Here is a 227,220-nt window from a genome sequence, read left to right as displayed (position 1 = left end):
GCCACCGGCCCGCCCTTGGCCTGCCAGTTGCGCCCCACCAGCAGCAGATGCAGCGGCGCGCCGGGGGCGACGCTGCGCGGCTGCGGCACGGGGGGGGGCGCGATATTGGCGCCCCATGGCACCAGATGCACCTTGTCCGGATCCAGATCATAGCGCTGCAGCGTTGCGTCGCGCAGCCATGCCGAGGGCCAGAGCAGCATGTCGCTGCCGTGCAGCACCAGCGCTTCGGCGCGTTCCACCCAGCCATCCAGCCTGCGCCCGCCGGGCAGCACTTCGGAAAAGGCCTGCCCGATTTCAGAGCGGCGGTAGACCGTGGGCGTCGCGTCCGAGGTATAGGCCACGGTCAGCGGATAGGGCCGCCGCAGATGGTGCAGCGTCTGGAAGGCATAGGCGCCGAACAGCACGTCATACCTGTCGCGCCGCAGCGCCGCCGCGATGGAACACGCGATGACCGGGGCCAGCGCCAGCTGTGCCCGCCAGCGCAGCCGCAGGCTGAACCGGTCGGGCAGGGCAAGGATGGCGCGGCGCACCGGATCGGCCAGCCCCCAGGTCTGGGGCAGGATCGTGACATCGCCCGCATGGCGCACCAGCGCGTCATGGATGCGGGCATTGCCGCCGGAATAGAAATTCCTGTCGAGCGGGGAAAAATCGCTCAGATACGCAATCTTCAGACGCTGCTGTGGCAAGGAAACGCTGACCCTTCTTTCACTTGTCAGACCGATGACCAATCAATTGGGCCATTTCATGACCCGATCGCGATGCTCTTCGGTCCGCCGCGCCTGTGCCAAATCTGCCAGCCCCCGGCGCGGCGCCCCGACGCGACAGGCGACAACCGGGCACGAGCCTGCTACGGTCAGGCGGCATGGCGGGGCGCTTGGGGGGCCGGTGCCATGGGTTTTCACGGGACGACCACGACACGGGATGCCGAACCCTCTTGCCTTTCTCATGCTGGCGCTCTGGCCGCTGGTGACGGTCGCGCTGTTCCGGCGTCTGGCGGTGGACCGCGCGCTGATCCTGTCGCTGCTGCTGGGCTATCTGTTCCTGCCGGAACCGCCTGCGGTCTTCGACCTGCCGCTGATGCCGCCGCTGACCAAGCACAACATTCCCGCGCTGACCGCCTTTGTCCTCGTGCTGTTCCGGGGCGGATCGGACGGGTCGTTCCTGCCCGAATCGGGGCTGGGCCGGGTGCTGCTGGCGGTCTTCGTGCTGTCGCCCGCGCTGACCGTGGTCACCAATGCCGAACCGGTGTTCTTTGGCCGCATCGGCCTGCCCGGGCTCGGGATCAAGGATGCCGTGGCCCTGACGCTGCAGCAGCTTCTGCTGGTGCTGCCCTTCCTGCTGGCGCGGCGCTTTCTGGCGACGGGCGGGGCGCAGCGCGAGATCCTGCGCGCGCTGGTCTGGGGCGGGCTCGTGTATTCCGTGCTGATGCTGGTGGAAATCCGGCTGTCGCCGCAGCTGAACAACTGGATTTACGGCTATTACCAGCACTTCTTCGGCCAGTCGATCCGGTTCGGCGGCTATCGCCCGGTGGTGTTCCTGTATCACGGGCTGTGGGTGGCGTTCTTTCTGATGACCTCTGCCGTCGCCGCATGGGCGCTGTGGCGGCGCGATCCGGCAGCCTCCAAGCTGCGGGCGCTGCTGGCGGCGCTTTATCTGACGGCGGTCCTTGTGCTGGCGAAATCGATGGGGGCACTGGTGCTTGGCCTGCTGGTGATCCCGGCGGTGCTGCTGCTGACGCGGCGGATGCAGATCCGGCTGGCGCTGCTGATCGGGCTTCTGGCGCTGGCCTATCCGCTGGTGAAGGGGGCGGGGCTGGTGCCCGAACAGGCGCTGCTGGACCGCGCCGCCGCCATCGATCAGGACCGCGCCTATTCGCTGGAATTCCGCTTCGACAACGAAAACACCCTGCTGGAGCGCGCCTATCTGAAACCGGTCTTCGGCTGGGGCAGCTGGGGACGCAACCAGATCCTCGATCCCGTGACCGGCTTCATCACCACCGTCTCTGACGGGCGCTGGATCATCGTGATCGGGGTCTATGGCTGGGTCGGCTTTCTGGCGGAATTCGGGCTGCTACTGCTGCCGCTGATCCTGCTCTGGCGGGAGGCGAAACATGCCCCCCCCGATGCGGTGTCGCCGCTGATCGCGCCGCTGTCGCTGCTGCTGGCGGTCAATGTCGCGGACATGATTCCCAATGCCACGCTGACCCCGCTGACATGGATGGTGGCGGGCGCCCTGACCGGCTATGCCGAGGCGCTGAAGGCGCAGCGGCTGGGGCGGCGGGCACCCGAAAATCCCGCCCTGCCCGCCGCCGCGCCGCGCGACAAGCCGCGCTGGCAGTCGATCATGTGAGCCGATGACCCGACGTCCCCGCATCCTTGCCATCGCCGAGGCCGCCAATCCCGAATGGGTCAGCGTGCCGCTGGTCGGCTGGTCGCTGGCCCATGCCCTTCGCGACGTGGCGGATGTGCATATCGTCACGCAGATCCGCAACCGCGACGCGATCCTGCGCGCGGGCCTGACCGAAGGCATCGACTTCACCGCGATTGATTCCGAAGCGTTTGCCCGCCCGATGTGGAAGCTGGCCGAACTCCTGCGCATGGGCGAAGGCAAGGGCTGGACCATGGTGCAGGCGATCAACGCGCTAAGCTATCCGTGGTTCGAACATCTGGTCTGGCGGCAGTTCGGCGCGCAGGTCCGGCGCGGCGACTGGGATCTGGTGCACCGGATCACCCCGCTAAGCCCCACCATCGGCTCTCCGATCTCGGCGCGCTGCGCCAAGGCCGGGGTGCCCTTCGTGCTGGGGCCGCTCAATGGCGGGGTGCCGTGGCCTGCGGGGTTCGAGGCAGAACGGCGGCGCGAACGCGAATGGCTGAGCCACCTGCGCGGCGCCTACCGGCTGCTGCCCGGCCATGGCGCCACGCTGGACCATGCGGCGGCGATCCTTACCGGCTCGCGCCACACCGCCAGCGAGATCCCCGCCCGCCACGCGCATAAGGTGATCCACCTGCCGGAAAACGGCATCGACCCCGCCCGGTTCAACCGCATCGCCACCCCCGGTCCCGGCCCGCTGCGCGCCGCCTTCGTGGGCCGCCTCGTGCCCTACAAGGGCCCCGACATGCTGCTGGAGGCGGCGGCTCCCCTGCTGCGCGCGGGCCAGCTGCAGATCGACATCGTGGGCGACGGGCCGATGCGCCCCGCGCTGGCCGATCAGGCGGCGGCGCTGGGCATCGCCGGGGCCGTCACCTTTCACGGCTGGCAGGAGCATCGCGCGGTGCAGGACATCCTCTGCCGCTGTCATCTGCTGTCCTTCCCGTCGATCCGCGAATTCGGCGGCGGCGTCGTGCTGGAGGCGATGGCGCTTGGCGTGGTGCCGCTGATCGTGGATTACGCGGGCCCGGGCGAGCTGGTGGGGCCGGAAACCGGGCTGAAAGTGCCCTGCGGATCGCGGGCAGAGATCGTGGCGGGCTTCCGCGCGGCGCTGGAGCGGCTGGCGCAGGATCCCGCCCCCCTGCCCGCGCTGGCTGCCGCCGCCCGCGCCCGGGTGCAGAGCCATTTTACATGGGACCAGAAGGCGCGGCAGGTGGCGCGGGTCTATGACTGGATCGCCCAAGGCCGCCCCTCCCCCAAGCCGGATTTTTTTGGACCAGACGACACAGAGTGACGGATCGGCAAGAATTGCCATCTAAACCAGACTGTGACGGGTTCTGCCCTTTAATCGCCTTATTTCGAGGCTCAGATAGAACTGGATTTTAGACGGGGCCGCATCGTGCCCCCGCACCGGAGAACCCGGACAGGACGCATGACCAGACCCCGACAGACGCCCTCTGCCACCCCGGACATGGCGCCCGCCCCGCTGCCCTATCGCAGTGACATCGACGGGCTGCGCGCCATCGCCGTGCTTGCCGTGGTGGTCTATCACTTCGGTTTTCCCGGCCTTCCCGGCGGCTTCACCGGGGTGGACGTGTTCTTTGTGATCTCCGGCTTCCTGATCGGCGGCATCCTGTGGCGCGAGCGCGAGGCGATGGGCCGCATCCGGCTGGGCCGCTTCTATCTGCGCCGCTTCCGCCGTCTGGCCCCGGCCTTTTTCGTCATGGCGCTGGTGACCACGGCGCTGGCCTCGGCGCTGCTGCTGCCTTTTGAGTTCCGCGAATTCGGCAAGACGCTGATCGCCGCCACGGTCTATCTGTCCAACGTGCTGTTCTTCCGGCAGGCGGGCTATTTCGACGCTGCCTCCGAAGACAAGCCGCTGCTGCACACATGGTCGCTGGCGGTGGAAGAGCAGTTCTACATCGTCCTGCCGCTGCTTCTGCTGCTGTTCGCGCGGCGCCGGGGCGCGCTGATCTGGACGCTGGCGCTGATCTGGGCCGCCTCGTTGGCGGCCAGCGTCCTGCTGACGCCGCATCTGCCCACCGCCACCTTCTATCTTTTCCCCTTCCGCGCGTGGGAACTGCTGTCGGGGGTGCTGCTGGCGATCTGGGGCTGCGAAACCGGACGGCGCTGGCGCGGATATGCCGCGCTCAGCTGGCTGGGGCTGGGCTTGGTCGCGGCCTCGATCATCCTGATTCCGGCGGGGCCGCAGTTTCCCGGCCTGCTGGCCCTCGTGCCGGTGCTGGGCACGGTGCTGCTGCTGGCCAATGGCACCGGGCGCAACACCGTGAACCGCGCGCTGTCCTCGCCGGTGCCGGTGTTTTTCGGGCGCATCTCCTATTCGCTGTATCTGTGGCACTGGCCGGTGGTGACGCTGTCGCTTTACCTGCGCGGCAGCTATTCCGGCCCGCTGGAGGCGGGGATGTGGCTGGCGCTGGCGGTGGGGCTGGCATGGCTCAGCTGGCGGTTCGTGGAACAGCCGGTGCGCCATGCCCGCCTGCCCGCCCCTGCCCTGCTGGGCGGCACGGCGGCGGGATCGGCCCTGCTGCTGGCGCTGGGGGGATGGCTTTACCTTGGCGACGGGCTGACCAGCCGCTTCCGCCCCGAGGTGCAGCCGCATATCCGCGCCTCCGCCGATTTCCTGCAGGACTGGAGCCGCTGCACCACCCCCGCCAGCGGCCCGCTGATGGGGCTGGAAATCTGCCCGATCGGCCCCGAAGGCCCGCCGCGCGTGCTGGTCTGGGGCGACAGCCACGTGCGCGCCTTCCGCGAGGGGCTGGATCAGGCCGCGCAGCAGGCGGGCACGCCGGGGCTGATCCTGTGGCGCGCGGGCTGCCCGCCGGTCTTTGGCCTGCGCAAGGTCGAAAGCGCGGCAACCCCGGCGCAGGATCTGGACTGCACCAATGCCACGCTGCAGATCCGGCAGGCGCTGCCGCAGCTGCCGGATCTGACCACGCTGCTGCTGATCGGGCGCTGGAGCTATTACGCCACTGGCGCGGGAGTCGGGCTGGATGCGCAGAACACCATCGCGCTGCATCCCGCCGATGGTCCGGTGCGCATCGGCGAGGCGCAGTCCGATCTGCTGGCGCAGCGCATCGATGCCAGCGTGGCCGAACTTCTGGACCGGTTCGAACAGATTTTCGTGCTGCGTCAGCCGCCCGAGATCCCCGGCTATGACAGCCGCCGCGCCGCGCGCGAGGCGGCGCATGACGGCTGGCCGCTGGCCCGCACTCCCGTCACCCGCCCCGAGGTCGCGCGCGCAGAGGCCGAGGCCCGCGCCGCCAGCGCCGAAGCGCCGTGGCGGGCACTGGCCGAGGCGGGCGCGGTCAGCCTGATCGACAGCTGGCCCCGCCTCTGCGACGCCACCACCTGCCACGCGCTGCAGGGCGGCGAGGGCTGGTATTTCGACAACAACCACGTCACCAACACCGCCGCCCGTGCCCTGCACGATCTTTTCGCGCCGGTCTTTGCCACGGATCCCGCCTCATGACCGCGACCGGACCGGACTGGGACTGCATCGTGATCGGCACCGGCATGGGTGGCGGCACGCTGGGCCGCGCGCTGGCCGAAGCCGGGTGGCGGGTGCTGTTCGTGGAAAAGGGCGCCGCCGGGCAGCGGCAGGCGCGGAACGGGCTGTCGGAAATCTTTGTCCCCGAGGCGCGGCTGGCCCGCGGGCTCTGGCCAGAGCCGCTGCATGCCACGGTGGATGGCCGCGACAGCCGGTTCTATGCGCCGCTGGGGGCGGGGATCGGCGGATCTTCGGTGTTCTACGCCGCCACGCTGGAACGGCCCGAACGGCATGATCTGGATGATCTGCTGGACCGCCCGCATCCCACCGGCGGCTGGCCCGTGGGCTATGACGAGATGCGCCCTTGGTTCGACCATGCCGCGCGGATGTATCACTTGCATGGCACGCCCGATCCGCTGTCATCCGACGCGCCGCCGCCGCTTGATCCGCCGCCGCCGCTGACCGCCACCGAAGCCGCGCTGATGGCCCGGTTTCGCGCTGGCGGCCTCAATCCCTATTACGCCCATACCGCGATCCGCCGCAGCGACGGCTGCCTGAACTGCCTTGGCACCCGCTGCCCGCGCCTCTGCAAGATGGACGGACGCTCCGCCGGGGTGGAGCCCGCCCTGGCCACCGGCAATGCCGAGATCCTGACCGGGGCCGAGGTGACGCGGCTGATCGCCGGGCCGGATTCGGTGCAGGAGGTGGAGCTGCGGCAGGGCGGCACGCTGCGGCGCCTTCGGGCCCGGCATGTGGTGCTGGCGGCGGGGGCGCTCAATTCGCCGCGGCTGCTGCTCAATTCCCTGTCCGACCACTGGCCGGAGGGGCTGGCCAACCGATCCGGACTGGTGGGGCGCAACCTGATGTTCCACCTCAACGAGATGTTCGCGATCTGGCCGCCCCGGGGTGCGCCCGATGCGGGCGCGACCAAGGCGCTGGCCCTGCGGGATCTTTACACGGCGGGCCATACCCGGATGGGCATGGTGCAGGCCATGGGCATCCGCGCCTCTTATGGCGAGATCCTGTTTTACCTGAACCGGATGCTGGCCGCCTCGCGGCTGGGGCATGTGCCGGGGCTGCCGCATCTGACCCGCCTGCCCGCCGCGCTGGCCGCACGGATCCTTGGCCATGCCCAGATCTTTGTCGGGCTGATGGAGGATCTGCCCTATCTGCACAACCGCGTGCTGCCCGATCCCGACCGGCTGGCCATCACCTATGCCATGGCGCCGGAACTGCTGGTCCGCCGCCATGCCTTTCGCCGCGCCATCGCGCAGGCTTTTCGCGGGCAGCGGCGTCTGTTTCTGGGGCTGGGGCCGGAGCTGAACTTCGGCCATCCCAGCGGCACGCTGCGGTTTGGCCATGATCCCGCCCGGTCGGTGCTGGACGCGCAGTGCCGCGCACATGGGCTGCGCAACCTCTGGGTGGCCGATGCCTCCTTCATGCCCACGTCGATGGGGGTGAATCCCAGCCTGACCATCGCCGCCAATGCCCTGCGCGTCGCCGACCACCTGCGGAAGGATCCGACATGACCCGACTGACCCCCCAAGACGGCATCGCGCTGGTGACTGGCGCCGGATCCGGGCTGGGCCGCGCGCTGGCGCTGGAGCTTGCCCGGCAGGGCTTCACCGTCGCCGCGATCGGACGCCGCAGGTCCGCCCTTGAGGAGACGCAGGAACAGGCGCCGCAGGGCCGGGTGCTGATCTGGCCGCTGGACGTGGCCGACCCCGCCGCCGTCACCCGCTGCGTGGCAGAGGTCACCACGGATCACGGGCCGGTGGCGCTGCTTGTCAACAATGCCGCGGTCTATCCCCGGCGCGACATTCTGGACGAGACGGCAGAGAGCTTTCTGCACAGCGTCGCCGTCAATCTGGGCGGGACGGTGGCCTGCACCCGTGCCGTGCTGGACGGGATGGTGGCGCGCGGGCGGGGCCGCATCCTCAACGTCGCGACCTTTGCCGATCTGCAGCCGCTGCCCGCCTCTGCGGCCTATTCCGTGTCGAAAGGCGCCGCGCGCATCTTCACCCGCGCGCTGGTGGCCGATCTGGGCGACCGCTTTCCGGGCATCGTGATCGGCGACTGGATGCCCGGCATGCTGCGCACCGACATGGGCATTCCCGACGGCCTGCCGCCCGAGCTGTCGGCCCGCTGGGGGGTGGATCTGGCGCTGCGCTGCGATCCGGATCTGAACGGCGCCGTGTTCGAGCGCGACACGGAAGTGCTGCCGCCGCTGGGGCTGAAATCCCGGGTCAAGCAGGCGCTGACCGGCCAGCGGCGCCGCCCGCGGCGGCTGGAACCTCAGGCCTGACGGGAGCGGAAGCGTTGCACCGCCGCCCGCAGCATCTGGCCCGGCAGGATCGCCAGACATTGCAGATAGCGCAGGCCCAGCCGTTTCGGGCTGTTCAGCGCCCGCCACAGCCATTCCAGCGCCAGACGCCGCGCCCATGCTGGCGCGCGTTTCTGCATCCCCGCCAGAAAATCCAGCCCGGCGCCAATGCTGACATAGCCCACGGCGGGCGCGGCGCGGCGGCCACTGGCGGCAAAGATTTCCTGCTTGGGCGCGCCAAGCGCCACGAAACACAGCCCCGCGCCAGAGGCGGCGATCTGCTCGTGCAGGGCCTGTGCCTCGGGGCTGTCGGGGTCAAAACCCATGGGCGGCGCCAGCGTGCAGACCACGGTCAGGTCGCGCACCTCGCGTTCCAGATAGCTTTTGGCGCGGGACAGCGATTCGGCGGTGCTGCCCACCAGCGCCACGCCCACCCCCAGCCGCGCCGCGATGCGCGCCAGCGGCAGGATCGCATCGGATCCGGGGATCAGTTCCACCGGGCGGCCCGCCAGCCGCGACATCCACACGATGGGATTGCCGTCAGCGGTGACCAGATCCTGCGCGGCATAGGCGGCGCGGAACCGTGGCAGGCCGCGCAGCTTGACCAGATGATCAAGGTTGAGCGTGGCCAGCGCAAAGCCCTGACGCTGCGCCAGACGTTCGGTCACACGGGCCTGAAGCGCGGCCCATGTCGCCACGTTGACGGAGACCTTCTGCCCCGAAACGCTGAAATCCATACGACATCCCTCTGGCCCCGACGCCAAGTTCTACAGCCAATCCCCGACATTCCGAGATGCCGATACGTCGATTTCCCGCAGACCGTGGCAGAGCTGCCGCATAAGGTGCAAAATTGTCACCTCGAAGGCTGCGCCTGTACAGGCTTTGCAGCTTTGTGCCGAAATCTGGTCAAATTTGTCTGGTCAAAGACGGCTGACCAAAGGCTCCGGCAAGAAAGATCCCGCATGATCCCGCGTTTCCTCCGGTGTTTCGGCTGGCCCTGCCCGCGCAGACAGGGGGCGATGTGACCGGACAGCTGTCGATTCTGGGCTGCGGCTTTGTGGCCGATCTGTATATGCGCTCGCTTGCGGCGATGCCGGGGCTGGCCGTGGCACAGGTGCATGACCACGACCCCGACCGGCTGGCGCGGTTCTGCGCCCATTGGGGGCTTCGGGCGGAACCCTCGCTGGACCGGTTTCTGGCGCAGGCCCCCGCAGGGGGCGTGGTGCTGAACCTGACCAATCCGGGCGCGCATTACGCGCTGAACCGCGCGGTGCTGGAGGCGGGGCATCACGTCTATTGCGAAAAGCCGCTGGCCCTGACGCTGGCCGAGGCTGAGGATCTGCACCAGCTTGCCGCCGCACGCGGGCTTCTGCTGGCCTCTGCCCCCTGTTCCGTGCTGGGCGAGACCGCGCAGACGCTGGGCCATGCGCTGCGCCATGGCATCGCGGGCACGCCGCGCGCGATCTATGCCGAACTGGATGACGGCTTCGTGCCGCAGGCCGCCTATGACCGATGGCACAGCGAAAGCGGCGCGCCCTGGCCGTGGGAGGACGAGTTTCGCGTCGGCTGCACGCTGGAACATGCGGGCTATTACCTGACTTGGCTGATCTCGTGGTTCGGGTCGGTGCGCACGGTGGTCGCGGCCTCGGCCGAGGTGCTGCCCGACAAGGGCGGGCTTGGCCCTGTCGCGCCGGATCTGTCGGTGGCCGTGCTGTTTTTCGACCATGGCCCCGTGACCCGGCTGACCTGTTCCATCGCCGCCCCGCATGACCACGGGATCAGCATCGTCGGCGATGCGGGCGTGCTGCGCTGCAAGGCGGCGTGGGACAATGCCGCCCCGGTGCGCTTTGCCCGCCGCTTCACCCTGCGGCGGCGGCTGATGGAACACCCGCTGCCCCGCCGCCTGCGCCTGCCGCAGCCCACCCATCCAAAGGTGAAACGCTGGGGCGCCGCCGCGATGAACTTCATGCTCGGCCCCGCCGAGATGCTGGAGGCGCTGCGCGACAACCGGCCCTGCCGCCTCTCCGCCGATTTTGCGCTGCACCTGACCGAGGTGACGCTGGCCATCCAGAATGCCGGGGAAACCGGCGGCGCCCAGCGCATGACCACGCGCTGCGCCCCGATGGAGCCGATGCCATGGGCGATGTGACCCGCCTGCTGCTGACCGGGGCCACCGGATTCGTCGGGCGGGCGGTGCTGGCTCAGGCCCGCGCGCAGGGGCTGGAGGTGGTGGCGGTGACCCGTGGCACGCCCCCCGCCGCGTGGACCGAGGCGGGGGTGATCCCCTGCTGCGCCGATCTGGCCGATCCGGCGGCGATCCCGGTGCTGCGCGCCGCGCTGCGCGGCGTCGGCGCCGTCATCCACTGCGCCGCGCATCTGGGCAGCGACGAAGGTGCGGTGACGGCGGCCACCACGCTGGGCACGCGGCATCTGCTTGCGGCGATGGCGGGCCAGTCCGCGCGGCTGGTGCTGGTCAGCTCCATCGCCGTCTATGATTACACCAAGCTGGCGCCGGGCGGCACCGTGACCGAAGCCTCCCCGCTGGAACAGCCCGACACCGCGCGCGACGCCTATGTCGCCGGAAAGCTGCGACAGGAGGCGATGTGCCGGGACGCGGGCCATCCGCTGTGGATCCTGCGCCCCGGCGCGATCTTTGGTGAAGGCCGGACATGGAACGCGCATCTGGGCGTGTCGCTGGGCCCGCTGCTGATCGCCATGGGTCAGGGCGGAGAGCTGCCCTTGGCGCATGTGGATCATGTGGCGCGGCGGCTGGTGCGGGCGGCAGGCATCGCCCCGCAGGGGGTGGAGGTGCTGAACCTCGTCGATGCCGACCGGCCGGACCGGGCGCGGTTCCTGCGCGCGCACCGGCTGTCGGGCTGGCCCCGGCTGGTGCTGCCGCTGCCATGGCCCGTGGTGCTGCCCGTGGCGCGGCTGCTGGCGCCGCTTGGCCCGCGCCTGCCCGGGCTTTTGCGCGAACCCGTGCTGCGCGCCCGCATCCTGCCGCTGCGCTATGACGCCCGCGCGCTGGTGCGGCGGCTTGGCCCGCTGGACCAGCCAAGGTTCGAGGCGCTGATGGCCGCCGCCCTGAAGGAGGGCGCGGCATGACCCTGCGCCGTCTCGCCTATCTGACCGGGGAATATCCCCGCGCCTCGGACACGTTCATCCAGCGCGAGGTGGCGGCGCTGCGCGCGCTGGGGCATGAGGTGCTGACCTGCTCCATCCGCACCACGGGCGCGGAGCATCTGGTCGGCCCCGAACAGCGCAGCGAACATGCCCGCACCTTCAAGGTGCTGGAGGCCTGCCGCGCCCCGCTGCGCGTGCTGCGCGCCCATGGCCGCTGGCTGGCGCGACCCGCCCGCTATGGCCGCGCGCTGCGGCTGGCATGGACCACGGCGCCAAAGGGCGTGAAGGGGCGGCTTTACAACCTGATCTATTTCCTTGAGGCGGGGGTGCTCGCCACGCATCTGGCGGAGCAGGGCGTGGAGCATCTGCACAACCACATCGCCAAAGCCTCCTGCACCGTGGCGATGCTGGCCTCCGCCCTGTCGGGCATCCCCTACAGCTTTACCATCCACGGGCCGGACATCTTCTTTGAACCGCAGCACTGGCGCATCGACGAAAAGGCGGCGCGGGCGGAATTTGTCGCCTGCATCAGTGCCTTCTGCCGGTCGCAGCTGATGTGTTTCGCAGAAGCCGCGCACTGGCCCAAGCTGCGGGTGGTGCATTGCGGCATCGACCCCGCGCGCTATGCCGCCGCCCCCGGCCACGATCCGGTCCTGCTGTTTGTCGGCAGGCTCGCCGGGGTGAAAGGCGTGCCCCTGCTGCTGGAGGCGCTGGCGGCGCTGGCCCCCGCCCATCCCGCGCTGCGGCTGCGGCTGATCGGCGACGGCCCCGACCGCGCCGCGCTGGAGGCGCGGGCGACCCGGCTGGGGCTGGCCGACCGGGTGGAGTTTCTGGGGTATCGCAGCCAGTCCGAGGTGGCCGATGCCTTGGCGGGTGCGCAGATCTTCGTGCTGCCCAGCTTTGCCGAAGGCGTGCCCGTGGTGCTGATGGAGGCGATGGCGGCGGGCCTGCCCGTGGTCACCACGCAGATCGCGGGCATTCCCGAACTGGTCGACTCCGGCATCTCCGGCCTGCTGGTGCCGCCGGGCGAAGCCGCGCCACTGGCCCGCGCGCTGGACGCGCTGCTGACCGATCCCGCCCGCCGTCACGCCATGGGGCAGGCCGGGCGGGCCCGGGTCAGCGCCGATTTCAACATTGCCACCGAGGCTGCCAAGCTCTCGCAGCTGTTCCAGTCCTCCGGCGCGGCCACGTCCGCGCCCCTGTCCAGAAAGGACATCGCATGAGTGCCGTGGACATCGTCCTGATCGGCCGCAACGAAGGAGCCCGGCTTGTCGCGGCCTTGGCCTCGCTGCCGGGTCAGGCGCGGCAGGTGGTCTATGTGGACAGCGGATCCACCGACAGCAGCGTGGCCGAAGCGCGCCGCGCGGGCGCGCAGGTCGTCGAACTGGACATGTCGGTACCCTTTACCGCCGCGCGGGCGCGCAATGCGGGCTTTGCCGCGCTGACCGATCCGGATTTCGTGATGTTCGTCGATGGCGACTGCACGCTGGTGCCGGGCTTTGTCTCTGCCGCCGTGGCGCATCTGTCGCGGCATCCCGAACTGGCGCTGGTCACCGGCTGGCGGTCGGAAATTCACCGCGACAGCTCCATCTTCAATCAGCTTTGCGATTTCGAATGGCGCCGCCCGGTGGGGCGCATTCTGGGTTGCGGCGGCGACATGCTGGTGCGGGCCGAGGCGTTCCGCCATGTCGGCGGCTTTGGCGACAGCATCATCGCCTCTGAAGACGAGGAGTTCGGCACAAGGCTGCGCAAGGCCGGATGGGCGCTGGAGCGCCTGCCACTGGAGATGACGCGCCACGATGCCGACATGCACCGGTTCGGCCAGTGGTGGCGCCGCGCGGTGCGCACCGGCCATGGCTTTGCCCATGTCGGCCACCTGCACCCGGATTACTTTGCCCGCGAACGGCAGCGGGTGCTGGCCTATGCGCTGGTGCTGCCGCTGCTGTCGCTGGCGCTGGCGCTGGTCTCGCCATGGCTGCTGCTGGTGCCGCTGGCCATCTATGCGCTGAACTACCTGCGCACGCAGCAGGGGCTGCGCCGGGCCGGGCTGCCTAAACGCGAGGCGCGGCAACACGCCCTCTTCATCGCCCTGTCGAAATTTCCCAACCTCGTCGGCATGGCCACTTATCATCTCCGCCGTCTGCGCAACGCGCAGATGCGCATCATCGAATACAAATAAGGGGCGCGCCGGATGACACTTCCTGTTCGCGTCGGTCTGATCGGCGCCGGATATATCGCAAGCTGGCATGCCGAGGCGCTGCGCGCCACGCCCGGTGTCCAGCTGCAGGCGATCTGCGACATTTCCGAACCCGCCGCGCGCGGCTTCGCCGAAGCGCATGGGCTGATGGCCTTCACCTCGGTCGAGGCGCTGATCAACAGCGGCAGCTGCGACGCGGTGCATGTGCTGACCCCGCCCAACCCCCATGCCGCGCTGGCCCAGCAATGCCTGAAGGCCGGGCTGCATGTTCTGGTGGAAAAGCCGGTCGCCACCAGTGCCGACCAGACCCGTGCCATCCGCGACGTGGCGCGGGCGGCGGGCAAGCTGTTCCATGCCGGGCACAACTTCCTTGGCCTGACCACCTATCAGCGGATGAAGGCCGCGATGCAGGCCGGAGAGTATGGCCGGATCTCCGCCGCCGATTTTACATGGGCGCTGCCGCTGGCGCCGCTGCGCTCCGGCCCTTACAGCCTGTGGCTGCTGCGCGAACCCCGCAACCTGCTGCTGGAACTGGGGCCGCATCTGATGGCCTTTGCCGTCGATCTGTTCGGCCCGCCCGAGATCCTGTTCGCCTCCGCCAGCAAGCCCGTCGTCCTGCCCGGCGGCGACCAGCGCCCGCAGGGCTTCCGCATCTATGCCCGCGCGGGCGGGGTCGATCTGAGCTTTACGCTGTCGATGGTGGAAACCGTCGATGACCGGTCGGTGGTGCTGCGCGGATCCTCGGGGCGGGCGCGGCTGGACTATGCCGCCGACACGCTGATGGTGGAACGGGAAAACGCCTCTGACCTCATCCTCAACCCTCTGCGCAAACAGCTGGATCTGGGCTGGCAGCATCTGCGGGTGGGCGCGCGCAACGCCGCGATCCAGACCCGGTCGCTGAACCAGCAGAACCCCTATGGCCAAAGCTTTCGCGGCATGACCGCTGCCGTCTATGGCGCCATTTCCCAAGGCAGGCCCTCCGATCCGCGCTTTTCCGGCGACAGCGCCGTGGCGGTGATGGAGGCGCTGGACCAGGCCATCGCCCTGCTGCCCGCCTCGGTGCTGGAGGTGAAGGCCCCCGCCGTGCAGACCCGGCCCGCCCGCCCCAGCGCGCTGGTGATCGGCGGCACCGGCTTTATCGGGCGGGCGCTGACCCGCAGGCTGGTGGCGGATGGCCATGACGTGCGCGTGCTGTCGCGCGGACGGCGCGGCCCCTTCCCCGACCTGCCCGATCAGGTGGAAACCGTGGCGCTGAACCTCCACGATCTGGAGGCGCTGACCCACGCGATGCAGGGGGTGGACGTGGTCTTCAACCTTGCGCGCTCGCTGGAAAAGACATGGGCCGAGGCGCTGGTCAACGATGTGGGCGTCGCCACCCGCGTCGGCATGGCCTGCCAGAAGGCCGGGGTGAAACGGCTGATCTATACCGGCACCATCGCCAGCTTCGACATGTCCCGCCCCGAAGTGCCGATCACCGAATCCACGCCCTTCGCGGCGGATATGAGCGACCGCAACCTTTATGCCCGGTCCAAGGCGGAATGCGAGCGGCAGCTGATGGCGCTGCATCGCGACCGGGGGCTGCCGCTGACCATCGCGCGCCCCGGCATCGTGGTGGGCCATGGCGGACCGCTGCAGCACTGGGGCATCGGGCGCTGGCATGGTGCCGGGGCGGTGCGCATCTGGGGGCCGGGGCAGAACATCCTGCCCTTCGTGCTGATTGACGATGTCGTGGACGGGCTGGTGCGCATGGCGGCGCGGCCTTCGGCCAACGGGCAAAGCTTCAACCTTGTGGGCGAGCCGTTGCTGACCGCGCGCGACTATTTCGACGCGATCCACGAGGTGCTGGGGGCGCGGATCCGGGTCAGCTCCGGCAATCTCACCGCCTTTTACGCGGCGGATGCGGTAAAATCGGTGCTGAAGAAATACGCCCTGCGCCAGCACGGGGTCACGCGCCCCTCGCTGGCGGACTGGAAAAGCCGGGCGCATTTTTCGCCCTTCATCATCGACAAGCCCAAGCAGATGCTGGACTGGACGCCCGAGGCCGACCGCACGCGCTTTGTCGACCGGGCCATCGCTCAGGCGGATCTGTTCGGGTTCTGAGGCGGCGGCGGGACACGGATTGAGAACAATCCCCCCAGAAACCACCTTATTCCTGACAGAATCCTGCGTTTATCTGGGCAAAAGGACATAACGGGATCCGCAAGACCGGATCCGAACTCGGGCAGACAGGCAGATGGCGGACATGGCACGGCATACCGGTCACCACAGACAGAGATATTGCGCGGCACCCGGTCAGGCCGGACCGGCGGGGGCATGACCATGTCCGAACGCCGCCCCTTCCGCCGCCGCAACCGCCCCGAAGACACCCCGGCCCCCACGCCCCGGCCCGACCCGCAGGCCGAGGCTCTGCTCAAGGCACAGGCGCAGGCAGAGGCCCAGCGCGAGGCAGAGGCCGCCGCCGAAGACCAGCGCCGCAGCGCCGAAGCTGCGGCGCAGGCCGACGCCGAGGCAGAGGAGCAGCGGCGTCAGGCGGAAGCCGCCGCCCGGACCCGCGCCAAAGCTGCGGCAGAGGCGAGGGCGGCACGCGAGGCGGAAAACGCCCGGGCGCAGGTGGAGGCCGATGCCGCTTCCGCCCCCATCCCCGGCACCGACCAGCGCTGGTCGGCGCTGACGCCCTTTCCGGTGGATCTGGCGCATCTCGACCGGCACCGCATCGTCACCGCACGGCGCGAGGATCCGGCCCATACCGCCTTTGACATCCTGCGCACCAAGCTGGTGCAGACGCTGGCCGAACGCGGCTGGTCGCGGGTCGCCATCACCTCGCCCACCAAGGACTGCGGCAAGACCTTCACCGCCGCCAATCTGGCCATCAGCCTGTCCCGGCAGGAGGCGCTGCGCACCGTGCTGCTGGACTGCGACCTGCGCCGCCCCAGCCTGCACAAGGTGATGGGGGTCAAGACGCCGGGCTCGATGGGCGACATGCTGCGCGGGCGCGTCCCGGCAGAGCAGCATCTGCTGCGGATGGGGCCGAACAGCTTCCATGCCGGACCCAACCTTGCCTTCGGCTTCAACCACATCCCGGAATCCTATCCGGCGGAACTGCTGCAGGATCCCGGCACCGCCACCGCACTGGCGGCGCTGCAGGAGCGGCTGAAGCCCGATGTCATGCTGTTCGACCTGCCGCCCGCGCTATACTTCGACGACGTGATGGCCTTTCGCGCACAGTTCGACGGCGTGCTGCTGGTCATCGGCGGCGGGCTGAGCACCGAAAAGGAAATCCGCGAGGTCGAACGCCGGCTTGGCGACCAGACCCCGCTGCTGGGGATGATCCTCAACAAGGCCGAAGGCACCAATCTCGGCAAATACAGCTACTGAGCCTCGCGCGCCTCAGGCGGAGGCGCGCGGCAGAATCCGGTCCAGCAGCCCCTGCGGCAGCCATGCTCCCGCCACGCGCAGCACCCCCCAAAGCAGCGCCGCCAGCCCCAGAAGCCCCGCGACAATGCCCAGCCCGCGGCGGCGGCGGTCGCCGCGCGTCTTGACCACGGGGATGGACACCACCGCCTGCACGCCCGTCGCGCGTTCCAGCTGCGCGGCGTTGCGGATCACCGGATTCATCAGCTCGGCCACGACCCCCGCGAACAGCCCCGCCATCAGGCTGGCCACGCCCCCCATCAGCGCCAGCTTCTGACGGCTCTGGCTGGACGGCACCTCGGGCACCAGCGCGGCTTCCAGCACCTCGAACCGGTCGGCCTGCTGGCGGGTTTCCAGCATCTGGCCCATCTCGGCCTCGGCGCGGCGGCGGGTGATGACGCTATACTGGTCCTGCAGCTGGGTCAGGTCGCGTTCCATGCCGCTCAGCGTGCGTTCCACCTCGGGGCCGCGGCGGATGGTCTCTTCGATCTGCGCCATGCGGGTGTCGATCAGCTGTTTCTGTTCGCGCAGCAGCGCCAGCTGCCGGGCCTGCACCTCTTCGCGGACGCGGGCGGAATTGCCTTCGGCGGCGACGATCTCGCGGTCGATCTCCAGCGCGCTGTCCTCCAGCGAGCCCAGCTGATCGCGCAGCGCCCCCACGCCCGAGGGCAGCGCCTCGGCATTGGCCTGCTTGAAGGCGGCGATCTGGGCGGTCATCGCGTCCATCTCCGCCGCGACCCGCGTCGCCTCGCTTTCAAAGAAGCTCAGCGTCTCGCGGGCACGGATCACGCTGCGGCTGCGCGATTCCTCGATCACCGTTGTCATCAGTTCGTTGGCGACATCCGCCGCCTTCTGCGCATCGCTAAGCCGGACGGTGATCAGGATGCCCGAAGGCCCCTGCGGCACCGCCTGATAGCTGATCGGAGCGGGGCGAATTTCCTCGATCCGCGCCGCCTCGCGCATCAGCGACACGCGCTGGTTCAGCGGCATCGCCGGATCCTCGGTGAACAGCTGATGCGTGTCCATGATGCGCAGCAGGTTGTCGCGGGACATCAGCCGCTGTTCGATCAGCTGCACCTTGCGCGAGGCGTCATCCCCCGCCACGCCGGGACTGCTGGGCGCCTCGCTGACCTGCCCCTCTTCGATCTGCACCACGGCGGTGGCCTCATACATCTTCTGCTGCTGCAGGGCGAAGGCCACCGACAGGCCGCAGCCCAGCAGGGTAACAAGCAGGATCAGCACCATGCGGCGACGCAGCGCGGCAAGGATTTCCTCAAAAGACTGGAACTGGGTCACATCACTTCTCCCGCTTGTGGCGGCCCGACCGTTCGGGGCACGACAGTCCTGTCCACCCCGGACGGGCCTTGCCGCCTTTGAGACATATTCTAGTCAAACTTTCACCTTGCGGCCATCCGGCTCCGTCAGCCCGCAAGGAAACACTTCGTATCCGCGACCGGCAAAGTCGTCCCGGTTGATCTGCGGCAGCGCGCAGAGCGACAGCAGCAGACCCCCGTTGCGCCATTGCCGCATCGGCAGCTTGGCCCCCTGTCCCAGCCCCGTGGCCGCGACCATGCGCAGCCCGGCATCGGGCAGCAGCGCCTCCATCGCCGCAAAGCCGAAAAGACTGCGGGTCAGCGGATACTGCGCCTTATAGGCGGCCTCCTTGGCGCCAAACACATGCAGCGCGGCAAGCCCCGGCTCCAGCGGCGCCAGCCGGTCCAGTTCCGCCGGGCTGGCGATGGTTGGCACCAGCCCTGGGTCAAGCGGCAGCGCGCGTTCCAGATCCACCCCCAGCCCGCGCCAGTCCCGCGCCCGCGCCGCCACCGCCAGACACAGCCCCGCCGTATGGCTCAGGCTGGCCACCACCCCCTCGGGCCAGACCGGGGCGCGGTCCGCGCCCTTGGGGATCGGCTGCGGCGGCAGGCCAAGCTGCGCCAGCGCCGCCCGCGCCGCACCCCGGCCCCCGGCAAATTCTGCCTGCCGCGACGGCACGGCACGGGCGATGGCCTGCCGTTCCACGGGAAACAATCCGGCAGGATCGACCGGGCCGGAGACGGCCCAGACCACGCCTTCGGGCCAGTCCACCATGGCGGCCAGCGCCTGCAGGGCGGCAAGGTCAGGCACTGCGCCGCGCCCGCATCGCCCGCCGCCGCGCCATGGCCTCGCTGCGCGTCTGCGCGCGGTCGGCGGCAGGCGGCGCGGCTTCGGTCTGCGCCGCGACCGGAGCGGGACTGACCAAGGCCGCCACCCGCGCCGTCAGATCCTCCAGCACCGGGAAGCGGAAGATGTCGGTGATCGACAGACCCTTCGCCCCCAGATCGTCGCGGATCGACCGGTGCGCCTGCACCGCCAGCAGCGAATGCCCGCCCAGATCGAAGAAGCTGTCGCGCCCGGAAATGTCCTGCACGCCCAGAACCGCGCTCCAGATTCCGGCGATCTGCGCCTGCAGCCGGGCCGAGCCCTGCGCCGTGACCGGCGCCGCTGCCGCGGCCTTGGGCGCGGCCAGAGGCGGGGCGCGGCGGGCCAGTGGCGCGGGCAGCGCCTTGCGGTCCACCTTCTTGTTGGGGGTCAGCGGAAAGGCGTCGACCCGCATCAGATGCGCGGGCACCATGAAGGCGGGCAGCGCCGCGCCCATGGCGGATTTCAGCGCCGCCTCGCTCACCGGCTCGGGGGCGGTGTAATAGCCCACCAGCCGCAGGTCGCCGGGCGTATCTTCCCGCGCCATGACCACCGCCTGAGAAATCCCCGGCTGCGCCTCCAGCACCGCCTCGATCTCGCCCAGCTCGATGCGGAAGCCGCGCAGCTTCACCTGATGGTCGACGCGCCCGATAAAGTCGATGCGCCCGTCCATGCGGCGGCGCACCAGATCGCCGGTGCGATACATCCGCCCGCCATGGAACGGGTTGGGCAGGAAGCGTTCCGCCGTCAGATCGGGGCGGTTCCAGTAGCCGCGCGTCACGCCCTCGCCGCCGATCCACAGCTCGCCGGGCAGACCCACGCCCACCGGCTGCCGCGCCTCGTCCAGCACGTAAAGCTGCTGGTTGGCCAAGGGGCGGCCGATGTTCACCACGCCCTCATCCCCTGCCGCCGCCACCTCGGTCGAGGACCAGATGGTGGTTTCGGTGGGGCCATACATGTTGGTCAGGCGGGCCGGGGTGATGCGGGCAAACTCTTCCACCAGCGCGCCGGGCAGCGGTTCACCGCCAAGGAACAGATGCCGCACCCGGGACAGCGCATAACGCGCCTCGTCATTCATGGCGATCATCCGCGCCATGGAGGGGGTGCATTGCAGATGCGTGACCCCGTGGCGCAGGATCTGCGCCGCGATGGAAAAATCGTCCGGCGCAAGATCCGGGGCGCGGTTGGCGCGCTTCACCACCTCGGCCAAGGGTCTGAGCCCCTCCAGCACCTGATCCACCGGGATGCCATAATCGATCAGACAGGCGATTTCGCCCACGCCGATGCGCTTGAGCTGCTCCACCCGCTCCAGCGCATCCTCGACCGTGCCGAAAAGGCCGCTTTCGGTGAAATAGCGTTCAAAGGCGAAATCGAGGATGGCCTCCAGATCGTCGGGCGTCAGGATCTCCAGATCCAGATCGAAGGCGTTGTTGACCCCCTGCGGGCGTTTGAACGCCGGGAAAGCCCAGGCGTATTGCTTGATCAGCGCGGCGGCGGCGCGCAGATATTCGCGCATGGGGCCGCGCGCGGTCTCGCGCGCCTCGTCCCGGGTGGGGGCGATGTAGCTGTGCAGCATCAGCGTCACGGTGAACTGCGCCGGATCATGCCCCGCCTCGCGCAGCGCCGCGTGGTAAAGCCGGATCATCGCGGCCACATCATCGATGCTCTGGCCCAGCAGATGGGTCAGTACGTTGCAGCCATGGCGGCCTGCGTCTTTCCATGTCTGCGGATTGCCCGCCACGGTCAGCCAGACCGGCAGGTCGCGCGACACCGGGCGCGGCTGGGTCACCACGTCAAACAGCGTTCCGTCCTTGCGCGGAAAGGCCACCGGTTCGCCCCGCCACAGCCTGCGGATCTGGTCCAGACTGTCGAGCACCGCCGCCTTGTTGGCGGGGGGCGTGTTTTCCGGGCGCAGCACAAAATCATCCGGCTGCCAGCCCGACGCCAGCGCCAGCCCCGAGCGGCCATTGGTCAGGTTGTCGATCACCGCCCATTCTTCGGCGATGCGGGCGGGGTGGTGCAGCGGCGAGACGACGGACCCCGCCCGCACCGACAGGGTTTTGGTCACCGCCGCCACGGCGGCGCCGGTCACGCTGGGATTCGGATAGGGGCCGCCAAAGGCGTGGAAATGCCGCTCCGGCGTCCAGACCGCGCAGAAGCCGTTGCGGTCGGCAAACTGCGCGCCTTCCAGCAGCAGGCGGTATTTGTCGCGCCCCGCGCCATCGTCATTGCCCCAGTAATACAGCGAAAAGCCCATCTCGCCCTCGGCGAGCGTGGTGGCCCCGCCAGAGATCAGCGTGCGGTCCTCGTCCGAGGTCAGCACCACCTTGAAGCCGCGCGCGGTGGTGTAGAACAGCTCCAGCACCGAAATGTCGAAGCTGAGGCTGGTGACGGCCAGCCATGTGCCCGGCGGATCCTGCGGCACATGCGCATCCATCCCAAGGTAGAAATTCACCACGTTGCGGTGTTCCACCATCACGCCCTTGGGCAGGCCGGTCGAGCCGCTGGTATAGATCAGATAGGCGATGCCCTCCGGCCCGCTGGTCTGCTCCGGGGGGGTGTCGGGTGCCTGTCCCAGCCGGGGATCGGCATCCAGCACCAGAAGCTGCGCGGCGTGGTCGGGCAGATGATCCACCAGCCCCGCCTGTGTCACGATCACCGATGCCGCGCTGTCGGTCAGGAAATGCTGCAGCCGGTCGGCGGGATAGGCCGGATCCATCGGCAGATAGGCGCCCCCCGCCTTGAGGATGCCCAAGGCCCCCACCATCAGATCGACGGAGCGGCGGCAGAACAGCCCCGCCACCCGGCCGGGGCCCACGCCCATCTGGCGCAGCACCTGTGCAGCGCGGTTGGCCCGCGCGTCCAGTTCGGCATAGCTGAGGCTCTGACCTTCGAAGACCAGCGCCACGGCATCGGGCGTGCGCGCCACCTGTGCCTGAAACGCGGCCTGCATGGTCAGGCTGCGGTCATGATCCTGCGCCGAGGCATTGTGCTGGCGCAGCACCAGATCGCGCTCTGCCGCGGGCAGCACCGGCAGGCTGGCCACAGCCGACTGCGCATGGCTTTCCGTGCCCATCAGTTCCAGCCGGGCGGCGATCAGATCCGCCTGCGCTTCGGGCAGGCGCCCGGTATCGACGTAAAGCGTGGCGGTGGGGCAGGTCAGTTCCACCGTCACGGCAACACCGGGGATCGGCCCCGCGCCAAAGCTCAGGCCCAGCTGCGGCACCGGCGGCGGCGCGGTCAGATCCGGCGCCCGCGCCGGCAGATCCAGCGCAAAGCCCAGATGCCGCTGCACTTCGGCGATACGGGATTCGGTGCGCGCGGCCAGTCCCTGCATGTCGCCCTGCATGTCCACCCGCAGCGGCACCCAAGGCTCGATCAGCCCGCCCTGCGCCAGATCGCGCAGCCTTTCGTCGGCAAAGGCGAGATCGCAGTCGCCATGTTCGTCATGCCGCGCCGCAAAGGCCGCCACCACCGCCGAGGCATCAAGTGCGGCACAGATCGCCAGCGGGCGCTGCACGATCTTGCCCGAGGTTTTGCCCAGCCCCGGAATCTCGAACCCGCGCAGCTGCACCAGACGCCGCCGCCAGAAGGCTTCGTGCGGGGCGATGGCGCGGATGCGGTCGTCCAGCGCCGCGCGCTCCGGCGCATCGGGCACGTCCAGCTGGCCCCCCCGGCGCCCCACCTGCGCCACCCGCGCGGGCGCACCGCAGCGATGGGTGATCTGCGACAGCCGCAGCGCAGCAGTGCCGCAGGCCACGGTCAGATGATCGTCGGTGGCCTCAAGGATCTGGCCGGGCGCGCCCGCAGCTTCGACCACCTGCGCGCGGCCCACCAGCCAGATGCGGCCCTGCGCCCGGATCTTGGGCGCGGCGAGCGGATTGGCATAGCCGCCATGATCCAGCGCCCGCACCAGCCGTTCCAGATCCGCCGCCGGGCGGCTGAAATCCAGCAGCCCATGCGCCGAAGGCCGGTCGGCCAGCGCGTGATAGCTGCGCCGCGTCAGGTCCTGCGGCACCCGGCGCAGCCCGTTTTCCAGCTGCAGCAGCAGTTCGGGGAAACTGTCGATCGCCGCCTCATAGGCCTTGGTGTTCAGCGTCAGCGCGGTGTCGCTGGCGGTGATGTCAAAGCCGCGCGACACCAGCAGATCGCCCTCGTCCACGCCGCCTTCGATCATGTGCCATGTGATGCCGTGCCGGGTTTCGCCCTCGATCAGCGCCCAGACCGGGGCGTTCAGCCCGGCATGGCGCGGCAGCGGACCATCGTGGAAATTCACCGCCCCGCGCGCGGGCAGGGCCAGCACCTCGGCGGGCAGGATGTCGAGGTTGGAGATCGACAGCAGCCAGTCGAAGGGCGCCACCAGCCGCTGCGCCAGATCGCGGCCCGGCGGCTGCACGTCCAGCCCGCGCCCCGCTGCCCAAGCGGCGACATCGCGGTTGCGCGTGACCACGGCGGCGATGCGGTTGCCCGCCGCCAGCAGCTTTTCGGCGCATTGCACCAGCAGGGATTCGTTGCCGATCAGGACGGCGGTAAACTTGGCCATCTGAAACTACTCCGCTCTGGCCGCCTGCGCGACGGCAGCGTCGCGGGGGGCCGGGGTTTCGCGCACGCCGGGCAGGGGCCGGGTCAGCGCGGACAGGTCATGCGAAATCAGGTCACGCAGGAACCGCGGCGGGTCGACCCTCGGCTTGCGCTGCAGCAGGCGGCGCGCCCGCCACAGCAGCCCCCCCGCCCCATGCGCCAGCGTCGCCAGAACGGCCCCGCCCCGCCCGTGATTCTTGCTGAAATAATGCCAGCGGCTGTCCAGCCAGAAGCCCGGCACCCGCGTCCATCGCTTCATGCCCGTGGAGACCGACCCGATATGCAGCACCTCGCTGGCGCGGACATAATGGGTTTCGAACCCGGCACGGGCGGCGCGCAGGCAGAGATCGGTTTCCTCGAAATACAGAAAAAACGTCTCGTCGAACAATCCGATGCGGTCCAGCACCGAATGCCGCATCATCAGCGAGGCACCCGCCAGCCAGTCCACCCGCGTGGTGCCACGCGGCAGCGGCAGCGGCACGACATGTTCGCGCAGCAGCCGGGTGATGGGACCAAACCGCGCCGCACCCTCGAACTCCGACGCGACCGAGGGAAAGCGGAAGGCCGTGATATGCGGCACGCCATCTTCGCCATGGATGTAGCTTCCGGCGAATCCCGCTTCGGGGTGGCGTTCCAGATGGCCCAGCAGCAGGCGGATGGCATCGGGCGCCGGAAAGGCGTCGGAGTTCAGGATATAGACGTAGTCGGGGCACGACCCGTCCGACAGCCCGGCGCGGATCCCTACGTTGTTGCCCGCGCCAAAGCCGCCATTGCGCCCCGACTGGATCAGCCGCACCGGCGCCGCCTTGGCCCATGGCGCCTGCAAGCCTTTGGCGATCTTTTCGAAACTGCCATCGCCGCTGTCATTGTCGACGATCACCAGCTCTGCCCGCAGATGGCGCATCGCGACCAGCGCCGATTCCGCCGCGCGCAGGGTCATATCGGGCGTGCGCCAGTTCAGCAGCACCACCAGCAGGCGGGGGGACCGGCTCATTCCGCCGCACTCCGCCCCGGGAAGGGCAGCACGGTGCTGCCCAGCGTCACGGCCTCTGCCCCGGCGATCGCCTCGCGCAGCAGCGCGGCGAGCACGCGGACATTGGGCTCCAGCACCATGGAATCGTGATCTCCGGGCACTTCGTGCACCTCCACATGCGGGACATGCTGCCCCCAGTCATTGTCCGGCAGCACATAGGCGCGTTCGGAACTGACCCGCCGCCCGCCCGCCACGGTCCATTTGCCCATCAGCGGCGGACGGTAAAGCACCAGCCGCCCGTCCCAGGGCCGGACCTGATACCGCGCCACGGCCTGCAGGAACGCCGCCTCGATCTCGGCATTGTGGAAGCTGTGTTCGGTGGCCGTGTCCTGCCGCTGCCGCCGCTTCGCGATTTCCCAAGCGATCCGGTTGCGCGCCCAGATCAGCGGATAGCCCACACCCTTGGCGCGCAGTTCCTGCATCTGGATCAGCAGGCGGTCGCGGCGGTCGAGCGCGCGGCGCTGCGGCAGCGGCGTGTCTAGCAGCACGCAGAGCGCCACCTCCTCGCCCGCTGCTTCCAGCTGATGCGCGATCTCATAGGCGGTGATGCCGCCCCCGGAAAACCCGCCGACCATATAAGGCCCGTGCGGCTGCACCTGCCGCATCTCGGCGATGTAATCGCGCGCCGCGTCTTCGATGCTGTCATGCGGCGCCTCGCCGCCGTAAAGCCCGCGCGCCTGCACCCCGTAAAACGGCCGGTCCGCGCCCAGCAGATGCGCCAGATGGCGCAGGTTCAGCACGTTGCCGAACATCCCCGCCACAAGGAAGAAGGGCCGCCGCGCCCCGCCTTCGCCGTCATGCATGGCGACCAGATGGCGGAAGCGCCGTTCCGGCGCGCGCGGCGCCGCAGCCTCCGGCGCATCCTCGGCGCCCTGTCCGGTGCGTTCGGCGATCAGCGCGGCACATGTGCGGATGGTCGGCGCCTCGAACAGCACGGAGATCGGAAATTCGATCCGCCACGTCTTCTTGACCATGGCGAACAGCCGCACCGCGATCAGGCTGTGCCCGCCCAGATCGAAGAAACTGTCCTCGACTCCGACATTCTGCACCCCCAGCAGATCCTGCCAGAACCCGGCCAGCCTGCGTTCGATATCGGTCTCCGGCGCCACATATTCCCCGTCAAGCTGCGGTCGGTCAAAGCTTTGCCCCTCGCCGCGTTCGGCGCTGCTGGCGGTGGTCTGGCGCACCAGCTGATCCAGATCCATCGACGACACCACCACCTGCGGCAGACCAAGGTTCAGCACCCGGGCAAAAGCGTCGACCCCTTCGGCGGGGCGGATGCCCTGCGACAGGTTGTGCGCCAGCCGTTCCTCGGCGGCAGAGAGCGGCTGCGTGGCACCGGGCCCGTCAAATTCCACCTCGGCGGCGGTCAGCCGGGGCGTGGCCTGCAGCAGATCGGGGCTGGCGAGCCTGTGGATGGTAAAGCCAGAGATTTCGACCAGCACCGCGCCTTCGGCATCGCAGAGCGTCACGTCAAAGCTGGCGGTGTCGGCGCCCGCGCGGTTGTCGGCGGCATTGCGCACCCAGCTGACGATGCGCGGGGGCAGCGGTGCATGTACCCGGACCCGCGCATAAGACACCGGCACCCACAGATGCGTGGGCTGCCAGCCCGCGATCAGATCCATCGCCCAGCCGGTGGCGATGTCCAGCAGCGCGGGATGCAGCAGGCAGCCATCGCCTGCGGCGGCAGGCGGCAGCGACAGATCGGCGATGCCTTCGCCCTGCCCCAGCGCGCGGGCATCCAGCACCTTCCAGCGCGGACCAAAGGCCAGCTGCACCTCCTGCGCGGCGGTCAGTTTCTGCCCCGCTGCGGCGCGCAGCGGCACGCCGCAGCGGGCGCGGATCGCGGCCAGATCCAGCGGTTCGGGCCGGGACAGCGGCAGCAGCGCCAGCGTGGCCTGCGCGGTCAGGCAGAAGCCGCGCCGCCCGCCCAGCGTGCAGTCGGCCAGCAGATCAAAGCCATAGCCTTCGGCGCGGCGGGCCAGCCGCAGCCGGATGTCGCGCCCCGCCCCTTCGGCCACCCGCAGCGGGCGCAGGAAGGTCAGGTCGCGAATTTCGAACGGTCCGTCTTCGCCCTGCGCGTGCAGGGCATGGGCGGCCAGCGTCAGCGAGCCGGTGCCGGGCAGCAGCGCATCGCCCGCGCGGGTGCGGTGTTCGCCGATCACCCAGTCTTCGGTGGTGTAGCGCGCGGTGAACATCCGGTTGCCCTGCGCGTCAAAGCTGGCGTGATCCAGCAGCGGCACGCCTGCGGGCACCACCGGCGCCTCCGGCACCTCGCCCAGTCGGGCGGCCACGGCTTCGGCGGCCATGCCCACCTCGGCCCAGATGCCCCAGTTGAGCGCGATCACCCGGGTCTGTCCGCCCGCCCGCGCCTGTGCCACGGCGTTGAGGTAGTCATTGGCGGCAACGTAATCCACCTGCCCCGCCGGGGCGGTGACGGTGGAGGAGGAGGAGAACAGCACCAGCCAGTCGACCGCGCCATCGGGAAACACCTCCTGCAGCACGTCGGTGCCGTGGATCTTGGGCGTGAACACATCTTCGATGCTGGCGGGGGTCTTGGTCAGCAGCGGACCATCGGCGATGACCCCCGCGCCATGGATCACGCCGGTGATGCGGCCAAACTCCGCCTCGACCTGTGCGCGCAGGCGGGACATCTGGCTTTTGACGCAGACATCGGCGGCAGCCACCCGCACCGTTGCGCCCTCCTGTTCCAGCGCCGTCACCGCGCGGATACGGCGGGCGAGTCCGTCCTGCGGCGCATGGCGCATCAGGTAATCGTCCCATTGCGCCCGGTCGGGCAGCGCCTGCCGCGCCACCAGCACCAGAGTGGCGCCGCGCCGCGCCAGATCCTGCGCGATGGAGAGGCCAATGCCGCCAAAGCCCCCCGTAAGCAGCCATGTGCCGCCTTCGGGCAGGGCCAGAGGCGCGGGCAGGGTCACGGGTTTCATCGCCCGGGCATAGCGGCGCGGCCCGCGCAGGGCGGCAATGTCTGTGCCCGGTTCGGCCAGCAGCTCCTCCAGCACCTGATCGGTGAGATGGTCCAGCGCCGCCTCCCGCGCGGCCTCGGCCCGGGCCCGCCCGAACAGCCCCGCCGCGACCGGACCGGGCAGTTGCAGATCCAGCGTCGACACCGTGACCCCGGGCAGTTCGCGCGGAATGACCCGGGCCGGGCCTGCCACCGTCGCCTTGGCGGGATAGGGCAGCGGCTCTTCCGCGACGCGGGCGGCACCGGTGGTCAGCACGGTGACATGCAGCGGGCGCGGCAAGTTTTCCTCGGCCAGGGCCTGCGCCAAGAAAAGCAGCGCATAGAAGCCCTGTTCCTGAATGCGGTGAAAGAAGCTGGATCCGGGGCGGTGATGCTCGCCCTCCGTCACCAGCCAGAACTGCGCGATGCGGGTGGGCACATGGCCCTGCTGCGCCAGATCCTGCAGCAGCAGGTCATATCCCTCGCGCCCGCGTTCCGGTGCAACGACATAGGAGGTGTCGGACAGCCGGGAGAAGGCGTCGCCGGGCCGCACCTCGATCACCGTATGGCCCGCCGCGCGCAGCCGGGCGGCGGCGCGGCTGGCAAGCCCCGTCTCGTCCATGAACATCAGCCATGTCTGCAGCGCGGCCTTCAGCGCGGCGGGCAGGTCAAGCTCCAGCGCGGGGGCGCGGGGACGCCAGACCGGATGCCAGCCCCAGCCCGCCACATCGTCGCTGCGCATCAAGAACTGCGGCCCCACATCCCCCTGCGCCTTGCCGGGGGCGATGAAATAGGGGCTGCGCTGGAAAGCATAGCTGGGCAGCACCACGCGGTTGCGCCGCGCCTCGCCCCAGATCTGCGGCCAGTCGATCTCGGCGCCCAGCGCCCAGAGCCGGCCCAGCACCTCGAACATGTAGCGGTCGTCGGCGATCTCCTCGTCGGGATGGCGCAGCGAGGACAGCACCTGCTGCCCCGGCACCTTGCCGTTCTGCCGCGCGAGCGAGGACAGCGCCTTGCCCGGCCCCACCTCCAGATAGATGCGGTTGGGCGTGTCGGCCAGCGTGCCGATGCAGGCGTCAAACAGCACGGTGCCGCGCAGATGTTCGACCCAGTAATCGGGATCGGTGGCCTGTTCGGCGGTCATCAGGATGCCGGTGCGGTTCGACATCAGCGGGATCTGCGGCGGCGACAGCGGGATGCCGCGCAGGTAGGCGCGGAACGGCGCAAGGATCGGCTCAAGCATCCGGCTGTGCGCGGCAATGTCGATGGCGATGCGCTGGCAGTCCACGCCCATGTCGCGCAGCCGGGTTTCCAGCGCATCCAGCGCGGCGCGCGGCCCCGAGGCCACCGACAGATCCGGCGCGTTGACGGCGGCCAGATCCAGATCCGCCCCCAGATGCGGCAGCAGCCTGTCCGCAGGCAGCGCCACCGACAGCATCCCGCCCGAAGGCACGGTGTCAAAAAGCTGCCCGCGCAGATGCACAAGGCCGATGCAGTCTTCAAAGCTCAGCACCCCGGCCAGACAGGCGGCGGTGTTTTCGCCCATGCTGTGCCCGCACAGCGCGGCGGGCGTGACCCCCCAGCTGATCCACAGCTGCGCCAGCGCATATTCCGTCAGCATGATCAGCGGCAGCTGCAGGGAGGGCTGCGCCAGCGCCGCCTCTGCCTCGGCGCGGTCCTGCGGCTGCGGCAGCCAGAGCGCGCGCATGTCGCGATCCGTCAGCCCCGCCAGCACCTCCAGCCCGCGATCCATCCATTCGGCAAAGACCGGCTCTGTCTCGTAAAGATCGCGGGCCATTCCGGCATATTGCGCGCCGCCGCCGGGGAACAGGAACACCACATCGGGCCGGTCCAGCGCGGTATGGCTGTGCACGCGGCGGGGGTTGTCCTGCTCCAGCAGGCGGGCGGCATCCATGGCGCTGTCGGCCACCACGATGCGGCGCTTTTCAAAGGCGCGGCGGCCCTCTTTCAGCGTGTAGGCGACATCGGCCAGCGGCAGGTCGGGATGGGCGCGCAGATGCGCGGCGAGGCGCGCGGCATTGTCCTCCAGCGCGGCCTTGCTGCGCCCGGACAGGGTGAGGATCTGGAAGGGCCAGTCGCTGGCCTCGGACGCGGGACGTGCCGCCGCCTCTTCCAGCACGACATGGGCATTGGTGCCGCCCACGCCCAGCGAATTGACCCCGGCGCGGCGCGGATGGCCCTGCCGGACCCAAGGCGTCAGCCGGTCATTCACCAGAAACGGCGAATGGTCGAAATCGATGGCGGGGTTGGGCGCCTCATATCCCAGACTGGGCGGCATTTCGCGGTGATGCAGCGCCAGCGAGGCCTTGATGAGGCTTGCCACCCCCGCCGCCGTGTCCAGATGGCCGATATTGGTCTTGACCGAGCCGATGCGGCAATGCTGCCGCGCGCGCCCGGTTTCGGCAAAGGCCTGCGTCAGCGCCGCCACCTCGATCGGGTCGCCCAGATAGGTGCCGGTGCCGTGGCATTCGACGTAATCCACGGTTTCAGAGGTGACCCCCGCCACCGCCTGCGCCTCGGCGATGGCTCGGGCCTGCCCGTCGACCGAAGGCGCCAGATAGCCCGCCTTCTGCGCGCCGTCATTGTTGACCGCCGACCCCTTGATGACCGCCCAGACATGGTCGCCATCGGCCCGCGCATCGGCCAGCCGCCGCAGCACCACCACCCCGGCGCCAGAGCCAAAGACCGTGCCCTGCGCGCGGTGGTCGAAGGCATGGCATTCGCCGTCGGGCGACAGGATCTCGTTTTCCTTATACAGGTAGCCCCGGCCCTGCGGCAGTTCCACCGTCACCCCGCCCGCCAGCGCCATGTCGCATTCGCCGTTCAGCAGCGCCTGTGCGGCCATATGCGTGGCCACCAGCGAGGTGGAACAGGCGGTCTGCACGTTGATCGACGGGCCCTGCAGATCCAGCACATGGCTCAGCCGCGTGGTCATGAAATCCTTGTCATTGCCGGTATGGCGCAGCAGGAACATGCCGGTGCTTTCCACCAGATCCGGGTTGGAGCAGAGGTTGAAATAGAAATAGCTGCCCATGCCGCAGCCCGCGAAGACGCCGACGCGCCCGTCGAAGTTTTCCGGCACGTGGCCCGCGTTTTCCAGCGCCTCCCATGCGGTTTCCAGAAACTGCCGGTGCTGCGGATCCATGATCGCGGCATCCTTGGGGGCGAAGCCGAAAAACTCGGCATCGAACATCTCGAACCCGTCCAGCGGCGCGGCGAAGGGCACGTAATCCTTGTGGCGGATCAGGCCCGGATCCTCTCCGGCGGCAAGCAGCTCGTCATCACTCAACCGGCGGATGGCGCGGCGCCCCTCGCGCAGCATCTGCCAATAAGCGTCGATATCCGCAGCGCCGGGAAGATGGGCCGCCATTCCGACAATGGCGATGTCCGTCTCATCCGAATCGTGCTGAAAAACTTGCGTCATGACCCTGATCCTGCCGTTTCGGCCTTGACGAGCCGTAAAGGAAAAATGGGGAGCAAATGCGGCGGTTTCGAGATATTCGACCCATCACCGCCTCAATTCCCCGGACTCACACCGCGATTGTCATCGCATCGGCGACAGTAGCAATTTGAAAGGAAATTGTCGCGATTCCGGAACGGGCCGTTACTGGCCCAGCAGCGACAGGTAGCGGATCGACTCCCAGTTGATCCACATGGCGAAGGCGGCGCAGCCCGCGCCCAGCCCGGCAAAGACCAGATCGTGCAGCGGATCCCACGCGCCCATGCGCCGCGCCAGCCAGACCACCACCGGATAGGCCAGCAGGAAGGCCGCGCCATAGCCGAACAGCGCGCCGATGAATCCGGCGGTTTCCAGCCCGACAAGGATGCTGCCCACCATCAGCACCGCCCGCGCCGCCGCCAGCACAAAAAAGCTGCGGCTGTCGCCTGCGGCCAGCGCCGCCTGATCGTAAGTCTGCACGATGATCTGCGGCATTTGCATGCAGGCGACGATCACCGCCACCGCTCCCGCCGCCAGATAGCGGTCGTCATACATCACATCCACCAGCCAGTCGCCCATCACCGCAAAGGTGGTGACCAGCAGCAGCAGCGGCGCCGTGACGGCAAACCGCATCCGCCGCAGCCGCAGGAAATTGGCGCGGCTCCGCGTGGGGGGCGTTTCACGGTAGATGGGAATGAGGATGCGCCGCGTGACCATGGATCCCAGCAGCATCGGGAAGGAGGCAAGGAAATAGCCGATGTTGTAGATGCCGAAATGATCAAGAGGCAGGTATTTCCCCATCAGGATCTTGTCCGCCTGACTGAAGAAGAAGCCGCAGACCGTGGCCAGAAAGATCCATTTGCCGAAATGGATCAGCTCCTGCGCGGCGGCGGGCTCCCAGCGGAAGCTGTTGCGCAGCCCGGGCAGGAAGCGCGAATTGATCAGCACCTCGATCAGCGCGCTGAGAATGCCGCTTGCCACCAGCGCCCAGACCGACCCCGTCAGCCATGCAAGGATCACCGCGCTGAGAATCCCTGCGCCCTGCGTCGCCAGATCCAGCAGCGTGACCCGGCCCAGCAGCAGATGCCGGTTCGCCGTGTCCATCCGCGTCGGCTTGAACCCGAGGATCAGCAGCGTCAGGCTGGCCACCGGCAGCAGATGCAGCAGCTGCGGTTCGTCATAGATCCACGCCATGGGCCATGCCAGCGCGCAGGCCAGCAGCCACAGGCCCGCGCCGCGCACCGCCTGAATCGTCCATGCGGTGTTGAGGAAATCCCGCTCGTCGCCGCGACGGCTCTGCAGGATGGCGGGGGTCACACCCACGTCGGAAAACTGCTGCAGGCCCATCATGAACACCGACACCAGCGCCATCAGGCCAAAGGCTTCGGGGAACAGCAGCCGCGTCAGGATCAGGTTCGAGGCGAGCCGCATCACCTGCGCCGCGCCAAACCCGCCCACCGTCAGCATCGACGACCGCAGCGCGCGGGCCATCAGCGAACTGCCGTTCAGGCGCTGCCAGAGGGCGGGGATCATCGGCTTCGGCTCCAGTCCTGGGCGGGCGGGCGCAGCCGCACCATCAGCGCCACGCCCGCGTAGACGGCAAAGCCCGCAGGGTCGCGCAAGGCCAGCCCCAGCAGGCCACGGCGCGACAGCGGCAGCTTGTCCTCGTTGCGCAGAAGGTCGGGGAAGCGGCGCGCGATTTCGGCCACGCCCGCATCCTGCCTGCGCCGCACCCGGACCAGCGCGCCAAACCCCTCGGCGATGGGCCAGTCATAGGGGGCCGCCACGGCGACACGTTCCTGCGGCGCAAAACACAGCCGCACGAAGGTATCGTCGGAGATGATGTCGGGAAAGCCGCCCCAGCGCGCCCGCCCCGCCGCGTTGACGGCAAAGACCCCGCAGCCCGGCACGCCTTGGGCCATGAAGGGCACGCGGCGCCACAGCCGCGCATAGGCGCGCGACACAGCACCCTTGGCGGTAATGTGCAGCCGCCCGCTGGCATAGCGCGGCGCAGGCCCCGCCAGCGCGTCACAAAGCTGCGTCAGCAGCGCCGGATCCACCGTGACATCGGCATCAAGATAGACCCGCACCCCGCCCCGCGCCACGGCGTCGCCCGCATCCAGCGCGGCGAGCTTGCCGCCCTCGGCCCGGTCGATCACCCGCAGCGGCCAGCCGCGTGCGGCAAAGCCGGGGATCAGCGCGCGGGCGCGGGCGGCGGTATCGTCCCGGCAGCCATTGGCGATGACGATCACCTCGGGCGGGCGGGGATGGGTCCAGACCGAGCCAAGCAGCGCCGACAGGCAGCGCCCGATCAGCGCCGCTTCGTTGCTGGCGGGCAGGATCACCGACAGGGCGGGACTGTTGTCGGGGTCGCGCTGCGCATCCATGATCCGTACCAATGTAGCCACACCTGCGAATTTTCCTGTCCGGCAAGCGTCGCTGCTGCCAGCAAACTGTGGCCAAAGAATGAAATGGCGTAGAGTTCAATGCAAATGCCATCTACGACCGGACAAGATGGGCTGAAAGCGGGGGGATGCGTGTCGCCGCAGCTGCGGATCGGATATCTGGTGCCTCAATTCCCGGGGCAGACCCATATCTTCTTCTGGCGCGAAGTTCTTGCGCTGGAGGCGATGGGTCATGAGGTGCATCTGCTGTCCACGCGGATGCCCCCGGAAGGGCTGATCGCGCACAGCTGGTCGCAGGAAGCCATCGCCCGCACCACCTATCTGGGCGAGGTCCGGCTGATCGCCGCCACCGCCACGCTGGCCCGGCTGCTGCCGCGCGGCCTGCCCGGGCAGATCTGGCGCGAGGGGCGGCGATTCGCGCAGGATGTCGCCGTCACGCTCTCCGCCGCCGAGGCGCTGAACCGTCATGCCGCAGCGGAACGGCTCGACCATATCCATGTCCATAGCTGCGGGCGCGCGGCGCTGATCGCGGCGCTGGCACGTCGGCTGGGCGGGCGGCCCTATTCGCTGACCCTGCACGGGCCGCTGTCGGATTACGGCCCCGGCCAGCGGGTAAAATGGCAGGGCGCCGAATTTGCCACCGTCATCACCCATCTGCTAATGGAGGAGGTGCAGCAGCAGCTGTCGGGCGCGCTGCCGCCCCGGCTGGTGGTGCGGCCCATGGGCGTGGATACCGAGGATCTGCGCCGCACCACCCCCTATCAGCCGCCCGAAAAGGGCAGGCCGCTGCGGATTTTCTCCTGCGGGCGGCTGAACGCGGTGAAGGGGCATCAGGATCTGATGTCGGCGGTGCGGCAGCTTCTGGATCAGGGCGTGGACGTGCGGCTGGAAATCGCCGGAGAGGATGACGCGGGCGGCACCGGATTCCGGCAGGATCTGGAAACGCATCTGCGCAAGCTGCGGCTGCAGGATCACGTCAAACTGCTGGGCGCGCTCGATGCGCAGGCGGTGAAGGCCAAGCTGCTGGAGGCGCATGTGTTCGTGCTGGCCTCGTGGCATGAACCGCTGGGGGTCGCCTATATGGAGGCGATGTCCTGCGGCGTGCCCACCATAGGCACCGATGCGGGCGGCGTGCGCGAACTGATCGACGATGGCCATACCGGCAAGCTGGTGCCGCCGCGCGATCCTTCGGCCTTGGCCCGCGCCATCCGCGAACTGGCGCAGAATCCCGCCAGCGCCGAAGGGTTCAGCGCCGCAGGCCGCACCCATGTGGAGGCGCATTTCCGCGCCAGCCTTGGCGCCGAAACGCTGGTGGACGAAATCCTGCGCGCGCGCGGCTAGGTTTCTTACAGCCCCGCCGTGGGCAGCTCGGTGTCCGGGTCATCGGAAAAGCGCAGCGTTTCCACCGACACCAGCGTGACCTGCCCCGCAGGCCCGTCGGCGATCAGCCGCGCGCCGTCGCGGCGAAACTCGTAATCGCCGGGCAGGCCCCGCAGCAGCGCGCTGTCCGTGCCGTCACCGCCATGCAGCCGGTCATTGCCGCCGCCCGCGCGCAGGTCATCGTTGCCGGGCCCGCCGATCAGTGTGTCGGCCAGTTCCGTGCCCTCCAGCACCTCGCCCCGCGCGCCCGCCCGCAGCAGCAGCCCTTGGGCAAAGGCCTCCGCCCCGCGCGGATCCCAGTCGGTGGGGGCGGAGGCGTTATAGGCCATCAGCATGTCCCAGCGCGGATTGCTGTCCTCCAGATAGCGCAGCGCGCCCCAGCTGCCCCATTTCGACGCGGGCGCCACATCGACAAAGGCGTTGAACAGCGTGCCCCCCGCCGCGACCCAGCCGGTCAGCAGCTGTTCGTAAAGCTTGGCCATTTCCGGCGTGTAGTTGAACACCTGAAAGAACTCGGTCAGCCGCTCTTCGTCCACCCGCGCCATCTGCGCCGCGACATGGGTGCCGCCCTCATACATCACCAGCCGCAGCCCGGCCTTCTGCGCCACCTCGCCCTGATAGGGCAGCACCTCGTCCACAAGCTGGCCCAGCGAGCCCTCCTGCAGCGCCATGGCCACCGGCAGGATCGCGGCATCAAAGCGGTGCTGGCGGACATATTCGCGCAGCGCCACCCGCTGCAGCCCCTGCGCCGCACCGTCGCGTTCGGCCTGCGCCTCGGCCCGGGACAGCCAGTCGTCGATCCGGGCGGCCATCTCCTCGCCGCCCATTTCATAGCCGAAATAGCCGGTGACGGCATAGGCATCGAAACTGTCGACCGGGGCATGGCCCAGATGCAGGAAGGCCAGCGGCGCGGTCAGGATCTGCTCCTCCAGCCCCGGCCAGCCGGTATGGGTGGCCACCACGCGCACCAGCCGGTCGGGGGCCTCGCTGCCATAGACCTCGGTCCAGATGTCCATGACCTGCGCGGCGCGCAGACCATAGAACTGGATCCAGCCCGATTCAGAGGCGCCCCACAGCGTTTCGGCCTGCGCCGCCGCCCAGCCCGCCTGCGGAAAGATGTGGTTCCAGACCTCGTTGGAATATTCCACATGCGCCTTCAGCCGGGGATCCAGCCCGGCCTTCACCGTTTCGGCAAAGCGGCGGATGTAGTCGTCATCGGCCATATGCGGCAGGGTGAACCACGGATCCGCACCCACCTCGTTGGCAAGCGCGATCATCACCTCCAGCGGCGCGCCCCAGACGGTCCATGTGTGATCGGTCAGGCGCGGACGGTCATCCCAGCCTTGCACCGGGGATCCGTTGGTCATCATCCAGTCCATGAACCGCAGGCTGCGCAGATCGCGGATGCGCGCCAGCCAGTCGGGATTGAACAGCGCGCCAACCTCGTAAAGCGGCAGCAGATCGGCGCGGATCACATGGATGTCACGGACCGGATCCGCCGCATCGACCGCCGCGATGGAGATGCCGACAGAGCCTTCGCCCGGTTCATAATCGAAGCTCGCCTCGCCCTCGCCCATGCGCACGCGGCGGGCGCGCCCGGTCAGCTCGATCTCGCCCCTGCCCTGCCATGTCACCCGGTAGCTGCCGCGCAGATGCGCCGCCGCCTCGGGCTGGTCGGTCAGCAGCAGCGCCTCGATCCGCTCCACCTGCGGGGGCAGGCTCTGCGGCCAGCCATCGGCGTCCAGATGGCCGCCCGCGCGCAGTTCCTCGGCGCTGACCCCGCCCCATTGGTCGGGCAGATGCCCCACCCAGTCCCGCGCGGTCTTCATCACGTCGATGAAGGGCTGCTGCGTCGACCAGTCCGACAGCCCGTTCAGCCCCATGGCCAGCGCGGGCGCGCCCTGCGGCACGGCGCCCGGTCCGGGCAGCGCCACCTCACCCCGCGGGGGCAGGGGATCAGCCTCGGCCTGCCGGACCGGTGCGGGGGCCGTGGCGTCGCGCTCTGTCACCGTGCCAAGCTCGCGCAGCTGCTGCCAGATGGCGCCCGCGATCTGCGGCCAGCGCGCCGCGATCTCGGGCGGCAGGTCGGTGGGGGGCGTGTAGCTTTCGGGCGGGGGCGCGTTGAACAGCGCGGCATAGCTGACCGCCCCGGCAAGGAAATACAGCGCGGGCGTGCCATGCGGCGAGCCATCGACATACAGCGCCTCGACCGACAGATCCTCCAGCAGCCCACCCTGCTGCAGCAGCCCCGACAGCACGCGCGCCACGGGAATCAGCCGCAGATCGGCCTCGGGCCGCGCCTCGGCCAGTTCTGCCACCAGCTCGTCATACCAGACGCCGTAAGCCCCGGTATTGTAGTCGTGATAGCGCCGCAGCCCCCGGCGCGAGGGCGGAAAGCCCCCCGCGACCGAGTCCATGTCCGACCAGCCTTCATAGATCCAGACCGGGGTGCCGGGGGCGTGGCCTTCGACCCAGTCCATGACGGTCAGGATCGTCTCCACCGGGGAGACGCCTTCGGGGTTGTCATAGGCGAAGGGCTGGCCCGGATCCTGATCCTGAATGAAATTGGCGGGCGTGATGACCACCGCGTCATAGCCCGCATCGCCAAAGGTGCCGCGCCCCGGATCCCAGTTGGAGGTGACGCCGGGAATGGTCCAGTTGGGCTGCGGCGGCAGGGTCCCGGCAAAATCCCGCAGAAAGCCCCATTGCCCGTCCAGCGCCAGCCGCCGCCCGTCCGCCCGCGCCAGCTGGTCCATCCAGTAGGGCGCGTTGCTATGCGCCGCATCGCCCAGATGATGCACAAGGCTGTTGCCAAAGACATAGACCTCGCGCGCGTCCTGCTGCGCCATCGCCGCAAACGGCAGCACAGCCGCCAGAACCGCCGCCTTCATCCGCCCCAAGATCATGCCGTCCCCCTGTGCTGTCCCCGTCCCTGTCAGGATATGGCGTCAAAGTGGCGCCGCTCAACCCTGCGCCGCCGCTGCTGCGCTGCGGCAAAGATTAATGGGAAATCCCGGCGATTTTGCGGTTTTCATTTGCCGATCCCTGCGTATAGTCGGGGCCATGATGACCCTTGGCCACATTCCCGCAGCCCTGCGCGCCCCCGGCGCGCCGCTTGCGCTTGGCCTGCGTCTTCTCCTAATCCGCCTCTGAGCGCGCATCACGGCGCGACCGCTCAGAGGAGGACCGTTTCGCGCCGCGAACCCCACAGGACGAAGACATTCAGGAAAGTCCCCGACATGACCGACGATTCCAAATCCCGCGTCTATATCTTTGACACGACGCTCCGCGACGGCGAACAGTCCCCCGGCGCCACCATGACCCATGCCGAAAAGCTCGAAATCGCCGAGCTGCTGGAAGATATGGGCGTGGACATCATCGAGGCCGGGTTTCCCATCGCCTCCGAAGGCGATTTCCGCGCCGTGTCCGAAATCGCGCAGCGCAGCAAGACGGCAGTGATCTGCGGTCTGGCCCGCGCCCAGCTTGGCGACATCGACCGCTGCTGGGAGGCGGTGAGACAGGCGCCGCGCCCGCGCATCCACACGTTTATCGGCACCTCGCCGCTGCACCGCGCCATTCCCAATCTCAGCATGGACGAGATGGCCGACCGCATCCACCAGACGGTCACCCATGCCCGCAACCTGTGCGACAACGTGCAGTGGTCGCCCATGGACGCAACCCGCACCGAATGGGATTACCTCTGCCGCGTGGTGGAGATCGCCATCAAGGCGGGCGCCACCACCATCAACATCCCCGATACCGTGGGCTATACCGCGCCGCGCGAATCCGCCGACCTGATCCGTCGCCTGATCCAGACGGTGCCCGGCGCGGACGAGGTGATTTTTGCCACGCATTGCCACAACGATCTGGGCCTTGCGACCGCCAACACGCTGGCCGCCGTCGAAGGCGGCGCGCGGCAGGTGGAATGCACGATCAACGGTCTGGGCGAACGCGCGGGCAACACCGCGCTGGAAGAGGTGGTGATGGCGCTGAAGGTGCGGGGCGACATCATGCCCTTCGCCACCGGCGTCGACACCCGCAAGATCATGCATATCTCGCGCCGCGTCTCCAGCGTGTCGGGCTTCCCGGTGCAGTTCAACAAGGCCATCGTCGGCAAGAACGCCTTTGCGCATGAATCCGGCATCCATCAGGACGGCATGCTGAAGAACAAGGAAACGTTCGAGATCATGCGCCCCGAGGATGTGGGCCTTGCCGGCACCTCGCTGCCGCTTGGCAAGCATTCGGGCCGCGCCGCATTGCGCGCCAAGCTGCGGGATCTTGGCGTCGAGGTGGGCGACAACCAGCTTAAGGACATCTTCGTGCGGTTCAAGGATCTGGCCGACCGCAAGAAAGAGGTGTTCGACGAGGACATCCTCGCGCTGGTCACCGCCGCCATGACCGAAGGCGCCGACCATCTGGAAATCGTCTCGCTGAAGGTGGTCTGTGGCACTGGCGGCCCGGCAGAGGCCGTTCTGGAGATGGAAGTGGGCGGGCAGGAAATGTCCACCACGATGGAAGGCGACGGCCCGGTGGATGCCACCTTCAAGGCGGTGCGTGCGCTTTATCCCAACAAGGCGCGGCTGCAGCTTTATCAGGTGAACGCCGTGACCGAAGGCACCGACGCGCAGGCCACCGTGTCGGTCCGGCTGGAGGAAGACGGCAAGATCGCCACCGGCCAGTCCGCCGATACCGATACGGTCTATGCCTCGGCCAAGGCCTATGTGAACGCGCTGAACCGGCTGCATGTGCGCCGCAGCAAGACCGGCACCGACACCAAGGAAATCAGCTACAAGGATGTAAGCTGATCCGCCTTGGATCTGCCCGACCGGCCCGGCAGGAAGCTGCCGGGCCGCTTTTCTCGCGGCTTGCCGTTTGCCCCTGCCCGGCGGATGATGCAGCCAGCGAAGGACAGGTTTCCGGCCAAGGATGATGACCCCCAAGACCCAGATCACCATCCTGATGGCGACGTGGAACGGCGCCGCACATCTGGCGGCGCAGCTTGAGTCGATCGCGGCCCAGACCCATCACGACTGGCGGCTCTGGGTCGGCGATGACGGATCCACCGATGACACGCGCGACATTCTGGCCGACTTCGCCGCCCGCGTCCCGCAGGAGGTGCGGCTGTTCGACGGGCCCCGGCGCGGCGTGGCGGCGAATTTCCTGACCCTGCTCTGCCGTCAGGATCTGCCGCCCGGCCCGGTCGCCTTCTGCGATCAGGATGACATCTGGTATCCGCACCGGCTGGACCGCGCGCTGGACCGGCTGGGGGCAGCACCGGGTGTGGCGCTTTACTGTTCGCGCACCGATCTGGGGCATGATCCCGACCATCCGCGCGCCACCTCGCCGCTCTGGCAGCGCCCGCCCTGTTTCCGCAACGCGCTGATCCAGACCGTGGCGGGCGGCAACACCATGGTGCTGTCCCCCGAGGCGGTGGCGCTGGCGCGCGAGGCGGGCGCCGATCCGCTGCCCGCCTTTCATGACTGGTGGTTCTACCTGCTGGTGACCGGGGCGGCGGGGCGCATCCTGTATGACGCGCAGCCCACGCTGTTCTACCGCCAGCACGAGGAAAACACGCTGGGCCGCAACCGCGGCTTCGGCGCGCGTTACGCCCGGCTGGGCACCATCTGGCAGGGGCGCTATCACCACTGGATGACCCGCAACATCCGCGCGCTGCAGCGCAACCAGCATCTGCTGACCCCGGAAAACCGGGCGCTGCTGACGGAATTTGCCGCCCTGCGCCGCCGCAAGGGGCCACGGGTGGTGGCGGGCTGGCAGCGGCTGGGGCTGCACCGTCAGGGCCGCATGGAAACCCTGCTGATGGCGGGCGCCGCGATGCTGGGCCGGATCTAGGCGCGCTGGCCCAGATCCTCCAGAATCCGCGACAGACCGGCGCGCCAGTCGGGCCGCGCAACGCCAAAGACCGCTTCGGTCGCGCGGTTGTCCATGCGTGAATTCTGCGGGCGCGTGGCGGGGGTGGGATAGTCCGAGGAGGGAATGTCCGCCACTTCGCAGCTGATCCCCGCCTGCGCAAAGATCTCGCGCGCAAAATCCGCCCAGCTGACATCGGGGCCGCCGGAAATGTGATAGGTGCCGGTCTTGTCCGGATCCTGCACCAGCTGCGCCGCAGCGGCAAGGCACAGTGCCGCGATATCGGCGGCAGGGGTCGGCCCGCCCACCTGATCGGCCACGATGGTCAGCCGGTCGCGCTCTGCCCCCAGCCGCAGCATGGTCTTGACGAAATTGCTGCCATGCGCCGACACCACCCAGCTGGTGCGGAAGATGGCATGGACCCCGCCCGCCGCGCGCACCGCCTCTTCGCCTGCAAGCTTGGTGCGGCCATAGGCGCCCAAGGGACCGGTGGGATGGTCGGGGGCAAAGGGCGTCTCTCCGGCACCGTCAAAGACGTAATCGGTGGAGATATGGATGAAGGGAATGCCCAGATCGGCGCAGGCCCGCGCCATGGCGCCCGGCGCTTCGGCATTGATGACGCGCGCCAGATCTTCCTCGGTTTCGGCGCGGTCCACGGCGGTATAGGCGGCGGCATTGATCACCACATCCGGCGCTTCGGCGCGGATCGCCTCTGCGCAGTCGGCGGGATCGGCCAGATCCGCCTCGTCGCGACCCAGCGCATTGACCTGCGCCTGCCGCTGCACCTCGCAGGCGACCTGTCCGGTCTTGCCGAAAACCATGATCCGCATTCTACCGTCCGTCCTTTCGTGGAGCCGCTGTCAGAGCATTGCCGGAACGACCTGATCCGGCGGGCGGTGCCCGTCGGCAAAGGTCTTTACGTTGATGATCACTTTCTCGCCCATCTCGACCCGGCCTTCCAGCGTGGCCGAGCCCATATGCGGCAGCATCACCACATTGGGCATGTTCACCAGATCCGGATGACCCTTGATGCCGTGCTGGTAGACATCCAGCCCCGCGCCGCCCAAGTCCCGCGCCTTCAGCATCCGGGTCAGCGCCGCCTCGTCGATCACCTCGCCGCGCGAGGTGTTGACCAGCACCGCGCTTGGCTTCATCAGCTTCAGCCGCCGCGCGTTCAGCAGGTGAAAGGTCGAAGGCGTGTGCGGGCAGTTGACCGAAATCACGTCCATCCGCGCCACCATCTGGTCAAGGCTTTCCCACCACGTCGCCTCCAGCGCCTCTTCGGTCTCGGGGCGCAGGCGGCGGCGGTTGTGGTAATGGATCTGCATCCCGAAGGCGCGGGCGCGCCGCGCCACCGCCTGCCCGATGCGGCCCATGCCAAGGATCCCCAGCCGCTTGCCGCCCAGCCGCGCGCCAAGAAACGCCGTCGGCGCCCAGCCCTGCCACTGGTCGGCCTGCATCACCGCCAGACCTTCCTGCATCCGCCGGGTGACGGCCAGCATCAGCCCCATCACCATGTCGGCGGTGTCGTCGGTCATCACCCCGGGGGTGTTCGACACCATGATGCCGCGCGCCCGGGCGGTTTCCACATCGATATGGTCGACCCCGGCGCCGTAATTCGCGATCAGCCGCAGGTTCGGCCCCGCCTGACCGATCAGCCCGGCATCGATCACATCGGTGATGGTGGGCACCAGCACGTCAGCCGAGGCGACCGCCGCGACCAGTTCGGCGCGGGTCATCGGCGTGTCATCCTCGCGCAGCGTCACGTCGAACAGTTCGGTCAGGCGCGTTTCCACCACTTCGGGCAGGCGTCGCGTCACGACAACACTCAGGCGTTTTTGCGGCATCGCGGGTCAGCCTCCCTATGCAACGCAGATCTGCTTTGGCACAGTGTCGCATGACTGGACGGGGCACAAGAACCCCGCCGGAAAATCTCGGGCAGGACGCGGAGCAATGATCAGGAAAACTGTGTTGGCCGGACTGGTTGCCGCCCTGCTCTGCGGCAGCGGAGCGCTGGCCGAGGAAGAGCGCGGATCGGTCACCAACCTGCCGCTGCCGCGGTTCGTGTCGCTGAAATCCAGCGAGGTGAACGTGCGGCGCGGTCCGTCGCTGACCCATCGCATCGACTGGGTTTACAAACGCCGCGACCTTCCGGTCGAGGTGACGGCGGAATATGGCCACTGGCGCCGGGTGCGCGACCGGGACGGCGCCGGGGGCTGGGTGCATTATTCGCTGCTGTCCGGCGTCCGCACCGTGATCGTGGATCAGGACATGCTGGAACTTCACAGCCGCGCCGATGGCAATTCCCCGGTGGAGGCGAAGCTCGCGCTTGGCGTGGTGGCCAGACTGGGCGAATGCGTGGTCGACTGGTGCGAGATTTCGGCGGGCGGTTATGACGGCTGGGCGCCCAAGGCCACGCTCTGGGGCGTGGATCCCGAAGAACTGCGCGACTGACCCGCAGGCCTAGAACGACACCTGCAGCCGCAACGAGCCGACAAGCTGGCCCTCGGGCTGGGCGTCGAATTCCCGGCCCAGCCAAGTCAGGCCGTAAAACAGCGCCATCCGGTCGCCCTGCCAGTGCAGGCCCGCCCGCAGCCTTTCACGGGTGGCGCGCAGATCGGCGCCCGAGCTTTCGGGCAGGAACGCGCTTTCCGCCACATGGGCGATGTCGGCGCCAAAGACCAGCGCCATGCCCGGCACCGGATCGGTGATGACCCGGTAGCGCTGCCCGGTTACCGGATCGCGCACCAGAAGCTCGCCCTGCCCCACGCGGCCCAGCGTCAGGTCGACCCCGGCGCGCAGCAGGCTTTCCGCCCCCAGCCGCACCTCGGCAAAGGGCCGCAGCCGGGCGCGGCCAAAGTCCAGCTCGCGCCCGGCTTCGGCGACCAGCGTCGGGTGCAGCCCGTCCTTCACCTGATCGTCCAGCACCGAAGGCGGCACCGTCACCGCCCCGACGCTGTCATGCATCGCGGTCTGCAGCTCTCCCAGACGGGTCTGCGGGCCGGTCACCACCAGATCGCCGCCCAGCGACCAGTCCAGATCCCCCCGGCTGAAATGCGTGTGCAGCCCCAGTGACAGCGCCCCGGCAAAGGGCCGGTCGTCTGGGTCGGGCTGGCGCAGATCGCCCGGCGCCATCACCTGCACGCCAAGCCGCAGCTCCAGCAGCTCGAAAGGCTGCAGCGGCGCCCGTCCGGACCAGCCCCGCCCCCAGATCCGGCTGGAAGCGACCGATCCCGTCTGCCAGCGGTCGTGCACGTCACCGAAGGAATCATTGGTCAGAAGCCGCCCGTAGCCCAGCCTGACCCGGTCTTCGGCCCGTGCTGCGGAACTGAGCGAGATCACGGCCAAAGCGGCCAGCAGAATGCTGCGGAACATGAAAAAATCTCTCGTCACTGCGGACTGGCGGGCCGGTCCTTAAATTCCCTGCTCTCCTCTATCGCGGAGGTGCGGGCGCCCTGTCAACGCGGGCGGAGGGGGGCCGGGCCGACCATGCCCCATTGGACACGGGCGCATTTGCGCGGTAACAGGCGGGGCAGGTTCAGAAACAAAGGCGCCATGGTCAGACCGCATCCGACATCGCCCGCGCAGTTCGTGCATCCCGGCGCGGCGAGCCATGGCGATCTGGGTATGATCACCGCCGCCAATGTAGCGCCGACCGTTGACGCCCGCATCGCCGACAGCGCGCGCCGGATGACGTGGCCAAGGACCGCTTCTGATAAGACCATCCTATCAAATCGATTAGAAAATACGACTTAATCTGATTGCAACTCTGCGCTAGGGTCACGCGCGAAAAGACAGGACGCAGAGTCGCGGCTGCGGCGCTTCGCTGTTTTTCGCAAGGTGCCCGCACGGGGCCAAGAGCCAGACATTCAGCCAATCCGGGAGATCCTTATGGACGGAAACGATATCAACGCAGGCGGCAAATGCCCCGTCCTGCATGGCGCGCTCAAGCCTGACACCTTCGGCGGGCGTTCCAACCGCGACTGGTGGCCCAATGCGCTGAACCTGACGATCCTGCACCAGCATGGTCCCGCCGCGAACCCGATGGGCATGGAATTCAACTATGCCGACAAGTTCAAGGCGCTGGATCTGGACGCGGTCAAGGCCGACCTCTTCGCCCTGATGACCGACAGTCAGGACTGGTGGCCCGCCGATTACGGCCATTACGGCCCGTTCTTCATCCGCATGGCATGGCATTCCGCCGGCACCTACCGCACCGCCGATGGCCGGGGCGGCGCCTGCTCCGGCTCGCAGCGCTTCGCGCCGCTGAACAGCTGGCCGGACAATGCCAACCTCGACAAGGCCCGCCGCCTGCTCTGGCCGGTGAAGCAGAAATACGGCGACGCGCTCAGCTGGGCCGACCTGATGATCCTTGCGGGCAACTGCGCCATCGAATCGATGGGCGGCAAGGTCTTCGGCTTTGGCGGCGGTCGCGTCGACGTGTGGGAGCCCGAGGAAGACATCTACTGGGGCACCGAAGAGGAATGGCTTGCCACCTCTGACAAGCAGGGCAGCCGCTATTCCGGCGAGCGCGTGCTGGAAAACCCGCTGGCCGCCGTGCAGATGGGCCTGATCTACGTCAACCCCGAAGGCCCGGACGGCAAGCCCGATCCGCTCGCCTCGGCCCGCGACATCCGCGAGACCTTCGCGCGCATGGCGATGAACGACGAAGAAACCGTGGCGCTGACCGCAGGCGGCCACACCTTCGGCAAGTGCCACGGCGCGGGCGATGCCTCGCTGGTGGGGGCAGAGCCCGAGGGCGAGGACATCGCCGCACAGGGCTTTGGCTGGACCTCGACCTACGAGTCCGGCAAGGGCGGCCACACCATCACCTCCGGCATCGAAGGGGCATGGACGCCGAACCCGATCAAATGGGACAACGGCTATTTCGACATGCTGTTCGGCTTCGAATGGGAGCTGACCAAATCCCCCGCTGGCGCATGGCAGTGGGAACCGCGCGATGTCGACGAGGCGCATATGGCCCCTTCGGCCCATGACGCGGCGACCAAGGTCAAGACCATGATGACCACCGCCGACATGGCGATGCGCGCCGATCCGGTCTACGAACAGATCTCGCGCCGCTTCCATGCCAATCCCGACCAGTTCGCCGATGCCTTCGCCCGCGCGTGGTTCAAGCTGACCCACCGCGACATGGGCCCGAAGAACCTGTATCTGGGCAAGGACGTGCCCGCCGAGGATCTGCTGTGGCAGGATCCGATTCCGGCCTGCGATCACCCGCTGGTCGATGCCGCCGACATCGCGGCGCTGAAGGCGCAGATTCTGGCATCCGGCCTGACCATTCCCGAACTGGTCTCCACCGCATGGGCCTCTGCCGCGACCTTCCGCGGATCGGACAAGCGCGGCGGGGCCAATGGCGCCCGCATCCGCCTGGCCCCGCAGAAGGACTGGGACGTGAACCAGCCCGAGCAGCTGGCCCGCGTGCTGTCGGTGCTGGAAGGCATCCAGAGCAGCTTCAACACCTCCGCCACCGGCGGCAAGAAGGTGTCGCTGGCGGATCTGATCGTGCTGGGCGGCACGGCGGCGGTCGAACAGGCGGCCAAGGATGGCGGCCATGACGTCGAGGTGCCGTTCACCCCGGGCCGCATGGATGCCAGCGCCGAGCAGACCGATGCCGAAAGCTTCGATCCGCTGGAGCCGGAAGCCGACGGGTTCCGCAACTATCTGAAGGCCGATTACACCGTGCCGACGGAAAAGCTGCTGGTGGACCGCGCACAGCTGCTGACCCTGACCGCGCCGGAAATGACCGTGCTGGTCGCGGGCCTGCGGGTTCTGGGCGCCACGCACAAGGGATCGACCGACGGCGTGCTCACCACCCGCGTCGGCACGCTGAGCAACGATTTCTTCGTGAACCTGCTCGACATGAAGACCGCGTGGAAGCCGGTTGAAGGCTCCAACCAGCGCTTCATCGGCACCGACCGCGAGACGGGCGAAGAAAAATGGACCGGCACCCGTGTCGATCTGGTCTTCGGCTCCAACTCGCAGCTGCGGGCGCTGGCCGAGGTCTATGCCTCGAACGGCAACGAGGGCAAGTTTGTCCGCGACTTCGTCCGCTCCTGGACCAAGGTGATGAACGCCGACCGGTTCGATCTGGTCTGAGCCACTCCCGGACGCGGCCTGCGCCGCGTCCGGCCCCCTCCGCCGCCGCGCGGGCCCCTTCCCCCAGCTTCACGATTCGCCACTTCGGCCCGCCACGGGCGCCGTCGGGCGGGGTTTGCTGCCCGGATCCCCCTCCAAGGCATGGCGGTCTTCCGCCAGAATGATGCAGCGCTGGCGCATAATTGGGCAGCGAATGCTGCGTCGCAGAAATTTAATAAAATGATTGCGCCACCTCAACCTTTGCTTGCAAAATTAATGCGTCTTGCCTAAACCCCGGGCAAGACATAGCAGAGCATTAGCCCGGTCTTGTAAAAATTAAGGAATAACAAGACGATAGCGCTGGTCGCATCTGCCCGGAAGTTAGACGCAGTGCCTTGACCCAGTGACTCGATCCGTCGCGAGACAACGGAAGTTTCTTAGGTAACAGCGCCGATTGCCAAAACCGGGCAGCGGCAATGCTGCAGCTGCATATCGACATGTGAGTGTTGCGTTAGTAGTGTTAACAAACGATTAAGTGGTCTGAAGGTTTTGCAGATCGCGTCCGTGTTTTTCTGGGCGCTGAATATTTACAGAAACCTCTTGCCAGAAAAATTAGGAGCTGAACCGTGGGTGCGATGAATTTCATGGATATGAGTGACGCGACGCCCGTCACCTTCCGCGCCAGAAAGATCGCTGTCCGGAACGAAGGCCGCACGATGTACACCCGTTTCGGGAAGCGCGCACTGGATCTGACCCTTGCCATCGCGATGCTTCCCCTGCTGCTGCCCGTAATTACCGTGCTGTGGCTGCTGACCCGCCGCGACGGAGGCCCCGGCTTTTTCGGGCATCGCCGCGTGGGCCGGAACGGCAAGTCGTTCCGCTGCTGGAAAATCCGCACGATGGTGGTTGATGCCGAAGCCAAGCTGCAGCAGCATCTGGCGGACAACCCCGAGGCTGCGGCAGAATGGGCCCGCGACCACAAGCTGACCAACGACCCGCGCATCACGCGGATCGGCAACTTCCTCCGCAGGACCAGCCTTGATGAGCTGCCGCAGATCTGGAACGTGCTGAAAGGCGAGATGAGCTTTGTCGGCCCGCGTCCCGTGACCCGCGTCGAGATGAAGAAATACGGCTTTTACCGCACCGCCTATCTGTCGATGCGGCCGGGCATCACCGGGCTCTGGCAGGTGTCGGGCCGCAACGATGTCAGCTATGACGAACGGGTGCGGATGGACGTGCAGTATCTGAGCGATGCCAGCCTTGCCAACGATCTCAAGCTGATCCTTGGCACCGGCATGGCGGTTCTGGGCAGCACCGGACGCTGACCCTGTCGGCCTGACATCCAGAGGACCACATTGATCCGCCACGCAGCCCGCTGCGTGGCGGTTTCCGATTCAGCCGCCGCGATTTTGCCACTGGACTTGCGCGCGGGCTGTGCGCATGTGCGCGCCATGGCCCAATCCCCCTATGACACCCCCGGATTCTATGACACCGCCGTCGCCACCGGGCGGCATCGCGACATCGTGGGGGGCCGCTGGGAGGAGACCGGGCGCGCGCAGATGGCCGTGCTGCAGGCGGCGGGGCTGCTGCCGCAGCATCACCTGCTGGACATCGGCGCGGGCGCGCTGCGGCTGGGATGCAAGGCCGTGCCCTATCTGGAGCCGGGCCATTACTGGGCCACCGATGCCTCGCGTGCGCTGATGCTGGCGGGGCATGCGCGCGAACTGGCGGATCCGGCGCGGCTTGATCCGGCGCAGCTGGTGCAGGATGCCGAATTTGACTGTCCCGGCATCCCCGACACCATCACCCATGCCATCGCCTTTGCCGTCTTTCCGCATCTGCCCATGGCGGCGCTGCGCCGCGCGCTGACCTGCCTGCAGCGCTTTCCCCGGCTGGAACAGCTGCTGTTCACCGTGTTTCTGGTGCCCGACGCGGCGCAGGCCGCCCGCCCCTACCGGCAGCGCGACGGGGTGGTGACCCATGACCTGCGCGTGCCCTATCACGTGCTGGCGGAGGATGTGGCGCATATGGCCCGCGTCACCGGCTGGGCGCTGACCCGCCATGACACCCTGCTGCCGCGCGGGCAGGTGCTGTTCAGTGCGCGGCCTCTGGCCCGGTCAGACGCAGGCTGATCCAGTCGAACACCGCCCGCACCTCTGCCGCCGGGCGCGGGGCCGTCATCCGCAGCACATAGCCCTGATCGCTTTCCGCCTCGGTCTCGAAGGCGGGCACCAGCCGTCCCGCCGCCAGACGGCTGTCGATCAGGCCGCGCCACCCCAGCGCGATGCCTAGACCCTCTTCGGCGGACTGGATGACGTGGTCATAGCTGCTGAAGCTCAGCCGGTCGCCGCTGCCGGACAGCGACAGGCCGTGATGCTGCAGCCAGCGCGGCCAAGTGAACCAAGGTGCGACCGCCACGCTGGTCAGGTCGATCAGCGGCAGATCCAGCAGGTCGCGCAGCTGTCGCATCTGCGGATGCCGCGCCTTGAACCCGGGGCTGCACACCGCCACCACCCGTTCCGGGAACAGGCAGCGGACGCGCGGCCCGTCGGCGCAGCGCGGTTCCATCCGCACGGTCAGATCCGCCATGCCGTCAGCCTCGCGGTCGGGAAGCTGGCGGCTGAGCAGCGACAGGCGCAGGCTGTCATGATCGGCGCAGAGCGCGGGAAAGATCGGCAGCAGCCGGAAACTGGCCAGCGCCAGATCGGTTTCGATGACCACCGCGCGGCGCTTCGGGCGCTGCTGCAGCCGCAGGAAGGCGGCGCTGGCCTCGCGCAGATGCGGCTCCACCGCGTCGCGCAGATCCTGCCCGGCCCGGGTCAGCGCCACGCCGCGCCGCTGGCGCAGCAGCAGCGGCTTGCCCAGACTGTCCTCCAGCGACTTCATCCGCTGGCTCAGCCGCGGCTGCGACAGGCCGCAAAGCTCAGCCGCGCGCGACAGCTGGCCACAGTCGGCCACCAGCAGGAACAGGCACAGATCGGCGCTGTAGCGGGCGAAGAAGCTATAAGGATTGCTAAAGTCAGACATTAGAGGATTCGGCAGTGCATTCACGGAAAAGTCAATTAACCTTAGCTGGACTCATATCAGGTTTCCGAATGACAGCCGGTGCCGCCGCGGCCTGCCCAAAGCCGCGGCGCATGGGGCGCGTGCCGCGCGCCGGTTCCGGCAGACGGTCCTGGCCCACCCCGGCGTTTGCCGCCGGTCCTGCGGCACCCGCGCCGCGCCACGCAGTTGCAGAAAGCATGGAATGACCAATCCTTCGCGCCCGAACATCCTGATCTTCATGGTGGACCAGCTGAACGGCACGCTGTTTCCCGATGGCCCCGCAGACTGGCTGCACGCCCCCAACCTCAAGGCGCTGGCGGCGCGGTCGACCCGGTTCCGCAACGCCTATACCGCCTCGCCGCTCTGCGCGCCGGGACGGGCGAGCTACATGTCCGGGCAGCTGCCCTCGCGCACCGGAGTCTATGACAACGCGGCGGAATTCGCCTCCTCCATCCCGACCTATGCCCATCACCTGCGGCGGGCGGGCTACCAGACCGCCCTCTCTGGCAAGATGCATTTTGTCGGCCCCGACCAGCTGCACGGGTTCGAGGAACGGCTGACCACCGACATCTACCCGCCCGATTTCGGCTGGACCCCGGATTACCGCAAGCCCGGCGAGCGCATCGAATGGTGGTATCACAACATGGGCAGCGTCACCGGCGCGGGCGTGGCCGAGATCACCAACCAGATGGAATATGACGACGAGGTCGCCTATCACGCCACCCGCAAGGTCTATGATCTGGCGCGCGGCAAGGATGCGCGGCCATGGTGCCTGACCGTCAGCTTCACCCATCCGCATGATCCCTACGTGGCCCGCCGCAAATACTGGGATCTGTATGACGACTGCGCCCATCTGCTGCCCGAAGTGGCCCCCATCCCCTACGAGGATCAGGATCCGCATTCGCAGCGCATCTTCGACGCGAATGACTGGCGCAGCTATGACATCACCGATGACAACGTGCGCCGCGCCCGTCAGGGCTATTTCGCCAATATCTCCTATCTGGATGACAAGATCGGCGAGGTGATGGAGGCGCTGCGCGGCACCCGGGCCGAGGATAACACCATCATCCTGCTGGTGTCGGATCATGGCGACATGCTGGGCGAGCGCGGGTTGTGGTTCAAGATGAGCTTCTTTGAGGGCGCCTCGCGCGTGCCGCTGATGATCGCTGCGCCGCAGATGGCGCCGAGCCGGATCGACGCGCCGGTGAGCAATATCGACATCTGCCCGACCCTGTGTGATCTGGCGGGCGTGTCCATCGACGAGATCCGCGACTGGACCGATGGCGAAAGCCTTGTGCCGCTGGGACAGGGCGCCGACCGCGCCAGCCCCGTGGCGATGGAATATGCCGCCGAAGCCTCTTATGCGCCGATGGTGGCGCTGCGGCAGGGGCCGTGGAAATACACCCGCTGCGCGCTGGATCCGGACCAGTTGTTCAACCTGCAGTCCGACCCGCATGAACTGGCCAATCTGGCACAGGATCCGGCCCATGCCGACACGCTGGCGCGGTTCCGCGACATGGCGGATCACCGCTGGGATCTGGCCCGGTTCGATGCCGACGTGCGGCAAAGCCAGGCGCGGCGCTGGATCGTCTACGAGGCCCTGCGCAACGGCGCCTATTTCCCGTGGGATTTCCAGCCGCTGCAGAAGGCATCGGAGCGGTACATGCGCAACCACATGGATCTGAACGTGGTGGAAGACTCCCAGCGCTTCCCCCGCGGCGAATGACGCGCGCCCGGATGGGCGTGCCTCTGACCAACCCGGACCGCGCAAGGGCTTCGCGTCCGGGACACCCCAAAGCCCATGCAACAGGGAATAGGTGACTATGGCAAAACTCAAACCTCCTCTCTCCGACCTTCCGATCAAGACTGCGGAAAGCGGGTTCTACAGCGGCTTCAGCCTTGACGTCACGGTGACCTCAAAGCTCGCCGTCGGCGGCCTCGTGCTCTGGGCCGTGGCCTTTCCGGATCAGGCCGGGGCCGTGCTGGGCGGGCTCAACACCTTCATTCTTGCGAATTTCGCAAGCTGGTACATCTATGTGATGGCGCTGTTCGTGGTGGTCTGTCTGGCGCTGGCGATCTGGCCGGCAGCGGGCAAGCTGAAGCTGGGCCATGACGACGAAAAGCCGGAATTCGACAACTTCTCCTGGTTTTCCATGATGTTCGGCGCGGGCATCGGGGTCGGCATGCTGACATGGGCCGTGGCCGAGCCGATCTATCACTTCCGCACCAACCCGGACGTGATCCTTGGTCAGGCCACCTCCGAAGGCATGGACAACTTCCTGAACGCCTATAAATGGTCCTACCTGCACTGGGGCTTCTCGGCATGGTCCTCCTATGCGATTGCCGGGCTCGCGCTGGGATATTTCACCTATCGCCGCGGCCTGCCGCTGACCATCCGCTCCTCGCTGACGCCGCTTTTCGGCAAGGCGCTGTCGGGGCCCCTGGGCCATCTGGTCGACATCGTCGCCGTGATCGCCACCATCCTTGGCGTGGCGCAGACGCTGGGCTTCGGCGTGGAACAGTTCGTCGCGGGGATGAGCAAGATCGGCGTCGGCGCATGGCTGGTGAATGAAGAGGGCAACGCCTCCACCGCCGGGATCATCGTGGCCATCATCATCATCATGGGCGCCTCCACCCTGTCGGCGCTGTCCGGCGTGGGCAAGGGCATCAAGTGGCTGTCCAACATCAACATGGGGCTCAGCATCTTCCTGCTCGCCTTCCTGATGATCTTCGGCTCCACATGGTTCGGCATGCAGGCGCTGTTCATGGGCACGCTGAATTACCTGATCTCCCTGCCGGAAATGCTGTTCACCGTCTATCGCAGCGACGGCACCGAACCTTCCGCCGCGCTCTCGGGCTGGCAGGGTGGCTGGACCGTGTTCTACTGGGCATGGTGGGTGGCCTTCGCGCCCTTCGTCGGCCTGTTCCTTGCCCGCATCTCGCGCGGGCGGACGATCCGCGAATTCGTGCTGGGCGCGATGATCGTGCCGTCGCTGATGTGCTTCGTATGGTTCTCCTTCGCGGGCGGCACCGCCATCGACATGGAACTGAACGGCCTCGCCAATGGCGCCATCTTCGGCTCCACCGACGGCGCGAAGATCTTCACCATGACCGGCATCATGCTGGGCGACGTGCTGGGCTGGATCATGGCGGTGATCATCGTGATCCTGCTGATGACCTATCTGGTCACCTCCGCCGACTCCGCCGTGCTGATCGTGAACACCATCAACGCCGCAGGCGACGAAGGCCCCAAGGCGCGGCCCCACATCATCTTCTGGGGCGTGTCGCTGGGTCTGGTGGTGGCGGCGCTGCTGCTGGTCGGCGGGCTGACCGCGATCCAGACCGCCATGGTGATCGGCGCGCTGCCCTTCAGCGTGGTGATGGTGCTGATGTGCCTTGGCCTGTTCAAGGCGATCTACCGCGACGGCCTGCGCAACCGGCAGGGCGTCCAGTCGGTGACGGTGGACATCCCCGCCGCAGAGTGACGGAGAAGGACCGGACGCAGCGCCCCTGCGCCCGGACCTTCCTCCGCGAACGATCCGCAAACAGAAAAGCCGCCCCGGACGGGGCGGCTTTTTCTATGGTCTGACCTGAGAGTGGTGGTGCCGCTGAAGGGACTCGAACCCCCGACCCCATCATTACGAATGACGTGCTCTACCAGCTGAGCTACAGCGGCCTGGTGAGCGGCCTCTTAACACCGAGGCCGCTGCAGGGGAAGGGCTATTTTGCCTTCTCTTCGTGCATCTCCGGGGCCGTTTCCCGGACCGGATCCGCCTCTGCCGACGTGGTCGAGGGACCAAGGATTTCGGTCTGCGGGGCCTCCGCTTCGGGGTGTCTGCGGTCCTCCAGCTTGCCCACGATCAGCGGCAGCATCTCGGCGCCTGCCGGGGCCACGTCGGAATGCGGCGGGGTCTTCCAGCTGAGCGTGTCGAAGCCTTCGCAGTTCTCGCAGACCGGCTGCCAGTCGCGGTGGATGTGGTTGCAGTTGTCGCAGACCCATTGCGGGCCACGCGGCGCCACCAGCGCCTTGGCCAGCCAGCCGCGCACCACCGGCTCCTCGGCGCCCTCGCCCCGGGCAATGGCCGCCATGACGGTCAGCACCCGCGCGTCGGGCTCGCGGTCCACCAGATCGCCCATGGCGCGGCGCGCCTCGGGGAAATCCTCTGCGGCCAGCGCCAGTTCGGCCTTCAGCAGCCGGGTCTCGCGGTGGTCGGGCTTGATCGAGGTCAGGTCGCGGAACCGCTTCATGCGCTCGGCGGGGGTTTCCGCCGGGGCGATCTCGGCAAAGGCGGCGGCCAGATCGGGATGCGGCTCCACCGACCATGTCTTCTTGAGGATGCGCGCGGCATGTTTGGGATTGCCCTGCGCGATATAGGACCGCGCCGCCATGGCCGCCCCCGGGATCAGGTCGGGCGAGCCCTTGGAGGCGGCAATCGCCGCCTCGCGCGCCTCGATCGGCTTGTCCTCGTCAAAGATGTCCTTGGCTTCGGACAGGGCCAGCACCGCGTCGCGCCGCTTGTAGACATCGCGCGGCATGGATCCGTGGCGCAGCTTGGCCGACAGGGTGCGGCGGGCGCCCTGCCAGTCATGCTTGACCGCCTGCAGCTTCAGCAGGATGTCCTGCACCTCTTCATGCTTGGGCCGCAGCGCGAAGGCGCGTTCGGCCAGCTGCAGCGCGGTGTCGGTATCGCCCTTGGCCAGCTTCTGCTTCATCAGGCCCCGGATGCCGACAAACCGCGTCTCGTCGCGGGTGATCAGCGATTTGTAGACCTCTTCGGCCTTGCGCTGGTCGCCCGACATTTCCGCCGCCTGCGCGGTCAGCAGCGCCGTCACCTCGGGCTTGTGCAGGTAGCGTTCGGCCTTCTGCGCCTTGGCCATGGCCAGCTTGCCCTCGCCCGCCGCAAGCGCCAGCAGCCCTTCGGACAGCGCCTGATAGCCCTTGCGCTCGCGGTTGCGGTCGAAATGCCGCGACAGCGCCGTATCATCGCCATTGATGAATTTCAGCACCGCGATCAGCAGCGACACCGCCTTGAACACGATCCACAGCACCAGCACCAGCAGGATGGCGGCGATGACCGACTGCAGCGGCCCCAGCGTGAATTCCATGCCGCTGACGGTGATCTGCACCCCGCCTTGGCTTTCCATGACATAGCCGGCACCAAGGGTGAGGGCCGCCACAGCGGCAACGAAGAGAACGATCTTCAGAAGTGACCAGAGCATGGTGGCTCCCTTACCCTTATTCTTGGTTCAAATCTTGCGCGACGGCGTCTGCCGCGTCGAGCGCGCCCTGCCGGGTCTCGGCGCGGGCGGTCCAGCCGGTCAGCACCTCTGCGGCGGGGGCGGGCAGGGCCTCAAGCTCCTGAAGCGTGGCGGCAAGATCGCCGCTGCGCAGCGCCGCCTCGGCCCGCGACAGCACCGCATCGGGATCGGCCCCGTCCCGCGGCGTCACCGACCGGGCACCCAGCTGGTTGGCAAGGAAGGTCGTCACCCGCGCGGTGGTGTCTTCGGTGGTGGCCTCGGCCCGGCGGGCGGCGGAGAGCGCGTCACGGGCCAGCGGCGGAAACTCCTCGGTCAGCGCGGCCAGCGTCGGCACGCCCTCGGCGGCGGAGCTGGCCAGCACCTCGGGCACCGTCACGCCATTGGTGGTCAGCACCGACAGCGGTTCGTCATAAGGCATGCCGTCCCGCAGCGCGGTCGAGACATCGGCCAGCGCCGCGCGGGACTGCGCCAGCTGGGCCTGATCCGACGCATCGGCCTGCGCCGCCAGCGATTCCTGCGTCATGCGCTCCACCTCGGTGCGCTGCGCCTCGATGGCGCGGCGCACATCGGCCAGCGCCTCCTCATAGGCGGCCATCGCCTCCGGAGAGACCGACTCCTCCACGGGGCGGGATTCCAGCGTGTCGATGCGGCCCGCCAGATCGCCAAGCTGCGTGCCCTGATCGGACTGCGCCCCTTCCAGCGCACCAAGCCGGGAAGACAGATCCTCGGCCTGCGTCTGAAGGGCGGCCATGTCGATGCCCGCAAGCTGCGACGACAGATCCTCCACCCGGCCTTCCAGCGCGGTCAGCCGCTCTGCCTGACCGGAAAGACCGGTGGTCACCTCGTCCCGGAACGGGTCCGGCGCGCCTGCGGCAAAGGGCAGCGTGCCCGCCTGCCAGCTGGCCACGCCCCAGCCCAGACCTGCGGCGATCACCCCGCCCAGAACCATGGGCACGAAACCGCCCTTGCGCTCCACCACGGTCTCGCGGACCACCTGCGGCGCTGCGGCGGCGGGGGCAGCGGCGGCGGGCTCGGCCCGGTCGCCCGCGATCGTGTCGGCCTCGGTCATGGCGGCGGCCTGCGCCGCCTCCCCTTCCATGGCCTCACCCAGCGTGTGAATGGGCTCGTCCCGCTCCGTGGCGGGCAGGCTGTCGTCATGGCTCAGACTGTCATCGCCCGCCAGAACGCTGTCGTCGCCTGTCGTCAGGCTGTCATCGCCCGCCAAAACGCTGTCGTCGCCCATGGCCAGGCTGTCCTCGCGCGGCAGGCTTTCATCCCCGGCCATCAGCGGATCCGGCGCGGTCAGATCCTCCGCAGGCGTCAGGCTGTCCTCTGCCGCGGGCAGGGTTTCGTCCCCCGCCGTCAGGGTCTCGTCCGCCGTGATCCCGGCAGTGTCCTCGGCGGGCAGGCTGTCCTCTGCCCCGGCGGCCCCCAGCGTGTCGGGGGCCTGAGCGAGCGTGTCCGTGCCGGACGCGTCGGTCAGACCGTCCTCCGGATGACCCTCTGCTGCCTCCGCAGAGGACTGCTCCTTGCGGTCCGTCTGATCCTCGGCGCCGTCAACAGGCTTCTTTTTGTCGGCCACGCGCTCCACCCTTTCAAAATCTATGGTCCGGACCCGATTGCGGGCCGCTCTTTCCGGGACAACCTTCCACAGACGCGGGAGGCACCACAAGCGTTCCTGCGCTTTTGAGCAGTTTTCCCACCGCCTCGCGCATCAGCCCCGATTCCGGACGTGCCAAAATCTCCTGCTCTCTCAGATAGAGCCCCTGCAGCGCCACGGCCACCTCCGCGCTCATCGCTGCGACGAAAAGCGGCGCGCGGCAGGGCGCCTCCGCCGCAAAAAGCCGCGCCGTGCGTGGTGAAAAAAGCGGCACGACCACGGGGCGGTCGCCCTGCAGCGCGGCCCGGGCCTCGGGCGTCAGCGGGCGCGCGGGCTGGTCGTAAACCACCGCCTCCCGCACGGGCAGCCCCGCAGCGGTCAGCCGTTCCGCCAGCGCGCCGCGCGCAAACGTGCCGCGCAGATGCAACAGCGGCCCCTCTGGCGCATGGTCAAGGATCAGCGCCAGCAGGCTTTCGGCATCGCCCTGCGCCACCACCGGCACCAGCCCCACGTCGCGGGCAGCGCGGGCCGTCGCCTCTCCCACCACGAAACAGGGGGAGAGCGGCGGCCCCGCCAGCGCGGCATAGGCGCGAACCCCGTTGGCAGAGGTAAAGATCAGCCCGCGCACCCCCGCCAGATCGGGCAGCGGCCCGGTGGTCACGATGTCCAGCAGCGGGCTGACCAGCGGCTCTGCCCGTTCTGCCGCCAGTTCCGCCAGAAACCGCCGCGACTCACGCTCGGGGCGGGTCAGCAGCAGAAAGGGCGGAAGGGGCGGCATCGGCTCTCCGGGATTGTGGGGGCTTGGGACAGGTGGTAGCTGCAAGGGACAGGCTATGCAACGGACGAAGCCATGGGCGTGCCGACCATCCTCGGACTGGAAAGCAGTTGTGACGACACCGCCGCCGCCGTGCTGCGCGGGCGGCAGGTGCTGTCTTCGGTGGTGATGGGACAGGCCGACCTGCACGCGGCCTTTGGCGGCGTGGTGCCGGAAATCGCCGCGCGCGCCCATGCCGAAAAGCTGGATCTGGCGGTGGAACAGGCGCTGGCGCAGGCCGGGGTGACGCTGGCCGATCTGGATGCGGTGGCGGTCACCTCTGGCCCCGGGCTGATCGGTGGCGTCCTGTCGGGCGTGATGCTGGCCAAGGGGCTGGCCACGGCGCTGGACCGTCCGATGATCGGCGTCAACCATCTGGCGGGCCATGCGCTGACGCCGCGGCTGACCGACGATCTGCCCTATCCCTATCTGATGCTGCTGGTGTCGGGCGGGCATTGCCAGTTCCTGATCGTGCGCGGCCCGCAGGAGTTTACCCGGCTGGGCGGCACCATCGACGACGCCCCCGGCGAGGCTTTTGACAAGACCGCGCGGCTTCTGGGCCTGCCGCAGCCCGGCGGCCCGGCGGTGGAGGCGCGCGCCCGGATGGGCGATGCCCGCCGCTTTGCCTTTCCGCGCCCGCTGCTGGACCGGCCCGGCTGCGATCTGTCCTTTTCCGGGCTGAAAACCGCGCTGCTGCGGCTGCGCGACCGGCTGATCGCGGATCAGGGCGGGCTGCACGCGCAGGACGTGTCTGACCTGTGTGCCGGGTTTCAGGCGGCGGTGCGCGACGTGCTGACCGAAAAGACCCGCCGCGCGCTGGAGATCTATCTGGACGGCGCCCCGCAGGCCCCGGCGCTGGCCGTTGCGGGCGGGGTTGCTGCCAATGCCGCGCTGCGCGGCGCGCTGCAGGATCTGTGCGCCGAATGTCAGGTGCGCTTCACCGCGCCGCCGCTGGCGCTGTGCACCGACAATGCCGCGATGATCGCCTATGCCGGATCGGAACTTCTGGCCGCGGGCGAGCGGTCTGACATGACGCTGGCCGCCCGTCCGCGCTGGCCCTTGGACCAGAGTGCTGCCCCGCTGCTGGGGTCGGGCAAGAAGGGGGCCAAGGCATGATCGGCATCCTGGGCGCGGGCGCGTTCGGCACGGCACTGGCGGTGGCGCTGGCGCGCGAAGGCACGCCCGTCACCCTGTGGGGCCGCGACCCCGAGGCGATGGCGCAGCTGGCCACCACCCGCCTGTCGCCGCACCTGCCGGGGGTGGACCTGCCCAGCGGCATCGCCGTGACCACGGAACTGGCGCAGGCGGCGCAGCACCGGACGCTGCTGCTGGCCGTGCCGATGCAGAGCCTGTCGGATCTGCTGGGCGCGCTCGACGCGCCGCTCGACGGCGCGCGGCTGGTCGCCTGCTGCAAGGGGATCGACCTTGCCACCGGCACCGGCCCGTCGAAGGTCATCACCCGCGCCAAGCCGCAGGCGCTGCCCGCCGTGCTGACCGGCCCCAGCTTTGCCGCCGACATCGCGCGCGGGCTGCCGACCGCGCTGACGCTGGCCTGCGCCGATGCACAGGCGGGCCATGACCTGCAGCACCAGCTGTCGACCCGCAGCCTGCGGCTTTACCGCACCACCGATGTCACCGGGGCGGAACTGGGCGGCGCGCTGAAAAACGTGATCGCCATCGCCTGCGGCGCCTGCATCGGCGCGGGGCTGGGCGACAGCGCCCGCGCCGCGCTGATGACCCGCGGCTTTGCCGAAATGACCCGGCTGGCCGCGCATTTCGGCGCGCGCCCCGAAACGCTGGCGGGGCTTTCGGGCTTGGGCGATCTGGCGCTGACCTGCACCTCGGATCTGTCGCGCAACTACCGCTTCGGGCAGGCGCTGGGTCAGGGGCAGGCGTTTGATCCCCGCGTCACCGTCGAAGGCGCCGCCACCGCGCGCGCCGTCACCCAGCTGGCCGCGCGCGAAGGCCTGTCCATGCCGATCTCTGCCGTGGTGGCCGCGCTGGCCGCAGGCGAGGCCACCGTTTCCGAAGCTCTGGACGAGCTTCTTTCCAGACCCCTCAAGGAGGAATGACCATGCTTGTTGCCCTGATCGCCAAGGACAAGGACGGCGCGCTGCAGATCCGCAAGGACACGCGCGACGATCATCTGGCCTATATCGACGCCACCGGGGTGGTGGCGCAGGCCGGGCCGCTGCTGGACGACACGGGCGACATGTGCGGCAGCCTTGTGATCCTTGACGTGGCCGACATGGACGCGGCGCAGGCCTGGGCCAGTGCCGATCCCTATGCCAAGGCCGGGCTGTTCGAAAGTGTCGAATTGATCGCATGGAAAAAGGTCATCGGATGAGGTTCTGGCTGTTCAAGTCCGAGCCTTCGGCGTGGTCGTGGCAGGATCAGCTGGCCAAGGGCGACACGGGCGAGGAATGGGACGGCGTGCGCAACTATCAGGCGCGCAACGTCATGCGCGAGATGACGGTGGGCGACCGCGGCTTTTTCTACCACTCGCAGAGCGAAAAGGCGGTGGTGGGGATTGTCGAGGTGATCGCGGAATCGCATCCCGACAGCAAGGCGGAGGATCCGCGCTGGGACTGCGTGGACATCAAGGCGGTGATGCCGCTGCCCCGTCCGGTGACGCTGGACCAGATCAAGGCAGAGCCCGATCTGGCCGGAATGGCGCTGGTGAAACAGGCGCGCCTGTCGGTGCAGCCGGTCACGGCGGAAGAATGGGCGAAAGTCTGCGCCATGGGCGGGCTGGATAGCTGACCCGGCGCGGGATCTGACCCGGTAAAGTAAGGGGCCCGGCCAAACCGGACCCCTTGCCACCCCAGAGCATGCTCCCACACACGCAGCCACGGCAGAATTCTGGATCCGGCCGTTCTGGCCGTCGGATAGGAATAGCCGAAATCCGCCCGCCGGGCAAAGGCGAAACACCCCGCATTTTCATCAACTTGGACGGATCTCCGCCACCCTGCGCGCGCGAGGCGCGGGGCGGGGGCGGCAAAACTGCGTGACAGACTCATGATATCTCCGGGATGATCAAGGCGGGAGGGTGGTTTCGGGCCGAGATCCGGGAAACGGGCCGCCGGTGTTGCCGTCCCTGCACCAACAACCGGGGATATATCGATGACACAGGAAATCTTCCTCGTGGCTTACGAGGGGAAAGAAGGCGATTCCGGCCTTCTGGACTATGCGATCACACGGGCGAAACGGGATCAGGCGCGGCTGCTGCTGGTGCATATCCTTGAATGGTCGCCCTATAAATTCCTCACCCCGCAGGAGATCGAGGAACGCCACGCCCGCCGCAAACAGGAAATGGCCCGCGCGCAGGCGGCGATTCTGGATCCGGCGCTGGCCCGCGTGACCGCCGCCGGGATCTCGGGCGAGGGCCGCATCCGCTATGGCAATGTGGTCGAGCTTGTGGCCGACACCGCAAGGGAAGCCGGGGCCGCGATGATCTTTGTCGGGCGCGCGGGCACGCAGTCGGTCGCCGCGCGGATCTTTGGATCGGTGCCCATCGGACTGGCGCAGATCGCGCCCGTTCCCACCGTCATCGTGCCCTGAGCGCAGGAGATCCCGTCATGACCCGCAGCCTTCTTCTGCCCCTGAGCGCCGCAGCGGCGCTGACCGCCCTGCCCGCCCGCGCCAATACCGTGGACGAGGCGATCAATGCCGCCATCGGCAGGGTGACCGGGCCTTTTGTCAGCTTCATCTTTTCGCCCTTTCCGGGCACGGAGTTCCCGTGGATCGTGCTGTGGCTGGTGGCCGCCGCGACCATCTTCACGCTCTATTTCGGCTTCGTGCAGGTCCGCGCCTTTCCCCATGCCCTCGCTCTGGTGTCGGGCAAATATTCGGATCCCGACGACGCGGGCGAGGTCAGCCATTTTCAGGCGCTGGCCACGGCCCTGTCGGGCACGGTGGGGCTGGGCAATATCGCGGGCGTCGCGGTGGCGGTGTCCATCGGCGGACCCGGCGCCACCTTCTGGATGATCCTCGCCGGTCTGCTGGGCATGGCGTCCAAATTCACCGAATGCACGCTGGGCGTCAAATACCGCAACGAATATCCCGACGGCACCGTATCCGGCGGCCCGATGTATTACCTGTCCAAAGGGCTGGCAGAGCGGGGTTATTCCGGGATGGGCCGGTTTCTGGCAGTGGCCTTTGCCATCTGCTGCGTCTTTGGCTCGCTGGGGGGCGGCAACATGTTTCAGGCCAATCAGGCCCATGCGCAGCTTGCCAATATCCTTGGCGACTATCCCGGCTGGATCACCGGCGTGATCTTTGCCGGCATCGTCTTTGCGGTGATCGTGGGCGGGCTGAAATCCATCGCGCAGGTCACGGAAAAGATCGTGCCCATCATGGGCGTGCTTTATGTCGGCACCGCGCTGATCGTGATCGTGATGAATTACGACCGCATCGGCTGGGCCTTCGGGCAGATCCTTGACGGCGCCTTTACCGGGCTGGGCGTGGCGGGCGGGCTGGTCGGCGCGCTGATCCAGGGCTTCAAGCGCGCGGCCTTTTCCAACGAGGCAGGCGTGGGGTCGGCGGCCATCGCCCATTCCGCCGTCCGCACCAAGGAGCCGATCACCGAAGGGTATGTCTCGCTGCTGGAGCCCTTCATCGACACGGTGGTGATCTGCACCATGACCGCGCTGGTCATCGTCATCACCGGCGTGCTGCAGGTGGATCCCGAAACCGGCACCTATCTGTGGAATGCCGAGCTGGGCCGGGTGGAAACGCTGGGCGATGCCTCCGGCGTGGCGCTGACCTCGGCGGCCTTCGGATCGGCGATCACATGGTTTCCCTATGTGCTGGCCATCGCGGTGATCCTGTTCGCCTTTTCCACGATGATCTCGTGGAGCTATTACGGGCTGAAGGCATGGACCTACATGTTCGGCGAAGGCCGCGCGCAGGAACTGAGCTTCAAGATCCTGTTCTGCCTGTTCGTGGTGATCGGCGCCGCCATGAACCTTGGGCCGGTGATCGACTTTTCCGATGCGGCGATCTTTGCCATGGGGCTGTTCAACATCGTGGGACTCTATGTCCTGATGCCGGTGGTGAAGGCCGAGATGCAGAGCTACATGGCGCGGCTGCAGTCCGGGGAGATCCGGCGCTTTCACTGACGCCGTCCGCAACAAAAGGGGCGCCGCTCTGGCGCCCCTTTCCTGTAGCGCCTTACTGGGCCGCCAGCAGTTCCGGCACCGACAGCAGAATGAATTCATTCGCTGCCGCCGTGCCGATCTCGCGCCCGCCCGAGAAGGGCAGGTTGTTGTCATTGGCCACCATGATGTGGGTCTCGTCCACCCGCGCCACATCCTCGATGGTGAAGAACGGGAAGGTGAAGGCGCCGTCTTCGGGGCGGAAGCCCTCCAGCGCGACACCTTCCGGATCGGCGATGTTCAGCAGGTCGATCTGGCCGATGCGGCGGACAAAGCCGTCCTCGTCGACCGAGGCAGTGTCGACCAGCACGATGTTCTTGACCCGGGCCGGAATCGGATAGCAGCCAGAGGTGTCGGTGGCGCCTTCGGCACAGGCCTTGCTGAGATCGCCCTCGCCATTGTCGCGCTCGATCACCAGCGCACGGGTGGCGTCGATGAAGTTGAAATCACCGATGGCGGTGGCGCCTTCGGTCAGCGCGAATTTCACGCTTTCGCCGGTCCAGTCGGCGGTGTTGGTGTCAAAGGCGATGACGCGCAGGAAATTGCCCTCGGGCTGGCCATCTTCGCCCAGCACCGGCTTTTCCAGCATCGCCCACAGCATCCCGGTTTCCGGGTTCAGCGCCATGCCTTCATAGCCGCCCGACCGCTGCACTTGAAAATCCTTGCCAGCCGTCGCGGGGACAAACACGCTGTAGGTGTCGGGGCTGGTCAGCTGCTGGCCGTCCAGCATGGTGGCATGCACCGACTTCACCACACCGTCCAGACCGGCGCGGAGGATGTAGGGCCCGAATTCCTCGCCGATCCACACGTCATCGCCCAGCACCTGAATGCTTTCCGGGTCGAAATCGGCCCCGGTCAGATAGCGGCTGTCCGTGCCTTCATAGGCGATGCGGAACGGCACCTTGTGGTCGGGATCGGTCAGGAAGATGGTGTCCCGACGCTCCACCGTGCCCGCCTCGAAATCGGGGGCCATCTTGTGGAAGAACAGCAGCGCATCCGCCGAATTGCGCTTGGAACCGAAGCCGTTATCGGTCAGCACATACCAGCTGCCATCCTCGGCGCGGTTCATGGCAAACCCCGACATGCCCTGCACGGGCTGGCCGATGAAGGGCAGCGCGTAGCCGGTGCCATGGCCGCCATAGGCCTTGCCGACATTGCCTTCCACGCTCATCGGGGCGTCATTGCGCGCAGCGCCGGTGAACTTGCCCGAGATCATGGCATCGCGCGGCGCGTCGGCGGGCGGCGCCACCAGCGACAGCGCGGGCAGCACGGCATGGCCCGCCAGCGTCGCGGGAAAGGTCTCCTGCGCCAGCGCGGGGGCGGCCAGCGCGGCGGAAAGCGCGATAACGGAAAGCGAAAGGCGCATCGGATCGGTCCTTGTGAGGGTCGTGATGCGCTGCTGCTATCCGCTGCGCGTAACGCTCTCATGGCTGCCCGATGTCGGTTGCGTAACGCCCCGGACAGGGCGTTACGCGATGGGATCAGTAGCGGTAATGTTCCGGCTTGAACGGGCCTTCCGGCGTCACGCCGATATAGGCGGCCTGTTCCGCCGACAGCTGGGTCAGCTTCACGCCGATGCGGTCCAGATGCAGGCGCGCGACCTTTTCATCCAGATGCTTGGGCAGGATATAGACCTTGTTTTCATACTGCCCGCCATTCTTCCACAGCTCGATCTGCGCCAGCACCTGATTGGTGAAAGACGCCGACATCACAAAGGACGGATGGCCGGTGGCATTGCCAAGGTTCAGCAGGCGGCCTTCGGACAGCAGGATGATCCGGTTGCCCGAAGGCATCTCGATCATGTCCACCTGTTCCTTGATGTTGGTCCATTTGTGGTTCTTCAGCGCGGCCACCTGAATTTCATTGTCGAAATGGCCGATATTGCCGACGATGGCCATGTTCTTCATCTCGCGCAGATGCTCGATGCGGATCACGTCCTTGTTGCCGGTGGTGGTGATGAAGATGTCGGCGCTGGACACCACATCCTCCAGCAGCACCACCTCATAGCCGTCCATGGCCGCCTGCAGCGCGCAGATCGGGTCGGCCTCGGTCACCTTGACGCGCGCGCCTGCCCCGCTGAGGCTGGCGGCAGAGCCCTTGCCCACATCGCCATAGCCGCAGACCACGGCAACCTTCCCCGCCATCATCGTGTCGGTGGCGCGGCGGATGCCGTCCACCAGCGATTCCTTGCAGCCATATTTGTTGTCGAATTTCGACTTGGTGACGCTGTCGTTCACGTTGATCGCCGGGAAGGGCAGCAGGCCCTTCTTCTGCAGATCATAGAGGCGGTGCACCCCGGTGGTGGTTTCCTCGGACACGCCCTTGATCGCGTCGCGGGTGCGGGTGAACCAGCCCGGCGACTGCGCCATGCGCTTGGCGATCTGCGCCTTGATTACCTCTTCCTCTTCAGAGGTGGGGACGGGGATGATGTCCTCGCCCGCTTCGGCCCGCGCGCCCAGCAGGACATAAAGCGTGGCATCGCCGCCATCGTCGAGGATCATGTTCGCGCCTTCGGGGAACTGGAAGGAGCGGTCAAGGTAATCCCAGTGCTCCTCCAGCGTCTGGCCCTTCACCGCAAAGACCGGCGTGCCGCCCGCGGCAATCGCCGCCGCCGCATGATCCTGCGTCGAAAAGATGTTGCACGAGGCCCAGCGCACATCCGCGCCCAGCGCGGTCAGCGTCTCGATCAGCACGGCGGTCTGGATCGTCATGTGCAGCGAGCCCACGATCCGCGCGCCTTTCAGCGGCTGGCTTTCGCCGAATTCCGCCCGGCAGGCCATCAGCCCCGGCATCTCGGTCTCGGCGATGTCCAGTTCCTTGCGGCCATATCCGGCCAGCGCGATGTCCTTGACGATGTAGTCTGCAGCCATGTCCGGCGCTCCAATTCCTGTCCGCGATGTTGCCGCGCGGGGTAGCATCCCTTGATTTGCCCCGCAACGTGGATCAGAAACTGAGGCAAACAGAGGGATAATCCAGAGGCACCCGATGCAGCTTTCACCCCCCGACGGGGCCTGACGCCATGGCCCGCCCTCCCCGCGCCTGGCAGCGGATGCTGTCGGGCCGCAGGCTCGACCTGCTCGACCCCACCCCGGTGGATGTGGAAATCGAGGATATCGCCCACGGGCTTGCCTTTGTCGCGCGCTGGAACGGCCAGACCCGCGGCGACCACCCCTATTCCGTGGCCGAGCATTCGCTGCTGGTGGAGGTGATCTTTGCCCGGCTCTGCCCGCAGGCCAGCCCCGCCGACCGGCTGACCGCCCTGCTGCATGACGCGCCGGAATATGTGATCGGCGACATGATCTCGCCGGTCAAGGCTGCCATCGGTCCGGATTATGGCGAGCTGGACAAACGCCTTGCCGCCGCCATCCACATCCGCTTCGGCCTGCCCGCCGTCACCCCCGCCAAGCTCAAGCGCCAGATCAAGAAGGCCGACACCGTGTCGGCATGGATGGAGGCGACGCAGATCGCGGGCTTTTCCGAAGCCGAGGCCAGCCGCTTCTTCGGCCGCCCCGCCCCCGACCTGATGGCGGGGCTCGACATCCACCTGCGCCCCCCGGTGGAGGTGCGCGCCGCCTACACCACCCGCCATGCCGACCTGCTGAGGCTCTGCCCATGACCCCGCTTTCCGTCCGCCGCGCCGGCCCCCTTGATGCCCGCCCCATGGCAGAGCTGCTGAATGCGGTGATCGCCCTTGGCGGCACTACCGCCATGACCAGCCCCGCCAGCGCCGACACCCTGCGCGGCTGGATGGCCCGTCCCCGCGCCATCTGGCATCTGGCCGAGGATCCGCAGGGGGAGGTGCTGGGCTTTCAATGGGTCGACCCGCACCCGACGCTGGGCGCCGAAGTGGCGCAGATCTCCAGCTTTGCCCGGCCCGGACGCACCGGGCTCGGCATCGGATCGGCCCTGTTCGAGGCGACCAAACCCGCCTGCCGCGCCGAAGGCTATGTCTGGATCAATGCCGAAATCCGCGCCGACAACAGCGGCGGGCTGATCTATTACCAGAGCCGCGGCTTCGAGGACTGGGGACGCCTCGAAAACTACCGCCTTGCCACCGGGCAGCTGGTCGACAAGGTGCTCAAACGCTACGACCTGTAGCCGCCCTTCATCTTGCCCGAAAACTCCCGCCGGAGGCGGCCCGGAGCCCGGCCACGGGCGACATGACCTGCCGCGGCCGCAAGGCCGCGCCCGCTGGATCCGGCAGCCCTACTTGGGAGAGCGTTTGGCCAGAATGCGCTGCAGGGTGCGGCGATGCATGTTCAGCCGCCGCGCGGTTTCCGACACGTTGCGGTCGCACAGCTCGTAGACCCGCTGGATATGCTCCCAGCGCACCCGGTCCGCGCTCATCGGGTTTTCCGGAGGCGGCGGCAGCTCGTCGCCGCGCTGCAGCAGCGCATTGGTGATGTCGGTGGCATCGGCGGGCTTGGACAGGTAATCCGTGGCGCCGATCTTCACCGCCGCCACGGCGGTGGCAATCGCGCCGTAGCCGGTCAGCACCACCACGCGGCAGTCGGGGCGGCGTTCGCGCAGCACCTCCACCACGTCAAGCCCGTTGCCATCCTCCAGCCGCAGATCCACCACGGCATAGGCGGGGGGACGGGCGGTGGCGATGGCGGTACCGGCGGCGACCGTCTCGGCGGTCTCGACCTCGAACCCGCGCTTTTCCATGGCCTTGGCGAGCCGTTTCAGGAAGGGCTCGTCATCATCGACCAGCAGCAGCGAACGGTCGTCGCCCAGATCGTCTTGTGTGCGTTCCGCCACCCCAGCCCCCGTTCTGTAAAAGTTCGGACCTCAGTCTTAGACTGCGGATCCCGGTCGGTCAAACTGTCCCGGTCTCAAAGCTTGTCAAGGAAGCAGGCGCTGCGCTCCGCCACCTCATCCGCCGTCAGTTCGCGGCGGAAAAATTCCACAAACCCCTGCTCCGGCAGCACCAGATAGGTGAAGGTGGAATGGTCGACGAGATAGTAGTCATCGCCGCTGTCATTCTTCTTGGAATAGGCGCGATAGGCCTGCGTGGCGGCCTGCACCTGCTCCTCGCTGCCGGTCAGCCCGACCATGCGCGGATGGATCGCCTCGGAATACTCGCCCATCACCTCGGGCGTGTCGCGGGCGGGATCGATGGAGATCATCACCGGCGTCACCGAATGGCCCTGCTCTTCCAGAATATCCGTGGCTTCGGCGTTGCGCACCGTGTCCAGCGGGCAGACATCCGGGCAGAAGGTATAGCCGAAATAGACCAGCGCCGGTTCGGTGATGACCTCGGCATCGGTCACCGTCTCGCCCGCGGCATTCACCAGCGTGAACGGCCCGCCGATGGTCTCGGCCCCGCCCGCCACGGTGCCCATGCGGCATTCGGCGAATTCGTCCCCGGGCCCGGTCATCTGGGTCGAGACCCAGATCCCCCCCATCAGCGCCAGCAGCCCGCCCGAGGCGACCAGCGCGACCAGTGTTGCGATCTTCATGGACAGGACTCCTTCGCGGACGCATTGCGGACCATGCGGTCCAGACCTAACAATTACCCCTTGGGGATCAAGTCACGAAAGCACCGGAATGAGCCAGAGCGAACTAGGACTGCTCGGAGATTACGAGCGCAGCAACTTCATTCGCCTGCGCACCATGATCCTTTTGCGCTGGGTGGCCATCACCGGACAGATCGTCGCACTGGTGGTGGCGCAGCGGCTCTACGACCTGCAGCTGGAACTTGGCCTGTGCTATCTGGCCGTGGGCGTGGCGGTGATCGGGAATCTGGTCGCCATGTTCATCTTCCCGGAAAACAAGCGGCTGTCGGAAACCGAAAACTTCCTGATGGTCCTCTTCGACCTGCTGCAGCTGTGTTTCCTGCTGTTCCTGACCGGCGGGCTCAACAACCCGTTTTCGGTGCTGGTGCTGGGGCCGGTCACCGTGTCGGCGGTGATGCTGTCGCTGCGTTCAACCGTGATCCTGAACGCCGCCGCCTTCGGGCTGATCTCGGCCATGGTCTTTGCGCATCTGCCGCTGCGCACCGGCGATGGCGTGACGCTGCGCATCCCCGATCTGTTCATCTTCGGCCAGTGGGCGGCGATCACCATCGCGCTGCTGTTCCTGTCGGTCTATTCCCGCCGCATCACGCGCGAGATGAACGCGATGTCCGATGCGCTGGCCGCCACGCAGATGGCGCTGGCCCGCGCGCAGAAGCTCAACGATCTGGGCGGGGTGGTGGCGGCGGCGGCGCATGAACTGGGCACGCCGCTGGCCACGATCAAGCTCACCTCTTCGGAACTGATGGAGGAACTGGACGACCGGCCCGACCTGCAGGACGATGCAAGGCTGATCCGCGAACAGGCCGACCGCTGCCGCGACATCCTGCGGTCGATGGGACGGGCGGGCAAGGATGACCTGCATCTGCGCAAGGCGCCGCTGACCGCCGTGCTGCGCGAGGCGGCGGAACCGCACGAAACCCGCGGCAAGACCATCACGCTGCGCGAAACCGCCATCGGCGACCTGCCGCAGCCGGAAATCCTGCGCCGCCCCGAAATCATCCACGGGCTGCGCAACCTGATCCAGAACGCGGTGGATTTTGCCCGCACGCAGGTCTGGATCGAGGCGGAATGGTCGCGCAGCCATATAACCCTGCGCATTCTCGACGACGGAGAGGGCTTTCCCCCGCATCTGCTCGGGCGCATCGGCGATCCGTTCATGCGCCGCCGCCGCAGCGAGGCCGACCGCCGCGCCCGCCCCGAATACGAAGGCATGGGGCTGGGGCTGTTCATCGCCAAGACCCTGCTGGAACGCACCGGGGCCGAACTGAGCTTTGCCAATGGCGCCGAGGTGACGGAGCCGCAGGACAGCGGCGCGCGGCGCGGCGCCGTCGTCGAGGTGGTCTGGCCGCGCGAGGCGATCGTGCCCCCGAACCCGCCCCGGGGCGCCGCACTTGGCCAGAACCGCCCGTTTGATGCCTGAATATCTCGGCCCGCGCCTTGCCCGCGCGTTTGTGTTAACCGGTTATTAACCCTGCTTGCCTAGCGAGGAAGCCGGGTCATCTGGGGGAGGCAGATCTTGATTGACGTCTTCGCGGCCATTGCGATCGGGCTTGGCGCCGGGGCGGCGGCCTTTTTTGGCGCGCTGCTGCTGCGGCCGTCGCGGCATTACGTGCCGGAGGTGGCGGCGGCGCTGGCCCCGGTTCCGGAACGCACCGAAATCCTGCTCACCGGCCCCCGCGTGATCGACATGACGGCGTCCGCCCGGCAGATGGTCGACTGCGCCGTGGCCGAACCGCTGGACTGGACCGATCTGGTCTGCGCGCTGACCCCGCTGTTCGGCCCGTTGCCCGACCAGCCGCCGCAGGAAGAAACCATCCTGACCTCGGAGGGGAATCCCGACCTGCGGCTGGTAATCTCTCCCCAAGGGCCGGATCTGCGGCTGACGGTCAGCGGCCCGCCGCTGGGGCTGGGCGCACAGCTGCGGCTGCAGGCGGACCGCGCCGATCTGGATCGGCTGCGCCGCACCATGGCGCTTGTGCCCTGCCCGATCTGGCAAAGCAGCGACAGCGGCCAGACCCTTTGGCACAACGCCGCTTTTGAGGACATCTGCGCCCAGATGGGCTGTGCCGCCGACGGGCCCTGCCCGTTCGACCTGCTGCCCGCAGAGGACGAGGATACGCAGGTCACCCGCGTCTCTGCCCCCGACCTGCAGACCGGCGGCACCCTCTGGTTCGAGGTGCAGTCCCATCGCGTGCCCGAAGGCTGGCTGCATGTCGCGCTCAGCATCGACGCGATCATCACTTCGGAAATGTCGCAGCGCAATTTCCTGCAGACGCTGACCCGGATCTTCGCGCATCTGCCCATCGGGCTTGCGGTCTTCGACAAGGAACGGCGGCTGGTGCTGTTCAACCCGGCCCTCATCGACCTGACCGCCCTGCCCGCCGATTTCCTGAGCGTGCGGCCCAACCTGCTGAGCTTTTTCGACATGCTGCGCGACAAGCGCATGATGCCGGAGCCGAAGAACTACCAGAACTGGCGCGACAAGCTCGGCGACCTGATCGCCGCCGCCTCCAGCGATCTTTATATCGAGACATGGAACCTGCCTTCGGGGCTGACCTACAAGATCACCGGACGGCCCCATCCCGATGGCGGCATCGCCTTCCTGTTCGAGGATATCAGCGCCGAAGTGTCGCTGACCCGCCGCTTCCGGCAGGAGATCGAGACCTCGCACGCGGTGCTGGACTGTCTGGATGATGCCATCGCGGTGTTTTCGCAGATGGGCGTGCTGAGCTTCTGCAACGAAGCCTATCGCGACCTGTGGAATTCCGACCCCGACATCACGCTGACCGAAACCGGCGTGACCGATGCCACCCGGCTCTGGCAGGCGCAGTGCCGTCCCACCCCGGTCTGGGGCGATCTGCGCGATTTTGTGCTGAACCTCACCGACCGCGCCATCTGGGATGCGGAACTGGATCTGCTCTGCGGGCAGCGCCTGATCTGCCGGGTGGAACCGGTGGCAGGCGGCGCCACGCTGGTCCGCTTTTCCCGCATCGGCGCGGTGGTGCCACATCCCGAACCATCGCTGCACGACGCCTGATTTTGCCGCGATGCGTCTTGCACCTGACGCAGGGCCGGGTAAGTTCCGGCCATGTTCTCGCGCACCGTAACGCTTCCTTCGCCCGATGCCACCTGCGCGCTGGCCGCAGCGCTGGCGCCCCGTCTGCGGCCCGGCGACGTGCTGCTGCTGCAGGGCGGCATCGGCGCGGGCAAAACCCATTTCGCCCGCTGCCTGATCCAGACGTTGCAGGAGGTGCCAGAGGATGTGCCCTCGCCCACCTTCACGCTGGTGCAGGTCTATGACACGCCCGCGGGCGAGGTCTGGCATGCCGATCTCTATCGCCTGTCCGATCCCGATCAATGCGTGGAACTGGGCCTGCTCGACGCGTTCGAAACGGCGATCTGCCTGATCGAATGGCCGGACCGGCTGGCGGATCTGGTGCCCCCCGGCGCGCTGCATCTCGAATTTTCCGTGACCGGCGATGACAGCCGCACCCTGACCCTGCGCGGCTATGGCCCGCGCGGCCCGCAGCTGCTGGAGGGGCTGGCATGACCGCCATTCTGGACCGCGCGGGCTGGGGCGGCGCCCGGGCCGAACCGCTGGCGGGCGATGCCTCCTCCCGGCGCTACACCCGGCTGTGGCGGACCGGCGAAAGCGCCATCCTGATGGACGATCCCGACGGCGACGTGGCGCTGTTTGCCCGGCTGGCGCGGCATCTGCGGGCGCTGGGGCTCAGCGCGCCAGACATTCTGGCCGAAGCACCGGGGCAGCTGCTGCTGGAGGATCTGGGCGACGGGCTGATCGCCCGGCTTGCCGGGGATCCCGCCCGGGAAACCGAGCTTTACCTCTGCGCCACCGACGCGCTGGTGGTGCTGCACCGCCACGCGCCGCCCCCCGGACTGACCGCCGCCACGCCGGATCTTCTGGCGCGGATGACCGATCTGGCCTTTGACCACTACGCCATGGGCGCCCCCGATCCGGCCCGGCGCGACGCGGCCACAGCCGCGCTGCATCAGGCGCTGGACCACCACGCCCCCGACACCGATGTGATGATCCTGCGCGATTATCACGCCGAAAACATCCTGTGGCTGCCCTGTCGCAGCGGCCCCGCCCGCGCGGGCCTGCTGGATTTTCAGGACGCGCTGGCCGGGCACCGCGCCTATGATCTGGTCTCGCTGATCGAGGATGCGCGGCGCGACGTGGCCCCCGCCGTGGCGGAGGCCTGCATCACGCATTACCTGTCCCGGACCGGCCTGCCCGAGGCGCCGTTCCGCGCCGCGCTGGCCGTGCTGGGCGCGCAGCGCAACCTGCGCATTCTGGGCGTCTTCGCCCGGCTTGCCGCCAGCCGGGGCAAGCCCGGCTATATCGACCTGATCCCCCGGGTCTGGGGCCATCTGCAGGCGGATCTGCGCCATCCCGCGCTGGCCGCCGTGGCCGAGGCGCTGCAGGGCGCCCTGCCCGCCCCCACGCCCGAGACCCTGCAAAGGCTGAAATCCCCATGCCCGATGCCGTGATGCTGTTTGCCGCCGGGTTCGGCACCCGGATGGGCGCGCTGACCGCCCGTTGCCCGAAACCGCTGATCCCGGTGGCGGGCCGCCCGCTGCTGGATCACGCGCTGGATCTGACCCAAGGCGTTCCGCGCCGCGTGGTCAACGCGCATTACCTTGCCCCGCGCATCGCCGAGCATCTGGCCGGGCGCGACGTGACGGTGATGGTAGAAGAGCCGCAGATCCTCGACACCGGGGGCGGGCTGCGCGCCGCCCTGCCGCATCTGGGCCCGGATCCGGTGTTCACGCTCAACACCGATGCCGTCTGGTCCGGGCCCAACCCGCTGGATCTGCTGGCCGCGGCATGGGATCCGGCGCGGATGGACGCGCTGCTGCTCTGCGTGCCGCTGGAGCGTGCCACCGGGCGCAAGGGCGGCGGCGATTTCACCTTTGATCCGCAGGGGCGGCTGATCCGGGGCGGCGACATGGTCTATACCGGCGCGCAGATCCTTGCCACCGACCGGCTGCAGGACGTGCCCGAGGCGGTGTTTTCGCTCAACGTGATCTGGACCGCGATGGCGGCGGAGGGGCGGCTGTTCGGCCTGCCCTATCCCGGGCACTGGGCCGATGTCGGCCACCCGCAGGGCATCGCCGAGGCCGAGGCGATGCTGGCCCGCCATGTTTGATCCGCAGGAGTCCCCCCGCGTCTTTGGCCTAGCCCCCGGCGTCGACTTTCCCGCCGCGCTGGTGGACGGGCTGCGCGCGCGCATGGCGGGCGAGCCGCCCGAGGCCATGGCGCGGGTCGAGCTGATCGTGAACACCACCCGCATGGCGCGGCGGATCCGGGGCATCTTTGACACCGGGCCCGCCTGCGTGCTGCCGCGCATCCGGCTGCTGACCTCGCTTGCCGATCCGGTGGCGCTGGCGCAATTGCCCGCGCCGGTTTCGCCGCTGCGGCGGCGGCTGGAACTGACCGGGCTGGTGTCGAAACTGCTGGACGCGCAGCCGGATCTTGCACCGCGCGCCGCCCTGTTCGATCTGGCCGACAGCCTTGCCACGCTGATGGACGAGATGCAGGACGAAGGCGTGCCGCCCGAAACGCTGGCCGCGCTGGATGTCAGCGACGAATCCGGCCACTGGCTGCGCACGCTGGAATTCCTGAAGATCGTGCAGCGCTATTTCGGCACCGGGGAAGAGGCGCCCGACCCCATCGCCCTGCGCCGTCTGGCGCTGGAACAGCGGCTGGCCGCGTGGGAGGCAAAGCCGCCCGACCATCCGGTGATCCTTGCCGGCTCCACCGGGTCGCGCGGCAGCACGCACCGGCTGATGTGCGCGGTGTCAAAACTGCCGCAGGGGGCGCTGGTGCTGCCCGGCTTCGATTTCGACATGCCCGGCCCGGTCTGGGAGGGGCTGGACGATGCGCTGGCCGCCGAGGATCACCCGCAGTTCCGGTTCTCGCGCCTGCTGGGGGAACTGGGGATCGACCCCACCACCCTGCCCGCTTGGACCGGCACACCCCCGCCCAGTGCCACGCGCAACCGGCTGGTGTCGCTGGCGCTGCGCCCCGCCCCCGTCACCGACCAGTGGCGCAGCGAGGGCGCGCATCTGCCCGACCTGACCGAAGCCACGGCGGATCTGACCCTGCTGGAAGCTGCCAGCAAGCGCGAGGAGGCGCTGGCCATCGCGCTGCGCCTGCGGCAGGCGGCAGAGGACGGCGTGACCGCCGCCCTCATCACCCCCGACCGGATGCTGACCCGGCAGGTCACCGCCGCGCTGGACCGCTGGGGCATCCTGCCCGATGACAGCGCGGGCATCCCGCTGCAGCTGACTGCGCCGGGGCGCTTCCTGCGGCAGGTGGCGGCGCTCTATCAGCAGGGGCTGACGGCGGAACAGCTTCTGGCGCTGCTCAAGCATCCGCTGGCCCATAGCGGCGGCGACCGGGGCATCCATCTGCGCGCCACCCGCGAGCTGGAGCTGCATATCCGCGCCAAATCATGGCCCTTTCCGCAGCCGGACCAGATCCGCGCCTGGGGCGCGGCGAACGAATTTGGCCCTTGGGCGGAGTGGGTGGCCGAGTGTTTCTGCCAGCCGCCGCTGCGCGGCACGCAGCCGCTGGCGCTGTGGCTGTCGCGCCATCTGGACCGGGCGGAACGTATCGCCGCCGGGCCCGGGGCCGACACGTCGGAGCTGTGGAAAAAGGCCGCCGGGCGCAAGGCCCGTGCCGCCATCGCCGCGCTGGAAAGCGAGGCGGCGCATGGCACCGATCTGGACGCGCGCGATTACGGCGACCTGTTCGGCGCGATCCTTGCCAAGCACGAAGTGCGCGACCGCGACGCGCCGCATCCGCATCTGCTGATCTGGGGCACGCTGGAGGCGCGGGTGATGGGCGCCGACCTGCTGATCCTTGGCGGGCTGAACGAAGGCAGCTGGCCGGAACTGCCCGGCGCCGATCCGTGGCTGAACCGGCGGATGCGGCACAAGGCGGGGCTGCTGCTGCCCGAACGCCGCATCGGGCTTGCCGCGCATGATTTCCAGCAGGCGGTGGCCGCGCCGCAGGTCTGGATGACGCGCGCGCTGAAATCCGACGATGCCGAAACCGTGCCCGCGCGCTGGCTGAACCGGCTGATGAACCTGATGAACGGCCTGCCCGCGCGGCAGGGGCCGGACGCGCTGCGGCAGATGCAGGCGCGCGGACGGCACTGGCTGGCGCTGGCGCGGCAGGTGGAACGCCCGGTGCCCAGCGCGCCCGCGCCCCGCCCCTCGCCGGTGCCGCCGGTGGAGGCGCGCCCGCGCCGCCTGTCGGTGACAGAGATCAAGACGCTGATCCGCGATCCTTACGCGATCTATGCCAAGCGGGTGCTGCGGCTGACCCCGCTCAACCCGCTGCAGCGCGCGCCCGATGCGCTGCTGCGCGGCATCCTGATCCATGAGGTGCTGGAACGCTTCGTCAAGGAAACGCAGGCCGATCCCGCGCAGCTGAGCGCGCAGGGATTGCGGGCGGTGGCGGCGCAGGTGATCGGCGACCCCGACACGCTGCCCTTTCCGGTGACGCGGCATCTGTGGCAGGCGCGCGTGGCGCGCATGGCGGACTGGTTCGCCGCCACCGAAGCCGCGCGTCAGGCCATCGCCACGCCGCGCCATTACGAGGCGCGCGGCAAGACCGAGATCGCGCCGCTTGGCTTCGTGCTGACCGGCACCGCCGACCGCATCGATCTGGATGCCGATGGCAACGCTCATCTTTACGATTACAAGACCGGCGCCGCCCCCACCGCCAAGCAGCAGAAGACCTTTGACAAGCAGCTTCTGCTGGAGGCGGCGATGGTCGAACGCGGCGGGTTCGAAAACCTCAGCCCGCGTCATGCGGTGCGCGCCGTCTTCGTGTCGGTCTCGGCAACCCCGTCCGAGGTGGAGGCGCCGCTGGACGACCTGCCACCCGCGCAGGTCTGGGCCGAATTCGAACAGCTGATGACCCGCTGGTTCGAGCCGGATCGCGGCTATACCGCCCGCGCGGCACTGGTGTCAGAGGCCGACATCGCGCCTTATGACCACCTGTCGCGCTTTGGCGAATGGGATGTGATCGACGCCGCCGTGAAGGAGCCGCTGACATGAGCCGCAACGACGCCAGCGAACGGCAGGTGCAGGCGGCGCGGCCCGACCGCTCCACATGGCTGGCCGCCAATGCCGGATCGGGCAAGACCCGCGTGCTGACCGACCGCGTGGCGCGGCTGCTGCTGGACGGGGTGCTGCCCGAACACATCCTGTGCCTGACCTACACCAAGGCCGCCGCGACCGAGATGCAGAACCGGCTGTTCAAGCGCCTTGGGGCCTGGGCCATGCTGGAGGATGACGCGCTGACGGCGGAGCTGCGGCAGCTGGGGCTGGAGGGGGATCTGCCCCCGCTGCGGCAGGCGCGCACGCTCTTTGCCCGCGCCATCGAAACGCCGGGCGGGCTGCGAATCCAGACCATCCACTCCTTCTGCGCCAGCCTGCTGCGGCGCTTTCCGCTGGAAGCGGGCGTGTCGCCGCAGTTCCGCGAGATGGAGGACCGCGCCGCCGAACTGCTGCGCGCCGAGGTGCTGGAGCATATGGCCGAAGGGCCGCAGGCGCCGCTGGTGGCGGGGCTGGCGCCGTGGCTGTCCGAAGAGCCTGAGTCGCTGCTGCGTGAAATCTGCGGGCGGCGCGATGCCTTCCTGCCGCCGCGCGGGCCTGCGGATCTGCGCGCGCTTTACGGCCTGCCCGCCGATCTGGACGAAGAGACGCTGCTGGCAGAGGTGTTTCTGGGCGGAGAGATGGACCTGCTGCAGGCCATCGTGCCGGTGCTCAAAGGCTCGGGCGCCAATGACAGCGAGGCGGGCGGACAGCTTGCCGCCATCGCCGCCCCCACGCTGGACGCGCTGGAGGTGCTGGAACAGGTGCTGCTGACCGGCAAGGGCGCCAAGGTGCCCTTCACCGCCAAGATCGGCAGCTTTCCCACCAAGGGGCTGCGCAATGGCGCGCTCGCCGATCATATCGGCGCGCTGGACGCGCTGATGCTGCGGGTGGAAGCCGCGCGCGAGCCGCGTCTGGCGCTGGCGGCGCTGTCGCGCGAGGCGGCGCTGCATGCCTTCGCCGCCGCCTTCCTGCCCGCCTATGAGACGGAAAAGATGCGGCGCGGCTGGCTGGATTTTGACGATCTGGTGCTGCGTGCCCGCGATCTGCTGGCAGATGACCGGGTGGCGGACTGGGTGCTGTTCCGGCTGGATGGCGGCATCGACCATATCCTTGTGGACGAGGCGCAGGACACCAGCCCGCTGCAATGGCAGGTGATCGAACGGCTGGCGCGGGAATTCACCGCAGGCGAAGGGGCGCGGGCCGAGGTGCGGCGCACCATCTTTGTGGTCGGCGACAAGAAGCAGTCGATCTATTCCTTTCAGGGCGCCGATCCGCGCGAATTCGACCGCATGTGCGACGATTTCGCCGACCGGCTGCAGACCACCGAAACGCCGCTGGCGCGGATGATGCTGGAATACAGCTTCCGCTCCGCCGCGCCGGTGCTGCAGCTGGTCGATGCCACCTTCGAGGGGCGCGAGGAGTCGGGCTTTGCCCCCGACCAGCGCCACCGCGCCTTCAAGGAGGCGATGCCGGGCCGGGTCGATCTGTGGCCGCATCTGGAGCCGGAGCCCGACAGCGCCGAGGAAGTTGAATGGTTCGAACCGGTGGACCGCGTGGGCCAGCGCCATCACACCGTGATCCTTGCCAACCGCATCGCCGAGTTCATCGCCCGCACCATCGGCCAGCCCCTGCCCGAGGAAGTGGGGTTTTCCGGCACCTATCGCAGCCGTCCGATCCATGCCGGGGATTTCCTGATCCTCGTACGGCGGCGCGGCACGCTGTTTTCCGAAATCATCCGCGCGATCAAGGCGCGTGGCCTGCCCATCGCGGGGGCCGACCGGCTGAAGGTCATGTCGGAACTTGCGGTCAAGGACATCGTGGCGCTGCTGGCCTTTCTTGCCACGCCCGAAGATGACCTGTCGCTGGCCACGGCCCTGCGGTCGCCGCTGGTGGGGCTGTCGGAACGCGCGCTTTTTGGTCTGGCACATCCGCGCCGCATGGGCAGCTATCTTTGGGCCGAACTGCGCCGCAGGCGGGACGAGTTTCCGCAGGTTCTGGCGCTGCTGGACGATCTGCGCGGACAGACCGATTTCCTGCGCCCCTATGATCTGATCGAACGGATCCTGACCCGGCATCGCGGGCGGCAGAAGCTGCTGGGCCGTCTGGGCGAAGAGGCCGAGGATGGCATCAACGCGCTGCTGCAGCAGGCGCTGGCCTATGAACAGACCGCCGTGCCCTCGCTGACCGGATTTCTGGAATGGGTGCAGACCGACGATCTGGAAATCAAGCGCGCCCCCGATGGCGCGGGGGGCCGGGTGCGGGTGATGACCGTGCACGGCTCCAAGGGGCTGGAGGCGCCCATCGTCATCCTGCCCGACTGCGCCCAGCCGCGAAAGGACATCAAGGACAGCCTGCTGAAGACCGACACCGGCACCGTCTGGAAATCCGGCGCCGACCACCAGCCGCAGGTGCAGGCCGAAGCGCTGGAGACGGCGAAAGCCGCCGCCGAACGCGAACGGGACCGGCTGCTGTATGTGGCGCTGACCCGCGCCGAAAAATGGCTGGTGGTCGCCGCTGCGGGCAATCTGGGCAAGGACGGATCCGCGTGGTTCGATCAGGTGCGCGCGGGCATGACCCGGGCCGGGGCCGTGCCCATGACCTATGCTTTCGGCGAGTGGGGCGGCGGCGAGGGGCTGCATCTGGGCAGCGCCGACTGGTCGCATCTGCCGCTGGATCTGCCCGCACCCGACACCGCCGACATCCCCGATCTGCCCGAGACGCTGCTGCGCCCCGCGCCGCCGCCCCTGTCCGCGCCGCGCGTGCTGGCGCCCTCCGATCTGGGCGGGGCCAAGGCGCTGGCCGGGATCGACGGTTTTGACGAGGACGAGGCGAAGCGCCGGGGCTCGCTGCTGCATCTGCTGCTGGAACATCTGGCCGCCCTGCCGCCCGAGATCCGCGCCGCCACCGCAGGCCATGTGCTGGCGCTGGCCGAGGATCCGCCGCTGGAAACCGACAGCGTGGTGGCCGAGGCGCTGGCGGTGCTGTCCGCCCCCGCGCTGGAGGGGTTCTTTGCCACAGACACGCTGGCCGAGGTGGCGGTGACCGCCGAGGTCGCGCCCTTGGGCCGGATCCACGGCATCATCGACCGGCTGCTGGTGGCGCCCGACCGGGTGGTGGCGGTGGATTTCAAATCCAACCGCACCGTGCCCGCCAGCCCCGCCGAGGTGCCCGAAGGCCTGCTGCGGCAGATGGGCGCCTATGCGGCGGCGCTGGCGCAGATCTGGCCCGGACGCTGCATCGAAACCGGGCTTGTCTGGACCGCTACGCAGGAAATCATGATGCTGCCACACGATCTTGTGTCCGCAGCATTGGCCCGCACCAGCGCAACTTGACGATCCGCAGCCCGCTCCTTACGTTTCCGGCTCGATAGTGCTGCTGCCAACCCCGCAAGGAGAAGCCCCATGGCCACCGTTCCCGTCACCGACGCGACCTTCGACGCAGAAGTCAAAAACTCCGACATTCCCGTCGTGGTCGATTTCTGGGCCGAATGGTGCGGCCCCTGCAAGCAGATCGGCCCGGCTCTGGAAGAGCTGTCGAAGGAATATGAAGGCAAGATCAAGATTGCCAAGGTGGATGTGGACCAGAATCCCAACACCGCCGCCGCCATGGGCGTGCGCGGCATCCCCGCCCTGTTCATCTTCAAGGACGGTCAGGTCGTGTCCAACCGCGCAGGCGCGGCCCCCAAGGCCTCGCTGCAAAGCTGGATCGACAGCTCGATCTAAGCACCGGATCCAGTCCGGACAAAACTGCGCCGCACCCCCGTGCGGCGCAGTTTTTTATGGCCGCCCCGCAGGTCTAGCCAAAGATCCGCGGCGCAAGCGCCAGCAGGTTGCGCAGCCGCTGCGCCTGCGCGGGCCCGCGATCCTCGTCAAAGGCGGGCAGACCCCACCATTCCGCCAGCATCCGGTGGCGCAGCAGCAGCCGAACCGAGGGATCCTCCGGCCCCACCAGCCTGTAGCCTTCGAAAAACGCGGCACTCCAGTCTGCCGGGATCACCTCGCCCACGGGCACCTCGTCCGCATCCGCGTAAAGCACGGCTGCATCCACCAGCAGCCGCGCGATGTCATGGCCCACCGGCACCATGCGCCCGCCTGCGAAATCGATGCCCCAGATCCGCGTCTCCCCCACCAGCAGATTGCGCAGATGCAGATCGCCATGGGTGGGCGCCGCCTGAGTCTGCTGCCCGGAAAATTCCGCTTCGCGCGCCAGCAGCGTTTCGGCGGCGGCGCAGAAGCGGCCCGGCTCCGCCACCGGCATCCGCCCGGCCAGCACATCCTCGCGGATCTGGCGCAGATAGCGCAGAGTGAATTTCGGCTGGAACTGGCGCGGATCCCCCAGCCCGGCACGATGCAGACCGTCCAGCCACGCGCCTGCGCGGCGCAGCAGATCAAGACGCTGCGCGGGTCCGGCCTCGGCCAGACACAGCGACAGCATCCTGCCCTCCGCATAATCCATCACGCAGGTCTGGGTGGACAGATCAAACCTCAGCAGCGCGGGCACACCTTCGGGATAACGCTTCTGCGCGCCCTGATGGGCCGACATCGCGCGGGCATAGGTTTCCAGATCCGAAGGCACCGCCACATGTTTCAGCACCAGCGCCTGCCCTTCGGGTCCGGTCATCTTGACCAGAACCACCGCGTGATGCGGGTCGTCACGCCGCGCCAGCGGCTCCACCTCCCAGCCATTTGTCGAAAGCCCAAGGTCAGCGGCAAATCCCGGCCATTGTTCCAGCGCTGCGTCCAACAGCGCATCCGTTCGCATTTCCATTTCAACACACCTGCAGTAACCCCTCCCCCAAGGCACTGCCTTGTGCCGCCAATGTCCAGCCCCCATATGGCGACAAGCGACGAAAGGAGACCCAATGTCCGATCAGGACTTTCCCGGATGGCATGGAACGACGATCATCGGCGTCCGAAAAAATGGCGAGGTGGTGATCGCCGGGGACGGGCAGGTGAGCCTTGGACAGACCGTGATCAAGGGCACCGCCCGCAAGGTGCGCAGGCTCGCGCCCGGTGGACATGAGGTGGTCTGCGGCTTTGCCGGATCCACCGCCGATGCCTTTGCCCTGCTGGAACGGCTGGAAACCAAGCTGGAAAAATCCCCCGGTCAGCTGCAGCGCGCCTGCGTCGATCTGGCCAAGGACTGGCGCACCGACAAATATCTGCAGAAGCTGGAGGCGATGCTGATCGTGACCGACGGGCGGGATCTGTATGTGATCACCGGCGCGGGCGACGTGCTGGAGCCGGAGCATGACGTGACCGCCATCGGGTCGGGCGGCAATTTTGCTCTCGCCGCCGCGCGCGCGCTGATGGACAGCGACCTGTCCGCCGAAGAGATCGCCCGCCGCGCCATGGCCATCGCCGCCGACATCTGTGTTTACACCAATGGCAACCTGACGGTCGAAACCATCGCGACCGGACAGGGGAGACCCGCATGACCGACCTGACCCCCCGCGAGATCGTGTCCGAACTGGACCGTTTCATCATTGGCCAGCAGGAGGCGAAACGCGCCGTGGCCGTGGCCCTGCGCAACCGCTGGCGGCGCAAGCAGCTGGATGCCGACCTGCGCGACGAGGTCTATCCCAAGAACATCCTGATGATCGGCCCCACCGGCGTCGGCAAGACCGAAATCAGCCGCCGTCTGGCCAAGCTGGCGCGCGCGCCCTTCATCAAGGTCGAGGCGACGAAGTTCACCGAAGTCGGCTATGTGGGCCGCGACGTGGAACAGATCATCCGCGACCTCTTGGATGCCTCCATCGCGCAGACCCGCGACTGGATGCGCGAGGATGTGAAGGCCGCCGCCCACAAGGCCGCCGAGGACCGCGTGGTGGCCGCCATCGCCGGTCAGGACGCGCGGGAGGGCACCCGCGAGATGTTCCGCCGCAAACTGAAGGCGGGCGAGCTGGACGACACGGTGATCGAGCTTGATCTGGCCGACAGCGCCTCGCCCTTTCCGATGATGGAAATCCCCGGCCAGCCCGGCCAGATGGGCATGATGAATCTGGGCGAGATCTTCGGCAAGGCCTTTGGCCAGCGCACCACGCGCAAGCGGCTGACCGTGGCGGAAAGCTACGAGCTTCTCATCTCCGAAGAGGCCGACAAGCTTCTGGATGACGAGCAGGTGAAGGCCGCCGCCATCGAGGCGGTGGAGCAGAACGGCATCGTGTTTCTGGACGAGATCGACAAGGTGGCGGCACGGCAGGAAACCCGCGGCGGCGATGTCAGCCGCGAAGGCGTGCAGCGCGACCTGCTGCCGCTGATCGAAGGCACGACCGTGTCCACCAAGCACGGGCCGGTGAAGACCGACCATATCCTGTTCATCGCCAGCGGCGCGTTCCACATCGCCAAACCGTCGGATCTGCTGCCGGAACTGCAGGGACGTCTGCCGATCCGGGTCAACCTGCGGGCGCTGACCGAGGATGATTTCGTGCGCATCCTGACCGAAACCGACAATGCGCTGACCCGGCAGTATACCGCGCTGATGGCCACCGAAGAGGTGACGGTGACCTTCACCGAGGATGGCATCCACGCGCTGGCGCGCATCGCCGCCGAGGTCAACGAGTCGATCGAGAATATCGGCGCGCGCCGTCTTTATACGGTGATGGAGCGGGTGTTCGAGGAGCTGTCCTTCACCGCGCCCGACCGCGCCGGTGATGCGGTGACCGTGGATGCGGGCTTTGTCGAGACGCATCTGGGCGAGCTGACACGCTCCACCGATCTCAGCCGCTACGTGCTGTAAGCCAAGGCCGGGGGGCCAGCCCCCCGGACCCCCCGGGATATTTCCGCCAAGAAGAAGAGGGCCGGGTCTGCAAGAGATCCGGCCCTTGTGCTTGGGCCGGCCCGGCAGTTTTGGTCAGGCGATCCACCAGCGTTCGGCCATGCGCGCATCGTCCATCTGCCAGAGCGCACCCTGCGTGGCGGGGGTGGCCAGCCTGCGGCTGAGACCCTGCAGGTGGTCGGCGGCCATCGGCAGGATCAGGCCGCCGCTGCTGGCACCCATCATCTGCAGCTCGGCATAAAGCTCGGCGCGGCGGGCGCTGTCGAATTCGGCGCGTGCGGTCTGCAGCAGCGTGTCGAAGCGGGCGCGGCTGGCATCGCAGGGCGCGCAGGCGGCGGGCGCCATGCTGAGGCTCCAGTCTTCGGTCGCGCGGCCGGGCGAGATCAGGGCGCGCAGGGCCGGATCGCCGGGGCTGGCGGGGCGCAGGGGCAGAGTTTCACCGAGCAGGTCCGCCGCCTGCGCGGCGCCGGGAAACGCGGCTTCGGAGGCGCTGACCGGCAGCGGGATCCCCTCCAGCCCAGCGCGGCGCAGGTGAAACCGGGCGCGGTCCGGATCATGGGCCGGGGGCGTGGCGCCGGAAAAATACGGGTTCGCCGGGCCGATGGGCGTATCGCAGCCGGGCTGGCCGTAGCCCCCCAGCACCTCTGCCACCAGACGGGGCCGGTCCATCGCATGTTTCAGCGCCAGCCGCAGATCCGCGCTGTCGAGCCCGGGATCGGCGGCAAAGCCATACTGCAGATTGCCGGTCTGGCGGATCAGCCGCAGCCGCGGGTCGCTGTCGAGCGTGGCAAGAGCGGCGGCGGGCAGCGCATCCGCCGCATCCACCCGGCCTTCGGCCAGCGCGCGCAGCCGCGCCTCGGGATCGGCGAGGGCGAGGAAATCCACCCGGTCGAACCAGCCTGCGCTGCCATCCTTCCAGTGTTCTGTGACCCGCGTGCCGATGAAGCGGCGGCCCGGATCGAACCGTTCCACCCGGTAAAGGCCGGTGCCGATGCCGCGCGCCATCGCCTCGGCCATGTCATCGGCGGGCAGGATCACCAGATGCGGATCGGCCAGAAGATAGGGGAAATCGGCATTGCCGCTGCGCAGGGTGAAGCGCAGGTCGCGCGGCGAGATGGCCCGCATCTCCTCGATCCCGGAGACCAGCGCATGGGCGGGCGAGGCCGGATCGCGGTGCAGCGCCAGCGAGGCCAGCACATCCTCTGCCGTCAGACGGCGCCCGTTATGGAAGCTGACGCCGTCGCGCAGCGTGACGGTCCAGCGGCGCGCATCGGACGAGGCCTCCCAGCCAGTGGCAAGCTCGCCTTTGAGCGTGCCGTCGGCGGCCACCTCGGTCAGCGTGTCGAACACCGCCCCCTGCGAGGCCGCGACCATGAACACCCCGCGCGGCCTGCGCGGATCCCAGCTGTCGGCGGTGCTGCCGCCGGACAGGGCGGCCTGCAGCACGCCGCCCGCGCGGGCGGGGCGGCTGGCCAGCCCCGACGCGCCCAGCACCGCAGCGGCGAGCGCGGATTGCAGCAGGCGGCGGCGGCGGAGAGTGGTCATCGGAGCGACGGATCCTCTGGCTGGAGGGAGTGCAGGGTTGGACCATGATACGCAGAGCCCCGCGCCGGGGCCACAGGGAACTGGGCGGGAGGCGGATCAAATTCGCGACATGCCGCCCGCGCTGCCGCGTTCAGAGGCGCAGCCCCTGCCGCAGACCCTGTGCGGCGGCGATCTGGTCCATGACCCGCACCAGTTCGGCGCTGATCCCCGGTTCGGACAGGGCGTGGCCCGCGTTGCGGATCATCCGCAGATCCGCCCCCGGCCAGGCCTGCGCCAGTTCCCATGCGCGCTGCGGCGGGCAGATCATGTCATAGCGGCCCTGCACGATCACGCCGGGAATGCCGCGCAGGTGGTCGACATTCTTGAGGATCCAGCCGTCTTCCTCCAGAAAGCCGGAATGCACGAAGTAATGGTTTTCCAGCCGGGCAAAGGCGCGGGCATATTCGCCGGGCGCCTCGCCGCCATGGCCGCTGGAATAGACCGAGGCCAGCGCGTTTTCCCAGCCCGACCAGACGCGGGCAAAGCGGGTTTCCTCGCGCAGATCGCCGCTGAACAGGCGCCGGTGATAGGCGCCGATCATGTCGCCGCGTTCGGCTTCGGGAATGAGATCGGTGAACCGCGCCCAAGGTTCGGGCCAGAACTGCCCGGCGCCGCCACCATAGAACCAGTCCAGCTCCGCCTGCGTCATGGTGAAGACGCCGCGCAGCACCAGCTGCGCCACCCGGTCGGGATGGCTGATCGCATAGACCAGCGCCAGCGTCGCCCCCCAGCTGCCGCCAAAGACGATGAATTTTTCGATGCCCAGATCGCGGCGGATCCGTTCGATATCGGCCACCAGATGCCATGTGGTGTTGTCGGTCACGCTGGCATGGGGCTGCGACCGGCCACAGCCGCGCTGGTCGAACAGCACGACGCGGAACACCGCCGGATCAAAATACCGCCGCATCGCCGGGCTGCAGCCGCCGCCGGGGCCGCCATGCAGCACCAGAACCGGGATGCCCTGCGGGTGGCCGCACTGCTCCATATAGATGCGGTGGCCATCGCCCATGTCGATCATGCGCTGGTCGAACGGATCGAGGGGAGGGTAGAGATGCTGCACTGCGCGCTTTTGGCCCGGGTCTTTGTCCATTCTTCCTCTATATTGGCAGATGACCCCAAAAAGAAATGGGAATGCTTAAGATGACTCTCACAGTGGATCCGTCCGAGGTCGCCAAGTTCGAGGCCATGGCTGCAGAATGGTGGAACCCGGACGGCAAGTTCAAGCCCCTTCACATGATGAACCCGGTCCGTCTGGACTATATCACCACCCAGATCGCCGGAGAGTTCGACCGCGACCTGACCACCGAGGCGCCGTTTGCCGGGCTGCGCATCCTTGATATCGGCTGCGGCGGCGGGCTTTTGTGCGAACCCATGGCGCGGCTTGGGGCCACGGTGGTGGGGGTGGATGCCGCCCCGCGCAACATTCCGGTGGCGCAGACCCATGCGGCGCAGTCGGGGCTGGACATCGACTATCGCCACGGCACCGCCGAGGCGCTGGCCGAGGCGGGCGACCAGTTCGACGTGGTGCTGAACATGGAGGTGGTGGAGCATGTGGCCGATCCGCTGGCCTATCTGACCGCCTGCCGCCAGCTGCTGCGGCCCGGCGGGCTGCACCTGTGTTCGACCATCAACCGCAACGCCAAGAGCTTTGCCATGGCCATTGTCGGGGCGGAATGGGTGATGCGCTGGCTGCCCAAGGGCACGCATGACTGGCAGAAATTCATCACGCCCGACGAGCTTTACGAACTGATGCGGCAGGCCGGGCTGACCCCGGTGGACCGCAAGGGCTATGTCTTCAACCCGGTCAGCTGGCGCTGGTCGATCTCTGACCGCGACCTGTCGGTGAATTACGTCACGGCCGCGCTGCGGCCGTGACGGCTGTGCCTTATTCCGCCGGGCGGGAGCGGCGCGGCGGATGGGTGTGGCTGGCCAGTTCGGCCTCTGCGGCGGGGTCGATCTGCAGATCGTCCTCGTCGAGCCCGGCCTGCGGATCCGCATAGACCGCCATGTCGAGCTGGCCTTCGGTCTTGGCCACGATCACCGACACCACGGCATCGCCGGTGATGTTCACGGCGGTGCGGATCATGTCCATCAGCCGGTCAACACCAAGGATCAGCGCGATGCCTTCGATGGGCAGACCCACCTGGCTCAGCACCATGGTCAGCATGATCATGCCCACACCGGGCACTCCCGCCGTGCCGATGGAGGCCAGAACCGCCATGCCGATCACGGTGAGATAGCCGCCGATGCCCAGATCCACGCCATAGACATTGGCCAGAAACACCGTGGCCACGCCCTGCATGATGGCGGTGCCGTCCATGTTGATGGTGGCGCCGAAGGGCACGGTGAACGAGGCCACGGAATTGCGCGCGCCCATGCGTTCGGTCACGCAGCGCAGCGTCACCGGGATGGTGGCGTTGGACGACGCGGTGGAAAAGGCGAAGATCTGCGCGGGGCGGATTTTCTTCATGAAGGTGAACGGATCAAGCCCCGAGAACAGCTTCAGGAACAGCATCAGCGTGCCGAACAGATGCAGCAGCAGCGCGCCCACCAGCACAAGGACATAGGTCAGCACCGGCAGGAACAGCCCGATTCCCTGTTCGGTGAAGGTCTTGGCGATCAGGAAAAACACGCCATAGGGCGCAAAGGCCATGACCACATCGACCAGCTTCATCATCAGCGCGTTCATGTAGTCGCAGGCATCGACAAAAGGCGTCGACCGGTCGCCCAGCATCAGCACGGCGATGCCGAGCACGATGGTGTAGAAGATGATCTGCAGCATCTCGGCATTGGCAAAGGCCGCTACCGGGTTTTTCGGCACGATATTGGCGAAGGTCTGCCAGACGCTGGGCGCCTCGCGCGCGGTCACGCCGGAGGTGTCGACCCCGTCCATGACAAAACCCTGCCCCGGCGAGACCAGCAGCGCGATCAGGATGGCCACGGCGATGGCGGTGGCGGTGGTGGCGAGGTAGAGGCCGAAGCTCTTGCCGCCGACGCGGCCAAGGATGCGCACGTCGCCAATGCCCGCCACGCCGCAGATCAGCGAAAAGAACACCAGCGGCACCACCAGCATCTGCAGCGCGTTGACGAACATGGCGCCTGCCATGCCGAAGAACCCGCCCACCAGATGGGTGTTGATCGCCTCGTTGCCGATGGCATTCAGGATCAGGCCAAGCGCCAGCCCCGTTCCCATGCCGATCATGACCTTTGTGGTCAGCGACAGCCGCCCTGCCTTTGCGCTCATCTGCACCTCCTTGATGTCACCAAGTCACCGTTTCCTCTGCCGCAGATCCCAAGGAATCCGGCGGTCAGGGGCGACAAGATAGCGCAGACGCGCCGCCTGTCCGCAGCCCGCGCGCATTTTGGACAGGGATGAAGAAGGTTTTGCCCCGCAGAAGGCCGCGGGGCGGAAGCTGCGGTCAGTCGGCTTCAAGCTTCAGGCGCAGTTCGCGCAGCACCGGCAGCGCGGCGCGCACCCGGTCGGGGCCGATCTCGGTCATCATCGCCGAGACCAGCGGCGCCATGGCGGCCAGCGCCGCCTCGCGCGCGCGGCGGCCCGCCGGGCTGATCGACACCAGCTTGCGCCGTGCATCGTCCCAGTCCGGGCGGATATGCACATAGCCCGCAAATTCCAGCTTCGCGAGCGTGTTGGTCATGGCGCCGCGCGTGACGTGAAAGCTGCGCGCCAGCTGCGCGGGCGTGCGTTCGCCCGAGGCGCGGGCAAGGTGGTTCAGGACGGAGAAATGCGAAATCTCCATCCTGTCCGGCAGCACGCGCGTCAGCCGGTTCCGCAGAAGCTGGTCTGCGGTCAGAAGTTCGCTGAACAGCGAAATGGCCAGCGCGTGGGCGGGGTCGGTCATGCCGGTCTGCCGGGGCTGCGGGCCATCAGTCGGCCAGCAGCGGATCAAGCTTGCCCGCCCGGTCCAGCGCATAAAGCTCGTCGCAGCCGCCAACATGGGTGTCGCCCACAAAGATCTGCGGCACGGTGCGGCCCCCCTTGGCGCGTTTTTCCATTTCAGACCGGCGCGCGGGCTGGGCCATCACGTCGATTTCGGTGAACTCCACGCCTTTCTGCGTCAGCAGCCGCTTGGCCGCGTGGCAATAGCCGCACATGGGCGAGGTGTAGATGTCGATCGTTTTCATCAGACGGTTCCCTTTCTCGGGCAATGGGCCCGACATTCCGGGATTTAAGCCTCCTTTGCAACGCGCGCCAGTATCGCGACACAAACCTCTGCCACTCCGGCCTTGGTCAGCGCCGCCGTGGCCGCCGCCAGCGTCGCCCCCGAGGTCATCACGTCATCCACCAGCACGACCTGCCGCCCGGCCAGCGCCGCCGCCCGCGCGGGCCGCAGGGTCAGCGCCGCATCAAGCGTGGTGAACCGCTCCTCGCGGCTTTTCCCCTCCAGCGAGGGGGTGGCGCGGGGACGGATCAGCGCATCGGGCAGATGGGACAGGCGCAGCGCCCGCGCCAGCCCGTCCGCCAGCAGCGCCGACTGGTTGTAGCGCCGTTTGAGATGGCGGCGCAGATGCAGCGGGATCGGCACCACCACCGCATCGGCGCGGCAGAGCGGCCGCAGTTTCTGCGCCAGCCACAGCGCGGCGGGCCGGGCGATGTCATGCCTGTCGCCATGTTTCAGCATCAGCACCAGCTTGCGCCCGTTGTCGCGATACAGCAGTGCGGCACGGCCCTGTGTCCAGGGCCGGGGCGTGGCCAGACAGTCATCGCAATGTTCGGCCCGGTCCGACTGTCCAGGCAGCGGCGCGCCGCACAGATCGCAGGACAGCCCCATGATGAAGGGCGTGTCGCGCCAGCAGGGCCCGCAAAGACCAAAATCGCTGTCCACCAGCCCGCCACAGAGCAGGCAGCGCGGCGGATAGATCAGCCGGATCAGGGTTTGCAACCGCGCCTCCGCCATCTTATCTCAGCTCCATGTCCAGCCCCGCGCCCCTGATCGACCGCCCCGCCCTTGCCCGCCACCGCGCCCGCGCGCGACGGTCCCCCGCGCTGTTCCTGCATGAAGCCGCACGGGACGAGGTGCAGGATCGTCTGAGCGTGGTTAAAAGAACGTTCACGGCGCCGGTCATCGTCAGCCCCTATCCGGAAATCTGGCAGGGGCTGCTGCCCGGCGCGCGGGTCATCCCCGATGACGACGTGCTGGCACTGGAAGAAGGCGCGCAGGATCTGGTGATCCACGCGCTGGCGCTGCACTGGGCCAATGATCCGGTGGGCCAGCTGATCCAGTGCCGCCGCGCGCTGCGCCCCGACGGGCTGTCCCTGACGCTGGCCTTTGGCGGCGAGACCCTGCAGGAACTGCGCGCGGCCCTTGGTCAGGCGGAAATCGAGGTGACGGGGGGCCTGTCCCCCCGCGTGCTGCCGATGGGCGAACTGCGCGATCTGGGCGGGCTCTTGCAGCGGGCCGGGCTGGCGCTGCCGGTGGCGGACAGTCAGGTGCTGGATGTCAGCTACAGCGATGCGCTGCACCTGATGCGCGACCTGCGCGCCATGGGCGAAACCAACGCCCTGACCGCGCGGCTGCGCCAGCCGACCCGCCGCGCCGTGCTGCTGCGGGCGGCGCAGATCTATGCCGAAACCTTCAGCCGCCCCGATGGCCGGATCCGCGCCAGTTTCGAACTGGTCACGCTGACCGGCTGGGCCCCGGATGCCAGCCAGCAGAAGCCGCTGCGCCCGGGATCTGCGGCACATCGTCTTGCAGAGGCGCTGAACACCATGGAACGCCCGCTGGACGATTGACGCCTTCTGTCAGTGACATACTTAGCGGGGGCATTTTGAGGGACTGGACACATGCTTGACGCCACACCGCCCCGGACGCGGCCCGCCAACGCGCCCGCCGACCACCCTGCCGTGACACGCCCCAAGGTGGGGATCCTGCTGGCCAATCTGGGCACGCCGGATCATTATTCCTACTGGCCGATGCGGCGCTATCTGAACGAATTCCTGTCGGACCGCCGGGTGATCGATTATCCGCGCTGGAAATGGCAGCCGCTGCTGCAGCTGATCATCCTGACCAAGCGGCCATTTTCCTCGGGCAAGAATTACAAGTCGATCTGGAACGAGGATCTGAACGAAAGCCCGCTGATGACGCTGACCAAGGCGCAGACCGCCGCGATCGAAGCGAAGATGCAGGCGCGTTACGGCGATCAGGTCATGGTCGATTTTTCCATGCGCTACGGCAATCCGTCGACCAAATCCAAGGTCCGCGCGATGACCGAAGCGGGCTGCCGCAAGATCCTGTTCTTTCCGCTTTATCCGCATTACGCGGGCGCCACCTCGGCCACCGCGAATGACGCGTTTTTCCGCGCGCTGATGGACGAGCCGTGGCAGCCCACCGCGCGCGTGGTCGATCCCTATTTCGAGCATCCGCAATATATCGAGGCGCTGGCCCAGTCGGTGGAACGCGCCTATGCCGCCAAGGCCGAAAAGCCGGAAATGCTGGTGGTGTCCTATCACGGCATGCCGAAACGCTACCTGATGCAGGGCGATCCCTATCATTGCCAGTGCCAGAAAACCACGCGGCTGCTGCGCGAACGGCTGGGCTGGGACAAGACGCAGATCACCACCACCTTCCAGTCGGTGTTCGGACCCGAGGAATGGCTGAAGCCCTATACCGTAAAAGAAGTGGCGCGGCTGGCCGAGGAAGAGGGCAAGAAGCGCATCGCGGTCATTGCTCCTGCCTTTTCCGCCGACTGCATCGAGACGCTGGAAGAGATCAACGAAGAGATCCGCGAAAGCTTTGAACATGCGGGCGGCGAGGAGTTCACCTATATCCCCTGCCTCAACGACGACGCGGCGCATATCGACGCGCTGTCTTCGGTGATCGAAAGCAACCTGCACGGCTGGCTGGACTGACCCCGGACATAAAAAAGGAGCGGTGCCGAAGCGCCGCTCCCATTTATGCAAGCTGATCCTTGGATCAGTTGGCTGCGGCAGCTGCCACGACGGCCAGCAGGGCCAGCGGGATCAGGATGCCAGCGGAGGACGAGGAGGCGGCGGTTTCTTCGACGACGACAACCGGCTCCATGACCACGTCATCCTTGGCATAGTTGCCTGCCATGGCGGAAGTTGCGGAAACTGCGAAAGCGGCGGCGAAAGCGATCTTCTTCATGTTCTTCTCCAGATATTCGCCTGCCGCATTCAGACAATCTGCAAGCGGCAAGCACCCAAGACTTACCTCGTCTCACGTTCTAATCAGCAAAACGTGAAAATTGCAAATCCGAACTCGGGGCCGCGCCGCCACGGTCCCGTCGGCTTTGTCAAATCAGCAACACCTGCGTGCCGATCTGGGCCATGTCGTAGAGCTGTTCGATATGCTCGTTGTAAAGCCCGATGCAGCCGTTGGAGGAACGGCGCCCGATCTTGCGCGTGTCATGCGTGCCGTGGATCCGGTAATAGGTCCAGCTCAGATGCAGCGCGCGGGTGCCCAGCGGGTTGTCGGGGCCGGGAGGCACATAATCGGGCCATTCCGGATTGCGTTCCTTCATCGACGGCGTCGGACGCCAGTCGGGCTCCGGATCCTTCAGCACGATCTGGGTGCGGCCCTTGCGGGTCAGATCCTCGCTCAGCGGCACCGAAGAGGGGTAAAGATGGTAGGTGCCGTTTTCTTCCCAGAAATGCAGCGCCCGCGACGAGATGTCGACAAGCACGGCGCCCTTGCTCAGGTTGCTGAAATAGGGCTGCCAGTCGAGCGTGCGGAAGCTCGACATGTTGCGGCGCGTGATCTGGGAGATGTCACGCTCCAGTTCCACGGTGCCGGACGAATCCATCGTCTGCGCCAAGGCGGGCGTCACCGCGAGGGCCGCGCTTCCTGCAAGGAAGGCGCGCCGGCCAAGTTGGGATTGAACCTTGCTGGTCATGATGCTCACCACTACAAATCGCCCGAGATTCGGAAAGCCGTCGCGGCTGCCGTCAGGACCGGGCAAGTATATTGCGGCAATGCCGCAGTCGCAAATCAAACGCCTGCGAGCGGCGCGATCACGCCCATGTGCGTTTGATTGGCCACGTCTGCCGGTCTATCTGCTGTATAAATCTCGTGGCGCGAAAGACCGGACAATGAACAGACGAACTTTTCTCCTGATTTCCGCGGCTCTGGCCGCTGCAGCCTGTACCCCTGCCATGCAGCCTCCCGCGCTTGGCCCGGATGGCAAGCCCCTGCCTCAGGTCTACCGGATCAACAACGCCGATCAGGCGAAGATCGAATATTCGATGCTCGATTCGGTGAACGCCCTGCGCAGCGCGCGCGGCACCGCGCCGGTCCAGCTGAACGCGCAGCTGAACGCCGCCGCCGCCACTCATTCGCGCGACATGTCGGTGCAGAACCGCCCGTGGCATTTCGGGTCGGACGGATCCTCGCCCATCGACCGAGTGCAGCGCGTGGGCTACACCGGGCGGCTTGTTGGCGAAAACATCTCGGAAACCTACGAATCCGAGCTGGAGACCCTTGCCGCATGGATGGAAGAGGCGCCGACGCGCGACGTGATTCTTGACGAAACGGCGCGCGAGATGGGCTTTGCGTGGTTTCAGGAATCCAGCGGCAAGATCTGGTGGACGCTGGTCATGGGCGCGCCCAACACGGCCGCCACGCCGGGCTCGGGCGCAGCCGGGTTCTAAACCGGTGCGCCGGTCCCGTCAGGGCATGATGAGGATCGGCGTGCCGTCTCCCACCATCGCGTAGATGTCTTCCATCTCGCGGTCGGTGACGGCGATGCAACCCCATGTCCAGTCCCGCCCGCCGGACTGATAGGCCGGGGGACGGCCATGGATGAAGATATCCCCGCCGGGGCTCTGCCCCATATTCCGCGCCTCGGCGCGGTCGGCGGCGTTGGGATAGTCGATGCCAAGGCTCAGGTGGAAGCGCGAGTTGGGGTTGCGCCGGTCGATGGTGTAAAGCCCCTCGGGGGTCTTGCCGTCGCCTTCGACCTTCTTGTCGCCCACCGGGTTGAAGCCCAGCCCGATGTTGAAGATCCGGACAATCCGCGCGTGGTGCAGAAGAAACATCTTCCGCGCGGATTTATGGACCACCACATGGGTGATCTGCGGTCCGTTATAGCTTCGGAACTTGCTGTCTTCCAGACGACCTCTGCCGCAGCCCGCCACCAGAGCTGCCGCGGCCACCATCATCTGGCGCCTGCCCATATACATCTTGCCTGCCCACTCGTTCTTTTTCCCCAAGCTATACTACACAGGAGCGTTTGCGAAGACAGAAGCTTTCGCTGCTCCCGATGTCGTCATTGGGGTGACAGCACAAAGCCCGCCACAAGCTCCACATGCGTGGACCAGCGGAACTGATCGACCACGCGCAGCCGGTCCAGCCGGTATCCCGCCCGCACCAATGTCGCGGCATCCCGCGCAAAGGTCACAGGATTGCACGAAACATAGGCGATGCGCGGCACCCGCGCCGCGGCAAGCTGGCTGATCTGCGCCTCAGCCCCGGCGCGCGGCGGATCGATCACCACGCCGTCGAATCGCCGCAGCTCTTCGGGCAGCAGCGGATTGCGGAACAGATCGCGCGTGGCGGTGGTGACATGGCGCAGCCCTTCGGCATGGCGCCAGCCCCGGTCCAGCGCGTCGACCATGGCGCGGTCACCCTCCACCGCCAGCACCTTGGCGCGTTCGGCCAAGGGCAGCGCGAAGGTGCCGCAGCCCGCGAACAGGTCGGCCACATGCGTGGCGCCCTCCAGATGGTCCAGCACATCGGCCAGCAGCGCCGCCTCGCCCTGCGGGGTCGCCTGCAGGAAGCCGCCGGGGGGCGGCACCACCTGCGCCACGCCCATGCGCTGCGCGGGCGGACGGCGGGTCAGCACCTCCGGCCCCCATGCGATGCGGGCGCAGTCATACGTGCGCGCCAGTTCGGCAAGCTGCTGCTGGAAGGCCGCATCGGCCTCCTTGCCGCCGCTGACCGCCACGTCGAGCCCGCCCAGACTGGTGGTCACCAGCACCGACAGTTCGCTTTTGCGGCTGGCGCCAAGCTGGGCCAGCGCATCGACCAGCGGCAGCGCCGCAGCCAAGGCCGGATCGATCACGCGGCAGTCCGGCACCTCGACCAGCACGTCGGATCCCTTGCGGTGGAACCCGGCCAGCGTGCCCTTCTTGGTGCGGCGGGCGGAAAAGGCGGCGCGGCGGCGGCTCTGTTCGGGCGAGGTGGCAATGGGCAGAAACTCCACCTCCAGCCCGTGTGCGGCCAGCGCCTGCCGCACCACGCCTTCCTTCCAGTCGGCGACAAATTCGGGGCGCGCGTGTTGCACCTGACAGCCGCCGCAGGCGCGGGCGTGGCGGCAGGGCGGCGTCACCCGCTGGTCGGAAGGGGTCAGGATGCGCGGCGCCGCCATCACGCCGCCCGCGATTTCGCCCTCGACCACCTCGCCGGGCAGGGTGCCGGGCACAAAGACGGGACCGGGCGCGATGCCGTCCCCCTGATGCCCCAGCCGTTCGATGATGACCTGTTCCATGCCGCGCCTCATGCCCGCAAAGCGCCCCCCGGCGCAAGGGCGTCACTCTGCCGCCTGCGCATCCCCGTCCATCTGCCCGCTCTGCCGCGACCAGTAGCGGGCATAAAGCCCGTCCCGCGCCAGCAGATCGTCATGGCTGCCCTGTTCCACGATGCGGCCTTCGTCCAGCACCACGATGCGGTCCATCTGCGCGATGGTCGACAGCCGGTGCGCGATGGCCAGCACGGTCTTGCCCTCCATCACCCGGTCAAGCGCGCGCTGGATCGAGGCCTCCACCTCGGAATCCAGCGCCGAGGTCGCTTCGTCCATCACGAGGATCGGCGCGTCCTTGAGGATGGCACGGGCCAGCGCGATGCGCTGGCGCTGCCCGCCGGACAGCTTGACCCCGCGTTCGCCCAGATGCGCGTCATAGCCGGTGCGGCCCCGGTGATCCTGCATCTTTTCGATGAACTCATGCGCTTCGGCCTTTTCGGCGGCGGCGATGACCTCGGCCATGCTGGCATCGGGGCGGCCATAGCGGATGTTGTCCAGCGCCGACCGGTTGAACATCGCGGTTTCCTGCGTGACCATGCCGATGCGGCGGCGCAGCGATTCCTGCGTGACATGGCGCAGATCCTGCCCGTCGATCAGGATGGCGCCCTGTTCGGTGTCGTAAAGCCGCAGCAGCAGCGCCACCAGCGTGGATTTCCCCGCCCCCGAAGCGCCGACAATGCCGATTTTTTCCCCCGGCGCGATGGTCAGGCAAATGTCCTCGACCCCGCCGGACTGACGGCCATAGGCAAAGCCCACCTTGCGGAATTCCACCCGGCCTTCGGTCACCTGCAGCTCGCGTGCATCGGGCGCGTTGGTCAGCAGATGCGGCGGGGTCAGCGTGACCATGCCATCCTCGACCTCGCCCAGATTGGCGTAAAGCCCCATCAGCGTGAAGCTGACCCAGCCGGTCATCTGCGCCAGCCGCAGCGCGATGGTGCCGGTGGCGGCAATGTCGCCCGCCGAGACCAGCCCCCGGCTCCAGTAGAACAGCGCGCCACCCACCAGCAGCACCGGCAGCAGCCCCGCCAGCGCCATCAGCCAGAAGCGGAAGGCGGCGCTGATCCGGCCAAATTCGATGTAGCGGTCGCGGAACGTGCCCATCGCCTCCAGTGCGGCGCGGTCTTCGTGATCGGCATGGGCAAACAGCTTCACGGTCTTGATGTTGGTCACGGTGTCCACCACCTGCCCCGTCACCATGGCCCGCGCCCCGGCCCGCGCCTGCGACCGGCTGCGGATCCGGGGCATGTAATGCCCGATCAGCCAGCCATAGATCACCATCCAGCCCAGCAGCGCCAGCGCGATGCGCCAGTCCATCCCCGCCAGCAGCAGCAGCGCGCCAAAGACCGAGGCAAGCGCGTAAAGCACGGTCTGGATGACGTCGATCACCACGTCGTTCAGCGCGCGGGCGGTCTGCATCTCTTTCTGCGCGATGCGCCCGGCAAAATCATTGTCGAAAAACGTCACCGGCTGGCCCAGCGTGTGCCGGTGCAGCCGCGACAGCACGAGGTTCAGCAGGTTCGGCTGCAGCACGATGGACTGCATCGAGGAGTTGCCGCCAAAGATCAGCGGCCTCAGCACCACGAAAAACAGCAGCGCCCCCACCAGCAGGCCGATATTGTCGGCAAAGACCGACCCGGCCCCGGTTCCCAGCGCCGCATCCACCACCCAGCCAAGGATCAGCGCCGAAGACACCTCGACCACGCCGCCGGCAATGGACAGGACCGAGGCCAGCAGGACCGGCCCCCAGGCGCCCTTCAGCGCCCATCCAAAGAACCGCAGCAGGGTCCGGGGGGGTGGGCCAGAGGCTTCGGCGAAGGGGTCGATCCAGTTTGATGGCGTCATGCGGGGTCAGCTGTCCTGCGTATCGGGGTCAAGGAACCCGCCAGACTGGCGGGCCCAGAACCCGGCATATAGCCCGCCTTGCGCCAGAAGCGCGTCATGGCTGCCATCTTCGACGATCCGGCCCTGATCCATCACCAGAATCCGGTCCATCTGCGCGATGGTCGACAGCCGGTGCGCGATGGCGATCACCGTCTTGCCCCGCATCATGCCATAAAGCGTGTCCTGAATCGCCGCCTCCACCTCGGAATCGAGCGCCGAGGTTGCCTCGTCCAGCAGCAGGATCGGCGCGTCCTTCAGGATGACGCGGGCCAGCGCCACGCGCTGCCGCTGCCCGCCGGACAGTTTCACGCCGCGTTCGCCCACATGCGCGTCATAGCCGGTGCGCCCCTGCGGATCGGCCAGCGTCAGGATGAACTCATGCGCCTGCGCCTGTTTCGCGGCGGCGATCATCTGCTCTTCGGTGGCGCCGGGGCGGCCATAAAGGATGTTGTCGCGGACCGAGCGGTGCAGCAGCGTGCTGTCCTGCTGGACCATGCCGATCTGGCGGCGCAGGCTGTCCTGCGTCACGGCGGTGACGTCCTGCCCGTCCAGCAGGATCCGTCCCGATTCCGGGTCGTAAAACCGCAGCAGCAGCTTCACCAGCGTGGTTTTCCCGGCGCCCGACCGGCCCACCAGACCGATCTTCTGCCCCGGCGGAATGGTCAGGCTGATGTGATCCAGCCCGCCCCGGTCGCGCCCGTAATGGTGGCTGAGATCCTTCAGCGCGATCTCTCCCCGCGTCAGCACCAGCGGCTTGGCACCGGGCGCATCGACCAGCGTGATGGGCTGGGAGATGGTTTCCATCCCCTCGGCCACCACGCCAAGCTGGCGGAAAAACGTGGTCAGCGCCCACATGATCCAGCCGGTCATGGCGTTCAGCCGCAGGGTCAGCGCGGTGGCGGCGGCCACCGCCCCCACGCTGGCGGATCCCTGCATCCACAGCGCCAGCGCCCAGCCCACCACGCCCACGATCAGCAGGCCATTGAGCAGCATCAGTCCCACATCCATCAGCGTATAAAGCCGCATCTCGGTCTGGAAGGTCTGGCGCGCCTGTTCGATCGCCTCCTTGGCATAGTCCAGCTCCTGCCGGTCCTGCGCGAACATCTTGACCGAATGGATGTTGGTATAGGCATCGACCACGCGGCCCGTCACGAAGCTGCGCGCGTCCGATGCCGCCTTGGAGGCGGGGCCGACCCGCGCGATGGTCCAGCGCATCAGCACGGCATAAAGCACGAGCCACAGCGCCAGCGGGATCATCAGCCGCAGATCGGCATCCCCCAGCACGATCATCGCCCCCACCAGATAGGCGATGGAAAAGGCGATGGCGTCGAACACCTGAAACACCGCCTCGCCCGCGGCGGGGGGCGTCTGCATGATGCGGTTGGCGATGCGCCCGGCAAAGTCGTTTTCGAACCAGCCGACCGACTGGCGCAACACCTGCGCATGGGCCCGCCAGCGCACCAGCGTGCCAAAATTGGGCATGATGGCATTGTTCAGCACCAGCACGTCCAGCCCCTGGATCAGCGGGCGCAGGATCAGGATGAAGGCGCCCAGCCCGATAAGCGTCCAGCCGTGATCCGCCCAGACCTGCGCCGGATCGCCGCCCAGAATGTCGACGACCCAGCCCATGGCCCAGATCAGCCCGATCTCGACCCCGGCCACCAGCACGGCCAAGAGCGCCGCCCAGATGAACACGGCGCGGAAGGGCTGCGCGTAATCCAGCAGGAACGGCAGAAGACGGGTCGGAGGGCGGTCCGTGGGCGGATAGTCCACATACGGATCCACCATGTTTTCAAAACGGCGGAACATCACATTGTCCTGAATTCTGGGGGCGGCTGGCGCCGGGTCTACAGGAACACCATGACGGAAAAGCTGCCAAGAGCCACCGCCATGACGCGGGTGAACAGGCGCCATGCCGCCGGTGTGGTCAGAAGCCATGTCAGCATCGCGCCCGCCGAGGTCCAGAACAGGCAGCAGATCAGGTTGATGCCGGAAAAGGCGGTGCCAAGGCGGATCGCCTCCCAGACCGGCCCGGCGGTTCCCGGATAGGCCGAGGCAGCGGCCAGCGCCACGCCCCAGACCTTCGGGTTGATCCACTGGAACAGCGCTGCCTCCAGCAGGGTCATGGGGCGGTCCCGCTCGGTCTTCTTGCGGCGCTCCGCCGTCCACAGGCCCCATGCCATCCACAGCATCCACAGCCCCGCCGCGATGCGCAGCGCAAGCTCCAGCGCGGGGGCCTGTTTCAGCAGCGCGGCAATGCCCAGCCCGGTCAGCCCGGCGGTGATCCCCACCCCCAGCACCACACCGAACAGATGCGGCAGCGTGCGGCGCAGCCCGAAGCGCGCGCCCGAGGTGGTCAGCAGGATCACGTTCGGCCCCGGCGAAAACAGGCCAAGGAAGACAAAGCCGTAAAGCGGATCAATCATGCAGGTCGTCCAGTAATTGCGCCCGGGTCAGGGTGAAGCCCGACGCGATCCAGCGCGCCTCTGCCGCGCGCAGGGCAGCGCCAAGCGCCGCCCCCTGCAGGCGCGGCATCAGATCGCGGGCGGTGAGGGGAAATTTTGCGGCAGCTCCCATTTCAGCCGCACGCAGATCGGCTTCGGAGACCGGCTGCTGCAGGCTTGCGGCGCGCAGGGCCAGCACGTCACGCGCGGTGTCGCGCCCGTGGCGCCAGCCCAGTTCGGCGGCACGTTCCGCGCTGCCGGTCAGGCGCTGCAGCAGGGCAAGCCGCGTCGCCTGCGCGCGCGACAGGCGCAGATCGGGGCTGTCCGCCCCCAGCACCGCCAGTCGGCGCAGCGCGTCGGGGGCCAGCCCCAGCCGCGCCTCTTCGGCCAGCAGCGGACCAAGGCTCAGGGCGGATCCGCCGGGCAGAACCTGCGCCAGCACGCCGGTCTGCGCCATGACCGACACCGCCGCCAGCGGGTCGGGGGCGGCCAGCAGGCGCAGCAGTTCCTGCCCCACCCGTTCGCGCGACAGCTGCGCCATCCCGTCCAGACCGCGCGCGATGCCATCCAGCGCGTCGGCGTCAAAGCCCTGATCGGGGTCGCCATACCACGCGGCAAAGCGGAAATAGCGCAGGATTCGCAGGTAATCCTCGCGGATCCGGTCCAGCGGCGCGCCGATGAACCGCACCCGCCGCGCCACCAGATCAGGCAGACCGCCCAGCGGATCCGCCACCTGCCCGCGCGCATCGGCATAAAGCGCGTTCATGGTGAAATCGCGCCGCGCCGCATCCTCGGCCAGCGAGGAGGAAAACCGCACCACCGCGCGCCGCCCGTCGGTTTCGGTATCAGCGCGAAAGGTGGTGATCTCGTGCCCGATGCCGTCCGCCACCACGGTCACGGTGCCATGGTCGATGCCGGTGGGGATGGCTTTCAGCCCCGCCTCCTGCGCCAGCTCCATCACCCGGTCCGGCGGCGCTGCGGTGGCGATGTCCACATCGCCCACCGCCACGCCCATCAGCGCGTTGCGCACGCAGCCGCCAACCACAAAGGCCTGAACCCCGCCCGCCTCCAGCATCTGCAGCACGGTCTGCGTGGCGGGCCGGGTCAGCCAGTCTCCGGAAACCTTCATCCCGCCATCCGTTCCGCCAGCCCGCGCAGCATCCGCGCGGTGGCTCCCCAGATGTAGTAGGGGCCGTAAGGCACCACCCAGTATTTGCGCTGCCCGCCCTGCCAGAGCCGCGATTCCACCCGAAATCGCGACGGATCCGTCACATGGGAGAAGGGCACGCGGAACACTTCGGCCACCTCGCCGGGTTCGGCGATCGTGTCGAATTCGGCATGGATCAGCGCCACCACCGGCGTCACCAGAAAGCCGGTGACGGTTTCATGGGCGGGCAGCGTGCCCAGCACCTCCACCAGTTCAGACGGCAGACCCACCTCCTCGCGCGCTTCGCGCAGGGCGGCGGCGGTGGCATCGGCATCACCCGGATCGACCTTGCCGCCGGGGAAGGCGATCTGCCCCGGATGGTGCTTCAGCCGCGAGGAGCGTTTGGTCAGCACCAGATCCAGTCCCTCCGCCCCGGGGATGAAGCCCGCCAGCACCCCGGCGGGGCGCAGGCGGCGCTGCGCGGGCAGCGACAGCCCCGGCGTCAGGTCGAAATCCGACGACGCGCCCCCGGAAGCAGTGACCGCGCGGCGCAGCGCCGCACTCTGCGCCGCAGCGGTCGTCACTTGTCCGCCTCGAACCCCACGGTCTGCGGGTCAAGTTCGTAATGCGCACCGCAGAACTGGCAGTCAGCGGTCACCAGACCTTCGGGCGTGGTCATATGCGCGATGTCCTTGGCCGAATAGATCGACAGCGACTGCCGCACCCGGTCTTCGGAACAGGTGCAGCCGAACCGCACCGGCTGCGCGTCGAACACCCGCGGGTTTTCCTCGTGATAGAGCCGCACCAGCAGATCGGTCGGGGGCAGATCGGGGCCGATCAGCTCCAGCTCGTCCACCGTATCCAGATGGAAATTCACGCGGCGCCAGTTTTCGCCATCGTCATCGTCGCGCAGCAGATCCTCGGGGCGCAGCAGGCCGCCTTCGCCGGTGCCGCCATCCTTCGCAAAGGGCGAGGCCTTGGGCATGTGCTGCAGCATCACGCCGCCCGCGCGCCAGTGGAAGGATCCGTCCGCCTGCGGCACGTTGCCGAAATTCAGCTCGAACCGGGTGGGGATCTGTTCGGACTGCGCAAAATAGCTTTCGGCGCAGCGCGCCAGCGCCCCGCCCGCCAGCGGCGTGATGCCCTGATACGGCGTGGTGCCGGGGCCCTGATCGATCAGAACGGCGAAATAGCCATCCTCCAGCTGGTCATAGGCCGGGGCCTTGGTCACCAGATCGGGGTCATAGCTGGCATAGGCGCGGATGCGCGCGGGCTCGCCTTCGGCCTCGGGGGCGAAGTAATCGGTGGCGATCATGCGCAGCGCGCCGCGGGTCTGCACCTGCAGCGACAGCTTCCAGCGCAGCTTCATGGTCTCGCCGATCAGCGCGGTCAGCAGTGTCATTTCCGCCACCAAAGCCTCGATCGGCTCGGGGTAATCATGCTGGGCAAGGATGCCGTTCAGCACCCCGTCCAGCCGCGCGACGCGACCGCGGATGTCCGACAGATCCAACTGAAAGGGCAGGACGGTATCGTCCCAGGCGATTTTGCCGATGGTCATGGGGTTTCCTTATCTGCCTGAACTTGGCATATCCGGCCCCATATAGGCAGGACAAGCCCGGAACCCAAGGGGAGCGCAGCGGATGACACCACGCTACGGAGAACCACCGCAATCCGGACGCCGCTATCGCATGCGGCCAGGGGTTTACGCGCTGCTGCCCCGCGATGGCGCGCTGCTGGTCACGTTCCAGCAGGATCCGCTGCCCGAATACCAGATGCCCGGCGGCGGCATCGATCCCGGCGAATCGCCGATCACCGCGCTGCACCGCGAAGTGTTCGAGGAAACCGGCTGGCGCATCGCCGCGCCGCGCCGTCTGGGCGTGTTCCGCCGCTTCACCTTCATGCCCGATTACGATCTGTGGGCCGAAAAGATCTGCACGCTCTATGTGGCGCATCCGGTGCATCCGCTGGGGCCGCCCACCGAACCCGGCCATACCGCGCTGTGGATGGATCCCTCCGCCGCGCTGAGCCTGCTCAGCAACGAGGGCGAACGGGATTTCCTGCAGCGCTATCTGCGCTGATCCGGCGCAAATTCCAGCAGCGCGGCAGAGATGTCATCCTCCAGCCGGGCGCCGTGACGGGTGGCTTCGGTCAGCCGCCAGAACAGATCGTCCAGATATTCCGTGCCCTCGCCCTGACAGGTGCGGGCCAGCATCCGCAGCCCGTCCTGATCCAGCAGCGTGCCATCCCGGAGCGTCGCCTCGGTGATGCCGTCTGAATAGAGCAGCAGACGGTCCCCCGGTTTCAGCCAGAGGCTGAGCCGGTCATAGCGCGCCTGCGGGATCAGCCCGATGGGCAGCCCGCCCCGCCCGACAAATTCCGTGCTGCCATCGGCCCGCAGCAGCAGCGGCGGCGGATGCCCGGCCTGCACCAGATCGACCCGCCCGGTCTGCAGATCGGCCACCGCATAGGCCATGGTCAGATATTCCACCACGCCGGGATCGGCAGAAAGCCGGGCATTCAGCCGCTGCGCCACATCTTCGGGCGGGCGGAACAGCGTGCCCTGCAGGATCCGGTCCAGCGCGATGTTCTGGTCGGGGAAATCGCCGCCCAGATAGCCCGCGATCCGCGCCGTCATCAGCGCCGAGGTGATGCCATGGCCCGACACGTCGAGGCTATAAAGCCCCAGCTTGCGGTCGCAATGGCTGAACATGCCCACCAGATCGCCGCCCACATGCCCGCAGGGTTTCAGCAGCAGGCTGACGCGGGATGTCCCGAACACCCGGCTGCGCTGCGGCACCAGCGCCTGCTGGATGGTGCGGGCCTGCCGCAGGTCGCGGTCCACCGCGTCATAGGCCGCGCGCAACTCGCCCAGCGTGTCCGACAGCTGCCGCTGCATGGCAAGGATACGCGCCCCGGCATTGATCCGCGCGCGCAGTTCCCCGGCATCCACGGGTTTGGTCAGGAAATCATCCGCCCCGGCATCCAGCCCGCGCGCAATCTCTCCCTTGTCGCTCTTGGAGGTGAGCAGGATGAAATAGCCGTAGCTGTCGCGCTGCAGCGCGCGGAAACGGCGGCAGAAATCCAGCCCGTCCATGCCCGGCATCATCCAGTCCGACAGCACCGCATCGGGCAGCAGGTCGGCGCAGAGCCGCAGCGCCGCCTCGCCACTGTCGGCCTGCCACACCTCGAACCCCCATTGCCGCAGCATGGCACACAGGATCCGCCGCTGCATCTGGCTGTCATCCACCACAAGAATGCGGCGGATCTGGCCGGTGGCTTCCCCGGCTGCGGCACTGTCATAGGCATGGGGCAGCACGGGATCTCCTGTCTGGCCGGAACTCCCGCCACCCTAGACCACAGGACCTTAACGGGGACTTTAGCCGCGGACAGGCCGGGGCCGGAAAGGCAAAAAGCCTTTGTTCAGGATTTGGCGCTAGGCTGCAGGGACTGGAGGTGTCCCATGATCGACTGGCACAGGGTCACGGAACTGCGGCGGGAAATCGGGCCCGACGATTTTGAAGAGGTGGTGCAGCTGTTCATGACAGAAGTCGAAGCCACGCTTGCACAGCTGCCCCTGCTGCAGGCCCAGCCAGAGTCGCTGGCCGCCGCGCTGCATTTCCTGAAGGGCAGCGCGCTCAATCTGGGTTTCAGGGCGCTTTCCGAACTCTGCAGCACCGGAGAGCAGGCCGCTGCGGCGGACATGGCGGTGGATGTGCCCGAGATTCTGGCCGCCTATGCCCGCTCAAAGGCGCATTTCCTGACGGATCTGCCGCAGCATCTGGCCGCGTGACCGCCGTGTCAGATCACGAACTGCGCCAGAACCTCGTCATCGGTGATGTCCCGATAGGTGTAGCCATGGGCATCCAGCGCGTCGAACAGGCGCTTGAAATGACCGGGATCGCTGGTTTCGATGCCAATCAGCACCGACCCGAAATTGCGCGCGGATTTCTTCAGGTATTCAAACCGCGCGATGTCGTCTTCGGGGCCGAGGAAATTCAGGAAATCCTTCAGCGCGCCGGGCCGCTGCGGCAGACGCAGGATGAAATATTTCTTCACCCCGGAATAGCGCTGCGCCCGCTCCTTGACCTCGGGCAGGCGTTCGAAATCGAAATTGCCGCCCGAGGTGATGCAGACCACGGTGCGGCCCCGGATGGCCTGCCCCAGATCCTTCAGCGCGTCGATGGCCAGCGCGCCCGCAGGCTCCAGCACGATGCCCTCGACATTGAGCATCTCCAGAATGGTGGTGCAGAGCCGGTCCTCGCTGAGGGCAAGCGTGTTGGCCAGCCCCACATCCTTCAACACCTCGAAAGTGCGCGCGCCGATCCGCGCCACGGCGGCGCCATCGGCAAAGGTGTCGACCCGCGGCAGCGTCACCGGCTGCCCCGCCTCCAGCGCGGCGCGCAGGCAGGCGCCGCCCGACGGTTCCACGAAGGTGTAGCCGGAGCGCATGCCGAACTGGCTCAGCAGCCCGGCGCCCAGCCCGCCGCCGCCCACCGGAATCACCAGATGGTCGGGCGCACGGCCAAGCTGCGTCTCGATCTCGACCCCGACACTGGCCTGCCCCTCGATCACGTCGGCATCGTCGAAGGGCGACAGGAAATGCCCCCCCGCCTCGACACAGAAGGCCTGCGCGGCGCGCAGGCAGTCATCGAAATAATCGCCGATCAGACGGATCTCGATGGCATCGCCGCCAAAGATGCGGGTTTTCTGGATTTTCTGCTGCGGCGTTGTCACCGGCATGAAGATGACGCCGCGCTTGCCGAAATGGCGGCACATATAGGCGACGCCCTGCGCGTGATTGCCAGCGCTGGCGCAGACGAACAGATCCTTGTCCAGCCGCTTGCGCATCGCGTTGAAGGCGCCGCGCAGCTTGTAGCTGCGCACCGGCGACAGATCCTCGCGCTTCAGCCAGATATCGGCGCCGTAAAGGTCGCTGAGATGGGCATTGCGCAGCAAGGGCGTCTCGGGGAAGACCGAGCGCATTTCGGCGGTCGCGGCGCGGGCATGGTCCAGAAAATCTGTCATGACAGAGGCGTGACCGATTACGCGCCGCTTCGCAAGCCTAGTCGATGGGGCGGCCTTCGATGAAATGGCCGTAAAGCGAGGTGAGGATGGAAATGCCGATCATCGTGGCGAACCAGTTCACCACCACGCCATAGATCAGGCTGACCGTGGTGGCGGATCCGCCGTCGATCATCGCCGGAAGCTCGATCAGCAGGCTGCCGCCAATCACCAGAAAGGCCAGCGTGATCACCGCGCCGTCATCACGTTTGGTGGCGCGCCACGCCTCGCGCACCGACAGCGGCAGCCCCAGCGCCGCGGCGGGCAGCACCAGCCCCATGCGGAAGAACAGGAAACTGCCCAGCCCCACCAGCCCGAAGCCGAACACCGCCGCCACCTGCGGCCCCAGCGCCAGCGCGACCAGCGTCACCACCAGCCCCGCCACCATCAGCGCCAGCACGATCAGCAGGCCGATCTTGATGGACCGCCAGAGATAGGACAGGATCGCCGACCCGTGCCAGCGCGGCAGCAGGCCCGCGGGCGGCTCTCCGGTCAGCACGAAACGGTGCCAGCCCACCGCGATCCACAGGCTGGCCACCGCCGCCAGCAGCGTCAGAACCAGTTGCGTCAGCCCCGGTCCCATGTCGTCGGGAAGCTGGGCCGGATCGACCGGCCCAATATAGGCTTGCACCTGCGCCGCCACCTGCACCAGATACAGCACCAGTGACAGGCGCAGCGCCGTGCCAAGATTGTCCACCACCATCCGCACCGAATGGACGAAAATGCGCCACCCCGTCATGTTCGCCCTTTCCTGTCTGCTGGATCGAGGGCTAGCACATGACATCCGCAGGTCAACGGGCGATCCTTGCCCCCTGCGCCAAAAGGCAGTAAGCCGCGTGCCCAGTCCAACCCAGAGGAAATGCCCATGTCCGCGCCCAAGAAAGTCGTTTTGGCCTATTCCGGTGGCCTCGACACCTCGATCATCCTGAAATGGCTGCAGACCGAATACGGTTGCGAGGTTGTCACCTTTACCGCCGATCTTGGCCAGGGCGAGGAACTGGAGCCCGCCCGCGCCAAGGCGGAAATGATGGGCGCCACGGAGATCCATATCGAGGATCTGCGCGAGGAATTCGTGCGCGATTTCGTCTTCCCGATGTTCCGCGCCAACGCGCTTTATGAGGGGCTGTATCTGCTGGGCACCTCCATCGCGCGCCCGCTGATTTCCAAGCGGCTGGTGGAAATCGCCGCCGCCTGCGGCGCCGATGCCGTCGCCCATGGTGCCACCGGCAAGGGCAATGATCAGGTGCGGTTCGAACTGGCCGCCTATGCGCTGAACCCCGACATCAAGGTGATCGCGCCGTGGCGGCTGTGGGATCTGACCTCGCGCACCAAGCTCATCGACTTTGCCGAGCAGAACCAGATTCCGATCGCCAAGAACAAGCGCGGCGAGGCGCCGTTCTCGGTGGATGCGAACCTGCTGCACACGTCTTCGGAGGGCCGCGTGCTGGAGGATCCGGCGGAAGAAGCCCCCGATTACGTCTACCAGCGCACCGTCGATCCGCTGACCGCGCCCGACACGCCCGAGCTGGTGGAGATCACCTTCGAAAAGGGCGACGCGGTCGCGATCAATGGCGAGGCGCTGTCGCCCGCCACCATCCTGACCCGGCTCAACGAGCTGGGCGGCAAGCATGGCGTCGGGCGGCTCGATCTGGTGGAAAACCGCTTCGTCGGCATGAAATCGCGCGGCATCTATGAAACCCCGGGCGGCACCATCCTGCTGGAGGCGCATCGTGGCATCGAACAGATCACGCTGGACAGCGGCGCGGGCCACCTGAAGGATTCGATCATGCCGCGCTATGCGGAACTGATCTATAACGGCTTCTGGTTCAGCCCCGAACGCGAGATGCTGCAGGCGCTGATCGACAAGAGCCAGGAGCATGTCAGCGGCACCGTGCGCGTGCAGCTTTACAAGGGATCCGCCCGCACCGTGGCGCGCTGGTCGGACCAGTCGCTTTATTCCGAGGCGCATGTCACCTTCGAGGATGACGCGGGCGCCTATGACCAGCAGGACGCCAAGGGCTTCATCCAGCTGAACGCGCTGCGGCTGAAACTGCTGGCCGCGCGCAACCGCCGGTTGAAAGGCTGACATCTAAGGCCGGGCGGCGCATCTGCTGCGCCACCCGGCCCTCCTTGGCGGATCCGGTCCGCCGTCATCTTGAAATACCAACAAAAAACGAGCCGCCCCCATTCACGGCATGGGGGCGGCTCAGAGACTTACCTTGTGGGGTTACGCTGATAAGCCTCTACCTCGGTCACCAAACGGCGAGACCTGAATTCTTACCATCACCGTCCCCGCGAACCGGACCGTCAGACATAACCAAACTCTCACTCATACACGACGGTCCGGGCACCACCCCAACTACCCCTTACACACAGCACTGACACCAGACAGGAGCGGCTTTCTTCGCAGGAAGGTCGTGACCTTCACCATGTCACCCAAGCGTGCCCGATCCTTTACCAACCACCCGGGTCCGGCCTTCACCGCGCCAACCCGACACATCGCAAACACACCTCAAACACACCCGCACACCAGCAAACCAACACACCGACAAACAGTCCCGGCAGCGTCTCACGTGACATCCGTAGACACGCAGGCGCGAGAAACAGAGTTTCACCGGTGACGAAAATTTTTCGAAAATGTACGACAAATTCTTCACGGCCATAAAAAATCCGGCCCGCAGGGGGAACCGCGGGCCGGGTAAAACTCAGGCTTTTCCGCGCCTTGACGCGGTTTTGCCGCTCAGAAACGGTGTTCGGTGACCTCTTTCAGGTCGGGGATCACATCGGCGGTGCCATAGCGCGTCACCATCAGCGCCGCCGCCCGCTGCGCCATCTCCAGCGCCGTGGGCATCGGCAGCCCCCGGTCGAGCCCCGCCAGCAGATAGCCGGTGAAGGTGTCGCCCGCCCCGGTCGTGTCCACCGGCGTCACCTTCAGCGCGGCAAAATCCCGCGTCGTGCCGGTGTCGGTGTTGATCCAGCGGCAGCCCTTGGCCCCCAGCGTCACCACCACGTCGCGCACCGGCAGGGTTTCCGGCGTCCGCCCGGTGGCGGCCTGCAACTGCTGCGCCTCCACCTCGTTCAGCACCAGCAGATCCAGCAGCGGCAGCACCGCCGTCACCGCTTCGGCATCAAAGGGCGCCGCAGCATAGGCCACCCGCAGCCCGCGGGCGGAGGCCAGCTCTGCCCCGTCGCGCTGCGCGTTGGTCTCGTTCTGGCACACGAACAGATCCTCCGGCCCCGCGCCTTCCAGCGCCTCGGCGATGCTCTCCGGGGCGATGCAGCGGTTGGCCCCGGCGAACAGCAGGATCAGGTTTTCGCCCGCATCCTCCACCGCGATGACCGCATGGCCCGACGGATCGTCCAGCACGGCAATGCGGCGGGTGTCGACGCCATATTCCAGCATCCGGTCGATCATCCAGCCGCCATCGCGGCCCACGGCGCCCAGATGCACCACCCGGGCGCCTGCACGCGCCGCCGCCACCGACATGTTGGCGCCCTTGCCGCCAAGCCCCCGCGTCATCGACCGCGCGCCCAGCGTTTCCCCCGGCGCGGGCAGATGCGGCACGCGGTAGGTCAGGTCGGCGTTGATCGACCCCAGATTGTAGATGGCCATTCCCTGCCCCTTCATCTTGCCAGAAAAACTCCCGCCGGAGGCTCCGGCGGCAGCCAAAGGCGCCGTCAGCCGATCTTGCAGGCCGCCAGCACCGCCATGTTCAGAATGTCATTCGCCGTCATGTTGGTCGAGCAGATCTGGATCGAACTGTCGACCCCGGTCAGGATCGGCCCGATCACCGTGGCGCCACCCATTTCCTGCATCAGCTTGACCGAGATCGAGGCCGAATGCCGCGCCGGCACCACAAGGATATTGGCGGGCCCCGTCAGCCGCTGGAAGGGATAGCTGTCCTGCGCGCGCCGGTTCAGCGCCACATCCACCGCCATCTCGCCCTCATATTCGAAATCCACCCCGCGCGCGTCCAGCACCTTCGGCGCCAGATGCATCTTCTGCGCCCGCTCGGAGACCGGATAGCCGAAGGTCGAGAAGGACACGAAGGCCACCCGCGGCTCCAGTCCCAGATGGCGCGCCACATCAGCGGCGCGGCAGGCGATATTGGCCAGATCCTCGGATTCCGGCCATTCATGCACCAGCGTGTCGGAAATCAGCACGATCCGGCCCTTGTGCAGCAGCGCCGTCACCCCCACCGCGCCATGTTCGGCATCGGCATCAAAGACATGGTTGATCAGCTCCAGCACATGCGCCGATTTGCGCGTGGCCCCGGTCACCAGCCCGTCGCCATGGCCATGCGCCAGCATCAGCGCCCCGAACACATGCCGGTCGCGCGCCGCCAGCCGGTGCACGTCCTGCCGGTCATACCCCTTGCGCTGCAGGCGCTGGTACAGCAGCGCCTTGTAGGTCTCCAGATGGCGGGTGTTGGCGGCGTTCACCACCTCCAGCTCGCGCACGGCATCGCCAAGCCCGGTGGCTTCCAGCTTGGCGCGCACATCGGCCTCGCGCCCGACCACCAGCGCCTTGCCCAGCCCGTTGCGCTGATAGCTGACGGCGGCGCGCAGCACGCGCGGGTCGTCACCTTCGGCAAAGATCATCCGCGCCTGCGCCTGCCGCGCCCGCGCATGGATCGACCGCAGGATCGAGGCGGTGGGATCCATCCGCCCTTTCAGCCCGGCCTCATAGGCCTCCATGTCGATGATGGGCCGCCGCGCCGCGCCGGTATCCATGCAGGCCCGGGCCACCGCCGGAGGGATCCGGTAGATCAGCCGGGGGTCAAACGGCGTGGGAATGATGTAATCCCGCCCGAAGGTCAGCGCCCGGCCATAGGCCAGCGCCACCTCGTCCGGCACATCCTCGCGCGCCAGTTCCGCCAGCGCGCGGGCGCAGGCGATCTTCATCTCGTCATTGATGGCCCGCGCATGCACGTCCAGCGCGCCGCGGAACAGGTAGGGAAAGCCCAGAACGTTGTTCACCTGATTGGGATAGTCGCTGCGCCCGGTGGCGACGATGGCATCCACCCGCACCTCATGCGCCTCTTCCGGGGTGATTTCGGGATCGGGATTGGCCATGGCGAAGATGACCGGATTGTCGGCCATGCTCGCCACCATGTCCTGCGTCACCGCGCCCTTGGCCGACACGCCAAGGAACACATCCGCACCCACCATCGCCTCTTCCAGCGTGCGCAGTTCGGTGGCGACCGCATGGGCGGATTTCCACTGGTTCATGCCCTCGGTTCGGCCCTGCCAGATCACGCCCTTGGTGTCGCACATGATGCAGTTCTCATGCCGCGCGCCCATGGATTTCAGCAGTTCCAGACAGGCGATGCCCGCCGCGCCCGCGCCGTTCAGCACGATGCGCACATCTTCGATCTTTTTGCCGCTCAGATGCAGCGCGTTGATCAGACCCGCCGCGCAGATCACCGCCGTGCCATGCTGGTCGTCATGGAAGACGGGGATGTCCATCTCTTCCTTGAGGCGCTGTTCGATGATGAAACATTCGGGCGCCTTGATGTCTTCAAGGTTGATGCCGCCAAAGGTCGGCCCCATCAGCCGCACCGCACGGCAGAATTCATCCGGGTCTTCGGTATCCAGTTCGATGTCGATGGAATTCACGTCGGCAAAGCGCTTGAACAGCACCGACTTGCCTTCCATCACCGGCTTCGACCCCAGCGCGCCCAGATTGCCCAGACCCAGCACCGCCGTGCCGTTGGAGATCACCGCGACAAGGTTGCCCTTGTTGGTGTAATCATAGGCGAGTTCCGGATTTGCGGCGATTTCCAGACAGGGCACCGCCACGCCGGGGGAATAGGCCAGCGACAGATCGCGCTGCGTGGTCATCGGGACCGTCGCCTGCACTTCCCACTTGCCCGGCACCGGCTCCAGATGGAAGGCCAGCGCCTCTTCACGGGTGAATTTCGGTTTCGTCATGCGCGGCCCCTCCTCCGATACGAGCGTCGTTGCTCTTACCGCAGCGGCACGCGGCGCTCAACCGGCCCGATTTGGGCCTTTCACCCGGGCGCGCGGCTTTGCTATGCCTGCCCCGCACAGGACAGGGGGGCGACATGACCGCAGCCACACCGATGATGGCGCAGTATCTGGAGATCAAGGCGCAGTATCCCGACGCGCTGCTGTTCTACCGCATGGGCGATTTCTACGAGATGTTCTTTGACGATGCCGCCGCCGCCGCCGAGGCGCTGGACATCGCCCTGACCAAGCGCGGCAAACATGCGGGTGATGACATCCCCATGTGCGGCGTGCCGATCCATGCCGCCGAAGGCTATCTGCTGACGCTGATCCGCAAGGGGTTTCGCGTGGCGGTCTGCGAACAGATGGAAAGCCCCGCCGAGGCCAAGAAGCGCGGCGCCAAATCCGTGGTCCGGCGCGAGGTGGTGCGGCTGGTCACCCCCGGCACCCTGACCGAGGAATCGCTGCTGGAGGCGCGGCGCCACAACTACCTTGCCGCGCTTGGCCGGGTGCGCGACGACTGGGCGCTGAGCTGGGCCGATATTTCCACCGGCGCGTTTCACGTGATGCCGCTTGGCCGGGCGCGGATCGGCGCGGAACTGGCGCGGCTTGCGCCGTCGGAACTGCTGACCACCGACGCGGTGGAGGAGGATCTGCGCGCCGTGCTGTCGGATCTGGGCATCGTGCCCACCCTGCTCGGCGCCGCCTCGTTCGATTCCGCCGGGGCCGAGGACCGGCTGCGCCGCCTCTTTGGCGTGCAGACGCTGGCGGGCTTCGGCAGCTTTGGCCGCGAGGAACTGTCGGCCATGGGCGCCGTGGTCGATTACCTCGACATCACGCAGAAAGGCCGCCTGCCGCTTCTGCGCGCGCCGCAGCGTGACGCGGTGTCGAACCTGCTGCAGATCGACGCCTCGACCCGGCGCAATCTGGAACTGACCCATTCGCTGAATGGCGGGCGGGCCGGATCGCTGCTGTCGGTGATCGACCGCACGGTGACCACCGGCGGCGCGCGGCTGCTGGAACGGCGGCTGTCCTCGCCGTCGCGCAGTCTGGCGGTGATCGAGGCGCGGCTGCAGGCGGTGGACTGGGCGATGGAGACGCCGCAGGCCGCGGCCCTGCGCCAGAGCCTGCGCAAGGTGCCCGATCTGGACCGTGCCCTGTCGCGGCTGGGGCTGGACCGGGGTGGCCCGCGCGATCTGGCCGCCCTGCGCAACGCGCTGATCCAGGGCGAAGACATTGCGGCGATGCTGGACGGATCCGCCCTGCCCCCGCTGCTGGACGAGGCGCGGCAGGCGCTGACCGGGCATGACGCGCTGATCGAGCTGCTGGATGCGGCGCTGGTCGCCGAACCGCCGCTGCTGGTGCGTGATGGCGGCTTCATCGCGCCGGGTCATGACAGCGCGCTGGACGAGGCGCGGCTGCTGCGGGACGAAGGCCGGGGCGTGGTGGCAGCCCTGCAGGCGCGCTATGCCGACCATGCGGGCGTGTCCTCGCTGAAGATCAAGCACAACAACGTGCTGGGCTATTTCATCGAAACCACTGCGACCCACGCGGAAAAGATGTTGTCGCAGCCGCTGTCGGATCTGTTCATCCACCGCCAGACCACCGCCAATCAGGTGCGCTTTACCACGGTGGAACTGTCCGATCTGGAAACCCGCATCCTGAACGCGGGCAACGAGGCGCTGCAGATCGAAAAGCGGCTTTATGACGGGCTGAAAGCCGCCGTGCTGGAACAGGCACCGCAGATTTCGGAAACCGGGCAGGCGCTGGCGGAATTCGACCTGTGCCTTGGGCTTGCCGATCTGGCCCGGGCCGAGGGCTGGTGCCGCCCCCGCGTCGATGACAGCCGCGCCTTTGACATCCGGGCGGGCCGTCACCCGGTGGTGGAACGCGCGCTGGCCAAGCAGGGCGGCGCGCCTTTCATCGCCAATGACTGCGCACTGAACGCGGCCCCGGATGGCGCAGCGCTCTGCCTGCTGACCGGGCCGAACATGGCGGGCAAATCCACCTTCCTGCGGCAGAACGCGCTGATTGCCCTCTTGGCGCAGATGGGATCCTGGGTGCCGGCGAAATCGGCGCATCTGGGTCTGGTCAGCCAGATTTTCAGCCGCGTCGGCGCCTCTGACGATCTGGCACGCGGGCGCTCCACCTTCATGGTGGAGATGGTGGAAACCGCCGCCATTCTCAATCAGGCCGATGACCGCGCGCTGGTCATCCTTGACGAAATCGGGCGCGGCACCGCCACATGGGACGGGCTGTCGATCGCATGGGCCACGCTGGAGCATCTGCACGGGGTGAACAAGGTGCGCGGGCTATTCGCCACGCATTACCGCGAACTGACCGTGCTGGCGGGCAAGCTGGAGGGCGTGGAAAACGCCACCGTCGCCGTCAAGGAATGGGAGGGCGAGGTGATCTTCCTGCATGAACTGCGCCCCGGCGCCGCCGACCGGTCCTATGGCGTGCAGGTGGCGCAGCTGGCCGGTCTGCCGAAGCCGGTGATCACCCGCGCCCGCAGCGTGCTGGACGCGCTGGAAAAGGGCGACCGCGACCGCATCTCGCCCAAGGCGCTGATCGACGATCTGCCGCTGTTTTCCGCCGTGGCGCGGGCCGCCCCCGCCCCTCAGGCCCCTGCCGCCCCGTCAGAGGTGGAAAGCCGCCTTGCCGGGCTGCTGCCCGACGAGATGAGCCCGCGCGAGGCGCTGCAGGCGCTTTATGACCTGAAGGCGCTGCTGCCGCAAAAATCCTGAGCGTTGCAGCGGCGCCTTCCGCCACGTCCCGGCGGGTTTCACCTGCCGTTGCGGCGGGCGGCAGTGCCGCCTGTTGCACGCCGTTCACAGGCGTTCTAGTCCTGTCGCATGGAGACTGTTCTTCCCCCCGCAAGACCCTTTCCCGCCACGGGCGGAGAGTGCAGCGCCATCCTTGACGCGCTGGACTGGCGCAGTCATCCCTTGGGCGACCCCGCCGCGTGGCCGGTCGAGCTGAAGACCGCCGTGCGCATTTGCCTGACCGCCAAATTCGCCACGATGGTGCATTGGGGGCCCGAGCTTTTCACCTTTTACAACGATGCCTACGCGGTGCGGCTGGGAAACAAGCATCCCGGCCATCTTGGCCAGCCCGCCAAGGACTGGTGGTCGGAAATGTGGGACCAGCTTGACCCGTTCTTCCGCAAGGTGCTGGCGGGCGAAAGCTATTACACGGAAAACGCGCGCTATACGCCGGATCGCGACGGCATCGCCCGCGACGCCTATTTCACCCACAGCCACAGCCCGATCTGGAGCGACAGCGGAGAGGTGGCGGGGATTTATCTGACGGTGGTGGAAACCACGCCCCAGATCGAGGCGGAGGCGCGCAGCGCGGTCCTGACCAACGAGCTGCGACACCGGATGAAGAACACGATGACCATCGTGCAGTCCATCGTGAATCAGGCAATGCGCCGCGCCGCCACCATGCAGGACGCAAAGCGGCTCATCAACGACCAGATCGGCGCGCTGGCCCGGACCAACGACCTGCTGACCCGGTCCGACGGGCTGGATGCGCCGCTGGGGGCCATCGTGGCCAGCGCCGCCGAGATTCAGGGCGCCTTTGCCAACCGCCTGTCGAGCGAGGGGCCCGCTGTCACGCTGAACCCCAAGGCCGCCATCGCCTTTACGATGATGCTGCACGAACTGACCACGAACGCGATCAAATACGGCGCCCTGTCCAATGACCATGGCCGGGTGGAGGTGCGCTGGCAGCTGGACGGATCCGCCCTGACGCTGGACTGGCAGGAACATGACGGCCCGCTGGTTCATGCGCCGGAACGCAGCGGTTTCGGCACGCGCCTGCTTGTGGCGCTGGCCGGGGATCTGGGCGGCGAACCGCAGGTGCAGTATCACGCGGACGGGCTGCGCTGCACGCTGCGGTCCGACCTGCGGGCCATCATCCCGGACTAGGATCCGCCTCCGGGCGCAAAAGAAAACCCCCGGCACGCGGGCCGGGGGTCTGGTCTGTCACAATCAGGCGGTGCGGATCAGGACGCAGGCATGGAGCTGACGCCAACCTGCGCGGGGCGCAGCAGGCGGTCATGCAGCATGAACCCTTCGGCAGACACCTGAATGATGTCGCCCGCCTTGGTGCCGGGCAGCGGCGCCTCGAACATGGCTTCGTGCTGCTTGGGGTCGAAACGGTCGCCCACCTGCGGCGTGATCGGGGTCATGCCGTGACGGGTGAACACGTTGGACAACTCCCGCAGGGTCAGTTCCACCCCCTCGATCAGCGCCTCGGCGGCGTCCGCCTCGCGGGCGGCGGCCAGCGCGCGCTGCATGTTGTCGTAAACCGGCAGCAGGTCACGGGCCAGCTTGGAGCCGCCATATTGCTGCGCCTCGCGCCGGTCCTTGTCCGCCCGTTTGCGAGCGTTTTCGGCATCGGCAAGCGCGCGCATGAAACGGTCCTTCATCTCGTCCCGTTCGGCACGCAGCGCGTCCAGTTCCGCCTCCACCGGGTCGATCTCGTCGGCGTCCTGCGCGTAGGCTTCCGCCTCGGCCGCCTCGATATCGTCCAGAAAATCGTCTTTCTTCGCGTCTGCCATAACTTACCTCTAGCTCCGCTCGGCAATCAGCCTGCCGACCAGCTGCGCCGTATAGTCCACAATGGGCACGATCCGGCCGTAGTTGAGGCGCGTGGGGCCGATGACCCCGACCGCGCCGATGATCTTACGATCCGCGTTCATATATGGAGAGACCACCAGAGAGGAACCCGAAAGTGAGAAAAGTTTGTTCTCTGACCCGATAAAAATGCGCACACCGTCGCCGGTTTCCGCCAGTTCGAGGAACTCGGCGATGTCCCGCTTACGCTCCAGATCGTCAAACAGCGACCGGATCCGGTCCAGCTCCGCCGCCTCGCCATCCTGACCCAGAAGATTCGCGGCGCCGCGCACGATCAGCCGGGCGGAGGTGTCGGCATCCTGCTCCCACACGGCCATGCCGGTTTCGATCAGATCGGCGGCCAGCGCGTCGATCTCGCGCCGCCTTGTGGCGATCTGGCGCGCGATCTCTCCGCGCAGATCGGACAGGGTCTTGCCCTCGATCAGCGCGTTGAGGAAATTCGCGGCCTCGCGCATGGAACTGGGGGTCTGCCCCGGCGGCGGGTGGAACAGGCGGTTTTCCACATGGCCATCGGCAAAGACCAGCACCACCAGCGCCCGGTCATGCCCAAGGCTGACAAATTCGATATGGCGCACCGGCGCCTCGTGTTTGGGCGTCAGCACCAGCGAGGCGCCCTGCGTCACCCCCGACAGCGCCGCCCCCACCCGGTCCAGCACCCCACCCACATCGTTGGAACCGGGGCCCATGGTGGCGTCCAGCGCCTCGCGGTCGGAATTGTCCAGATCGCGGACCTCCAGCAGGCCATCCACGAACATCCGCAGGCCAAGCTGCGTCGGCACCCGCCCTGCAGAGATATGCGGACTGTCCAGCAGCCCCAGATATTCCAGATCCTGCATGACGTTGCGGATGGTGGCGGCGGACACTTTTTCCGACAGGCTGCGGGTCAGCGTGCGCGAGCCGACCGGTTCGCCCGACTCCAGATAGGATTCGACCACCCTGCGGAACACCTCTCGCGAGCGGTGGTTCATTTCGTCCAGAAGACCAGTCCCCTGTTTCATCCAATCCCTCCGCGGTGCCCGAGCCATTAAAGGTGCTGTCCCCTCCCCGTCAATCGGGGTTGCGGGACAGGCACGGCCCGACTATCCCGGATGCGACCGAGAAAAGAGGCACCCATGCGACCTTCTGGACGAGATTTAAGCGAAATGCGCGCCGTTTCAATTGAAACGAACGTGACGAAACACGCCGAAGGCTCCTGCCTGATCAAGATCGGCGACACCCATGTGCTGTGCACCGCCTCTCTGGAGGACCGGGTGCCGCCGTTCATCAAGGGATCCGGCCTTGGCTGGGTGACGGCGGAATACGGCATGCTGCCGCGCTCCACCGGGTCGCGGATGCGGCGCGAGGCCACCACCGGCAAGCAGGGCGGACGCACCGTCGAAATCCAGCGCCTGATCGGGCGGTCCCTGCGCGCCGGTGTCGACCGCGTGGCGCTTGGCGAACGCCAGATCACCGTGGACTGTGACGTGCTGCAGGCCGATGGCGGCACCCGCTGCGCCTCGATCACCGGCGGCTGGGTCGCGCTGCGGCTGGCCGTGAACAAGCTGATGAAAACCGGCGCCATCGTGACGGATCCGCTGATCACGCCGGTCGCCGCCGTCAGCTGCGGGCTTTATGCCGGGCAGGCGGTGCTGGATCTGGACTATGCCGAAGACAGCGAAGCGGGCGTGGATGGCAATTTCATCCTGCGCGGCGATGGCCGCCTGATCGAGGTGCAGATGTCTGCCGAAGGCGCCACCTTCGACCGCAAGCAGATGGACCAGCTGATGGATCTGGCCGAAGCCGGTGTGGCGCAGCTGGTCGCAGCCCAGAAAGCGGCGGTGGCATGACTCGGAAATTCACCGGATCCACGCTGCTGGTCGCCACCCATAACGCGGGCAAACTGGAGGAGATCACCGATCTCCTCCAGCCCTACGGGATCGAGGTGGTGGGCGCCAAGCAGATGAACCTGCCCGAGCCCGAAGAAACCGGCACCACCTTTGTGGAAAATGCCCGGCTGAAGGCCCATGCCGCTGCGCAGGCGACCGGCCTGCCCGCCCTGTCCGATGACAGCGGTATCGCCATCGACGCGCTGGATGGCGCGCCGGGCGTCTATACCGCCGACTGGGCCGAGACCGGATCCGGCCGGGATTTTGTCATGGCGATGCAGAAGGCGCATCAGGCGCTGCTGGACAGCGGCGCGGCGGAACCGTGGACCGCGCGTTTCTGCTGCACGCTGGTGCTGGCATGGCCCGATGGCCACGACGAAGTGTTCCCCGGCGTGATGGAGGGCCGCGTGGTCTGGCCGATGCGCGGCGATCAGGGCCATGGCTATGACCCGATCTTCCAGCCCGATGGCCATGACGTGACCTTCGCCGAGATGGAGCGTTTCGCCAAGAACCGCATCAGCCACCGCGCCGATGCGTTCACCAAGCTCGTGCAGGGCTGTTTTGCCTGAGACCTGGCGCGAAGGGGGCTTTGGCCTATACGTGCACTGGCCGTTCTGCGAGGCCAAATGCCCCTATTGCGACTTCAATTCCCATGTGGTGCGCCACGTGGATCAAAGCCGTTGGGCGGCTGCTCTGGCCGCCGAGATCCGCCGCTATGGTCAGATGACCGACGGGCGGCTGCTGAATTCCATCTATTTTGGCGGCGGCACACCCTCTCTCATGACCCCGGACACCGTGCGCAGCGTGCTCGACGCCGCGCGGGAGCACTGGACATGGGCCAATGACATCGAAATCACGCTGGAGGCCAATCCCCGCTCTGTCGAGGCGCGCAAGTTCGAAGGCTTTCGCGAAGCGGGCGTGAACCGCGTTTCCATGGGTATCCAGTCGCTGCGCGCCGACGATCTGCGCAAGCTGGGCCGCCTGCATGATGTTGACGAGGCCCGTGCGGCGCTTGGCGTGGCGCGATCGGTCTTTGACCGGGTGAATTTTGACCTGATCTATGCGCGCGAAGGCCAGTCACTGCCCGACTGGACGCAGGAACTGCACGAGGCGCTGGAGATGGCGGGCGACCACCTGTCGCTCTATCAGCTGACCATAGAAGAAGGCACGGTGTTCTGGGAACGCGCGCAGCGCGGCCAGCTGAAGCGGCTTCCGGACGAGGATCTGGCCGCCGACATGTTCCTTGCCACGCAGGAGATCACCGCCGCTGCGGGTTTTCCTGCCTATGAAGTGTCGAACCACGCCGCCACCGGCGCACAGTCGCGGCATAATCTGGTTTACTGGCGTGGCGGAGATTACGTGGGTGTGGGCCCGGGCGCCCATGGTCGCGTCACGCTTGGAGGGATCCGTCACGCGACAGAGGCGTGGAAGATGCCCGGCGCATGGATCGAACGCGCCGAGGCGGACACCGGCGACCAGCATGTCACACCACTGGCTGCGGATGAAATCCTGACGGAATTTGTCATGATGGGGCTTCGCCTGACCGAAGGCCTGTCCCTGTCCCGCGCCGCCGAGATTGCCCCCGGCTTTCCCGAGCCGCGCAGCCTGACGGATCTGCGCGATCTGGCGCTGGTCTGGACCGAAGATGACCGCATCGGCACCAGCCTGCAGGGCAGACTGGTGCTGAACGCTGTGATCGCCAAGCTGCTGGCAGATTAACGCGCGGCGCTCAGGATCCCGCAGAGACGATCAAGATCATCGAAGTTGTCATAGCTGATCATCAGCTTGCCGCTTTCGCCGCCGGGCTGGTTCTGGATGCTGACCTTCATCCCCAGCGCGGCGGACAGATCCCCCTCCAGCGCACGGGTGTCGGCATCTTTCTGCGGCGCAGCATCAGACGCAGCGCGACGGGAGGTTTTTGCCGCACCGGGCCGCGCCATCTGCTCAGCCTGCCGCACCGACAGCTTGCGGCGCACGATCTCCTTCGCCAGTTCCTCAGGCTGTTCAGAAGTGATCAGGGTCCGCGCGTGACCTGCCGTCAGCTGCCCTTCGACGACCATGGTCTGCACCGTTTCCGGAAGATTCAGCAGACGCAGCAGGTTGGCGATATGGCTGCGGCTTTTGCCAAGCGCTTCGGCGATCTTTTCCTGCGTATGGCCAAAGCGGAACATCAGCTGCTTGTAGCCCGCCGCCTCTTCGATGGCGTTCAGATCGGCACGCTGGATGTTTTCGATGATCGCGACTTCAAGAACCTCGATATCGTCAAAATCGCGGATCAGCGCCGGCACTTCGTGCAGCTTCGCCATCTGCGCGGCGCGCCAGCGACGTTCGCCCGCGACAATCTCGTATTCGCCTTCCGCATTGGGGCGCGGACGCACGATGATCGGCTGGATGATGCCCTTGGTACGGATCGATTCCGCAAGTTCGTCCAGCTGATCCTGGGTAAAGGTCCGGCGGGGCTGATCCTTGTTCGGGAACAGCTTTTCGATGGGGATCAGCCGATCCGGATTGCGGGAAGAGGCGGAGGGATCCGCCGCAGGACGCACCTCGACATCGGACATCAACGCGGACAGGCCCCGGCCAAGCCCTCGGCGCGGTTCGCGTCTTTCCGCCATCTCTGCCCCCTTTTCGGTGTTCTCATGGTCTGTCATGCTCGTTTCTTGCCTTACGCCGCCAGTTTGGCGTTCTTTTTCAGGAGTTCCTCAGCAAGGGCGCGATAGGCTGCGGCGCCCTTGGACGTGGTGTCATAGGTCAGCACCGGCACCGAATAGGACGGCGCCTCGCTGACCCGGACATTGCGCGGAATGACGGTTGTGAACACCAGATCGCCCAGATTAGCGCGCGCGTCATCTTCCACCTGCCGCGACAGGTTGTTGCGGGCATCAAACATTGTCAGCACCACACCTTCGATCCGCAGATCAGGATTGGCGGACTGGCGCACCTCTCGGATCGTCAGCATCAGCTGTGACAGACCTTCCAGCGCAAAAAACTCGCTCTGCAGCGGCACCAGAACCGAATGCGCGGCGACCATGGCGTTTACAGTCAGCAGGTTCAGCGACGGCGGACAGTCGATCAGCACAAAATCGTAACTGAACTGCGCCATATCGGGCTGCCGCAGGGCAGCCCGCAACAGGCTGCTGCGCCGTTCATTGGCAACAAGTTCGATATCCGCCGAGCTAAGATCAACCGTGGCCGGGATCAGGAACAGCCCCTCGGTCCCGGTCTGAAGGACCATGTCGCTGAGCGGCGCCTGTTCCAGCAGCAACTCGTAAGAGGTGTAATCGCGGTCTTCAGGCTCCACCCCCAATCCCGTCGAGGAATTGCCCTGAGGGTCAAGATCCACCACCAGAACCTTCAACCCGCGCTCCGCCAGCGCCGCGCCAAGGTTGATGGTTGTGGTGGTTTTGCCCACCCCACCCTTCTGGTTGGCAATCGCGACAATCTTGGGCCCACCGGGCCGGACGGCATCAGACATGGTGCACTGCTCCGATCTTCAGAACGACCGCATCGGCATCGGTAAGGCTGCCCTGCGTCGTCAAGTCAAACTGCCACATTTCCCGCGCCGCCGCGATTTCTTTTTGCCAGGTTGCGCCCTTCTGAAACAGCGCAATGCCGTCTTCTGCAAGGTGACGCGAGGCGAACTCCAGCAGTTTTGGCAGCGGAGCAAGCGCCCGCGCGCTCAGGACCTGGGCATTGAGCGGCTCCAGCGCTTCGATCCGCTCCGACCGGACGTCCGCCGTCACCCCGGTTTCTCGCAGTACCGTGCGAAGGAATGTCGCCTTGCGCTGATCGCTTTCCACCAGCGTCACCCGTAGCTGCGGCGCCTTTTCCGCAGCAAGGATGGCCACGACCAGTCCCGGGAAGCCACCGCCTGATCCCAGATCTGCCCAATGGTTCACACCGTCATCTGCCAGCTTAAAAATCTGCGCGGAGTCTAGAATGTGCCGGGTCCAGAGCGTATCAAGCGTTGCAGGCGCCACGAGATTGATGCGTGGGTTCCACTTCAGCAGCGTTGCCGCATAGCTTTCCAGCCGCGCCAATGTTTCACGTGAAACATCTTCCAGACCGGTGACAGGCAAACTCATGCGCTTTGGCGCCGTTCAGCGCGGCGCAGCCGAACCAGAAGCAGCGAAAGCGCTGACGGCGTCATCCCATCCACCTTCCCTGCCTGCGCAAGCGTCGAAGGCCGCGCGCGTGTCAGTTTCTGCTTAAGCTCTGTTGAAAGGCCTTCCATGGCAAGAAAGTCAAAATCCGCAGGAATGGCCAAGGTCTCATCCCGGCGCAGCGCCTCGACATCCCGCTTCTGCCGTTCGATGTAATTTGCGTAAATCGCGTCTTTACCCAGCTGATCGGTTGTGTCCGCGTCAAGTTCCGCAAGCTCGGGGAATTTAGGCGCAAGGGCGTCGAGAGTAATTTCCGGGTAAGACAGCAATTGGAAAATCGTCCGCCGCACGCCATCCGCATTCATCTGCAGACCGAGCTCGTTCAGCTCCCGGGGCGTAAGCGTCAGAGATTCCAGAAGGTCTTTCCCCTTCTGCAGACGCTCCATCTTGTCGGTAAACGCTGCGCGCCGCCGCTCTGACATCGCGCCAAGTTGAATTGCCAGCGGGGACAGGCGCTGATCAGCGTTGTCCGCGCGCAGCGAGAGCCTGAATTCTGCGCGAGACGTGAACATGCGATAGGGTTCAGTCACGCCGCGCGAGGTCAGGTCATCCACCATGACGCCGATATAGCTGTCAGATCGGCTGAACTGCACCGGATCCTGCGACAGAGCCTCTGCCGCGGCATTCAGGCCAGCCACAAGCCCCTGAGCTGCCGCCTCTTCGTAGCCGGTGGTGCCGTTGATCTGTCCGGCAAGGAACAAACCTAGCGTGTTTTTTACTGCAAGACGCAGGTCTAGCGCGCGCGGATCGACAAAGTCATATTCGATGGCGTAACCAGGCTGAAGGATTTCCGCCTTTTCCAGCCCGCGCATGGAGCGGACATAAGCCTCCTGCACGTCGACCGGCAGGGAGGTTGAGATCCCGTTTGGATAGACGGTAAAATCGTCCAGTCCTTCGGGTTCCAGAAAGACCTGATGCGACGTCTTGTCGGCAAAACGGACAATCTTGTCTTCGATTGAGGGACAGTATCGCGGGCCAATCCCTTCGATATGGCCGCCATACATGGCAGAGCGCCCAAGATTTTCGCGAATGATGTCATGGGTTTGCGTATTCGTGTGGGTGATCCCGCAGGACACCTGACGCGCGACCGGGGCCTTGGACAGGAAAGAAAACATCGTCGGCACGTCATCGCCCGGCTGCGATTCTAGCTCATCCCAGTCGATTGTGCGCCCATCCAAGCGGGGCGGAGTGCCGGTTTTCAGACGACCCAGCGGCAGCGCAAGATCATCCAGACGCTGCGCAAGGCGGACCGACGGCGTGTCTCCCATCCGGCCCCCGGGCCGCGACACGTCGCCAATATGAATGACCCCGCGCAGGAACGTGCCCGTGGTCAGCACCACGGCACGCGCGGTCACCTGCGCCCCATCCTGCAGCATGACCCCCGCGATCCGATCGCCGGACATCACAAAATCAACAACCTCGCCTTCAAGCACCTCAAGCTGCGGCGTGGTGGTCATTTCTGCAAGCATGGCCTGATGATACAGCTTGCGATCCGCCTGCGCCCGCGGCCCCTGCACGGCAGGGCCTTTACGACGGTTCAGCAGCCGGAACTGGATGCCTGCGGCATCGGCAACGCGGCCCATGACGCCATCCATGGCGTCAATCTCACGCACCAGATGGCCCTTTCCCAAGCCGCCAATGGCCGGGTTGCAGGACATGACGCCAATTCCGGAGCGTTTCAACGTAACCAGCGCCGTGCGCGCACCCATCCGGGCCGCGGCGGCAGCAGCTTCGGTGCCAGCATGGCCGCCACCGACAACAATCACGTCGAAGTCGAGTTGTTTCACGTGAAACACTCCTTGGTTATCTCATTTGCCCAGGCAAAAGCTTGCAAAGATATGGTCCAGCAGGTTTTCGACGTCCACACGGCCAATCAGAGCCTCAAGCCGTCGAATCGCAACGCGAACCTCTTCAGATGCGACATCATACCGTTCGGGCCCAAGGTCAAGCAAGCGCAGCGCCGCATCCAGACAGTCCCGCCCTTCCAGAAACGCAACCCTGTGCCGTTCCCGCGTTGCAAGACTGCTGCGCTGCACGCGCTCGGACAGGGTCGAGCCCAGATCCGTCAGAAGCTGTTCGATGCCCTGCCCGGTCAGGCTGGAAATAGCCTGCGGATCCCCCGACAGATCCGCCTTGGACTGTCGGACCAGATCCCCCGGTCGCACTTCAAGCTCTGGCTCGTCACCTTCGCCCAGCAGGAAAACGCGCAGATCCGCCGTGTCCGCCCGGTCGCGCGCCCGGGCGATGCCCAGACGTTCCACCGGATCCTCCGCCTCGCGCAGGCCAGCGGTATCCAGCAGCGTCACTGGCAGACCCGCGATTTCCATGCGGACCTCGATCACATCGCGCGTCGTGCCCGCATGTTCCGAAGTAATCGCGGCGTCGCGTCCGGCCAGCGCATTCAGCAGGCTTGATTTTCCGACATTGGGCCGACCGACGATGGCCACCTCGAACCCCGAACGGATCCGTTCCGCGGCGGACATGCCGGACAGCTGACGGTCCAGATCCGCCCGCACCCGCAGCAAGCCCGCGCGCACGTCGTCAGAAACGTCGACAGGTACTTCTTCATCAGCAAAATCGATTGTGACTTCCAGCAGCGAGGCTGCCGTGATCAGCTCAGCGCGCCAGTCTTCGACCATGCGGCCCAAGGCACCGGAAAACACCGTCATGGCCAGAACGCGCTGACTTTCGGTTTCCGCCTCGATTAGATCTGCCAGAGCTTCGACCTGCGTCAGATCAAGCCGGTCATGATCCAGCGCGCGCCGGGTGAATTCGCCCGGATCCGCCATGCGGAACCCCGGCAGATCCGCCAGAACCCGCAGCACCGACCGCAGGACCGCAACGCTGCCATGCAGATGAAACTCAACCACCGGCTCGCCGGTGAAACTGGCGCCCGAGGCAAAGCACAGCACCAGCGCCTCGTCGAGCACCGCGCCAGAGGGATCCCTCAGCTTGCGCAGCGCGGCGCGCCTGGGGGCTGGAATGTCTCCCGCCAGGGCTTCCGCGGCAGAAAAGGCGTCGGGGCCCGACACACGGACCACCGCCACCCCTGCTTTGCCGTTCGCCGTGGCGAGAGCGAAGATCGTATCCATCTTCGCCTCCGCGGTGTTGTCAGCTGTTCATGGATTCGAAGAATTCGGAATTGGTCTTGGTCTGTTTCAGCTTGGAGATCAGGAATTCCACCGCATCCGTCGTGCCCATCGGGTTCAGGATCCGCCGCAGGACGAAGGTTTTCTGCAGATCGATCTTGTCCACCAGCAGTTCCTCTTTCCGCGTGCCGGACTTGAGAATGTCGATGGCCGGGAACACGCGCTTGTCTGCAACCTTGCGGTCCAGCACGATTTCCGAGTTGCCGGTGCCCTTGAATTCTTCAAAGATCACTTCGTCCATGCGGCTGCCGGTGTCGATCAGCGCCGTGGCGATGATGGTGAGGGATCCGCCCTCTTCGATGTTCCGGGCCGCGCCGAAGAACCGCTTCGGACGCTGCAGCGCGTTGGCATCCACACCGCCGGTCAGAACCTTGCCGGAGGACGGAACAACCGTGTTGAACGCCCTACCAAGTCTGGTGATCGAGTCGAGAAGGATCACAACATCTCGTTTGTGTTCCACCAGCCGCTTGGCTTTTTCGATGACCATCTCGGACACGGCAACGTGGCGCGTGGCGGGCTCGTCAAAGGTCGAAGACACCACCTCGCCCTTCACGGACCGCTGCATGTCGGTCACTTCCTCGGGCCGCTCGTCGATCAGCAGCACGATCAGATAGCACTCGGGGTGGTTCTTTTCGATGGAATTGGCGATGTTCTGCAGCAGCACGGTCTTGCCGGTGCGCGGCGGCGCCACGATCAGCGACCGCTGGCCCTTGCCGATCGGCGCCACCAGATCGATGATCCGGGCGGATCTGTCGCGAATGGTGGGATCCTCGATCTCCATCTTCAGCCGCTCATCGGGGTAAAGCGGCGTCAGGTTGTCGAAGGCGATCTTGTGCCGGGCTTTTTCTGGGTCTTCGAAGTTGATCGCGGTCACGTCGATCAGCGCGAAATACCGCTCTTCGCCATCGGGGGCACGGATCTCTCCCTCGATGGTGTCGCCGGTGCGCAGCGAATATTTGCGGATCATGTCGGGCGACACATAGATGTCGTCGGGACCAGGCAGATAGTTCGCCTCGGGCGAGCGCAGGAAGCCGAACCCGTCCTGAAGCACTTCGAGAACGCCATCCCCGAAAATCTGCCAGTCCTCATCCGCGCGTTCGCGGAGGATCTGAAACATCATCTCGCCCTTGCGCATGGTCGAGGCGTTTTCGATCTCCAGCTCTTCGGCCATGGCCAGAAGATCCTTCGGGCTCTTGGCCTTGAGATCAGCAAGGTTGAGACGTTCCGTGGTGGTCATGGAATCCTCCCGGCCATGTCGGGCCGTCGTGTCTATCGTCATACGGGAAAGTTTGTCCGGACGGACGCTGGATGTCGTAGCGGGTGCCGGGCGGGGAGTCAATCGTGCCGGAGGGATCCCCCGGGCCAGTCTGTTTAACGAAAAATAAAAGAAAGAAAGTTTAGATAGATGTGTGAGATGGGGCGAAGGGATCCGGTGGATCAAATGTTTCGCCGGATCCTGTCCACGCTCTCGGATCTTGTGTGACTCTCTGTGGAAAACCAGCGCATAGGCTGGGACGGGTTGTGGAATCCATCCGGATTCCAGTCGCTTGCGCCCGACGGATCCGTCATGGAATAACTCTGACAAAACCTGTGGCCGGAAATGTTATCCACAAGCAGAAGTTTTCCCCGCCCACAGCCGGAGGACTCGGCCCGAATCGAAGAAAAACAGGGGTTTTATGCCCATGCTTGAAACCTGAGCGGTTTTTCCCCAGAACATTCCCCTGACATGGCCGCAGAGCTGCAAACAGAGTTATCCACATGAATCCGCACCTTATCCTAGCCTCCGGCTCGCAAATCCGGGCCGATCTGCTTCGGGCGGCGGGCGTTCCCTTCACCGTGACGATTCCCCGAGTCGATGAGTCGTCGATCCGCGCCGCGCTGGAGGCCGAGGGCGCCTCGCCCCGCGACATGGCCGATGCGCTGGCGGAATACAAAGCGCGCCGCGTCTCGGACCGGCAGCCCGGGGCCTTCGTGCTGGGCTGCGATCAAATCCTGACCTGCGACGGGGTCATCTATGCCAAGCCGGAAAGCCCCGAGGACGCGCGCGCGCAGCTTCTGCGGCTGCGCGGGCAACGGCATCAACTTCTGTCTGCTGCGGTGATCTATCAGGACGGGGAACCGGTCTGGCGCCATGTCGGTGTCGCGCGGCTGCTGATGCGCGAGTTTTCTGACGCCTATCTGGACGAGTATCTTGCCCGCAACTGGGACAGCCTGCGTCACGCGGTGGGGGGCTACAAGCTGGAGGAAGAGGGCGTCCGGCTGTTTTCCCGGATCGAGGGCGATCATTTCACCATTCTGGGCCTGCCGCTGCTCGAGTTGCTTGCCTTTTTCAACCTCCGGGGGATCATAGCCGCATGAGTATGGACAAAATTCCGCTTGCCGGGGTGATCGGCTCTCCGGTGGCGCATTCGCGGTCGCCGCGCCTGCATGGCCACTGGCTGCGCAAATATGGGCTGCCGGGGCATTACATTCCCATGGATGTGCCCGCCGACCGGTTGGAAGAAACGCTGCGGCTTTTGCCGCAGATCGGGTTTGTCGGCGTCAACATCACCATTCCCCACAAGGAACGGGTGATGGAGATTGCCGATCTGGTCTCTGACCGGGCGACGCTGATCGGGGCGGCGAACACGCTGATCTTTCGCCGGGATGGCAAGATTCATGCCGACAACACCGATGGCTTTGGTTTTATTGAAAATCTGCGCCAGTCCGCGCCCAACTGGCAGCCCGAGTCCGGCCCTGCGGTGGTGTTTGGCGCGGGTGGTGCCGCGCGGGCCGTCGTCGCCTCGCTGCTGGAGGTGGGGGTGCCTGAAATCCGGCTGACCAACCGCACGCGGCTGCGGGCGGAAACGCTGCGCGAGGATTTTGGCAACCGGATCAAGGTGGTGGACTGGGTGCAGGCGGGCAACGCGGTCGAAGGAGCGGCCACGGTGGTCAATTCGACCTCGCTCGGCATGACTGGCAAGGTCGAACTGCGCGTGCCGCTGGATGGTCTGTCGCGGCGGGCGCTGGTGACGGATCTGGTCTATACCCCGCTGCAGACGCGGCTGCTGCGCGTTGCGGCAGAGATGGGCTGCACCTGTGTCGACGGGCTGGGCATGCTGCTGCATCAGGCGGTGCCCGGGTTCGAACGCTGGTTCGGCCAGCGCCCCGAGGTGGACGAGGCGCTGCGGGCTGTCGTGCTGGAATGAGGTTTCGTCTGGGACTGACCGGCTCCATCGGTATGGGAAAGTCGCAGACAGCGGCCTTTTTTGCCGAGGCGGGCTGCCCGGTCTGGGATGCGGATGCCGCCGTGCACCGGCTTTACGCGCCGGGGGGGGCCGCCGTGGCCCCGATGGCCGAACTTTTCCCACAGGCGGTTGTGAACGGATCCGTCGCGCGGCAGGCGCTGCGGCAGGTGATCGCGACGGATCCCACCGCCCTGCCCCGGATCGAGGCGCTGGTGCATCCGCTCGTTCGCGCTGACCGGGAGAGTTTTGCCCGTGCCCATCCCGACGCCATCGGTGTCTTCGACATTCCGCTGCTCTTTGAAACCGGCGCCGAGGCAGAGATGGATGCGGTGGCCTGCGTCACCATCCCGCCCGAGGTGCAGCGCGCGCGCGTTCTGACGCGCGGCACGATGAGCACCGCCGATCTGGACCGGATCCTTGCCCGCCAGATGCCCAACGAGGACAAATGCGCGCGGGCCGATTTTGTCATCGTGACCGATACGCTGGACCATGCCCGCGAACAGGTTCAGAAGGTGCTTTCCGACATCGAAAGGCAGATGAATGCGCGAGATCGTTCTTGATACCGAAACCACCGGGTTTGAGCCCGAACAGGGCGACCGGATCGTGGAAATCGGCGCTGTCGAACTGTTCAACCATCTGCCGACGGGCCGCACCTATCACCAGTATATCAACCCCGAACGGGGCATGCCGCAGGAGGCGTTTCAGGTTCACGGGCTGGGCGACGATTTCCTGCGCGACAAGCCGGTTTTTGCCCGCATCGTCGACGATTTTCTGGCCTTCCTCGGCACCGACTTCAAGCTGGTGATCCATAACGCGGCGTTTGACGTGAAATTTCTCAACGCCGAACTGCGCTGGTGCAACCGTCCCGCCCTGCCCGCTGGCTGCGCGCTGGACACGCTGGACATCGCGCGGAAGAAATTTCCCGGTTCGCCCGCCTCGCTGGACGCGCTGTGCCGCCGCTTCGGCATCGACAATTCCTCGCGCACGCTGCACGGCGCGCTGCTGGACAGTGAAATTCTGGCGGAAGTTTATCTGGAACTGATCGGCGGCAAACAGCCCGATCTGGTGCTGGCGCCGGTCTCCACGGGCCGCAGCGCCGGGGAGGCGGAGGGCGACTGGCGTCCGACCCGCAGGCCCACGCCGCTGCCCCCGCGCCTGACCGAAGAAGAAAAGGCGGCTCACGCCGCCTTTGTCGCAAAGCTGGGTCAGTCCGCGCTCTGGACGCGGACCTGATCCGGGCTCAGGCGTCCATCTTGCGCCCGTCTGCGGATTGCGAGGACGTGGCGGCCTGACGGCGCGCGATCTCGTTGCGGTAAAGCGCGACAAAATCGATGGTTTCGAGGTTGAGCGGCGGAAAGCCCCCGTCCCGCGTCACGTCGGAAATGATCCGGCGCACGAAGGGGAACAGCATCCGGGGGCATTCGATCAGCAGGAAGGGGTGCATCTGTTCGGTGGGCACGCCTTCGATGCTGAACACGCCGGCATAGTCCAGTTCCAGAAGGAACAGCATGTCCTGCGTGGCCTTGGATTTCGATTCCACCTTCAGCTTGATGACCACCTCATACTGGTTGTCACCGCTGCGCTTTTTCGCGTCGAGGTTCACCTGAACCTGCACGTCGGGCTGCACGTCGCCGGACACGCCCTTTTGCGCAAGGATGTTTTCGAAGCTCATGTCGCGCACGAACTGCGCCAGCACGCTCATCTTGACGGGGGTGGGCTGGGTTGCTTCGGCTGCGCCGTTTTCAGCGTTTTCGGCCATGGATCAGGCTCCTCTCCGGAAAGTTATCATTGGCATAGCAGCAGCACAGGGGCTTCTCAATGCTTCGTCCAGCCGGATCCGGGGTGATTTGGCCGTTTGGAGGGCGGCACTTCGGTGAAATCACCCTCGATCACCTCGCCTGCGGATTTTGGCGTCTGGGGGCCGCGCGGGCCGGGTCTGGGCTGCGGGCCAGAGGCGCCGCCCATGCTGAACCGCTGCACTTTTACCCGGCGGGCAATCTGTCGCATCACCGCCAGACGGACGCCCGGCACCAGCAGCGCAAAGCCCACGGCATCGGTAAAAAACCCGGGCGTCAGCAGCAGCGCGCCGGACAGCAGGATCATCGCGCCATGCGCCAGAGGCTGGGTCGGATCCTCCAGCCGGGAAAAGGATCCCTGCAGATTTGCCAGCGCCCGCAGGCCCTGACTGCGCACAAGCCATGTGCCCATGATCGCGGTCACCACCACGACAAACAGCGTTGGCCACAACCCGATCAGCCCGCCCACCTGGATGAACAGCGCGATTTCGATCAGCGGCACGGCGAGAAACGCCAGAAAAAGCCACATGGCTTGCCTCCCTTTCCTTCAGGCCGGGGCGGTAGACTTGCCCGCGCCCAGTGCCTACATAGGAAAGCGATATGAGATTTTCCATGAAGACCCCGTCAATGAGGTGCCGATGACATCGTCTATAGTGCAACTGCTGGTCCTTGCCGGGATCGCGATCTTCCTGATCCTGCGGTTGCGCAGTGTGCTGGGCACGCGGGACGGCTTTGAAAAGCCGCCTGCTCCGGCCCCTGCGACCCGGGACGACGCGCGGCGCGACTTCGAGGTGATCGAGGGTGGCCCGGATCACGACATCGTGGACCATGTTCCCGCCGAAAGCCCCGCCGCCGAGGCGCTTGGCCAGATGAAACGGGCAGAGCCGTCCTTTCATGTGGGCGATTTCCTGTCCGGCGCGCGCGGCGCCTACGAGATGATCCTGATGGCCTTCGAGCGGGGCGAGGTCGAAAGCCTCCGCGACTTCCTGTCGCAGGATGTCTATGACAGCTTCGCCGAGGTGGTGGAGCAGCGCCGCCAGCAGGGCCTGACCATCGAGGCCGAATTTGTCGGCGTGCGCGAGCTGTCGCTGGTGGATGCGACCTTCGACGAAAACGAACGTCTGGCCGAAATCACGGTCAAATATGTGGGCGAGCTGACCTCGGTGGTGAAAAACGCCAATGGCGAGGTGATCGAAGGCAGCCCCACCTCGGTGAAGCGCCAGAAGGATGTCTGGACCTACGCGCGCCGTATGGGCAGCGACGATCCGAACTGGCAGCTGGTCGCGACTGACGCATGACAGGGGGGATCCGTGCAGCGCTGCTGACCGGATTCCTGGTGGCCGGGACCATGAGCGCCGCGCAGACCGACCCCACTTACCGGATTATGGAGTTCAGCGATCTTGACGGCTGGGCGGAGGATGACCATGCCTCCGCCCTGTCGGTGTTTCTGGACACCTGCGGCGATCTTGACGATCCCGACTGGCGCAGCCTTTGCGGGCTGGCGCGTGACGCGGGTGATGCCCGCGCGTTCTTTGAGCTTTTTTTTCGCCCGGTGCTGATTTCTGACGGGCAGGATGCCCTGTTCACCGGCTATTTTGAACCGGAATTGGACGGATCCCTCCGCCCGGATGCCCGCTTTCGCTATCCGCTGTACCGGATGCCGCAGGACGCGCGCGATCTGTCGCCTTGGCTGACCCGGCGCGACATACTGACCAGCGACGTGATGCAGGGGCGCGGTCTGGAAATCGCGTGGGTCGATGACGCGGTGGAGCTGTTCTTCCTGCAGGTGCAGGGTTCCGGACGGATCCGCCTGCCCGACGGGCGGGTGCTGCGCGTGGGCTATGGCGGCGCCAATGGCCATCCCTACCGCTCCATCGGGCAGGAACTGGTGCGGCGCGGCACGTTTCAGGCGCATCAGGTTTCGGCGCAGGTGATCAAGAACTGGGTCCGCGCCAACCCGTCCGAGGGGCAGGAGCTGCTGCTGAGCAACCCGTCTTACGTGTTCTTCCGTGAGGTCAACGAGGTGCCGCCGCATCGCGGCCCGCTGGGGGCGATGAACCGCTCCATCACCACGCTGCGGACGGTGGCGGTGGATCCGGCCTATGTGCCGCTGGGGGCGCCGGTCTGGGTCGAAAAGGGCGGGCAGATCCCCCTGCACCGGCTGATGATCGCGCAGGATACCGGATCGGCGATCAAGGGCGCGCAGCGGGCGGATATTTTCTTTGGCACCGGCGATGCCGCCGGTCGCCGCGCGGGCCAGCTGAAGGATCCGGGCCGCATGATGGTGCTGCTGCCGATCCAGCGCGCCTATGCGCTGCTGCCGGATCACGTGCTGTGAGCCGCCGCAGGCTCCGCCCCGAAGAGCTGGAGCTCTGGCACCTTGTCGCGCGCAGCGCGCAGCGGTTGCCGGGGCGCAAACCGGTGGCGGATCCCCCTGCCCCGCCGCTGCCTGCCAAGCCCCGGCCCGCCGCGTCGAAGCCGCCGCAGGCGGATCCTCTGCCTGCCTTCGGGCTGGGCGACCGCGCGCCGCCACGCACCGAAACCCATGATTTTTATGCCAGCACGCAGGACCGGCTGGCGGGGGATCCGGTGCGGATGGACGCCAAGGCCTTCACCCGCATGCGGCGCGGCAAGCTTGATCCCGAGGCGCGGCTGGACCTGCACGGCATGACGCTGGATCAGGCGCATGGCGAACTGGCCAGCTTCATTCTGGGCACGCAGATGCGGGGATTCCGGCTGGTTCTTGTCATCACCGGCAAGGGCGCGCGGGAGGATCCGCATGATCCGATGCCGCGCCGCCGGGGGGTTCTGAAAACGCAGGTGCCGCAATGGCTGCGCCTGCCGCCGCTGAGCCATGCCGTGCTGCAGATCACCGAAGCCCATGGCAAACACGGCGGCAGCGGCGCCTATTACGTCTATCTGCGCCGCCGGAAATAGCGCCTAGCCAAAGATCATCGCGGCGTGACGCGCCAGATAGATCCGCAGCCATGGCGTAAACTCTTCGGGCGTGGCGGCGATCCGCGCGGGCAGATCCGCCAGCGGCAGCCATGCAGTGTCCATCACTTCTGCGGGATCGGGCTGCGGCTCCTGCCCTTCGGGCGCGGTGGCGGTGAAGATGTCGACCACCTCATGTTCGGTCATGCCCTGCCCCACCTCGGCGCGGTATTCGACCTGTCCGCGATGGGTCAGGCTCAGCCCGTGCAGGCCCAGTTCCTGCCCCAGACGGCGGGCGGCGCAGGTGGCGGCGGGCTCCTGCCAGTGCGGATGGGTGCAGCAGGCATTCGCCCAAAGCCCCGGCGTGTGGTATTTTCCCAAGGCACGGCGCTGCAGCAGCGTCTGGCCGCCGCGCTGGACGAACACCGACACGGCCATATGGCGCAGGCCGCGGCGATGCACCTCGATCTTGTCCAGCGGCAGCAGGCTGCCCTTGTCCCATGCGGGAATGAGTTCGGCCATGACCGGACCTCCTTGGGGTGATGCGGGGGGCTGTTTCCCCCGGACGGCAGGCGGGGTCAAGCGGCGCGCTGGCAATAGGTCGCAGCGCGCTTGCCGTCTGGCTTGGCTAGACACGGGGGGTGGAGACGCCATTGGGAGACCCCGAGATGACCGCCAGACTGGCTATAGCCCTGACCACCCTGACCCTTGCCACCGCCGCCCATGCCGAAGGCGACGTGGCCACCGGTCAGAAAACCTTTGAGACGCGCTGCCGTGCCTGCCACATGATCGCCGACCCGGCCGGAGAGGTGATCCAGCGCGGCGGCAGGACCGGCCCCAACCTGTTCGGGGTGGCCGATCAGCCTGCCGCAGCCGATCCGGATTTCCGCTACAAGGCGTCGCTGCAGGCTGCAGCGGAACAGGGGCTGGTCTGGGACGAGGCCGCCTTCGTGGCCTATGTGCAGGATCCCACGGCCTTTCTGAAGGAATTTACCGGCGATGCGGGCGCACGCTCTGCCATGACCTTCAAGCTGAAGGATGGCGGCGCGGATGTCTTTGCCTATCTGGCCTCGCTGTCGCCGGAAAGCTGAGCCGAGGGTGGGGGCGCAGGTCTGCTGCGCCCCTGTCGGTCAGTTGGAGATGGTGGCGACCTGACGGCTGACGCCGAAGGCATTGCCGATCAGACCAAAGATGGTCTGCGCCCGGGTCACCGGGCTTTCGGTCGCAAGCACGGTATCGCCGGGATTGATCGCAAACTTGCGCGCCGCAAACAGCCCGTCCGCCGAGGTCAGATCAAAGGTGAACACCACCTGCTGCATGTTGGGCGCCCCCGAACCCGACCGCAGATGCCGCACGTCATATTCGCGCAGCACCAGCACGCCCTTGGGATCCGCCCGCTGGTCGGACAGGCCCCCCATCAGCGAGATCGCTTCCAGCGCGGTCAGCCGGTCCTTGGGGAAGTAGATCAGGCTTTCGGTGCCCGAGGCGCCAAGCGCGGTAAAGCTCTTGTCGTCTTCCTCGACGATGATGGTATCGCCGGGATAAAGCAGCGCGTTGTAATCGCTGGATTCCAGCAGCGTTCCGGCAGAGATTTCATAGGTCGTGCCGCCGCGCATCAGCCGAACGCGGGGGTTGCGCAGGCTGCTGCTGATGCCGCCGCCATCCGCGATCAGGCCCAGAATCTTGTAATTGCGTGACGGCATCGGAAAGGCGCCGGGGCTGGACACGCCGCCCACCAGTTCCACCGAATTGCCGCGGCCCTGCGTCAGGCTCAGCTGCACCTGCGCCGAGGGCACGATGGATTCAAGCTTGGCCTGAATGCGCGCCCGCGCGGCGGCAGGGGTCAGTCCGCGGATCTGCACCTCGTTGACATAGGGCACGAAGACCGTGCCGTCGCCAGCCACCTCGACCCCGGGCATGGCCGTGGATTTCTGCGTGGGCGTGGTGATCAGCGAGTTTTCCTGACTGTCCCAGATGGTGATGTCGACCTTGTCGCCGGTCTGGATGACGCTTTCGCTGGACCCGGTGGCGGTGCGGGGCCACGCGGTATCATGGCCTTCGCCGGTGCGCGGCCAGCTTGCGATCAGGGGCATGGTGGCGCGGGTGACGGGCATGACCTGAAAGCTGGGAATTTCGGCATCGGCTTCGCGCAGGACTTCGGATTGCAGCGCCGCCCCCCGGGGCAGGCTGCAGGCCGACAGCGCCGTAGCGCCAGCCAGAAGCGCGATCAGGATACGAGACGTCATCAACACGGGGCCTCCCGAAGCAGTCGTTTACCCGTTTGCGGGCTTTCTTGCCGGTCAGGTTCGGTGATAGACAGTTTCTTGGTCCCGGGGAAGTGCATAGGACCGGCACAAGCGGCGGAGCGTCGGAGTTTTGCAACGCAAACGGACGGAATTTGGCCCTGAACCGGCCCGGGTGACCAAGGCTTGCCAGTGTGGCGCCAGCTTGGGCAGGATCCTGCCGATGTGCGCCGCGGAGCCCTGCGCGTGACCCTGTCGAAACGGCTGCTGGATCTGGGGCTGGCGCTGCTGCTGCTGCTGGTTGGGATGCCGCTGCTGCTGGGCCTCGCGGGGCTGATCCTGCTGCGCGACGGGCGCCCGGTGCTGTATCTGTCCGAACGCATGACCACGCCGCAGCGCGGCTTCCTGCTGTGGAAGTTCCGCACGATGCGCCCCGATGGCGCAGATCGCGGCGTGTCGGGGGGCGACAAGGCGGATCGCATCACCCGGACGGGGCATTTCCTGCGCCGCTACCGTCTGGACGAACTGCCGCAGCTCTGGAACATCCTGCGCGGCGATATCAGCTTTGTCGGGCCGCGCCCGCCGCTGCGCCGCTATGTGGAGATGTTTCCGGAGCTTTACGCGCAGGTGCTGCGGCAGCGCCCCGGCGTCACCGGGCTGGCCACGCTGGCCTTTCACCGGACAGAGGAGCGTCTGTTGGCGCCCTGCCGCAATGCCGACCAGACCGAAGCGGTCTATTGCCGCCGTTGCGTGCCCCGCAAGGCGCGGTTGGACCTGATCTATGCCCGGCGGCGCAGCCTGTGTTACGATCTGCGCCTGATCGCGGCCACGGTGATCCGGCGAATCCCTCTGAACTGACGCGCGATTACAGCCGGACGCGGTGCATCGCGACATATCCGGTGGTGGTTCCAAGCCATTGCTTGGAGCCGAGAATTTCACCCTCTGCGCTGACCACGAAGTAATCGACGAAGGGTGGTCCGTCCTCTCCGGTGCAGGCCACCACCATTTCGGTGCCGGTGGCATTGATCAGCCCCATGCTGACCGGCACGGTCTGGTCGGGTTCGACGCCGCAGCGATAGGTCAGTTCCTCGGTCACGTCTTCGGCGGTGAGAAAGCGCATGACATAGGTGGCGGTGCCGGTCTGCCGCGCGCGGATCAGCGCCAGAACCGCGTCCTCCTCCACCGACATCAGATCGCCGCCCAGACCCCGTGTCGCCACGATATAGCCGTTCCGCAGGGTGAAGGACTGCCGTTCAGTGGTGGCGAAGGTGTCATAGGCGCCGTTCTGCTGGATTTCCACCGCCAGTGCCTGCGATTTGCGGTCCTCGATGGACAGGTAGATCACGGGCCGGTCGGTGGCCTGAAGCGTGGCAAGGATCTGCTGGCCGGTCACTTCGGACGGGGCCGTTTCGCCGCGCTGGAACAGCGTCTGATAGGCGGTTTCCAGAATTCGCGGACGCTGCGGATCGTTGCCGCAGGCGGCCAGAGCGGTCAGCAGGGCGCAGAGCCCGATTCCTTGGCGCAAGCGTGTGCCGGTCATCGCCAGAACCTCCCCCAGGACGCGGCGACATCCGGTTCATGCCCCTCCCGCACCAGTTCGTAAAGCCGGTCAGGCACCGACAGCCGCGCGCCGCCGTCGCGCTGCACCGAGCGGATCGTGACATCGGTGCCCTCGCGCGAGGGGGTTCCGGTGCCGATGGCCAGCGGGATGGTCAGCATGATGCCCTTGTCAAAGGATCCCTCGCCAAAATCATCCGCCGACACGTCGGTCAGCGTGGCGAAGGCGCCGATCTTCCAGCCGTTCACGAATTCCCGGCTGAAGGTCAGCGTGGCGCCGGTATCGCCCGCCAGATAGCGGCCCACATCCAGCTGCCCGTTATAGCCGCCGCCAAAATCGTAATAGGCCGAGACATGGCCGTTCACCTTCGGGAAACTCCGGGTGATGCCACTGACGGGGTCGGTCGTCTCGTTGCCCTGCAGGCCGAACTGCTGGTCAAAATCGCGGCGTTCGACATAGTTCAGCTCTGCCCCAAGCGCGAGGCGGCTGGAAACCGGCTTCCACAGCACTTCGGCAGAGGCCCCGGCATACATGCTTTCCAGATAGCCCAGCGTCAGGCGGCTGTAGACCTGCGGCGCGGGCCGTCCGTAAAAGCTGAGCGTCAGGGTGCGCAGCGAGGGATCCCCCTCCCGCGCGAAGACGCCGTAATCGGTGCGCACGCGGGGCAGGGCGGATTCGCTCTCGCGGTCGATCTCGTCCAGATTGCCGAAAACGCGCTTTGTCAGCGCGCCGCGCAGCACGATGTTCGGCGTGATCTCCAGCTTGCCGCGCAGCGACGCGCCGATATCCACCCGCAGCGGATCGTCCGGGTCGAAGGTGCTGTAGGACAGCGAGGGGCCAAGCGACCAGGTAAAGCGCGGATGGCTTTGCAGGTCGACGGGGGGGGCGATGCGCTGCGCGTCCGAAAAGCTGGTGCGGGCCAGCATGTCCACCGCCGCGTCCTGCTCCAGCCGTTCCAGATCGCTGCGCCGCATCGTCACCGCCGACAGCGCCATGCCGCGGTCCGACGGGATGATCACAAACTCCTCGACCGAGGCGGGCAGGAGCCGGGTCATCACCCGCGCCGTGCGCCCGATGGCCTGCGCCGGGGCGCCGTAGGTGTCGTTGCGGACCCGCAGCGTGGCGCGCGTGGGTTCCAGCCGGAAGCCCTGCAGTTCCAGATTCTCGCGCTCCAGCGCGCGGGCAAGCTGGGCTTCCACGGAGTCGCTGGTGCCGGGCAGGTCGCTGGTCCAGCCCAGATCGGCTGCGCTGCCGGGCGCGCGCGGCTTCACCGGCAGACCGGCGCTTTCGGTGCCGCCGGGCACCCCCAGCGTCTTGGGGTTGATCGGCAGGGTCAGCTGTGCGCCCACGGTGGAGCCATAGGCGTAGTACAGCGACAGCTGCGTGCCGTTGTCGAAGCGGTAATCCAGCCCCAGATTGACCGGCATGCCATGGTCGAAATCGCTGCTGCGCCGTTCCTCCTCATAATCGTCTGAGGAGTATTCCAGCTTGACCGTCAGCCGTTTGTCGGGGGACCAGCTGATCCCGCCAAAGGGCGCGACATCGCCGCGGAACCAGCGGTCGGCGGTGGGCTGGCCGCCAGTGCCCAGAATGGTGTCGGAGCGCGTGCCGACCGAAGTCATCGCGCCATAGCTGCCAAGCCGCCCCCAGCCCAGACCGGCGGTCACCGCCAGCCCCGGTGCCAGAGTCTTGGTCGCCACGAGGTATTCGCCGCTATAGATGCCGGTGCCGATGAAATCCTGCAGCCCGATCACGACCGAAGGCCGCCAGTCGGTTTCGGTGAAGATCTGGAAGCGGATGTCGAAGCTGCGGTCATAGTAGACCCCGTCCACCGAGGCCGGATGGTCGAAATCCTGAATCCCGGTGTAGCGGAAGGTGCCGCTCAGCCGCGGGGCCAGCTGGAAGCTGAGCGAGCCGCGGTTCGCGCCGCCGACATAGCCATAGGTCAGGGCAAGCGTGCCGTCAGGGGCAGGTTCGGCGGTGGGCATGTCGATCAGGCCCGGCAGGCCATACAGGTTGAATGCCGGCAGCGTGTCGGCCCATACCGGTGCGGCGAGGCCCGTCAGACCTGCCGTTGCGGCCAGTGCCGCTGTCTTGCCCAGCCACGTCGCCATGTCACCCCCGGATCCCTGTGCCGTGTTGGAACCAGAGCTAGTCCGAAATGCGCCGTCTGTCCATTCACGGGCGGGGCAGGGTGCCGCGCTGTGGGATATTCGGCACGGCTCCGCCACAGGGATCCCCCCACATTTTGAATTGTTAAGCGGGCGGTAAGACCCGTTGCGCTATTCCTGACGCCGGGTGAGTTTGGAAGGGTGGTGGAGATGGGTGCGGACAGCAATGTCGCGCCGGTCATCATCAAAAGGAAAAAGGTCGTTGGCGGCGGGGGGCACCATGGCGGGGCCTGGAAAGTCGCCTATGCCGACTTCGTGACGGCGATGATGGCCTTTTTCATGTTGATGTGGCTGCTGAACGCGACGACGGAAAAACAGCGCAAGGGACTTGCGGATTACTTCAATCCGACGATTGCCGTGGCCCGGATTTCCGGGGGCGGCACTGGCATGCTGGGCGGGGACAACACGTTTTCCGAGATGACGCTGCCGCAGGTCGGCACCGGCGCCACCAGCGAGAGGCCGGCGGAAAGCGATTCCGCACGCGGCACCTTCACGCAGGGCGAGGCGCAGGATGCCGAAGAAGAGGCGCTGCGCGAGCTTGAACAGAAGCTGCTGGGCCGCACCGGCGAAAGCGCGCTGGATGATGGTCTGATGCGGCATATCGTGACCCGGCTGACCGACGAAGGTCTGGTGGTCGAGCTGTACGAGACCGCCGAGTCGCGGCTGTTCGACGACAGCGGCAGGCCGACGCCGCTGCTGGAACGGCTGGCTGCGGCGGTGGCGCGGGTGGCCGACATGGTCAGCAATCCGGTGGCGGTGGAGGGGCATGTGCGGGCCTATCCCATTGTTCTGGCAAAAAATCCGGCTTGGGATGAATCGGCGCAGCATGCCGGGCATATGCGCGACCTGCTCTGGCGGGAGGGGCTGGACCGCAACCGTGTGGCTCGCGTGACCGCCCATGCCGACCGCGATCCCGCGCATGACAACCCGATGGATCCGCGCAACACCCGGCTGGAGGTGATCTTTCTGCGCGACCGCTGAGGAGGGGGTAATGGCTTGGATTTTAGCTGTTAGCGGCCCATTAAGCTGCCGCGCGTATCTGTTGCCGGGACATCTCGAAACCGCGACAGCAGAAAGGCGTGTCCATGACCATTTCGTCGTCCCTCAACGCGGGCGTTTCAGGGCTTAGCGCAAATGCCAGCCGACTGGCGAGCATTTCCGACAATATCGCCAACGCCTCCACCTATGGCTACCGGCGGGCAGAGACAGAGTTCAATGCGATCGTGATGAACAACACGGGCCGCAGTTTTACCGCGGGCGGGGTGGTTTCGCAGAACCTGCGGCTGGTGGACCAGAAGGGGGCGCTGGCCACGACCAGCAACGCCACCGATCTTGCGGTCAGCGGCAAGGGCCTGCTGCCCGTGGTCGCGGGACCGCAATATGACCGCAACCCCGCCAGTCCGGAGATGCTGCTGACCTCCACCGGCTCGTTCCGCGTCAATGACGAGGGGTATCTGGCCAATGAGGCGGGCTATTACCTGATGGGCTGGCCCGCCAACCTTGATGGCAGCATCCCGGCCTTCCCGCGCGATACGGTGGGCGGGCTGGAGCCGATCCAGTTCAACCGCGCCCTTCAGGGGGATCCGACCACCAGCGTCGCGATGACGCTGAACCTGCCCGCCACTGGCACCATGGCGGGGGCCGATGGCGCGTCGGAAAACTTGTCCATCGAGTATTTCGACAATCTTGGCGTGTCGCAGAACATCAGCCTGACCTTCACCCCCACGGTCCCCGCCACCGGCACTTCCAATGAATGGACGCTGGTGATGGAGGATTCGGCCTCTGGCGGAACGGTGGTTGGCGAATACACCCTGACCTTCGACGACAGCCGCACCGGCGGCGGTCGACTGCTCTCCGTCGCGACGGTGACCGGCGGCGCCTATAACGCGGCGACCGGCCTTGCCACGGTCACGGTGGCAGGGGGACCCATAGAATTCGACCTTGGCGCGGTTGGCGGCACCACCGGCCTGTCGCAGCTTTCCGACAGCTTCACCCCGCTCTCCGTGGTCAAGGACGGATCCCCGGTCAGCAGCATGATCTCGGTCGAGGTCGATGGCAGCGGCTATGTCAGTGCGCTTTATGACAGCGGCATTTCCAAGACGCTGTATCAGGTGCCGCTGGCGGATCTGCCGAACGTGAACGGCATGATCGCGATGGACAACCAGACCTTCAAACCCTCTTCCGACAGCGGCGCCTATTTCCTCTGGGATGCGGGGGATGGCCCCACCGGCGAGATCAAATCCTTCTCGCGGGAGGAATCCGCGACCGATGTGGCGCGCGAACTGACCGACATGATCAAGACGCAGCGCGCCTACACGTCCAATGCCAAGGTCATCCAGACCGTGGACGACATGTTGCAGGAAACCACCAACCTCAAGCGCTGACGCGCTGCAGAGCCCATGAATGGAGGCCGCTGAATGTCGCTGACCGGAGCCCTTTCCAACGCATTGAGCGGCCTTACCGCAAACAGCCGCAAGGCGGGACTCGTCTCGTCCAACATTTCCAACGCGACGACCGAAAGTTATGGCCGCCGGGTGCTGGAGCTGTCGCCGCGCAGCAGCGGCACCTCCGGAGGGGTCTGGATCGAAGGGGTCGTGCGGCTTGAAGATGCGGCGGTGCTGTCGGATCGCAGGCTTTCCGACGCACAGTCGGGCTTTGCCGACAGCCTGCAGTCCTATGCCACTCAGGTGGAGACCCTGTTTGGCGCAAGCGGCGCGGCAGGGTCGCTGACCGAACGTTATGCCACGTTCGAGAACGCGCTGCTGACGGCATCCAGCGATCCGGCCTCGACCCAGCGGCTGGATGCCGTGGCGCTGGCGGCGCAGGATCTGGCGGCCAAGCTGACGGTCATCAGCGCTGGCGTGCAGTCCGCCCGGACCGAGGCGGATACGGCCATCGCGACGCAGGTCGAGGCGCTGAACAGTGCCCTGTCACGGGTCGACCGGCTGAACGTGGCAATTTCGGACACGGTGCTGCGCAATGGCGATGCCTCCTCGCTGATGGATGAACGGCAGCGGGTGATCGACAGCGTGTCCGGCATCGTGCCGCTGCGCAGTGTCCAGCGCGACCGGGGCATGGTGGCGCTTTACGCGGGATCCGGCACGGTGCTGCTTGATCCCGACATCAACAGCGCGCCTGCGGTTCTTGGCTTCACCCCCGTGGCGACCGTCACCAGCGACATGACGCAGGATAACGGGCTGCTGTCGGGCATCACCCTGAACGGCAAAGCCATTCGCGCCAGCAATGCCGGACCGCTGGGGGGAGGCACGCTGGGCGCGCAACTGCTGATCCGCGACGAGGCCGGGGTGGCGACGCAGGTGGCGCTGGATGCGCTGGCCCGTGATCTGATCGACCGTTTTGGTCCGGGCGGCCCGGATGCCACGCTTGGCGCCACCGATGCGGGGCTGTTCACCGATGCCGGGCTTGCTTTTGATCCGGGTGACGAAACCGGCATCGCAGGCCGGATCCGCATCAACGCGCTGGTCGCCCCGGGAGGTGCCGGATCCTGGCGCCTGCGCGACGGGCTCGGCGCCGCCGTGACGGGGGCCGTGGGGGATGCCACGCTGATCAATGGTTATGCCGATGCGCTGGAGGCGCTGCGGACCCCGGCGTCGATCGCGCTGGGCACTGGACCCAAGAGCTTTGGCCAGCATGTGGCGGATCTGCAGTCGCAGGTGGCGATGTCGCGCGTCCGGGCCGACTCCGAACAAAGCTTCAGCCGCGCCCAGAATACGGCGCTGCGCGAGCTGGAGCTGTCCAAGGGCGTGGATACCGATGCCGAGCTGCAGGACCTGATGCTGATCGAACAGCATTACGCCGCCAATGCCCGGGTGATGACCGTCGTCGACGAACTGATGCAGAGACTTCTGAACATCTGAGGAGAGCGGGAATGAACACTGTCGGAGACATGGCGCGCACGCTGCTGCTGCGGACGCATCACACACGGCTCAACCGCGAGATGGATCAGCTGGGGGTCGAGCTCGCCACGGGGTTCGTCCGCGATCCGGCCACCCATCTGGCGGGGGATGTCACCGGTCTGGTCGCCATTGACCGCACCCTCGCGCAGCTGGAGGCCTTTCGTCTCAATACCGCGGAAGCCTCGCTGCTGGCGGGGACGATGCAGACGACGCTGTCCGAAATCCAGACCCGCGCCGAGGCCGTCTCGCAGGTTCTGCTTTCGGCGGCGTTGACCCCGTCGTCAGAAATGCTCTCCACCCTGTCGGAAGAGGCGAGCAATGCGTTTGGACAGATGGTCAGCGGCCTGAACCGGGGGATTGGCGGCCGCTATCTTTTTGCCGGAACCACGACCGACACGCCTCCGCTGGCGGATCCGGAGGCGATGCTGGCCGATCTGCGCGGCGCGCTTGCCGGAGAAACGACGGTGGCCGGGGTGGATGCCGCGCTCGACGCATGGTTCGGTTCCGGCGGCGGGTTCGAGACGATGTGCTATCTTGGATCGCAGGACGGTCTTGCGCCGCTGCGGCTGAGCCGGACCGAAACCGCGGCCCTGGACATCCGCGCGGACAATCAGGTGTTCCGGGACGTCCTGAAGATGATGGCCAAGGCGGCGCTCGCCACCGATCCGACGCTTGGCCTGCCTCTGGAGGTGCAGACGGGACTCATGGCGAAAGCGGGTCGTGATCTGCTGCAGGCGCAGGCTCCGGTGGTGGAACTGCGCGCGGGCCTTGGCGCGCTGGAAGCCCGGATCGAGGAAACCACCACGCGCAATGCTGCCGAGACCACTGCGATGAGCCTCGCCCGGCTGGATCTGGTGGGGATCGACCAGTTCGACACCGCCGCCCGCTACGAAAACACCCGCTCCCAGCTGGAGGCGCTTTATGCGATTACCGTGCGTTCCTCACGCATGTCGCTGACGGAGTTCTTCTGATGCGACGGCTTCTGCTGGGCGTGACGCTGGCGGTTGCGGCCATGGCGGGGCAGACCGAGGCGCAGGCGGTGCGGATCAAGGATCTGGTGGAGGTCGACGGCGTCCGCGCCAACGATCTGGTGGGCTACGGGCTGGTGGTCGGGCTGAACGGCACGGGCGACGGTTTGCGGAACGCACCGTTCACCGAAGAAATCATGCAGAATATTCTGGAACGGCTCGGGGTGAACGTCACCGGAGAGCAGTTTCGCCCGCGCAATGTCGCAGCCGTGTTTGTCACCGGGCGACTGCCGCCATTTGGCCGCGCCGGTGGCCAGATCGACGTGACGGTGTCGGCAATCGGGGATGCCAAAAGCCTGCTGGGGGGAACGCTCATCATGACGCCGCTCAATGCCGCGGATGGTCAGATTTATGCCGTGGCGCAAGGGACGGTGATCGCGGGCGGGGTCGAAGCCGAAGGTGATGCCGGTCGTGTGGTGCAGGGGGTGCCGACCTCCGGGGTCATTCCCGCCGGGGCGCGGATCGAACGCGAGGTGGATTTCGAGTTTCAGGATCTGTCCACCTTGCGGCTGGCGCTGCGCGAGCCGGACTTTACCACCGCCGCCCGGATCGAAGCGGCGATCAACCGGGCGGTGGGGCGGCGTGCGGCCAACATGACGGATGCCGGCACCGTGTCGGTCGACCTGCTCAGCACGGGCGCCAGCTCTCCCGCCCGGGCCGTCGTGGCGATTGAGAACCTTGCGGTGGAACCGCAGCGCCGGGCACGGGTCGTGGTCGACCAGAGGTCGGGCACAATTGTCATGGGGGAAGATGTGCGGATTTCCCGGGTTGCCGTGTCGCAGGGCAACCTGACGCTGCGCATTCAGGAAGCGCCGATCGTGGTGCAGCCCAACCCCTTTGCCGAAGGCGAGACCATCGCCGTGCCCCGCACCGAAGCGGATATTGTCGAAGAGCCCGGCATCGGGCTTGCGGAAGTTCCGGGCGGCACCAGCCTGTCAGAGGTCATCGCCGGGCTCAATGCGCTGGGTGTGTCCCCGCGCGACATGATCGACATTCTGAAAAGCATCAAGGCCGCAGGCGCGCTGCATGCGGAATTCGTGGTGATGTGACGCTGAGCTCGCCGCGAAAGGCCATCTTAACGGTCGGCGGTCTATCCGGTTACGAAGGCTGATTTAGGAGCTGCCCAGATGCTGGGAATCATCGGGATCGTTGTGATCTTTGCCATGGTGTTCGGCGGCTACATTGCCGCTGGTGGCAAAATGGCGATCATCATCAAGGCGCTGCCTTTCGAGATGATGATGATCGGGGGGGCCGCCGTGGGCGCCTTTCTCATCGGGAATGACGGGAGCGTCGTCAAGCATACGCTCGCGGATATGGGCAAGGTCTTCAAGGGGCCAAAATGGAAGACCTCTGACTACAAGGACCTGCTCTGCCTGTTGTTCGAACTGATCCGCCTTGCCCGACAAAGCCCGGTCGCCATCGAAGAACATGTGGAATCGCCCAAGGACTCGTCGATCTTTTCGCGCTATCCGAAAATTCAGGGCGACAAGCTGGCGATCGAACTGATCTGCGACACCATGCGCTCCATGTCCATGAATTATGACGATCCCCATCAGGTCGAAGAGGTTCTGGACAAGCGCATTGAGGCGGTGGAGCATCATCGCATGCATTCCAGCCACGCCTTGCAAAGCATGGCGGATTCTCTTCCCGCCCTTGGCATCGTGGCTGCCGTGCTCGGGGTCATCAAGACCATGGGCTCCATCGACCAGCCGCCGGAAGTGCTGGGCAAGCTGATTGGCGGTGCCCTGGTCGGGACCTTTCTGGGGGTCTTCCTCGCCTATGGGTTCGCCGGGCCATTTGCCGTAAAGGTGAAAGCGGTTGTCGAAGAGGATCTGCATTTCTATCAGCTGATCCGAGAGGTGCTTGTGGCCAACCTGCACAACCACGCCACAAACATCTGTATCGAGGTCGGTCGTCAGAATACTCCGGCGCATTTCCGCCCCAGCTTTGTCGATCTGGAAGAGGCGCTGAAATCCGTCAAGCAGGAGGCGGCATGATCCGCATCCTGAGGGTCTCCATTTTCCTGTGGCTTCTGGCTTCGGCAGCTGGAGCACAGACGGTGTTGGTCCGGTCTGGGGAACATGGGGACTTCACCCGGCTTGTGCTGGACCTGCCGACCGGGGTCGAAATCACTGTCGCACCCTTGGCGGACGGTGGCGGCACGCTGCTGAAACTGCCCGGGCCGGGATATCGTCTCGACACATCTCAGGTGTTTGACCGCATCACCCGGACGCGGATTGCTTCCGTGACAGCCCTTCCGGACGGGGCAGGGCTGGACATCCGTTTTGGCTGCGCCTGTGGCACACGGCTGTTCCGCGCGGGCGACCGCATGATGGTGCTGGATGTGGGAGAATCTTTGCCGAAGGCACAGGATGTGGTGCCATCAGACGGAAATTCTGCTCCGGAAACCGGGATGCTCTCGGAAGTTCGTCTGGGGGCCGATCCGGGGATTGGTCCCAGACAGGTCGAAAACCCGCTGATGCCGGCACCCTTCTTTCAGGACCGGATCCGGGCGGAGGAAGATACCCGGATGCTGACCGATTTGACGGAGTTCGAACAATCACTGGCGCAGCAGGTGGCCAGCGCCGCCACTCAGGGCCTGCTGGAGACGGTGCTTGATCCGCGGCTGCTTGCACAACCGCCCAGCCCTTCGAAGCCGCCGGCTGCCCTGCCTCAGAAAGCACGGGAGCATGTGGGAGCTTCGCTCGTCCCGTCACAGCCAAGCGATCCGGAGCAACGCATAAGGCTTGGCGGTCAAATCCCGTGCACGGCTGACTCGGCGCTGGATCTGTCCGCGTGGGGCGGAGAGGCTGACACGCCGCTCGACAGCCATATTCCGGCACTGCGCAGCAGGCTCTATGATGGTCGTGACCGGCTGGATCGCGAGGTGATGCATGATCTGGTCCGCGCCTATCTGTCCATCGGCTTCGGGGTGGAAGCACGGGCTTTGCTCGCGCTTGATGAGCAGCGCCCGCCCGAACTTCTTGCGGCGCTTGCGTTGATTGTTGACGGCAAGCAGGGTGATCTTGGCGCCTTTGACGGTCAGACCGAATGCGACGGTGCTGCAGCTTTGTGGTCGGTTCTTGCGGGTGGCAACGGTGCCGACCGGGCCGAGATCAATGATGCCGCCGTCCTGCGGGCTTTTGAAGCGCTGCCTTTGGTGCTGCGCGATCTGCTGGGACCTCAGCTCGCGACCCGGTTAGCTCAGGCGGGGCACGAAGATACCGCGCGGAACGTGCTGTCTCGTCTGCAGCGGGCCACCGGCAGCGTCAGCCAGGAAATGCAGTTCACAGGAGCGCGGATCGATCTTCTGTCCGGAGAGATTGAGGCTGCAAAATCGGTGCTCGACTCGTTCACCCATGAAAATGGGCCGCGCACCGCAGAGGCCGTGACCGCCGCGATCGAAGTTGCGACGCAGCAGGGGGCTCCGGTCCCGGCACGCCTGACAGACCTTTCCGCCGCCTATCTGACAGAGCTGCGCAAGACCGAACAGGGCCCGGATATTTGGCTGGCACATGTGCGTTCGCTATGGGCCAACGGGCAGTTTCAGGAAGCAGTAACGGAGCTTCTGCAGACCGACGAAATTCCGGACGCCACACTGGCGAAAGCCGCTTCGGAAGTGGTGCTGGCGATGGCCGAAAAGGCGGAAACGCCGCTTTTCCTGCGCCATGTGCTTGACCCGCACGTGTTTGCGCTTCCTGGTCTTGACGGGGATGTGTCGCTTGATGTGGCGTCGCGCCTTCTGGATCTGAATTTGCCCGACAGTGCGGACCAGTGGCTGGGGAGATATGCCGCCGAGCCGGAGGACAGGCGCAAGGCGCTGCTGCTCGCCCGCAGGCATCTGGCAGGCGGCGAACCCGAAGCAGCGGAAATTGCGCTGATCGGGTTGCAGGGTGAAGACGTTTTGGCCCTGCGCGTCCAAGCCCGCGAAATGATGCAGGACTTTACCTTTGCAGCCGACGCCTTCGCCCGGCTGGGCCGCAGCGACGAGGCGCAGGATGCGGCTTGGCTGGCAGGGGACTGGGCGGCCTTGGAAAATGGCGCAGAACCGACCTATGCCGCCACTGCCGACCCCGTTCGATCTGAGCTACCGGATCTTGAAGCCGCGCCCATCACCTTGGCGCTTGGGGAAACGCTCGCCGCGTCTGGTGCAGAGACGTTGCAAACGCTGCGAAGCCTGCTGGAAGAAACGCGGCTTCAGGACTGAGACAGCCAAGCCAGATACCAAATTTCAACCACTCTGGCGGTAAAGCTTGGAACATATCGCTAACAAGGGGATTGAGATGATCAACTTCGCCGCTGTGCTGCTTGTGCGGCATCGCTTCTCCAGCAGGGCGGTGATGTGTCTGGCGGGGATGCTCCCTATGTCCCCTTTTTCCGTTTCTGCGGCGGTCCCGGCCGGGTCCGTCTGTGATCAGGCCGCCGCGGAGGCGTCGGTGCAAAGCGGCGTGCCACTCGCTGTGCTTATGGCGCTCTCGCGTACGGAAACTGGTCGGCTGAAGGACGGACAGGTGCAGCCCTGGCCCTGGACGGTCAATGTCGAGGGGACGGGAGCATGGTTTCCCTCCGAGCCGGAGGCGCTTGCTCATGTCCGCCAGCATCTGGAGGAGGGCAGGCGCAGCATCGATATCGGATGTTTCCAGATCAATCATCGCTGGCATGCTGACAAGTTTCCCTCGCTTGATGCCATGTTTGCACCGGTGGAAAATGCCCGCTATGCGGCGCATTTCCTGTCAGAGCTTTACGCCCGCACGGGAGACTGGACCGAGGCGGCAGGGCTCTATCACAGCGGCACTCCCGAGCTTGCGGCCCGGTACAAGGCCCGGTTCACACAGATTTCTGCCGAACTCGATGCCGGATCCCGCCGGATGGTGAGTGCCGCGCGCCAGAATGACTATCCTCTGCTGCGCGCAGGAGGGGAGCGGGCGCTGGCGTCCCTGACGCCGATTTCTGTCCGGATTCGCCCGCTGATCGCGCGGGAGACACAGTAGATATGGCGGGCCGCTCCGACTCCTACTTCCGGCCGACAGTGTTTCTTGCTGTCGCGTTGATGGCGATCATCGTGATGATGATCCTGCCCATGCCTTCCTGGGTGCTGGATATCGGTCTTGCTGCCTCATTCGGCGTGGCCATCCTGATCTTTACCGTCACGTTGTTCATCGAACGTCCGCTCGACTTCTCTGCCTTCCCGACCATCCTGCTGGCATCGCTGATGCTTCGGCTGTCGCTCAATGTCAGCTCGACCAAACTTATTATCGGTCAGGGACATACCGGCACGGGCGCTGCGGGTGAGGTGATCGAGGGGTTCGCGAATTTCGTCATGGGCGGCAGCGTGTTCCTTGGTCTGGTGGTGTTTGGCGTGCTGCTGATCGTCAACTTCACGGTAATCACCAAGGGCGCGGCACGGATGGCCGAAGTTGGCGCGCGCTTTGCCCTTGATGCAATGCCGGGCAAACAGCTTGCCATCGACAGCGACATGGCAGCTGGCGCCATCGACCACGCTGAAGCCAAACAGCGCCGCGAGCGGGAGCAGCAGGAAACCACCTTTTTCGGCTCTCTCGACGGCGCCTCGAAGTTCGTCAAAGGAGACGCGGTCGCAGGGCTGCTCATCACTCTGCTGAACCTTGTGATGGGAATGGTCATGGGAATCTTCGGGCATGGCATGGCCGTGTCCGACGCTTTTGAAACCTACGCGATTCTCACCGTCGGGGACGGTCTGGTGTCGCAGATTCCCGCGGTCATCATTTCCATCGCGTCGGGTCTGCTTCTTGCGCGGGGAGGTGCCACCGGCGCTACCGACGTGGCCATGATCAGCCAGCTGGCGCGGCATCCCGCCGCGCTGGGGACCGTCGGAGTGCTGATGGCCCTGTTTGCGCTGGTGCCCGGCCTGCCGTTCCTGCCTTTCATGCTGGGCGCGGTCATCCTGTCATTTGTCTCTTATCGCCTGTCGCGGCAGCCCGTCGCGACGGCTGCGACCGGACCCGCTGAGCTGATACCGCCAGCGCCGCGTGAAAAGCCGATCGGAGACATCCTGGATGTTGATGACATCCATGTGGAATTCGCGCCTGATCTGGTGAACATGGTTCTGGATCCCGGAACTGGTCTGGATGTCCGGATCGCCAACATGCGCCGTCACATTGCTTCCGGCTTTGGCTTGATCCTGCCCGAGATTCGCCTGACTGACGCCCCGGCACTGGCGACCGGTGTCTATGTCATCCGCATCCATGGGGTGGAGGTGGCGCGCGGCGAGCTCAACCCCGATCTGGTGCTTGCGCTCATGCTTGATGACAAGCGGCAGCTGCCCGAGGGGCGGGATGTGACTGAACCGGTCTATGGTGCGCCCGCCCGATGGATCCGTCCGCTTGATCAGGATCGGGCGGCCATCACTGGCGCAACCATCGTAACTCCGACCGAGGTTCTGGCGACCCATCTGCTGGAAGTTATCAAGCGGAATTTTGGCAGGCTTCTTACGTTGAAATCGCTTCGGCGCATTCTTGATGAGATGGTCTCGCTCAGCGACAAATCGCGCGCGGAGGCAAACCGGCGCCTGCTGGACGAGCTCATTCCTGACAAGGTGCAGATCGATACACTGCACGCGACGCTTCGCCTGCTTCTTGAGGAACAGGTCAGCATACGCAACCTGCCCCTCATTCTGGAGGCGGTGGCCGAGGTCCGGGGACATCACTCAACTCCGGAGGCCATCTGCGAACATGTCCGACAGCGGCTTGGCTTCCAGCTTGTCGCCGCCATGCGGAGGGAGGACGGAACGATTCCATTGATCCAGCTCGCCGCGGAATGGGAAGATACCTTCAACACCTACCAGATCGACGGCGGGCGCGGTGCCTTGGATGTCGCATTGCCGCCCGAAGCGTTTGAACAGCTGACCCGCAACATTGCTGACGAAGTGGCTCAGGCCAGCGCACGGGGGGTCTTTCCAGCGCTTGTCATTTCGTCCCGGCGCAGGCGCTTTTTGCGAACTCTCATGGCCGCAAAGGGGATCGCAAACCCGGTGCTTTCCTTCGAGGAAATTGGCATCGAAGCGCGTCCCTCCCTGGTTGGTGTGGTGGCCGCATGACGGCGCTGGAGCAGGCATTTCCGCAGCTTTCTCACGGGCTGTGGCTCGGGTTTCTGGTTTTCCTGCGCATTGGGGCTATGCTGACCGCATTGCCTGGGCTTGGCGAGCAGTGGCTGTCGGTGCGTATTCGTCTTGTTCTGGCAGGATTGCTTACCGCCGCTGTTCTGCCAGCGGTTGAACCGTTCTTTCCCGAGGCTGAGCCGGCTCTGGAAGTCTTTATGCCTGCGCTTCTGACAGAAACCGTGTCCGGTCTGCTGCTTGGTCTGACACTGCGGCTTTTCGTGTTTGCCTTGCAGATGGCCGGGACAATTGCCGCTCAGGCCACCTCCCTGTCACAGCTCCTGGGAAACAGCACCAGCGAACCCCTTCCCTCAATCGGACATATCCTGACGTCGGCGGCACTGGCACTGCTGATGCTCACGGGTTTTCATGTGAAGGCTGCTGTTTTCCTGATTCTGTCCTACGAAATCCTGCCACCGCTCACCTGGCCATCACCGGGCGCGGTCGCGGAAGCCGGTCAGGCCGAAGTCGCTCGAAGCTTTGCCCTCGCCTTCACTCTGGCGGCACCCTTTGTCATCCTGTCAGCGCTGTATAATCTGACCTTGGGCTTCATCAACAAAGCCATGCCGCAGCTGATGGTGGCTTTTGTCGGCGCTCCAGCAATCACTTTCGGCGCCATTGCGCTTCTGGGGCTGGCTGCCCCCCTTCTGCTGGCGGTCTGGCTGGATCGGGTCGACGCCTTTCTGTCCAATCCGTTCTGGTGAAGTCATGGCAGCGGATGATGACGGCGAAAAATCTCATGACGCGTCGCAGCGAAAGCTGGAAGACGCGCGAAAAAAGGGGGAGATTCCTCGATCTGCGGATCTTCTGACGGCCGCCGCCTATTCCGGGCTGGTGGTGGCCGCCCTGGCTATGGGCGGGCAGTCGCTGGAGTCATTTGGCGAGTCGCTACTGCCTATGCTGGATCAGCCTGAAGAACTGTCAAAAGCGCTGTTTGGCGGTATGGCGACAGCCGCCACCGCGGGGCTGCTGCAATCGACAACGACGCCGCTCTTGTCATGGCTGGGGCTTCCGCCGCTTCTGGTAGGGTGTGTGCTCTTTGCCAGCCGTGGTGTGACGGTGACGGCCTCACGGCTTGCACCGAAGCTTAGCCGCATCTCTCCGCTGGAAAACGCGCGCAACAAATTTGGTCGGCGCGGACTCTTCGAGTTTATGAAGAGCTTTGTGAAGCTGGTCATCTATGCTTCGGTGCTTGGGATCTTTCTGTCCAACCGCCTTGATCAGATGATGGGGTCGCTTGGCGGAACTCCGGGACAGGTTACGATGCTGATGGCCGCTTTGCTGACCCAGCTTCTGGTTCTGGCGGCCTTGGTTGCAATGACTTTGGGCGTTCTGGATTTCCTCTGGCAGTATGGAGAACATCTCAGACGGAATCGTATGTCCCATAAAGAACTTCGGGATGAATTCAAGGAATCCGAAGGCGATCCGATGTTCCGTCAGCACCGCAGGGCACGCGCACAAGAGATTGCCATGAATCGGATGATGCTGGACGTCCCGAATGCCGATGTGGTCATCGTTAACCCTGTTCATTACGCCGTGGCGCTGAAATGGAGTCGAAAACCGGGCGAGGCGCCCATATGTGTGGCGAAGGGTGCGGACGAAATTGCGCGTCGCATTCGTGAAATTGCGGAGGAGCATGGAGTTCCAATCCATTCGAATCCCCCCGCCGCCCGCGCTCTGTTTGCCTCCACAAAGATAGGGCAACAGATCAGCCGGGATCATTATCGCGCCGTCGCTGCCGCGATCCGGTTTGCAGAAGAGATGCGGCAAAAATCGAAGGCAGTCCCAGGAGGCGCGCGATGACCGGAAAAACATCAGACCTTGGCGAGCTGCGCCACATCACCTCGCTGCTACGCGCGCGCGCGCTCGAAGATGTGCGTCGTGAACGTCTGGAAGAAGACCGGCTGCGGGCGGAGCAGGGAGAGATTGACAGAATGCGGGAAGCGGCACGTTCTGCGGCGCAAGCTGTGTCTCTGCAGCGCCTGATCGGCGCAGATACACTGTGGCAGGGCTGGCTGACCAGCCGACGGATGGAGATCAACCGGCAGATGGCCATGGTGCGCGCGCGCCAAGCCCACCACCTCGCGGTTGCCCGCCTCGCGTTCTCGCGCGACGAGGCGGTGGCGTCTCTGCAGTCCCGCGAAAGGCAGGCCCGACAGTCAGATGCAGAACGGCAACAGGCTCAGAAACTGGAGGCGCTGCTGTTCCTGCGGCGGCTTCAGGCCTTGGATCAGGCCGAGACATCATGAACGTTGCGAACTGGCTCGGCCCGTGGTCTCCCCGGCACTGTTCGTGCGAGGGTTGTGGGTCCCGGAGTTCAAAGAGGGTGAGGGGCCTTGTGCAGGACGGCATGTTCATTTGGCATGGGGACGAGTTGCGCCACTGGGGCAGGACCCGCACTGACACGATCATGTGAGTAAGCTGTCGGAAAATATGGAAGAGAATGCGTGGAGATGCGCGTGTCAAGATCGACATTAGCTGAACAGCATTCAATTCGCCTAATCCGTTTGACCTGCCCCCCGCGAAATCGCTCACCTCAATGTAGAGTCCTCGGCACCTCTGAAGGAGCAGACGAATGCGAAAGAGCCGTTTCACCGAGGCGCAGATAATCGGGATGATCAAGGAGCAGGGTTCAAGCGTTAAGCGATTGATCCAGTGGATCAATCGTAGCGCAGAATGGGATGCCGATTGCGGAAGTATGCTGCAGGCACGGCCTGAGCGCCGCAACGTTCTACAAGCTGACGTCCAAGTATGGCGGACTGGAAGTGTCCGAAGCTACCCGGCTGAAGGCCCTCGAGGATGAGAACGCCCGGCTCAGCGCCTGCTGGCGGACACGATGCTGGACAACGTCGTGCCGAAGGATCTGCCGGGAAAGAACTGACGACATTGACCAGGCGGCGAGACGCGGTGCTCCGGGTGATGCGGGATCATGACATCTCGTAGCTCAGGGCCTGCAGGCTGATCGGTGTCGATCCCAAGACGCACCGCGCGTAAACGCTCGCCGGATTTCGCTGACATCCGCAAGGGAGATGCAGGACATTGCCGACAAGCGGCGTCGGTTCGGCTATCGTCTGCTGGAGCGCAAAGACGTGAACATGACCCACGTCGGAGCCGGATCAGAAAACGATCCGGGGAATCGTTTTCCCTGTGGAACGCTCGACCGGATATATCGGGAAGAAGGGCGATCGGCGAAGCGTTGGCGGGGCCGCCTGCTGCGCAATTTGTGGGCTGCGCAGGCGGCCATAACCTTCAACGGCGCGTCATTCCCAACATACCACGGGTCGAGTTCACCAGTCGGGCGATCCTGAAGTTCGTGGATGGTCGCAAGTTTGACTGGCATTAATTCGCACCCTGAAAACCGACCCAGAATGCCTTTATCGAAAGCTTCAACGGCCGCCTGCGGGACGAGTTTTTGAACGAGGAGATATTCGACGGCCGGGATGATGTACGGCGGAGGCTCGCCCTGTGGCGCTACGACTATAACACGGTCAGGCCGCACTCCTCGCTGGGCAACCAGACACCGCAACAAGCGCGCCGAAAGCATGAGAAATTTGAAGGCTCTGCGCCCGGCGCGCTTGCGTCTGACAGAGCACGCGAATGCCAAAATCCAACCTGCAGCCTCTCGCTATGAATGAGGGGCCCTTAGGGGGCAGGTCACGATCAGCGCATCATAATCCCCAGAGATGCTCGCGAGGAGTGAACCATGTTCTGCACAGTGGCTTGAAGGCCGACGTCTTCAGCGGCCTGAATCCTCAGTAGGCTCTGCTAACTCGGGCACGGTGCGTTCACCCTGCGACATCTCCAGCGCCTCGCGGGACGGGGTTTTGTACCGGAATTCTTCATCAATTAGATCTTTATTTCCTCGTCCTGGAGGGTCAGAAAACTTCAATCATAGCTTTCTTCTCTGACTTCTTGCCGGGTGTAGCTCAGAACTTCAGCTGACTCAGCTGTCCTGCCTTGCGATGTCAGTCACCAGAACGTCGATGACACGGGGGCCGAGGGCGTTTCGGGCGGATTCGAACAGGATGCGGCGCAGCACATCCATTCGGTGCGCTTCGGTGAAATTTCCGTCGAAGCCGCCGATATTGGCGTGATCAAATAGGGCGCGCAGGAATGCGTCCCGCAGCTTTGGCTCCTGCGCATAGATCACCTCGGTGCTGCCCGCCGTCGCCTCGATGCTGATGGTAAGCACCACCAGCGCGGATACCCGCTGCTGCCCGACGACGGGGATGATGAACTGATTGCTGAGCTTTACAAATTCGCTGGTCGTCCCTTCCGCCGCATGACCGTCTTCGGCATGGGCGTCCTCTTTGGCGGGCGGGGCAGCGTGACTGTCTTCACCGTGACCTTCCTCGCCTGTGGCGGGTTCGACTTCTGTAGCCTCCTCCATGGGAGGTGCGGGGGCCAGCATCAGACCGGCGCCAATTCCGGCCCCTGTTCCGAAGAGCGCAAGAAGGACGGGCAGCAGCTTTTTCATGTGCTGACCCTCAGAACGGCAGGATCACGTCAAGCACCTGCTGCCCGTAGCGCGGTTGCTGGACATCCGTAATCTGCCCACGTCCGCCATAGGACACGCGGGCCGAGGCGATCTTGTCATAGGTGATTTCATTCTGCCGGGAGATGTCTTCAGCACGGACATAGCCGCTGACCAAAAGTTCGCGCAGTTCGAAATTCACCCGCACCTCCTGAGACCCTTCGATGGCCAGAACGCCATTCGGCAGGACGCTGGTGATGGTGGCCGCCACCCGCAGGGTCAGTTTTTCGTTGCGCCGGACGGTGCCATTGCCGTTGGCGCTGCTCTGACCGCTGACATCCACGGCCTCGGACAGCGAGGCTCCGTCGGGCAGCTTCGGGTCATGTCGCTGCGGGATGCCAAAAAGCTGTGGAAGCCCCATGGTCTGCGAGCCGGACCGGGATCGCGCGGTGCTGTTGGACATCTCTGCCTCCTCATCGATTTCGATGACCACAGTCAGAATGTCGCCCGCCTTCACCGCCCGCCGGTCCCCCAGCAGGGAGCTGCGCTTGCCGCTCCACAAGGAGGCATTGTCGGACAGCCGGTCGGGCAAGGTCAGGTCGGGCTCCGCGGCATAGGCCATGGCGGCATGTTCCGGGCCGGACGCCTTGGGGGTGAAGCTTGGCGGCTTGCCAAGGTGATCCAGACTGCTGCAGCCGCTGGCGGCAAAGAGCCCGATCAGAACAAGGGAAAAACGGGTCATGACTTACTCACCGGCAACATTGATGGCCCCCTCCGGCGTGATGGTGCCGGTCAGGACAGTGCGGGACGACAGGTTCATCACGCGGACCCGGTCGCCCGCCCCGCCGCGGGCCAGCGCGCGCCCTTCGGTGACGATGAAGAGCCCGTTGCGGGAAAACACCAACTCGACGATCTGGTTGCGGTCCACAAGGGCGGGCGGACCAAACGCGTCCAGCCGCAGGGCCTGTCCGGGATAGACGGTCACCCGCGCTTCGAGCCCGATCACCTCTTCGAAGCGCGTCGCGATGCCGGGGACGGTGCCGGGATCAAGCCGCAGCGCATCAGGGGCCACGATCTCCTGCGCGCGGATGGTGCGGGTGGCGACCACCGTATCGGCGCCAGCGCCGGTGGCGGCCAGCAGAAGCAGCAGGCGCAGCATCATCGCACCTGCACGGTGGCGCCGAGCATCTGGTCGGCGGCGGAAATCACTTTGGAATTGAGCTCGTAGCCGCGCTGCGCCTCGATGAGTTCGGTGATTTCATAGACCGGATCAACCGAGCTTTCCTCCAGATAGCCCTGCCGCAGCGTTCCGAGCCCCTCCTGCCCGGGGGTGGTCTGCAGCGGCGCGCCAGAGGCTTCGGTTTCGGTGAAGAGGTTGCTGCCAATGGCCTCCAGCCCCTTGGGGTTGGTGAACCCGACCAGCGTGAACTGCCCCAGCAGCTGCGCCTCCACGGTTTCGGAGAAATAGGCGTAGACTTCCCCTTCGGCGTTGATCGTGATGCTCTGCGCATCTTCCGGAATGACGATTTCGGGTGAAACGGGCAGGCCGTCAGAGGTGACGATCATGCCTTCGCCGTTGCGTTTCAGCCCACCATCCCGGGTATAGGCCGCCTCGCCAGAGGGCTGCGTCACCTCCAGATAGCCGCGGCCTTCGATGGCGATATCCAGATCGCCATTGGTCGCGGAAAGACCGCCCTGGGCGAGGTTGACCGACACGGCAGCGGGTCGCACCCCCAGCCCCAGCTGCACACCGGTGGGCAGGACAGTGCCATCGGAGGCGCTGATGGTGCCCGCCCGCGCCACCTGCTGATAGTGCAGATCGGCAAATTCGGCACGGCGGGCGTTATAGCCGGTCGTGCTCATGTTCGAGAGGTTGTGCGAGATCACTTCGACCCGCATCTGCTGGGCGCTCATGCCCGTGGCGGCGATCTTGAGGGCGCGCATGGTGGCTGGTCCTTATCTGATGAAGGCCTTGATGGCGGTTCGGATGCGGTCGTCTTCGCCTTCCAGAAAGCTCTGGCCCATTTCATAGGCGCGCTGGACTTCGATCATGCGGGAGATCTGCAGGATCGGATCGGTGTTGGAGCTTTCCAGAAACCCCTGCATGACCTTCGGGGCCTCCACCGGCTCCACCCCTTCGGCGGCGGCAAACAGCACCCCGCCTTCGCGGGTGAGCCCGCGCAGGTTCACGGGCTGGACCACGCCGATCTGGCCGATGGGACGGCCCGCGCTGCTGAGCGTGCCGTCCTGTGCGATGGCCAGATCGCTGGCATCGGGCGGCACGAACAGCGGCGCACCGCCCGCGTCCAGCACCGGGAAGCCATCGGGGGTCACCAGATCTCCGGCATTGCTGAGCGCAAACGCCCCCGCCCGGGTCAGCCTTTCCCCCTGCGGGGTCTGCACCATGAAGAACCCGTCGCCTTCGAGGGCCAGATCCAGCTGCCCCCCGGTGCGGGTCAGGGTGCCTTGGGCAAAAGAGGTGTTGCGCACATGCGCGGCACTCATCGAGACGGAGCCTTCGCGGGTGTCGCGGACATATTCCGAAAAGATGATGCCCTGCTGGCGATAGCCCGTGGTGGCGGCGTTGGCGACGTTGTTGGCGATCATCTGCATTTCGCGCAGCAGGCCCTGCTGCCGCGACAGCGTGGTGTAGCCCGTGGTTTCCATCTCAGCCTCCGGCAATCATCGGCAGGATCCGGCCCTGAAAGAAGCCGATCAGCGTGTCGGTCATGAAGCTCATGGAGATCCAGAACACCGCGACGATGGCCATGAGCTTCGGCACGAAGGTCAGCGTCATCTCCTGAATCGAGGTGAGGGCCTGAAAAAGACCGATCCCGATTCCGGCCACAAGGGCTGCGCTGAGGATCGGCACCGAGGTGACGGTGGCCACCCACAGCGCCTGCCGCAGCGTGTCGTAAAAGACGGTCTCGTTCAGCATGGTCTAGACCGGCATCCGCAGGATTTCCTGATAGGCCTCGACGACCTTGTTGCGCAGCGTGACCACGGTTTCGACCGCCAGTTCGGACTGTGCCAGCGCCTGCACCAGCGCATGGGGGTCGGCATCGCCGGTCATCGCCGTGCTGGCGTTGGTCTCTGCCTGCAGAAGGGTTTGTTGGAACTCCTCTGCCGCAGCGGCAAAGGTTTCCTTCACGGTGCCGGTGCCGGTGCCGGTGCCGGGCTGCGGTGTCATGGCGGGCAGGGTGGCCGCGTATCGCTGCGCGGCATAAAGCGATCGGATGTCCATTCTGGATACCTTTTCAGTGGGTTAACGACGCAGAAGATCCATGAGGCTGGAGGACATCTGCCGGGTCTGTTCGAACATCTTGAGGTTGGCCTCGTAGCTGCGCTGCGCCTCGCGCGCGTCGGCAAGTTCCACGATCAGGTCGACATTGGACCCGTCATAAGTGCCCGCCTCATTCGCCAGAGGGTGGCCGGGGTCATAAACCTTTTCCAGATCGCTGCGGTCAAAGCCGATCCGTCCCGGTTCCACCCGGGCCAGTCCGCCGGGACCGGAGCGATCCAGATCGAAGGGGATGGTCTTGCGGTGATAGCCCGGCGTATCGACATTCGAGATGTTTTCGGACAGCACGCGCAGCCGTTCAGACTGCGCCCGCAATCCGCTTGCGGTTACCGACAGGGCTTCGGAAAAAGCGCTCATGGCAGGTCTCCGGATCAGCGGCCAAGGCTGGCGCGCAGCAGGTTGAGGTTGGACCGATAGATGGCCAGCGCCCGGTCATGGGACCGCATCGCCTCTGTCGCGGTGACCAGTTCAAGTTCGATGGAGACGGTGTTTCCGTTCGGATCCTCCGCCTCCCGCCGGGTTTCGGGGTCGGCGGCACCAGGCGCGGAACCGCCGTGCAGGTGGCTGTCGCGGGTGGCGCGCATGCCGGACCCCTCCGTGCGGAGCGTGCTGGCGAAATCCGGAATCTCCAGCGCGCGATAGTCGGGTGTATCGGCATTGGCGATATTCTGGGCGCTGAGCGCCTGCTGCGTGCCCGCATGTCGGGCCATGGCGATGGCCGTCCTGAACACGTCCAGTGATTGGAACATCGGGGCTTCTCCCTCGATTGGCTTCAATCAAGGCTTAACGGAGATTCCTTTAGAAATGGTTTGAGCCAGATGAAGGGACCGTCCGATGGAACATAGTGAGCTTGCCGGCCTGCGCAGCCGGATCGCGCAGGTGCAGCCCGTGCGCGCCGTGGGGCGGGTGCGGTCAGTGGATGGCACGGTGATCTGGATCAGGGGGCTGGCGCATGTGGCCTGCATCGGCGACCGGATGCGGCTCTACCGCGCCTCTGGTCCGCTGGACGGCGAGGTGCTGCGCATCCGCGAGGATCTGGTGGCCATGCTGCCAGATGAAGGCTCCGAAGGTGTGTCGCAGGGAGATCGCGTGGCGGTGCTGGGCGCGCCGACGCTGGCGCCTGCGGATGGCTGGATCGGGCGCGTGCTCGACCCTTATGGCAAGCCGCTGGACGGGGGCGCGCTTGGATCCGGACCGCGGCGACGGCCTTTCCGTGCCAGTCCGCCGCCCGCTGCGCAGCGTCGCGGGCTGGGGCCGCGGCTTCCGACGGGGCTTGCCGTCTTCGACACGCTGCTGCCCATCGTGCAGGGTCAGCGGATCGGCCTGTTTTCGGGATCGGGCGTGGGCAAGTCGCGGCTGCTTGCCGCTTTGGCGCAAGGTCTGGCCGCAGATGTGGTCGTTCTGGCGCTGGTGGGGGAACGCGGTCGCGAAGTGCATGATTTTGTTCACAATGTGCTGGGACCAGAAGGCATGGCGCGCAGTGTGGTGGTGGCCGCCACCTCGGACCGGTCGCCGCTGGAGCGGCGGCGCTGCCCGCTCGCAGCGATGACCATCGCGGAGCATTTTCGCGATCAAGGGCTGCATGTGCTGTATCTGGCCGATTCCGTCACGCGCTTTGCCGAAGCGCATCGCGAGGTGGCCACTGCGGCAGGCGAGTTGCCCGCGCTGCGCGGCTTTCCCCCCTCGACCGCCCATCAGATCATGCGGCTGGCGGAACGTGCCGGGCCGGGCGTTCCGGGGCAGGGCGACATCACGGCGGTGTTTTCGGTGCTGGTGGCCGGCTCCGATATGGAAGAGCCAATCGCGGATATCCTGCGCGGCGTGCTGGACGGGCATGTGGTGCTGAGCCGCGAGATTGCGGAACGTGGCCGCTTTCCTGCCGTCGACGCGCTGCGTTCGGTGTCGCGCAGCCTGCCGGAAGCCGCCACGCCAGAGGAAAACGAGCTGATTCTGAAGGCGCGGCAGTTGCTGGGATCCTATGCGCGGTCCGAAACCATGATCCGGGCCGGGCTATATCGTGAAGGAGAGGATCCGATTCTCGATCAGGCCATCCGGATCTGGCCGGATCTGGACGGGTTTCTGGCCGAAGCCTCGCCGCATGGGGTGGAGGCGGCGTTTTCCCGTCTCACGCTGTTGCTGCGCCGGTCGGGCGTGGCAGGGCCAACGCGACCACCGGCGCGCGGCGGTGCCGGACGGGGCGCCGTGCGTGGGGTCGGCTGACAGAAAACCCCGCCGGACCGAATCCAGCGGGGTAAAAATTTCTCAAGGTCAGAGGCTTAGCCGATGATCGCGTTCAGCGTGGCCGAGGGGCGCATCACCGCTGTCACCTTCTCCGGATCGGCACGGTAGTAGCCGCCCAGCTCGGCCGGTTTGCCCTGCGCTGCGGCCAGTTCCGACAGGATCGCCTCTTCGCCTTCGGCCAGTGCCTTGGCCAACGGGGCAAAATGTTCGGCGAGCGCGGTGTCGCTGTCCTGAGCCGCCAGAGCCTCTGCCCAGTAGCGCGCGAACCAGTAATGGCTGTCGCGGTTGTCCGGCTCGCCGACCTTGCGCGACGGCGACCGGTCATGGTCGAGGATGCCCTGCGTGGCGACATCTACCGCCTCGCCCAGCACCCGGGCTTTGGCATTGTTCCGCTGGTCCGCGAGGAATTTGAACGATTCCCCAAGCGCGCAGAACTCCCCGAGGCTGTCCCAGCGCAGGTGGTTTTCTTCCACCAGCTGTTGCACATGCTTCGGCGCAGAGCCGCCGGCGCCAGTTTCGAACAGTCCGCCGCCCTGCATGAGCTTGACGATGGACAGCATCTTGGCCGAGGTCGCCAGTTCCAGAATCGGGAACAGGTCGGTGAGATAGTCGCGCAGCACGTTGCCGGTGATGGCGATGGTGTTTTCGCCTTTGGTGATCGTTTCGAGGCTGGCGCGCGTGGCGTCACGCGGCGACATGATCTCGAACTTGTCGGCGACACCCTTCGCCTCGAGGATCGGTTTCACATAGGCGATCAGTTCGGCATCATGGGCGCGGCTGGAATCCAGCCAGAAAATCGCGCGGCAACCTTCAGCCTTCTGCCGGTCAATCGCAAGGTTCACCCAATCCTCGATCGGCGCCTTGCGGGCCGAGGCAGAGCGCCAGATATCGCCCGCTTTCACCTCATGGCTGTGCAGCACGCTGCCATCCTCGAGGATCATCTTGACGGTGCCATCTTCCGGAATCTCGAAAGTGGTCGGATGGCTGCCATATTCCTCGGCTTTCTGCGCCATCAGCCCGATATTCTGCACCGTGCCTGCCGTCGCCGGGTCGAGCTTGCCGTGTTCTTTGAAGAAACGGATCGTCTCGTCATACACCGGCGCATAGGAACTGTCGGGAATCACGCAGGCCGTGTCGTGTTCTTTGCCATCCGGGCCCCAGCCTTTGCCGCCCGCACGGATCAGCGCGGGCATGGAGGCGTCGATGATCACGTCCGAAGGCACATGAAGGTTGGTGATGCCGCGGTCGGAATTCACCATATACATTGGGGGGCGTTCGCTGCGCACGGCTTCGATGGCGGCCATGATTTCGGGCTGGTCTTTCACCCGGTCCAGAAGGTCGCCCATCCCCGAGTTGGGATTGACGCCGAGACCGGCCAGAGTCTCGCCAAACTTTTCGAAGACCGGCGCGAGCCAGGTCCGCACGGCGTGGCCGAAGATGATCGGGTCTGACACCTTCATCATCGTGGCCTTCATGTGCAGCGAGAACAGGGTGCCTTCGGCCTTCGTTGCTGCGATTTCTTCTTCAAGAAAGCGGTCCAGCGCGGCGGCGCTCATGAAGGTCGCGTCGACCACGGTGCCCGCAGGGTAGCTTACGGCCTCCTTCAGGACGGTTTCGCCCTTGGCCGTCTCCAGCACGATCTTTGCCGTGGCGGCGTGATCCAGCGTGGCAGAGGCTTCGTTTGCGAAGAAATCGCCGCCCTTCATCGTGGCGACACGGGTCTTGCTCTCTGCGGTCCAGTCCCCCATGCGGTGCGGGTTAGCCTGGGCGTATTTCTTGACGGCGATAGCGGCGCGACGGTCGGAATTGCCCTCCCGCAGGACCGGGTTCACGGCGGAACCCTTGATCGCGTCATATTTCGCCCGCGCGGCTTTTTCGGCGTCGGTGGCGGGGGCTTCCGGATAGTCCGGCAAGGCGTAGCCCTTTGCCTGCAGTTCACGGATTGCCGCCACCATCTGCGGGACCGATGCCGAGATGTTGGGCAGCTTGATCACGTTGGCCTCGGGCGTCTTCACCCAATCGCCAAGCCAGGCCAGATCGTCGGACGGACGCTGCGCCTCGGGGAGAGTGTCTGCGAAGGCGGCAAGGATACGTCCGGCGAGAGAAATATCGCGCGTGCCCACAGTGACACCGGCGGCAGCGGCAAAGCTGCGGATGATGGGAAGCAGCGAGGCCGATGCCAGCTCGGGCGCTTCGTCTACCGTGGTATACACAATATCGGGAGTTGCGTTTTCAGCCATGAGAGTCAGAGCCTTTCCATGTCGGTGAGTCCCGCAGGGCTTAGCCGAGGCACGCGCGAAGATCCACAGTGCTGTCCCGCTGACCGTCGCAAACATGATCCGCAAGTGACATGAGAAGTCTGGCACTACTGGCCATGAACCCAAGTGGAAAGACCAAGCGAGAGGAGCCGACATTTGACACGGTGCTTGCTCTTGCCTCGATTTCGAGAGGGCTGCCGCAAGAGCGACGCTGTGCTGGCAAGAAAACTGTCGGAAAGCCAAAGTTCGTGGCCTCATGTTTAAAGCCAAGACTGTGACCTGCTAAGACCGTCCAGCGGCGAGCAGCCTGTCCTCTCGGGGGATCAAAGCGCGCAAAGCCTTGAGGCAGTGATAGAATTGCCCGTCCAGAACGGCGTCTGTAGCGCTTGTGAGGAGTTTCCGGCTGTCCGCATCGGTAAGGATGCGGCTTAGCTCTTCGATATTGCGGAGCAGCTGTTGCCGCATGTCCAAGGCTTGGGCATCGCCGGTAAGAACCAGCTGGGCAGCGTAGCACATCCGCCGTACGGGCGTCTGCGCCTCGTCGGGATGAATCGCGTCCCGTAGGCGCAAGATATGTGCATTCGGTGTGATGATGGACAGGCGGCTGCGCCGATCGCCATTTTCGATGACAGCACCGTTTATAAGCACGCGCTCCTTCGGGCCGAGCTTGAGAACCAGCCCGCTCATCGCCGCGCACTCCGCCCGCCAAGACCGCGCAGGATGGCCGCATTGACTTCAAGGAGGGGAGCAAGGCGCGCTTTCTTGGCGAGGACTTTTGCCGAGTGGATCTGGACAAACTCGGCAAGGTAGAAAATCTGAGCACGTAGTTCTGGCGGAAGACGGTTGGCGGGGTCGGCTACATCGACCGCGAGCGCCGTCCATAGCCGCCGGTTGTCGTAAAGCGCTTCCACGAGACGGGGATAAGCCATCGGACCTGCTTCGGCGGCGGATTTTATCCGGTGCGTTACGCGGGCAATCATCTCGTATTCAATCGAACGGTCTGTGCGTGTGCTGGTGGTATTTTGAGCATAGGCGCGCTGCGCCAGGATTTGGGCGTTCACGGCAGAACCTTCTGACTCTGGAGAAAGAGCTATGGTGTTCAAAGGCGTCGGAGGCTGGAATATCCAGCCTCCGAAACTTCAGATTACCGGAACAGGGACAGGAGAGACTGCGGGGCCTGGTTCGCGATGGACAGCGCCTGAACACCCAGCTGCTGCTGCACCTGAAGCGCCTGCAGTCGGGCCGAAGCTTCTTCCATATCTGCATCAACCAAGGTGCCGATCCCGGACTTCAGGGCATCGGTCAGGCCTGTGATGAAATCAGCCTGAGTCTCGATCCGGCCCTGCACAGAGCCGAACGCAGAAGCAGAGTCGATGGCAGTTTGGATCAGGGCCTCGATCTCGACGATTGCGCTGTCCACTCCAGTCTGCGTGGTCACGTCGATTTCGCTCAGCTTCTCGAGCCGCCCGCCGATCGTGGTGTCGGTTGTGGCCGTGCTGGCAAACTGCACGGAAATGGCGCCGGCGCCTTGGCTGGTGTTGGGACCAGTGATGTCGATCTGGTTAGCGTTGGTGCTGTTCACGCTTGCCGAAATGCCGGCAGCCACGGCAGTGGAGTCGCCGTTGATGTAGCTGTTGAACGCGCTGACCAGCCCCTCAGCCACGTCGGCTTCGGTATCGCCGTCGCGAGCAACGTAGATGATCTCCTGATTGCCTGCGGTGGTTGTGGTGTTCAGCCCGGTGAAGACACCTGCGCCAGCGCTGATGGTGATGGTGAAGCCCGTGCCTGCGGCAATGGCAGCGGTTCCGGCACCAGCGGTCTGTCCAACCACAGCGTTGGTGGTCGGCGCGGTGGCGGCAGCGGTGAGTGCCACGGCGGCCGTGTTCGCCGCGCCACTGAGCGCGTCGGAGGCGGCCGCGGTATAACCGGCAGCGGCAACGTTAATGGAGCTTGCGCCCGTCCCAAGGTCCTGCTTGGCGACGTTGATGTCGCTTGCGACAACACCGGTGCCAGACCGGTCCAGCGATGCCAGCACGTTGATGCTGCCGGTGCCGGCAGTCTTTTCGGTGTTCGAGATGAGGTTCAGGCCGTTGAACTGTGCTGCTCCCACAACAGCCGAAATCTGACCGCGCAGGGCGTCGATGTCGGTCTGGATCTTGGCACGATCAACGTTCTCTTCCTGAGCGGCGACGATCTTGCCCTTCACCTCGGTCAGAAGATCGGTCACGGTCTCCGAGGCCTGCCGGGCCACGGCCACCGTGGACTGGCCAAGGTTGAGGCTGTCGGAAATGCCTTTGAAGCCTTTCACGTCGGCTTCCATGACCTTGGAAATGGCCCAGACAGCGGCGTTGTCCTTGGCGGTTGCCACAGTCTTGCCGGTGGAGATTTCGCTCTGGGTCGTTGCCAGGTTGGAGTTGATCGACTTCAGGGTCTGCAGCGCGACCATGGCGCCATTGTTCGTCAGAATGCTAGACATGGAGGTTCGTCCTTTAGGTCATGGGGCGCTTTGCGCCGATGTTTATGGGTCACCAGTGCTGGTGAGGGCGTCTTTCTGACGAAGGCGGCCAAGGCTTTGCGCCTTCCGCATCATCCACCCGGATGTGAGCACACCATGACGGCCAATCCCTAATGCTCGGCTAATCCCATTGCGGAAGGTTCTCCGCATTTTTCCGAAATTTCCCTAGACCCGGTGCTCCAGGCGCGTCTCTCCGGCATCGCCGATGGTTTCCCGGCGTCCCAGCGCGTCATAGACCTGCACCACTTTTCCCTGTTCTCTCAGGTGGGTGAGCCTGTCGGATACGACGCGGATTCCCGCGAGTGCATGATCGAAAAGCTCCTGATTGCGGCGCATTTTCAGCTGCAGCGGGGCGATCCGTTCGGCAGTCTCCGGGATTGTGTCCCGTAAGGCTTCGATCAGAAGGGACTTTTCACTCACGAGCTGAGCAATTTGGTCCAGCCTTCCCTCCAGAAGCACTTGCCGTTCCCGATCGACCAGAGATTCCAGCCTGTCGAGGAGATCTTCGAGCTGAGATGGTTCAGACATCTGCGCGATCCTTCAGTGACTGGTAAATGGAGTCAGCGAGGCCAATTCCGCCCCGCTCGGCAAGGGCAGTCGCGTGCTCCTGACGAAGAAAAGAAGCAAATTGCGCCTCGCCCGCACCACCTCCGAAAGCGGACTGCGCCTTGTCCAGACCAGCGGCCCTGAGCATCTCGGACAGGTACGCTGCCTCCATCCGGCGTGCGGCTTGGCGAAGGGGGTCGGCGGGGTTGGGTGGGATCTTCATGACTGGCTCCAATTCGACTCATCTCAGACAAGTCAACTCGAAGTCGGTAAAGGATGGGTAAGGATGTTCTGTTTAAGTTCACAGCAAAGACAGAAGGTCCAGATCAATGTTGCCACAACTCACTGCCATATTTGGGCGAATCGCGGTTCTTGTCGACAGGGTGGGAAAACCGGACGAAGGCTCTGATTTTCTTTCTGTTCTGCAGCAGTTTGATCGCGCAAGCGCCCCCTCGGCAGACCAGAGCGCCCCTGTATTTTTCGGCGTAGCCGAGGCGGGCCTTTCTCCCGAAGAAGGCGAGGTGGATCCTATGGTGACGGTGAAAGACCCGCCAGATTCTGATGACTTCTCGCCTTTCGAAGAGGAGGAATCTGTTTCCTTGCCCGAACCTCCAGATCTGAACCCGCTGCCCGCGCAGACGGAGGTTTCCGCGGCGCACCCTGTACAACAGGAGGAGCCGGAAAAATCTTCGCGTGACGCCTTACCTCTGGCCGACGTGCCCCATGGCCCTCCGGCAAAAGAGCTTGACGCTCAGGACGGAGGTGAGCCGGACAGCCAGTTGGCCTCGCGTGAAACGGTGCCGGGGCGCCTCGGTCCGGGATCAGTCAACGTGGAGCAAGAAGGGGTCCAAAGCCGGCAGGACAAGCGCAGTCTACCTCCGCTTGCGCGCAGCTTCGGTGAACCAAAGACCAGCACAAAGGTGCAATTCGGGGTAGTCGACCCGCAAACTCTACCCCTCCAGTCAAAAAGCCGCGCAGTAGATTCTCGCCCTTTCGTGGTGCCGGGCTTTCCCGGGCAGTCCCATGGGCCCTCCAAGGTCATGCAGCCCGGCGCAGTGCCGCAGCTCCCCGACCATTCGACCGGCCATGGCCAACCTGATGGCCCGCACATAGGTTTTGAGGGGCCTGAGGTGCGACCCGAGCCACAAGCATTGCGGGTACTGCCCGCGCGAACTGCTCCGACCAAGGAGGTACCTGCGCAAGCGGGCAAGCAGGCCTCTACCCTGCCCTACGCCCTGAGTCCGAGGGATGTCGCGAAGGAAGCGCTTCGGAAGCCGCAGGTATCTGAGCCTCTTGATCCAGCGACCGACAGAGCGGCGCCTCAACTGGCACCGTCGCGCTTGCAACCTATTGATCTCCCTGACACACGCAGCTTAGGAGCGCCATTACAGGCGATTGCGGAAGTCGCTCGCGACGACGGCGAGGCAGTCGTTCCAAAGATGCGACGCGAGCTTGCTCGCGCCAGCGATCCCGAAACGGCCGACCAAGTGACGCTGCGCACATCGAGCCCGGCGTCGGCGGGTGCGGAGGAAGGGCCACAGCTCCGGAAGGTTCCTCCGGCAGACGCGCCCATGGGCCGGATTCATCCCCATCAACAGCCTTTAGACGTTCTCGCCAGAACAACACCCGATCTTGTTTTGGCACAGAATTTTGTTCCCGAGCTTGAGACACCGCTCCAGCCCAAACGGGCCATTGAGCCTGTCCAGAACTTGCTCCCCCAACGCGCGCCAACTCATTCCAGACCACGCAATTCCTTTGGTTTACTTGCTCCTGAGGCAAAGTCAGCCTCGTCCGCTATGGTCCCTTCGATAAAAGTTTCCGAAGGGGCCCTCGGAAGCAACTTTTCGTCGGACTCCGAAAATAACTTAAATCATAAGGTGGGGGAGATGCCATCCCTCAACCTATTGGGGAAGAATACGCATCAAGACTCCCATTCCGGCGTAACACAGCCTGAGGCTGAAAGGGAAAAGGGAAGATTCCCGACCAGACTTCCAGAATTTCCTGGGCCGGAACGCCGCCTCCCCACCAAGGGGCGGTCAGCGATGGGGTCTATGCCAACGGCTGTAGCCAAGTCTCCGGATCTGGAAATGTCAGAGCGATCAGTATACCAAACAACGCCGGTCGCCGCGACAGTCCTTTCCTCAAATACTGGGCCTCGGCAGCTCGGGCCAAAGCTTGAAATATCTCCAGCCTCGCGCCCAGTTGTGAATACGGTGAATGTTGTTTTGAAGCAGGATCAGGCCGAGATATCCAAGTCAGATGTAGGTGGGACGGTAGCAGTTCGCAGCGAAAAATCGTCTGCACTAAAAGCGCCGCCTTCACTCGGTGAAAGTCGGGCAATTCTGGTTGTGTCTACCCCGACCGCCCTAGTTCCCTCAGGCGGAGAGGGACAAAGCCCTGGCGCGCAAGAAATTTCAGTCGCGCCGAGATTTCCCTCGCCCTCGGGCGCAAGCGCAATCCCAGCAGAACCACCTCTAGAAGAGCTGCCCTTGTCGGATGTGGTCAGGCAGGTCGCAGGCAGCAAGGCAGCGTCGCCGACATCACCCCAAGCTTTTCCCTCCGTCGCAAGATCTGCGGGTAGGGTTTCTCCCCCTGCGATCAGCGTATCTGTTTTGGCTGGGGATCGGGCGATCACAGGTGACGAGGCGGTATTGCCTGAGACAAGTCGTCTGCCACCTGTTGAAGGTCATGCAGTTTTGGTTAGTTCGCTCAAGGCTAGTTTCCCCCCGCCCATTCCAGATGCGCAACGCAGCGACAATATGGTGTCTCCCCGTGCACAGAGATCAACGGTTACATCCGTCCCGACCCACTCTGTCACGGGGGAGCCAGTTCCGGTTGCTCAGGCCCTGTCGGTTGAGAGGGCACAAAGCGCCAGTGACGTGACAATGCCCCCCGTGCCAAAAGCACCTTTTTCCTCGGTCGAAAGCCGTCTGGTTACTGAAAAGACCACTTCGACTGAACCAAGCGTGCCAAATCCAGATCTGCAAAGCGTAGTTGAGACGGAATCACCCGCAGCAAGATCACCGCTGCGCCCCAGTGTCGATGCTTCAGGTGCGGCTGTCCCATTCCAGGCCAACCATCCTCTGCCGGATACAGAAGGGAGGCACGTAACTGGAAACAAGGCGCGACCCGCTTCAAGCCCGGTCCTTCCTTCAGCCGCCACCCCACTGGTTCCGGCGGAATCTTGGCCGTCATTTGAAGTAGATGCCGCGCCGCGCCGTTCAGAAACTCCTGTCCTGCCAGCGGCTGTCAGACCGGAGTTTGCACCAGCTATGGCTCCAAAGTCTGACAGCGCAACAGCCGAGTTCTTGGAGTTGCCTGAGGGGGGAAGCCAGAAGAAGGGCATACCTGTCTCAACGCAGACGCACCAAAGGGATTCGGGGTTCCCTATCCGAGCTGACGCCAAGATTTTGACCCCAAATCCGGCCTCTCAGGCGGAGGCCGTGACTATTCGCCCGCCAGCTCCCACAACCGGCCATTTACGGGCCGCCTCGCCCGTACCGGCTGAGTTGCTCAAAACAGGAGCAAAGAGCCAACCGCTGGACGAGCGAGGTGAGGGGGCGGGTGAAATGCTCCCGCGCAGCTCTGATGAAGAGGCGAGTGCGCCTGTGCCGCTGGCGCGCTCTCACTTCAAAGTGGCCTCGGTGGATGAGGTGCAAGTGCGGGGGGGGCCGCCTCTGCAAAGCAGGGCGTCTGTCGATCAGCCACCTGCCGAGATTCGTGGCCGCCCCAATGCGTGGGTCGCAGTGCAACAGCCCTCACCGGAGACCGGACGAACGACAGAAGAGGCGTTGCCTGTGCGCATAGACGAGACTGCTTTGGGGCAAGGGCCATCCGCCACGGAGCGAATGCCAACCAAAGCTTCAGCTTTCCCAAGGACTGTTCATAAAAATCCGTCCCTAAACATCCCTTCCAAAGATGTCGCTTTCAGGGGCGTGTCTCAGCAAGAGGCCCCTCTGTCGAGACAGCGCGGCGCGTCTGTGCTGGCCCCGCGGATCGAGGAGCCGGAAGACCCGAAAATCGATCCCCTTCCCGCTGTCGCCGAGCCGCGCGCGCCACAGGCGACCTCGGGTTTGCAGCTACGAGCGCACCGGCACGAAACAGCAATGCAGGTGATTCGTCAGATCGGGGAGGCCATCGTAGACCGAGGGGGCGACGTAGTGGAACTGCGTCTGGAACCGGAGGAGCTTGGCCATGTCCGGTTCCGCATGACCGGGGGCGAGCATGCTCTGAGCATGACAATCTTGGCGGACCGCCCCGAAACGCTTGATCTTCTGCGGCGGCATGTCGACCAGCTGGCGCGGCATCTCGACGATCTCGGCTATTCCGCGACGCAGTTCCGGTTTGGCGAGGGTTCAGGGCAAGGGGGCGCCTTTCGCGGTTCTTTTGCCGGGGGAGACGGACCTGAAGACCTTGACACAATTCCGCAAAACGACACCAGCGAGCCTTCATCCGGGCTCGACATACGGGTTTAGGAGACTCAGATGGACCTGACCAGCACGCAGACCATTTCCCCGACCACGGCTCTGACTGCCACGCCTCAAACTCCACCAGCTGTGTTGAACAGCGACTTTGAGACGTTTCTCCGCATGCTTACGACGCAGGCCCAAAATCAGGATCCGTTCAATCCTGTCGATGCCACCGAATATGCGTCGCAACTGGCAACATTTTCTTCGGTTGAACAGCAGGTAAAGACCAACCAGATTCTCGCCGGACTGGCCGAGCAGCTGACGGGCAGCGCGTTTGAGCGCATTGCGGGCTGGATCGGGATGGAGGCTTTGGTGGACACTCCGGTGCGGTTTGAAGGAGTTCCGCTGACCCTGCGCCTTGATCCGCACAAGGAAGCGGAGTCGGCCAAGCTGGTTGTCAGGAATGAGGTGGGCACGGTCCTTCAGTCGGTGGCCGTGGACCTTGCGAAGCCCGAATTGGAGTGGACGGGACTGGACGAGTCCGGTGCCGCGCATCCAAGGGGCCTCTATCGGTTCGAAATCGAGAGCTATCGGGGCGAAGAGCTGCTTTCGACCACCCCCGCTTTGACCTATGCGCGGGTGCAGGAGGTGCGGCAGCAGGGACCTGATGTGCTGCTGACGCTCGCCAACGGCACCCACCTGTCTGCCGCGGAAGTCCAAGGGCTGCGCACCCCGAATGGCTGAGCCGGTTCGCCTAAAGCCAGCTTTGCATAAGGCTGACTGCTGCCGCGCCGATCGCTGCGCCCATGACAAGCCACAGGGCGTTTCTCCGCCAGCGCCGGTCCGGGTGGCGATCCTTCTGCTCCGCCTGGCGTATCAGCGCCTCTTCCACAAGGCCCGGCAGTCTTGGTCCAAACCGCGCCAGCACCACGGCCGTGCGCTGCAGGTCGCGCAGCACGGCGCGCGGCCCGATCGACGTCTTGATGTACTGCTCAACAACGGGATGCGCGACGCTCCAGATGTTCATGCGGGGGTTGAGCGATCGCGCGACACCTTCGACCACGACCATGGTGCGCTGCAGCAGGATCAGCTCTGTCCGCGTTTCCATCCCGAAACGCTCGGTCACGTCGAACAGATAGCTGAGCAGCCGCGCCATGGAGATGCGGGTGGCATCCATGCCAAAGATCGGCTCGCCGACGGCGCGCAGCGCGCGGGCGAATTCATCCACGTCGCGATCGGCTGGCACATAGCCCGCCTCGAAATGCACCTCGGCCACGCGCCGGTAATCGCGCCGGATGAAGCCATAAAGGATCTCTGCATAGACGCGCCGGGTGTATTCGTCGATATGGCCCATGATTCCAAAATCATAGGCGATGATGTCGCCATTGGGCGCCACCTTCAGGTTCCCCTGATGCATGTCGGCGTGGAAGAATCCGTCGCGCAGGGCATGGTTGAGAAAGAGCTGCAGAACCCGCTCGCTGAGCGCGACGCGGTCATGTCCTGCGGCGTCGATCGCGGCATTGTCCCCAAGCGGCACGCCTTCCGCCCAGCTCATGGTCATCACCCGCCGTCCGGACAGGCCCCAGACCACCTCCGGCAAGGAAAAGCCTGCATCATTGGCGGTGTTGGCGGCAAACTCACTGGCGGAGGCGCTTTCCAGCCGGAAATCCAGCTCGCCCATCACCACGCCTTCGAAATGGGCGATCACGTCCCGGGGACGCAGGCGGCGCGAGGCCGGAGACAGGAATTCGATCACATCGGCCGCAAGCCAGAAGGCATCCACATCGCGACGGAACGCGCGTTCGATCCCGGGCCGCAGCACCTTGACCGCGACCGTCTCCCCCGTTTCGGCCAGCCGCGCCTTGTGGACCTGCGCGATGGAGGCGGCCGCGACGGGGGCGCTGAATTCGGAAAAGACCTGATCCACGGGAAGACCAAGCTCGGACTCGATCTGGGCCTTCGCGGCATCGGTCGGGAAGGGGGGCAGCTTGTCCTGCAGCACCCGCAGCTGATTGGCAAGCTCGTCGCCGACCACGTCAGGCCGGGTCGAAAGCACCTGCCCGAACTTGATATAGGCGGGGCCAAGGGCCGAAAGGGCACGCGGCGCCGGGGGCATCGACGGGTCGCCTTCGATCCCGAGCCATTTGAAGGGCCAGCCCAGCACCCGCGCGGCGATGCGCAGCGCAGGCGGGGCCTCCATCGCGTCCAGCACCACACGCATCGCCCCCGTGCGCTCCAGCGTGGCGCCGGTGCGCACGAGCCGCCAGATATTGTGCGGTCCCTTCATCCTAGATCTTCCAGCCCGAATGCAGGCAGGCGATGCCAAGGCTCAGGTTGCGATACTTGGCATTGCCGAAGCCAGCCTCCCTGACCATCTGCAGGAACCGGTCCTGATCCGGGAAGCGGCGGATCGATTCCACCAGATACTGGTAGCTGTCGCGGTCATTCGCGATGACCTGTCCCATGCGGGGAATGATGTGGAAGGAATAGAGGTCATAAACCTTCTGCATCATCTCGTTGGGAATCTGGCTGAATTCCAGAACCATCAACCGCCCGCCGGGGCGCAGCACACGGAACGCCTCGTTCAGCGCCTGCTGGGGCTGGGTCACGTTCCGGATCCCGAAGGAAATCGTGTAAACGTCGAAGCTGTTGTCGGCAAAGGGCAGCGCCATGGCATCCCCAACCACCCAGTCCAGACTGTCGGCGCGGGCCGCCGCCTCGGCGCGCTTCCGCCCCTCGACCAGCATGGGCTCGGTCAGATCGCAGACGGTGGCATGGCCGGACCCGGCGCGGTCCAGAAAGCGGAAGGCGATGTCGCCGGTGCCGCCCGCCACGTCCAGCAGCCGCTGTCCCTTCCGCGGCGCGAGCCAGTCCATCATCGCATCCTTCCAGATGCGGTGGATGCCAAAGGACATGGCGTCGTTCATCACGTCATATTTCGACGCGACGGAGCCGAAGACGCCGCGCACGCGGCCCGCCTTTTCGCTTTCAGGGATTTCGGTGAAGCCGAAATGCGTGGTTTTTGCGTTCTCGTCGGTCATGGGCCTTGTGTCCTTCCGTCCGCACCTCCTTATAGGGCGCGCGTGCCGCGCTGCAATGCGGCCCTTTGGAAAGGAACCCCATGCCCGAACTGCCCGAGGTCGAAACGGTGCGCGCCGGACTTGCCCCCGTGATGGAGGGACAGGTGATCGCCGAGGCGCGGGTGAACCGGGCGGATCTGCGCTGGCCCTTCCCGCCGCGTATGGCCGACAGGCTGAGCGGGGCAAGGATTCTGCGGCTGCGGCGGCGGTCCAAATACCTTCTGGCCGATCTCGACCGGGGCGAAACCCTGCTGATCCATCTGGGCATGTCGGGGCGGATGCTGGTGTCGGGCGATGCGCTGGGACGGTTCGTGCACGACCATCCTGCCGCGCAGAAGCACGATCATGTGATCTTCGACATGGCCACCGGGGTGCGCATCACCTTCAACGATCCACGCCGCTTTGGCGCCATGGATCTGATGCCGACCGCGGGCGCGGAGTCGCATCCGCTGCTGGCGGCGCTGGGGCCGGAACCGCTGGGCAACGCCTTTTCCGAATCCCATCTGCTGGCGGCGCTGGCCGGGCGCAGCCTGCCGGTCAAAAGCGCGCTTCTGGACCAGAAGATCGTCGCCGGGCTGGGCAATATCTATGTCTGCGAGGCGCTTTACCGGGCCCGGCTGCATCCCGCCCGTCGCGTCAACCAGATCGCGCCGGAGCAGCTGGCGGCGCTGGTGCCGATCATCCGCGCGGTGCTGACCGAGGCGATTGCCGCAGGCGGATCGTCGCTGCGCGATTTCCGCCAAGCCGATGGCGAGCTTGGCTATTTCCAGCACAGCTTCGATGTTTACGGACGCGAGGGGCAGCCCTGCCGCACCCCCGGTTGCGCAAACATGATCCACCGTCTGGTGCAGTCTGGCCGGTCGTCCTTCTACTGTCCGGACTGCCAAAGATAGCTTGATTGCAGGCATCAAGTTGTTAAGGCTGCGCGACAATGCCAACGGACGGGAGCCCGAAGTCATGGCCTATGAGACGATTATCGTCGAAGTAGACGACGAGGTCGCTACGATCACCCTGAACCGACCCGATGCCCTGAACGCGCTCAACAGCCAGCTTCTGGGCGAGCTGTCGCAGGCGCTGGCCGAGGTGGATGCCAGCGACAAGGTGCGGTGCATCATCGTGACCGGCTCGGCCAAGGCCTTTGCCGCCGGGGCCGACATCAAGGAGATGTCCGAGAAGAGCTTTGTCGAGATGTTCCTCGGCGATTATTTCGGCACGGCCTCTGAGGCGATCGGGCGCGTGCGCAAGCCCGTGATTGCGGCGGTGTCGGGCTATGCGCTGGGCGGCGGCTGCGAACTGGCGATGATGTGCGACTTCATCATCGCGTCGGACACGGCGAAATTCGGCCAGCCCGAAATCAATCTGGGCGTGATCGCCGGCATCGGCGGCACGCAGCGGCTGACGCGTTATGTGGGCAAGTCCAAAAGCATGGACATGCACCTGACGGGCCGGTTCATGGATGCCGAAGAGGCGGAGCGTGCCGGGCTGGTCAGCCGCGTCGTGCCCGCCAAGCAGCTGATGGACGAGGCGCATCAGGCGGCGGCCAAGATCGCCGAAAAATCGGTGCTGGCCACCATGGCGGCCAAGCAGGCGGTGAACCGCGCCTATGAAACGACCCTGACCGAAGGCCTGATGGCCGAACGCAGCCTGTTTCAGTCGCTTTTCGCCACGGAAGACCAGAAAGAAGGCATGGCCGCCTTTCTGGAGAAGCGCACCGCGCAGTTCCGCGACCGCTGAGCCGGAACCGGGCCCGCCGCGACGGGCGGGCCCCAGATATCATTTCTGCAGCGGACCGCGCACGCGGCGGATGGCGGCCTGAATCGCGCGCCAGTCCTGCGCTTCGGCGGTCTGGCCACTGGCGGTCTTTTCCCGGGCCTTCTGGGCGGCTTCCGCTTCGGCCCGTCCGCCATGGGTGCGGTAAAGCGCCTGAGCGGCCTGAGAGATCTGCATAGCGTTCATGTCTGTCCTCCTCGGTCAGAATGGGCTCGTCCCCTGCTTGCAGGGACTCCCCTTTTACAGGATTTTTGCCCAAAATCCCATGTCGGATGCCGCCGGGGCTTTGCATTGGGCGGGAAATGGTCTATGCGCCGCCGTTACATGCGCGTGATGCCCGCTCTGGCAGGAATCGGTCCGACAATGACAGGTCCGGGTCTGGCGGCTTTCGCGCGCCCAAAATTCAGACCCTGAGACAAAGACAGGACCGATCCAAATGGCAAATTCGCCCCAGTCCAAGAAGCGCGCTCGTCAGAACGAGAAGCGTCACGCCGTCAACAAAGCACGCCGGTCGCGCATCCGCACCTTCCTGCGCAAGGTCGAAGAGGCGCTGGCCTCTGGCGACAAGGACGCCGCCACCGCCGCCCTGCGCGCCGCTCAGCCCGAGCTGATGCGTGGTGTGACCAAGGGCGTCTTCCACAAGAACACCGCCTCGCGCAAGATTTCGCGCCTGTCCTCGCGGGTCAAATCGCTGGGCTGAAAAGCCACACAGGACATTTGTCTTGATGGAAAAGGCGCCACTTCATGTGGTGCCTTTTTTCGTTTCAGACCCTACATTTACGAAAGATAGATTCTTTTAGGGGATTCACCGGAGTCAAGTTTGAAGATCGGTTGCTGCCGTTCCGCGAAGGTTGGTAATTTGCCCGAGCGAGTCACATCGCTTGGGGGGACAGGCACGCGGAAAAGGTCCACAATTTCGTGAGATATGTTCCGCCGATTCAAAGGTCTGCTGCTCAGACCTTTGGAGCTGAGGGCTAAGGCGCCCGGCCAGTCCAGCAATACGCGCGCACAGCGCAAGTCAGGGATGCTCCGGATTGGGATTTTCCGGAGGCACTCCTTTTGTGTCTGTGACGCCGGGGATGGCAGGCCATCCCCGCACCTGTGCTCACTCGGCACGGGAGGGTGTCTTGCGTTCCGGGCTGTGTGACCGTTCGGGGCCAGTGTGTGTGAAGACCCGAAGGACAGACCAAAACGGAGCGGGGTTGATGACGAAGGAACAGTGGGGCGCATTGCAGGACAGGCTGAGCGACACGATCGGTGAGAACAACTACCGGACGTGGATCAAGCCGCTGCAATTCCACGGAATGGAGGCCGACGGGGTGGCGGTTCTCCTGGCGCCCACGAACTTTATCGGCACGTATGTGTCGCAGAACTTTGGCGACCTGCTGCTGTCACAGCTGGCGTCCCTAGATACCACAGTGCGCCGGATCCAGTTCCGCGTCGCCAATCTGCAGCGTCCGGCGCCGCGTCCCGCAGCGGCTTCGGCCCCTGCAGCTTCGGCCCCGGCTCAGGCGGCTGCGTCCAACGACCTGCTGCCCGGCGCGCCGCTGGATGGCCGGTTCACGTTCGACAATTTCATCGTGGGCAAGCCGAACGAGCTGGCCCATGCCGCCGCGCGCCGCGTGGCGGAGGCGGAAACCGTCACCTTCAACCCGCTGTTCCTGTATGGCGGCGTGGGCTTGGGCAAGACCCACCTGATGCACGCCATCGCGCTGGAGCTGCGCAACAACCGGCCCGATCTCAACGTGCTCTACCTGTCCGCGGAGCAGTTCATGTACCGTTTCGTGCAGGCCCTGCGCGAACGCCGCATGATGGATTTCAAGGAGCTGTTCCGGTCCGTCGACGTGCTGATGGTCGATGACGTGCAGTTCATCGCGGGCAAGGATTCCACGCAGGAGGAATTCTTTCACACCTTCAACGCGCTGGTCGACCAGAACAAGCAGATCGTCATCTCTGCCGACCGTGCGCCGGACGAGATCAAGGATCTGGAAAACCGCATCCGGTCGCGCCTGCAGTCGGGGCTGGTGGTGGACCTGCACCCCACCGATTATGAACTGCGTCTTGGCATCCTGCAGTCCAAGGTGATGAACTACCGCGCGCAATATCCCTCGCTGAAGATCGATGACGGCATTCTGGAGTTTCTGGCGCACCGCATCTCGACCAATGTGCGGGTGCTGGAAGGCGCGCTGACCCGGCTCTTCGCCTTTGCCTCGCTGGTGGGCCAGCCCATCACCATGGAACTGACGCAGGACTGTCTGGCCGACGTGCTGCGCGCCTCGGACCGCAAGATCTCCATCGAGGAGATCCAGCGCAAGGTGGCGGATCACTACAACATCCGGCTCAGCGACCTGATCGGGCCGAAGCGGCTGCGCAACTTTGCCCGTCCGCGGCAGGTGGCGATGTATCTCTGCAAGCAGCTGACCGCCCGGTCGCTGCCCGAAATCGGTCGCCGCTTCGGCGGGCGCGACCACACCACGGTCATGCATGGCGTCAAGCGCATCGAAGAGCTGCGCAGTCAGGACAGCCAGATCGCCGATGACGTCGAGCTTCTGCGCCGCGCGCTGGAAGCCTGAGACCCCGTCACAACACATCCGGCTGGGGCTGCCGCAAGGCGGCCCCGCGGACTTGACGCTGTCGTGAAAGCGTCGGATCAATCGCAAAACAGGTTGGAGCGGTTCCGGCACGATGCCGGGCGGCACCTCCGGCCCACGGAGGAACAGGGTGATGAAAGTCAGCATTGAACGGGCGACGCTGCTCAAGGCCGTAAGTCAGGCGCAATCGGTGGTCGAACGGCGCAATACCATCCCGATCCTTGCCAATGTGCTGATCGAGGCCGAGGGCGATGCGGTCAGCTTCCGCGCCACCGATCTGGATATCGAGGTTCTGGACCGTGCCCCCGCTCAGGTGGAGCGGGCCGGATCCACCACGGTGTCTGCCGTGACGCTGCATGAAATCGTGCGCAAGCTGCCCGATGGCGCGCTGGTGGGGCTGACGGCGGATGCCGCCTCCGGACGGCTGACCGTGGCGGCGGGCCGCTCGACCTTCAGTCTTGCGACGCTGCCGAAAGAAGATTTCCCGGTGATGGCCTCGTCGGAATACAGCTCCAACTTCACGGCCAAGGCCGAGGTGCTGCGGCGGCTGTTCGACAAGTCGAAATTTGCCATTTCCACCGAAGAAACCCGCTATTACCTCAACGGCGTCTACATGCATGTGTCTGACGGCGAAGATGGCCGGGTGCTGCGCTGCGTGGCGACCGATGGTCACCGGCTGGCGCGCATCGATGCGCCGCTGCCCGGCGGGGCCGAAGGCATGCCCGGCGTGATCGTGCCGCGCAAGACCGTGGGCGAACTGCGCAAGCTGCTGGACGAGGATGACATGGACATCGATGTGTCGGTGTCGGAAACCAAGGTGCGCTTTGCCACGCCGCAGATCACCCTGACCTCCAAGGTCATCGACGGCACCTTCCCCGATTATTCCCGCGTGATCCCCACCAACAACACCCGCCGTCTGGAAGTGGACGCGGGCGAGTTCGCCAAGGCGGTGGACCGCGTGGCCACGGTGTCGTCGGAGCGGTCGCGTGCGGTGAAGCTGCAGCTGGACGAGGACCGGCTGATCCTGTCGGTCAACGCGCCCGACAGCGGCGCCGCCGAGGAAGAGCTGGCCGTCGCCTATGCCGACGAGCCGCTGGAGATCGGCTTCAACGCCAAGTATCTGCTGGAAATCGCCAGTCAGGTGGACCGGGAAAACGCCGTGTTCCTGTTCAACTCCTCGGGCGATCCGACCCTGATGCGCGAAGGTGGCGACATGTCTGCGGTCTATGTCGTGATGCCGATGCGGGTCTGAGGCGGCGCGCATCCCGTTTGCAGCGCGCGCCCGGATCGGCGATAGCATCGGGCCATGGTCCAGCATCTGTCCCGCCTGACGCTGTCGCATTTCCGGTCCCATACGCGGGTCGCACTGGATCTTGACGCGCGTCCGGTGGCGATCTTCGGCCCCAATGGCGCGGGCAAGACCAATCTGATCGAGGCGGTGTCGCTGTTTTCGCCGGGGCGGGGGCTGCGCCGCGCCTCGGCGCAGGACATGGTGCGGCGCCCGGAATCGCTGGGGTGGAAGGTGACCGGCCTGCTGCGCGACGGCGACAGCGCGCATGACCTTGCCTTCCTGTCCGATCACGGCGCCGCGCGTCAGGTCAGCGTGGATGGCAAGCCCGCGCCGCAGGTGCATCTGGCGCGGCTGGTGCGGGTGCTGTGGCTGATCCCCGCCATGGACCGGCTGTGGATCGAGGCGCCAGAGGGGCGGCGGCGGTTTCTGGACCGCATGACGCTGAGCTTTTTTCCGGATCATGCCGATCACAGCCTGACCTATGAAAAGGCCATGCGCGAACGCAACCGGCTGCTGCGCGACGAGGTGCGCGATGGCCATTGGTATGCGGCGCTGGAAAACCAGATGGCGCAAAGCGGCGCCCTGCTGACCGCCAACCGCCGCGCGGCGCTGGAACGGCTGGCGCAGGCTCAGGACGGGGCAGAGACGCAGTTTCCCGCCGCCACCCTGTCGCTGCTGGATGGCGAGGCCCCGCTGCCAGAGGCTGCGGCGGATCTGCGCGCCGCTCTGGCCGATCACCGGGGCCGCGACATGATGGCGGGGCGCACCCTGCTGGGGCCGCATCGCGCCGATCTGGCGGGCGTGTTCGCGGCCAAAGGCGTGGCGGCGCAGGACTGCTCCACCGGCGAACAGAAGGCGCTGCTGATCTCGCTGATCCTTGCCAATGCCCGGGCGCTGGCGGCGGAAACCGGCACGCCGCCGCTTCTGCTGCTGGACGAGGTGGCGGCCCATCTGGACGCCTCCCGCCGCGCGGCGCTTTATGATGAAATCTGCGCGCTGGGGGCGCAGGCGTGGATGACCGGGACCGGACCCGAGTTGTTCATGGACTTGGGCGCCCGGGCGCAGTATCTGGAAGTAACGGAACGTGAGGGCCAATCGGTCGTTGAAAACCGCCGGTTGTGACACCAAATCTTGTGTCAGCGGCGTGACATTCTTTGCGGAAACCCGTATAAAACCAACAAAAATCATGAAGGAAGGCGGCATGGCCGAACCGGCAAGCGCACCGCAGGAATACGGCGCGGATTCCATCAAGGTTCTCAAAGGGTTGGAGGCAGTCCGCAAGCGTCCCGGTATGTATATCGGTGACACGGACGATGGCTCTGGCCTGCATCACATGGTCTATGAGGTCGTGGACAACGGCATCGACGAGGCGCTGGCGGGCCACGCGGATTTTGTGAGCGTGAAGATTCACGCCGACAGTTCCGTGTCCGTGCGCGACAATGGCCGCGGCATCCCCGTGGATCTGCATATCGAAGAAGGCGTGTCCGCGGCAGAGGTCATCATGACCCAGCTGCATGCGGGCGGCAAATTCGACCAGAACAGCTACAAGGTCTCGGGCGGTCTGCACGGCGTGGGCGTGTCCGTGGTCAATGCGCTGTCGGTCTGGCTGGAACTGCGGATCTGGCGCAATGGCAAGGAACATTACGCCCGGTTCGAACATGGCGACACGGTCGAGCATCTGCGCGTCGTGGGCGATTCCAATGGCGAACAGGGCACCGAAGTGAGGTTTCTGGCCTCTACCGGCACCTTCTCCAACCTCGAGTACAGCTTCGAGACGCTGGAAAAGCGCCTGCGCGAACTGGCCTTCCTGAATTCCGGGGTGCGGATCCTGCTGGAGGATGAACGCCCCGCCGAACCGCTGCGATCCGAACTGCATTACGAAGGCGGCGTGCGCGAATTCGTTAAATATCTCGACCGCTCCAAGCAGCCGATGATGGCGGACCCGATCTACATGACCGGCGAACGCGACGGCATCGGGGTCGAGGTGGCCATGTGGTGGAACGACAGCTACCACGAAAACGTGCTGCCCTTCACCAACAACATCCCGCAGCGGGACGGTGGCTCGCATATGGCGGGCTTCCGCGGCGCGCTGACCCGGACGCTGACCCGCTACGCCACCGAAAGCGGCATCGCCAAGCGCGAAAAGATCAGCTTCACCGGCGATGATGCCCGCGAAGGTCTGACCTGCGTGCTGTCGGTGAAGGTGCCGGATCCCAAATTCTCCAGCCAGACCAAAGACAAGCTCGTTTCCTCCGAAGTGCGGCCCGCGGTCGAGAATCTGGTGAACGAGAAGCTGGGCGAGTGGTTCGAGGAAAACCCCGGACAGGCCAAGATCATCGTCGGCAAGATCGTCGAGGCGGCGCTGGCGCGGGAAGCCGCGCGCAAGGCCCGCGAACTGACCCGTCGCAAGACGGCGATGGACGTGAACTTTCTGGCGGGCAAGCTGAAGGACTGTTCGGAAAAGGATCCGTCCAAGACCGAACTCTTCATCGTCGAGGGTGACTCCGCCGGCGGCTCCGCCCAGACCGGGCGCGACCGGGGCACGCAGGCCATCCTGCCGCTGAAGGGCAAGATCCTGAACGTGGAGCGGGCGCGGTTTGACCGGATGCTGGCCTCGCAGGAGATCGGCAATCTGGTGATGGCGCTTGGCACCGGCATCGGGCGGGATGAATTCAACATCTCGAAGCTGCGCTACCACAAGATCATCCTGATGACGGATGCGGACGTGGACGGCGCGCATATCCGCACGCTGCTGCTGACCTTCTTCTACCGGCAGATGCCCTCGCTGATCGAAGGCGGGTTCCTGTACATCGCGCAGCCGCCGCTGTTCAAGGTGACGCGCGGCAAGTCCGAGGTCTATGTCAAGGATCAGGCGGCGCTGGACGATTACCTGATCAATCAGGGTCTGGACGGCGCGCAGCTGGTGCTGGGCACGGGCGAGGCGATGGCCGGTCAGGATCTGGCGCGGGTCATCGACGAGGCGCGGCAGCTGAAGCGGGTGCTGGATGCTTTCCCCACCCATTACCCGCGGCATATTCTGGAACAGGCGGCGATTTCCGGCGCCTTCGTGCCCGGTGCGGTGGAACAGGATCTGCAGGGGGTCGCCGACAAGGTGGCGAAGCGTCTGGATCTGATCGCGGTGGAATACGAACGCGGCTGGCAGGGCCGGATCACGCAGGATCGCGGCATCCGTCTGGCCCGCATCCTGCGCGGCGTCGAAGAGGTGCGCACGCTGGACGGCTCGCTGCTGCGCTCGGGCGAGGCGCGGCGCACCGGCAGCTTCACGCAGGCGCTGCGGGGGGTCTATGACCTGCCCGCCACGCTGGAACGCAAGGACCGCAAGCAGGCGATCTATGGCCCGCTGGGGCTGCTGCAGGCGATTCTGGAAGAGGGCGAAAAGGGTCTGTCCCTGCAGCGCTACAAGGGTCTTGGCGAGATGAACCCGGGCCAGCTGTGGGAAACCACGCTGGATCCGGATGCGCGCACCCTGCTGCAGGTCAAGATCGACGATATGGCCGAAGCGGATGACATGTTCACCAAGCTGATGGGCGACGTGGTCGAACCGCGCCGCGATTTCATCCAGCAGAACGCACTGAACGTCGAAAACCTCGATTTCTGATCCCGTGCCTGCCCCTTCGGGGGCGGGCGCCTTGCACTGCCACAGACCCCGCCGCGCGTTTCTGCGCGGCGGGGTTTTTGCTGCGGCTCAGCCCCGGTCCAGCCCGAACAGCGCGCGCAGCGCCTGCGGCCCGCCCCCCGCGCCCAGATCGGCCATCTGCGCAGGGGCCACCGCCCGCCCGCTCCCCAGCGGCGCCGCGCAGAGCGCGGGCACCCGCGCGCCCTGTGCGGCCTCTGCCAGCAGCAGCCGGTTGAGCCTTGCTGCCCCCGGCGCGCGCGGCGCGCGCCCCAGCGGATGCGCAACCCCGGCCCAGAGCGCCATCTGCAGCGCCTGATTCAGCAGCCCCGGACGCCCGGCAAAGGGCGGGATGGCCTCGATATCGCCGAACCGGGCCGGACCCTGCGCCAGCCGCGTCAGCAGCGGCGCATAAAGCCGGGGATCCGCCTCCACGGGGCCGATGGGGGTGGTGAAGGTCAGCGCGGCAGGCGGCGGCGCGCCGGGCAGCAGCGCCCAGACCACGCCGCGCAGCAGCGCCAGATGCGCCTCGTCCCCGGCGGGGGCTTTGGGCCGGGTGAACAGATCGTAGCGCAGCGCCTGATTGCGGGCGAGATCCTTCATCGTCTCGCGCAGCACAGTGTCGCGCACGCCAGAAAGGCTCCGCGCCGCCTCTGCGGGGATCGAGGCGGCATCGATGTTGTCAAGCGGCGTGGCGCTGCCCCGCCAGACCAGCCCGTGATCGGAAAACAGCCCCGCCACCTCGCCAAAGGTCAGCGGCTGAAAGGTGGCGTTCATGTATTCGTGCCGGATATAGCCGGGCGGCTGGGTCAGCAGGTTGTCCAGCGTCTGCGCGGCATGGGCGTGCATCTGGAAAAACCCGGCCTTTGCCTCGCGCAGCGCGGTCAGCCGGGCCAGCCCTTCGGCCACCGGATCGGGCGCCCCGGCGCAGGCGCGGAACACGGCGTGAAAGGCGCGGAAGGCGGCACCACCCGGTTCGCTCATATACTGCACCGCCGCGACGCCGCCGGGCGCCAGATGGGTGACGATGAAGGCGGCGAGGGCGGTGCGCACCTCTGGCCCCACCCATGACAGCACGCCATGGGTCACGATCATGTCGAAGGGCCCCGCCAGCCCCTGCGGATCGCGCAGGTCGGCGCAGTGAAACTCCAGATTGTCGAGCCCCGCCGCCTTGGCCCGGGCGCGGGCGGTGGCGATATGGCGCGGGTTCAGGTCGATGCCGGTAAAGCGCATGTCGGGATTGGCGGCGGCCAGCAGCGCGGCGCTGAACCCCTCGCCGCAGCCCAGTTCGCACCAGTGCCCCCGCGCGGGCGCGGGATGCCCCAGCGCCGCCAGCACCGCCGCCAGCCAGCCGGGCGCCTGTTCGGGATGGAACACCGGCGGATAGTCGTGGTCGGTCAGGTAATCGGGCTGGGGGGCGGTCATGCGCTGCTCCGGAACTGCGGCGCCGCCCGGAGCGGATCCGGGCGGCCCGTAATGGTCGGGACGAGCCGATCAGAAGGTCTTGGTCAGACCGATGAAATAGGCACGCCCCGGTTCGTTGAAGGTCTCCGACCCGTTGCCGGTGCGCTCGATCGAGGTGTCGAACAGGTTGGTGACCCCGGCAGAGATATGGGAGTCGTTGCCCAGATCCCATTTGGCTGACAGATCGACCAGCGTGTAGGGATCACGCTCGGTCAGATCGGCCTCGTCGGTGACCTCGACATTGGTGCTGAGCGTGGTGGTGATGGTCGGGATCGTGCCGTAATGGGTGGCCGACAGCCGCAGCAGCAGATCGTCGGTGGCCTGCCAGTCCAGCGCCGCGTTGACCGTGTAATCGGGCACAAGGCTCAGCGGGTTGCCGGTCTGCTTGTTTTCCGATTCCGTCATCACGGTGAAGTTCATGTTAAAGGCGAAATCCTCGGCAATCGGGGTGTAGAAATTGCCTTCCCAGCCCGCCACCACCGCTTCGGGCACGTTCGCCCACTGGAAGACGGAGCCGCCGGTTGATGGATCGACCTCGCCGCCGACCACATCCGCAGCGATGCGGTCGCGGTAATCGTTGTGGAAATAGGTCAGGCTGAAGCTGCGGCCCGAAAGGCCGTTATAGGCCACGCCGATTTCCTTGTTGATCGAGATTTCCGGATCCAGATCGGCATTGCCCTGAATCCGGCAGGGGCCGCTGAACCCGTCCGGGCAGCCCATGCCCATGGTGTTGTAATAGTAATCCGGGTTCAGCTGGAACAGGTTCGGCGCCTTGAACGCCCGTGCGATGCCCACTTTCATCGACCATTCATCATCGAAATCATAGGTGGCGTTCAGGCTGGGCGACCAGTTGCCGCCGAACTTGTCGGACCTGTCGTAGCGCAGGCCCGGAGTCAGGGTCAGCCGGTCATTCACAAGGATGTTGGCTTCGGAATAGACGCCCCAGATGGTCTGGCGCTTGGCGTCTTCGTCCTTGAACTCGTCGCGGGTGGGGCTGGCGGCGAGCAGCGCGTCGGGGATGTCCTGATTGATGCGCTCGGCCCGCAGTTCGGCCCCCAGCGTATAGGTGGTTTCCGCCCCCATCAGGCTGCCATACAGATCCCACTGCGTCTTGCCCGACAGCGCGTCATAGTCGGTATCGACCCACGCCACATCGTCATTGGTGCCGTCGCCGTCGCTGTCGACGCAATAGGACAGCGTGCCTTCGCCACCGCCGGACGTGCCTTGGCACAGCGCGCTGTTCAGCGTGCGTTCATACTGAAGATAGCTCTGCGAACTGCCGAAATCGTAATCGCCAGTATGGGTGACCGCCAGAACGGTGCGCGTGTCGCGGCGGGTTTCTTCGCCCACGGGGCTGAAGGTGCCGGTGGTGTCGTCGCCGATTTCCTCGGTCACGCCCGAGCCGAAGCCGGTTTCCCCCGCAAAAAGGTTGGTCTGCCGCGAATGGGTCAGTTCGAAATCCAGCGTGTTCTGCGCGTTCAGCTGCCAGCTCAGCAGGGCGCCCAGATCGCGGTTGGTGACCCCTTCGCTGCCAGCGGCCTCGCCCTCGTTGATGTCCGGATCGTCGCCATCGGTCTTGTTGACATTGGCATAAAGCCGGTAGCTCAGCCGGTCGTTCAGCGGGCCTGCGAACAGCACGTTGGCGCGGCGGGTGACGCCCTCCTTGTCGCTTTCGGGGGCATCAAAATGCAGGCTGACCTGTGCGGTCGGTTCGTCGAGCTGCTTTTTGGTGATGATGTTGACCACACCGCCCGCCGCGCCAGAGCCATAGCGGGCGGCAGCCGGGCCGCGGATCACCTCGATCCGCTCCACCAGTTCGGCGGGCACCCAGTTGGAATCGCCGCGCGTGTCGCGTTCGCCCTGACGGCCCATGCGCGCCGCATTGCGCGAGGTCACCGGGCGGCCATCGACAAGGATCAGCACGTTTTCCGGACCCATGCCGCGAATGTCGATCTGGCGCTGGTTGCCGCGCTGGCCCGAGGCGCTGTTGCCGGTCAGGTTGACGCCGGGCTGTTTGCGGATGATGTCGGCGATGTCATTGACGACAGGCTGCTTTTCCAGATCTTCCCCTGTCACCGTCGAGGCGCCGAGCGCCTGCTTGATCTGGTCCTCGGCGCTGATGACCAGCGTGCCAAGGTAGCCGTCACCGGCGGTTTCGGTGTCTGTGGACTGGGCGCGGGCGGTGCCGACCAGCGTGCCCATCGACACAAGCAGAAGAATGGCTGTGCCGGACGCAAGGCTTGCGCGTTTTGTCGCCATGGGACGGATCCTGACCTAAAAGGGTGTCTGGCTGGCGAAAAGCTTGCTTTGCCGGTCAAAGACGCTCTGGGGGCGGATTTCTCAAGTGTTTCTGTCAAGTATATGCCGCGACTGTTGCAGCCCTGCATCTGTGCGCGCAGGACGCGCGCGCACATGGCTCTGGCCCGACGGGACATGCACAGAAAAACGCCCGCAATCCCGCTGCGAGCGGCGGGACATATCGGGTGATTTTTAGGGGGGAGTAAGTGGTGCCCAGGAGAGGACTCGAACCTCCACGGCCTTGCGGCCACTGGCACCTGAAGCCAGCGCGTCTACCATTCCGCCACCTGGGCACAGGTGGTGAAGGGGCGTTTAAGGGGAGTAGCAAACAGTGTCAACGGGTTTTTTTCATTTCGTTTTCCCGGCGACACCACGCCACCTTGCCCGGCCCGGCCTGCATGGGTATTCAGGTCCGGAGAACCTCGCAGCAGGAGTCGCCAGATGAGCAAACTCGTCACCATTTATGGGGGATCCGGCTTTGTCGGTCGTTACGTCGCCCGTCGTATGGCCAAGCTTGGCTGGCGCGTCCGCGTCGCCGTCCGGCGTCCGAACGAGGCGCTGTTTGTCCGCCCCTATGGCACGGTCGGTCAGGTGGAGCCGGTGCTGTGCAACATCCGCAACGACGAGTCGGTGCGGTCGGTGATGATGGGCGCCGATGCGGTGGTCAATTGCGTGGGCACCTTCGATGCCCGGGGCAAGAACAGCTTTGACGCGGTGCAGCACGAAGGCGCCGCGCGCATCGCCCGCATCGCCGCCGAACAGGGCGTGGCGCATATGGTCCATATCTCGGCGCTGGGGGCGGACCGCGACAGCGAGTCGGCCTATGCCCGGACCAAGGCGCTTGGCGAGGATGCGGTGATGGCGGCGTTCCCCGGTGCCGTGATCCTGCGGCCTTCGGTGATCTTCGGCCCCGGGGACGGCTTCTTCAACCGCTTCGCGGGCATGTCGCGCATGGGGCCGGTGCTGCCCGTGGTGGGGGCCAACATCCGGTTCCAGCCGGTCTACGTCGATGACGTGGCGCATGCCGCGGTCAAGGGCGCCACGGGCGAAGCGGCGCCCGGCATCTATGAACTCGGCGGGCCGGAGGTGGAAACCTTCCGCGAGCTGATGGAGGGCATGCTGAAAGTGATCCGCCGCCGCCGTCTGATCGCGGACATCCCCTATGGCGTGGCGAACATCATCGCCAGCGTGTCGGAATTTGGCCAGCGCATGACCGGCGGGCTGTTTCCGGCGCAGATCACCCGCGATCAGGTGGTGATGCTGCGCAAGGACAACGTGGTGTCCGAAGGTGCGCGCGGCTTTGCCGAACTGGGCATCATCCCCACCGCGCCCGAAGCGGTGCTGCCGGAATATCTGTGGCGCTTCCGCCCGTCCGGCCAGTACGACGCCATCAAGGAATCGGCAGGCGGCCTGCGCGCCGACTGATCCCGCCCGGCTCTGCCCCGAATAGAAACGGCCCCCAGTTCGGGGGCCGTTCCTGTCTGGGGCGTCAGGCGTCGGTCTGCGCCAGCGCCTGCAACGTGCCAAAGAGCCGCCGGTTGGCGCATCCCTCGGGCAGGGGGCGCGGGCTGACCTCGGGACGGTCGAGCCAGCGGCCACAGGCCTCGGCCCAGGCGCAGCCCCGGCAGCGCCGCACCATCCCCGCCCAGTGTCGCGGATCCAGCGCGCCATCCTGCTGCGCCTCCACCAGATCAAGCCCGGTGGCGCGGGCCATGCGCTGCACGCGCCAGTAATGCTCTGTCGCATCGCCCAAGGGCCGCGGCGGGCGGGGTCTGGCGACGGTCACGGCTCAGCCCTTGCGCAGATCGCTGAACAGGGTGGCGTTGCGGCAGTAGTCCGGCGGGGCCTGCTCCGGCGTCCCGTTATGCTGCGCCAGCCAGCTTTCGCAGTCGCCGGGACGGGTGCAGGCGGTGCAGCTGAACACCGCCTCCTCCAGCCCGTCCATGTCGAGCCTGCCGCGCAGCATCTGCTCCTGCAGGTCAAGGCCAAGCGCTGTCGCCATGTCATCGACCAGCCGGGCGTGGCGTTTCAGATCTTCGCGTCCGGGCATCGGGGCCTCCCTCTGTGACCTGTCAGACCGGGGAAGCGTAGCATCGGGCGGGCGCGCGGCCCTTGATGCAGGTCAATGTCGCGGGGGTGTGGATCAGACTCCGCCCGCGCGCGCGGCTTCGGCGGTGCGGCGCACGATTTCCATGCGGGCGGCGTTCGGCGGATGGGTGCCAAGGAAGCGGTTGCCGGGATCGGGCAGGCGGGTGAAGAATTCCGCCCCCCGCACCGGATCATAGCCCGCGCGCAGCGTGACGATGGTGCCAAGCTGGTCGGCCTCCAGCTCGTAATCCTTGGTAAAGGTGCGCGCCCCCAGCGAGGCGCCGAATTCCTCGGCAGAGCGCACGGACTGGGCATCCGCCCCGGTCATGGCGGCGAGCCCGGAAAACACGATGGCGCCGATGGTCGCGTCCTGCTGCACCCGGCCCAGATGCCCAAGGATGTGATGCGACGCCTCGTGCCCCATGACGAAGGCCAGTTCATCAGCATTGTCCACCGACTGGATGAGCGGGATGTTGAAGGCAAGAATGGGCCGCCCAGAACGGTCCAGCGTCTGAAAGGCGTTCGGTTCCTGCCCCGGACGGTCATCCACCACGATCAGGAAATCGCAATTGGCGGACATCCGCAGCAGGCGGCGGCATTCCGCCTCCGCCACCGGTTCCACCCGGTCCACCACCTGCACGAACTGCCGTGCCGCCCGTTCCGCAGGCTGGCCTTGGATCGCGGAGGGCTGGCCGGGATTGGTCATTACCGGCACGGTGGCGCAGCCGGCCATGGTCAGCAGGGCGACGACAAGGGGAATCAGGCGGTGCATCGGTGGCGCGCTCTCCGGTTCGGGGTGGACCTTGGGCCAAGCGTAGCCCGGCTGCGGGCGCGGCGCCAGCCTGCCGCCACGGGCATACACGCAGATGCGATTTCGGGGCTGGGCAGGACCACGGGGCTGGTCTAGGCTGAGCCCATGTTCAGCATAGAGCACGAATTTGACGCCACCGTGGTCACCCTCGTCGACGAGGGCAGCCCACATTTGCAGGAAGACGTGATCGTTTCCAGCTTCGAGGAATGTATCACGGTCGAACAGTATGACCCGCGCACCGACCGCGTGAACCGGATCACCCTGTCGCTGTCGCAGATGAAGGATCTGGCGGCGGCGCTTAGCCTGCCCGAAGGCGTCTATACCCGCGCCAAGGGCTGATCACGGCTCGATCCGGAACAGCTTGTCGCGCGAGGTGGCGCCCCGGACCAGCGTCAGCCGCGATTTTGGAATCCCCAGCGCCTTGGCCAGCAGCTGCACCACGGCGGCATTGGCCTTGCCGTCCTCCGGCACGGTGGTGACGGTGACGCGCAGCTGCCCGTCCTTCAGCGTGACGGCATTGCGCGCGGCGCGCGGGGTGACGCGCAGGGCAAGCGTGGTGCCGGGCAGGGCAAGATGGCGCAGATCCTCCATGCCGCTGGCTGTAGCAGCCGCCTGCGGATCCGGCAACGCGGGCGGTTGAATCCCGCGCCGCAAAGGCTGACATAGAACCGGCAATCCAAGGAGATGCGCATGCCCAGCCCCAACCCGCAGGCGATGGACTTCCTGCTGACCCGGCGGTCCCGCCCGGCCAAGACCCTGACCACTCCCGCGCCGGACCGCGACCAGCTGGTGCCGATCCTGACCGCCGCCGCCCGCAGCCCCGACCATGGCAAGCTGGAGCCGTGGCGGTTCATCGTGCTGGGCCGCACCGCGCTGGAGCGGCTGGCGCTTGCCGCCACGGGCCGCGCCGCGGCGCTGGGTCTGGACGAGGATCAGGCCGCCAAGGCCCGCGCCGCCTTTGCCGACAGCCCGCTTTGCGTGGTGGTGGTGGAGGTGCAGAAGGACAGCCCCAAGATCCCGCCGCTGGAACAGACCTATTCCGCAGGCGCCGTCTGTCTGGCGCTGCTGAATGCCGCGCTGGCCTCGGGCTGGGGGGCCAACTGGCTCAGCGGCTGGGTGGCGCATGACCGCGCCTTCGGCGAGCAGCAGCTTGGCCTTGCCCCGCAGGAGCGGGTGGCGGGCTTTCTGCATATCGGCACCGAAACCTCTGCGCCGCCGGACCGTCCGCGCCCGGATCTGGACCGCATCACCACATGGATGGACACATGATCCTTGCGTCTTTCTTCGCCGCGCTCGCCCAGCTGGGTGATGTCCGGTTCCGGTCGGTGCTGCTCAAGGGGCTGGCGCTGACGGTGGGGGTGTTCGTTGCGATCTATGTCGCCTTTGTCTGGCTGGTGGGCTGGCTGGTGGGCGACAGCGTGACCCTGCCATGGATCGGCCAGATCACATGGGTCGACACCGCCATCAGCTGGGGCGCGGTGCCGCTGATGCTGCTGCTGTCGGTGGTGCTGATGGTGCCCGTGGCCTCCGCCATCACCTCGTTCTTTCTGGACGAGGTGGCGCAGGCGGTGGAGGACCGGCATTACCCCGCACTTGGCCCGGGCCGCAACGTGCCATGGACCGAGGAGCTGCGCGACAGCGCCGCCTTTCTGGGGGTGCTGATCCTCGCCAACCTCGTGGCGCTGGTGCTGTATCTGATGTTTGCACCCTTCGCCCCCTTCATCTTCTGGGGGCTGAACGGCTTTCTGCTGGGGCGGGAATATTTCACCCTTGCCGCCATCCGCCGCGTCGGACGCGCCGAGGCGACGCGCCTGCGCCGCCGCCATCTGGGCACGATCTGGATCGCCGGGGTGCTGATGGCGCTGCCGCTGACCATCCCGCTGGTGAACCTGCTGATCCCTATTCTGGGGGCCGCGACCTTCACCCATCTGTTCCACCGCCTGCAGGGCCAGCGCCCCGCAGGCTGATCCGGTCAGGATCCGCTGAGCGGTGCCATGCGGTTGAACATCCAGCTGTCGATGTCGCGCACGGTGATGAAGCCGCCAAGGATGATGGTGGCAAGGATCGCCCAGATCACCAGCGCGACGCCGCTGGTGATGATCGCCTTGCGCTTGAGGTTGTGCACCTCGGGGCTGCTGGCATGGGTGCCGGGCACGACCTGCCCCAGATCGCCCTGCGTTTTCAGCCGCAGCGGGATCACGCAGAGAAAGGTCATGAACCAGATCACGGCGTAAAGCACGAGCGCGGAAGTGATGGCCATTCGAATATCTCCTGTCGGTCCGTCAGACCTGTTCCAGTTCCACCAGCGTGCCCTGAAAATCCTTCGGATGCAGGAACAGCACGGGTTTGCCATGGGCGCCGATCTTGGGCTCGCCGGTGCCCAGCACGCGGGCGCCCGCCGCTTTCAGATGGTCCCGCGCCGCCAGAATGTCATCCACCTCGTAGCAGACGTGATGAATCCCGCCTGACGGGTTCTTTTCCAGAAATCCCGCGATCGGGGAATTTTCGCCCAAGGGATACAGCAGTTCGATCTTGGTGTTGGGCAGTTCGATGAAGATCACGGTCACGCCGTGATCGGGTTCGTCCTGCGGCGCGCCGACCTTTGCCCCCAGCGTGCAGCGATACTGCGCGGCGGCGGCGTCAAGGTCGGGGACGGCGATGGCGACATGGTTCAGGCGACCGATCATGCTGGACACTCCAAGGGCAAGGCTGGTCCCGCTTATGGCTTGGCCGAGGGGATTCTCGCAAGGAGGGTGCGTCCATTAACCGCCTGTTAGGGAGGAGACCGGAGGATGTGGAGGTGGCTGAAGGAGACTCAGATGACCGACAAGGATGGACTGAACCCGATCGCGCGGCCGTCGCAGTCGCGGCCCCTGCTGGGCATGACGGTTCTGGTGGTGGAAGACAGCCGCTATGCCTGTGATGCCATGCGGCTGCTCTGCCTGCGCAGCGGGGCGCGGATCCGGCGGGCGGACTGCCTGCAATCGGCGCGGCGGCATCTGGCGGTGTATCGCCCCACGGTGGTGATCATCGATCTGGGCCTGCCCGATGGGTCCGGCGCCGAACTGATCGCCGATCTGGCGGCAGCCGCGCCGCGGGTGTCGGTGATCCTTGGCACCAGCGGCGACCGCTTCGCGGAGGATGTGGCGCTGGCGGCGGGGGCGGATGATTTCCTGCCCAAACCCGTGGAAAGCCTCGCGATCTTCCAGAACACCATTCTGGCGCAGCTGCCCGAAGAGCGGCGGCCCAAGGGTATGCGGCTGGTCTGCGACGACGTGATCCGCCCCGATCCGCTGGCCTATCGCGATGACATGGCCCATGCCGCCGATGTGCTGGGGGACGAGACGGACGATCACCTGCTGGGCTATGTGACCCATTTCCTGCGTGGCGTGGCGCATAGCGCGGGGGATCACGTGCTGGAACAGGCGGCGCAGCGGCTGGCCACCGCCCATGCGCAGGGCAGGCCGGTCCAGCCCGATGTCGCGCGGCTGGCCGGGCTGGTGCAGGACCGGCTGGCCGAGCGTGTGGCGATCTGACTACAGCAGCAGCCGGGGATCGGCGCCCAGATCCACCCCCGGGAAGACGGTGCGTTCCACCACGCCGCGGTCCAGCCCGAACAGGCCCTGAATGATCCAGCCGGCATGGGCGCGCAGGTCGCGGGTGGGCATCAGATCGCGGCGGGCATACAGATCGGCCTCTGACAGGCCGGGCCAGTCCGCCACCACCTGCCCGCCACGGATCGCACCCCCGGCAAGGATCATGGCACCGCCGGTGCCGTGATCGGTGCCGCCGGTGCCGTTCAGCCGCACGGTGCGGCCGAATTCGGTCATCGCGATCACCGCCGTCTGCTGCCAGACCGGCCCGCCCAGCCCGTCGCGCAGGGTCAGGATCACCTCGGACAGCTTGGCCAGCGCGCGGGTCAGGGCCACCTCCTGCCTGTCATGCGTGTCCCAGCCGTTGATCGAAAAAGACGCGATGCGCGCCGCCCCCGAAAGCTGCTGCGCGGCAAATTCGGCGATCCGGCCTTCGGGCGAGGGGCCCTTCTTGCCCCGCGCCTTTGGCTGGTCCGACCCGCCCATCTCTGGCTGGCTGGTGATGTCATAGGCCTGCGCCAGCGCCGCCGCGAACAGCGGATCATCCTGCATCACCAGTTCGGCGAGCTTCAGCGCCTGCGGGCTCAGCGTCAGATCGGCCTCTGGCGACCAGCGCGACACCGGCGCCGCACCGCCAAGGATCGGCAGCGCATCGCGCCCGATGGCATAGGCGGTGTCGGTGCCTACGCCCGGATAGTGCTGCAGCAGCCGGTTCAGCCAGCCATCGCGGCTAAGCCCGGCGCTAAGGTCGGTGATCCCCGCCTCCAGCAGATCCTGCCCGTCAAAATGGCTGCGCTTGTCGCGATAGGGGGTGGATACGGCATGCACCACGCCCAGCTGGCCCTGCTGCCACAGCGGCATCAGCGGCGCGAGCGCGGGATGCAGCGCATGGAACCCGTCCAGATCCGCCGCGCCTTCGGGCAGGGCGCCGCGCAGCCCGGCATAGGCCGGATCGCCATGCGGCATCACCGCGCCCAGCCCGTCCATGGCGCCGCGCAGGATGATGACCACCAGCCGCGCGTCGCCGGGGGTTGCGGCAAAGGTCACCGGCGTGACCAGCGGGCTTGCCGCCAGCGAACATCCCAGCGCGGCGGAGCGGGTCAGGAACAGGCGGCGGGTCAGATCGGCAGCCATGGCTCACATCCTCTGAAAAGCGGGGGAGGCCAGCACCAGCCCCACGCCATCGGCGCGGGTTTCGGCGGCGCGGGCGGCAAAGGCGACGGCGGGCGGGACACGCGGCCCCAGCGCCACCTCGACAAAGGCGCGGGGGTCGGGCAGGTCGGCCATCAGCTGTTGCGGCACGGCCACGGCCCATTGCAGCCGCGCCGACAGGCCCTGCGGCGAAATCCACGCGCTGTCGGCCTCGGGCAGGCCATCCGGCCCGTCGGGTTCTTCCCAGACATGGCCCATCAGCGCCATGGGATAGTGCACCAGCTGCCGCCCCTGCTTTTCGTCCAGCTTCACCAGCCGCGCCGGATCCACCGCCAGCGCGCGCAGCGCCGAACCGATGAAGTCCAGCGGCGGTTTCACGTTCGGACTGGCCGCCGCCCATGTCGCGGGGTGGCCGATCAGCGCGGCATAGCCCGCGCGCAGATCGGTGCCGCTGTCCAGAAAGGCGCGCTCCACCGCCGTGACCAGCGCCGGATCGGGCGTGTCGCTGACAAAATGGACGGCAAGCTTGCGGGCCAGATGCCGCGCGGTGGCGGGGTGGCGGGCAAGATCGCGCAGCACGGCATGGACGTCGCGCAGGCGCGCGCCCTTGCCATCGCCATAGGACACGCCCAGCACGGTTTCCCGCCCCGGTTCGTCCAAGGCCTTGCGGAACTGCTGCCCCTGCCGTTCGGTCATGGTGAGCCCGGTCAGCAGTTCAGCCAGTTCGCGCACGTCATCCTGAGTATAGGGCCCGTCCGCGCCCAGCGTGTGCAGTTCCAGCACCTCGCGTGCGAGGTTTTCGTTGAGCCCGCCGGATTTGGCCTTCTTCGCCTGCGCGGCGGGGGAACTGGGGCCGATGGACCGGGTCTGGTCCAGATAATGCACCATCAGCGGATGGGTGACGGCGGCGATCAGCAGATCCTCGAACCGCCCGCCAAGGTGGGGCCGCAGCGCGCTTTCCACATAGGGCGAGCTGCCGAAGCGCAGCAGCCCGGTCTTGCCGGTTGCGGTGAAATGATCCGCCCAGAAGACGGTCAGCCGTTCGCGGAAGGGCGCCGGAGTGACCACGCGGCGCGCCAGCTGCTGCCGGAGCCAGAGCATCTGCGCGTTGCGGGCCTGCTTGTTCAGACGTTTGAGCTGTTTGATCGCGTTCTCGGCGGCGGGGGAGCCTTTTTCCTTGCTGCGGATGGCGCGAAAGTCGAGCCGCGCCTGCAGCCGGGTCAGGAAGGTGTCGAAATCCTCCACCGGAAACTGCTTTGCCACCTTGTCCGGGGCATCAAGCTGCGCCAGCAGCGCCTTGGCCTCGCCGGGCGGGGCGATCCGGGGCGACAGGCCACAGCCGAAACGGATATCGGCAAGGATCGGATCGAACGCGGCCATGGCGGTGCTCCGTGCAGGGGCTTTGCACAAAGATAGTCGCACGCGGGCCGGATTTCATCTCTGCCGTAGCGAAACGGGCGGGCAGGGCGGCGGAAACAGGCCGACCTCTCTGCGTCATCTGGCGCAGATCTGGAGTTCCAATTTTGTTCCGGCTGTGACAAGCTGGTGTTTGATGCTGAAAGCCGCGTGACAAGCGGGCGAACCGGAGGCTATATCTTGGACATGAGCCAAATCGCCGCGCAAGACCTGTCCGGGTTCCTTGGAAGGGACCGTTTCGCCACCGTCATGGCGGACCCGCCGTGGCGGTTCACCAACCGTACCGGAAAGGTGGCGCCGGAGCACAAGCGGCTGGCCCGCTATCCGACCATGACGCTGGAGGATATCTGCGCGCTGCCTGTCGCGGATTTCCTTGAAGATACAGCGCATTGCTACCTGTGGGTGCCCAACGCGCTGCTGCCCGAAGGGCTGCAGGTGCTGACCTCGTGGGGGTTCGAATACAAATCGAACATCGTCTGGCACAAGATCCGCAAGGATGGCGGGTCGGACGGGCGCGGCGTCGGGTTCTACTTCCGCAACGTGACCGAACTGCTGCTGTTCGGGACAAGGGGCCGCAACGCGCGCACCCTGTCGCCGGGGCGCAGTCAGGTGAACATGCTGCAAACCCGCAAGCGCGAACATTCGCGCAAGCCGGACGAACAGTATGAGCTGATCGAAAGCTGCTCCAAGGGTCCGTATCTGGAGATGTTTGGCCGTGGCGTGCGTCAGGGCTGGACGGTCTGGGGCAATCAGGCGGATGCGGATTACAAACCCAGCTGGAAGACCTATTCCTACAATTCCTCGCTCGCGGCGGAATGATCAGTCGTCAAGGCTGAACAGGTCCAGCGCGCCGGGATCCTCCAGCGGCTGATCGGTCAGCAGGCTGTCCGGCAGCCCGATCAGCAGCAGCGGGCAGGGGTTGCCCACCCCGCGCGCCACGCGATCCTCCAGCTTTGACCAGTGGGTGGAGGCGGGGCCGAACTTGCTGGTCACGAAGGTGCGGGCAAAGGCTTCGGCAAAGGACATGCCGCGCGCCATGCGCGTGGCGACAGAGGCACGCTGCGCCCGCGTGCGTTCGGTTATGTTGAGCCGGTCCAGATCCGCTTCGGAATTCAGCCCCTGCTGGTTCATCCATGCGGCGATGCGGGGAAAAAACGCCTCCTGCATCGAGGCGCCGCGGGTCACCACGATGCCCAGACTGATCGCCGACAGCGCGTGCAGCCGCTGGAAATTTTCCAGATCGCGGTCAAAGAACGGATCCTTGTTGTTCCATTCGATTTCCAGCGCCAGCGTGCCGGTGGGACCAAAGCGCACATGATCGACCTCGTGGCTGATCGCCTCGCGCTCGCGCCCGTCGACCACGGTGCGCACGTTGAAGCTGTGCTTGGCCCAGCCGGTGGCGGACAGCGCGTGGCGCAACCGCTGGGTCTGGCGCGACTCGCCGCCGCCACCCCCCACCAGTTCCGCAAGCGAGATGCGGAAGGCGGTCAGGGCGGCGACCAGTTCGGCCAGTTCCTCGGGGAAGTCGAAGGCGAGGATCGCCTCCGCATGGTTGCGGGTCAGGACGTCGAAGCCCTGATCCCGCAACGTCTGCAGCATCGCGCTCACTCCTGCGGAATGACCCGCAGGGACAGCTCCATGAGCTGGTCCGAGGTGGGTTCGGAGGGCGCGCCCATCATCAGATCCTCGGCGCGCTGGTTCATCGGGAACATGATGACCTCGCGGATGTTGGCGGTGTCGGCCAGCAGCATCACGATCCGGTCAATGCCCGCCGCACAGCCGCCATGCGGCGGGGCGCCGAAGCGGAAGGCGTTGACCATGCCGCCAAAGCGGCGCCGCACCTCGTCCTCGCCATAGCCCGCCAGTTCAAACGCCTTGAACATGATCTCGGGCTTGTGGTTGCGGATGGCGCCGGAAATCAGCTCGTAGCCGTTGCAGGCAAGGTCATACTGGAAGCCCAGAACCTTCAGCGGATCACCCTTGAGAGCCTCCAGCCCGCCCTGCGGCATGGAGAAGGGGTTGTGGCTGAAGTCGATCTTGCCGGTGGTTTCGTCTTTTTCATACATCGGGAAATCGACGATCCACGCAAAGGCGAAGCGGTTCTTGTCGGTCAGGCCAAGCTCTTCGCCGATCACTGTGCGGGCGCGGCCCGCCACCCGTTCAAAGCTGGCAGGCTTGCCGCCAAGGAAGAAGGCGGCATCGCCCACGCCCAGACCAAGCTGCTGGCGGATCGCCTCGGTCCGCTCGGGGCCGATGTTCTTGGCAAGCGGACCGGCGGCCTCCATCTGGCCGTCGGTTTCGCGCCAGAAGATGTAGCCCATGCCGGGCAGACCCTCTTTCTGGGCAAAGGCGTTCATCCGGTCGCAGAACTTGCGCGAGCCGCCGGTGGGGGCGGGGATGGCGCGGATTTCGGTGCCGTCCTGTTCCAGCAGCTTGGCGAAGATGGCAAAGCCGGACCCGGCAAAATGCTCGCTCACCACCTGCATCTTGATCGGGTTGCGCAGGTCGGGCTTGTCGGTGCCATACCACAGCGCGGAATCGGCGTAGCTGATCTGTTCCCATGTCTCGGGGGCGTCGACCTTCTTGCCGCCGCCGAATTCCTCGAACACGCCGGCGACCACGGGGGCCACGGTGTCGAACACGTCCTGCTGGGTGACGAAGCTCATTTCGAGGTCGAGCTGGTAGAAATCGGTGGGCGAGCGGTCGGCGCGCGGATCCTCGTCGCGGAAACAGGGCGCGATCTGGAAATACTTGTCGTAGCCCGACACCATGATCAGCTGCTTGAACTGCTGCGGCGCCTGCGGCAGGGCGTAGAACTTGCCCGGATGCAGCCGCGACGGCACGAGGAAGTCGCGCGCGCCTTCGGGGCTGGAGGCGGTGATGATCGGCGTCTGGAATTCGCGGAAGTCCTGCGCCCACATCCGCTTGCGGATCGACGACACCACATCCGACCGCAGCACCATGTTGCGCTGCATCGCCTCGCGGCGCAGGTCAAGGTAGCGGTAGCGCAGGCGGGTTTCTTCGGGATATTCCTGATCGCCGAACACCATCAGCGGCAGTTCGTCGGAGGCGCCCAGAACCTCCAGATCGCGGATGAACACCTCGATCTCGCCGGTGGGCAGCTTGGGGTTCACAAGGCTCGCATCGCGCGCCTTCACCACGCCGTCGATGCGCACGCACCATTCCGCCCGCAGCTTTTCCACCGCTGCAAAGACGGGGCTGTCGGGATCACACAGCACCTGTGTGATGCCGTAATGGTCGCGCAGGTCGATGAACAGGATGCCGCCATGGTCGCGGATGCGGTTCACCCAGCCCGACAGGCGAACGGTTTCGCCCTCGTTGGCCTTGGTCAGGTCGGCGCAGGTATGGCTGCGATAGGCATGCATGTGGAGTGCCCTTCGGAAACTGCTTGAAAGTCAGGCGCCGATACACAGGGGCGCGGGGGGGAAGTCAAGGGAAGCCCGGTGTCTTTGCCATATTTCGCATCTGTTGTAACCTAGGGGAACAATTTTGCGAGTCTGCGCGTTTGGCTTCGTTTTCTGGAACAGGGTCACTCGGGGGTGTGACATGTGGGAAACCGTACTCGACAGAATGCTGCATCGCCTGATCGTGACCGGGCGGCTGCGGGTCACCTATCCGGAGGGCACCGTGCGCGACTACGGGCCCGGCGGCGCCGAGGCGGAGGTGGTGCTGAAGGAGGCCCGGCTGCTGCGCGAGCTGTGCCTGCGGCCGGTGCTGGCGCTTGGCGAGGGCTACATGGACGGCAGGCTGCAGGTGCCGCCCGACCGGCTTTACGATCTTCTGGCGCTTCTGATCCGCAACCAGCAGGCCGGGCGGCTGCCGGTCTGGGTCAATGCGGTCCATGCGCTGCGCGGGCAGCTGCGCGGGCTGGTCCAGCGCAACACCCCGCTGCTGTCGCAGAGCAACGTGCAGCATCATTACGACATTTCCGATGATCTTTACCGGCTCTTCCTTGACCGGGACATGCAGTATTCCTGCGCCTATTTCACCGATCCGGATCTGTCGCTGGAGGAGGCGCAGCAGGCGAAAAAGGACCATATCGCCCAGAAGCTGCTGCTGAAGCCGGGGTTGCGGGTGCTGGACATCGGCTGCGGCTGGGGCGGCATGGCGCTGACGCTGGCGCGCGATCACGGCGTGCATGTGACGGGGGTCACGCTGTCGGAAAACCAGCTTGCCACCGCGCGCCGCCGCGCTGCGGAGGAAGGCCTTGCCGACAGGACCGATTTTCGCCTGCTGGATTACCGGCTGCTGCAGGACCGCTTTGACCGCATCGTCAGCGTCGGCATGCTGGAACATGTGGGGGCGCCGCATCTGCACGACTATTTCGCCAAGCTCGACGATCTGCTGGCCCCGGAAGGCGTGGCGCTGGTCCATTCCATCGGCCATGTCTCGCCGCCCGCCGCGACCTCGGCCTGGATCGATAGGTATATCTTCCCCGGCGGCTATGTGCCCTCGCTGTCCGAAGTGGCGGCGGCGGTGGAACGCACCGGGCTCTGGGCCGCGGATGTGGAGGTGCTGCGCGGCCATTACGGCCCCACGCTCAACCACTGGCGGCAGCGGTTCGAGGCGGCGCTGCCCCGCGTGCGTGCCATGTATGACGAGCGGTTCATCCGCATGTGGCGGTTCTATCTGGCCGTCTGCGAAGCCGCGTTCGAGGAATCGTTTCAGGCGGTCTTCCACATGCAGCTGTCGCATCGGCAATATGCCGTGCCCGTCACGCGCGATTATCTGTATCAGCGCGACCCCGCCCGCGACCACAGCCGCCCCCGCGACGGGATGCTGCACGCGGCGCAGTAGCGCGCCACAGCGGCGGATCCCGGTCGGATTGGGGTTGCACGGGCAGGGCTTCTGTCTATAACCCACGACAATTTGCGGGGAGCTGCGACTCCCGCGCAGGATGCCCCGTGCCTGAACCGCACCGCCACACCGTCAAGACGAGGTCCGACCATGCCCAAAAGAACCGATATCAAATCCATCATGATTATCGGAGCGGGGCCCATCGTGATCGGGCAGGCCTGCGAATTCGACTATTCCGGCGCACAGGCCTGCAAGGCCCTGCGTGAGGAAGGTTACCGGGTCATTCTGGTGAATTCCAACCCCGCCACGATCATGACCGACCCGGAACTGGCCGATGCCACCTATATCGAGCCGATCACGCCCGAAATCGTGGCAAAGATCATCGAAAAGGAACGGCCCGACGCGCTGCTGCCCACCATGGGCGGCCAGACCGGCCTGAACACCTCGCTGGCGCTCGAGGAAATGGGCGTGCTCGCGAAATACGGGGTCGAGATGATCGGCGCCAAGCGCGAGGCCATCGAGATGGCCGAAGATCGCAAGCTGTTCCGCGAGGCGATGGACCGCATCGGGCTGGAAAACCCCAAGGCGACCATCGTCACCGCGCCGAAAAAGCCCAACGGCAAGGCCGATCTGGACGCGGGCGTGGCCATCGCGCTGGATGCGCTGGAAGGCATTGGCCTTCCGGCGATCATCCGCCCCGCCTTCACGCTGGGCGGCACCGGTGGCGGCGTCGCCTATAACCGCGAGGATTACGTGCATTACTGCCGGTCGGGCATGGATGCCTCGCCGGTGAACCAGATCCTTGTGGATGAATCCCTGCTGGGCTGGAAGGAATACGAGATGGAGGTGGTCCGCGACAAGGCGGACAATGCCATCATCGTCTGCGCCATCGAAAACGTCGATCCCATGGGCGTGCATACCGGCGACAGCATCACCGTGGCCCCGGCGCTGACCCTGACCGACAAGGAATACCAGATCATGCGCAACGGCTCCATCGCCGTGCTGCGCGAGATCGGCGTGGAAACCGGCGGGTCGAACGTGCAATGGGCGGTGAATCCGGAAAATGGCCGCATGGTCGTGATCGAGATGAACCCGCGCGTGTCGCGGTCGTCTGCGCTGGCCTCCAAGGCCACCGGCTTTCCGATCGCGAAGATCGCGGCGAAGCTGGCCGTGGGCTACACGCTGGACGAGCTGGACAACGACATCACCAAGGTGACTCCCGCCAGCTTCGAGCCGACCATCGACTATGTCGTGACCAAGATCCCGCGCTTTGCCTTTGAAAAATTCCCCAGATCCGAACCGCATCTGACCACCGCGATGAAATCGGTGGGCGAGGCGATGGCGATTGGCCGGACCATCCACGAATCGCTGCAGAAGGCGCTGTGCTCGCTGGAAACCGGGCTCAATGGCTTTGACGAGATCACCATTCCCGGCGCGCCGGAAAAATCCGCCGTCATCAAGGCGCTGAGCAAGCAGACCCCCGACCGGCTGCGCACCATCGCTCAGGCGATGCGGCACGGGCTGTCGGATGACGACATCCACGGCGTCACCATGTTTGACCCGTGGTTCCTTGCCCGGATCCGCGAAATCATCGAGGCCGAGGATCAGGTGCGCCGCGAGGGCCTGCCGCAGAATGCCGAAGGTCTGCGCGCGCTCAAGATGATGGGCTTCTCCGATGCCCGTCTGGCCGTGCTCACCGGCTTTTCCGAAAAGGACGTGCGCAAGCGCCGCCTGTCGCAGGGCGTGGTCGCCAGCTTCAAGCGGATCGACACCTGCGCCGCCGAATTCGAGGCGCAGACGCCCTATATGTATTCCACCTATGAAATGCCCATGATGGGCGAGGTGGAATGCGAGGCGCGGCCTTCGGACAAGAAAAAGGTCGTCATCCTTGGCGGCGGTCCGAACCGGATCGGGCAGGGGATCGAATTCGATTACTGCTGCTGCCACGCCTGTTTCGCGCTGACCGCTGCGGGCTATGAAACCATCATGGTCAACTGCAACCCGGAAACCGTGTCCACCGACTATGACACCTCGGACCGGCTGTATTTCGAACCGCTGACCTTCGAACATGTGATGGAGATCCTGCGGGTCGAGCTGGAAAATGGCACGTTGCATGGCGTGATCGTGCAGTTCGGCGGGCAGACCCCGCTCAAGCTTGCCAACGCGCTGGAGGCGGAGGGCATCCCGATCCTTGGCACCACGCCCGATGCCATCGACCTTGCCGAAGACCGCGAGCGGTTTCAGGCGCTGGTCAACCAGCTGGGCCTCAAGCAGCCGAAAAACGGCATCGCCTCCACCGACGCGCAGGCGCTGGCCATCGCCGACAGCATCGGCTTCCCGCTGGTGATCCGTCCCTCCTATGTGCTGGGCGGGCGCGCCATGGAAATCGTGCGCGACATGGCGCATCTGGAACGCTACATCCGCGAGGCGGTGGTGGTGTCGGGCGACAGCCCGGTGCTGCTGGACAGCTACCTGTCGGGCGCGGTCGAACTGGACGTGGACGCGATCTGCGACGGCGAGGCGGTGCATGTCGCGGGCATCATGCAGCATATCGAAGAGGCGGGCGTGCATTCCGGCGACAGCGCCTGTTCGCTGCCGCCCTATTCTCTGTCCGACGAGATGATCGCCGAGATCAAGGTCCAGACCGAGGCGCTGGCCCGCGCGCTGCATGTGGTCGGCCTGATGAACGTGCAGTTCGCCATCAAGGACAACGAGATTTACCTGATCGAGGTGAACCCCCGCGCCAGCCGCACCGTGCCGTTTGTGGCCAAGGCCACCGACAGCGCCATTGCCTCCATTGCGGCGCGGATCATGGCGGGGGAAAAGCTGTCCGCCTTCCCGATGCGCGCGCCCTATCCCGACAACGCCGATTACGACAGCGTGCTGCCGCTGGCCGATCCGATGACGCTGGCCGATCCGAACATGCCGTGGTTCTCGGTCAAGGAAGCGGTGCTGCCCTTCGCCCGTTTCCCCGGCGTCGACACCATCCTTGGGCCGGAAATGCGCTCCACGGGCGAGGTGATGGGCTGGGACCGCAGCTTCCCGCGTGCCTTCCTCAAGGCGCAGATGGGCGCGGGCAACGTGCTGCCGACCGAAGGCGCGGTGTTCATCTCCATCCGTGACGAGGACAAGACCCCGCAGATGGTAGAGGCGGCCTCGCTGCTGTCCGGCATGGGGTTCCAGCTGGTGGCGACGGCGGGCACTGCCGCTTTCCTGTCGCAGAACGACATCCCCTGCGAACGGGTCAAGAAGGTCTATGAAGGCCGCCCCAACGTGGTGGATCTGATGAAGGATGGCGGCGTGCAGCTGGTGCTGAACACCACCGAAGGCGCTGCCTCGGTCGCGGACAGCCGGGAAATCCGGTCGGTCGCGCTCTATGACAAGATCCCCTATTACACCACCGCCGCAGGCGCCCATGCCACCGCGCTGGCCATGAAGGCCCGCGAGGAAGGCGAACTGGTGGTCAAGCCGCTTCAGGCCTGACCGGGCGGGATCGCGATACCGGGGCGGCCTTTGGGCCGCCCTTTTTTATGTCCTGACGTCGGGTCTCAGACGCCCAGATAGCGCTCCGCCTCGGCGGGGCCCAGATCGGCAAAGGCTCCTGACCAGACGGATGTGCCGCGTTCAAGGATCACGGCGCGGTCGGCCACGGCGGCCATTTCGCGCAGCGACTTGTCCACCACAAGGATCGACAGCCCCGCGCCGCGTTTCAGCAGCAGCAGCGCGTCCCAGATTTCCTGCCGCACCAAGGGCGCCAGCCCCTCGGTCGCCTCGTCCAGCACCAGAAGCCGCGGATTGGTCATCAGCGCGCGCCCGATGGCCAGCATCTGCTGTTCGCCCCCCGACAGGGTCGCGGCCTTCTGCCCGCGCCGTTCCGCCAGCCGGGGGAACAGCAGCTCCACCCGCGCCTGATCCCAAGCGCCGGGACGGGCGGCGGCGAGCAGGTTTTCGGTCACGCTCAGGTCGCGGAAACAGCGGCGCCCCTCCGGCACCAGCCCCACCCCCAGCCGGGCGATGCGATGCGCGGGCAGCCGCGCCAGATCCTGCCCGGCAAAGCGCCGCACCCCGCCCGACGGCATCAGCCCGCAGAGACAGCGCAGCGTCGTGGATTTGCCCATGCCGTTGCGCCCCATCAGGGCCAGCACCTCGCCCTCTTCCAGCGCCAGCGTGACGCCGAATAGCGCCTGCGACGCGCCGTAAGAGGCGGTGATGTCGCGCAGATCCAGCAGGCTCATGGCGCTTCTCCCAGATAGGCCTCGCGCACCTCCGGGTTGGCGCGGATTTCGGCCACGGTGCCGGTGGCGATGATGCGGCCATAGACCAGCACGCTGATCCGGTCGGCCAGCGCAAACACCGCATCCATGTCATGTTCGACCAGCAGGATCGGCGCCTCGGCCCGCAGCCCGTCCAGCACGCGGGTCAGGGCCAGCGAGCCTTCGCTGCCCAGCCCCGCCATCGGCTCGTCCATCAGAAAGGCGCGCGGCGCCAGCGTCAGGGCCACCGCCACCTCCAGCTGCCGCCGCTGCCCGTGGCTGAGCGTGGCGACGCGGGTCGCGGCCAGATCGGCCAGCCCCATCCGGTCCAGCGCGGCCATGGCGCGGTCGCGCAGATGGCGCCGCCCCAGCGCGGGCCGCAGGAACCGGTAGGGCGATCCGCTGGCCCCCAGCGCCCCCAGCAGCGCGTTCTGCAGCACGGTGTCTTCCATCGCCAGCGCCGAGATCTGGAAGCTGCGCGCCAGCCCCGCCCGCGCCCGCGCCATGGTCGACCACTGCGTGACATCCCGCCCCAGCAGCCGCACCTGCCCGGCATCGGGCGCGATATTGCCGCAGATCTGCTTGATGAGCGTGGATTTCCCCGCGCCATTGGGGCCGATCACCGCGTGAATTTCGCCCCTGCGCAGATCCAGCGTGACGCCATCAGTGGCGCGCAGGGCGCCGAAGCTCTTGACCAGCCCGCGGGTTTCCAGAACCGGCTCAGTCATGGGCGCGCGCCCGCCCTGCGACCAGCCCGACCAGCCCGCCGCGCGCGAACAGCACCACCGCCAGCAGCAGCAGCCCCAGCCAGATGTGCCAGAATTCCGACAGCCCGCCCAGCCAGTGCTCCAGCAGCACGAACACCGCCGCACCGATCACCGGCCCGCACAGCCGCGCCACGCCGCCAAGGATCAGGAACACCATGATCTCGCCGCTGGTCTGCCAGCTGAACATCGTCGGGCTGACAAAACGGTTGAGATCGGCAAACAGCGCGCCCGCAAGCCCGGTCACCGCGCCGGACAGCACAAAGGCCACAAGCTGCAGCCGCTTGGGGTCCAGCCCTACCGCCATCACCCGGTCCGGGCTCTGCCGCGCGGCGTTCAGCGCAAGGCCGAAGGGGCTGCGCGCCAGCAGGTGCGAGGCGAGCAGGATCAGGCAGAGCAGGCCGAAACACAGGCCGAAGAACTGGATCGGCACCAGCGTGTTCAGCCCCGGAAAGCTGTTGCGCACATAGATGGACAGCCCGTCTTCGCCGCCATAGGCGTTCCACGAAATGGCGAAGAAAAATGCCATCTGGCCAAAGGCCAGCGTGATCATGATGAAATAGACCCCCGCCGTGCGCAGCGCCAGCAGCCCGATCAGCAGCGCCGCCATGGCGGAGGCGGCGACCGCCACCAGCCAGATCACCGGCATGGATTTGGTCCCCGGCACGGTGAAGGCGCCGTCATAGATCGGCGTATAATCCTGCGCGTGGCTGGCAAGGATGCCCATGGCATAGCCGCCGATGCCGAAAAACAGCGCGTGGCCTAGGCTGACCAGCCCGCCCAGCCCCAGCGCGATGTTCAGCCCCACGGCGGCCAGCGCAAGGATGGCGGCGCGGGTGGCCAGCGTGATGGTGAAAGGCTCGTCCGACAGATGGGCCCAGACCGGCAGCAGGCCAAGCGCCAGCAGCACCAGCGCGTTGAGCAGCGTCTCGCGCGTCATGTCCGGGCTCCGAACAGGCCGGTGGGCCGCCAGACCAGCACCGCCGCCATCAGCATGTAGATGGCCATCGAGGACAGCGCCGCGCCGGTCTGGGTCGCCGCCGCCGGATCCATGACCAGCGCAAACAGCCGGGGCAGGAAGATGCCGCCCAGCGTGTCGGTCAGCCCCACCAGCAGCGCGCCGACCAGCGCGCCGGTGATCGACCCGATGCCACCGATCACGATGACCACGAAGGCAAGGATCAGCACCGGCTCGCCCATGCCGACCTGCACCGACTGGATGGCGCCCACCAGCGCACCCGCAAGCCCGGCAAGGGCTGCCCCAAGCGCAAAGACCAGCGTGTAAAGCCGCGCGATGTCGACCCCCAGCGCCGCGATCATCTCCCGGTCGTTTTCACCGGCGCGGATGCGGATGCCCAGCCGGGTGCGCCCGATCAGCCAGAACAGCGCCCCTGCCAGCACCAGCCCCACGCCGATCAGGAACAGCCGGTAGAGCGGATACTGGATGCCGCCGGGCAGGGTGACCGGCCCCGACAGCGCGGGCGGAATATCAAGGTAAAGCGGGAAGGATCCAAAAATCCACCGCGTGCCTTCGGAAAAGATCAGGATCAGCGCGAAGGTGGCCAGCACCTGATCCAGATGGTCGCGGTCATAAAGACGGCGGATCACCAGCCGTTCCACCAGCGCCCCGGCGCAGGCGGCGGCGACCAGCGCCGCCCCCAGCCCCAGCAGGAAGGATCCGGTGGCGGCGGCGGTGGCGGCAGCGGCAAAGGCGCCCACCATGAACAGCGAGCCATGGGCAAGGTTGATGAGCCCCATAACGCCAAAGATCAGCGTCAGCCCCGCCGCCATCAGAAACAGCATGATGCCGGACTGCAGCCCGTTCAGCACCTGTTCGACAATCAGCAGCGGGGTCATGACTCGTCCTGTCCTGCGGCGGCCCCGGCTGGGGCCGCGCCTGCCCTTACATCTTGCACTCGGCCTCGTAGGCATGGCCGCGGTCGGTGATCGCGGTGTCGACGATCTGGTTGGTCAGGATGTCGCCCTCGCGCACCACCTCGCGCACATACAGATCCTGCACCGGGTGCTGGCTGGCGTTGAAGCTGAACTTGCCCCGGACGGAGTCGAAATCGGCCTCCATCAGCGCGGCGCGGAACGCCTCGTCATCGCTGACCTCCGCCTTGTCCATGGCCGAAAGCAGCAGGTTGGCGGTGTCATAGCCCTGCGCGGAATAGAGCGAAGGCAGACGGCCATATTTCTCAGAATAGGCGGTGACGAAGGCCGCGTTGGCGGCATTGTCCAGATCCTTGCTCCAGGACGAGGTGTTCTTCACCCCCAGCGCCGCATCGCCCACCGCCTGCAGGATGTTCTGGTCAAAGGAAAAGGCCGGGCCGATCAGGGGCAGATCCACGCCGCTGTCGGCATATTGCTTGAGGAAGGAAATCCCCATGCCGCCGGGCAGGAAGAAGAACACGCTGTCGGCGCCGCTGGCCCGGATCTGCGCGATCTCTGCGGCGTAATCGGTCTGGCCAAGGTCGGTATAGATCTCCCCCGCCAGCTCACCTTCGTAGAAGCGCTTGAAACCGTTCAGCGAATCCTTGCCCGCAGGATAGTTGGGCGCAAGGATGAAGCTGTTGGCAAACCCGGCCTTGGTGGCATAGGCGCCCGCCGCCTCGTGCAGGTTGTCATTCTGGTAGGACACCGAGAAATAGTTGGGGTTGCAGCCCGCGCCCGCCAGCTGCGCCGGGGCGGCATTGGTGGACAGGTAGAACAGCCCCTGCGCGGTGGCGGCGGGCACCACGGCCATCGCAAGGTTGGACCACACGATGCCGGTCAGCACGTCGACCTTTTCGGACTGGATCAGCCGGTCGGCCAGCTGCACCGCCACATCGGGCTTCTGCTGGTCATCCTCGATCACCACCTCGACATCGTCACGGCCCGCCTGTTCCAGCGCCAGCATGAAGCCGTCGCGCGTGTCGATGCCCAGACCGGCCCCGCCGCCCGACAGCGTGGTGATAAGCCCGACCTTGACCTCGGCCATGGCGGTGGTGGCGCAGGCGGCAAGCGCCACCGATGCAAGCAGCTGTTTCAGCATGTGTCGTCTCCCTGTTCCCGGTCGGCGCAGCTCTGCGGGCGGCCTGACCTCTGGCGCGCAGTTTTCGTCAGCGCGCCCGGAAAGACAATGCCTGCCATGCCTGTGGCGCCGCTTTTGCGCCGCCATCTTGTCAGACCTGCCGGGATGGCGGACAACCGGATCCATGACAGAGGCCCCAAAAGACAGCGACGCCCCCCGGATCCGCCTGCGGATCCTGTTGGGCACCGATGCGATGCTGGGGCCGGGCAAGGCCGATCTGCTGGATCTGATCCGCCAGACCGGATCCATCGCCGCGGCGGGGCGGGCCATGTCCATGAGCTACAAACGCGCGTGGTCGCTGGTCGAAGAAATGAACGGCGCCTTTCGCGAACCGCTGGTGGACAGCAGCCGGGGCGGCGCCAAGGGCGGCGGCGCCCGGCTGACGGAAACCGGCGAACTGGTGCTGGAGCAGTATCGCAAGATCGAGGAGATCGCGACCGAAGCCGGGGCGGCACGGATCGGGCTGCTGCGCTCCCTGCTGCGCGATGTGGCCGATGGGAAATAACGCTTGCCGTGTCGGGGCGCGATTGCGATATGTTTTGCCATACCTGTCGCCAGGGAGAGGAATCCGCATGCCCGTCCGTCATGTCCTGCTGCCCGCGCTTGCGCTGCTGCTGCCGGGGCTGGCCCATGCCGAACAGGTCACCGTCTTTGCCGCCGCCAGCCTGAAAAACGCCATGGATGACATCGTGGCCAGCTATCAGGCGCAGTCCGGTCACAGCGTGGTGGTGTCGCTGGCCGGATCCTCGGCGCTGGCCAAGCAGATCCAGCAGGGGGCCCCCGCCGACATCTTCATCTCTGCCAATCCCGACTGGATGGACCTGCTGAAGGCGGAGGGGCTGCTGGAAGACGGCTCGCGCCGCGATCTTCTGGGCAACAGCCTTGTGCTGGTGGCGCATGGCACGGATGCGGCGCCGGTCACGATCGGGCCGGATCTGGATCTGCCCGCCCTGCTGGGCGAGGGGCGGCTGGCCATGGCTCTGGTCGATTCGGTGCCTGCGGGCATCTACGGCAAGGCGGCGCTGGACCATCTGGGCCTCTGGCAGGAGGTGGCACCCTCGGTCGCGCAGTCGGACAATGTCCGCGCCGCGCTGGCGCTGGTCGCCACCGGCGAGGCGCCGTTTGGCATCGTCTATGCCACCGATGCCGGGGCAGAGGACCGCGTGACCGTGGCGGGCCACTTTCCCGCTGACAGCCACCCGCCGATCCTCTATCCCGTTGCCGATCTGGCCAACCGCGACAGCGCCGCCGAGGAGGATTTCCTGACCTATCTGCAGGGGGCCGAGGCCCGCGCCGCCTTCGAGGCGCAGGGTTTCACCGTGCTGGCCGACTGACGCATGGACTGGCTCGGCCCCGAGGAAACACAGGCGCTGCTGCTGTCCCTGCGCGTATCGCTGTGGGCCACGCTGCTGGGGCTGCCGCTGGCGGTGTTCGTGGCCTATGCGCTGGCGCGCTGGCGCTTTCCGGGGCACGCTCTGCTGAACGGGCTGGTGCATCTGCCGCTGATCCTGCCGCCGGTGGTGACCGGCTATCTGCTGCTGCTGACCTTCGGCACGAAGGGGCCGGTGGGCGCTGTGCTGCAGGACTGGGGCATCGTGCTGGCCTTCCGCTGGACCGGGGCGGCGCTGGCGGCGGGGATCATGGCCTTTCCGCTGCTGGTCCGCGCCATCCGCCTGTCGATCGAGGCGGTGGATCCCAAGCTGGAACAGGCGGCGGGCACGCTGGGCGCCTCGCGGCTGATGGTGTTCCTGACGGTGACGCTGCCGCTGATCCTGCCCGGCATCGTCGCGGGTGGCATTCTGGGCTTTGCCAAGGCGATGGGGGAATTTGGCGCCACTATCACCTTTGTCTCCAACATCCCCGGCCAGACCCGGACGCTGCCTTCGGCCATCTATGCCTTTCTGCAGGTGCCGGGGGGCGATGCCGCCGCGTTCCGGCTGGTGCTGGTGGCGGTGGCGGTGGCGATGACGGCGCTGCTGCTGTCGGAATGGGTGGGGCGGCGCGTGGCGCGGCGGGTGGCCGGGCAATGACGCTGTCGGTTCACGTGAAACATTCCTTTCCGGCCTTCACGCTTGACGCAAGCTTCGAGGCGCCGCCGGGCATCACCGTGCTGTTTGGCCGCTCCGGGTCCGGCAAGACCACGCTGGTCAATGCCGTCGCCGGGCTGCTGCGCCCCGAGCAGGGTCGTGTCGCGGTCAACGGGTGGGAGCTGTTCGACACCGGCGCGCGGCGCTGGCTGCCGCCGCACAAGCGCAGGCTGGGCTACATCTTTCAGGAGGGGCGGCTTTTTCCGCATCTCAACGTGCGGCAGAACCTGATGTATGGCCGCTGGTTTGCCCCGCGCGACGCGCCACGCGCGGAATTTGGCCGCGTGGTCGATCTGCTGGGCATCGGCGCGCTGCTGGACCGGCGGCCCGGCGCGCTGTCAGGCGGGGAAAAGCAGCGGGTGGCCATCGGGCGTGCGCTGCTGGCGGCCCCGCGCCTGCTGCTGGCGGATGAACCGCTGGCAGCGCTGGACGAGGCGCGCAAGGCCGAGATCCTGCCCTATTTCGAACGGCTGCGTGACGAGGTCGCGATCCCCATCCTGTTCGTCAGCCATTCCGCCGCCGAGGTCGCGCGGCTTGCCACCACGGTCGTGGCGCTGGAGGCGGGGCGGGTCACCCGCGCGGGCCCCGCCGCCGAGGTGCTGGCCGATCCCGCCGTCACGCCTTTGGGCGCGCGGGCGGCGGGGGCGGTGCTGGGGGCGGTGGTGCTGCGCCATGCCGAGGACGGGCTGACCGAACTGGGCGCGGGCGGGCTGACGCTGGTGGTGCCCCGGCTGGACGCGGCCCCCGGCACCGCCATGCGGCTGCGCATCGCCGCGCATGACGTGATCCTGTCGCGGGAGGCACCGGTGGGCCTGTCGGCGCTGAACATCCTGCCCGGCACGATTCAGGACATCCGCAGCGGCGACGGACCCGGGGCGCTGGTGTCGCTGGACACTGCGGCGGGGCGGGTGCTGGCGCGGATCACCCGCCGCTCGGCGCAGGTCATGGGGCTGGAGCCCGGGCAGGTCTGTCACGCGGTGGTCAAATCGGTGGCGGTGGCCCCCGATGATGTGGGCGGCGGCCCGGGGATGTCTGGTCTTCGCGGCCCGGGATCGACCTGAATTTTAGTGTCTGGTGATCCGACCTTGATCTGAAACCGTATCTTTCTTTTCAGCTTCGGCTAGAAAGGGTCAGTTCGTTTTCGGGTGTCAGCCATGGACAATCTTGCCAGAGCCACCTTCGACCCGACGGCGCCGCTTGCGCCTCAGATCTATGCCTATCTGCGGGCGCTGATCACGCGCAACGCGGTCTATCCGGGCCAGCCGCTGGCGGAACAGCGGCTGGCGCTGCGGCTTGCGGTGCCGCAACCCGCGCTGCGCGAGGCGATCCTGCGGCTTGCGGGCGAAGGGCTGGTCGATCTTTGCCCCGATGGCAGCCCGAAGGTGGGGCGGATCTGCATGTCGGGCGTGGTGGGGGCGCGGTTCCTGCGCGAAGCCATCGAGGCCGATATCGTCAAGGCAGTGGCGGAGCGCGCGGATTTTGCGCTGATCACCGAATTGCGCGAACAGATCGTGCGGCAGAAACTGGTCTGCGGGCGCGATCCGCGCAGCATGGTGCATCTGGATGAACGCTTTCACCGCACGCTGGCCGAAGCGGCGGGGATGGGGCCGATCTGGCGCGATCTGGAGGGGCTGAAGCTGCGCATGGACCGGGTGCGGCACCTGTCGCCGGAGCCGCTGTCGCCGCAGCCGCTGATCGAACAGCACAGCGCCATCGTCGACCGGATCGCCATGCGCGACGTGTTCGGGGCCGAGGCCGCGATGCGGGGCCATCTGCGCGATCTGGTCGCCGTGCTGCCCGCGCTGGTGCAGCGCTTTCCCGACTATTTCGACACGCCGCAGGAGGATCCCGAAGGCCCGCCTCTGGTGCCGCTGCGCTGACGGGCTAGAGCGCGGGCAGCAGCCGGGCGGCGGATTCCACCCCGTCGAGGATGGGCAGCGCGAAGCGGCGGCGCAGGTCGGCGGTCAGCTTGGCCATGCCCGCGCAGCCAAGGATCACCGCATCGATCCCGTCCTCGGCCCGGGCGCGGTCCAGTTCGGCGGCGATGCGCGCCCCGGCGGCGGCGGGGTCGTCTTCCAGCGCCAGCACCGGCACGTCCGAGGCGCGGACCCGGCCCAGCAGCGGCGCAAAGCCGTAGCGCGCGATGTTCTCTTCAAGGATGGGCACCGACACGGCCAGCGTCGTCACCACGGAAAACCGCCACCCGCGCAGGGCGGCCACATGGCAGGCGGCCTGACAGATGCCCAGCACCGGCACCGCCGAGCGCGCCACCGCCTGATCCAGCGCGGTATCGTCGAAACAGCCGATGACGATGCCCTGCATCCCTTCGGCATTGGCGCGGTCCACCAGCGCCAGCAGCGGCGTCGTGGCGGCCTCGCCATCCTCGCGGCCCTGAATGGCGGGGGGCGCCTCGGTCGAGGTCCAGCCCTGAAACCCGGCCTCGGGGGCGGTGGCCTGCGCCACGGCCAGCATCGCCTCGGTCATGGACCGGGTGCTGTTGGGGTTGATGATGAGATGCGCCATGTTCAGACCATGCCCTTGCCCGCGTCGGATCCCTGCCGGGCGCGGCGGCGGTTCAGGCCCCAGACCGTCAGCAGGAACACCGCGATGATGACCAGCGAAAACGCCGTGGTCAGGGTGCCAAGCGCAAAGATCACCGGCGTGGTGACGTTGGTGGTCATGCCGTAGATCTCCAGCGGCAGGGTGTTGTAGCTGCCCGCCGTCAGCAGGGTGCGGGCGAATTCGTCATAGCTGAGCGTGAAGCCGAACAGCGCCACCCCGATCAGCGAGGGCGCGATGATCGGCAGGATCACGTGGCGGATCGTCTGCCAGTTGCTGGCGCCCTGATCGCGCGCGGCTTCTTCATAGCTTTTGTCGAAACGGTTGAAGACGGCGAACATGATGAGCAGGCCAAAGGGCAGCGTCCATGTCAGCTGCGACCCGAAGCCGGAACTGGCCCAGTGGATCGGCAGGCCCAGCTGGCTGAAGATCAGCCCGACCCCGAGCGAAATCAGGATCGACGGGATCACCAGCGCGGTGATGACCAGATAGAACAGCACCGCATTGCCGGCGAAGCGTTTGCGGAAGGCGAGCCCGCCCATGACCGACACCACCACCGTGGTCACCATGACCATCAGCCCCAGCGCAAGGCTGCGGCGGAAGCTGCCCCAGATGTCCCCCACCGCCTGCTGTTCGAAAAGGTCGCGGAACCAGTGCAGCGAGGTGCCGCGCATCGGAAAGGTCAGCCCGCCCTGCTGTCCCTGAAAGCTGAGGATCGCGATGGTGAAGGTGGGGCCATAGAGGAACAGCAGGAACAGCCCGAAAAAGCCGGCCAGCACATAGAACGAACGCGAGCGGGGTTCCATGGATCAAAGCTCCTTCCGGATGTCGACGAAGCGCAGCAGGATGCCGATGACCATCAGCACGGTGACAAGCAGCACCACCGCCGTGGCCGAGGCCGAGGGATATTGCAGCAGGGCGATGTCGTTCTGGATGAGCCGTCCGACATTGGCGGACTGGCTGCCCGACATGAAGCGCACGGTGACAAAATCGCCCATCACCAGCGTGATGACAAAGATGGTGCCGATCATGATGCCCGGCTTGCAGAGGGGAATGATGACATTGGTCAGGGTCTGAAACCCGGTGGCGCCTGCGTCATAGGCCGCCTCGATCAGCGATTTGTCGATGCGCATCATGGTGTTGAAGATCGGGACCACCATGAACAGCGTGTAAAGATGCACGAAGGCAAGGATCACCGAGAAATCGGAGTAAAGCAGCCAGTCCAGCGGTTCCTCCGTCACCCCCATGGAGATCAGCGCCGAATTGGCGAGCCCGTTGCGGCCCAGAAACGGGATCCACGAGATCATGCGGATGATGTTCGAGGTCCAGAACGGGATGGTGCACAGCAGGAACAGCGCGATCTGCCATGTCTGGCTGCGCACGTGGAAGGCAAGGAAATAGGCCACGGCAAAGCCGATGCCCAGCGTGAAGACCCAGACGATCAGCGCGTATTTGATGGTGGTGCCGAACACCCGGTAGGTGACCGGAGAGCCGAACAGGAAATCGTAATTTTCCATCGAAAACGCGGGGATGATGGAAAATTCCGTGGCCTTCCAGAAGCTGACCACCACGATCATGGCGATGGGCAGCACCAGAAACAGGATCAGCACCAGCGACAGCGGCGAGGCCAGCAGCCAGCCGGTCAGATGTCGGGACATGTTGCCTGCGCGCATGGAACCTCCGGGGCGGCGGCGCGCCGGGGCGCGCGGATCAGGGGCCGCATCCCGGGCACAAACCGGGATGCGGCGGGTTCGTCAGGACCAAGGTGTATCGGTCAGGCCGCGACGAATTCGTTCCACTTGCGGACCATGTACTGGTTTTCGTCCATCACGGCGTTCCAGCAGGCCACGGCGCCCATGCGGTCCTGGAAGGATCCGCCGTCGCGCACCTCGCCGGGCTGGGCCATGGCATCGCCGAAGGGGTTGGTGATGACTTCGGTGGCTTCCTTGCCCTCGAACCAGTAGCCCCATTCGTTTTCCGACATGTAGGCCTTGGAGGTTTCCGGCACGGCGGAATAATAGCCCTGCCGCATCAGGAAGCCGCCGACCCAGCCGTCGAGATACCAGTTGATGTATTCATAGGCCGCATCCAGTTCGAGCCCGGACAGGTTCTTGGACAGGCCGATCCCGCCGCCCCAGCTGCGATAGCCTTCCTTCAGCGGCTGATACACGCAGTCGATGCCGCGCGATTTCACGGCGGTGATGGCAGGGGACCACATGGACTGGATCACCACCTCGCCGGAGGCCATCAGGTTCACCGACTCGTCGAAGGTTTTCCAGAAGGCGCGGAACTGCCCGGCTTTCTTGGCCTCGGTCATGATCGCCATGGTGCGGTCGATCTCGTCGCGGGTCATGTTGCCCTTGTCGCCATAGGCGATTTCGCCCATCGCTTCGCAGACCATGGCCGCATCCATGATGCCGATGGAGGAAATGTCGAGGATCGAAGCCTTGCCCTTGAATTCCGGGTTCAGCAGTTCGGCCCAGCTTTCGATCGGGCGCCCGATCAGGTCGGGGCGGATGCCCAGCGTGTCGGCGTTGTAGATCGTGGGGATCAGGGTCATCCAGCCGGATTCCTCCTGCACGAAATCGGTGCCGCCGGGACCGGAGGTGAAGCCCACCGTATGCGGCGCGGTGCCCTGCGCGATGGTGGAGTCGGGGTTGAGCTTGCCATCGCGGAAAATGCCGACGATCTTGTCGTAATTCTTGATCTTGCTGGTATCCATCGCCTGCAGGTTGCCGGTCGGCCAGACCTTCTTGCAGATCCAGTATTCGATGTCGGCGATGTCGAAGCTGCCGGGCTGGGTGGCGGCGCGCTGGGTCACCGCGTCGGAATCAAGCGCGGTCATCTCCAGCGTGAAGCCCAGTTCCTCTTTCACCTTCTGGCCCACCTCGTTGAGGTTGGACACGCCGGTGCCGAACTGGCGCAGCGTCACGTCCTTGATGTTCTGCGCCCACAGCATCGGCGCCGGGAAAGTGCTGGCGGCGGTGGCGGCGGCGGCGCCTTTCAGCAGGCCGCGGCGGCTGAGTTTCGTGGTGGTCATGGTCATCTCCCTGATGTCGGTCTGTTTTTTAGATTATGGCCCGCTCAGGCAGAGAGCGGGTGCAGCGCCTCGTCGTCCCAGACAAGGCCCACCCCGTCGCCGGGGGATTTCGGATCGGCGTAGAACTGGTGTTCCGGCACGAAGGCGGTGATGTCCTGATCGCCGGTGGCGATCACCGTGACCGCGACATGGGTGCCCTGAAATTCCACCGAGGTGACGCGCCCGCCCAGTCTGGCGCCGGGTTCCGGGGCCAGCCGGGTCAGATCGTTGCGCAGCGCGAAATGGCCCTGCGGCAGCGCGATCACGTTATGCCCGCCCATGAACCGCGCGACAAATTCGGTGCGCGGCGCGTTGAACACGTCGCGCGCGGCGCCCGCCTGTTCGATGACCGCGTTGTTCATCACCACGATCTCGTCGGCCAGCGCCAGCGCCTCGTCCTGCCCATGGGTCACATGCAGGAAGGTGATGCCCAGTTCCCGCTGCAGCCGCTTCAGCTCGCCGCGCATCCGCACGCGCAGGAACGGATCCAGCGCCGACAGCGGTTCGTCCAGCAGCAGGATCTGCGGTTCGGTGATCAGGGCGCGGGCCAGCGCCACGCGCTGCTGCTGTCCGCCCGACAGCTGCGCGGGCAGGCGTTCGGCGTATTTGGTCATGTCGACCAGCGCCAGCATGTCCATCGCGCGGGTGCGGCGGGCGGCAGCGTCCATGCCTTTCATCTTGAGGCTGAAGGCGACGTTGTCGGCCACGCTCAGATGCGGGAACAGCGCGTAGCTCTGGAACATCATCGCCGTGCCGCGCTTGGCCGGGGGCAGGTGGCTGATATCGGCGCCGCCCAGCAGGATCGACCCGTCGCTGACCGTCTCGTGCCCAGCGATCATCCGCAGCGTCGAGGATTTGCCACAGCCCGACGGACCCAGCAGGCAGGCATAGACGCCCGGCTTGAAATGGTGGTGGATGGCATGGACCGCGACCGTGTCGCCATAGCGTTTGGTCAGGCCCACCAGCTCCAGATCCAGTCCCTTGCGCATGACACCCCCTGCGTTGCTGTCCCGATCATGCGGAGGCTTTCTGGCGCCCGCAAAGCGCCGCCTGTGTCCGGCCTGTCTCCGCTCCGTGCGGCGCCTAATATTTGACCGATCCGGACGCGGAATGTGCGCTTTTTGACTTCTGATTGTATACGATCATGCAGCACATCACATCCAACCTGCCGCCTCTTGTGATTCTGCCGCCCCTGCGAAAAGACTGCCGCCAAAGGAGCAGGGCATGGGTGTCATGGCAGAACCGGGACAGGACCGACGCAGCAGGGCGCCGCGCGCGCGGTCAGTGGCCGACTCCCTGACGCTGGCCATTCACGAACACCGGCTGGCGCCGGGGCTGAAGCTGAACGAGGACGAGGTGGGCGAGATCTTCGGGGTCAGCCGCACCATCGTGCGGTCCGCCCTGCAGATGCTGGCGCATGACCAGCTGGTCAGCATCGAACCCAATCGCGGCGCCTTTGTCGCCGAACCGTCGATCCGCGAGGCCCGCGAGGTGTTCGAGGCCCGCGCCCTGCTGGAGCCGCGCACCGCACGCTCTGCCGCCGAACGGGTCACCCCCGCCGACGTGACGCTGCTGCGCCGCCATAATGACGAGGAACACGCGGCCCTGCATCGCGGGGATTACGGCACGGCGCTGCGCCTGTCGGGGCAGTTCCATCTGGAGATTGCCCGCATCGCCGATCAGGCTACCATCGCCGGGTTCATCGCGCAGCTGATCTCGCGCAGTTCGCTGGTGATCGCGCTTTACTGGCGGAGACCGAATGCCATGTGTGAAACCCATGCCCACGAAGCCCTGCTGGGGGCGCTGGCCCGCGGCGACGGCCCGCTGACCGAAGACTTGATGAAGGGCCATCTGCTGGACCTGCTGTCGCTGCTGGATCTGCGAGAGACCCCGCCGCCGCCGCAATCCCTGCGCGAGGCGCTGAACGGATGATCCCGCGTCAGATGACCAGAACCGAGCTGGAGACCGCGCTGGACTGGGCGGCGGCAGAGGGCTGGAATCCCGGGCTCGACGATGCCGAAGCCTTCTGGCAGGCCGATCCGCAGGGGTTTTTCGCGATGGAGGATCAGGGCCAGATGGTCGCCGCCATCTGCGTGGTGAACCACGATCAGGCGATGGCTTTTCTGGGGCTTTATATCTGCGAACGCAGCTATCGCGGGCGCGGCTTTGGCCATGCCCTGTGGCAGCACGCGCTGGGCCATGCCGGATCGCGCAGCGTGGCGCTGGATGGCGTGCCCGCGCAGCAGCAGAACTATGCCCGCTCGGGCTTTGCCCCGGCGGGGCGCACCGTGCGTCTGGCGGGCCCGCTGCCTGCGGGCGAGGCGACGGGCATCAGCCCCGCCCGGCTGGAGGATCGCGCCACGCTCAGCGCGCTGGAAGCCAAGGCCTGCGGCTATTTCAAGACCGCCTTTGACCAGCAGTGGTTCAGCGACACCCACAGCCGGCACACGCTGGTGCATCATGATGGCGGGGTGATCGACGGGCTTGTGACGCTGCGCGCCTGCCGCGACGGGTTCAAGGTGGGGCCGCTGGTCGCGCCCTCCACCGAGGTTGCCCGCGCGCTGCTGGCCGCCTGCGCGGAGCAGAGCGGTGGCGCGCAGGTGATGATCGACGTGCCGGATGATGCGCGGGATCTGGCCGCGCTCTGCGCCGATCTGGGGCTGCGGCAGGTGTTTTCCACCACGCGCATGTATCGCGGCGCAGCACCCATGACCGGATCCGGCCTGCATGCCGTCGCCACGCTGGAGCTGGGCTGAGCGCGCTTGATTGCGCGCCCGCCGCTGCTAGCTTCGCGCCATGGAAAATGCACTTGTCATCGGATCAAGCGGCGGCATCGGCGCCGCGCTTGTCGCGGCCCTGAAGGGGCGCGGCGTGGCCACCACCGCGCTGTCGCGGCGCGAGCACGGGCTTGACGTGACCGACGAGGCGTCGGTGTCGCAGCATCTGGAGGCGCTGGAGGGGCCGTTCGACCTGATCCTTGTCGCCACCGGCGCGTTGGAGATCGGTGGCGCCGCCCCGGAAAAGACGCTGAAGACGCTGGATCCGCAGGCCTATCTGGCGCAGGCCGCGCTCAATACGCTGGGGCCGATGCTGGTGCTGAAACACGGGCTGCGGCTCTTGCCCCGCGACCGGCCCGCCACCTTTGCCGCGCTGTCGGCGCGGGTGGGGTCGATCGGGGATAACGCGCTGGGCGGCTGGTATTCCTATCGCAGCGCCAAGGCCGCGCTGAACCAGATGCTGCGCACGGCCTCGGTGGAACTGGCGCGCAGCCACCGGCAGCTGGCCTGCGTGGCGCTGCATCCGGGCACCGTCGCCACGCCTTTTACCGAAGCCTATCTGGGCCGCCATCCCGCCGTGCCCCCGGCGGAGGCGGCGCAGAACCTGCTGCGGGTGATCGACGGGCTGACCCCGGCCCAGACCGGGCAGTTTTTTGACTGGCAGGGCAAGGCCGTGCCGTGGTGAGCCGCCTTGTGCTTGTCCTTGGCGACCAGCTGAGCGAGGATCTGGCGGCGCTGCGCGAGGCCGATCCCGACCGGGACGTGGTGGTGATGGCCGAGGTGGCGGCAGAGACGGGCTATGCGCCGCATCACCCCAAAAAGATCGCGCTGGTGCTGGCCGCCATGCGCAAATTCGCCGCCCGCCTGCGCGATCAGGGCTGGACGGTGCGCTACACGCAGCTGGACGATACCGAAAACGCGGGCTCCGTCCCCGGCGAACTGCTGCGCCGCGCCGAAGAAACCGGGATCAGCCGCGTGCTGGCCACCGAACCCGGCGAATGGCGGCTGATCGAGGCGCTGCGCGATCTGCCGCTGGACGTGACCCTGCGCGAGGATGACCGCTTTCTGTGCTCTCACGCGCAGTTTCAGGACTGGGCGAAGGACCGCAAGAGCCTGCGCATGGAATGGTTCTACCGCGACATGCGCCGCCGCACCGGGCTGCTGATGGATGGCGACCAGCCCGAAGGCGGCACATGGAATTACGATTCCGAAAACCGCAAGCCGCCGCCCGGGGGCATCGGCCATTCCGGCCCGATGAAATTCACTCCCGACGCCACGGTGTCAGAGGTGCTGGATCTGGTCGAGGCGCGCTTTGCAGGGAATTTCGGCACGCTGCGCCCGTTCCATTTCGCCACGGATCAGGCGCAGGCGCGGCGCGCGCTGGCGCAGTTCATCCGTCATGGCCTGCCGGAATTCGGCGCCTATCAGGATGCGATGCTGGACGGCGAGCCGTTCCTGAACCACGCGCTGATCTCGCCCTATCTCAACATCGGGCTGCTGTCGCCGCTGGAGGTCTGCCGCGCCGCCGAGGCGGCCTATCGCCGGGGCGAGGCGCCGCTCAATTCGGTGGAGGGCTTCATCCGCCAGATCATCGGCTGGCGCGAATATGTGCGCGGCATCTATTTCCTCGAAGGGCCGGACTATCCCCGCCGCAACGCGCTGAACCACCAGCGCAAGCTGCCGCCGCTTTACTGGGGGGCAGAGACGAAGATGCGCTGCCTGTCGCGTGCGGTGGAACAGACCCGCGACGAGGCCTATGCCCATCACATCCAGCGGCTGATGGTCACCGGCAATTTTGGCCTGATCGCGGGCATCGACCCGGCAGAGCTGCACGAATGGTATCTGTCGGTCTATGCCGATGCCTTCGAATGGGTGGAGGCGCCGAACACCGTGGGGATGAGCCAGTTTGCCGATGGCGGCATCCTCGCGTCAAAACCCTATGTGTCCTCGGGGGCCTATATCGACCGGATGTCGGATTACTGCCGCCCCTGCGCCTATAAGGTGAAGGACAAGACCGGCCCCGAGGCCTGCCCGTTCAACCTGCTCTACTGGCATTTCCTGACCCGGCACCGCGCGCGGTTCGAACGCAACCCGCGCATGGCCAACATGTATCGCACATGGGACCGGATGAAGGCGCCGCATCGCGACACCGTGCTGGCCGAGGCCGAGGCCTTTCTGGACCGCCTCTCGGCTGGCAAGACCGTCTGAGGCTTCTTCTGACCCCAAATATCCCGGGGTGAACCGGCCCGCAGGGCCGGGAGGGGCAGAGCCCCCCGCAGGGAATAGGAGGGGCAGCGCCCCTCCGGCGCTGGTCTCAGGGCTTGATATAGGTGAAGCCCGCCATCTGCAGCTTCGACAGTTCCGCCACGCCCGAGGGCACGATGTCGTCTTCCCAGACGTCATAAAGGTCGCTGGAATAGTCGATGTCGCGCCCGGCCAGCGTGTTGTTGCAGACGACAAAGCGCACGCCCTGCGATTTCAGCCCGCCGACCACGGTCTGCAGCCCGGTATCCTCCAGCGCGGCCTGCAGCAGGCCCAGCCCGTTGCCATGCATCACCACCTGCACCTCGATGGCCTCCGCCCCCACGGCGTTGATGTGGTTCTGCACGTTCTGCAGGGCGCCGCGATAGGCGCGGTTCTCGTCTCCGCCCGACTCGTTGATGTGATAGACCACCTTCTGCGTGCCATAGCCCGCAGGCTGGGCCGTGCCACGGCTGGCGGCGGCGACAAGCGGCAGCCCGGCGCAGAGCCCGGCAAAGATGCGGCGTGAAATCATGATGACCTCCCTGATATGTCCGGTTCCAAGACGGGCAGACTAGCCCGTTCCGGCCCGGGGGCAAAGCCCGGCGCGCGCCCGCCTAGTCCTGCGGCGTCTCTGGCGTGTCGGGCGCCGCCTCTTCGGAGCCCGCCCCCGCCTCGGCGTCCGGCTCGGCGCCCTCCACCGGGGTGGCGGTGGTCAGCACGCCATTCACCCAGTCACCCGAGGTTTCCTCGCCGGTGGCATAGCGCATGGTGCCCTCGCCCTGACGTTTGCCATCGCGGAAGGTGCCTTCGTAGACATCGCCATTGGCATAGGTGGCGGTGCCCTGACCCTCGATTTCGCCATTGGCCCACGACCCGACATAGCGGAACCCGTCGGGCATCACGATCTCGCCCTGTCCATGGCGCTGCCCGTCGCGGAAGGCGCCGGTATAGACCGTGCCGTCGGGATAGGTGGCGGTGCCCTGACCGTGGCGTTCGTTGTCCTGCCATTCGCCGTCATAGCGGTAGCCGTCGGGATAGGTCATGACACCCTGCCCGTGATTGCGGGCGTTGCGAAAGCTGCCCTCATAGACCAGACCGTTGGCATAGCGCGCGGTGCCGCGCCCCTCGATCACGCCATCGACCCAGTCGCCCTCATAGGTGGAGCCGTCGGGATAGGTGATCTTGCCGGTGCCGTTGGGCAGGACATTGGCAAAGCTGCCGGTATAGACCGAACCGTCGGGATAGGTCACCGTGCCTTCGCCCTCGATCTGGCCCGCGACCCAGTTGCCGTCGTAGACATAGCCATCGGCGCCCCGGAAGGTGCCGCTGCCCTGCCGCTGGTCATTGTCGAAGCTGCCTTCGTAGCTGTCGCCATTGGCATAGGTGACCCGGCCCTGACCCTCGCGGCGGCCATCCACCAGATCGCCCTCGTAGATGTCGCCATTGGGCTGGGTCAGCTTGCCCACGCCGTCGATCTGGCCGCCGCGCCACATGCCTTCGTAGACCAGCCCGTCGGGCATGGTCAGCGTGCCCCGGCCATCGCGCAGGCCATTGGCCACCCGGCCCTCATAGACCGAGCCGTCGGGATAGGTGATGACGGCATTGCCTTCCTTGACGCCGTTGACCCAGTCGCCGTCATATTCATAGCCGTTGGGGCCGGTCATCGTGCCGCGCCCGTGATGCAGCGCGTTGCGGAACGCACCTTCGTAGCGCATGCCATTGGCATATTGCATCACGCCGCTGCCGGTGATCTTGCCGTCGAGCCAGCTGCCGTCATAGGTGCCGCCATCGGCAAAGACGATGCGGCCGGTGCCCTCGGGCTTGCCCTTGGCAAAATCGCCCTCATAGACCGAACCGTTGGGAAAGCGGGCCGTGCCCCGGCCCCGGATCTCGCCCTCGACCCAGTCGCCCTCGTATTCATAGCCGTTGGGCAGCCGGTAGGTGCCGGTGCCATGCTGCAGCCCGTCCTGAAAGCTGCCCTCGTAGACGCCGCCATCGTCATATTGCTTGGTGACGATCTCGCCGTCCTGCGCGGCCAGCGTCGTGGCCAAGGCAAGTGCTGTGGCCAGCGGGAGGATCGTTCTGCCTGCGATCTTCATGCGCGTTCCTTGCCATATGCCTCTGGAGTTTGCACCGGAACGTAAACAACCGCCTCTTTGCTGACAATCTCTTTTGCCCGCCGCTGCTTTTCCTCCGGCGCCGTTCTGCTATGTCGGCACGCGGAAGTGACCAGAAGGACCAGCGCCGATGGCCGACCGTTTCCGCCTGACCATGGCGCAGCTCAACCCCATCACGGGCGATCTGGCGGGCAATGCCGCCCGGGCGCGCAGCGCGTGGCAGCAGGGCCGCGCGGCGGGCGCCCAGCTGGTGGCGCTGCCGCAACTCTTCCTTTCGGGCGGGAATGCGCAGGATCTGCTGCGCAGCCCCGCCTTCACGCAGGCCTGCATGGACACGGCCCGGCAACTTGCCGCCGACTGTGCGGAGGGCCCGGCGCTGGCCATGGGCTGCCCGTGGATCGACGGCCCCCGGCGATATGACGCCTATCTTGTCTGTTCCGGCGGGCGCATCACCGCCTCTGTCTTCCGGCATCACCTCGGGCCGTCCGAGGACAGCCGCCACTTTGACAGCGGCCCCATCGGCGGCCCCTACGCGCTGGGCACGCTGCGTCTGGGCTCGCCCATCGGGCAGGACGCATGGGACGAGGATGTGGCCGAAACCCTCGCCGAAACCGGGGCAGAGCTGCTGCTGGTGCCCGATGCCGCGCCGTATCAGCGGGGCGGGCAGGACATCCGGCTTGCCCATATGGTGGCCCGCGGCATCGAAACCGGGCTGCCGCTGGTCTATCTCAACATGGTGGGCGGGCAGGACGACCAGATCTTCGAAGGCGGATCCTTCGTGCTCAACCCCGGCGGGCAGGCGGTGCTGCAGCTGCCGGTCTTCGAGGAAGCCGTGGCCCATCTGGATCTGCTTCGCAGCCCCGAAGGCTGGCGCGCGGCGGAGGGCGTGTTCGTGCCGCGTCCCGACGATCTGGAGCAGGACTATCACGCCATGGTGCTGGCGCTGCGCGATCACTGCCGCAAGACCGGCCAAGACCGCGTGCTGCTGGGCCTGTCGGGGGAGGCGGGGTCCGCGCTGGCGGCCAGCATTGCGGTGGATGCGCTGGGCGCGAAGCATGTGCGCTGCGTCCTGCTGCCGTCACAGCAAAGCCCCGCCGCCGCGCTTGAGGAGGCCGAGGCCTGCGCGCAGGCGCTGGGCTGCCGCTGCGATGTCCTGCCCGTGGACGGGGCGCAGGCCGCGCTGACCGCCACGCTTGCGCCGCTCTTGGGCAGCGCCGGGCCCGGTCTGGCCGGGGAGTCCCTGCAGCCCCGCCTGCGCGCGCTGCTGCTGGGGGCGCTGGCGACCGGGTTCGGCGAGAGGCTGCTGACCCCCTGCAGCAAGACCGCGCTGGCGATTGGCGAGGCCACCGCCCATGGCGCCGTGGCGGGCGGCTACAACCCGATCAAGGATCTGTATCAGACCCGGATCTTCGACATCTGCCGCTGGCGCAACGCGCAGCACCGGCCGTGGATGAGCGGGCCGGATCATGCCCCCATCCCGGTGGGGCTGCTCGCCGCCCCACGCGCAGCCCAGACCGGCCGCCATGCCCTGCCCGAAGGCCCGGTGCTGGACGGCATCCTGCAGATCCTTGTCGACCGGGACGGCTCCGTCGCCGACTGCGTGGCGGCGGGTTTTGACCGCGCCGGGGCGTTGCAGGTGGCGGATCTGTTGCATCGGGGTGAAGGCGGGCGCGCCCTCACCCCGCCGGGGGCGCGGCTGTCACCCCGGGCCTTCGGCAAGGACCGCCGCTATCCCGTGGCCCACCGCTGGCGCGATCCGGGCTAAGCGGCGCTATTCCCACCAGCGGTCGATGGTGGCGATGTCATCGTCGGACCAGCCGAAATGATGCGCAAATTCATGCACCGTGACATGGGCCACCAGATCCTCCAGCGTCACGTCGCCCCGGTCGCGCCATTCCTGCAGGATCGGTTCGCGGAAGATCCAGACCGTGTCCGGATAGGGCGCGGGCCAGCTTGGCGATTTTTCGGTCATCGGGATGCCATCGTACAACCCGGTCAGATCCAGCGGATCGTCGATCTCCATCTCGCGCAGGATCTCGGCGGGCGGCCAGTCCTCGACGCGCAGCACCACGTCGCGCGCGGCAGCGCGGAAGGGGTCGGGCAGGGTGTCGAGCGTGGCACGGGCCATGCCCTCGAAGGCGGCAAGATCTGGGTCTGACATGCCTGCCATATGGCGTGGCGGGACGGCTCAGGGAAGGGGCGCGTTCACGAAAAGGAGATGTCGGTTTCTGCAGACTCTGTCGCAAATGGCGCAGCGCCCCGGCAGGCAGGGGGCTAGCTCCGCCCTCCTGACAGGAGCCCGTCCCATGATCACCGTCCACAGCATTCCCGACGCCTTTTCCGAAACCGACTGCAGCCGCCTGATCGAGATCGCCCGCGGGGCAGAGGCCTCCGACGCCCGGCTGGTCGGCCAGCAGCGCGCCCATAACCTGCGCCGCGCCGATCTGGTCTGGCTGGACGACGTGCCAGAGACCGGCTGGGTGATGGACCGGATCATCGAGCTGGTGCGGCAGGCCAACCGCGACACCTATGGCTTCGATCTGGACGCGTTCGATGAAAGCGCGCAGGTCGCCCGCTATGGCGCCGAACGCGAGGGCCATTTCGACTGGCATTCCGATGTGGGCGAAGGGCGGCTTGCCTCCCGGCGCAAGCTGACCATGGTGGTGCAGCTGTCGGAACCCGACGCCTATGAGGGCGGCGGGCTGGAGGTGATGCCGTCCAGCCATGTGGTGACGGCGGTGCGCAGCCGCGGGCAGGCGACGCTGTTTCCGTCCTACCTGCTGCACCGGGTCACGCCGGTGACCGGCGGCGAGCGCTTCTCGCTCACCATCTGGGCCCACGGTCCGGCGTTCCGCTGACCCTTTGCCAAGGGGGTGACGGGGGCGGCGGCGGCCCGCAGGGCC

Annotated in this window: 200 protein-coding genes, 2 tRNA genes and 1 pseudogene (1 of these 203 running past the window's edge); 101 read left to right on the top strand and 102 right to left on the bottom strand. The window is 66.3% G+C overall.

The window, feature by feature from the left end; translation table 11 throughout:
- Positions 1-686 carry the 5' portion of a glycosyltransferase family 4 protein gene (locus VK682_RS02715; protein WP_324781384.1) on the bottom strand. 484 nt of this gene lie to the left of the window's left edge, so the window shows 686 of its 1,170 coding nt (coding positions 1-686); the start codon lies at positions 684-686; its stop codon lies beyond the left edge, outside the window.
- A 235-nt stretch (positions 687-921) separates the two neighbouring features.
- Here VK682_RS02715 and VK682_RS02710 point away from each other — a divergent pair, with 235 nt between their 5' ends.
- The 5 genes from VK682_RS02710 (at position 922) to VK682_RS02690 (ending at position 8,180) form a co-directional block, all read left to right on the top strand.
- Positions 922-2,349, top strand: a complete 1,428-nt coding sequence (locus tag VK682_RS02710) for a hypothetical protein (RefSeq protein ID WP_230795028.1) — start codon at positions 922-924, stop codon at positions 2,347-2,349.
- A gap of 4 nt (positions 2,350-2,353) precedes the next feature.
- Entirely contained in the window at positions 2,354-3,661 is a 1,308-nt protein-coding gene (locus VK682_RS02705) for a glycosyltransferase family 4 protein (RefSeq protein ID WP_230795027.1), read from the top strand.
- 138 nt (positions 3,662-3,799) lie between these two features.
- Complete coding sequence (locus VK682_RS02700; RefSeq protein ID WP_324781383.1) at positions 3,800-5,857, top strand: acyltransferase family protein; 2,058 nt, start codon at positions 3,800-3,802, stop codon at positions 5,855-5,857.
- A complete protein-coding gene (locus VK682_RS02695; protein ID WP_230795023.1) occupies positions 5,854-7,404 on the top strand; it encodes a GMC oxidoreductase in 1,551 nt (516 codons plus the stop codon). The genes VK682_RS02700 and VK682_RS02695 overlap by 4 nt, the downstream gene beginning before the upstream one ends.
- Positions 7,401-8,180 (top strand): SDR family oxidoreductase, encoded by a 780-nt coding sequence (locus VK682_RS02690; RefSeq protein ID WP_230795022.1) that lies wholly within the window; start codon positions 7,401-7,403, stop codon positions 8,178-8,180. Before VK682_RS02695 ends, VK682_RS02690 begins: the two co-directional genes overlap by 4 nt.
- Here the strand turns inward: VK682_RS02690 and VK682_RS02685 are convergent.
- Positions 8,171-8,935, bottom strand: a complete 765-nt coding sequence (locus VK682_RS02685) for a WecB/TagA/CpsF family glycosyltransferase (protein ID WP_089847664.1) — start codon at positions 8,933-8,935, stop codon at positions 8,171-8,173. The genes VK682_RS02690 and VK682_RS02685 overlap by 10 nt on opposite strands.
- A gap of 284 nt (positions 8,936-9,219) precedes the next feature.
- Here VK682_RS02685 and VK682_RS02680 point away from each other — a divergent pair, with 284 nt between their 5' ends.
- The 6 genes from VK682_RS02680 to VK682_RS02655 all read left to right on the top strand — a co-directional run bounded on the left by VK682_RS02680 (position 9,220) and on the right by VK682_RS02655 (position 16,893).
- Positions 9,220-10,347 (top strand): Gfo/Idh/MocA family protein, encoded by a 1,128-nt coding sequence (locus VK682_RS02680; RefSeq protein WP_230795021.1) that lies wholly within the window; start codon positions 9,220-9,222, stop codon positions 10,345-10,347.
- Positions 10,335-11,303 carry an NAD-dependent epimerase/dehydratase family protein gene (locus VK682_RS02675; RefSeq protein ID WP_230795020.1) on the top strand — a complete coding sequence of 323 codons (969 nt, stop codon included), beginning with the start codon at positions 10,335-10,337 and terminating at the stop codon, positions 11,301-11,303. The genes VK682_RS02680 and VK682_RS02675 overlap by 13 nt, the downstream gene beginning before the upstream one ends.
- On the top strand, positions 11,300-12,544 hold the full coding sequence (locus tag VK682_RS02670; protein ID WP_230795019.1) for a glycosyltransferase family 4 protein: 1,245 nt from the start codon (positions 11,300-11,302) through the stop codon (positions 12,542-12,544). The genes VK682_RS02675 and VK682_RS02670 overlap by 4 nt, the downstream gene beginning before the upstream one ends.
- Positions 12,541-13,500, top strand: a complete 960-nt coding sequence (locus VK682_RS02665; protein WP_230795017.1) for a glycosyltransferase family 2 protein — start codon at positions 12,541-12,543, stop codon at positions 13,498-13,500. The genes VK682_RS02670 and VK682_RS02665 overlap by 4 nt, the downstream gene beginning before the upstream one ends.
- A gap of 12 nt (positions 13,501-13,512) precedes the next feature.
- Positions 13,513-15,618: an NAD-dependent epimerase/dehydratase family protein gene (locus VK682_RS02660; protein ID WP_324781382.1), complete on the top strand. Its 2,106-nt coding sequence runs from the start codon at positions 13,513-13,515 to the stop codon at positions 15,616-15,618.
- A gap of 213 nt (positions 15,619-15,831) precedes the next feature.
- Entirely contained in the window at positions 15,832-16,893 is a 1,062-nt protein-coding gene (locus VK682_RS02655; protein WP_230795015.1) for a CpsD/CapB family tyrosine-protein kinase, read from the top strand.
- A 12-nt stretch (positions 16,894-16,905) separates the two neighbouring features.
- Here VK682_RS02655 and VK682_RS02650 read toward each other — a convergent pair whose 3' ends face one another.
- From VK682_RS02650 to VK682_RS02620, 7 genes are all read right to left on the bottom strand, one after another.
- Positions 16,906-18,225, bottom strand: coding sequence for a GumC family protein (locus VK682_RS02650; protein ID WP_230795014.1), 1,320 nt, complete (start codon positions 18,223-18,225; stop codon positions 16,906-16,908).
- A gap of 93 nt (positions 18,226-18,318) precedes the next feature.
- Positions 18,319-19,053: a 4'-phosphopantetheinyl transferase family protein gene (locus tag VK682_RS02645; RefSeq protein WP_324781381.1), complete on the bottom strand. Its 735-nt coding sequence runs from the start codon at positions 19,051-19,053 to the stop codon at positions 18,319-18,321.
- On the bottom strand, positions 19,046-23,650 hold the full coding sequence (locus VK682_RS02640) for a MupA/Atu3671 family FMN-dependent luciferase-like monooxygenase (RefSeq protein ID WP_230795010.1): 4,605 nt from the start codon (positions 23,648-23,650) through the stop codon (positions 19,046-19,048). Before VK682_RS02640 ends, VK682_RS02645 begins: the two co-directional genes overlap by 8 nt.
- 6 nt (positions 23,651-23,656) lie before the next feature.
- The gene (locus tag VK682_RS02635; protein ID WP_230795009.1) at positions 23,657-24,682 is read right to left on the bottom strand and encodes a glycosyltransferase family 2 protein; all 1,026 of its coding nucleotides are present in this window, start codon (positions 24,680-24,682) and stop codon (positions 23,657-23,659) included.
- Positions 24,679-31,131 carry a type I polyketide synthase gene (locus VK682_RS02630; RefSeq protein ID WP_324781380.1) on the bottom strand — a complete coding sequence of 2,151 codons (6,453 nt, stop codon included), beginning with the start codon at positions 31,129-31,131 and terminating at the stop codon, positions 24,679-24,681. The genes VK682_RS02635 and VK682_RS02630 overlap by 4 nt, the downstream gene beginning before the upstream one ends.
- Before the next feature lie 180 nt (positions 31,132-31,311).
- Positions 31,312-32,679 (bottom strand): oligosaccharide flippase family protein, encoded by a 1,368-nt coding sequence (locus VK682_RS02625; RefSeq protein ID WP_089847641.1) that lies wholly within the window; start codon positions 32,677-32,679, stop codon positions 31,312-31,314.
- Positions 32,676-33,533, bottom strand: a complete 858-nt coding sequence (locus VK682_RS02620; protein ID WP_324781394.1) for a glycosyltransferase family 2 protein — start codon at positions 33,531-33,533, stop codon at positions 32,676-32,678. The genes VK682_RS02625 and VK682_RS02620 overlap by 4 nt, the downstream gene beginning before the upstream one ends.
- A gap of 162 nt (positions 33,534-33,695) precedes the next feature.
- On the opposite strand from VK682_RS02620, the gene epsE reads away from it, so the two are divergent.
- The gene (gene epsE, locus VK682_RS02615; RefSeq protein ID WP_324781393.1) at positions 33,696-34,892 is read left to right on the top strand and encodes an exopolysaccharide biosynthesis GT4 family glycosyltransferase EpsE; all 1,197 of its coding nucleotides are present in this window, start codon (positions 33,696-33,698) and stop codon (positions 34,890-34,892) included.
- Between the two features lie 5 nt (positions 34,893-34,897).
- On the opposite strand, the gene VK682_RS02610 is transcribed toward epsE, so the two are convergent.
- Positions 34,898-37,837 carry a calcium-binding protein gene (locus tag VK682_RS02610; protein ID WP_324781379.1) on the bottom strand — a complete coding sequence of 980 codons (2,940 nt, stop codon included), beginning with the start codon at positions 37,835-37,837 and terminating at the stop codon, positions 34,898-34,900.
- Between the two features lie 333 nt (positions 37,838-38,170).
- On the opposite strand from VK682_RS02610, the gene VK682_RS02605 reads away from it, so the two are divergent.
- Together VK682_RS02605 and VK682_RS02600 are read left to right on the top strand one after the other, a co-directional pair.
- Positions 38,171-39,736, top strand: coding sequence for a 2-isopropylmalate synthase (locus VK682_RS02605; protein ID WP_230795003.1), 1,566 nt, complete (start codon positions 38,171-38,173; stop codon positions 39,734-39,736).
- 124 nt (positions 39,737-39,860) lie between these two features.
- A complete protein-coding gene (locus VK682_RS02600; RefSeq protein WP_165616818.1) occupies positions 39,861-40,781 on the top strand; it encodes a glycosyltransferase in 921 nt (306 codons plus the stop codon).
- On the opposite strand, the gene rfbD is transcribed toward VK682_RS02600, so the two are convergent.
- Together rfbD and VK682_RS02590 are read right to left on the bottom strand one after the other, a co-directional pair.
- Positions 40,778-41,629, bottom strand: coding sequence for a dTDP-4-dehydrorhamnose reductase (gene rfbD, locus VK682_RS02595; protein ID WP_324781378.1), 852 nt, complete (start codon positions 41,627-41,629; stop codon positions 40,778-40,780). The genes VK682_RS02600 and rfbD overlap by 4 nt on opposite strands.
- A gap of 30 nt (positions 41,630-41,659) precedes the next feature.
- The gene (locus tag VK682_RS02590; protein ID WP_089847631.1) at positions 41,660-42,646 is read right to left on the bottom strand and encodes a 2-hydroxyacid dehydrogenase; all 987 of its coding nucleotides are present in this window, start codon (positions 42,644-42,646) and stop codon (positions 41,660-41,662) included.
- 106 nt (positions 42,647-42,752) lie between these two features.
- Here VK682_RS02590 and VK682_RS02585 point away from each other — a divergent pair, with 106 nt between their 5' ends.
- Positions 42,753-43,253 (top strand): SH3 domain-containing protein, encoded by a 501-nt coding sequence (locus tag VK682_RS02585; protein ID WP_324781377.1) that lies wholly within the window; start codon positions 42,753-42,755, stop codon positions 43,251-43,253.
- Positions 43,254-43,262: 9 nt separating this feature from the next.
- Here VK682_RS02585 and VK682_RS02580 read toward each other — a convergent pair whose 3' ends face one another.
- Positions 43,263-44,174: a lipid A-modifier LpxR family protein gene (locus tag VK682_RS02580; RefSeq protein ID WP_324781376.1), complete on the bottom strand. Its 912-nt coding sequence runs from the start codon at positions 44,172-44,174 to the stop codon at positions 43,263-43,265.
- Positions 44,175-44,690: 516 nt separating this feature from the next.
- Here VK682_RS02580 and katG point away from each other — a divergent pair.
- From katG to VK682_RS02565, 3 genes are all read left to right on the top strand, one after another.
- Positions 44,691-46,916, top strand: a complete 2,226-nt coding sequence (katG, locus tag VK682_RS02575) for a catalase/peroxidase HPI (RefSeq protein ID WP_230794996.1) — start codon at positions 44,691-44,693, stop codon at positions 46,914-46,916.
- A 695-nt stretch (positions 46,917-47,611) separates the two neighbouring features.
- A complete protein-coding gene (locus VK682_RS02570) occupies positions 47,612-48,220 on the top strand; it encodes a sugar transferase (RefSeq protein WP_230795126.1) in 609 nt (202 codons plus the stop codon).
- Positions 48,221-48,346: 126 nt separating this feature from the next.
- The gene (locus tag VK682_RS02565; RefSeq protein ID WP_230794994.1) at positions 48,347-49,027 is read left to right on the top strand and encodes a class I SAM-dependent methyltransferase; all 681 of its coding nucleotides are present in this window, start codon (positions 48,347-48,349) and stop codon (positions 49,025-49,027) included.
- On the opposite strand, the gene VK682_RS02560 is transcribed toward VK682_RS02565, so the two are convergent.
- Complete coding sequence (locus VK682_RS02560; protein ID WP_324781375.1) at positions 48,990-49,922, bottom strand: LysR family transcriptional regulator; 933 nt, start codon at positions 49,920-49,922, stop codon at positions 48,990-48,992. The two genes, VK682_RS02565 and VK682_RS02560, sit on opposite strands and share 38 nt — an antisense overlap.
- Positions 49,923-50,142: 220 nt before the next feature.
- On the opposite strand from VK682_RS02560, the gene betC reads away from it, so the two are divergent.
- Positions 50,143-51,666, top strand: a complete 1,524-nt coding sequence (betC, locus tag VK682_RS02555; protein WP_230794992.1) for a choline-sulfatase — start codon at positions 50,143-50,145, stop codon at positions 51,664-51,666.
- A gap of 97 nt (positions 51,667-51,763) precedes the next feature.
- Positions 51,764-53,425 (top strand): BCCT family transporter, encoded by a 1,662-nt coding sequence (locus tag VK682_RS02550; protein WP_230794991.1) that lies wholly within the window; start codon positions 51,764-51,766, stop codon positions 53,423-53,425.
- A 115-nt stretch (positions 53,426-53,540) separates the two neighbouring features.
- Here the strand turns inward: VK682_RS02550 and VK682_RS02545 are convergent.
- The 4 genes from VK682_RS02545 to VK682_RS02530 all read right to left on the bottom strand — a co-directional run bounded on the left by VK682_RS02545 (position 53,541) and on the right by VK682_RS02530 (position 57,577).
- Positions 53,541-53,616 (bottom strand) — tRNA-Thr (locus tag VK682_RS02545).
- A gap of 44 nt (positions 53,617-53,660) precedes the next feature.
- Complete coding sequence (locus VK682_RS02540) at positions 53,661-55,160, bottom strand: heme biosynthesis protein HemY (protein WP_230794990.1); 1,500 nt, start codon at positions 55,158-55,160, stop codon at positions 53,661-53,663.
- 16 nt (positions 55,161-55,176) lie between these two features.
- Positions 55,177-56,781, bottom strand: coding sequence for a COG4223 family protein (locus tag VK682_RS02535; RefSeq protein WP_230794988.1), 1,605 nt, complete (start codon positions 56,779-56,781; stop codon positions 55,177-55,179).
- Positions 56,782-56,794: 13 nt separating this feature from the next.
- Positions 56,795-57,577: a uroporphyrinogen-III synthase gene (locus VK682_RS02530; RefSeq protein ID WP_230794987.1), complete on the bottom strand. Its 783-nt coding sequence runs from the start codon at positions 57,575-57,577 to the stop codon at positions 56,795-56,797.
- 72 nt (positions 57,578-57,649) lie between these two features.
- Here VK682_RS02530 and tsaD point away from each other — a divergent pair, with 72 nt between their 5' ends.
- The 6 genes from tsaD (at position 57,650) to VK682_RS02500 (ending at position 62,733) form a co-directional block, all read left to right on the top strand.
- Positions 57,650-58,729, top strand: a complete 1,080-nt coding sequence (tsaD, locus tag VK682_RS02525) for a tRNA (adenosine(37)-N6)-threonylcarbamoyltransferase complex transferase subunit TsaD (protein WP_324781374.1) — start codon at positions 57,650-57,652, stop codon at positions 58,727-58,729.
- The gene (locus VK682_RS02520; protein WP_230794982.1) at positions 58,726-59,685 is read left to right on the top strand and encodes an NAD(P)H-dependent glycerol-3-phosphate dehydrogenase; all 960 of its coding nucleotides are present in this window, start codon (positions 58,726-58,728) and stop codon (positions 59,683-59,685) included. The genes tsaD and VK682_RS02520 overlap by 4 nt, the downstream gene beginning before the upstream one ends.
- Before the next feature lie 2 nt (positions 59,686-59,687).
- Positions 59,688-59,960 carry a YciI family protein gene (locus VK682_RS02515; protein WP_089847609.1) on the top strand — a complete coding sequence of 91 codons (273 nt, stop codon included), beginning with the start codon at positions 59,688-59,690 and terminating at the stop codon, positions 59,958-59,960.
- Positions 59,957-60,376, top strand: coding sequence for an EVE domain-containing protein (locus VK682_RS02510; protein WP_230794981.1), 420 nt, complete (start codon positions 59,957-59,959; stop codon positions 60,374-60,376). Before VK682_RS02515 ends, VK682_RS02510 begins: the two co-directional genes overlap by 4 nt.
- 360 nt (positions 60,377-60,736) lie before the next feature.
- Positions 60,737-61,174, top strand: a complete 438-nt coding sequence (locus VK682_RS02505) for a universal stress protein (RefSeq protein WP_230794980.1) — start codon at positions 60,737-60,739, stop codon at positions 61,172-61,174.
- 17 nt (positions 61,175-61,191) lie between these two features.
- Positions 61,192-62,733: an alanine/glycine:cation symporter family protein gene (locus VK682_RS02500; RefSeq protein WP_230794979.1), complete on the top strand. Its 1,542-nt coding sequence runs from the start codon at positions 61,192-61,194 to the stop codon at positions 62,731-62,733.
- 52 nt (positions 62,734-62,785) lie between these two features.
- On the opposite strand, the gene VK682_RS02495 is transcribed toward VK682_RS02500, so the two are convergent.
- On the bottom strand, positions 62,786-64,135 hold the full coding sequence (locus VK682_RS02495) for an esterase-like activity of phytase family protein (protein WP_230794977.1): 1,350 nt from the start codon (positions 64,133-64,135) through the stop codon (positions 62,786-62,788).
- 115 nt (positions 64,136-64,250) lie between these two features.
- Positions 64,251-65,639: an adenosylhomocysteinase gene (ahcY, locus tag VK682_RS02490; protein WP_089847599.1), complete on the bottom strand. Its 1,389-nt coding sequence runs from the start codon at positions 65,637-65,639 to the stop codon at positions 64,251-64,253.
- Positions 65,640-65,788: 149 nt separating this feature from the next.
- On the opposite strand from ahcY, the gene VK682_RS02485 reads away from it, so the two are divergent.
- The gene (locus VK682_RS02485) at positions 65,789-66,385 is read left to right on the top strand and encodes an HD domain-containing protein (protein ID WP_324781373.1); all 597 of its coding nucleotides are present in this window, start codon (positions 65,789-65,791) and stop codon (positions 66,383-66,385) included.
- The gene (locus tag VK682_RS02480; RefSeq protein WP_230794974.1) at positions 66,382-66,867 is read left to right on the top strand and encodes a GNAT family N-acetyltransferase; all 486 of its coding nucleotides are present in this window, start codon (positions 66,382-66,384) and stop codon (positions 66,865-66,867) included. The genes VK682_RS02485 and VK682_RS02480 overlap by 4 nt, the downstream gene beginning before the upstream one ends.
- A gap of 108 nt (positions 66,868-66,975) precedes the next feature.
- Here the strand turns inward: VK682_RS02480 and VK682_RS02475 are convergent, their stop codons facing one another.
- A complete protein-coding gene (locus VK682_RS02475) occupies positions 66,976-67,530 on the bottom strand; it encodes an ActR/PrrA/RegA family redox response regulator transcription factor (RefSeq protein ID WP_089847593.1) in 555 nt (184 codons plus the stop codon).
- A gap of 74 nt (positions 67,531-67,604) precedes the next feature.
- Positions 67,605-68,225: an SCO family protein gene (locus tag VK682_RS02470; protein WP_230795125.1), complete on the bottom strand. Its 621-nt coding sequence runs from the start codon at positions 68,223-68,225 to the stop codon at positions 67,605-67,607.
- Positions 68,226-68,319: 94 nt separating this feature from the next.
- On the opposite strand from VK682_RS02470, the gene regB reads away from it, so the two are divergent.
- The 8 genes from regB to trxA all read left to right on the top strand — a co-directional run bounded on the left by regB (position 68,320) and on the right by trxA (position 80,146).
- Positions 68,320-69,708, top strand: coding sequence for a sensor histidine kinase RegB (gene regB, locus VK682_RS02465; RefSeq protein ID WP_089847589.1), 1,389 nt, complete (start codon positions 68,320-68,322; stop codon positions 69,706-69,708).
- Positions 69,709-69,804: 96 nt separating this feature from the next.
- Entirely contained in the window at positions 69,805-71,325 is a 1,521-nt protein-coding gene (locus tag VK682_RS02460; RefSeq protein ID WP_324781372.1) for a PAS-domain containing protein, read from the top strand.
- A 51-nt stretch (positions 71,326-71,376) separates the two neighbouring features.
- Positions 71,377-71,838, top strand: a complete 462-nt coding sequence (gene tsaE / locus VK682_RS02455) for a tRNA (adenosine(37)-N6)-threonylcarbamoyltransferase complex ATPase subunit type 1 TsaE (RefSeq protein WP_230794966.1) — start codon at positions 71,377-71,379, stop codon at positions 71,836-71,838.
- Complete coding sequence (locus VK682_RS02450) at positions 71,835-72,800, top strand: aminoglycoside phosphotransferase family protein (protein ID WP_230794959.1); 966 nt, start codon at positions 71,835-71,837, stop codon at positions 72,798-72,800. The genes tsaE and VK682_RS02450 overlap by 4 nt, the downstream gene beginning before the upstream one ends.
- Positions 72,785-73,459 (top strand): nucleotidyltransferase family protein, encoded by a 675-nt coding sequence (locus VK682_RS02445; protein ID WP_230794957.1) that lies wholly within the window; start codon positions 72,785-72,787, stop codon positions 73,457-73,459. Before VK682_RS02450 ends, VK682_RS02445 begins: the two co-directional genes overlap by 16 nt.
- Positions 73,452-76,382 (top strand): double-strand break repair protein AddB, encoded by a 2,931-nt coding sequence (gene addB / locus VK682_RS02440; RefSeq protein ID WP_324781371.1) that lies wholly within the window; start codon positions 73,452-73,454, stop codon positions 76,380-76,382. Before VK682_RS02445 ends, addB begins: the two co-directional genes overlap by 8 nt.
- Entirely contained in the window at positions 76,379-79,756 is a 3,378-nt protein-coding gene (gene addA, locus VK682_RS02435) for a double-strand break repair helicase AddA (protein WP_324781370.1), read from the top strand. Before addB ends, addA begins: the two co-directional genes overlap by 4 nt.
- Positions 79,757-79,825: 69 nt before the next feature.
- Complete coding sequence (gene trxA / locus VK682_RS02430) at positions 79,826-80,146, top strand: thioredoxin (RefSeq protein WP_089847577.1); 321 nt, start codon at positions 79,826-79,828, stop codon at positions 80,144-80,146.
- Positions 80,147-80,219: 73 nt separating this feature from the next.
- Here the strand turns inward: trxA and VK682_RS02425 are convergent, their stop codons facing one another.
- The gene (locus tag VK682_RS02425) at positions 80,220-81,191 is read right to left on the bottom strand and encodes a phosphotransferase (protein ID WP_230794945.1); all 972 of its coding nucleotides are present in this window, start codon (positions 81,189-81,191) and stop codon (positions 80,220-80,222) included.
- 94 nt (positions 81,192-81,285) lie between these two features.
- On the opposite strand from VK682_RS02425, the gene hslV reads away from it, so the two are divergent.
- Together hslV and hslU are read left to right on the top strand one after the other, a co-directional pair.
- Complete coding sequence (gene hslV / locus VK682_RS02420; RefSeq protein WP_089847574.1) at positions 81,286-81,861, top strand: ATP-dependent protease subunit HslV; 576 nt, start codon at positions 81,286-81,288, stop codon at positions 81,859-81,861.
- Positions 81,858-83,162 (top strand): ATP-dependent protease ATPase subunit HslU, encoded by a 1,305-nt coding sequence (hslU, locus tag VK682_RS02415; protein WP_089847572.1) that lies wholly within the window; start codon positions 81,858-81,860, stop codon positions 83,160-83,162. Before hslV ends, hslU begins: the two co-directional genes overlap by 4 nt.
- A 114-nt stretch (positions 83,163-83,276) precedes the next feature.
- On the opposite strand, the gene VK682_RS02410 is transcribed toward hslU, so the two are convergent.
- Together VK682_RS02410 and pip are read right to left on the bottom strand one after the other, a co-directional pair.
- The gene (locus VK682_RS02410) at positions 83,277-84,746 is read right to left on the bottom strand and encodes an ABC transporter substrate-binding protein (protein ID WP_324781369.1); all 1,470 of its coding nucleotides are present in this window, start codon (positions 84,744-84,746) and stop codon (positions 83,277-83,279) included.
- Between the two features lie 130 nt (positions 84,747-84,876).
- Positions 84,877-85,875 (bottom strand): prolyl aminopeptidase, encoded by a 999-nt coding sequence (pip, locus tag VK682_RS02405; protein WP_230794941.1) that lies wholly within the window; start codon positions 85,873-85,875, stop codon positions 84,877-84,879.
- Positions 85,876-85,925: 50 nt separating this feature from the next.
- Here pip and ubiG point away from each other — a divergent pair, with 50 nt between their 5' ends.
- Positions 85,926-86,660 (top strand): bifunctional 2-polyprenyl-6-hydroxyphenol methylase/3-demethylubiquinol 3-O-methyltransferase UbiG, encoded by a 735-nt coding sequence (gene ubiG / locus VK682_RS02400; protein ID WP_230794938.1) that lies wholly within the window; start codon positions 85,926-85,928, stop codon positions 86,658-86,660.
- Positions 86,661-86,670: 10 nt separating this feature from the next.
- Here the strand turns inward: ubiG and VK682_RS02395 are convergent, their stop codons facing one another.
- The 4 genes from VK682_RS02395 to VK682_RS02380 form a co-directional block, all read right to left on the bottom strand.
- Positions 86,671-88,029 carry a dicarboxylate/amino acid:cation symporter gene (locus VK682_RS02395; protein WP_230794928.1) on the bottom strand — a complete coding sequence of 453 codons (1,359 nt, stop codon included), beginning with the start codon at positions 88,027-88,029 and terminating at the stop codon, positions 86,671-86,673.
- Positions 88,030-88,204: 175 nt separating this feature from the next.
- Positions 88,205-88,645, bottom strand: coding sequence for a MarR family winged helix-turn-helix transcriptional regulator (locus tag VK682_RS02390; RefSeq protein ID WP_089847566.1), 441 nt, complete (start codon positions 88,643-88,645; stop codon positions 88,205-88,207).
- A 25-nt stretch (positions 88,646-88,670) separates the two neighbouring features.
- A complete protein-coding gene (gene grxC / locus VK682_RS02385; protein WP_089847564.1) occupies positions 88,671-88,928 on the bottom strand; it encodes a glutaredoxin 3 in 258 nt (85 codons plus the stop codon).
- A 44-nt stretch (positions 88,929-88,972) separates the two neighbouring features.
- The gene (locus VK682_RS02380) at positions 88,973-89,701 is read right to left on the bottom strand and encodes a ComF family protein (protein ID WP_230794926.1); all 729 of its coding nucleotides are present in this window, start codon (positions 89,699-89,701) and stop codon (positions 88,973-88,975) included.
- Between the two features lie 14 nt (positions 89,702-89,715).
- Here VK682_RS02380 and VK682_RS02375 point away from each other — a divergent pair, with 14 nt between their 5' ends.
- Positions 89,716-90,537: a methyltransferase domain-containing protein gene (locus VK682_RS02375; protein ID WP_230794924.1), complete on the top strand. Its 822-nt coding sequence runs from the start codon at positions 89,716-89,718 to the stop codon at positions 90,535-90,537.
- A 51-nt stretch (positions 90,538-90,588) separates the two neighbouring features.
- Positions 90,589-91,653: a ferrochelatase gene (hemH, locus tag VK682_RS02370; protein ID WP_324781368.1), complete on the top strand. Its 1,065-nt coding sequence runs from the start codon at positions 90,589-90,591 to the stop codon at positions 91,651-91,653.
- Positions 91,654-91,717: 64 nt separating this feature from the next.
- Here the strand turns inward: hemH and VK682_RS02365 are convergent, their stop codons facing one another.
- A complete protein-coding gene (locus tag VK682_RS02365; protein ID WP_089847812.1) occupies positions 91,718-91,909 on the bottom strand; it encodes a ferrochelatase in 192 nt (63 codons plus the stop codon).
- A 148-nt stretch (positions 91,910-92,057) separates the two neighbouring features.
- Positions 92,058-92,657 (bottom strand): L,D-transpeptidase, encoded by a 600-nt coding sequence (locus VK682_RS02360; RefSeq protein WP_324781367.1) that lies wholly within the window; start codon positions 92,655-92,657, stop codon positions 92,058-92,060.
- 196 nt (positions 92,658-92,853) lie between these two features.
- On the opposite strand from VK682_RS02360, the gene dalA reads away from it, so the two are divergent.
- Positions 92,854-93,411: a divisome-associated lipoprotein DalA gene (gene dalA / locus VK682_RS02355; RefSeq protein WP_324781366.1), complete on the top strand. Its 558-nt coding sequence runs from the start codon at positions 92,854-92,856 to the stop codon at positions 93,409-93,411.
- An 18-nt stretch (positions 93,412-93,429) separates the two neighbouring features.
- Here the strand turns inward: dalA and VK682_RS02350 are convergent, their stop codons facing one another.
- The 8 genes from VK682_RS02350 to hslO form a co-directional block, all read right to left on the bottom strand.
- Positions 93,430-93,936, bottom strand: coding sequence for a L,D-transpeptidase family protein (locus VK682_RS02350; protein WP_324781391.1), 507 nt, complete (start codon positions 93,934-93,936; stop codon positions 93,430-93,432).
- 92 nt (positions 93,937-94,028) lie between these two features.
- Positions 94,029-95,249 carry a class I SAM-dependent RNA methyltransferase gene (locus tag VK682_RS02345; protein ID WP_324781365.1) on the bottom strand — a complete coding sequence of 407 codons (1,221 nt, stop codon included), beginning with the start codon at positions 95,247-95,249 and terminating at the stop codon, positions 94,029-94,031.
- 42 nt (positions 95,250-95,291) lie between these two features.
- Positions 95,292-97,124, bottom strand: a complete 1,833-nt coding sequence (locus VK682_RS02340; protein ID WP_230794921.1) for an ABC transporter ATP-binding protein — start codon at positions 97,122-97,124, stop codon at positions 95,292-95,294.
- 6 nt (positions 97,125-97,130) lie between these two features.
- On the bottom strand, positions 97,131-98,972 hold the full coding sequence (locus VK682_RS02335) for an ABC transporter ATP-binding protein (RefSeq protein WP_230794919.1): 1,842 nt from the start codon (positions 98,970-98,972) through the stop codon (positions 97,131-97,133).
- A gap of 38 nt (positions 98,973-99,010) precedes the next feature.
- Complete coding sequence (locus VK682_RS02330; RefSeq protein WP_230794918.1) at positions 99,011-99,589, bottom strand: LysE family translocator; 579 nt, start codon at positions 99,587-99,589, stop codon at positions 99,011-99,013.
- Positions 99,582-100,736 (bottom strand): CCA tRNA nucleotidyltransferase, encoded by a 1,155-nt coding sequence (locus VK682_RS02325; RefSeq protein ID WP_230794917.1) that lies wholly within the window; start codon positions 100,734-100,736, stop codon positions 99,582-99,584. The genes VK682_RS02330 and VK682_RS02325 overlap by 8 nt, the downstream gene beginning before the upstream one ends.
- Complete coding sequence (locus VK682_RS02320) at positions 100,733-101,338, bottom strand: CoA pyrophosphatase (protein ID WP_230794916.1); 606 nt, start codon at positions 101,336-101,338, stop codon at positions 100,733-100,735. Before VK682_RS02320 ends, VK682_RS02325 begins: the two co-directional genes overlap by 4 nt.
- Positions 101,335-102,312, bottom strand: a complete 978-nt coding sequence (hslO, locus tag VK682_RS02315; protein WP_089847541.1) for an Hsp33 family molecular chaperone HslO — start codon at positions 102,310-102,312, stop codon at positions 101,335-101,337. Before hslO ends, VK682_RS02320 begins: the two co-directional genes overlap by 4 nt.
- Before the next feature lie 82 nt (positions 102,313-102,394).
- Here hslO and VK682_RS02310 point away from each other — a divergent pair, with 82 nt between their 5' ends.
- Positions 102,395-102,832 (top strand): NUDIX hydrolase, encoded by a 438-nt coding sequence (locus VK682_RS02310; protein WP_089847539.1) that lies wholly within the window; start codon positions 102,395-102,397, stop codon positions 102,830-102,832.
- On the opposite strand, the gene VK682_RS02305 is transcribed toward VK682_RS02310, so the two are convergent.
- A complete protein-coding gene (locus tag VK682_RS02305; RefSeq protein WP_230794914.1) occupies positions 102,820-104,070 on the bottom strand; it encodes a PP2C family protein-serine/threonine phosphatase in 1,251 nt (416 codons plus the stop codon). The genes VK682_RS02310 and VK682_RS02305 overlap by 13 nt on opposite strands.
- A 144-nt stretch (positions 104,071-104,214) precedes the next feature.
- Between VK682_RS02305 and VK682_RS02300 the strand changes: the two genes are divergently transcribed.
- Positions 104,215-104,544, top strand: a complete 330-nt coding sequence (locus VK682_RS02300; RefSeq protein ID WP_230794913.1) for an Hpt domain-containing protein — start codon at positions 104,215-104,217, stop codon at positions 104,542-104,544.
- A gap of 8 nt (positions 104,545-104,552) precedes the next feature.
- Here VK682_RS02300 and ilvA read toward each other — a convergent pair whose 3' ends face one another.
- Together ilvA and VK682_RS02290 are read right to left on the bottom strand one after the other, a co-directional pair.
- Positions 104,553-105,779 carry a threonine ammonia-lyase IlvA gene (ilvA, locus tag VK682_RS02295; protein WP_230794909.1) on the bottom strand — a complete coding sequence of 409 codons (1,227 nt, stop codon included), beginning with the start codon at positions 105,777-105,779 and terminating at the stop codon, positions 104,553-104,555.
- A gap of 37 nt (positions 105,780-105,816) precedes the next feature.
- Positions 105,817-106,554, bottom strand: coding sequence for a hypothetical protein (locus VK682_RS02290; RefSeq protein ID WP_230794908.1), 738 nt, complete (start codon positions 106,552-106,554; stop codon positions 105,817-105,819).
- Between the two features lie 126 nt (positions 106,555-106,680).
- Here VK682_RS02290 and VK682_RS02285 point away from each other — a divergent pair, with 126 nt between their 5' ends.
- Complete coding sequence (locus VK682_RS02285; RefSeq protein WP_230794906.1) at positions 106,681-107,901, top strand: argininosuccinate synthase; 1,221 nt, start codon at positions 106,681-106,683, stop codon at positions 107,899-107,901.
- A gap of 654 nt (positions 107,902-108,555) precedes the next feature.
- On the opposite strand, the gene VK682_RS02280 is transcribed toward VK682_RS02285, so the two are convergent.
- Together VK682_RS02280 and VK682_RS02275 are read right to left on the bottom strand one after the other, a co-directional pair.
- Complete coding sequence (locus VK682_RS02280; RefSeq protein WP_089847528.1) at positions 108,556-109,428, bottom strand: ribokinase; 873 nt, start codon at positions 109,426-109,428, stop codon at positions 108,556-108,558.
- A gap of 65 nt (positions 109,429-109,493) precedes the next feature.
- The gene (locus VK682_RS02275; protein WP_089847526.1) at positions 109,494-111,749 is read right to left on the bottom strand and encodes an NADP-dependent malic enzyme; all 2,256 of its coding nucleotides are present in this window, start codon (positions 111,747-111,749) and stop codon (positions 109,494-109,496) included.
- A 134-nt stretch (positions 111,750-111,883) separates the two neighbouring features.
- Here VK682_RS02275 and mutS point away from each other — a divergent pair, with 134 nt between their 5' ends.
- Positions 111,884-114,532 carry a DNA mismatch repair protein MutS gene (mutS, locus tag VK682_RS02270; RefSeq protein WP_230794905.1) on the top strand — a complete coding sequence of 883 codons (2,649 nt, stop codon included), beginning with the start codon at positions 111,884-111,886 and terminating at the stop codon, positions 114,530-114,532.
- Positions 114,533-114,640: 108 nt separating this feature from the next.
- Entirely contained in the window at positions 114,641-115,717 is a 1,077-nt protein-coding gene (locus tag VK682_RS02265; protein WP_089847524.1) for a sensor histidine kinase, read from the top strand.
- A gap of 77 nt (positions 115,718-115,794) precedes the next feature.
- On the opposite strand, the gene VK682_RS02260 is transcribed toward VK682_RS02265, so the two are convergent.
- Both VK682_RS02260 and hrcA read right to left on the bottom strand, forming a co-directional pair.
- The gene (locus VK682_RS02260) at positions 115,795-116,352 is read right to left on the bottom strand and encodes a nucleotide exchange factor GrpE (protein ID WP_089847522.1); all 558 of its coding nucleotides are present in this window, start codon (positions 116,350-116,352) and stop codon (positions 115,795-115,797) included.
- Positions 116,353-116,361: 9 nt separating this feature from the next.
- Complete coding sequence (gene hrcA, locus VK682_RS02255) at positions 116,362-117,426, bottom strand: heat-inducible transcriptional repressor HrcA (protein ID WP_089847520.1); 1,065 nt, start codon at positions 117,424-117,426, stop codon at positions 116,362-116,364.
- 114 nt (positions 117,427-117,540) lie between these two features.
- Here hrcA and rph point away from each other — a divergent pair, with 114 nt between their 5' ends.
- Genes rph through hemW form a run of 3 tightly spaced genes read left to right on the top strand, consistent with a single transcriptional unit; the run spans position 117,541 to position 120,012 of the window.
- On the top strand, positions 117,541-118,254 hold the full coding sequence (gene rph / locus VK682_RS02250) for a ribonuclease PH (RefSeq protein WP_089847518.1): 714 nt from the start codon (positions 117,541-117,543) through the stop codon (positions 118,252-118,254).
- Positions 118,251-118,862, top strand: a complete 612-nt coding sequence (rdgB, locus tag VK682_RS02245; RefSeq protein WP_089847516.1) for an RdgB/HAM1 family non-canonical purine NTP pyrophosphatase — start codon at positions 118,251-118,253, stop codon at positions 118,860-118,862. Before rph ends, rdgB begins: the two co-directional genes overlap by 4 nt.
- Positions 118,825-120,012 carry a radical SAM family heme chaperone HemW gene (gene hemW, locus VK682_RS02240; RefSeq protein ID WP_230794903.1) on the top strand — a complete coding sequence of 396 codons (1,188 nt, stop codon included), beginning with the start codon at positions 118,825-118,827 and terminating at the stop codon, positions 120,010-120,012. The genes rdgB and hemW overlap by 38 nt, the downstream gene beginning before the upstream one ends.
- Here hemW and VK682_RS02235 read toward each other — a convergent pair.
- The 6 genes from VK682_RS02235 to rho are packed head-to-tail and all read right to left on the bottom strand — an operon-like array spanning position 120,009 to position 126,842.
- On the bottom strand, positions 120,009-120,908 hold the full coding sequence (locus VK682_RS02235; protein ID WP_324781390.1) for a ParB/RepB/Spo0J family partition protein: 900 nt from the start codon (positions 120,906-120,908) through the stop codon (positions 120,009-120,011). The two genes, hemW and VK682_RS02235, sit on opposite strands and share 4 nt — an antisense overlap.
- A 50-nt stretch (positions 120,909-120,958) precedes the next feature.
- Positions 120,959-121,768 (bottom strand): ParA family protein, encoded by an 810-nt coding sequence (locus VK682_RS02230; RefSeq protein ID WP_230794900.1) that lies wholly within the window; start codon positions 121,766-121,768, stop codon positions 120,959-120,961.
- Positions 121,761-122,378: a 16S rRNA (guanine(527)-N(7))-methyltransferase RsmG gene (gene rsmG, locus VK682_RS02225; protein ID WP_324781364.1), complete on the bottom strand. Its 618-nt coding sequence runs from the start codon at positions 122,376-122,378 to the stop codon at positions 121,761-121,763. Before rsmG ends, VK682_RS02230 begins: the two co-directional genes overlap by 8 nt.
- Entirely contained in the window at positions 122,375-124,243 is a 1,869-nt protein-coding gene (mnmG, locus tag VK682_RS02220; RefSeq protein WP_324781363.1) for a tRNA uridine-5-carboxymethylaminomethyl(34) synthesis enzyme MnmG, read from the bottom strand. Before mnmG ends, rsmG begins: the two co-directional genes overlap by 4 nt.
- Positions 124,244-124,264: 21 nt before the next feature.
- Positions 124,265-125,548, bottom strand: coding sequence for a tRNA uridine-5-carboxymethylaminomethyl(34) synthesis GTPase MnmE (gene mnmE, locus VK682_RS02215; protein ID WP_230794897.1), 1,284 nt, complete (start codon positions 125,546-125,548; stop codon positions 124,265-124,267).
- Positions 125,549-125,567: 19 nt separating this feature from the next.
- Positions 125,568-126,842, bottom strand: coding sequence for a transcription termination factor Rho (rho, locus tag VK682_RS02210; protein WP_089847504.1), 1,275 nt, complete (start codon positions 126,840-126,842; stop codon positions 125,568-125,570).
- 521 nt (positions 126,843-127,363) lie between these two features.
- Here rho and VK682_RS02205 point away from each other — a divergent pair.
- The 4 genes from VK682_RS02205 to dnaQ are packed head-to-tail and all read left to right on the top strand — an operon-like array spanning position 127,364 to position 130,065.
- Complete coding sequence (locus VK682_RS02205) at positions 127,364-127,963, top strand: Maf family protein (RefSeq protein WP_230794896.1); 600 nt, start codon at positions 127,364-127,366, stop codon at positions 127,961-127,963.
- Positions 127,960-128,793 (top strand): shikimate dehydrogenase, encoded by an 834-nt coding sequence (locus VK682_RS02200; RefSeq protein ID WP_230794894.1) that lies wholly within the window; start codon positions 127,960-127,962, stop codon positions 128,791-128,793. Before VK682_RS02205 ends, VK682_RS02200 begins: the two co-directional genes overlap by 4 nt.
- A complete protein-coding gene (coaE, locus tag VK682_RS02195; RefSeq protein ID WP_324781362.1) occupies positions 128,790-129,392 on the top strand; it encodes a dephospho-CoA kinase in 603 nt (200 codons plus the stop codon). The genes VK682_RS02200 and coaE overlap by 4 nt, the downstream gene beginning before the upstream one ends.
- Entirely contained in the window at positions 129,373-130,065 is a 693-nt protein-coding gene (gene dnaQ / locus VK682_RS02190; RefSeq protein WP_230794891.1) for a DNA polymerase III subunit epsilon, read from the top strand. Before coaE ends, dnaQ begins: the two co-directional genes overlap by 20 nt.
- Before the next feature lie 7 nt (positions 130,066-130,072).
- Here dnaQ and secB read toward each other — a convergent pair whose 3' ends face one another.
- Positions 130,073-130,591, bottom strand: a complete 519-nt coding sequence (gene secB / locus VK682_RS02185) for a protein-export chaperone SecB (protein ID WP_089847492.1) — start codon at positions 130,589-130,591, stop codon at positions 130,073-130,075.
- A 56-nt stretch (positions 130,592-130,647) separates the two neighbouring features.
- Complete coding sequence (locus VK682_RS02180) at positions 130,648-131,157, bottom strand: FxsA family protein (RefSeq protein WP_089847491.1); 510 nt, start codon at positions 131,155-131,157, stop codon at positions 130,648-130,650.
- Positions 131,158-131,266: 109 nt separating this feature from the next.
- Here VK682_RS02180 and VK682_RS02175 point away from each other — a divergent pair, with 109 nt between their 5' ends.
- The 3 genes from VK682_RS02175 to VK682_RS02165 are packed head-to-tail and all read left to right on the top strand — an operon-like array spanning position 131,267 to position 133,565.
- Positions 131,267-131,926, top strand: coding sequence for a Tim44/TimA family putative adaptor protein (locus VK682_RS02175; RefSeq protein ID WP_089847489.1), 660 nt, complete (start codon positions 131,267-131,269; stop codon positions 131,924-131,926).
- Positions 131,923-132,966 carry a murein transglycosylase A gene (gene mltA / locus VK682_RS02170; RefSeq protein WP_230794889.1) on the top strand — a complete coding sequence of 348 codons (1,044 nt, stop codon included), beginning with the start codon at positions 131,923-131,925 and terminating at the stop codon, positions 132,964-132,966. Before VK682_RS02175 ends, mltA begins: the two co-directional genes overlap by 4 nt.
- Positions 132,963-133,565, top strand: coding sequence for a Smr/MutS family protein (locus VK682_RS02165; RefSeq protein WP_230794887.1), 603 nt, complete (start codon positions 132,963-132,965; stop codon positions 133,563-133,565). The genes mltA and VK682_RS02165 overlap by 4 nt, the downstream gene beginning before the upstream one ends.
- A gap of 3 nt (positions 133,566-133,568) precedes the next feature.
- Here VK682_RS02165 and idi read toward each other — a convergent pair whose 3' ends face one another.
- Positions 133,569-134,084, bottom strand: a complete 516-nt coding sequence (gene idi / locus VK682_RS02160; protein WP_089847483.1) for an isopentenyl-diphosphate Delta-isomerase — start codon at positions 134,082-134,084, stop codon at positions 133,569-133,571.
- A gap of 146 nt (positions 134,085-134,230) precedes the next feature.
- On the opposite strand from idi, the gene VK682_RS02155 reads away from it, so the two are divergent.
- Positions 134,231-134,653, top strand: a complete 423-nt coding sequence (locus VK682_RS02155; protein ID WP_230794885.1) for a c-type cytochrome — start codon at positions 134,231-134,233, stop codon at positions 134,651-134,653.
- Between the two features lie 39 nt (positions 134,654-134,692).
- Here the strand turns inward: VK682_RS02155 and VK682_RS02150 are convergent, their stop codons facing one another.
- A complete protein-coding gene (locus VK682_RS02150) occupies positions 134,693-135,808 on the bottom strand; it encodes a polysaccharide biosynthesis/export family protein (RefSeq protein ID WP_230795123.1) in 1,116 nt (371 codons plus the stop codon).
- 243 nt (positions 135,809-136,051) lie between these two features.
- Between VK682_RS02150 and VK682_RS02145 the strand changes: the two genes are divergently transcribed.
- The gene (locus tag VK682_RS02145; RefSeq protein WP_230795122.1) at positions 136,052-136,663 is read left to right on the top strand and encodes a sugar transferase; all 612 of its coding nucleotides are present in this window, start codon (positions 136,052-136,054) and stop codon (positions 136,661-136,663) included.
- 7 nt (positions 136,664-136,670) lie between these two features.
- Here the strand turns inward: VK682_RS02145 and VK682_RS02140 are convergent, their stop codons facing one another.
- Positions 136,671-137,345 (bottom strand): YjbF family lipoprotein, encoded by a 675-nt coding sequence (locus VK682_RS02140; RefSeq protein WP_089847476.1) that lies wholly within the window; start codon positions 137,343-137,345, stop codon positions 136,671-136,673.
- Entirely contained in the window at positions 137,342-139,477 is a 2,136-nt protein-coding gene (locus VK682_RS02135; protein WP_230794883.1) for a YjbH domain-containing protein, read from the bottom strand. Before VK682_RS02135 ends, VK682_RS02140 begins: the two co-directional genes overlap by 4 nt.
- Positions 139,478-139,684: 207 nt before the next feature.
- Between VK682_RS02135 and VK682_RS02130 the strand changes: the two genes are divergently transcribed.
- The 13 genes and pseudogenes from VK682_RS02130 to VK682_RS02070 all read left to right on the top strand — a co-directional run bounded on the left by VK682_RS02130 (position 139,685) and on the right by VK682_RS02070 (position 155,245).
- Positions 139,685-140,515, top strand: coding sequence for a flagellar motor protein MotB (locus tag VK682_RS02130; protein WP_230794881.1), 831 nt, complete (start codon positions 139,685-139,687; stop codon positions 140,513-140,515).
- 104 nt (positions 140,516-140,619) lie between these two features.
- A complete protein-coding gene (locus VK682_RS02125; protein WP_089847470.1) occupies positions 140,620-141,918 on the top strand; it encodes a flagellar hook protein FlgE in 1,299 nt (432 codons plus the stop codon).
- Between the two features lie 33 nt (positions 141,919-141,951).
- Positions 141,952-143,412 (top strand): flagellar hook-associated protein FlgK, encoded by a 1,461-nt coding sequence (gene flgK, locus VK682_RS02120; RefSeq protein ID WP_230794879.1) that lies wholly within the window; start codon positions 141,952-141,954, stop codon positions 143,410-143,412.
- A gap of 11 nt (positions 143,413-143,423) precedes the next feature.
- Positions 143,424-144,422 carry a flagellin gene (locus tag VK682_RS02115; RefSeq protein WP_324781361.1) on the top strand — a complete coding sequence of 333 codons (999 nt, stop codon included), beginning with the start codon at positions 143,424-143,426 and terminating at the stop codon, positions 144,420-144,422.
- A complete protein-coding gene (locus VK682_RS02110; protein WP_089847465.1) occupies positions 144,422-145,528 on the top strand; it encodes a flagellar basal body P-ring protein FlgI in 1,107 nt (368 codons plus the stop codon). The genes VK682_RS02115 and VK682_RS02110 overlap by 1 nt, the downstream gene beginning before the upstream one ends.
- Positions 145,529-145,606: 78 nt before the next feature.
- Positions 145,607-146,476 carry a flagellar motor stator protein MotA gene (motA, locus tag VK682_RS02105; RefSeq protein WP_089847463.1) on the top strand — a complete coding sequence of 290 codons (870 nt, stop codon included), beginning with the start codon at positions 145,607-145,609 and terminating at the stop codon, positions 146,474-146,476.
- Positions 146,473-148,686 (top strand): hypothetical protein, encoded by a 2,214-nt coding sequence (locus VK682_RS02100; RefSeq protein ID WP_324781360.1) that lies wholly within the window; start codon positions 146,473-146,475, stop codon positions 148,684-148,686. Before motA ends, VK682_RS02100 begins: the two co-directional genes overlap by 4 nt.
- A gap of 76 nt (positions 148,687-148,762) precedes the next feature.
- Positions 148,763-149,470: a transglycosylase SLT domain-containing protein gene (locus VK682_RS02095; RefSeq protein ID WP_324781359.1), complete on the top strand. Its 708-nt coding sequence runs from the start codon at positions 148,763-148,765 to the stop codon at positions 149,468-149,470.
- Between the two features lie 2 nt (positions 149,471-149,472).
- Complete coding sequence (flhA, locus tag VK682_RS02090; RefSeq protein WP_324781358.1) at positions 149,473-151,554, top strand: flagellar biosynthesis protein FlhA; 2,082 nt, start codon at positions 149,473-149,475, stop codon at positions 151,552-151,554.
- On the top strand, positions 151,551-152,318 hold the full coding sequence (locus VK682_RS02085; protein WP_324781357.1) for a flagellar biosynthetic protein FliR: 768 nt from the start codon (positions 151,551-151,553) through the stop codon (positions 152,316-152,318). The genes flhA and VK682_RS02085 overlap by 4 nt, the downstream gene beginning before the upstream one ends.
- Before the next feature lie 4 nt (positions 152,319-152,322).
- The gene (locus tag VK682_RS02080; RefSeq protein WP_324781356.1) at positions 152,323-153,417 is read left to right on the top strand and encodes an EscU/YscU/HrcU family type III secretion system export apparatus switch protein; all 1,095 of its coding nucleotides are present in this window, start codon (positions 152,323-152,325) and stop codon (positions 153,415-153,417) included.
- The gene (locus tag VK682_RS02075; protein WP_324781355.1) at positions 153,414-153,863 is read left to right on the top strand and encodes a hypothetical protein; all 450 of its coding nucleotides are present in this window, start codon (positions 153,414-153,416) and stop codon (positions 153,861-153,863) included. The genes VK682_RS02080 and VK682_RS02075 overlap by 4 nt, the downstream gene beginning before the upstream one ends.
- 326 nt (positions 153,864-154,189) lie before the next feature.
- A pseudogene (locus VK682_RS02070) lies at positions 154,190-155,245 on the top strand (integrase core domain-containing protein).
- A gap of 312 nt (positions 155,246-155,557) precedes the next feature.
- Here VK682_RS02070 and VK682_RS02065 read toward each other — a convergent pair.
- The 9 genes from VK682_RS02065 to VK682_RS02025 are packed head-to-tail and all read right to left on the bottom strand — an operon-like array spanning position 155,558 to position 160,138.
- Positions 155,558-156,091, bottom strand: coding sequence for a flagellar basal body-associated FliL family protein (locus VK682_RS02065; protein WP_324781354.1), 534 nt, complete (start codon positions 156,089-156,091; stop codon positions 155,558-155,560).
- Positions 156,092-156,101: 10 nt separating this feature from the next.
- Entirely contained in the window at positions 156,102-156,830 is a 729-nt protein-coding gene (flgH, locus tag VK682_RS02060) for a flagellar basal body L-ring protein FlgH (RefSeq protein ID WP_324781353.1), read from the bottom strand.
- Positions 156,831-156,833: 3 nt separating this feature from the next.
- Entirely contained in the window at positions 156,834-157,250 is a 417-nt protein-coding gene (gene flgA / locus VK682_RS02055; RefSeq protein ID WP_230794875.1) for a flagellar basal body P-ring formation chaperone FlgA, read from the bottom strand.
- Positions 157,247-158,032 carry a flagellar basal-body rod protein FlgG gene (gene flgG / locus VK682_RS02050; RefSeq protein WP_230794873.1) on the bottom strand — a complete coding sequence of 262 codons (786 nt, stop codon included), beginning with the start codon at positions 158,030-158,032 and terminating at the stop codon, positions 157,247-157,249. The genes flgA and flgG overlap by 4 nt, the downstream gene beginning before the upstream one ends.
- 12 nt (positions 158,033-158,044) lie before the next feature.
- Entirely contained in the window at positions 158,045-158,755 is a 711-nt protein-coding gene (locus VK682_RS02045) for a flagellar hook-basal body complex protein (protein ID WP_324781352.1), read from the bottom strand.
- A 1-nt stretch (position 158,756) separates the two neighbouring features.
- Positions 158,757-159,026, bottom strand: coding sequence for a flagellar biosynthetic protein FliQ (locus VK682_RS02040; RefSeq protein ID WP_089852364.1), 270 nt, complete (start codon positions 159,024-159,026; stop codon positions 158,757-158,759).
- A gap of 3 nt (positions 159,027-159,029) precedes the next feature.
- A complete protein-coding gene (fliE, locus tag VK682_RS02035) occupies positions 159,030-159,332 on the bottom strand; it encodes a flagellar hook-basal body complex protein FliE (protein WP_230794871.1) in 303 nt (100 codons plus the stop codon).
- 21 nt (positions 159,333-159,353) lie between these two features.
- Positions 159,354-159,746, bottom strand: a complete 393-nt coding sequence (gene flgC / locus VK682_RS02030; protein WP_230794869.1) for a flagellar basal body rod protein FlgC — start codon at positions 159,744-159,746, stop codon at positions 159,354-159,356.
- Positions 159,747-159,760: 14 nt separating this feature from the next.
- Entirely contained in the window at positions 159,761-160,138 is a 378-nt protein-coding gene (locus VK682_RS02025) for a FlgB family protein (RefSeq protein WP_230794867.1), read from the bottom strand.
- 85 nt (positions 160,139-160,223) lie between these two features.
- On the opposite strand from VK682_RS02025, the gene VK682_RS02020 reads away from it, so the two are divergent.
- Positions 160,224-161,609 carry a FliI/YscN family ATPase gene (locus VK682_RS02020; protein ID WP_230794865.1) on the top strand — a complete coding sequence of 462 codons (1,386 nt, stop codon included), beginning with the start codon at positions 160,224-160,226 and terminating at the stop codon, positions 161,607-161,609.
- Positions 161,610-161,665: 56 nt separating this feature from the next.
- Here VK682_RS02020 and VK682_RS02015 read toward each other — a convergent pair whose 3' ends face one another.
- The 6 genes from VK682_RS02015 to VK682_RS01990 all read right to left on the bottom strand — a co-directional run bounded on the left by VK682_RS02015 (position 161,666) and on the right by VK682_RS01990 (position 167,172).
- Positions 161,666-163,870 (bottom strand): NADP-dependent isocitrate dehydrogenase, encoded by a 2,205-nt coding sequence (locus VK682_RS02015; RefSeq protein ID WP_089852355.1) that lies wholly within the window; start codon positions 163,868-163,870, stop codon positions 161,666-161,668.
- Positions 163,871-164,170: 300 nt separating this feature from the next.
- Positions 164,171-164,575 carry a flagellar biosynthesis repressor FlbT gene (gene flbT, locus VK682_RS02010; protein ID WP_230794863.1) on the bottom strand — a complete coding sequence of 135 codons (405 nt, stop codon included), beginning with the start codon at positions 164,573-164,575 and terminating at the stop codon, positions 164,171-164,173.
- Positions 164,572-164,949, bottom strand: a complete 378-nt coding sequence (gene flaF, locus VK682_RS02005; protein ID WP_230794861.1) for a flagellar biosynthesis regulator FlaF — start codon at positions 164,947-164,949, stop codon at positions 164,572-164,574. Before flaF ends, flbT begins: the two co-directional genes overlap by 4 nt.
- An 83-nt stretch (positions 164,950-165,032) precedes the next feature.
- Positions 165,033-166,364, bottom strand: a complete 1,332-nt coding sequence (locus VK682_RS02000) for a flagellin N-terminal helical domain-containing protein (protein ID WP_089852348.1) — start codon at positions 166,362-166,364, stop codon at positions 165,033-165,035.
- A gap of 204 nt (positions 166,365-166,568) precedes the next feature.
- The gene (locus VK682_RS01995) at positions 166,569-166,931 is read right to left on the bottom strand and encodes a flagellar protein FlgN (protein ID WP_324781351.1); all 363 of its coding nucleotides are present in this window, start codon (positions 166,929-166,931) and stop codon (positions 166,569-166,571) included.
- Positions 166,924-167,172 carry a rod-binding protein gene (locus VK682_RS01990; RefSeq protein ID WP_324781350.1) on the bottom strand — a complete coding sequence of 83 codons (249 nt, stop codon included), beginning with the start codon at positions 167,170-167,172 and terminating at the stop codon, positions 166,924-166,926. The genes VK682_RS01995 and VK682_RS01990 overlap by 8 nt, the downstream gene beginning before the upstream one ends.
- A gap of 3,985 nt (positions 167,173-171,157) precedes the next feature.
- On the opposite strand from VK682_RS01990, the gene fliK reads away from it, so the two are divergent.
- Both fliK and VK682_RS01985 read left to right on the top strand, forming a co-directional pair.
- Complete coding sequence (gene fliK / locus VK682_RS27320) at positions 171,158-171,424, top strand: flagellar hook-length control protein FliK (RefSeq protein ID WP_425262479.1); 267 nt, start codon at positions 171,158-171,160, stop codon at positions 171,422-171,424.
- 9 nt (positions 171,425-171,433) lie between these two features.
- Positions 171,434-172,102 carry a flagellar hook capping FlgD N-terminal domain-containing protein gene (locus VK682_RS01985; protein WP_230794858.1) on the top strand — a complete coding sequence of 223 codons (669 nt, stop codon included), beginning with the start codon at positions 171,434-171,436 and terminating at the stop codon, positions 172,100-172,102.
- A gap of 10 nt (positions 172,103-172,112) precedes the next feature.
- On the opposite strand, the gene ubiB is transcribed toward VK682_RS01985, so the two are convergent.
- Entirely contained in the window at positions 172,113-173,645 is a 1,533-nt protein-coding gene (gene ubiB / locus VK682_RS01980; RefSeq protein ID WP_230794856.1) for a 2-polyprenylphenol 6-hydroxylase, read from the bottom strand.
- Position 173,646: 1 nt separating this feature from the next.
- Positions 173,647-174,399, bottom strand: a complete 753-nt coding sequence (gene ubiE / locus VK682_RS01975) for a bifunctional demethylmenaquinone methyltransferase/2-methoxy-6-polyprenyl-1,4-benzoquinol methylase UbiE (RefSeq protein WP_230794855.1) — start codon at positions 174,397-174,399, stop codon at positions 173,647-173,649.
- Positions 174,400-174,479: 80 nt separating this feature from the next.
- On the opposite strand from ubiE, the gene mutM reads away from it, so the two are divergent.
- Positions 174,480-175,331 carry a bifunctional DNA-formamidopyrimidine glycosylase/DNA-(apurinic or apyrimidinic site) lyase gene (gene mutM, locus VK682_RS01970; protein ID WP_230794854.1) on the top strand — a complete coding sequence of 284 codons (852 nt, stop codon included), beginning with the start codon at positions 174,480-174,482 and terminating at the stop codon, positions 175,329-175,331.
- 64 nt (positions 175,332-175,395) lie between these two features.
- Positions 175,396-176,172, top strand: a complete 777-nt coding sequence (locus tag VK682_RS01965) for an enoyl-CoA hydratase (protein WP_230794852.1) — start codon at positions 175,396-175,398, stop codon at positions 176,170-176,172.
- A gap of 39 nt (positions 176,173-176,211) precedes the next feature.
- Here the strand turns inward: VK682_RS01965 and VK682_RS01960 are convergent, their stop codons facing one another.
- A complete protein-coding gene (locus VK682_RS01960) occupies positions 176,212-176,394 on the bottom strand; it encodes a hypothetical protein (protein ID WP_230794849.1) in 183 nt (60 codons plus the stop codon).
- Positions 176,395-176,644: 250 nt separating this feature from the next.
- On the opposite strand from VK682_RS01960, the gene rpsT reads away from it, so the two are divergent.
- The 5 genes from rpsT (at position 176,645) to gyrB (ending at position 183,709) form a co-directional block, all read left to right on the top strand.
- The gene (rpsT, locus tag VK682_RS01955; protein WP_089842902.1) at positions 176,645-176,908 is read left to right on the top strand and encodes a 30S ribosomal protein S20; all 264 of its coding nucleotides are present in this window, start codon (positions 176,645-176,647) and stop codon (positions 176,906-176,908) included.
- Between the two features lie 505 nt (positions 176,909-177,413).
- Positions 177,414-178,781, top strand: coding sequence for a chromosomal replication initiator protein DnaA (dnaA, locus tag VK682_RS01950; protein ID WP_230794847.1), 1,368 nt, complete (start codon positions 177,414-177,416; stop codon positions 178,779-178,781).
- Between the two features lie 151 nt (positions 178,782-178,932).
- Positions 178,933-180,051 carry a DNA polymerase III subunit beta gene (dnaN, locus tag VK682_RS01945; RefSeq protein ID WP_089842897.1) on the top strand — a complete coding sequence of 373 codons (1,119 nt, stop codon included), beginning with the start codon at positions 178,933-178,935 and terminating at the stop codon, positions 180,049-180,051.
- A 54-nt stretch (positions 180,052-180,105) separates the two neighbouring features.
- Complete coding sequence (gene recF / locus VK682_RS01940; protein WP_230794845.1) at positions 180,106-181,212, top strand: DNA replication/repair protein RecF; 1,107 nt, start codon at positions 180,106-180,108, stop codon at positions 181,210-181,212.
- 79 nt (positions 181,213-181,291) lie between these two features.
- Complete coding sequence (gene gyrB / locus VK682_RS01935; RefSeq protein ID WP_230794844.1) at positions 181,292-183,709, top strand: DNA topoisomerase (ATP-hydrolyzing) subunit B; 2,418 nt, start codon at positions 181,292-181,294, stop codon at positions 183,707-183,709.
- 87 nt (positions 183,710-183,796) lie between these two features.
- Here gyrB and VK682_RS01930 read toward each other — a convergent pair whose 3' ends face one another.
- The 3 genes from VK682_RS01930 to VK682_RS01920 all read right to left on the bottom strand — a co-directional run bounded on the left by VK682_RS01930 (position 183,797) and on the right by VK682_RS01920 (position 187,779).
- Complete coding sequence (locus VK682_RS01930; RefSeq protein WP_324781349.1) at positions 183,797-185,149, bottom strand: methyltransferase regulatory domain-containing protein; 1,353 nt, start codon at positions 185,147-185,149, stop codon at positions 183,797-183,799.
- Between the two features lie 69 nt (positions 185,150-185,218).
- Positions 185,219-187,447 carry a FepA family TonB-dependent siderophore receptor gene (locus VK682_RS01925; RefSeq protein WP_230794842.1) on the bottom strand — a complete coding sequence of 743 codons (2,229 nt, stop codon included), beginning with the start codon at positions 187,445-187,447 and terminating at the stop codon, positions 185,219-185,221.
- 246 nt (positions 187,448-187,693) lie between these two features.
- A tRNA-Leu gene (locus VK682_RS01920) sits at positions 187,694-187,779 on the bottom strand.
- Between the two features lie 148 nt (positions 187,780-187,927).
- On the opposite strand from VK682_RS01920, the gene VK682_RS01915 reads away from it, so the two are divergent.
- Positions 187,928-188,911: a complex I NDUFA9 subunit family protein gene (locus tag VK682_RS01915; RefSeq protein WP_230794840.1), complete on the top strand. Its 984-nt coding sequence runs from the start codon at positions 187,928-187,930 to the stop codon at positions 188,909-188,911.
- A 64-nt stretch (positions 188,912-188,975) separates the two neighbouring features.
- On the opposite strand, the gene VK682_RS01910 is transcribed toward VK682_RS01915, so the two are convergent.
- From VK682_RS01910 to VK682_RS01900, 3 genes are all read right to left on the bottom strand, one after another.
- Positions 188,976-189,272, bottom strand: coding sequence for a DUF6455 family protein (locus tag VK682_RS01910; protein ID WP_230794838.1), 297 nt, complete (start codon positions 189,270-189,272; stop codon positions 188,976-188,978).
- A 3-nt stretch (positions 189,273-189,275) separates the two neighbouring features.
- Positions 189,276-189,536 carry a DUF6455 family protein gene (locus tag VK682_RS01905; RefSeq protein WP_230794837.1) on the bottom strand — a complete coding sequence of 87 codons (261 nt, stop codon included), beginning with the start codon at positions 189,534-189,536 and terminating at the stop codon, positions 189,276-189,278.
- A gap of 93 nt (positions 189,537-189,629) precedes the next feature.
- Positions 189,630-190,346, bottom strand: a complete 717-nt coding sequence (locus VK682_RS01900; protein ID WP_230794836.1) for a M48 family metallopeptidase — start codon at positions 190,344-190,346, stop codon at positions 189,630-189,632.
- Between the two features lie 144 nt (positions 190,347-190,490).
- Between VK682_RS01900 and VK682_RS01895 the strand changes: the two genes are divergently transcribed.
- The gene (locus VK682_RS01895) at positions 190,491-190,724 is read left to right on the top strand and encodes a DUF8831 family protein (RefSeq protein ID WP_230794835.1); all 234 of its coding nucleotides are present in this window, start codon (positions 190,491-190,493) and stop codon (positions 190,722-190,724) included.
- On the opposite strand, the gene VK682_RS01890 is transcribed toward VK682_RS01895, so the two are convergent.
- Positions 190,725-190,976, bottom strand: coding sequence for a DUF167 domain-containing protein (locus VK682_RS01890; protein ID WP_089842865.1), 252 nt, complete (start codon positions 190,974-190,976; stop codon positions 190,725-190,727). It abuts the gene before it with no gap.
- 99 nt (positions 190,977-191,075) lie between these two features.
- Between VK682_RS01890 and VK682_RS01885 the strand changes: the two genes are divergently transcribed.
- The gene (locus VK682_RS01885) at positions 191,076-191,654 is read left to right on the top strand and encodes a nitroreductase family protein (RefSeq protein ID WP_230794834.1); all 579 of its coding nucleotides are present in this window, start codon (positions 191,076-191,078) and stop codon (positions 191,652-191,654) included.
- Complete coding sequence (locus tag VK682_RS01880; RefSeq protein WP_230794832.1) at positions 191,651-192,352, top strand: EI24 domain-containing protein; 702 nt, start codon at positions 191,651-191,653, stop codon at positions 192,350-192,352. Before VK682_RS01885 ends, VK682_RS01880 begins: the two co-directional genes overlap by 4 nt.
- A 5-nt stretch (positions 192,353-192,357) precedes the next feature.
- Here the strand turns inward: VK682_RS01880 and VK682_RS01875 are convergent, their stop codons facing one another.
- Positions 192,358-192,645, bottom strand: coding sequence for a DUF1467 family protein (locus tag VK682_RS01875; protein WP_089842856.1), 288 nt, complete (start codon positions 192,643-192,645; stop codon positions 192,358-192,360).
- A 22-nt stretch (positions 192,646-192,667) separates the two neighbouring features.
- Positions 192,668-193,072 carry a methylmalonyl-CoA epimerase gene (gene mce, locus VK682_RS01870; RefSeq protein ID WP_089842854.1) on the bottom strand — a complete coding sequence of 135 codons (405 nt, stop codon included), beginning with the start codon at positions 193,070-193,072 and terminating at the stop codon, positions 192,668-192,670.
- Between the two features lie 132 nt (positions 193,073-193,204).
- Between mce and VK682_RS01865 the strand changes: the two genes are divergently transcribed.
- Positions 193,205-193,921 carry a response regulator transcription factor gene (locus VK682_RS01865; protein ID WP_230794831.1) on the top strand — a complete coding sequence of 239 codons (717 nt, stop codon included), beginning with the start codon at positions 193,205-193,207 and terminating at the stop codon, positions 193,919-193,921.
- Here VK682_RS01865 and VK682_RS01860 read toward each other — a convergent pair whose 3' ends face one another.
- Complete coding sequence (locus tag VK682_RS01860) at positions 193,922-195,112, bottom strand: DUF1501 domain-containing protein (RefSeq protein WP_230794830.1); 1,191 nt, start codon at positions 195,110-195,112, stop codon at positions 193,922-193,924.
- Between the two features lie 3 nt (positions 195,113-195,115).
- Positions 195,116-196,510 carry a DUF1800 domain-containing protein gene (locus VK682_RS01855; protein WP_324781348.1) on the bottom strand — a complete coding sequence of 465 codons (1,395 nt, stop codon included), beginning with the start codon at positions 196,508-196,510 and terminating at the stop codon, positions 195,116-195,118.
- Positions 196,511-196,732: 222 nt separating this feature from the next.
- On the opposite strand from VK682_RS01855, the gene VK682_RS01850 reads away from it, so the two are divergent.
- Positions 196,733-197,365, top strand: coding sequence for an MT-A70 family methyltransferase (locus tag VK682_RS01850; protein ID WP_089842843.1), 633 nt, complete (start codon positions 196,733-196,735; stop codon positions 197,363-197,365).
- Here the strand turns inward: VK682_RS01850 and VK682_RS01845 are convergent, their stop codons facing one another.
- Both VK682_RS01845 and aspS read right to left on the bottom strand, forming a co-directional pair.
- The gene (locus tag VK682_RS01845) at positions 197,366-198,145 is read right to left on the bottom strand and encodes a BglII/BstYI family type II restriction endonuclease (protein WP_089842840.1); all 780 of its coding nucleotides are present in this window, start codon (positions 198,143-198,145) and stop codon (positions 197,366-197,368) included.
- Positions 198,146-198,150: 5 nt separating this feature from the next.
- Entirely contained in the window at positions 198,151-199,932 is a 1,782-nt protein-coding gene (gene aspS / locus VK682_RS01840; RefSeq protein WP_230794827.1) for an aspartate--tRNA ligase, read from the bottom strand.
- A gap of 181 nt (positions 199,933-200,113) precedes the next feature.
- On the opposite strand from aspS, the gene VK682_RS01835 reads away from it, so the two are divergent.
- Together VK682_RS01835 and carB are read left to right on the top strand one after the other, a co-directional pair.
- Positions 200,114-201,364, top strand: coding sequence for a class I SAM-dependent methyltransferase (locus VK682_RS01835; RefSeq protein ID WP_324781347.1), 1,251 nt, complete (start codon positions 200,114-200,116; stop codon positions 201,362-201,364).
- A 150-nt stretch (positions 201,365-201,514) separates the two neighbouring features.
- The gene (gene carB / locus VK682_RS01830) at positions 201,515-204,847 is read left to right on the top strand and encodes a carbamoyl-phosphate synthase large subunit (protein ID WP_324781346.1); all 3,333 of its coding nucleotides are present in this window, start codon (positions 201,515-201,517) and stop codon (positions 204,845-204,847) included.
- A gap of 65 nt (positions 204,848-204,912) precedes the next feature.
- On the opposite strand, the gene VK682_RS01825 is transcribed toward carB, so the two are convergent.
- From VK682_RS01825 to VK682_RS01805, 5 genes are read right to left on the bottom strand one after another with little or no spacing between them, the layout of a single operon-like run.
- Positions 204,913-205,599, bottom strand: coding sequence for an ABC transporter ATP-binding protein (locus tag VK682_RS01825; RefSeq protein WP_230794821.1), 687 nt, complete (start codon positions 205,597-205,599; stop codon positions 204,913-204,915).
- On the bottom strand, positions 205,596-206,345 hold the full coding sequence (locus tag VK682_RS01820; protein WP_089842824.1) for an ABC transporter ATP-binding protein: 750 nt from the start codon (positions 206,343-206,345) through the stop codon (positions 205,596-205,598). The genes VK682_RS01825 and VK682_RS01820 overlap by 4 nt, the downstream gene beginning before the upstream one ends.
- Positions 206,338-207,321, bottom strand: a complete 984-nt coding sequence (locus tag VK682_RS01815) for a branched-chain amino acid ABC transporter permease (protein WP_324781345.1) — start codon at positions 207,319-207,321, stop codon at positions 206,338-206,340. Before VK682_RS01815 ends, VK682_RS01820 begins: the two co-directional genes overlap by 8 nt.
- The gene (locus VK682_RS01810; protein WP_089842817.1) at positions 207,318-208,238 is read right to left on the bottom strand and encodes a branched-chain amino acid ABC transporter permease; all 921 of its coding nucleotides are present in this window, start codon (positions 208,236-208,238) and stop codon (positions 207,318-207,320) included. The genes VK682_RS01815 and VK682_RS01810 overlap by 4 nt, the downstream gene beginning before the upstream one ends.
- Positions 208,239-208,284: 46 nt before the next feature.
- Entirely contained in the window at positions 208,285-209,415 is a 1,131-nt protein-coding gene (locus VK682_RS01805) for an ABC transporter substrate-binding protein (RefSeq protein ID WP_089842814.1), read from the bottom strand.
- Positions 209,416-209,578: 163 nt separating this feature from the next.
- Between VK682_RS01805 and VK682_RS01800 the strand changes: the two genes are divergently transcribed.
- From VK682_RS01800 to VK682_RS01780, 5 genes are all read left to right on the top strand, one after another.
- Positions 209,579-209,959, top strand: coding sequence for a winged helix-turn-helix domain-containing protein (locus tag VK682_RS01800; protein ID WP_230794815.1), 381 nt, complete (start codon positions 209,579-209,581; stop codon positions 209,957-209,959).
- 67 nt (positions 209,960-210,026) lie between these two features.
- Complete coding sequence (modA, locus tag VK682_RS01795; protein ID WP_230794813.1) at positions 210,027-210,788, top strand: molybdate ABC transporter substrate-binding protein; 762 nt, start codon at positions 210,027-210,029, stop codon at positions 210,786-210,788.
- Between the two features lie 3 nt (positions 210,789-210,791).
- Positions 210,792-211,484, top strand: coding sequence for a molybdate ABC transporter permease subunit (modB, locus tag VK682_RS01790; protein ID WP_230794811.1), 693 nt, complete (start codon positions 210,792-210,794; stop codon positions 211,482-211,484).
- Positions 211,481-212,602, top strand: a complete 1,122-nt coding sequence (gene modC, locus VK682_RS01785; protein WP_230794803.1) for a molybdenum ABC transporter ATP-binding protein — start codon at positions 211,481-211,483, stop codon at positions 212,600-212,602. Before modB ends, modC begins: the two co-directional genes overlap by 4 nt.
- A gap of 93 nt (positions 212,603-212,695) precedes the next feature.
- A complete protein-coding gene (locus tag VK682_RS01780; RefSeq protein ID WP_089842797.1) occupies positions 212,696-213,421 on the top strand; it encodes a GntR family transcriptional regulator in 726 nt (241 codons plus the stop codon).
- Between the two features lie 4 nt (positions 213,422-213,425).
- On the opposite strand, the gene VK682_RS01775 is transcribed toward VK682_RS01780, so the two are convergent.
- The 5 genes from VK682_RS01775 to VK682_RS01755 all read right to left on the bottom strand — a co-directional run bounded on the left by VK682_RS01775 (position 213,426) and on the right by VK682_RS01755 (position 218,168).
- Positions 213,426-214,064, bottom strand: coding sequence for an aspartate/glutamate racemase family protein (locus VK682_RS01775; RefSeq protein ID WP_230794799.1), 639 nt, complete (start codon positions 214,062-214,064; stop codon positions 213,426-213,428).
- A gap of 2 nt (positions 214,065-214,066) precedes the next feature.
- The gene (locus tag VK682_RS01770) at positions 214,067-214,906 is read right to left on the bottom strand and encodes an ABC transporter permease (protein ID WP_324781344.1); all 840 of its coding nucleotides are present in this window, start codon (positions 214,904-214,906) and stop codon (positions 214,067-214,069) included.
- Between the two features lie 3 nt (positions 214,907-214,909).
- Positions 214,910-215,758, bottom strand: coding sequence for an ABC transporter permease (locus VK682_RS01765; protein WP_230794795.1), 849 nt, complete (start codon positions 215,756-215,758; stop codon positions 214,910-214,912).
- A gap of 116 nt (positions 215,759-215,874) precedes the next feature.
- Positions 215,875-217,140 carry an ABC transporter substrate-binding protein gene (locus VK682_RS01760; RefSeq protein WP_089842995.1) on the bottom strand — a complete coding sequence of 422 codons (1,266 nt, stop codon included), beginning with the start codon at positions 217,138-217,140 and terminating at the stop codon, positions 215,875-215,877.
- A 44-nt stretch (positions 217,141-217,184) separates the two neighbouring features.
- Positions 217,185-218,168: an ABC transporter ATP-binding protein gene (locus VK682_RS01755; RefSeq protein WP_230794793.1), complete on the bottom strand. Its 984-nt coding sequence runs from the start codon at positions 218,166-218,168 to the stop codon at positions 217,185-217,187.
- A 244-nt stretch (positions 218,169-218,412) separates the two neighbouring features.
- Between VK682_RS01755 and VK682_RS01750 the strand changes: the two genes are divergently transcribed.
- The 4 genes from VK682_RS01750 to VK682_RS01735 are packed head-to-tail and all read left to right on the top strand — an operon-like array spanning position 218,413 to position 222,164.
- The gene (locus VK682_RS01750) at positions 218,413-219,111 is read left to right on the top strand and encodes a GntR family transcriptional regulator (protein ID WP_230795121.1); all 699 of its coding nucleotides are present in this window, start codon (positions 218,413-218,415) and stop codon (positions 219,109-219,111) included.
- An 11-nt stretch (positions 219,112-219,122) separates the two neighbouring features.
- A complete protein-coding gene (locus VK682_RS01745; RefSeq protein ID WP_230794791.1) occupies positions 219,123-219,935 on the top strand; it encodes a GNAT family N-acetyltransferase in 813 nt (270 codons plus the stop codon).
- A 40-nt stretch (positions 219,936-219,975) separates the two neighbouring features.
- On the top strand, positions 219,976-220,641 hold the full coding sequence (locus VK682_RS01740; protein WP_230794790.1) for an SDR family NAD(P)-dependent oxidoreductase: 666 nt from the start codon (positions 219,976-219,978) through the stop codon (positions 220,639-220,641).
- Positions 220,638-222,164 carry a cryptochrome/photolyase family protein gene (locus VK682_RS01735; RefSeq protein WP_230794789.1) on the top strand — a complete coding sequence of 509 codons (1,527 nt, stop codon included), beginning with the start codon at positions 220,638-220,640 and terminating at the stop codon, positions 222,162-222,164. The genes VK682_RS01740 and VK682_RS01735 overlap by 4 nt, the downstream gene beginning before the upstream one ends.
- A 106-nt stretch (positions 222,165-222,270) precedes the next feature.
- On the opposite strand, the gene VK682_RS01730 is transcribed toward VK682_RS01735, so the two are convergent.
- Both VK682_RS01730 and VK682_RS01725 read right to left on the bottom strand, forming a co-directional pair.
- Positions 222,271-222,732 carry a DsrE family protein gene (locus VK682_RS01730; protein ID WP_089842775.1) on the bottom strand — a complete coding sequence of 154 codons (462 nt, stop codon included), beginning with the start codon at positions 222,730-222,732 and terminating at the stop codon, positions 222,271-222,273.
- 82 nt (positions 222,733-222,814) lie between these two features.
- On the bottom strand, positions 222,815-224,299 hold the full coding sequence (locus VK682_RS01725) for an MORN repeat-containing protein (protein ID WP_230794788.1): 1,485 nt from the start codon (positions 224,297-224,299) through the stop codon (positions 222,815-222,817).
- A gap of 148 nt (positions 224,300-224,447) precedes the next feature.
- Here VK682_RS01725 and VK682_RS01720 point away from each other — a divergent pair, with 148 nt between their 5' ends.
- Positions 224,448-226,082 (top strand): nitrilase-related carbon-nitrogen hydrolase, encoded by a 1,635-nt coding sequence (locus VK682_RS01720; RefSeq protein WP_230794787.1) that lies wholly within the window; start codon positions 224,448-224,450, stop codon positions 226,080-226,082.
- 6 nt (positions 226,083-226,088) lie between these two features.
- Here the strand turns inward: VK682_RS01720 and VK682_RS01715 are convergent, their stop codons facing one another.
- The gene (locus VK682_RS01715; RefSeq protein WP_089842986.1) at positions 226,089-226,478 is read right to left on the bottom strand and encodes a metallopeptidase family protein; all 390 of its coding nucleotides are present in this window, start codon (positions 226,476-226,478) and stop codon (positions 226,089-226,091) included.
- 145 nt (positions 226,479-226,623) lie between these two features.
- Here VK682_RS01715 and VK682_RS01710 point away from each other — a divergent pair, with 145 nt between their 5' ends.
- Entirely contained in the window at positions 226,624-227,175 is a 552-nt protein-coding gene (locus VK682_RS01710) for a 2OG-Fe(II) oxygenase (protein WP_324781343.1), read from the top strand.
- Positions 227,176-227,220: the final 45 nt, after the last annotated feature.

The sequence above is a fragment of the Salipiger marinus genome (assembly GCF_035481585.1).
GTDB classification, from domain to species: Bacteria; Pseudomonadota; Alphaproteobacteria; order Rhodobacterales; family Rhodobacteraceae; genus Salipiger; species Salipiger marinus.
The sequence above is the reverse complement of the archived record's forward strand: the minus strand, read 5'-3'. Positions and strand labels throughout refer to the sequence as shown.

Excerpts from the sequence above, each read along its gene's own strand:
- VK682_RS02710 (WP_230795028.1), top strand. The coding sequence starts at position 922 with ATGCCGAACCCTCTTGCCTTTCTCATGCTGGCGCTCTGGCCGCTGGTG.
- VK682_RS02705 (WP_230795027.1), top strand. The coding sequence starts at position 2,354 with ATGACCCGACGTCCCCGCATCCTTGCCATCGCCGAGGCCGCCAATCCC.
- VK682_RS02700 (WP_324781383.1), top strand. The coding sequence starts at position 3,800 with ATGACCAGACCCCGACAGACGCCCTCTGCCACCCCGGACATGGCGCCC.
- VK682_RS02695 (WP_230795023.1), top strand. The coding sequence starts at position 5,854 with ATGACCGCGACCGGACCGGACTGGGACTGCATCGTGATCGGCACCGGC.
- VK682_RS02690 (WP_230795022.1), top strand. The coding sequence starts at position 7,401 with ATGACCCGACTGACCCCCCAAGACGGCATCGCGCTGGTGACTGGCGCC.
- VK682_RS02685 (WP_089847664.1), bottom strand. The coding sequence starts at position 8,935 with ATGGATTTCAGCGTTTCGGGGCAGAAGGTCTCCGTCAACGTGGCGACA.
- VK682_RS02675 (WP_230795020.1), top strand. The coding sequence starts at position 10,335 with ATGGGCGATGTGACCCGCCTGCTGCTGACCGGGGCCACCGGATTCGTC.
- VK682_RS02670 (WP_230795019.1), top strand. The coding sequence starts at position 11,300 with ATGACCCTGCGCCGTCTCGCCTATCTGACCGGGGAATATCCCCGCGCC.
- VK682_RS02665 (WP_230795017.1), top strand. The coding sequence starts at position 12,541 with ATGAGTGCCGTGGACATCGTCCTGATCGGCCGCAACGAAGGAGCCCGG.
- VK682_RS02660 (WP_324781382.1), top strand. The coding sequence starts at position 13,513 with ATGACACTTCCTGTTCGCGTCGGTCTGATCGGCGCCGGATATATCGCA.
- VK682_RS02655 (WP_230795015.1), top strand. The coding sequence starts at position 15,832 with ATGACCATGTCCGAACGCCGCCCCTTCCGCCGCCGCAACCGCCCCGAA.
- VK682_RS02640 (WP_230795010.1), bottom strand. The coding sequence starts at position 23,650 with ATGGCCAAGTTTACCGCCGTCCTGATCGGCAACGAATCCCTGCTGGTG.
- VK682_RS02635 (WP_230795009.1), bottom strand. The coding sequence starts at position 24,682 with ATGAGCCGGTCCCCCCGCCTGCTGGTGGTGCTGCTGAACTGGCGCACG.
- VK682_RS02630 (WP_324781380.1), bottom strand. The coding sequence starts at position 31,131 with ATGACGCAAGTTTTTCAGCACGATTCGGATGAGACGGACATCGCCATT.
- VK682_RS02625 (WP_089847641.1), bottom strand. The coding sequence starts at position 32,679 with ATGATCCCCGCCCTCTGGCAGCGCCTGAACGGCAGTTCGCTGATGGCC.
- VK682_RS02620 (WP_324781394.1), bottom strand. The coding sequence starts at position 33,533 with ATGGATGCGCAGCGCGACCCCGACAACAGTCCCGCCCTGTCGGTGATC.
- VK682_RS02610 (WP_324781379.1), bottom strand. The coding sequence starts at position 37,837 with ATGATCTTGGGGCGGATGAAGGCGGCGGTTCTGGCGGCTGTGCTGCCG.
- VK682_RS02605 (WP_230795003.1), top strand. The coding sequence starts at position 38,171 with ATGACCGACGATTCCAAATCCCGCGTCTATATCTTTGACACGACGCTC.
- VK682_RS02600 (WP_165616818.1), top strand. The coding sequence starts at position 39,861 with ATGACCCCCAAGACCCAGATCACCATCCTGATGGCGACGTGGAACGGC.
- rfbD (WP_324781378.1), bottom strand. The coding sequence starts at position 41,629 with ATGCGGATCATGGTTTTCGGCAAGACCGGACAGGTCGCCTGCGAGGTG.
- VK682_RS02590 (WP_089847631.1), bottom strand. The coding sequence starts at position 42,646 with ATGCCGCAAAAACGCCTGAGTGTTGTCGTGACGCGACGCCTGCCCGAA.
- VK682_RS02585 (WP_324781377.1), top strand. The coding sequence starts at position 42,753 with ATGATCAGGAAAACTGTGTTGGCCGGACTGGTTGCCGCCCTGCTCTGC.
- VK682_RS02580 (WP_324781376.1), bottom strand. The coding sequence starts at position 44,174 with ATGTTCCGCAGCATTCTGCTGGCCGCTTTGGCCGTGATCTCGCTCAGT.
- katG (WP_230794996.1), top strand. The coding sequence starts at position 44,691 with ATGGACGGAAACGATATCAACGCAGGCGGCAAATGCCCCGTCCTGCAT.
- VK682_RS02570 (WP_230795126.1), top strand. The coding sequence starts at position 47,612 with ATGTACACCCGTTTCGGGAAGCGCGCACTGGATCTGACCCTTGCCATC.
- VK682_RS02565 (WP_230794994.1), top strand. The coding sequence starts at position 48,347 with ATGGCCCAATCCCCCTATGACACCCCCGGATTCTATGACACCGCCGTC.
- VK682_RS02560 (WP_324781375.1), bottom strand. The coding sequence starts at position 49,922 with ATGTCTGACTTTAGCAATCCTTATAGCTTCTTCGCCCGCTACAGCGCC.
- betC (WP_230794992.1), top strand. The coding sequence starts at position 50,143 with ATGACCAATCCTTCGCGCCCGAACATCCTGATCTTCATGGTGGACCAG.
- VK682_RS02550 (WP_230794991.1), top strand. The coding sequence starts at position 51,764 with ATGGCAAAACTCAAACCTCCTCTCTCCGACCTTCCGATCAAGACTGCG.
- VK682_RS02540 (WP_230794990.1), bottom strand. The coding sequence starts at position 55,160 with ATGCTCTGGTCACTTCTGAAGATCGTTCTCTTCGTTGCCGCTGTGGCG.
- VK682_RS02530 (WP_230794987.1), bottom strand. The coding sequence starts at position 57,577 with ATGCCGCCCCTTCCGCCCTTTCTGCTGCTGACCCGCCCCGAGCGTGAG.
- tsaD (WP_324781374.1), top strand. The coding sequence starts at position 57,650 with ATGGGCGTGCCGACCATCCTCGGACTGGAAAGCAGTTGTGACGACACC.
- VK682_RS02520 (WP_230794982.1), top strand. The coding sequence starts at position 58,726 with ATGATCGGCATCCTGGGCGCGGGCGCGTTCGGCACGGCACTGGCGGTG.
- VK682_RS02515 (WP_089847609.1), top strand. The coding sequence starts at position 59,688 with ATGCTTGTTGCCCTGATCGCCAAGGACAAGGACGGCGCGCTGCAGATC.
- VK682_RS02510 (WP_230794981.1), top strand. The coding sequence starts at position 59,957 with ATGAGGTTCTGGCTGTTCAAGTCCGAGCCTTCGGCGTGGTCGTGGCAG.
- VK682_RS02505 (WP_230794980.1), top strand. The coding sequence starts at position 60,737 with ATGACACAGGAAATCTTCCTCGTGGCTTACGAGGGGAAAGAAGGCGAT.
- VK682_RS02500 (WP_230794979.1), top strand. The coding sequence starts at position 61,192 with ATGACCCGCAGCCTTCTTCTGCCCCTGAGCGCCGCAGCGGCGCTGACC.
- VK682_RS02495 (WP_230794977.1), bottom strand. The coding sequence starts at position 64,135 with ATGCGCCTTTCGCTTTCCGTTATCGCGCTTTCCGCCGCGCTGGCCGCC.
- ahcY (WP_089847599.1), bottom strand. The coding sequence starts at position 65,639 with ATGGCTGCAGACTACATCGTCAAGGACATCGCGCTGGCCGGATATGGC.
- VK682_RS02485 (WP_324781373.1), top strand. The coding sequence starts at position 65,789 with ATGGCCCGCCCTCCCCGCGCCTGGCAGCGGATGCTGTCGGGCCGCAGG.
- VK682_RS02480 (WP_230794974.1), top strand. The coding sequence starts at position 66,382 with ATGACCCCGCTTTCCGTCCGCCGCGCCGGCCCCCTTGATGCCCGCCCC.
- regB (WP_089847589.1), top strand. The coding sequence starts at position 68,320 with ATGAGCCAGAGCGAACTAGGACTGCTCGGAGATTACGAGCGCAGCAAC.
- tsaE (WP_230794966.1), top strand. The coding sequence starts at position 71,377 with ATGTTCTCGCGCACCGTAACGCTTCCTTCGCCCGATGCCACCTGCGCG.
- VK682_RS02450 (WP_230794959.1), top strand. The coding sequence starts at position 71,835 with ATGACCGCCATTCTGGACCGCGCGGGCTGGGGCGGCGCCCGGGCCGAA.
- VK682_RS02445 (WP_230794957.1), top strand. The coding sequence starts at position 72,785 with ATGCCCGATGCCGTGATGCTGTTTGCCGCCGGGTTCGGCACCCGGATG.
- addB (WP_324781371.1), top strand. The coding sequence starts at position 73,452 with ATGTTTGATCCGCAGGAGTCCCCCCGCGTCTTTGGCCTAGCCCCCGGC.
- addA (WP_324781370.1), top strand. The coding sequence starts at position 76,379 with ATGAGCCGCAACGACGCCAGCGAACGGCAGGTGCAGGCGGCGCGGCCC.
- trxA (WP_089847577.1), top strand. The coding sequence starts at position 79,826 with ATGGCCACCGTTCCCGTCACCGACGCGACCTTCGACGCAGAAGTCAAA.
- VK682_RS02425 (WP_230794945.1), bottom strand. The coding sequence starts at position 81,191 with ATGGAAATGCGAACGGATGCGCTGTTGGACGCAGCGCTGGAACAATGG.
- hslV (WP_089847574.1), top strand. The coding sequence starts at position 81,286 with ATGTCCGATCAGGACTTTCCCGGATGGCATGGAACGACGATCATCGGC.
- hslU (WP_089847572.1), top strand. The coding sequence starts at position 81,858 with ATGACCGACCTGACCCCCCGCGAGATCGTGTCCGAACTGGACCGTTTC.
- VK682_RS02410 (WP_324781369.1), bottom strand. The coding sequence starts at position 84,746 with ATGACCACTCTCCGCCGCCGCCGCCTGCTGCAATCCGCGCTCGCCGCT.
- pip (WP_230794941.1), bottom strand. The coding sequence starts at position 85,875 with ATGGACAAAGACCCGGGCCAAAAGCGCGCAGTGCAGCATCTCTACCCT.
- ubiG (WP_230794938.1), top strand. The coding sequence starts at position 85,926 with ATGACTCTCACAGTGGATCCGTCCGAGGTCGCCAAGTTCGAGGCCATG.
- VK682_RS02395 (WP_230794928.1), bottom strand. The coding sequence starts at position 88,029 with ATGAGCGCAAAGGCAGGGCGGCTGTCGCTGACCACAAAGGTCATGATC.
- VK682_RS02390 (WP_089847566.1), bottom strand. The coding sequence starts at position 88,645 with ATGACCGACCCCGCCCACGCGCTGGCCATTTCGCTGTTCAGCGAACTT.
- grxC (WP_089847564.1), bottom strand. The coding sequence starts at position 88,928 with ATGAAAACGATCGACATCTACACCTCGCCCATGTGCGGCTATTGCCAC.
- VK682_RS02380 (WP_230794926.1), bottom strand. The coding sequence starts at position 89,701 with ATGGCGGAGGCGCGGTTGCAAACCCTGATCCGGCTGATCTATCCGCCG.
- VK682_RS02375 (WP_230794924.1), top strand. The coding sequence starts at position 89,716 with ATGTCCAGCCCCGCGCCCCTGATCGACCGCCCCGCCCTTGCCCGCCAC.
- hemH (WP_324781368.1), top strand. The coding sequence starts at position 90,589 with ATGCTTGACGCCACACCGCCCCGGACGCGGCCCGCCAACGCGCCCGCC.
- VK682_RS02365 (WP_089847812.1), bottom strand. The coding sequence starts at position 91,909 with ATGAAGAAGATCGCTTTCGCCGCCGCTTTCGCAGTTTCCGCAACTTCC.
- VK682_RS02360 (WP_324781367.1), bottom strand. The coding sequence starts at position 92,657 with ATGACCAGCAAGGTTCAATCCCAACTTGGCCGGCGCGCCTTCCTTGCA.
- dalA (WP_324781366.1), top strand. The coding sequence starts at position 92,854 with ATGAACAGACGAACTTTTCTCCTGATTTCCGCGGCTCTGGCCGCTGCA.
- VK682_RS02350 (WP_324781391.1), bottom strand. The coding sequence starts at position 93,936 with ATGGGCAGGCGCCAGATGATGGTGGCCGCGGCAGCTCTGGTGGCGGGC.
- VK682_RS02345 (WP_324781365.1), bottom strand. The coding sequence starts at position 95,249 with ATGGAACAGGTCATCATCGAACGGCTGGGGCATCAGGGGGACGGCATC.
- VK682_RS02340 (WP_230794921.1), bottom strand. The coding sequence starts at position 97,124 with ATGACGCCATCAAACTGGATCGACCCCTTCGCCGAAGCCTCTGGCCCA.
- VK682_RS02335 (WP_230794919.1), bottom strand. The coding sequence starts at position 98,972 with ATGTTCCGCCGTTTTGAAAACATGGTGGATCCGTATGTGGACTATCCG.
- VK682_RS02330 (WP_230794918.1), bottom strand. The coding sequence starts at position 99,589 with ATGATTGATCCGCTTTACGGCTTTGTCTTCCTTGGCCTGTTTTCGCCG.
- VK682_RS02325 (WP_230794917.1), bottom strand. The coding sequence starts at position 100,736 with ATGAAGGTTTCCGGAGACTGGCTGACCCGGCCCGCCACGCAGACCGTG.
- hslO (WP_089847541.1), bottom strand. The coding sequence starts at position 102,312 with ATGACCATCGGCAAAATCGCCTGGGACGATACCGTCCTGCCCTTTCAG.
- VK682_RS02310 (WP_089847539.1), top strand. The coding sequence starts at position 102,395 with ATGACACCACGCTACGGAGAACCACCGCAATCCGGACGCCGCTATCGC.
- VK682_RS02300 (WP_230794913.1), top strand. The coding sequence starts at position 104,215 with ATGATCGACTGGCACAGGGTCACGGAACTGCGGCGGGAAATCGGGCCC.
- ilvA (WP_230794909.1), bottom strand. The coding sequence starts at position 105,779 with ATGACAGATTTTCTGGACCATGCCCGCGCCGCGACCGCCGAAATGCGC.
- VK682_RS02290 (WP_230794908.1), bottom strand. The coding sequence starts at position 106,554 with ATGACGGGGTGGCGCATTTTCGTCCATTCGGTGCGGATGGTGGTGGAC.
- VK682_RS02285 (WP_230794906.1), top strand. The coding sequence starts at position 106,681 with ATGTCCGCGCCCAAGAAAGTCGTTTTGGCCTATTCCGGTGGCCTCGAC.
- VK682_RS02280 (WP_089847528.1), bottom strand. The coding sequence starts at position 109,428 with ATGGCCATCTACAATCTGGGGTCGATCAACGCCGACCTGACCTACCGC.
- VK682_RS02275 (WP_089847526.1), bottom strand. The coding sequence starts at position 111,749 with ATGACGAAACCGAAATTCACCCGTGAAGAGGCGCTGGCCTTCCATCTG.
- mutS (WP_230794905.1), top strand. The coding sequence starts at position 111,884 with ATGACCGCAGCCACACCGATGATGGCGCAGTATCTGGAGATCAAGGCG.
- VK682_RS02265 (WP_089847524.1), top strand. The coding sequence starts at position 114,641 with ATGGAGACTGTTCTTCCCCCCGCAAGACCCTTTCCCGCCACGGGCGGA.
- VK682_RS02260 (WP_089847522.1), bottom strand. The coding sequence starts at position 116,352 with ATGGCAGACGCGAAGAAAGACGATTTTCTGGACGATATCGAGGCGGCC.
- hrcA (WP_089847520.1), bottom strand. The coding sequence starts at position 117,426 with ATGAAACAGGGGACTGGTCTTCTGGACGAAATGAACCACCGCTCGCGA.
- rph (WP_089847518.1), top strand. The coding sequence starts at position 117,541 with ATGCGACCTTCTGGACGAGATTTAAGCGAAATGCGCGCCGTTTCAATT.
- rdgB (WP_089847516.1), top strand. The coding sequence starts at position 118,251 with ATGACTCGGAAATTCACCGGATCCACGCTGCTGGTCGCCACCCATAAC.
- hemW (WP_230794903.1), top strand. The coding sequence starts at position 118,825 with ATGCGTTCACCAAGCTCGTGCAGGGCTGTTTTGCCTGAGACCTGGCGC.
- VK682_RS02235 (WP_324781390.1), bottom strand. The coding sequence starts at position 120,908 with ATGGCGGAAAGACGCGAACCGCGCCGAGGGCTTGGCCGGGGCCTGTCC.
- VK682_RS02230 (WP_230794900.1), bottom strand. The coding sequence starts at position 121,768 with ATGTCTGATGCCGTCCGGCCCGGTGGGCCCAAGATTGTCGCGATTGCC.
- rsmG (WP_324781364.1), bottom strand. The coding sequence starts at position 122,378 with ATGAGTTTGCCTGTCACCGGTCTGGAAGATGTTTCACGTGAAACATTG.
- mnmE (WP_230794897.1), bottom strand. The coding sequence starts at position 125,548 with ATGGATACGATCTTCGCTCTCGCCACGGCGAACGGCAAAGCAGGGGTG.
- rho (WP_089847504.1), bottom strand. The coding sequence starts at position 126,842 with ATGACCACCACGGAACGTCTCAACCTTGCTGATCTCAAGGCCAAGAGC.
- VK682_RS02205 (WP_230794896.1), top strand. The coding sequence starts at position 127,364 with ATGAATCCGCACCTTATCCTAGCCTCCGGCTCGCAAATCCGGGCCGAT.
- VK682_RS02200 (WP_230794894.1), top strand. The coding sequence starts at position 127,960 with ATGAGTATGGACAAAATTCCGCTTGCCGGGGTGATCGGCTCTCCGGTG.
- coaE (WP_324781362.1), top strand. The coding sequence starts at position 128,790 with ATGAGGTTTCGTCTGGGACTGACCGGCTCCATCGGTATGGGAAAGTCG.
- dnaQ (WP_230794891.1), top strand. The coding sequence starts at position 129,373 with ATGCGCGAGATCGTTCTTGATACCGAAACCACCGGGTTTGAGCCCGAA.
- secB (WP_089847492.1), bottom strand. The coding sequence starts at position 130,591 with ATGGCCGAAAACGCTGAAAACGGCGCAGCCGAAGCAACCCAGCCCACC.
- VK682_RS02180 (WP_089847491.1), bottom strand. The coding sequence starts at position 131,157 with ATGTGGCTTTTTCTGGCGTTTCTCGCCGTGCCGCTGATCGAAATCGCG.
- VK682_RS02175 (WP_089847489.1), top strand. The coding sequence starts at position 131,267 with ATGACATCGTCTATAGTGCAACTGCTGGTCCTTGCCGGGATCGCGATC.
- mltA (WP_230794889.1), top strand. The coding sequence starts at position 131,923 with ATGACAGGGGGGATCCGTGCAGCGCTGCTGACCGGATTCCTGGTGGCC.
- idi (WP_089847483.1), bottom strand. The coding sequence starts at position 134,084 with ATGGCCGAACTCATTCCCGCATGGGACAAGGGCAGCCTGCTGCCGCTG.
- VK682_RS02155 (WP_230794885.1), top strand. The coding sequence starts at position 134,231 with ATGACCGCCAGACTGGCTATAGCCCTGACCACCCTGACCCTTGCCACC.
- VK682_RS02150 (WP_230795123.1), bottom strand. The coding sequence starts at position 135,808 with ATGACGTCTCGTATCCTGATCGCGCTTCTGGCTGGCGCTACGGCGCTG.
- VK682_RS02140 (WP_089847476.1), bottom strand. The coding sequence starts at position 137,345 with ATGACCGGCACACGCTTGCGCCAAGGAATCGGGCTCTGCGCCCTGCTG.
- VK682_RS02135 (WP_230794883.1), bottom strand. The coding sequence starts at position 139,477 with ATGGCGACGTGGCTGGGCAAGACAGCGGCACTGGCCGCAACGGCAGGT.
- VK682_RS02130 (WP_230794881.1), top strand. The coding sequence starts at position 139,685 with ATGGGTGCGGACAGCAATGTCGCGCCGGTCATCATCAAAAGGAAAAAG.
- VK682_RS02125 (WP_089847470.1), top strand. The coding sequence starts at position 140,620 with ATGACCATTTCGTCGTCCCTCAACGCGGGCGTTTCAGGGCTTAGCGCA.
- flgK (WP_230794879.1), top strand. The coding sequence starts at position 141,952 with ATGTCGCTGACCGGAGCCCTTTCCAACGCATTGAGCGGCCTTACCGCA.
- VK682_RS02115 (WP_324781361.1), top strand. The coding sequence starts at position 143,424 with ATGAACACTGTCGGAGACATGGCGCGCACGCTGCTGCTGCGGACGCAT.
- VK682_RS02110 (WP_089847465.1), top strand. The coding sequence starts at position 144,422 with ATGCGACGGCTTCTGCTGGGCGTGACGCTGGCGGTTGCGGCCATGGCG.
- motA (WP_089847463.1), top strand. The coding sequence starts at position 145,607 with ATGCTGGGAATCATCGGGATCGTTGTGATCTTTGCCATGGTGTTCGGC.
- VK682_RS02100 (WP_324781360.1), top strand. The coding sequence starts at position 146,473 with ATGATCCGCATCCTGAGGGTCTCCATTTTCCTGTGGCTTCTGGCTTCG.
- VK682_RS02095 (WP_324781359.1), top strand. The coding sequence starts at position 148,763 with ATGATCAACTTCGCCGCTGTGCTGCTTGTGCGGCATCGCTTCTCCAGC.
- flhA (WP_324781358.1), top strand. The coding sequence starts at position 149,473 with ATGGCGGGCCGCTCCGACTCCTACTTCCGGCCGACAGTGTTTCTTGCT.
- VK682_RS02085 (WP_324781357.1), top strand. The coding sequence starts at position 151,551 with ATGACGGCGCTGGAGCAGGCATTTCCGCAGCTTTCTCACGGGCTGTGG.
- VK682_RS02080 (WP_324781356.1), top strand. The coding sequence starts at position 152,323 with ATGGCAGCGGATGATGACGGCGAAAAATCTCATGACGCGTCGCAGCGA.
- VK682_RS02075 (WP_324781355.1), top strand. The coding sequence starts at position 153,414 with ATGACCGGAAAAACATCAGACCTTGGCGAGCTGCGCCACATCACCTCG.
- VK682_RS02065 (WP_324781354.1), bottom strand. The coding sequence starts at position 156,091 with ATGAAAAAGCTGCTGCCCGTCCTTCTTGCGCTCTTCGGAACAGGGGCC.
- flgH (WP_324781353.1), bottom strand. The coding sequence starts at position 156,830 with ATGACCCGTTTTTCCCTTGTTCTGATCGGGCTCTTTGCCGCCAGCGGC.
- flgA (WP_230794875.1), bottom strand. The coding sequence starts at position 157,250 with ATGATGCTGCGCCTGCTGCTTCTGCTGGCCGCCACCGGCGCTGGCGCC.
- flgG (WP_230794873.1), bottom strand. The coding sequence starts at position 158,032 with ATGCGCGCCCTCAAGATCGCCGCCACGGGCATGAGCGCCCAGCAGATG.
- VK682_RS02045 (WP_324781352.1), bottom strand. The coding sequence starts at position 158,755 with ATGGAAACCACGGGCTACACCACGCTGTCGCGGCAGCAGGGCCTGCTG.
- VK682_RS02040 (WP_089852364.1), bottom strand. The coding sequence starts at position 159,026 with ATGCTGAACGAGACCGTCTTTTACGACACGCTGCGGCAGGCGCTGTGG.
- fliE (WP_230794871.1), bottom strand. The coding sequence starts at position 159,332 with ATGGACATCCGATCGCTTTATGCCGCGCAGCGATACGCGGCCACCCTG.
- flgC (WP_230794869.1), bottom strand. The coding sequence starts at position 159,746 with ATGAGCGCTTTTTCCGAAGCCCTGTCGGTAACCGCAAGCGGATTGCGG.
- VK682_RS02025 (WP_230794867.1), bottom strand. The coding sequence starts at position 160,138 with ATGTTCCAATCACTGGACGTGTTCAGGACGGCCATCGCCATGGCCCGA.
- VK682_RS02020 (WP_230794865.1), top strand. The coding sequence starts at position 160,224 with ATGGAACATAGTGAGCTTGCCGGCCTGCGCAGCCGGATCGCGCAGGTG.
- VK682_RS02015 (WP_089852355.1), bottom strand. The coding sequence starts at position 163,870 with ATGGCTGAAAACGCAACTCCCGATATTGTGTATACCACGGTAGACGAA.
- flbT (WP_230794863.1), bottom strand. The coding sequence starts at position 164,575 with ATGAGCGGGCTGGTTCTCAAGCTCGGCCCGAAGGAGCGCGTGCTTATA.
- VK682_RS02000 (WP_089852348.1), bottom strand. The coding sequence starts at position 166,364 with ATGTCTAGCATTCTGACGAACAATGGCGCCATGGTCGCGCTGCAGACC.
- VK682_RS01995 (WP_324781351.1), bottom strand. The coding sequence starts at position 166,931 with ATGTCTGAACCATCTCAGCTCGAAGATCTCCTCGACAGGCTGGAATCT.
- VK682_RS01990 (WP_324781350.1), bottom strand. The coding sequence starts at position 167,172 with ATGAAGATCCCACCCAACCCCGCCGACCCCCTTCGCCAAGCCGCACGC.
- fliK (WP_425262479.1), top strand. The coding sequence starts at position 171,158 with ATGACCGGGGGCGAGCATGCTCTGAGCATGACAATCTTGGCGGACCGC.
- VK682_RS01985 (WP_230794858.1), top strand. The coding sequence starts at position 171,434 with ATGGACCTGACCAGCACGCAGACCATTTCCCCGACCACGGCTCTGACT.
- ubiB (WP_230794856.1), bottom strand. The coding sequence starts at position 173,645 with ATGAAGGGACCGCACAATATCTGGCGGCTCGTGCGCACCGGCGCCACG.
- ubiE (WP_230794855.1), bottom strand. The coding sequence starts at position 174,399 with ATGACCGACGAGAACGCAAAAACCACGCATTTCGGCTTCACCGAAATC.
- mutM (WP_230794854.1), top strand. The coding sequence starts at position 174,480 with ATGCCCGAACTGCCCGAGGTCGAAACGGTGCGCGCCGGACTTGCCCCC.
- VK682_RS01965 (WP_230794852.1), top strand. The coding sequence starts at position 175,396 with ATGGCCTATGAGACGATTATCGTCGAAGTAGACGACGAGGTCGCTACG.
- VK682_RS01960 (WP_230794849.1), bottom strand. The coding sequence starts at position 176,394 with ATGAACGCTATGCAGATCTCTCAGGCCGCTCAGGCGCTTTACCGCACC.
- rpsT (WP_089842902.1), top strand. The coding sequence starts at position 176,645 with ATGGCAAATTCGCCCCAGTCCAAGAAGCGCGCTCGTCAGAACGAGAAG.
- dnaA (WP_230794847.1), top strand. The coding sequence starts at position 177,414 with ATGACGAAGGAACAGTGGGGCGCATTGCAGGACAGGCTGAGCGACACG.
- dnaN (WP_089842897.1), top strand. The coding sequence starts at position 178,933 with ATGAAAGTCAGCATTGAACGGGCGACGCTGCTCAAGGCCGTAAGTCAG.
- recF (WP_230794845.1), top strand. The coding sequence starts at position 180,106 with ATGGTCCAGCATCTGTCCCGCCTGACGCTGTCGCATTTCCGGTCCCAT.
- gyrB (WP_230794844.1), top strand. The coding sequence starts at position 181,292 with ATGGCCGAACCGGCAAGCGCACCGCAGGAATACGGCGCGGATTCCATC.
- VK682_RS01930 (WP_324781349.1), bottom strand. The coding sequence starts at position 185,149 with ATGACCGCCCCCCAGCCCGATTACCTGACCGACCACGACTATCCGCCG.
- VK682_RS01925 (WP_230794842.1), bottom strand. The coding sequence starts at position 187,447 with ATGGCGACAAAACGCGCAAGCCTTGCGTCCGGCACAGCCATTCTTCTG.
- VK682_RS01915 (WP_230794840.1), top strand. The coding sequence starts at position 187,928 with ATGAGCAAACTCGTCACCATTTATGGGGGATCCGGCTTTGTCGGTCGT.
- VK682_RS01905 (WP_230794837.1), bottom strand. The coding sequence starts at position 189,536 with ATGCCCGGACGCGAAGATCTGAAACGCCACGCCCGGCTGGTCGATGAC.
- VK682_RS01900 (WP_230794836.1), bottom strand. The coding sequence starts at position 190,346 with ATGCACCGCCTGATTCCCCTTGTCGTCGCCCTGCTGACCATGGCCGGC.
- VK682_RS01895 (WP_230794835.1), top strand. The coding sequence starts at position 190,491 with ATGTTCAGCATAGAGCACGAATTTGACGCCACCGTGGTCACCCTCGTC.
- VK682_RS01890 (WP_089842865.1), bottom strand. The coding sequence starts at position 190,976 with ATGGAGGATCTGCGCCATCTTGCCCTGCCCGGCACCACGCTTGCCCTG.
- VK682_RS01885 (WP_230794834.1), top strand. The coding sequence starts at position 191,076 with ATGCCCAGCCCCAACCCGCAGGCGATGGACTTCCTGCTGACCCGGCGG.
- VK682_RS01880 (WP_230794832.1), top strand. The coding sequence starts at position 191,651 with ATGATCCTTGCGTCTTTCTTCGCCGCGCTCGCCCAGCTGGGTGATGTC.
- VK682_RS01875 (WP_089842856.1), bottom strand. The coding sequence starts at position 192,645 with ATGGCCATCACTTCCGCGCTCGTGCTTTACGCCGTGATCTGGTTCATG.
- mce (WP_089842854.1), bottom strand. The coding sequence starts at position 193,072 with ATGATCGGTCGCCTGAACCATGTCGCCATCGCCGTCCCCGACCTTGAC.
- VK682_RS01865 (WP_230794831.1), top strand. The coding sequence starts at position 193,205 with ATGACCGACAAGGATGGACTGAACCCGATCGCGCGGCCGTCGCAGTCG.
- VK682_RS01860 (WP_230794830.1), bottom strand. The coding sequence starts at position 195,112 with ATGGCTGCCGATCTGACCCGCCGCCTGTTCCTGACCCGCTCCGCCGCG.
- VK682_RS01855 (WP_324781348.1), bottom strand. The coding sequence starts at position 196,510 with ATGGCCGCGTTCGATCCGATCCTTGCCGATATCCGTTTCGGCTGTGGC.
- VK682_RS01850 (WP_089842843.1), top strand. The coding sequence starts at position 196,733 with ATGAGCCAAATCGCCGCGCAAGACCTGTCCGGGTTCCTTGGAAGGGAC.
- VK682_RS01845 (WP_089842840.1), bottom strand. The coding sequence starts at position 198,145 with ATGCTGCAGACGTTGCGGGATCAGGGCTTCGACGTCCTGACCCGCAAC.
- aspS (WP_230794827.1), bottom strand. The coding sequence starts at position 199,932 with ATGCATGCCTATCGCAGCCATACCTGCGCCGACCTGACCAAGGCCAAC.
- VK682_RS01835 (WP_324781347.1), top strand. The coding sequence starts at position 200,114 with ATGTGGGAAACCGTACTCGACAGAATGCTGCATCGCCTGATCGTGACC.
- carB (WP_324781346.1), top strand. The coding sequence starts at position 201,515 with ATGCCCAAAAGAACCGATATCAAATCCATCATGATTATCGGAGCGGGG.
- VK682_RS01825 (WP_230794821.1), bottom strand. The coding sequence starts at position 205,599 with ATGAGCCTGCTGGATCTGCGCGACATCACCGCCTCTTACGGCGCGTCG.
- VK682_RS01820 (WP_089842824.1), bottom strand. The coding sequence starts at position 206,345 with ATGACTGAGCCGGTTCTGGAAACCCGCGGGCTGGTCAAGAGCTTCGGC.
- VK682_RS01815 (WP_324781345.1), bottom strand. The coding sequence starts at position 207,321 with ATGACGCGCGAGACGCTGCTCAACGCGCTGGTGCTGCTGGCGCTTGGC.
- VK682_RS01810 (WP_089842817.1), bottom strand. The coding sequence starts at position 208,238 with ATGACCCCGCTGCTGATTGTCGAACAGGTGCTGAACGGGCTGCAGTCC.
- VK682_RS01805 (WP_089842814.1), bottom strand. The coding sequence starts at position 209,415 with ATGCTGAAACAGCTGCTTGCATCGGTGGCGCTTGCCGCCTGCGCCACC.
- VK682_RS01800 (WP_230794815.1), top strand. The coding sequence starts at position 209,579 with ATGACAGAGGCCCCAAAAGACAGCGACGCCCCCCGGATCCGCCTGCGG.
- modA (WP_230794813.1), top strand. The coding sequence starts at position 210,027 with ATGCCCGTCCGTCATGTCCTGCTGCCCGCGCTTGCGCTGCTGCTGCCG.
- modB (WP_230794811.1), top strand. The coding sequence starts at position 210,792 with ATGGACTGGCTCGGCCCCGAGGAAACACAGGCGCTGCTGCTGTCCCTG.
- modC (WP_230794803.1), top strand. The coding sequence starts at position 211,481 with ATGACGCTGTCGGTTCACGTGAAACATTCCTTTCCGGCCTTCACGCTT.
- VK682_RS01780 (WP_089842797.1), top strand. The coding sequence starts at position 212,696 with ATGGACAATCTTGCCAGAGCCACCTTCGACCCGACGGCGCCGCTTGCG.
- VK682_RS01775 (WP_230794799.1), bottom strand. The coding sequence starts at position 214,064 with ATGGCGCATCTCATCATCAACCCCAACAGCACCCGGTCCATGACCGAG.
- VK682_RS01770 (WP_324781344.1), bottom strand. The coding sequence starts at position 214,906 with ATGGAACCCCGCTCGCGTTCGTTCTATGTGCTGGCCGGCTTTTTCGGG.
- VK682_RS01765 (WP_230794795.1), bottom strand. The coding sequence starts at position 215,758 with ATGTCCCGACATCTGACCGGCTGGCTGCTGGCCTCGCCGCTGTCGCTG.
- VK682_RS01760 (WP_089842995.1), bottom strand. The coding sequence starts at position 217,140 with ATGACCACCACGAAACTCAGCCGCCGCGGCCTGCTGAAAGGCGCCGCC.
- VK682_RS01755 (WP_230794793.1), bottom strand. The coding sequence starts at position 218,168 with ATGCGCAAGGGACTGGATCTGGAGCTGGTGGGCCTGACCAAACGCTAT.
- VK682_RS01750 (WP_230795121.1), top strand. The coding sequence starts at position 218,413 with ATGGCAGAACCGGGACAGGACCGACGCAGCAGGGCGCCGCGCGCGCGG.
- VK682_RS01745 (WP_230794791.1), top strand. The coding sequence starts at position 219,123 with ATGACCAGAACCGAGCTGGAGACCGCGCTGGACTGGGCGGCGGCAGAG.
- VK682_RS01740 (WP_230794790.1), top strand. The coding sequence starts at position 219,976 with ATGGAAAATGCACTTGTCATCGGATCAAGCGGCGGCATCGGCGCCGCG.
- VK682_RS01730 (WP_089842775.1), bottom strand. The coding sequence starts at position 222,732 with ATGATTTCACGCCGCATCTTTGCCGGGCTCTGCGCCGGGCTGCCGCTT.
- VK682_RS01725 (WP_230794788.1), bottom strand. The coding sequence starts at position 224,299 with ATGAAGATCGCAGGCAGAACGATCCTCCCGCTGGCCACAGCACTTGCC.
- VK682_RS01720 (WP_230794787.1), top strand. The coding sequence starts at position 224,448 with ATGGCCGACCGTTTCCGCCTGACCATGGCGCAGCTCAACCCCATCACG.
- VK682_RS01715 (WP_089842986.1), bottom strand. The coding sequence starts at position 226,478 with ATGTCAGACCCAGATCTTGCCGCCTTCGAGGGCATGGCCCGTGCCACG.
- VK682_RS01710 (WP_324781343.1), top strand. The coding sequence starts at position 226,624 with ATGATCACCGTCCACAGCATTCCCGACGCCTTTTCCGAAACCGACTGC.